189 protein-coding genes, 5 tRNA genes and 2 pseudogenes (2 of these 196 only partly in view) are annotated in these 230686 nt (G+C 69.5%); 119 read left to right on the top strand and 77 right to left on the bottom strand.

Going from position 1 to position 230686, the window contains the following annotated elements; genetic code table 11:
* On the bottom strand, positions 1-125 hold the 5' portion of the coding sequence (locus OH735_RS12630; RefSeq protein ID WP_406381533.1) for a sugar phosphate isomerase/epimerase family protein. Its footprint begins 826 nt before the window's first position; the window shows 125 of its 951 coding nt (coding positions 1-125); it begins with the start codon at positions 123-125; its stop codon lies beyond the left edge, outside the window.
* 131 nt (positions 126-256) lie between these two features.
* Between OH735_RS12630 and iolC the strand changes: the two genes are divergently transcribed.
* The 5 genes from iolC to OH735_RS12605 are packed head-to-tail and all read left to right on the top strand — an operon-like array spanning position 257 to position 6763.
* Positions 257-1552: a 5-dehydro-2-deoxygluconokinase gene (gene iolC, locus OH735_RS12625; protein WP_406381531.1), complete on the top strand. Its 1296-nt coding sequence runs from the start codon at positions 257-259 to the stop codon at positions 1550-1552.
* Entirely contained in the window at positions 1549-2484 is a 936-nt protein-coding gene (locus OH735_RS12620; protein WP_406381530.1) for a deoxyribose-phosphate aldolase, read from the top strand. Before iolC ends, OH735_RS12620 begins: the two co-directional genes overlap by 4 nt.
* Entirely contained in the window at positions 2481-3362 is an 882-nt protein-coding gene (iolB, locus tag OH735_RS12615) for a 5-deoxy-glucuronate isomerase (protein WP_406381529.1), read from the top strand. The genes OH735_RS12620 and iolB overlap by 4 nt, the downstream gene beginning before the upstream one ends.
* Positions 3359-5239, top strand: coding sequence for a 3D-(3,5/4)-trihydroxycyclohexane-1,2-dione acylhydrolase (decyclizing) (gene iolD / locus OH735_RS12610; RefSeq protein ID WP_406381527.1), 1881 nt, complete (start codon positions 3359-3361; stop codon positions 5237-5239). The genes iolB and iolD overlap by 4 nt, the downstream gene beginning before the upstream one ends.
* 24 nt (positions 5240-5263) lie before the next feature.
* Positions 5264-6763 carry a CoA-acylating methylmalonate-semialdehyde dehydrogenase gene (locus OH735_RS12605; RefSeq protein WP_406381525.1) on the top strand — a complete coding sequence of 500 codons (1500 nt, stop codon included), beginning with the start codon at positions 5264-5266 and terminating at the stop codon, positions 6761-6763.
* A 181-nt stretch (positions 6764-6944) separates the two neighbouring features.
* Here the strand turns inward: OH735_RS12605 and OH735_RS12600 are convergent, their stop codons facing one another.
* The gene (locus tag OH735_RS12600) at positions 6945-7364 is read right to left on the bottom strand and encodes a hypothetical protein (RefSeq protein ID WP_406381523.1); all 420 of its coding nucleotides are present in this window, start codon (positions 7362-7364) and stop codon (positions 6945-6947) included.
* A 485-nt stretch (positions 7365-7849) separates the two neighbouring features.
* Here OH735_RS12600 and OH735_RS12595 point away from each other — a divergent pair, with 485 nt between their 5' ends.
* The 6 genes from OH735_RS12595 (at position 7850) to OH735_RS12570 (ending at position 11166) form a co-directional block, all read left to right on the top strand.
* Positions 7850-8320, top strand: coding sequence for a transglycosylase SLT domain-containing protein (locus tag OH735_RS12595; protein ID WP_406381522.1), 471 nt, complete (start codon positions 7850-7852; stop codon positions 8318-8320).
* Between the two features lie 226 nt (positions 8321-8546).
* Positions 8547-8876, top strand: a complete 330-nt coding sequence (locus OH735_RS12590; RefSeq protein ID WP_406381521.1) for a helix-turn-helix domain-containing protein — start codon at positions 8547-8549, stop codon at positions 8874-8876.
* Complete coding sequence (locus tag OH735_RS12585; RefSeq protein ID WP_406381519.1) at positions 8846-9157, top strand: winged helix-turn-helix domain-containing protein; 312 nt, start codon at positions 8846-8848, stop codon at positions 9155-9157. Before OH735_RS12590 ends, OH735_RS12585 begins: the two co-directional genes overlap by 31 nt.
* Positions 9081-9623 carry a transposase gene (locus OH735_RS12580; protein ID WP_406381518.1) on the top strand — a complete coding sequence of 181 codons (543 nt, stop codon included), beginning with the start codon at positions 9081-9083 and terminating at the stop codon, positions 9621-9623. The genes OH735_RS12585 and OH735_RS12580 overlap by 77 nt, the downstream gene beginning before the upstream one ends.
* 840 nt (positions 9624-10463) lie before the next feature.
* On the top strand, positions 10464-10757 hold the full coding sequence (locus OH735_RS12575) for a hypothetical protein (protein ID WP_406381517.1): 294 nt from the start codon (positions 10464-10466) through the stop codon (positions 10755-10757).
* A 67-nt stretch (positions 10758-10824) separates the two neighbouring features.
* Positions 10825-11166, top strand: coding sequence for a hypothetical protein (locus tag OH735_RS12570; protein WP_406381516.1), 342 nt, complete (start codon positions 10825-10827; stop codon positions 11164-11166).
* Positions 11167-11962: 796 nt separating this feature from the next.
* Here the strand turns inward: OH735_RS12570 and OH735_RS12565 are convergent.
* The 6 genes from OH735_RS12565 to OH735_RS12540 form a co-directional block, all read right to left on the bottom strand.
* The gene (locus OH735_RS12565; RefSeq protein ID WP_406381514.1) at positions 11963-12409 is read right to left on the bottom strand and encodes a hypothetical protein; all 447 of its coding nucleotides are present in this window, start codon (positions 12407-12409) and stop codon (positions 11963-11965) included.
* A gap of 58 nt (positions 12410-12467) precedes the next feature.
* A complete protein-coding gene (locus OH735_RS12560; RefSeq protein WP_266910966.1) occupies positions 12468-12872 on the bottom strand; it encodes a hypothetical protein in 405 nt (134 codons plus the stop codon).
* Positions 12869-13723: an IS5 family transposase gene (locus tag OH735_RS12555; protein WP_406381513.1), complete on the bottom strand. Its 855-nt coding sequence runs from the start codon at positions 13721-13723 to the stop codon at positions 12869-12871. The genes OH735_RS12560 and OH735_RS12555 overlap by 4 nt, the downstream gene beginning before the upstream one ends.
* Before the next feature lie 534 nt (positions 13724-14257).
* A complete protein-coding gene (locus OH735_RS12550; protein WP_406381512.1) occupies positions 14258-14548 on the bottom strand; it encodes a hypothetical protein in 291 nt (96 codons plus the stop codon).
* 213 nt (positions 14549-14761) lie between these two features.
* The gene (locus OH735_RS12545; RefSeq protein ID WP_406381510.1) at positions 14762-15034 is read right to left on the bottom strand and encodes a hypothetical protein; all 273 of its coding nucleotides are present in this window, start codon (positions 15032-15034) and stop codon (positions 14762-14764) included.
* Complete coding sequence (locus OH735_RS12540) at positions 15031-15321, bottom strand: hypothetical protein (protein ID WP_406381509.1); 291 nt, start codon at positions 15319-15321, stop codon at positions 15031-15033. The genes OH735_RS12545 and OH735_RS12540 overlap by 4 nt, the downstream gene beginning before the upstream one ends.
* A gap of 583 nt (positions 15322-15904) precedes the next feature.
* Between OH735_RS12540 and OH735_RS12535 the strand changes: the two genes are divergently transcribed.
* A complete protein-coding gene (locus tag OH735_RS12535; RefSeq protein ID WP_406381507.1) occupies positions 15905-17278 on the top strand; it encodes a sporulation protein in 1374 nt (457 codons plus the stop codon).
* Between the two features lie 6 nt (positions 17279-17284).
* Here OH735_RS12535 and OH735_RS12530 read toward each other — a convergent pair whose 3' ends face one another.
* On the bottom strand, positions 17285-18151 hold the full coding sequence (locus tag OH735_RS12530; protein ID WP_406381506.1) for an aminoglycoside phosphotransferase family protein: 867 nt from the start codon (positions 18149-18151) through the stop codon (positions 17285-17287).
* A 77-nt stretch (positions 18152-18228) separates the two neighbouring features.
* On the opposite strand from OH735_RS12530, the gene OH735_RS12525 reads away from it, so the two are divergent.
* From OH735_RS12525 to OH735_RS12500, 6 genes are all read left to right on the top strand, one after another.
* Positions 18229-18834, top strand: a complete 606-nt coding sequence (locus tag OH735_RS12525) for a DUF4291 domain-containing protein (RefSeq protein ID WP_406386538.1) — start codon at positions 18229-18231, stop codon at positions 18832-18834.
* Between the two features lie 171 nt (positions 18835-19005).
* The gene (locus OH735_RS12520) at positions 19006-19728 is read left to right on the top strand and encodes a DUF981 family protein (protein ID WP_406381505.1); all 723 of its coding nucleotides are present in this window, start codon (positions 19006-19008) and stop codon (positions 19726-19728) included.
* A gap of 149 nt (positions 19729-19877) precedes the next feature.
* Positions 19878-22553 carry an alpha/beta fold hydrolase gene (locus OH735_RS12515; protein ID WP_406381504.1) on the top strand — a complete coding sequence of 892 codons (2676 nt, stop codon included), beginning with the start codon at positions 19878-19880 and terminating at the stop codon, positions 22551-22553.
* Complete coding sequence (locus OH735_RS12510; RefSeq protein WP_406381503.1) at positions 22550-23425, top strand: ABC transporter permease; 876 nt, start codon at positions 22550-22552, stop codon at positions 23423-23425. Before OH735_RS12515 ends, OH735_RS12510 begins: the two co-directional genes overlap by 4 nt.
* A gap of 144 nt (positions 23426-23569) precedes the next feature.
* Complete coding sequence (locus tag OH735_RS12505) at positions 23570-25192, top strand: von Willebrand factor type A domain-containing protein (RefSeq protein WP_406381502.1); 1623 nt, start codon at positions 23570-23572, stop codon at positions 25190-25192.
* A gap of 411 nt (positions 25193-25603) precedes the next feature.
* Entirely contained in the window at positions 25604-27109 is a 1506-nt protein-coding gene (locus tag OH735_RS12500) for an FG-GAP and VCBS repeat-containing protein (protein WP_406381501.1), read from the top strand.
* A gap of 205 nt (positions 27110-27314) precedes the next feature.
* Here OH735_RS12500 and OH735_RS12495 read toward each other — a convergent pair whose 3' ends face one another.
* Complete coding sequence (locus OH735_RS12495; RefSeq protein ID WP_406381500.1) at positions 27315-27620, bottom strand: hypothetical protein; 306 nt, start codon at positions 27618-27620, stop codon at positions 27315-27317.
* Positions 27621-27636: 16 nt separating this feature from the next.
* Positions 27637-27709 (bottom strand) — tRNA-Arg (locus OH735_RS12490).
* Positions 27710-28037: 328 nt separating this feature from the next.
* On the opposite strand from OH735_RS12490, the gene OH735_RS12485 reads away from it, so the two are divergent.
* The 4 genes from OH735_RS12485 (at position 28038) to OH735_RS12470 (ending at position 34080) form a co-directional block, all read left to right on the top strand.
* Positions 28038-29708, top strand: a complete 1671-nt coding sequence (locus OH735_RS12485) for an ATP-binding protein (protein WP_406386537.1) — start codon at positions 28038-28040, stop codon at positions 29706-29708.
* Positions 29705-31669 carry a GTPase gene (locus OH735_RS12480; protein WP_406381499.1) on the top strand — a complete coding sequence of 655 codons (1965 nt, stop codon included), beginning with the start codon at positions 29705-29707 and terminating at the stop codon, positions 31667-31669. The genes OH735_RS12485 and OH735_RS12480 overlap by 4 nt, the downstream gene beginning before the upstream one ends.
* A 100-nt stretch (positions 31670-31769) precedes the next feature.
* Positions 31770-32363 (top strand): single-stranded DNA-binding protein, encoded by a 594-nt coding sequence (locus tag OH735_RS12475; RefSeq protein ID WP_406381498.1) that lies wholly within the window; start codon positions 31770-31772, stop codon positions 32361-32363.
* A 274-nt stretch (positions 32364-32637) separates the two neighbouring features.
* Positions 32638-34080, top strand: a complete 1443-nt coding sequence (locus OH735_RS12470) for an LAETG motif-containing sortase-dependent surface protein (protein ID WP_406381497.1) — start codon at positions 32638-32640, stop codon at positions 34078-34080.
* Positions 34081-34404: 324 nt separating this feature from the next.
* Here OH735_RS12470 and OH735_RS12465 read toward each other — a convergent pair whose 3' ends face one another.
* The 12 genes from OH735_RS12465 to OH735_RS12410 all read right to left on the bottom strand — a co-directional run bounded on the left by OH735_RS12465 (position 34405) and on the right by OH735_RS12410 (position 41788).
* Positions 34405-35667, bottom strand: a complete 1263-nt coding sequence (locus OH735_RS12465; RefSeq protein WP_406381496.1) for a tyrosine-type recombinase/integrase — start codon at positions 35665-35667, stop codon at positions 34405-34407.
* The gene (locus tag OH735_RS12460; protein WP_406381494.1) at positions 35667-35867 is read right to left on the bottom strand and encodes a helix-turn-helix domain-containing protein; all 201 of its coding nucleotides are present in this window, start codon (positions 35865-35867) and stop codon (positions 35667-35669) included. Before OH735_RS12460 ends, OH735_RS12465 begins: the two co-directional genes overlap by 1 nt.
* A gap of 2 nt (positions 35868-35869) precedes the next feature.
* The gene (gene repSA, locus OH735_RS12455) at positions 35870-37243 is read right to left on the bottom strand and encodes a replication initiator protein RepSA (protein ID WP_406381493.1); all 1374 of its coding nucleotides are present in this window, start codon (positions 37241-37243) and stop codon (positions 35870-35872) included.
* Positions 37236-37424 carry a hypothetical protein gene (locus tag OH735_RS12450; RefSeq protein WP_406381492.1) on the bottom strand — a complete coding sequence of 63 codons (189 nt, stop codon included), beginning with the start codon at positions 37422-37424 and terminating at the stop codon, positions 37236-37238. Before OH735_RS12450 ends, repSA begins: the two co-directional genes overlap by 8 nt.
* Before the next feature lie 86 nt (positions 37425-37510).
* Positions 37511-37825, bottom strand: a complete 315-nt coding sequence (locus OH735_RS12445; protein ID WP_406381491.1) for a SpdD-like protein — start codon at positions 37823-37825, stop codon at positions 37511-37513.
* A 23-nt stretch (positions 37826-37848) separates the two neighbouring features.
* Positions 37849-38004 (bottom strand): hypothetical protein, encoded by a 156-nt coding sequence (locus OH735_RS12440; protein WP_376466634.1) that lies wholly within the window; start codon positions 38002-38004, stop codon positions 37849-37851.
* Between the two features lie 11 nt (positions 38005-38015).
* Positions 38016-38207 (bottom strand): mobile element transfer protein, encoded by a 192-nt coding sequence (locus tag OH735_RS12435; RefSeq protein ID WP_327259279.1) that lies wholly within the window; start codon positions 38205-38207, stop codon positions 38016-38018.
* Positions 38208-38228: 21 nt separating this feature from the next.
* Positions 38229-38882, bottom strand: a complete 654-nt coding sequence (locus tag OH735_RS12430; RefSeq protein WP_406386536.1) for a DUF2637 domain-containing protein — start codon at positions 38880-38882, stop codon at positions 38229-38231.
* A complete protein-coding gene (locus OH735_RS12425) occupies positions 38882-39085 on the bottom strand; it encodes a hypothetical protein (RefSeq protein ID WP_406381490.1) in 204 nt (67 codons plus the stop codon). The genes OH735_RS12430 and OH735_RS12425 overlap by 1 nt, the downstream gene beginning before the upstream one ends.
* 79 nt (positions 39086-39164) lie before the next feature.
* Positions 39165-40520, bottom strand: coding sequence for an FtsK/SpoIIIE domain-containing protein (locus OH735_RS12420; protein ID WP_406381489.1), 1356 nt, complete (start codon positions 40518-40520; stop codon positions 39165-39167).
* Positions 40521-40522: 2 nt separating this feature from the next.
* On the bottom strand, positions 40523-40870 hold the full coding sequence (locus OH735_RS12415) for a hypothetical protein (RefSeq protein WP_406381487.1): 348 nt from the start codon (positions 40868-40870) through the stop codon (positions 40523-40525).
* A 138-nt stretch (positions 40871-41008) separates the two neighbouring features.
* Entirely contained in the window at positions 41009-41788 is a 780-nt protein-coding gene (locus OH735_RS12410; protein ID WP_327349843.1) for a GntR family transcriptional regulator, read from the bottom strand.
* Positions 41789-41806: 18 nt separating this feature from the next.
* On the opposite strand from OH735_RS12410, the gene OH735_RS12405 reads away from it, so the two are divergent.
* The 3 genes from OH735_RS12405 (at position 41807) to OH735_RS12395 (ending at position 45447) form a co-directional block, all read left to right on the top strand.
* Positions 41807-42271 carry an NUDIX hydrolase gene (locus OH735_RS12405; protein WP_406381486.1) on the top strand — a complete coding sequence of 155 codons (465 nt, stop codon included), beginning with the start codon at positions 41807-41809 and terminating at the stop codon, positions 42269-42271.
* Positions 42272-43128: 857 nt separating this feature from the next.
* Positions 43129-44409, top strand: coding sequence for a DUF262 domain-containing protein (locus OH735_RS12400; RefSeq protein ID WP_406381485.1), 1281 nt, complete (start codon positions 43129-43131; stop codon positions 44407-44409).
* Between the two features lie 15 nt (positions 44410-44424).
* A complete protein-coding gene (locus OH735_RS12395; RefSeq protein WP_406386535.1) occupies positions 44425-45447 on the top strand; it encodes a HEPN domain-containing protein in 1023 nt (340 codons plus the stop codon).
* Between the two features lie 628 nt (positions 45448-46075).
* Here the strand turns inward: OH735_RS12395 and OH735_RS12390 are convergent.
* Positions 46076-46447 carry a GntR family transcriptional regulator gene (locus OH735_RS12390; RefSeq protein WP_406381484.1) on the bottom strand — a complete coding sequence of 124 codons (372 nt, stop codon included), beginning with the start codon at positions 46445-46447 and terminating at the stop codon, positions 46076-46078.
* A 167-nt stretch (positions 46448-46614) separates the two neighbouring features.
* On the opposite strand from OH735_RS12390, the gene OH735_RS12385 reads away from it, so the two are divergent.
* Positions 46615-48801 carry a DNA methyltransferase gene (locus OH735_RS12385; protein ID WP_406381483.1) on the top strand — a complete coding sequence of 729 codons (2187 nt, stop codon included), beginning with the start codon at positions 46615-46617 and terminating at the stop codon, positions 48799-48801.
* Here OH735_RS12385 and OH735_RS12380 read toward each other — a convergent pair.
* Positions 48767-49705, bottom strand: a complete 939-nt coding sequence (locus OH735_RS12380) for a hypothetical protein (protein WP_406381481.1) — start codon at positions 49703-49705, stop codon at positions 48767-48769. The two genes, OH735_RS12385 and OH735_RS12380, sit on opposite strands and share 35 nt — an antisense overlap.
* A gap of 729 nt (positions 49706-50434) precedes the next feature.
* Here OH735_RS12380 and OH735_RS12375 point away from each other — a divergent pair.
* Complete coding sequence (locus OH735_RS12375; protein ID WP_406381479.1) at positions 50435-50731, top strand: transposase; 297 nt, start codon at positions 50435-50437, stop codon at positions 50729-50731.
* Between the two features lie 29 nt (positions 50732-50760).
* Positions 50761-51660, top strand: coding sequence for an IS3 family transposase (locus OH735_RS12370; protein ID WP_406381478.1), 900 nt, complete (start codon positions 50761-50763; stop codon positions 51658-51660).
* Between the two features lie 302 nt (positions 51661-51962).
* Here OH735_RS12370 and OH735_RS12365 read toward each other — a convergent pair whose 3' ends face one another.
* The 5 genes from OH735_RS12365 to OH735_RS12345 form a co-directional block, all read right to left on the bottom strand.
* A complete protein-coding gene (locus OH735_RS12365) occupies positions 51963-52310 on the bottom strand; it encodes a hypothetical protein (protein ID WP_406381476.1) in 348 nt (115 codons plus the stop codon).
* Positions 52307-53038: a GntR family transcriptional regulator gene (locus tag OH735_RS12360; protein WP_406381475.1), complete on the bottom strand. Its 732-nt coding sequence runs from the start codon at positions 53036-53038 to the stop codon at positions 52307-52309. The genes OH735_RS12365 and OH735_RS12360 overlap by 4 nt, the downstream gene beginning before the upstream one ends.
* 8 nt (positions 53039-53046) lie before the next feature.
* Positions 53047-53271, bottom strand: coding sequence for a hypothetical protein (locus tag OH735_RS12355; protein WP_406381473.1), 225 nt, complete (start codon positions 53269-53271; stop codon positions 53047-53049).
* Between the two features lie 199 nt (positions 53272-53470).
* Complete coding sequence (locus tag OH735_RS12350) at positions 53471-53611, bottom strand: hypothetical protein (RefSeq protein ID WP_256259558.1); 141 nt, start codon at positions 53609-53611, stop codon at positions 53471-53473.
* A 168-nt stretch (positions 53612-53779) separates the two neighbouring features.
* Positions 53780-54058, bottom strand: a complete 279-nt coding sequence (locus tag OH735_RS12345; RefSeq protein WP_406381471.1) for a hypothetical protein — start codon at positions 54056-54058, stop codon at positions 53780-53782.
* A 77-nt stretch (positions 54059-54135) separates the two neighbouring features.
* Between OH735_RS12345 and OH735_RS12340 the strand changes: the two genes are divergently transcribed.
* From OH735_RS12340 to OH735_RS12325, 4 genes are all read left to right on the top strand, one after another.
* The gene (locus tag OH735_RS12340) at positions 54136-54891 is read left to right on the top strand and encodes a GntR family transcriptional regulator (RefSeq protein WP_406381469.1); all 756 of its coding nucleotides are present in this window, start codon (positions 54136-54138) and stop codon (positions 54889-54891) included.
* A 245-nt stretch (positions 54892-55136) separates the two neighbouring features.
* The gene (ettA, locus tag OH735_RS12335; RefSeq protein ID WP_406381468.1) at positions 55137-56801 is read left to right on the top strand and encodes an energy-dependent translational throttle protein EttA; all 1665 of its coding nucleotides are present in this window, start codon (positions 55137-55139) and stop codon (positions 56799-56801) included.
* Between the two features lie 5 nt (positions 56802-56806).
* A complete protein-coding gene (locus OH735_RS12330) occupies positions 56807-57229 on the top strand; it encodes a thioesterase family protein (RefSeq protein WP_114244550.1) in 423 nt (140 codons plus the stop codon).
* Positions 57226-57918, top strand: a complete 693-nt coding sequence (locus OH735_RS12325; RefSeq protein ID WP_406381467.1) for a hypothetical protein — start codon at positions 57226-57228, stop codon at positions 57916-57918. Before OH735_RS12330 ends, OH735_RS12325 begins: the two co-directional genes overlap by 4 nt.
* Before the next feature lie 101 nt (positions 57919-58019).
* On the opposite strand, the gene OH735_RS12320 is transcribed toward OH735_RS12325, so the two are convergent.
* Positions 58020-58424 (bottom strand): globin, encoded by a 405-nt coding sequence (locus OH735_RS12320; protein WP_406381466.1) that lies wholly within the window; start codon positions 58422-58424, stop codon positions 58020-58022.
* A gap of 208 nt (positions 58425-58632) precedes the next feature.
* Here OH735_RS12320 and OH735_RS12315 point away from each other — a divergent pair, with 208 nt between their 5' ends.
* Entirely contained in the window at positions 58633-59616 is a 984-nt protein-coding gene (locus OH735_RS12315) for a methyltransferase domain-containing protein (RefSeq protein WP_406381465.1), read from the top strand.
* Positions 59617-59655: 39 nt separating this feature from the next.
* Here the strand turns inward: OH735_RS12315 and OH735_RS12310 are convergent, their stop codons facing one another.
* The 9 genes from OH735_RS12310 to OH735_RS12270 all read right to left on the bottom strand — a co-directional run bounded on the left by OH735_RS12310 (position 59656) and on the right by OH735_RS12270 (position 73237).
* Positions 59656-60876: an FHA domain-containing protein gene (locus tag OH735_RS12310; RefSeq protein WP_406381463.1), complete on the bottom strand. Its 1221-nt coding sequence runs from the start codon at positions 60874-60876 to the stop codon at positions 59656-59658.
* Between the two features lie 108 nt (positions 60877-60984).
* Complete coding sequence (locus tag OH735_RS12305; RefSeq protein WP_406381462.1) at positions 60985-62343, bottom strand: vWA domain-containing protein; 1359 nt, start codon at positions 62341-62343, stop codon at positions 60985-60987.
* A gap of 134 nt (positions 62344-62477) precedes the next feature.
* Positions 62478-63851: a protein phosphatase 2C domain-containing protein gene (locus OH735_RS12300; RefSeq protein WP_406381461.1), complete on the bottom strand. Its 1374-nt coding sequence runs from the start codon at positions 63849-63851 to the stop codon at positions 62478-62480.
* Positions 63852-63853: 2 nt separating this feature from the next.
* Positions 63854-66700, bottom strand: a complete 2847-nt coding sequence (locus OH735_RS12295; protein WP_406381459.1) for a tetratricopeptide repeat protein — start codon at positions 66698-66700, stop codon at positions 63854-63856.
* Between the two features lie 61 nt (positions 66701-66761).
* Positions 66762-68087 (bottom strand): hypothetical protein, encoded by a 1326-nt coding sequence (locus OH735_RS12290; RefSeq protein ID WP_406381457.1) that lies wholly within the window; start codon positions 68085-68087, stop codon positions 66762-66764.
* A 103-nt stretch (positions 68088-68190) separates the two neighbouring features.
* Positions 68191-69246, bottom strand: coding sequence for a glutamate ABC transporter substrate-binding protein (locus OH735_RS12285; RefSeq protein WP_406381455.1), 1056 nt, complete (start codon positions 69244-69246; stop codon positions 68191-68193).
* 11 nt (positions 69247-69257) lie between these two features.
* The gene (locus tag OH735_RS12280) at positions 69258-70649 is read right to left on the bottom strand and encodes a hypothetical protein (RefSeq protein WP_406381453.1); all 1392 of its coding nucleotides are present in this window, start codon (positions 70647-70649) and stop codon (positions 69258-69260) included.
* Between the two features lie 333 nt (positions 70650-70982).
* A complete protein-coding gene (locus tag OH735_RS12275) occupies positions 70983-71957 on the bottom strand; it encodes an N-acetylglucosamine kinase (protein ID WP_406381451.1) in 975 nt (324 codons plus the stop codon).
* The gene (locus tag OH735_RS12270; RefSeq protein ID WP_406381450.1) at positions 71948-73237 is read right to left on the bottom strand and encodes a 6-phospho-beta-glucosidase; all 1290 of its coding nucleotides are present in this window, start codon (positions 73235-73237) and stop codon (positions 71948-71950) included. Before OH735_RS12270 ends, OH735_RS12275 begins: the two co-directional genes overlap by 10 nt.
* Positions 73238-73389: 152 nt before the next feature.
* On the opposite strand from OH735_RS12270, the gene OH735_RS12265 reads away from it, so the two are divergent.
* Complete coding sequence (locus OH735_RS12265; RefSeq protein ID WP_406381448.1) at positions 73390-74586, top strand: RNA-guided endonuclease InsQ/TnpB family protein; 1197 nt, start codon at positions 73390-73392, stop codon at positions 74584-74586.
* A 61-nt stretch (positions 74587-74647) separates the two neighbouring features.
* Here OH735_RS12265 and OH735_RS12260 read toward each other — a convergent pair whose 3' ends face one another.
* Positions 74648-75871: an ROK family transcriptional regulator gene (locus tag OH735_RS12260; RefSeq protein ID WP_406381446.1), complete on the bottom strand. Its 1224-nt coding sequence runs from the start codon at positions 75869-75871 to the stop codon at positions 74648-74650.
* A gap of 553 nt (positions 75872-76424) precedes the next feature.
* Here OH735_RS12260 and OH735_RS12255 point away from each other — a divergent pair.
* From OH735_RS12255 to OH735_RS12245, 3 genes are all read left to right on the top strand, one after another.
* Positions 76425-80051: a LamG-like jellyroll fold domain-containing protein gene (locus OH735_RS12255; protein ID WP_406381445.1), complete on the top strand. Its 3627-nt coding sequence runs from the start codon at positions 76425-76427 to the stop codon at positions 80049-80051.
* A 242-nt stretch (positions 80052-80293) separates the two neighbouring features.
* The gene (locus OH735_RS12250) at positions 80294-86785 is read left to right on the top strand and encodes an RHS repeat-associated core domain-containing protein (protein WP_406381444.1); all 6492 of its coding nucleotides are present in this window, start codon (positions 80294-80296) and stop codon (positions 86783-86785) included.
* A gap of 182 nt (positions 86786-86967) precedes the next feature.
* Entirely contained in the window at positions 86968-87237 is a 270-nt protein-coding gene (locus tag OH735_RS12245) for a hypothetical protein (protein WP_406381442.1), read from the top strand.
* A 30-nt stretch (positions 87238-87267) separates the two neighbouring features.
* Here the strand turns inward: OH735_RS12245 and OH735_RS12240 are convergent, their stop codons facing one another.
* On the bottom strand, positions 87268-88335 hold the full coding sequence (locus OH735_RS12240) for a mechanosensitive ion channel family protein (protein ID WP_406381440.1): 1068 nt from the start codon (positions 88333-88335) through the stop codon (positions 87268-87270).
* 363 nt (positions 88336-88698) lie between these two features.
* On the opposite strand from OH735_RS12240, the gene OH735_RS12235 reads away from it, so the two are divergent.
* Positions 88699-89235 (top strand): HNH endonuclease, encoded by a 537-nt coding sequence (locus OH735_RS12235; protein WP_266746230.1) that lies wholly within the window; start codon positions 88699-88701, stop codon positions 89233-89235.
* 54 nt (positions 89236-89289) lie between these two features.
* On the opposite strand, the gene OH735_RS12230 is transcribed toward OH735_RS12235, so the two are convergent.
* The 4 genes from OH735_RS12230 to OH735_RS12215 form a co-directional block, all read right to left on the bottom strand.
* A complete protein-coding gene (locus OH735_RS12230; protein ID WP_406381438.1) occupies positions 89290-90633 on the bottom strand; it encodes an ABC transporter permease in 1344 nt (447 codons plus the stop codon).
* Positions 90623-91423, bottom strand: coding sequence for an ABC transporter ATP-binding protein (locus OH735_RS12225; protein WP_406381436.1), 801 nt, complete (start codon positions 91421-91423; stop codon positions 90623-90625). Before OH735_RS12225 ends, OH735_RS12230 begins: the two co-directional genes overlap by 11 nt.
* Positions 91420-91977: a PadR family transcriptional regulator gene (locus tag OH735_RS12220; protein ID WP_406381434.1), complete on the bottom strand. Its 558-nt coding sequence runs from the start codon at positions 91975-91977 to the stop codon at positions 91420-91422. Before OH735_RS12220 ends, OH735_RS12225 begins: the two co-directional genes overlap by 4 nt.
* Before the next feature lie 119 nt (positions 91978-92096).
* Positions 92097-95159 (bottom strand): beta-N-acetylglucosaminidase domain-containing protein, encoded by a 3063-nt coding sequence (locus OH735_RS12215; protein WP_406381432.1) that lies wholly within the window; start codon positions 95157-95159, stop codon positions 92097-92099.
* A gap of 312 nt (positions 95160-95471) precedes the next feature.
* On the opposite strand from OH735_RS12215, the gene OH735_RS12210 reads away from it, so the two are divergent.
* The 5 genes and pseudogenes from OH735_RS12210 (at position 95472) to alc (ending at position 100498) form a co-directional block, all read left to right on the top strand.
* On the top strand, positions 95472-95744 hold the full coding sequence (locus OH735_RS12210) for a hypothetical protein (protein ID WP_406381431.1): 273 nt from the start codon (positions 95472-95474) through the stop codon (positions 95742-95744).
* Positions 95745-97953: pseudogene (gene malQ / locus OH735_RS12205) on the top strand (4-alpha-glucanotransferase).
* A gap of 101 nt (positions 97954-98054) precedes the next feature.
* Positions 98055-98285 (top strand): hypothetical protein, encoded by a 231-nt coding sequence (locus tag OH735_RS12200; RefSeq protein ID WP_406381430.1) that lies wholly within the window; start codon positions 98055-98057, stop codon positions 98283-98285.
* A 94-nt stretch (positions 98286-98379) separates the two neighbouring features.
* On the top strand, positions 98380-99303 hold the full coding sequence (locus tag OH735_RS12195; RefSeq protein ID WP_406381429.1) for a LysR family transcriptional regulator: 924 nt from the start codon (positions 98380-98382) through the stop codon (positions 99301-99303).
* A 55-nt stretch (positions 99304-99358) separates the two neighbouring features.
* A complete protein-coding gene (gene alc / locus OH735_RS12190; RefSeq protein WP_406381427.1) occupies positions 99359-100498 on the top strand; it encodes an allantoicase in 1140 nt (379 codons plus the stop codon).
* Between the two features lie 206 nt (positions 100499-100704).
* On the opposite strand, the gene pepN (OH735_RS12185) is transcribed toward alc, so the two are convergent.
* From pepN (OH735_RS12185) to pepN (OH735_RS12165), 5 genes are all read right to left on the bottom strand, one after another.
* Positions 100705-103281, bottom strand: a complete 2577-nt coding sequence (pepN, locus tag OH735_RS12185) for an aminopeptidase N (protein ID WP_406381425.1) — start codon at positions 103279-103281, stop codon at positions 100705-100707.
* Between the two features lie 208 nt (positions 103282-103489).
* Positions 103490-104518: an aspartate-semialdehyde dehydrogenase gene (locus tag OH735_RS12180; protein WP_406381423.1), complete on the bottom strand. Its 1029-nt coding sequence runs from the start codon at positions 104516-104518 to the stop codon at positions 103490-103492.
* 230 nt (positions 104519-104748) lie between these two features.
* A complete protein-coding gene (locus OH735_RS12175) occupies positions 104749-108060 on the bottom strand; it encodes a S8 family serine peptidase (RefSeq protein WP_406381421.1) in 3312 nt (1103 codons plus the stop codon).
* 180 nt (positions 108061-108240) lie between these two features.
* Positions 108241-109299, bottom strand: a complete 1059-nt coding sequence (locus OH735_RS12170; RefSeq protein ID WP_406381419.1) for a hypothetical protein — start codon at positions 109297-109299, stop codon at positions 108241-108243.
* Positions 109300-109582: 283 nt separating this feature from the next.
* The gene (gene pepN, locus OH735_RS12165) at positions 109583-112204 is read right to left on the bottom strand and encodes an aminopeptidase N (RefSeq protein WP_406381417.1); all 2622 of its coding nucleotides are present in this window, start codon (positions 112202-112204) and stop codon (positions 109583-109585) included.
* Between the two features lie 131 nt (positions 112205-112335).
* On the opposite strand from pepN (OH735_RS12165), the gene OH735_RS12160 reads away from it, so the two are divergent.
* A complete protein-coding gene (locus OH735_RS12160; protein WP_406381415.1) occupies positions 112336-112983 on the top strand; it encodes a DsbA family protein in 648 nt (215 codons plus the stop codon).
* A gap of 57 nt (positions 112984-113040) precedes the next feature.
* Here OH735_RS12160 and OH735_RS12155 read toward each other — a convergent pair whose 3' ends face one another.
* Complete coding sequence (locus OH735_RS12155; protein WP_406381414.1) at positions 113041-113574, bottom strand: DUF4240 domain-containing protein; 534 nt, start codon at positions 113572-113574, stop codon at positions 113041-113043.
* A gap of 101 nt (positions 113575-113675) precedes the next feature.
* On the opposite strand from OH735_RS12155, the gene OH735_RS12150 reads away from it, so the two are divergent.
* On the top strand, positions 113676-114134 hold the full coding sequence (locus OH735_RS12150) for a GNAT family N-acetyltransferase (protein ID WP_406381412.1): 459 nt from the start codon (positions 113676-113678) through the stop codon (positions 114132-114134).
* Here OH735_RS12150 and OH735_RS12145 read toward each other — a convergent pair.
* Complete coding sequence (locus OH735_RS12145; protein WP_406381410.1) at positions 114121-115329, bottom strand: MFS transporter; 1209 nt, start codon at positions 115327-115329, stop codon at positions 114121-114123. The genes OH735_RS12150 and OH735_RS12145 overlap by 14 nt on opposite strands.
* A gap of 61 nt (positions 115330-115390) precedes the next feature.
* Here OH735_RS12145 and OH735_RS12140 point away from each other — a divergent pair, with 61 nt between their 5' ends.
* Positions 115391-116368, top strand: coding sequence for an ArsR/SmtB family transcription factor (locus OH735_RS12140; RefSeq protein WP_406381408.1), 978 nt, complete (start codon positions 115391-115393; stop codon positions 116366-116368).
* Between the two features lie 40 nt (positions 116369-116408).
* Here the strand turns inward: OH735_RS12140 and OH735_RS12135 are convergent, their stop codons facing one another.
* Together OH735_RS12135 and OH735_RS12130 are read right to left on the bottom strand one after the other, a co-directional pair.
* On the bottom strand, positions 116409-116774 hold the full coding sequence (locus OH735_RS12135; protein WP_406381406.1) for a hypothetical protein: 366 nt from the start codon (positions 116772-116774) through the stop codon (positions 116409-116411).
* Positions 116771-117049 (bottom strand): ATP-binding protein, encoded by a 279-nt coding sequence (locus OH735_RS12130; RefSeq protein WP_406381404.1) that lies wholly within the window; start codon positions 117047-117049, stop codon positions 116771-116773. The genes OH735_RS12135 and OH735_RS12130 overlap by 4 nt, the downstream gene beginning before the upstream one ends.
* Here OH735_RS12130 and OH735_RS12125 point away from each other — a divergent pair.
* Positions 116949-117563: a DUF5753 domain-containing protein gene (locus OH735_RS12125; RefSeq protein ID WP_406386534.1), complete on the top strand. Its 615-nt coding sequence runs from the start codon at positions 116949-116951 to the stop codon at positions 117561-117563. The genes OH735_RS12130 and OH735_RS12125 overlap by 101 nt on opposite strands.
* Entirely contained in the window at positions 117560-117769 is a 210-nt protein-coding gene (locus OH735_RS12120) for a DUF397 domain-containing protein (RefSeq protein ID WP_406381402.1), read from the top strand. The genes OH735_RS12125 and OH735_RS12120 overlap by 4 nt, the downstream gene beginning before the upstream one ends.
* On the opposite strand, the gene OH735_RS12115 is transcribed toward OH735_RS12120, so the two are convergent.
* Both OH735_RS12115 and OH735_RS12110 read right to left on the bottom strand, forming a co-directional pair.
* Positions 117759-118598: an MOSC domain-containing protein gene (locus OH735_RS12115; protein ID WP_406381400.1), complete on the bottom strand. Its 840-nt coding sequence runs from the start codon at positions 118596-118598 to the stop codon at positions 117759-117761. The two genes, OH735_RS12120 and OH735_RS12115, sit on opposite strands and share 11 nt — an antisense overlap.
* Complete coding sequence (locus tag OH735_RS12110; protein ID WP_406381398.1) at positions 118595-119245, bottom strand: CatB-related O-acetyltransferase; 651 nt, start codon at positions 119243-119245, stop codon at positions 118595-118597. Before OH735_RS12110 ends, OH735_RS12115 begins: the two co-directional genes overlap by 4 nt.
* 362 nt (positions 119246-119607) lie before the next feature.
* Here OH735_RS12110 and OH735_RS12105 point away from each other — a divergent pair, with 362 nt between their 5' ends.
* Positions 119608-120843, top strand: a complete 1236-nt coding sequence (locus OH735_RS12105) for an IS110 family transposase (RefSeq protein WP_406378948.1) — start codon at positions 119608-119610, stop codon at positions 120841-120843.
* Positions 120844-121095: 252 nt separating this feature from the next.
* Here OH735_RS12105 and OH735_RS12100 read toward each other — a convergent pair whose 3' ends face one another.
* Entirely contained in the window at positions 121096-122175 is a 1080-nt protein-coding gene (locus tag OH735_RS12100; RefSeq protein WP_406381396.1) for a serine/threonine-protein kinase, read from the bottom strand.
* The gene (locus OH735_RS12095; RefSeq protein WP_406381393.1) at positions 122172-124034 is read right to left on the bottom strand and encodes an ABC transporter ATP-binding protein; all 1863 of its coding nucleotides are present in this window, start codon (positions 124032-124034) and stop codon (positions 122172-122174) included. The genes OH735_RS12100 and OH735_RS12095 overlap by 4 nt, the downstream gene beginning before the upstream one ends.
* A gap of 421 nt (positions 124035-124455) precedes the next feature.
* Here OH735_RS12095 and OH735_RS12090 point away from each other — a divergent pair, with 421 nt between their 5' ends.
* Together OH735_RS12090 and OH735_RS12085 are read left to right on the top strand one after the other, a co-directional pair.
* On the top strand, positions 124456-125037 hold the full coding sequence (locus OH735_RS12090) for an RNA polymerase sigma factor (RefSeq protein ID WP_406381391.1): 582 nt from the start codon (positions 124456-124458) through the stop codon (positions 125035-125037).
* Complete coding sequence (locus OH735_RS12085; protein ID WP_406381389.1) at positions 125030-125734, top strand: hypothetical protein; 705 nt, start codon at positions 125030-125032, stop codon at positions 125732-125734. Before OH735_RS12090 ends, OH735_RS12085 begins: the two co-directional genes overlap by 8 nt.
* A 197-nt stretch (positions 125735-125931) precedes the next feature.
* On the opposite strand, the gene OH735_RS12080 is transcribed toward OH735_RS12085, so the two are convergent.
* Entirely contained in the window at positions 125932-127359 is a 1428-nt protein-coding gene (locus tag OH735_RS12080; protein WP_406381387.1) for an amino acid permease, read from the bottom strand.
* 437 nt (positions 127360-127796) lie between these two features.
* Here OH735_RS12080 and OH735_RS12075 point away from each other — a divergent pair, with 437 nt between their 5' ends.
* Complete coding sequence (locus tag OH735_RS12075) at positions 127797-128393, top strand: biotin transporter BioY (protein WP_406381385.1); 597 nt, start codon at positions 127797-127799, stop codon at positions 128391-128393.
* A gap of 93 nt (positions 128394-128486) precedes the next feature.
* Here OH735_RS12075 and OH735_RS12070 read toward each other — a convergent pair whose 3' ends face one another.
* A complete protein-coding gene (locus tag OH735_RS12070) occupies positions 128487-129938 on the bottom strand; it encodes an amino acid permease (protein ID WP_406381383.1) in 1452 nt (483 codons plus the stop codon).
* A gap of 261 nt (positions 129939-130199) precedes the next feature.
* On the opposite strand from OH735_RS12070, the gene OH735_RS12065 reads away from it, so the two are divergent.
* A complete protein-coding gene (locus OH735_RS12065) occupies positions 130200-130688 on the top strand; it encodes a ribose-5-phosphate isomerase (RefSeq protein WP_093898231.1) in 489 nt (162 codons plus the stop codon).
* A 105-nt stretch (positions 130689-130793) separates the two neighbouring features.
* Complete coding sequence (locus tag OH735_RS12060) at positions 130794-131603, top strand: Fpg/Nei family DNA glycosylase (RefSeq protein WP_406381381.1); 810 nt, start codon at positions 130794-130796, stop codon at positions 131601-131603.
* Positions 131604-131802: 199 nt separating this feature from the next.
* On the opposite strand, the gene OH735_RS12055 is transcribed toward OH735_RS12060, so the two are convergent.
* Positions 131803-133035, bottom strand: a complete 1233-nt coding sequence (locus OH735_RS12055; RefSeq protein WP_406381379.1) for a GNAT family N-acetyltransferase — start codon at positions 133033-133035, stop codon at positions 131803-131805.
* A 105-nt stretch (positions 133036-133140) separates the two neighbouring features.
* On the opposite strand from OH735_RS12055, the gene OH735_RS12050 reads away from it, so the two are divergent.
* A complete protein-coding gene (locus OH735_RS12050) occupies positions 133141-134286 on the top strand; it encodes a PP2C family protein-serine/threonine phosphatase (protein WP_406381377.1) in 1146 nt (381 codons plus the stop codon).
* A 133-nt stretch (positions 134287-134419) separates the two neighbouring features.
* Here the strand turns inward: OH735_RS12050 and OH735_RS12045 are convergent, their stop codons facing one another.
* Positions 134420-135604 (bottom strand): cation:proton antiporter, encoded by a 1185-nt coding sequence (locus OH735_RS12045; RefSeq protein ID WP_406381375.1) that lies wholly within the window; start codon positions 135602-135604, stop codon positions 134420-134422.
* Positions 135605-135871: 267 nt separating this feature from the next.
* On the opposite strand from OH735_RS12045, the gene OH735_RS12040 reads away from it, so the two are divergent.
* Complete coding sequence (locus OH735_RS12040; RefSeq protein WP_406381373.1) at positions 135872-136060, top strand: hypothetical protein; 189 nt, start codon at positions 135872-135874, stop codon at positions 136058-136060.
* 9 nt (positions 136061-136069) lie between these two features.
* Positions 136070-136576: an HD domain-containing protein gene (locus OH735_RS12035; RefSeq protein ID WP_406381371.1), complete on the top strand. Its 507-nt coding sequence runs from the start codon at positions 136070-136072 to the stop codon at positions 136574-136576.
* A 10-nt stretch (positions 136577-136586) separates the two neighbouring features.
* On the opposite strand, the gene OH735_RS12030 is transcribed toward OH735_RS12035, so the two are convergent.
* Positions 136587-137741 carry an acyltransferase family protein gene (locus tag OH735_RS12030; protein WP_406381370.1) on the bottom strand — a complete coding sequence of 385 codons (1155 nt, stop codon included), beginning with the start codon at positions 137739-137741 and terminating at the stop codon, positions 136587-136589.
* A 479-nt stretch (positions 137742-138220) separates the two neighbouring features.
* Here OH735_RS12030 and OH735_RS12025 point away from each other — a divergent pair, with 479 nt between their 5' ends.
* Positions 138221-138415, top strand: coding sequence for a hypothetical protein (locus OH735_RS12025; protein WP_389990756.1), 195 nt, complete (start codon positions 138221-138223; stop codon positions 138413-138415).
* A 133-nt stretch (positions 138416-138548) separates the two neighbouring features.
* Here the strand turns inward: OH735_RS12025 and OH735_RS12020 are convergent.
* Positions 138549-138622: transfer RNA gene (locus tag OH735_RS12020), tRNA-Gly, on the bottom strand.
* A gap of 166 nt (positions 138623-138788) precedes the next feature.
* Between OH735_RS12020 and OH735_RS12015 the strand changes: the two genes are divergently transcribed.
* From OH735_RS12015 to clpX, 5 genes are all read left to right on the top strand, one after another.
* Positions 138789-138865, top strand: a tRNA-Pro gene (locus OH735_RS12015).
* Positions 138866-139034: 169 nt separating this feature from the next.
* Positions 139035-140450: a trigger factor gene (gene tig / locus OH735_RS12010; protein WP_406381368.1), complete on the top strand. Its 1416-nt coding sequence runs from the start codon at positions 139035-139037 to the stop codon at positions 140448-140450.
* A 264-nt stretch (positions 140451-140714) separates the two neighbouring features.
* Positions 140715-141323: an ATP-dependent Clp protease proteolytic subunit gene (locus OH735_RS12005; RefSeq protein WP_406386533.1), complete on the top strand. Its 609-nt coding sequence runs from the start codon at positions 140715-140717 to the stop codon at positions 141321-141323.
* Positions 141324-141404: 81 nt separating this feature from the next.
* Entirely contained in the window at positions 141405-142085 is a 681-nt protein-coding gene (locus OH735_RS12000) for an ATP-dependent Clp protease proteolytic subunit (RefSeq protein ID WP_383756184.1), read from the top strand.
* Positions 142086-142242: 157 nt separating this feature from the next.
* Positions 142243-143541, top strand: coding sequence for an ATP-dependent Clp protease ATP-binding subunit ClpX (gene clpX / locus OH735_RS11995; protein ID WP_406381365.1), 1299 nt, complete (start codon positions 142243-142245; stop codon positions 143539-143541).
* Between the two features lie 82 nt (positions 143542-143623).
* Here clpX and OH735_RS11990 read toward each other — a convergent pair whose 3' ends face one another.
* Complete coding sequence (locus tag OH735_RS11990) at positions 143624-144622, bottom strand: hypothetical protein (protein WP_406381363.1); 999 nt, start codon at positions 144620-144622, stop codon at positions 143624-143626.
* A gap of 140 nt (positions 144623-144762) precedes the next feature.
* Here OH735_RS11990 and OH735_RS11985 point away from each other — a divergent pair, with 140 nt between their 5' ends.
* The 20 genes from OH735_RS11985 (at position 144763) to OH735_RS11890 (ending at position 176276) form a co-directional block, all read left to right on the top strand.
* The gene (locus tag OH735_RS11985) at positions 144763-147384 is read left to right on the top strand and encodes a valine--tRNA ligase (RefSeq protein WP_406381361.1); all 2622 of its coding nucleotides are present in this window, start codon (positions 144763-144765) and stop codon (positions 147382-147384) included.
* A gap of 134 nt (positions 147385-147518) precedes the next feature.
* The gene (locus OH735_RS11980) at positions 147519-149042 is read left to right on the top strand and encodes a bifunctional folylpolyglutamate synthase/dihydrofolate synthase (RefSeq protein ID WP_406381359.1); all 1524 of its coding nucleotides are present in this window, start codon (positions 147519-147521) and stop codon (positions 149040-149042) included.
* A gap of 5 nt (positions 149043-149047) precedes the next feature.
* On the top strand, positions 149048-149407 hold the full coding sequence (locus OH735_RS11975; RefSeq protein WP_406381357.1) for a DUF4233 domain-containing protein: 360 nt from the start codon (positions 149048-149050) through the stop codon (positions 149405-149407).
* Between the two features lie 149 nt (positions 149408-149556).
* Positions 149557-149970: a nucleoside-diphosphate kinase gene (gene ndk, locus OH735_RS11970; RefSeq protein ID WP_406381355.1), complete on the top strand. Its 414-nt coding sequence runs from the start codon at positions 149557-149559 to the stop codon at positions 149968-149970.
* A gap of 290 nt (positions 149971-150260) precedes the next feature.
* Positions 150261-151280 carry a rod shape-determining protein gene (locus OH735_RS11965; protein WP_406381353.1) on the top strand — a complete coding sequence of 340 codons (1020 nt, stop codon included), beginning with the start codon at positions 150261-150263 and terminating at the stop codon, positions 151278-151280.
* Between the two features lie 124 nt (positions 151281-151404).
* Positions 151405-152457, top strand: a complete 1053-nt coding sequence (mreC, locus tag OH735_RS11960; RefSeq protein WP_406381352.1) for a rod shape-determining protein MreC — start codon at positions 151405-151407, stop codon at positions 152455-152457.
* Between the two features lie 11 nt (positions 152458-152468).
* Positions 152469-153131 carry a rod shape-determining protein MreD gene (gene mreD / locus OH735_RS11955; protein WP_406381351.1) on the top strand — a complete coding sequence of 221 codons (663 nt, stop codon included), beginning with the start codon at positions 152469-152471 and terminating at the stop codon, positions 153129-153131.
* A gap of 61 nt (positions 153132-153192) precedes the next feature.
* Complete coding sequence (mrdA, locus tag OH735_RS11950; protein ID WP_406381350.1) at positions 153193-155367, top strand: penicillin-binding protein 2; 2175 nt, start codon at positions 153193-153195, stop codon at positions 155365-155367.
* Entirely contained in the window at positions 155367-156557 is a 1191-nt protein-coding gene (rodA, locus tag OH735_RS11945; protein WP_406381349.1) for a rod shape-determining protein RodA, read from the top strand. Before mrdA ends, rodA begins: the two co-directional genes overlap by 1 nt.
* Before the next feature lie 51 nt (positions 156558-156608).
* A complete protein-coding gene (locus OH735_RS11940; RefSeq protein ID WP_406381348.1) occupies positions 156609-158129 on the top strand; it encodes a CHAD domain-containing protein in 1521 nt (506 codons plus the stop codon).
* A gap of 50 nt (positions 158130-158179) precedes the next feature.
* Positions 158180-160105, top strand: a complete 1926-nt coding sequence (locus OH735_RS11935; RefSeq protein ID WP_406381347.1) for a TIGR03960 family B12-binding radical SAM protein — start codon at positions 158180-158182, stop codon at positions 160103-160105.
* A gap of 90 nt (positions 160106-160195) precedes the next feature.
* The gene (locus OH735_RS11930) at positions 160196-161386 is read left to right on the top strand and encodes a hypothetical protein (protein ID WP_406381346.1); all 1191 of its coding nucleotides are present in this window, start codon (positions 160196-160198) and stop codon (positions 161384-161386) included.
* Positions 161387-161508: 122 nt separating this feature from the next.
* Positions 161509-162291 carry a TIGR03936 family radical SAM-associated protein gene (locus tag OH735_RS11925; protein ID WP_406381345.1) on the top strand — a complete coding sequence of 261 codons (783 nt, stop codon included), beginning with the start codon at positions 161509-161511 and terminating at the stop codon, positions 162289-162291.
* 232 nt (positions 162292-162523) lie between these two features.
* Entirely contained in the window at positions 162524-166540 is a 4017-nt protein-coding gene (locus OH735_RS11920; RefSeq protein WP_406381344.1) for a ribonuclease E/G, read from the top strand.
* 392 nt (positions 166541-166932) lie between these two features.
* Positions 166933-168051 carry a DegT/DnrJ/EryC1/StrS family aminotransferase gene (locus OH735_RS11915; RefSeq protein WP_406381343.1) on the top strand — a complete coding sequence of 373 codons (1119 nt, stop codon included), beginning with the start codon at positions 166933-166935 and terminating at the stop codon, positions 168049-168051.
* Positions 168048-169058, top strand: coding sequence for a Gfo/Idh/MocA family protein (locus OH735_RS11910; protein WP_406381342.1), 1011 nt, complete (start codon positions 168048-168050; stop codon positions 169056-169058). Before OH735_RS11915 ends, OH735_RS11910 begins: the two co-directional genes overlap by 4 nt.
* A 102-nt stretch (positions 169059-169160) precedes the next feature.
* Complete coding sequence (locus OH735_RS11905) at positions 169161-171749, top strand: glycosyltransferase family 4 protein (protein WP_406381341.1); 2589 nt, start codon at positions 169161-169163, stop codon at positions 171747-171749.
* A 23-nt stretch (positions 171750-171772) separates the two neighbouring features.
* Positions 171773-173359 carry a glycosyltransferase family 4 protein gene (locus OH735_RS11900; protein ID WP_406381340.1) on the top strand — a complete coding sequence of 529 codons (1587 nt, stop codon included), beginning with the start codon at positions 171773-171775 and terminating at the stop codon, positions 173357-173359.
* On the top strand, positions 173356-174990 hold the full coding sequence (locus OH735_RS11895) for a glycosyltransferase family 2 protein (protein WP_406381339.1): 1635 nt from the start codon (positions 173356-173358) through the stop codon (positions 174988-174990). The genes OH735_RS11900 and OH735_RS11895 overlap by 4 nt, the downstream gene beginning before the upstream one ends.
* Before the next feature lie 2 nt (positions 174991-174992).
* A complete protein-coding gene (locus OH735_RS11890; protein ID WP_406381338.1) occupies positions 174993-176276 on the top strand; it encodes a nucleotide sugar dehydrogenase in 1284 nt (427 codons plus the stop codon).
* 100 nt (positions 176277-176376) lie between these two features.
* Here the strand turns inward: OH735_RS11890 and OH735_RS11885 are convergent, their stop codons facing one another.
* From OH735_RS11885 to OH735_RS11870, 4 genes are all read right to left on the bottom strand, one after another.
* On the bottom strand, positions 176377-177531 hold the full coding sequence (locus tag OH735_RS11885; protein WP_406381337.1) for an acyltransferase family protein: 1155 nt from the start codon (positions 177529-177531) through the stop codon (positions 176377-176379).
* Positions 177532-177741: 210 nt separating this feature from the next.
* Positions 177742-178356, bottom strand: a complete 615-nt coding sequence (locus tag OH735_RS11880) for an acyltransferase (protein ID WP_406381336.1) — start codon at positions 178354-178356, stop codon at positions 177742-177744.
* Positions 178353-179954 carry a glycosyltransferase gene (locus tag OH735_RS11875; protein ID WP_406381335.1) on the bottom strand — a complete coding sequence of 534 codons (1602 nt, stop codon included), beginning with the start codon at positions 179952-179954 and terminating at the stop codon, positions 178353-178355. Before OH735_RS11875 ends, OH735_RS11880 begins: the two co-directional genes overlap by 4 nt.
* Positions 179932-181206 (bottom strand): hypothetical protein, encoded by a 1275-nt coding sequence (locus tag OH735_RS11870; protein WP_406381334.1) that lies wholly within the window; start codon positions 181204-181206, stop codon positions 179932-179934. The genes OH735_RS11875 and OH735_RS11870 overlap by 23 nt, the downstream gene beginning before the upstream one ends.
* A gap of 274 nt (positions 181207-181480) precedes the next feature.
* Here OH735_RS11870 and rplU point away from each other — a divergent pair, with 274 nt between their 5' ends.
* The 10 genes from rplU to OH735_RS11820 all read left to right on the top strand — a co-directional run bounded on the left by rplU (position 181481) and on the right by OH735_RS11820 (position 193070).
* Entirely contained in the window at positions 181481-181801 is a 321-nt protein-coding gene (gene rplU, locus OH735_RS11865) for a 50S ribosomal protein L21 (protein ID WP_030921216.1), read from the top strand.
* Positions 181802-181815: 14 nt separating this feature from the next.
* A complete protein-coding gene (gene rpmA, locus OH735_RS11860) occupies positions 181816-182073 on the top strand; it encodes a 50S ribosomal protein L27 (RefSeq protein ID WP_018103204.1) in 258 nt (85 codons plus the stop codon).
* A 161-nt stretch (positions 182074-182234) separates the two neighbouring features.
* Entirely contained in the window at positions 182235-183671 is a 1437-nt protein-coding gene (obgE, locus tag OH735_RS11855) for a GTPase ObgE (protein ID WP_406381333.1), read from the top strand.
* A 320-nt stretch (positions 183672-183991) separates the two neighbouring features.
* On the top strand, positions 183992-185491 hold the full coding sequence (locus tag OH735_RS11850) for a D-ribitol-5-phosphate cytidylyltransferase (protein ID WP_406381332.1): 1500 nt from the start codon (positions 183992-183994) through the stop codon (positions 185489-185491).
* 154 nt (positions 185492-185645) lie between these two features.
* On the top strand, positions 185646-187670 hold the full coding sequence (locus OH735_RS11845) for a hypothetical protein (protein WP_406386531.1): 2025 nt from the start codon (positions 185646-185648) through the stop codon (positions 187668-187670).
* Positions 187671-187811: 141 nt separating this feature from the next.
* Positions 187812-189038: a glycosyltransferase family 2 protein gene (locus OH735_RS11840; protein WP_406381331.1), complete on the top strand. Its 1227-nt coding sequence runs from the start codon at positions 187812-187814 to the stop codon at positions 189036-189038.
* A gap of 146 nt (positions 189039-189184) precedes the next feature.
* The gene (locus OH735_RS11835; protein ID WP_406381330.1) at positions 189185-190255 is read left to right on the top strand and encodes a glucose-1-phosphate thymidylyltransferase; all 1071 of its coding nucleotides are present in this window, start codon (positions 189185-189187) and stop codon (positions 190253-190255) included.
* Positions 190252-191238: a dTDP-glucose 4,6-dehydratase gene (gene rfbB / locus OH735_RS11830; protein WP_406381329.1), complete on the top strand. Its 987-nt coding sequence runs from the start codon at positions 190252-190254 to the stop codon at positions 191236-191238. Before OH735_RS11835 ends, rfbB begins: the two co-directional genes overlap by 4 nt.
* Positions 191235-192119, top strand: a complete 885-nt coding sequence (gene rfbD / locus OH735_RS11825; RefSeq protein ID WP_406381328.1) for a dTDP-4-dehydrorhamnose reductase — start codon at positions 191235-191237, stop codon at positions 192117-192119. Before rfbB ends, rfbD begins: the two co-directional genes overlap by 4 nt.
* A 156-nt stretch (positions 192120-192275) precedes the next feature.
* Positions 192276-193070, top strand: coding sequence for a class I SAM-dependent methyltransferase (locus tag OH735_RS11820; RefSeq protein ID WP_406381327.1), 795 nt, complete (start codon positions 192276-192278; stop codon positions 193068-193070).
* A gap of 235 nt (positions 193071-193305) precedes the next feature.
* Here OH735_RS11820 and rfbC read toward each other — a convergent pair whose 3' ends face one another.
* A complete protein-coding gene (gene rfbC, locus OH735_RS11815; RefSeq protein WP_406381326.1) occupies positions 193306-193905 on the bottom strand; it encodes a dTDP-4-dehydrorhamnose 3,5-epimerase in 600 nt (199 codons plus the stop codon).
* A gap of 95 nt (positions 193906-194000) precedes the next feature.
* A complete protein-coding gene (locus OH735_RS11810; protein WP_406381325.1) occupies positions 194001-196040 on the bottom strand; it encodes a glycosyltransferase family 2 protein in 2040 nt (679 codons plus the stop codon).
* 468 nt (positions 196041-196508) lie between these two features.
* Between OH735_RS11810 and proB the strand changes: the two genes are divergently transcribed.
* The 5 genes from proB (at position 196509) to OH735_RS11785 (ending at position 202047) form a co-directional block, all read left to right on the top strand.
* The gene (gene proB, locus OH735_RS11805; protein WP_406381324.1) at positions 196509-197642 is read left to right on the top strand and encodes a glutamate 5-kinase; all 1134 of its coding nucleotides are present in this window, start codon (positions 196509-196511) and stop codon (positions 197640-197642) included.
* A 146-nt stretch (positions 197643-197788) separates the two neighbouring features.
* Positions 197789-198289, top strand: coding sequence for a hypothetical protein (locus tag OH735_RS11800; protein ID WP_406381323.1), 501 nt, complete (start codon positions 197789-197791; stop codon positions 198287-198289).
* Positions 198290-198480: 191 nt separating this feature from the next.
* Positions 198481-199764: a glutamate-5-semialdehyde dehydrogenase gene (locus tag OH735_RS11795; RefSeq protein ID WP_406381322.1), complete on the top strand. Its 1284-nt coding sequence runs from the start codon at positions 198481-198483 to the stop codon at positions 199762-199764.
* A 68-nt stretch (positions 199765-199832) separates the two neighbouring features.
* On the top strand, positions 199833-200435 hold the full coding sequence (locus tag OH735_RS11790) for a hypothetical protein (RefSeq protein WP_406381321.1): 603 nt from the start codon (positions 199833-199835) through the stop codon (positions 200433-200435).
* Positions 200436-200904: 469 nt separating this feature from the next.
* Entirely contained in the window at positions 200905-202047 is a 1143-nt protein-coding gene (locus tag OH735_RS11785; RefSeq protein WP_406381320.1) for a hypothetical protein, read from the top strand.
* Here OH735_RS11785 and OH735_RS11780 read toward each other — a convergent pair.
* Positions 202034-203125, bottom strand: coding sequence for a M48 family metallopeptidase (locus OH735_RS11780; protein WP_406381319.1), 1092 nt, complete (start codon positions 203123-203125; stop codon positions 202034-202036). The genes OH735_RS11785 and OH735_RS11780 overlap by 14 nt on opposite strands.
* 109 nt (positions 203126-203234) lie before the next feature.
* Between OH735_RS11780 and OH735_RS11775 the strand changes: the two genes are divergently transcribed.
* From OH735_RS11775 to OH735_RS11745, 7 genes are all read left to right on the top strand, one after another.
* Positions 203235-203387, top strand: a complete 153-nt coding sequence (locus OH735_RS11775; RefSeq protein ID WP_406381318.1) for a hypothetical protein — start codon at positions 203235-203237, stop codon at positions 203385-203387.
* Between the two features lie 84 nt (positions 203388-203471).
* Positions 203472-203636 (top strand): hypothetical protein, encoded by a 165-nt coding sequence (locus OH735_RS11770; protein ID WP_406381317.1) that lies wholly within the window; start codon positions 203472-203474, stop codon positions 203634-203636.
* A 38-nt stretch (positions 203637-203674) separates the two neighbouring features.
* The gene (nadD, locus tag OH735_RS11765; protein WP_266746151.1) at positions 203675-204292 is read left to right on the top strand and encodes a nicotinate-nucleotide adenylyltransferase; all 618 of its coding nucleotides are present in this window, start codon (positions 203675-203677) and stop codon (positions 204290-204292) included.
* Between the two features lie 19 nt (positions 204293-204311).
* Positions 204312-206072 carry an LCP family protein gene (locus tag OH735_RS11760; protein ID WP_406381316.1) on the top strand — a complete coding sequence of 587 codons (1761 nt, stop codon included), beginning with the start codon at positions 204312-204314 and terminating at the stop codon, positions 206070-206072.
* Between the two features lie 114 nt (positions 206073-206186).
* Entirely contained in the window at positions 206187-206618 is a 432-nt protein-coding gene (gene rsfS, locus OH735_RS11755) for a ribosome silencing factor (protein ID WP_406381315.1), read from the top strand.
* Entirely contained in the window at positions 206615-207268 is a 654-nt protein-coding gene (locus OH735_RS11750) for a histidine phosphatase family protein (RefSeq protein ID WP_406386530.1), read from the top strand. Before rsfS ends, OH735_RS11750 begins: the two co-directional genes overlap by 4 nt.
* A 110-nt stretch (positions 207269-207378) precedes the next feature.
* A tRNA-Ala gene (locus tag OH735_RS11745) sits at positions 207379-207451 on the top strand.
* Positions 207452-207570: 119 nt separating this feature from the next.
* On the opposite strand, the gene OH735_RS11740 is transcribed toward OH735_RS11745, so the two are convergent.
* Entirely contained in the window at positions 207571-208434 is an 864-nt protein-coding gene (locus tag OH735_RS11740) for a helix-turn-helix transcriptional regulator (protein WP_406381314.1), read from the bottom strand.
* 102 nt (positions 208435-208536) lie between these two features.
* Here OH735_RS11740 and OH735_RS11735 point away from each other — a divergent pair, with 102 nt between their 5' ends.
* From OH735_RS11735 to OH735_RS11690, 10 genes and pseudogenes are all read left to right on the top strand, one after another.
* Entirely contained in the window at positions 208537-209988 is a 1452-nt protein-coding gene (locus OH735_RS11735) for an MFS transporter (RefSeq protein ID WP_406381313.1), read from the top strand.
* Between the two features lie 259 nt (positions 209989-210247).
* Positions 210248-210481, top strand: a complete 234-nt coding sequence (locus tag OH735_RS11730; protein ID WP_015608461.1) for a hypothetical protein — start codon at positions 210248-210250, stop codon at positions 210479-210481.
* 158 nt (positions 210482-210639) lie between these two features.
* Positions 210640-210712, top strand: a tRNA-Ala gene (locus OH735_RS11725).
* A 289-nt stretch (positions 210713-211001) separates the two neighbouring features.
* The gene (gene leuS / locus OH735_RS11720; protein WP_406381312.1) at positions 211002-213875 is read left to right on the top strand and encodes a leucine--tRNA ligase; all 2874 of its coding nucleotides are present in this window, start codon (positions 211002-211004) and stop codon (positions 213873-213875) included.
* A 175-nt stretch (positions 213876-214050) separates the two neighbouring features.
* Positions 214051-214812: a hypothetical protein gene (locus OH735_RS11715; protein ID WP_406386529.1), complete on the top strand. Its 762-nt coding sequence runs from the start codon at positions 214051-214053 to the stop codon at positions 214810-214812.
* A gap of 108 nt (positions 214813-214920) precedes the next feature.
* Positions 214921-215766 (top strand): DegV family protein, encoded by an 846-nt coding sequence (locus OH735_RS11710; protein WP_406381311.1) that lies wholly within the window; start codon positions 214921-214923, stop codon positions 215764-215766.
* 976 nt (positions 215767-216742) lie between these two features.
* On the top strand, positions 216743-217171 hold the full coding sequence (locus tag OH735_RS11705; RefSeq protein ID WP_406381310.1) for a helix-hairpin-helix domain-containing protein: 429 nt from the start codon (positions 216743-216745) through the stop codon (positions 217169-217171).
* Positions 217168-219777, top strand: a complete 2610-nt coding sequence (locus OH735_RS11700; RefSeq protein ID WP_406381309.1) for a ComEC/Rec2 family competence protein — start codon at positions 217168-217170, stop codon at positions 219775-219777. Before OH735_RS11705 ends, OH735_RS11700 begins: the two co-directional genes overlap by 4 nt.
* A 212-nt stretch (positions 219778-219989) precedes the next feature.
* Complete coding sequence (locus OH735_RS11695) at positions 219990-220874, top strand: YceI family protein (protein WP_406381308.1); 885 nt, start codon at positions 219990-219992, stop codon at positions 220872-220874.
* Between the two features lie 47 nt (positions 220875-220921).
* Positions 220922-221134, top strand: a pseudogene (locus OH735_RS11690) (short-chain dehydrogenase); the annotation flags it as partial.
* Positions 221135-221290: 156 nt separating this feature from the next.
* Here OH735_RS11690 and OH735_RS11685 read toward each other — a convergent pair.
* Positions 221291-222394, bottom strand: coding sequence for a hypothetical protein (locus tag OH735_RS11685; RefSeq protein ID WP_406381307.1), 1104 nt, complete (start codon positions 222392-222394; stop codon positions 221291-221293).
* Between the two features lie 350 nt (positions 222395-222744).
* The gene (locus OH735_RS11680; protein WP_406386528.1) at positions 222745-222996 is read right to left on the bottom strand and encodes a hypothetical protein; all 252 of its coding nucleotides are present in this window, start codon (positions 222994-222996) and stop codon (positions 222745-222747) included.
* A gap of 195 nt (positions 222997-223191) precedes the next feature.
* Here OH735_RS11680 and holA point away from each other — a divergent pair, with 195 nt between their 5' ends.
* The gene (gene holA, locus OH735_RS11675) at positions 223192-224178 is read left to right on the top strand and encodes a DNA polymerase III subunit delta (protein WP_406381306.1); all 987 of its coding nucleotides are present in this window, start codon (positions 223192-223194) and stop codon (positions 224176-224178) included.
* A gap of 218 nt (positions 224179-224396) precedes the next feature.
* On the opposite strand, the gene rpsT is transcribed toward holA, so the two are convergent.
* Positions 224397-224663 (bottom strand): 30S ribosomal protein S20, encoded by a 267-nt coding sequence (rpsT, locus tag OH735_RS11670; protein WP_093897085.1) that lies wholly within the window; start codon positions 224661-224663, stop codon positions 224397-224399.
* Positions 224664-224878: 215 nt separating this feature from the next.
* Here rpsT and lepA point away from each other — a divergent pair, with 215 nt between their 5' ends.
* The 3 genes from lepA to OH735_RS11655 form a co-directional block, all read left to right on the top strand.
* The gene (lepA, locus tag OH735_RS11665; RefSeq protein WP_406381305.1) at positions 224879-226753 is read left to right on the top strand and encodes a translation elongation factor 4; all 1875 of its coding nucleotides are present in this window, start codon (positions 224879-224881) and stop codon (positions 226751-226753) included.
* Between the two features lie 327 nt (positions 226754-227080).
* Positions 227081-228970, top strand: a complete 1890-nt coding sequence (locus OH735_RS11660) for an AMP-dependent synthetase/ligase (RefSeq protein WP_406381304.1) — start codon at positions 227081-227083, stop codon at positions 228968-228970.
* 210 nt (positions 228971-229180) lie between these two features.
* Positions 229181-230686, top strand: partial view of a SpoIIE family protein phosphatase gene (locus OH735_RS11655; protein ID WP_406386527.1) — the 5' portion only. It continues 420 nt past the right edge of the window; 1506 of the gene's 1926 nt are visible here — the first part of the coding sequence; its start codon is at positions 229181-229183; its stop codon lies off the right edge, out of view.

The following is a 230686-nucleotide window of genomic DNA, read 5'->3' as shown; positions in this document are numbered from 1 at the left end:
GCGGAGACCTCGTCGAGGAAGCGCTGCCAGGGCACTTGCCGCGGATCGTCGGGGAACCACACCCCCCACGAATCGGGTGCCGAACCGATGCGGATACGGGCCGGAGCCGCTGCGGAGGAGGTCATGCCGCCCAGCCTTCCGGCCCCGAGGAATCGTGTCAATGATTCGTCCGTATGTCCGGACAAAGCGTTGACAGAGGTGCGGGGGAGGGCTAGACCTGGGGACAGCCGCCCGGTCGCCGGTCGAAGGGACGCAGATGCCTGAGCTGTACGACGTGATCACCATGGGCCGGATCGGTGTGGATCTCTACCCCCTGCAGACCGGTCGACCTCTGGCCCGGGTCGACACCTTCGGGAAGTTCCTCGGCGGCTCGCCCACCAATGTCGCCGTCGCGGCGGCCCGGCTTGGCCGGCGGACCGCGGTGGTGACCCGTACCGGCCGGGACGCGTTCGGCGAGTATCTCCACCAGCAGTTGCGGGAGTTCGGGGTGGACGACCGTTGGGTGACGCCCGTCGACGCGTATCCGACGCCGGTCACCTTCTGCGAGATCTTCCCGCCCGACGACTTCCCGCTCTACTTCTACCGCCTGCCCAAGGCTCCCGACCTGGAGATCCACGTGTGGGAGCTGGACCTCGACGCGGTCCGCTCCGCCCGGGTCTTCTGGATGACGGGCACCGGGCTGTGCGCCGAACCGAGCCGCGAGTCGACCCTCGCCGCACTCCGCGCCCGCGACCGGAACGGCATCACCGTCTTCGACCTCGACTGGCGCCCGATGTTCTGGGACGCCGGCCCCACCGACCCGACCGCCGCCACCGCGACCGCCGGCTCCACCACCGCCGGCTCCACGACGGCCGGCTCCGCGACGGCCGGCTCTACGACGGCCGGCTCCGCGACGGCCGGCTCCGCGACGGCCGGCTCTACGACGGCCGGCTCCGCGACGGCCGGCTCCGCGACGGCCGGCTCTACGACGGCCGGCTCCGCGACGGCCGGCTCCGCGACGGCCGGCTCTACGACGGCCGGCTCCGCGACGGCCGGCTCCGCGACGGCCGGCTTCACCACCTCCGGCTTCACCACCTCCGGCTCCCCGACCGCAGACTCCACCACCGCCACCCCGACTGCCCGCTACCGCGAGGCCCTCGCCCACGCCACCGTCGCCGTCGGAAACCTCGACGAGTGCGAGATCGCGACCGGCGAGCGCGAACCGTACGCGGCCGCCCGCGCCCTGATCGCCGCGGGCGTCGAACTGGCCGTCGTCAAACGGGGCCCCAAGGGCGTCCTCGCCGTCCACCGCGACGGCACGGTGGCCGATGTGCCGCCGCTGCCGGTCGAGGTGGTCAACGGCCTCGGCGCCGGGGACGCCTTCGGCGGGGCGCTCTGCCACGGGCTCCTCGCCGGCTGGGAGACCGAACGCGTCATGCGGTACGCCAACGCCGCCGGTGCGATCGTCGCCTCCCGGCTCGCCTGCTCGTCCGCCATGCCGTTCCCGTACGAAGTCGAAGCGGCCCTGACCGCAGGCGCCGTCACCTCCCGCCCCACCGGAGCCACCCCATGACGCCCCCGGCCTCCTCGGTCTCCGAACTCGTCCAGCTGCGCATGCGCCACCCCGAGGCCGTCGCCGAGGCCGCCGCGCACCGCCGCAGACGACCCCTCGTCGGCGACGGCGGACGCCTGATGATCATCGCGGCGGACCATCCGGCCCGCGGCTCCCTCGCCGTCGGCGACCGCGAACTGGCCATGGCCAACCGCTTCGAGCTCCTGGAACGGCTCTGCCTCGCCCTCTCCCGCCCCGGCGTCGACGGCGTCCTCGCCACCGCCGACATCCTCGACGACCTGCTGCTGCTCGGCGCGTTGGAGAACAAGGTCGTCATCGGCTCGATGAACCGCGGCGGGCTCGCGGGCGCCGCCTTCGAACTCGACGACCGCTTCACCGGCCACCGCCCCGAGGACCTCGACCGGCTCCGCTTCGACGCGGGCAAGCTGCTCCTGCGCATCGACTACGACGACCCCGGCTCGCTCGACACCATGCACGCCACCGCCCGGGCCATCGACGCCATGGCCGCGTACCGGCTGCCGGTCTTTGTCGAGCCGTTCCTCTGCCGCCGCATGGACGGCCACGTCCGCAACGACCTCGGTGCGGAGGCGGTCACCACCTCGATCGCCATCGCTTCGGGGCTGGCCGGGACGTCCGCGTACACCTGGCTCAAGGTGCCCGTCACCGAGAACCCCGGCGACATGGCCCGGGTGATGGCGGCCTCGACGCTGCCCGCCGTGCTGCTGGGCGGCGAGGTGGGCGACGACCTGGACGGCGCGTTCGAGAGGTGGCGCACGGCGCTGCGACTGCCCACGGTCCAGGGCCTGGTGGTGGGGCGTTCGCTGCTCTACCCGGCCGACGGGAAGGTGGCAGCGGCCGTCGACACGGCCGTCTCGCTGCTGGAGCCGAGAGGAACGGGTGGGGACCGGGTATCGGGTAGGGGATGGGTATGACGACGTACGAAGAACCGCGGTACCACGTCCGCGCGGGATCCACGGCGCGCGGCCCCTACGCCCTCGACATCGGTCCGGAGCGCGCCGGATGGGACCGGTCGGGCCTGCGCGTGCTGGAGCTGGAGCCGGGTGGAGTTCACACGCTCGTCACCGGGGAGAGCGAGTGGATCGTTCTGCCGTTGACCGGTGGCTGTACGGTGCACACCTCAGGTGAGATCTTTGAACTGCTGGGCCGGGAAAGCGTGTTCAGCGGGGTATCCGACTTCGCCTACGTACCGCGTGACGCCCATGCACAGATCGCCTCCGGCGCAGGAGGCCGCTTCGCCCTGGCAGGAGCGAAGTGCGAGCGACGACTCCCCGCTCGCTACCGCCCCGCGCCGGAGGTACCCGTCGAGCTGCGCGGCTCCGGGAACTGCTCCCGCCAGGTCAACAACTTCGCCGCCGCCGACACCTTCGAGTGCGACCGGCTGATCGCCGTCGAGGTCCTCACCCCCGGCGGCAACTGGTCGTCCTACCCGCCGCACAAACACGACGAGCACCGCCCCGGCGTCGAATCCGTGCTGGAGGAGATCTACTACTTCGAGGTGGCGGACGACGGCCTCGGCTACCACCGGGTGTCGCCGTCCCGGGCCGGCGGTACGGACGTCCTCGCCGAGGTCCGCAACGGCGACGCGGTCCTCGTCCCCGACGGCTGGCACGGCCCGTCCATCGCCGCCCCCGGCCGCACCCTGTACTACCTCAACGTGATGGCGGGCCCGGGGGAGCAGCGGGAGTGGCTGATCACCGACCACCCCGACCACAGCTGGATCCGCGACACCTGGCCCACCCAGCCGGTGGACCCCAGACTCCCGCTGTACGGGACGGAGGCACCCGCATGAGTACCCGCCGCCTGACCACCGCCCAGGCCCTGGTGTCCTTCCTGACCCGCCAGTACACCGAGCGCGACGGCCGACGGCAGCGGCTGATCGGCGCCACCTGGGGCATCTTCGGCCACGGCAACGTCGCCGGAGTCGGTCAGGCGCTCGTCGAGTCCGGCCGCGCCATGCCCTACCTCCAGGGCCGCAACGAACAGGCCATGGTGCACGCGGCCGTCGGCTACGCCCGCCAGTCCGGGCGGCTCTCCGCGCACGCGGTCACCACGTCCATCGGCCCCGGCGCCACCAACCTCGTCACCGGCGCGGCCCTCGCCACCATCAACCGCCTCCCCGTCCTCCTCCTGCCCGGGGACACCTTCGCGACCCGGCCCGCCGACCCCGTGCTCCAGCAGCTCGAAGTCCCGGCGGCGGGCGACATCTCGGTCAACGACTGTCTGCGCCCCGTCTCCCGCTACTTCGACCGGATCACCCGCCCCGAGGCCCTGATCCCGGCAGCCCTCCAGGCGATGCGGACCCTTACCGACCCGGCGGAGACCGGCGCCGTCACCCTCGCGCTGCCGCAGGACGTACAGGCCCAGGCGTACGACTGGCCGCAGGAGTTCTTCGCCGAGCGCGTCTGGTACGTACGCCGCCCCGCCCCCGATCCGCACGAGGTCGACCGAGCGGTACGGGCCGTGCGTGGCGCCCGCCGGCCGCTGATCGTGGCGGGCGGCGGCGTCCACCACAGCGCGGCGGAGGAGACCCTCGCCGCGTTCGCCGCCGCGACCCGTATCCCCGTCGCCTCCACCCAGGCCGGCAAGGGCTCCCTGCGCCACGACCACCCCGCCGACGTCGGCGGCATCGGCCACACCGGCACCGCGACCGCCGACGAACTGGCCCGCACCGCCGACCTGGTGATCGGCATCGGCACCCGCTACTCCGACTTCACCACCGCCTCCGCCACGCTCTTCTCGAACCCGGCCGTCCGCTTCCTCAACGTCAACATCACCGGCTTCGACGCCCACAAGCTCGGCGCGCTGCCGCTCGTCGCCGACGCCCGCACCGCCCTCGAAGCCCTCACCGCCGCGCTCGCCGCACGCAACCACCGCGTCGACCCCGCCTACGAGACCGAGTACACCGAGGCCAAGGAGAAATGGGAGCAGCGTGTCACCGCCGCGTTCACCGCCGACGACCCGCACGCCCGCCCCACCCAGGCCCAGGTCCTCGGCCTGCTCGACGCACTCGTCACCGAGGACGACATCCTGATCAACGCGGCCGGGTCGCTCCCCGGCGACCTGCACAAACTCTGGCGGGCCCGTTCCCCGCACCAGTACCACGTCGAGTACGGGTACTCCTGCATGGGCTACGAGATCCCGGCCGCGATCGGGGTCCAGCTGGCCGCCCCCGGCCGCCCCGTCTGGGCCCTCGTCGGCGACGGCACGTATCTGATGAATCCCACCGAGATCGTCACCGCGGTGCAGCAGGAACTCCCCGTGAAGCTGGTCGTCCTCCAGAACCACGGCTATGCGTCCATCGGCTCTCTCTCCGAGACGGTCGGCGGCGAACGCTTCGGCACCGCCTACCGTCACCGCGCCGCGGACGGCACGTTCACCGGCCCTCCGCTCCCCGTCGACCTCGCGGCCAACGCCGGTTCGCTCGGGATGCGGGTACTGCGCGCCAAGACCGTGCGTGACCTGCGCGAAGCCCTCGCCGAGGCGCGCGCCGCGGACCGTCCCACTTGTGTCTACGTCGAGACCGAAACGGCAGACACAGTGTCGGGCCCGCCTCCGGCACAGGCGTGGTGGGATGTTCCCGTAGCCGAAACGGCCACCCGGCCGTCGGCCGTGAAAGCCCGCGAAGAGTACGACCGACACGTCGCCGACCGACGCCGCCACCTCTGAAGACGCCACTGAAGGAGTTCTGTCATGAAGACCGTCAACCACTGGATCGGTGGCAAGACCGTCGAGGGCGCGTCGGGCAACTACGGCCCGGTCACCGACCCGGCCACCGGCGCCGTCACCACCCAGGTCGCGCTCGCCTCCCTCGAAGAGGTCGACGCCGCGGTGGCCGCCGCCAAGGACGCCTACGCGACCTGGGGCACGTCCTCGCTGGCCGCCCGCACCGCGGTCCTCTTCCGCTACCGCGCGCTGCTCGACGCCCACCGCGACGAGATCGCCGCGCTGATCACCGCCGAGCACGGCAAGGTGCACTCGGACGCGCTGGGCGAGGTCGCCCGCGGTCTGGAGATCGTCGAGCTGGCCTGCGGCATCACGACCCAGCTGAAGGGCGAGCTGTCCACCCAGGTCTCCAGCCGGGTCGACGTCTCCTCGATCCGCCAGTCGCTCGGTGTCGTCGCCGGGATCACCCCGTTCAACTTCCCGGCCATGGTCCCGATGTGGATGTTCCCGCTGGCCATCGCCTGCGGAAACACCTTTGTGCTCAAGCCCAGCGAGAAGGACCCGTCGGCCGCCATCCTGCTGGCCGAGCTGGCCTCCGAGGCCGGTCTGCCGGACGGCGTGCTGAACGTCCTGCACGGCGACAAGGTCGCCGTCGACGGGCTGCTGAACCACCCCGACGTGGCCGCCGTCTCCTTCGTGGGCTCCACCCCGATCGCCCGGTACATCCACGCCACCGCCTCCGCCAACGGCAAGCGCGTCCAGGCGCTCGGCGGCGCGAAGAACCACATGCTGGTGCTGCCGGACGCGGACCTCGACGCCGCGGCCGACGCCGCCGTCTCCGCCGCGTACGGCTCCGCCGGTGAGCGCTGCATGGCGATCTCCGCGGTCATCGCGGTCGGCTCCATCGCGGACGAGCTCGTCGCGAAGATCAAGGAGCGCGCCGAGAAGATCAAGATCGGCCCCGGCAACGACCCCACGTCCGAGATGGGCCCGCTGATCACCGCCGCCCACCGCGACAAGGTCGCCTCCTACGTCACGGGCGCGGCCGCCCAGGGCGCGGACGTCGTCCTGGACGGCACCGGCTTCACCGTCGAGGGCTTCGAGGACGGCCACTGGATCGGCCTTTCCCTCCTCGACAACGTGTCCACCGACTCGGACGCGTACAAGGACGAGATCTTCGGCCCGGTCCTGTGCGTCCTGCGCACCGAGACGTACGAGGAGGGCGTCGCCCTCATGAACGCCTCGCCGTTCGGCAACGGCACCGCGATCTTCACCCGCGACGGCGGCGCCGCCCGCCGCTTCCAGCTGGAGATCGAGGCCGGCATGGTCGGCGTCAACGTGCCGATCCCGGTGCCGGTCGGCTACCACTCCTTCGGTGGCTGGAAGGACTCCCTCTTCGGCGACCACCACATCTACGGCAACGACGGCGTGCACTTCTACACCCGCGGCAAGGTCGTCACCACCCGCTGGCCGGACCCGGCCGACGCCCCGGCGGGCGTGGACCTGGGCTTCCCCCGCAACCACTGATCCCTCATCCCGGCCGACGGCCCGTACGGACGCATCCCCCGTCCGCACGGGCCGTTGCCGTGTTCGTGCGGGGCGTTGCCGTGTCGTACGGGCCGTTGCCGTGTTCGTGCGGGGCGTTGCCGTGTCGTACGGGCCGTTGCCCTGTCGTACGGGCCGTCGCCCGTCCGGGGGCGGTGCGCTCTCACATGCGCCGCAGCCCCGCGTACTGGAGCGCGCCCATGGCCGCCACGACCAGGCCCTGGAACACGATCCAGCCGTTACCGACCGTCGTGGCGGTCAGCGCGTCCAGGACGACGGTCACGACACCGGCCACGGCCCAGGCCACGTTCAGGGCGATGACGACGGTGACCGCGCCGCGGCTGATGTTCTCCTGCCGCGAGACGGCCAGCACCCATAGCGCGTACACCGTGAGGAAGACGCCCACCGCGTACTGGACGGGGCGCGGCACGCCGAGGAACGAGTCCAGGACGGTGGCGAGCGCGAGATAGCCGACGCCGTTCGCGCCGGTGAGGATCACATCTGCCACGAGGGCCGCCCGGAGAAGGCCGTCGGAGCGGGCGGTGCCCGTCGCCGGGACCGTACTCGCGTTCTGGGACGACATCACTGGGTCCTCCTGTCGTTGTCATGCGGTCGTTCTGGTCATGCGAACGGTAAGGAGGGGCCCGGCATCCGCTCAATTACCTCTGAGGTCATGGCCGCCAGGGTCGGGCCGGCGAGCGCGCCGGACGGAGTCCGACGCAGGGCCGGCGATGGGCAGGCGATTCACCGCTCGCAGCAAATGCGGCGTGCTTATTTCGCATTACGGTGAGTTAATGGCCTGCCCTTTATGTGGCGCAGACCACGTGACCCGCGCCACTCTTGTGGCGATTTGGTGCGTTTGCCGTGTGTGGTGGGCCACGTGACGGGCGTCACTATGATGCGGAATAGTAGCGGTTGGGTGCTGTCGTTCCAGCTGTCGTGGCGCATTCCTGGATCATTTCCGACGCCACATACGATTCGTTTTAGTAAAAGGCCACCATTGACCTGGATTTCCTCTTTGCATAACAATTCTTGGCATCACCCCACCGACGGAAGAGGAATTTCCGAATGCAGATCACCGCGATGCCCAAGAAGTTCGCCCGCATGACCCGCACCAAGAAGGCTTCGCTGGGCATGCTCGCCGCCGGTGCGGCGATCGTGGCCGGTACCGTCGCCGGCGCCCCGGGCGCTTCGGCAGCCACCCCCACCAAGGCTGGCGGCGGCAACGTGGACGTCTGGATCAAGCAGGCGCTGGAGGTCATGCGTGCCAAGGGCATCCCGGGCACGTACGACGGCATCCACCGCAACTTGATGCGTGAGTCCGCGGGCAACCCGAACGCCATCAACAACTGGGACTCCAACGCCGCCAAGGGCATCCCGTCCAAGGGGCTGCTCCAGGTCATCGACCCCACCTTCAACGCGTACCACGTGAGCGGTACCTCCAAGAACATCTACGACCCCGTCGCCAACATCGCCGCTGCCTCCAACTACGCCGCGCACCGCTACGGTTCCATCGACAACGTCAACTCCGCCTACTGAGTGGGGCAGGGTATCCACGTCGCATGACCGTGCCAGGGGCGTCCCGGGCCGGGACCGAAGAGAAGCCGAAGAAAGGGAGCCGTCACGGCTCCCCTTCATCGGCTTCTTCGGCTTTTCCGGCTTCTTCGGTTTCTCCGGACTCCTGGGTTACTGATTTCGGCGTTTCGGGGTCTGGATTTGTGTCGGGAGGGGTGACGGGGTCCGTCCGGGCTGGTACGCCGGAGGTATGCGGTATCCGGACGGGGGCGGGCTGACCGCCGAGCAGCGCAGGCGCCGGGAAGAGGTACGGATGCGGGCCGTTGACCTCTTCGATGAGGGCGTGGAAGTCCCGTGCATCGCCCGGGAGTTACGGGTGAGTGAGAAGTCGGTCTACCAGTGGCGCCGCACCTGGAGGACGGGCGGACGCGAGGCGCTGCGTTCCAGAGGCCCCTGCGGCTACGACTGTCGGCTCGGCCCACACCTGCAGACCAAGCTCGCGATGTGGCTTGATGAGGGCCGGCCGCGCACGGCTGGGCGGACGACCAGGTGTGGACCGCCGCGCGGGTACGCACGCTGATCGGGCGGAAGTTCCACCTCTCCTACAGCGTCTCCGGGGTCACTCGGCTGCTGCACCGCATGGGCTACAGCGTGCAGATGCCCGCCCGGCCCGCCGCCGAACGCGACGAGGACGCGATCACCGCATGGCGGGAGGCGACCTGGCAGGAGGTAAACCCTCCGGGCGGCGACCGGCGCGTTCATCTGCTTCGAGGACGAAGCGGGCGTGACCGGTCGGCCGCCCAAGGGCCGCACCTGGGGCCGGCGCGGCATCACCCCGAGGGTCAAGGTGCCCGGCCGTAGCCGGGGACGTCTCTCGGTGGCCGGTCTGCTGTGCTACCGGCCGGGCCTGCCCGCCCGTCTGTGCTACCGGCTGCGTCGGCATACCGGCCGCAAGGGCGAGCGTCGCTCGCTGGGCGAGGCGGACTACATACGCCTGTTGGATGGCGCCCACCAACTGCTCAAGGCCCCGCTGATCGTGGTGTGGGACCGGCTGAACACCCACATCTCCAAGACGATGAAGGCACTCGTTGCCGAGCGGGACTGGCTGACGGTGGTCCTGCTGCCCGGGTATGCGCCCGACCTCAACCCGGTCGAGGGCCTGTGGGCGCACATCAAGCGGAGCCTGGCCAACCTGGCCGCCCGCACCCTCAGCGAGCTGGAGACTCTGCTCCGCAGGCGGCTCAAAGCGCTGCAGTACCGGCACGGCATCCTCGGCGGATTCCTCGCCGGGACGGGCCTCGCGCTCGACAGACCGGACAGACCCTAATACGCCGAAGTCAGTAACGCAGATGCGAGTGCATGCGTGCGTCAGGCAGCTGAGCTGGTAGCCGCGCACAGGCGACGATAGCAAGATGCACCGCAGCGCCCGCGATCGCGGGGGCGAACCTGTTTAGGTGTGTCTTTTCGTTGACGGATAGCCCACCTGTCCTCGAAGCCAGAAGCGGGCTGTAGGGCGGGGCGTCTACCTGGTCCTGGAGCACAGCGGCGAGGACACGGGTGCCCGGCCGGCGGCCTCACCAGGAGGCTGACATCCAAAGTTGACATCAACGGTGCCGGACGACAGCAGTCGTGCGTGACTCCTCGTGGCGGGGGCCGACGGGGAAGTGGCAGCGACAAAGAGCAGCCAGTTGAACTTACAAGGCGGATGTCACTCGTCCTGCAGAGCTCCCGTGGGAGCCTCATTCGCCCCGTGTGGCCGGATCGCTCCCTTGTGGGCACTTCGTGTACGTGTCAAACATTTGAGAGGCGGGGTGATCGGGGAGGGGGACGCTGCATGTCTGCGCTAGGTGACGATCGGGTTGTGCCTTCGGATTGGGCGATGGAGCGGTTCGGGCAGCACGCCGGCAGGCTCGCCGCCGCAGTTCCGTCGCAGCTGGCCAGGGCTCACGCGCGAGCTCATGCCGTGCACCTGACGGCCCGGTTAAAGAAGCGCAGTCCCTACGGCGCCACCCTGGCGGAGGCGGTACGCGAGAACCTGGCGGATACGGCACGAGAGCTGGAGGAAGCCGTGCGGGACGTGCGAGGGTATGAGTACGCCGTCATCAATGACCACGCGCTCTTCCCCTTTAAGTACGCCGACTGTCCGAGGCCGCTTTATCGTGCTCGGTTGGCTGCGAATGCTTCTCCTACGCGCCGCCGGATGCTCCTGGGGCACGGTCCGCAGCCTCAAGAAGGACTGTTCCCCCTCGGCGACGACCTGACGACCGAGGAGTACGAGGAGCTGCACGAGACGTTCGAGGCACTTGGAGCCTCCACGAAGCTCGTCTGTGTGTTCTTCACGGCCGACCCGGAAAGTGGCATCCACGCCATCCACTGGGGAGACGCCCACCTCGAACCTGACCGCACCTTCACCTGGCTCTACAGCGAGCAGATACCGGTCGCTCCCCAGCCGCTCGAGTGACGGCCCTGGGTGGGCGCGGGCTGCGTCATGTCGGCGACGGGGGAGCTGGGAGCTGACCCTCGGGGCGGTGCTAGCGCGGCTGGAGGAGCGGGAACGGGAGATCGCCGCGCAGACCGAGGCGACGGGGGAGCAGATCGGGCAGCTGACCGCACGACTGGATGAGCTCGGCCGGGCCGCCGAGGAGGTCCGGATCACCCGCAAGACGCTGGTGGAGCTGACCGATCCGCAGCCGCCCGCGCCACCGGCCCCGAAGCTGCCGGACCATCCGGACTACCAGCAGATCATGGCGGTGTTCGCCGCGGCCCCTGGTCGAGACCGAGCAGGGCTTGTTCACCCAGCCGCGGTCAGCCCGCTCGCCCCTCCCGAAAGGGCGAAACGAACATCAACTCACGTACCGCCCTCTCAGTAAGCGCCTCCGCCCACTGGCGCTGGGCGCGAATTCCGACGACGCTTAGGCGTCATTCTGACGACGAAGCTCGCTTCGGCAGTATGCGGGGGCTCATGACTGCTCCTTCAGGGGCAGTCGCATTCGACCCACTTCTGCCCACAGATGCTGCATGTCACGTCGGCCGTCCTCGGGCAGACAACGTGCTCGTACCGCTCGTACCGCCCGAGGCTGTAGGTCCGAATCTCTTGGCCAGCCTCGATCGGGTCGCTACAGCGGGCGCAGGTGCTGTCGTACTTCGCGACGAAACTCACTTCGACTTCCTTCCTCGGCGCTCGGAGGAGCGGCCTCGCTCTCGGCAGCGCGCTCGGCCTTCGACGCACCTGCCGTGAGCCCCCACGAACCACAGGTCCCGACGAACGTAACACCGCACGAGTCGCCGATCTTGATGAACAGGGACCACCTATCCAGCCCCCGTTGTAGAGATTCACGCCCATCCGATGTCACAGATCACGACCATCGCCAACCCGCGCGCCGCGCGCGCCCGCGATACATCTGCCTGCGGAGCTCCTTCTTGAAGCTTGCTACCTCCGTGTAGGGCTTGCGCTCGCTCACGATGTCCAGCCCAGCACGCCCGAGCCCGCCGACCGGCTGGGATGCCGCAGTCCCCACGCTCAGGTGGCGACAAATGGCCTATCAACTCACATACCGGCCTCTCGCAGTTCAGATGGTTAGCCGAGCGTCATAGATCTACGCCACCCGGAGCCGTACGCATGGCCGTCCAGTGGAGCTCGCAACGGCGTGCACGCATGCGCTGCATTCAGGAGTTTCGTTGGTGTTCCCAGATCGCGTGATCCAGCTCCCAAGGTGTGCAACCCATGTGTGCCGCAGCCTCAGTGACGAGCCGGATCGCTTCGGGCGCGGTCACCGTCCTGTCCAGTACAGCTTGCAGCCACCGACGAACCATGCGGTCCGGCTTGATTCGACTGTCGTCTCCCAAGAGCATCCACAGATAGGCGAGACGCGTACCGGAGCCGTGGCCTGCGACGCTCGCCAGGGCTTGCTCTACGACCTTCAGCTTGTCCAAGTCGGCGAGTAGCGCGTTGGCGTTGGCAAGGGTTGCGATGTCGTGGGACACCAGGATCTCGGCGTACCGGCGGGCAGCCTCCACTTTCAGTGGGGCGCTTTGGTTTGCCCGTGTGCGCTGCTTGTTCTGCAAGACCTGCGAGGAGAAGTCCGCCTCGCCGTGGGTCTGAATGTGCGTCACGAAGTCCCGGAGCGGCTGCTCGTCGAGGACCGGGAGATGTGTGCTGTCTGAGAGGGCGTTAAGTCCGTTTCTGGTAGCGGCCGCGTCCGGGTTGCTCGAGGAATCCCTGACGGGCGAGTCGTCCCAGGCGGGAGCGGGTGACGTTGATCGAGGGCTCGTCGGTGGGCAGGCCGAGGTGCTCGTGAAGATCGTGGACGCGGAACACCTTGCCGGGGTGCTCGTTGAACGCGGTCACGATGCGCTGGTAGACGGTGGCGGTGGTGGTCTGCGCGGGGGCCGGTTCGTGGTCGGGTGGGGTGAGGCCGTCGATGACCTTGCGGGTGGCGGTGAGCTCGGCCAGGCGGGCTTCGGTCTCGGCGAGGGCGGTGGTGAGCCGCTCGATCTGCTCGCGCAGGTTGTCGGCTCGTGCGGCGGTCTCATCGTGTTCGGTCTGCAGCAGCCGCAGGAGTTCGCAGACGTTCACGCGGCCAGCTCCACGTTGTCACGCCATGTGGGGGTAGGGGTGGTGAGGCGGCGGAGCATGCCGGCGGTGGAGGCCCAGTAGACGCGGGACGCCGCGTTGTCGGGCCGGTGGTCGTAGTCGCGGGCGAGGCGCCGGTGCAGCATGAGGGTGCCGTTGACCTGCTCGACCACCCATCGTTTCGGTTGCGGGACGAAGCCTTTGCCCTTGTCGTCGGGGTTGCGGCGGACCACCTCGACGGTGATGTCCTTCACCGCCCCGTGGATGATCACGGCGTCTTTGAAGCCCTGGTCGACGAGGACTTTTTCCAGGCGCATCCCGCATCGTTCGGCCGCCTGGTCCAGCAGGGCGATGCCGGCCTCGTTGTCGTGCGCGCTCGCGGCGAGGATCACCACACCGATGATCAGGCCCAGTACATCGACGGCGAGTCCCCGCTTCCTGCCGGGCGTCTTCTTGTTCGCGTCCAGTCCCGTCGTCTTCTTCGGCACTCCGGCCGCCACGCGGACGGACTGGGTGTCGATGATCACCAGGGACGGGTCCTCTAATCGCCTGGACCGCTCCCGTACCTGGCAGCGCAGGATCTCCTGGATCCGCTGGTCAAGGCCGTCCTCGCGCCACAGGCTGAAGTAGTAGAACACCGCCGACCAGGCCGGGAGGTCGTGCGGCAGGAGACGCCACTGACAGCCCGTCCGGTTCTGGTAGAGCAGCGCGTTCACGACCTCGCGCAGGTCGCAGGAGCCCGGGTCCCCGGTCGCCGACCGCGACACCCGATCCTGCTTCCACGCGGTGACCAGCGGCTCGATCAACGCCCACTGCTCGTCGGACAAGTCGGTTGCGTACGGCATCCGTTCCATGCCCGCGACCCCATCATGCACACGACATGAAGCGAGGGCGGAACCGACCCATCACCCACGAAAGAGCGACACCACATCATCAGGAACGGGACTTAACACCCTCTGAGAGCGGAGTCGAGAGACCTGCCCAGGTCGCGTAGCGGTGGCAGGTCGGGACAGTGTGCCGCTCGTAGTGGGCGTTGATAGAGAAGACTGCGTCGAGGACACACAGGGCGGTATGGGCCCATCGAGAGGCTCGCGGCTTGAGTGCAAGATGCTCAGCACCAGCGACGACTCGTCTTATCTCGTCCATCGATCCCCCAATGATGAATCGGGAAGACAGTGTTGCACGCGCCGCTGACAGAACGGTCGCGGTTCGTTCGTATGCCCTGAGGGCGCCGACGTGGCTTGGGTGCCTGTCGAATGCGTGTCGAGACTATCCGGTGAGTACCCGGCGGGCCGAACGACTGCACAGGTCAGAGGCCTACCGGGGGCGAACCAACGCTGCGCCTTCTAAGCGCCCGCCCAGAGCAAGTGGCTCGCGTCTGCTCACGCTCAGCCGGCCCTGCGCTCCTGGGCGCCAGCTCTCCGAGTGATCGTAGCGATCTCCCGCACGATGGCTGCTGAGAGTTCGATTTTAACCAGCGCCGAGCCGTCCGTATTGGCCGTGGCGCGTAGCTTGCTCCCCGTCGTGTCGATGCCGACCGCTGTCAGCGCGTTGCCGAGTTCTGCCGCTGCCTGGGTGGCGTCTCGCCAGCCGGCCAGGTAGTCGACACCGCGCACCCATAAGGCTGCGTCAGGGTCCAGCTCGTGGAAGTCGAATGCGCCGTCCCCGCTGCCATCCATTCCCTCAAGTTCCTTTCCCTGCAGGCTGGCTGAACACTGACGTTGCTGGGCCGCGCCGTATGTGGACACGACGAAGGCCCCGGTACCATCGGCACCGGGGTTCGTGATCGTTTGTGATCGGTCCCCAGCCGGACCACCCCGCGCCTGCCAGGGTTTGAGGGGTGGTCCGGTGTCATTCAGCGGTTGTGTGTGACCTCGCAGGCCGAGCAGCGGTCAGAAGCGTTGTCGGCCGCCGGGGTACTGGATCGGTTTGCGGCAGTCCGGTGCGTCGGCGGGCGCGGGCTCTTTGTCCAATGCGCGGCAGAGCGAGGCGTGGAGGTGTTCCGCATCAGCGACGGTCAGCCGTAGCGGGGCGGTGGTGACCAGGGCGCCGTGGTGGGTGATCTGGAGCGGCACTGTGAGCCGACCGTCCTGTTCCCGGCCTACGGTCCTGCGCGTCGCCGGTCCGATCTCCCATTCCCGCCCGTCGCGTGTCGTCCCCCTCATGCAGATGCCCCCTCGCCTGGCGCCGGGCCATCGTCTGGCGCGGCAGAGTCGTCGTCATCGACCGTTGGACTGGTCAGTCGGTCCCCCCTGCTCTCGGCGACACGCAGCGCGTCGCCCAGCGCTTCGTACAGTCGGGCGCTCAAGTAGCGGAGTTCCCAGGGCTTGATGTTGTCGTCCTTGAGCATGTCGGCGGCGTGGCCGAGAAGGATGTCACCAGCCCGGAGCTGTACCTCTTCCATCTGATCCGCGAGGCGTGACAGATGGCTTTGGCTGCCGTCGTCGGTCACCAGGAACGAGCGCTGGCCGGCAGGGCCGAGCCACGGTAGAAGACGAGGGTTCCTTGTCACCGCGCCACCGCCGGCGAGGGAGTGGTGCAGCCAACGTCCGCGCGGCAACGACAGTCTGGGCCGGGCCGCATGCGCCGCTCGTTCTCGATGATGTATGGACGGACGAGGCGAACGTCCTCACCGCGGATCGGGCTCCAGACGTACGGATCAGGTACGCGCGGCAGGGTCATCGTTGGTGTGTCCACACAGCCATGCACCGACCACTTTTCGGCCGCGCGGTGGTGGCCGGGGGCGGGCAGTAAGAAGTTCAGCAGGAACCCGAAAATCCTGCCGATATGGTTCCGCATGTCGACCTGCTTTCACCAGGTGGGCCATGCCCCGGGGTGCCGTCACGCACCGCCGGGGTGTCTTGTCTCGACAGTCAACGACCGTCTTCGGCGGCGCGGCAGCGTTCATCCAGGGGTCCACGTACACACGAGGGTTCACACGTCCGGTGAGAGGGGGTTCACGGCGAACCCCCTGGGGGGTGAGACTGCTGTGACAGGATGAGTACTTGACGTGACGCCGGGGGTGCCAGCAGAACGTGAGCAAGGAACCGAACCACCAGTTGGCCGCCGTCATGGCGGAAGCCGGAGCCTCCAACAAAGGACTGGCCAAGCGGGTTCGCGAGGTTGCCGAACGGCACGGCGAACCCCTGGGGACGACGCACGTCGCGGTTCAGCGGTGGCTGAACGGCGGCGGAATCCAGCGGCAGACCGCCGCTTTCGTCGCAGAGGCGCTGAGCGACAAGTTACGGCGGAGGGTCACGCCGAAGGATCTCGGCTTCTCCGGTTCAGCGCTGGCCCCCGCTCCCATGACTGGTATGTCGTACGCCGGATCTTTGGCCGAGACAGTGGGCACCCTCGACAGCCTGACGCATCAGCGTCCGGAAGACGGCCCGACGGCTGAACCCCCGTTACCCGACGCCGATGTCCATGCCGCCGCGCTGGCCTGGCTTGTCTCCCGCCCGGACGGTATTCCGACCGAGGCCGCCGTCACCCGGCGAGTCAGCATGCGTGACGTGGCCGCGATCCGAACCGCCGCCGGTTTCTTCATGCAACTCGACTTCCAATTCGGCGGAGGACACGCACACAAGGCCTTCCGGCACTATTTCCGCGAAGATGTGCTGCCTCTGCTCGGAGCCAGTTACACCGCCAAGGTGGGGGAAGCTCTTTTCGCGGCGGCATCGGAGATGGCTCAGCTTCTTGCCTGGAGCGCCTACGACAGTGGCAATCATGCTCTGGCCGGCCGCTATCTGATGTCTACACTGCGCCTGACTCAGGTGGTCGGCGACCGCATGATGGGTGCGCGCATTCTGACCAACATGAGCCATCAAGCGAACTACCTCGGTCAGGTGCCCAGGGCTATGACGCTGGCCTGCGCGTCGGTCGAGGGTGGCAAGGGCCACTCCACACCCCGCGCGATGGCGCTGTTCTCCGCGCACGAAGCGCGTGCTCTCTCCTCCGCTCGGGACCACAAGGGCGCCGCCTGCGCGATGAACGAGGCGGAGCGGTTCTTTGAGCGGGCTGACAGCGCCGACGATCCCGAATGGCTCTCCTACATGGATGAAGCCGAGCTGATCGGAGAGTTCTGCCACTGCTTCCGCGATCTTGGGCAGGGTCCCGAAGCCGTCCGCTTCGCTGAACGCGCCGTCGCGCTCACCGACCCGAAGTACGTCCGCACGCTTGGGTTCTGCCGCATGGTCCTCGCCCAGAGCCAGCTACTCAATGGAGACGTCGAAGAAGCCGTGGCGACGGCGGGACTCGCCGTCGAAGGGGGAGACGCTCTCCAGTCCGCGCGGTTCCAGCGGTACGTGGGCGACTTCCAGCGCGAAGTTTCCACCCATGCCACGAACCCCGTCGTTCAGCAGTTCAACGGGCAGGTGCAGGACGCGATGAACAGGCTGGACGACGAGTAGCCGAGATCAGCCCGGATTCCAGTCGCGGGGCGCGGCGTCGTTCCGGAGCGAGGAGATTCGACGGGCGTACTCCGCTGCCGTATCGGTGCTCTCCGACACGTTCTGCATCAGCCAGGTCGTCATGTTGAACTCCTGCACAGCGCGCAATGTGGGGAAGCCGGACCAGGCGCAGAGGTCCTTGCCGTAGGCACTGACGAAGGCGCCGTACTCCTCCTTGGTCTGCCAGCTCAGGCTGTGATATTCCGTGGCTGTGACCATCAGATCCCACTCGGGAAAGTCGAAGCTGAATCGCTCCAGGTCGATCAGGATCACCTGACCGTTCCGGTCCACCATGAGGTTCTGCACGTGTGCGTCCCCGTGCACGGGCCCTTTCTCAGACTCGAACCGAAGGTCTCTGATCCTGTCCCGAAGTTCGTGTGCCCGCTTCTGCAGGAACGCGCGGTCATCCTGCGGTATGTCGACCGCGGCCTTGATCCGTCGTTCCGTCCGATCGAGGACCGGATAGGGGGGGAGGGACAGCGTGTCCGGCAAGCTGAGCGAATGCAGGTCGCGGAGGACAGCGCCCAGTTCTCCATACGTCGCCTTCCGATCGCTCTCCTGGATCAGATGCCAGAACGTCACCGGATGGCCGTCGACGACCAAGGGTTGTTCAAGGTCCTCGACCACACGCGTCACGGGGAAGTGCTCACGCGACAGCCACCGTGATACCTCAACCTCATCTCGTGCCGACTGCAGATACTCCGTCGAGCGTGCGATCCGCACCACCATCGGGTGGGCCGCCAGCCGGAACAACGCGTTCTCTCCAAGTCGGATCAGAGACGCCCCATCGCTGTCGAGCCCTGCTTGTCGGCACGCCGCACGCAAGACCTTCATAGCGCCGGCCGAAGTGAATCCCTCTCCCGTGCGACGTGCAGCACCAGACGGCATGCCCGTACCCACTCCCTTAAATACTGCCGACCGCGAGGTACACGGCGGCTGGCAACAGACGTCAAGGCGACGGTACCCACGGGCAGGGAAGACAGACGGGACCGGGGCAGGATGATCGGCCATCTACGAAGACGTCGCTCGCTCTGCCGTCAGCCGACGCCTCCGACCTGCGGGTATGTGGCAGAGCAGAAAAGGACTACGAACGATGCTTGACATGGATCAAGCCGAGCTTCCTGTGCGGCTGGGCCACGAAGGAGGGGCAGGAGACCGTCCTGGCCGTCGAGATCGCCCGCGAGGGCTTCGACTGGGCGCTGGCCAACTCCGAACTCTCCCACTACGTACGGGGAGTTCACCCCGACCGCGGCACCTGGCAGCAGCGCCTGCGCCGGAGCCCGGCCCGCGTCCAGTGGGACCCCGAGCGTGACCTCCGTCTGAACCGGCTCACCTACCGCTCCCTGCAACTCGGCCTCTCCGGCGAGGCGGCGCGGCGGTACGCGGACGAGTGGGCGGTCTCGATCCGTGACGTCACACCGCTCGCCCGGCGGATCCACGAACTGGTGTCGGCCGGACGGCTCGACGACGCTGCGGAACTCCTGCCGCTGGAGACGCCGTATCCCGTGGGAACGTGACCCTGGCCCCTTCGGCCCCTTCGGCCTCTCGGCCCCCTCGGTCCCTTCGGCCTCTCGGCCACCCTCGGCCTCTCGACCTCTCGGCCCCGAACCGGCCGCCCCTCACTGCCCCGACTCGGGCAAAAGGGTTAATTACCCGACAATGGGCATATAGGGTATTACGCTCCGTGCATGACTCACCATGCCATCCTCCTGGCGGCGTCCGGCCTGAAAATCGACTGGGCCAAGATGCCGACGTACAACACGATCATGGCGGTGGCCGCCGGAGCCGGGCTGCTGCTCGTGGTGGCGCTGGGGCGACTGCTCCTCGCCTCAGACCGCACCATCACCGCCGAAGGCTGGGTGCTGGCGTTCGGTGCCGTCGGCTTCACGCTCGTCACCACCGGTCTCCACATGACCCTGACCTGGCCGCTCGCCGGACAGGGCTTCCCGTTCGACAACATCATCTTCGGCGAACCGGCACTGGCCTTCGGCGTCTTCCTGCTTGCCGCATCCTGCTACCTCTGGAAACGCGGTGCCGAACTCAACAGCGCCGACCGCATCGTTCACACGGCCCGCGTCGCCGCACCCATTTCCGTCTTCGTCTTCGGCCTCGGACTCGCCTGCTTCGGGATCGCCGCCGCGGGCTGGAAGTACACGCTCTTCGCGGCGCCGCCCGAGGAACCCATCTCCGGCGAGTTCGCGAAGTGGCCGATTCTGGAAGCGAGCTTCATGTCCGGGCTGTACGTCCTCGTGGGCCTCGGCGCGCTCCTGTTCCCGTTCGCCCTGCGCCGGCCCAGGAGCTGGCTGAGCCCGGTCATCGGAGTCGTCTGGGGCCTGGCCGGACTGGCGTTCCTGTTCTTCGGCGGGCTCAACTACTTCACCCACATCGGCCTCATCATCAACACCATGTGACCCGCGCGGACCCCGGCGGGCCCGGCCCGGACTCCTCGGCATACCGCATACGGAGTACGGCGGGTGAGTGCCGTACGCCGAAAGGAGGCCGGAGAGTTCCCCCCGGCGGCTGCCCGTACGCCGCGGTGGTCCGCTTAGGGTCGGGGACCATGGAGACCCCTGATGCGCGTACGTCCCGGTGGCGGCGGCTGCTGCCCCGTATGCCCCGTATGCCCCGTAGCCGCGGCCGGTGGGTCGCGGGCCTCGCGGCGCTCGCCGTGCTGGCCGGTGCGGGTACCTGGACCGCCGCGGCCGACGACGGCGGGCCCGCCGTGCACCGCCAGGACCGGATGATGCGGATCGACGGCGTGTCCCTCGACACCTCGTACTTCACCACCGGCGGTACGCAGCGCCGGCCGGCCGTGCTGATCGGGCACGGATTCGGCGGAAGCAAAAACGATGTGCGGGCGCAGGCAGAGCAGTTGGCCGCCGCCGGATACGCCGTACTGACCTGGTCCGCCCGCGGGTTCGGGAAGTCGGGCGGGGAGATCTCGCTCAACGCCCCCGACCGCGAGGTCGAGGACGTGTCCCGGCTGATCGACTGGCTCGCCGACCGGCCCGAGGTGGAGCTCGACGCCAAGGGCGACCCCCGGGTCGGGGTCACCGGAGCCTCCTACGGCGGAGCCGTCTCACTCCTCGCCGCCGGGTACGACAAGCGCGTCGACGCCATCGCACCGCAGATCACCTACTGGAACCTCGCCGACGCCCTGTTCCCCGACGGTGTCTTCAAGAAGCTCTGGGCCGGAATCCTCGTCACCACCGGCGGCGGCTGCCAGAAGTTCGAGAAGCGGCTCTGCGACATGTACGAACGGGTCGCCGTCAGCGGAAAGCCGGACGCCGCCGCGCGTGCGCTGCTGACCGAGCGTTCCCCGAGCGCCGTCGCCGACCGCATCAAGGTGCCCGCGCTCATCGTGCAGGGCCAGTCCGACTCCCTCTTCCCGCTCGACCAGGCCGACGCCATGGCCGGGGCGATCAGCGGCAACGGCGCACCGGTGGCCGTCGACTGGATCGCCGGCGGGCACGACGGCGGCGACCTGGAGACCGACCGGGTACGCCGGCGCATCGGCGCCTGGTTCGACCGGTATCTCAAGGGCGACAAAGGCACCGACACCGGACCCGCGTTCCGCGTCACCCGGACCGGAGGCATCGACTCCACCGACGGCGCCGCCCTCACCCGCGGGGCGAGCAGCGCCACGTACCCGGGGCTGGACAGCGGGGGAGAGCCGATCGGCCTGGGGCGGCGGACGCAGACGTTCCGTAACCCCGCCGGGGCCAACCCGCCCGCCATCTCGGCCGTCCCCGGCGTCGGCGGCGGGCTCTCCCAACTGTCGTCCCTCGGCGTCGGCCTCTCGCTCGACTTCCCCGGGCAGTACGCCCGCTTCGACTCGGCGCCGCTGGACACGCCTCTGCGCGTCACCGGCTCGCCGACCGTACGGGTCGAGGTGGCGGCGGAACGGGGCGACGCCGTGCTGTTCGGCAAGGTGTACGACGTGTCGCCGGACGGCAAGCAGCAGGTGCTGCCCTCCCAGCTCGTCGCACCCTTCCGGATCCCGCAGGCCCGGCAGGGCAAGGCCGTGACCCTGGCCCTCCCCGCCGTCGACCACCGGTTCGACGCCGGACACCGACTCCGCCTGGTCCTCTCCGCCACCGACCTCGGCTACGCCTCACCGGCCGAGCCGACCACGTACACCGTGACCCCCACCGGCCCGCTGACCGTCCCCACCGCACCCGCCCTGAAGACCGCACCGGCCACCCTGCCCTGGTGGACCTGGGGGCTCCCGGCCGCCGCCGTACTGATCGCCGCCGCGCTGCTGCTCACCGCCCGCCGCACCGCGACCCCCGCACCCGATCCGGCGCTCGCCGAGGTGCCCCTCCAGATCACCGGCCTGTCGAAGAAGTACGCCAGGTCCACCGACAGATACGCCGTCAGGGAACTGTCCTTCCGGGTCGAGAAGGGGCAGGTGCTCGGGCTCCTCGGCCCCAACGGCGCGGGCAAGACCACGACCCTGCGCATGCTGATGGGCCTCATCACGCCCGACGACGGCGAGATCCGCGTCTTCGGACAGGCCGTCCGGCCGGGCGCGCCCGTGCTGTCCCGCGTCGGCTCGTTCGTCGAAGGGGCGGGCTTCCTGCCGCACCTTTCCGGGCGCGCCAACCTGGAGCTGTACTGGCAGGCCACCGGACGGCCAGCCGAGGACGCCCACATCGAGGAGGCCCTGGAGATCGCCGGACTCGGTGAGGCGCTGGCCCGCGCCGTGCGCACGTACTCGCAGGGCATGCGGCAACGGCTCGCCATCGCCCAGGCCATGCTCGGCATGCCGGACCTGCTCATCCTCGACGAACCGACCAACGGACTCGACCCGCCCCAGATCCGCGAGATGCGCGACGTGATGATCCGGTACGCGGCCGGCGGCCGGACCGTCATCGTCTCCAGCCACCTCCTGTCCGAGGTCGAACAGTCCTGCACTCACCTCGTGGTCATGGACCGCGGCCGACTCGTCCAGGCCGGCCCGGTCGCCGAGATCACCGGCTCCGGCGACATGCTGCTCGTCACCAGCGCGCGCGAACTGACCGAACCCCTCGTGGAGAAGATCGCCGCGCTGCCGGGGATCGGCTCGGCGGCCCGTACGGACGACGGCCGCGGCCTGCTCGTCCGGCTCGACGGCGTCACCTCGCCCGAGCTGATCACCGAACTCGTCCGGCTGGACGTTCCGTTGACCGGCGTCGGGCCGCACCGCCGCTTGGAGGACGCGTTCCTCACCCTGATCTCCGGAGGCTCCGCATGAGTGCCGCAGTCGATGTCACGGAAGCCGCCGGGGCCCCCGGCTACCGCGCCCGGCACACCCTGCCGCTGCGCGTCGAGGCGGTACGCCAGCTGCGCAGGCGCCGCACGCTGCTCATGGGCGGGGTGCTGGCCGCGCTGCCGTTCATCCTGATCGCCGCGTTCGCGATCGGCGGCACACCGTCCTCGCGGGGCGGCGGCGACCGGCTCACCCTGATGGACACCGCGACCGCGTCCGCCGCGAACTTCGCCGCGACGTGCCTCTTCGTGTCCGCCGGGTTCCTGCTCGTCGTCCCGGTGGCGCTGTTCTGCGGGGACACCGTCGCCTCCGAGGCCAGTTGGTCCTCGCTGCGCTATCTGCTGGCGGCGCCGGTGCCACGGGCCAGGCTGCTGTGGAGCAAGCTCGTCGTGGCGCTCGGCTTCAGCCTGGCCGCGATGGTGCTGCTGCCGCTCGTCGCGCTGGCCGCGGGAGCCGCCGCGTACGGCTGGGGGCCGCTCGAACTCCCCACCGGCGGGGCGCTCGCGACCTCGGACACCGTGCCTCGGCTGGCGCTCGTCGTCGCGTTCGTCTTCGTCTCCCAACTGGTCACCGCCGGGCTGGCGTTCTGGCTGTCGACGAAGACCGACGCCCCGCTCGGCGCGGTCGGCGGGGCGGTCGGGTTGACCATCGTCGGCAATGTGCTGGACGCCGTCACCGCGCTCGGTTCCTGGCGCGAATTCCTGCCCGCACACTGGCAGTTCGCCTGGGCCGACGCGCTCCAGCCCGAACTGGAATGGGGCGGCATGGTGAAGGGCGCGGCGATCTCGGTGACGTATGCCCTGATCCTCTTCGCCTTCGCCTTCCGAGGGTTCAGCCGTAAGGACATCGTGTCCTGAGCCTGAGCCTGAGCTCGACGTTCCACCGGTTCGCCGGCCGTCGTTGCCGCATCGAGACCCATCCGCAACATCTTCGTCTGCTCCTCGGCGCCGTCTCGCACGTCACATTCACAAGTGCCGACACGACGACGTTGGGGACCGGGGATGGATCGCAGGACAGGAAAGCACGGAGCGACGTACGCACGAAAGTACGGAGCGACGTACGCACGGACATGGCGCGCGGCGCTCGGGGTGCTGCTGGCGGGCGGGGTGCTGCTCACCGGCTGCTCCGCCACGACGACCACCGAGAAATCCGCCATGGACCGCGGGGGTGCACCCGGCCCGGCCCCCGCGGCGGGCGGTGTCGTCGACGGCGACCGCGACGGCGCGAAGGGCGCGAAGAAGCAGGACGGGCTCCGGGAGACCGCGCCGCCCGACTATCTGTCCACCTTCGCGCTGGACGTCGACACCGCCTCGTACGGGTACGCGCGCCGCACCCTCGACTACGGCACCCTGCCGGAACCGTCCACCGTGCGGCCCGAGGAGTTCGTCAACAGCTTCCGCCAGGGCTACCGGCGCCCGGCCGGCAACGGCTTCACCGTGAACGTCGACGGGGCCCGCGCCGGGGCGGACGGCTGGTCGCTGGTGCGGGTCGGTCTGGCCACCCGGGCCGCCCCCGCCGGTGACGAACGCCCGCCCGCCGCGCTCACGTTCGTCGTCGACATCTCCGGCTCGATGGCCGAAACGGGCCGCCTCGACCTGGTGAAGAAGTCCCTGGGCATCCTCACCGACGAACTCCGCGACGACGACTCGGTCTCCCTGGTCACCTTCAGCGACAAGGCGAATACGCTGCTGCCGATGACCCGGCTGCAAGACCACCGCGGCACGATCCGCGACCGGGTCGACTCCATGGAGCCCACCGACTCCACCAACCTGGAAGCGGGCATCCGCCGCGGCTACGACGAGGCGGTCGACGGCCGCGTCAAGGGCGCCAACAACCGGGTCGTGCTGCTCTCCGACGCCCTCGCCAACACCGGCGCGACCGACGCCGAAACCATCCTCGAACGCATCGGTTCCGCCCGCCGCGAGTACGGCATCACCCTCTTCGGCGTAGGCGTCGGCAGCGACTACGGCGACGCGCTGATGGAACAGCTCACCAACAAGGGCGACGGCCACACCACGTACATCGCCGACGAGACCCAGGCCCGAAAGGTCTTCGTCGACCAGTTGCCCGCACACCTCGAACTCACCGCGCGCGACGCCAAGGCCCAGGTCGCCTTCGACCCCGAGACCGTCAAGCAGTTCAAGCTGATCGGATACGAGGACCGCAAGGTCGCCGACGAGGACTTCCGCAACGACCGCGTCGACGGCGGCGAGGTCGGCCCCGGCCACACGGTGACGGCGCTCTACGCCGTCCACCTCAAGGGCGGCGCCGCCGGGCATGTGGCGACCGCGACCGTACGCTGGCTGGACCCGAAGACCCGGGCGCCGCACGAGCAGACGGGGTCGGTCGCGACGAACGCGATCGAGGGTCCATTGTGGGGCGGCGACAGCAAGCGCCTCCAAGTGACCGCGGTCGCCGCCTACTTCGCCGAAGCGCTGCGCGGCGGAAGCCTGCCGGGCGCGCCCGGACTCGCCGAACTCGAGAAGCGGGCAGAGAAGTTGGCGTCGCAGACCGAGGACGATTCGGTACGGAAGCTGGCGACCGCGATCGGACAGGCGGACCGGCTCAAGGGCGGCGCGGACGACAACGGGACCGGGGGAGCGCCGGAGGGCGAGATCGACTGACCGGGGCTGAGGGGGGACGGGCAGCGGGGCGCACCGCCCCGCGGCCCACCCTCCGTCACCGGCCGATCGACCCTACGAAAGTCGGCTGTGCGGCCCGCCCGCCGACGCGGCAGCGTATGTCGGCGACACGCGGCGGGCGCATCCAGCTCGGCCGGCACGTCCAGGGCCTGCCTCTTGGCGATGAGCCGCAGTGACGGTCCACGGCGGAACGCAACCCTTGGGCGGGACCACTGGTCTGATTCTGCAAAGTGCCGGTGCGGCACGTGACTTGCCCCCGCACTCCCGTACGTCCCGGAAACCGACCGAACACCCCGGAGACCGACCGAACACCCCGGAAACCGACCGAACATCCCGGAAACTCACCGAGCCCCGCACCCACCCCCTGATCGTTCATCGAACGAAGGAGCCCACGTGGCAACCCGCGCTCCAGGAATATTCGTGGCCCTCGCCATCGCCGTGGCGGCCGCCGTGACCACCTTCCCCGCCGTGGCCCAGGCTTCGACGCCCGCCCCCGTGACAGCCTCCGCGACCCCTGCGGCGGCCGTGCCCGCCCCGACCCCGCGACGCGACGACTTCAACGGAGACGGCTACCCGGACGTGGCGTTCACCGCGCCCGGTGCCACCGTCGGGGGCAAGGCCAAGGCCGGGTACGTGGGTGTGGTGCACGGCTCCAAGAGCGGTCTGCAGACCCCCACCAAGCAGGTCTTCACCCAGGACTCGCCCGGAATTCCGGACACCGCCGAGGCGGGCGACGCGTTCGGCAGCTCGATGGTCTCCGCCGACCTGGACCGGGACGGGTACGGCGACCTCGTGGTCGGCGCGGAGAAGGAGGCGATCGGCTCGTTCAAGTCGGCCGGTTCGCTCACCGTCATCTGGGGTGGCGCGCACGGACTGTCGGATGGCGCGACCCTCCTGACGGGCGACGAACTGTACGACGGGATCGGCCGCAAGACCGCTGTCGGCGACTTCGACGGCGACGGAACCATGGACGTCGTCACCCTCGGAATGAACGGCCTGCACATCCTGTCCGGCCCGTTCGAGCGCGACGGCAGCGCGGCGGCGATCAGGGTGATTCGCGACATGGACGATCTGCGCTACCTGGACCTCGCCGCAGGCGACTTCAACGGCGACGGCCGCGACGACCTGGCCGCTGTCGTCCACGACGACTACGAGCTCGACGCCCGGCGCATCCTCGTCCGTAACGGCGGTGCCACCGGCCTCAGCGAGCAGTACACCGTCGTCAAACGGGCGGACGGCTACCGCCTCCAGGGCGGCGAGAGCGTCGCGGCCGGCCACATCAACGGTGACAAGTACGCCGACCTGGTCGTGGGCCGCACGATCGAGGGCTACGACAGCGATCTGGACTACCCGCTCGCCCTGGGCGGCATGATCACCTACGTACCGGGCAGCGCCACCGGCCCGCGGGGCGACCGGGCCAAGGTCTTCAACCAGGACACCGCCGGTGTCCCCGGTGTCGCCGAAGTGCACGACGGATTCGGCGCGTCGCTGTCGATCGGTGACATGAACGGTGACGGCTACGGCGACATCGCCGTCGGCGTCCCCTACGAGGACATCGGCACGACGAAGAACGCGGGCTCGGTCCTGGTCCTCCCCGGCACCACTTCCGGCCCGACCGGGACGGGCACGGTGGGCTTCAACCAGGACACGGCGAACGTCCCCGGGGTGGCCGAGGCGGACGACAGGTTCGGCGCCGCCGTCAGGCTGGTCGACGCCAACCGTGACGGCCGCACCGAACTGGCCGTCGGCGCACCCGGCGAGAACACCGGCGCGGGCTCCCTGTGGGTCTTCCCGAGCACGGCCTCCGGCGTGACGGCCAAGGGCTCGTTCACCTTCGGCCACGGAACGCTGGGGACGGTGGGAACGGACGCACAACTGGGTTCGTCGTTCAACCGCTGACCTTCACCGACTACCTGACATGGCGCTGGGTCTTCTACATCAACACCACCGGTCTGACCGGCCTGCTGCTGATCGTGCGGTACTTCAGCGCTGAACACACCCCCGTCGCAGCGTGATCGACCTGCCGGGCGCGGCCCTGCCGGTGGCCGCCGTCACCTGCGTCATGCTTGTCACGGTGTGGGGCGGACGCGAGTACGCCTGGAGTTCACCGGAGATCGGCGGTCTCCTCGTCCTGGCGATCGTCCTGGCCGCCGTCTTCATCTGGTGGGAGCGCCGGGCCGCCAATCCGGTGCTGCCGCCGCACCTCTTCCGTGCGCCCGCCTTCCGCTTCGCGGTGCCCGCCTCCCTGGTCCTGGGCGTGCTGCTGCTGGGCGCGGTCGTCTTCCTGCCGCAGTTCTTCCAGGCGGTACGCGGGATGAGCGCAGCCACCTCGGGCCTGTGCCGCCACTACGCCGCGCTCGCTGACGTGCCTCCGACCAGCGAAAAGGCCCTCCTGGTCGGAGGGCCTCATGGTGGTGCGGACTGTGCGCCCCCGGCAGGACTCGAACCTGCGGCCAAGCGCTTAGAAGGCGCCTGCTCTATCCACTGAGCTACGGGGGCCGGGTGGTGGCCTCGGCGGCCTGGAGCCCTGGGGCCTGGCCGGTCGGCGACCTGCCGGGACAAGGATAGGGCTCCGAACGCCTCGTCCTGGTTGCTTCACCCGCGTGGCACGATGTGGAGGTTCGGTGAAGCGAACCGATAATCGCAGGTGGGTAGGGATCATGCACCGTTTTTGACGCCTCGCGCCCCGGGTGTTGTGCACTCGTTATGCCTGCGCCCCACTCGTCCCCTCTGTCCCGACTCCCTTCCGGGGGGAGAACCGGCGCGCAGAGGTGGCTATACGCTTCAAAAAGGCGCCAAAATTGGGCATTCTTCGCATGTGGTGACCTTGGACGTACGGCCTCAGCTCATCGACGCACTTTCCGCCCTGCGCGACCGTGTCGCTGCCGTGCGTCTTCCACTTCCGTTGCCGGGGGCCGCGCGGGCCCGGCAGACCCGGAGCGAGCTGCTCGCCCAGCTCGACGACTATCTGCTTCCCCGGCTCAGGGATCCTGAAGCGCCGCTGCTCGTGGTGATCGGCGGGTCCACCGGGGCCGGGAAGTCGACGCTGGTCAATTCGCTGGTGGGGCGGCTGGTCAGCGAGGCCGGAGTGCTGCGGCCGACCACGCGGACGCCCGTACTCGTCTGCCACCCCGATGATCACCACTGGTTCGCGGGGGGTCGCGTACTGCCGCAGCTCACCAGGGTCTGGCTGCCGCCCCAGGACTCCGGGGAACCCGGCCGGTGCGACGACCTGGACGACCTCGACGGGCTCGATGGGCTGGACGGGAGCGAGGAGGAGGACGGGACCGCGTTGCGCGTCGAGACCGCGACCGGTCTGCCGCGCGGGCTCGCGCTGCTCGACGCGCCCGACATCGACTCGCTCGTGGTACGGAACCGGGTACTGGCCGCCGAGCTGATCTGCGCCGCGGACGTGTGGGTGATGGTGACCACGGCGTCCCGGTACGCCGACGCGGTGCCGTGGCATCTGCTGCGTACCGCGAAGGAGTACGACGCCTCGCTCGTCACCGTCCTCGACCGGGTGCCGCACCAGGTGATCGCCGAGGTGTCGCGGCAGTACGGAGCGCTGCTCACCAAGGCCGGCCTCGGCGAGGTGCCGCGCTTCACCATTCCCGAGCTGCCCGAATCGGCCGGCGGCGGCAGCGGGCTGCTGCCCACCACCGCGGTCGCCCCGTTGCGGGCCTGGCTCAGCCACCGCGCCCAGGACCCGGCGGCCCGCCAGCAGGCGGTCGGGCGTACGGCGGCCGGGGTCATCGACTCGCTGAACGTCCGGATGCCCGCGCTGGCCGGGGCCGTGGCCGCGCAGTACGCGGCGGCCGTGCGGCTGACCGGTGTCGTCGAGGACGCGTACCGCGCGGAGGGTGCCCGGGTCCGGCGGCGGCTGCGGAACGGCGGCGTGCTCGCCGGGGACGCCCGGACCCGGTGGCGCGGATACCCGCTGTACAGCACCTCCGAGGAACTCCTCGAAGCGCTGGTGGAGAGTCTCGCCGCACTCCTGCGGTGCGCCGTGGCCGCCGCCGACGAACAGATCCGCACGACCTGGCAGCGAGAACCCGCGGCCGGGGTGTTCGGCTTCGAGGACGTCGGCCGGGAGGCCGGCGGATGGGGACCCGCCGAGGACATCCGGGGCCGGATCACCATGGCCGTACGGCGGTGGTGGCGGGTGCTGGAGGAACTGGCCGAGGAAGAGGTGCGCCGGCTCGAACGCAACGCGGCGCCCGACACCGAGACGGTGGCGGCGCTGCTGGCCGCCGCACTGCTCGGCGGCCGCCGTACCCGCGGCGCCGGTGAACAGCTCGCCGAACGGATCGGCGCCCAGGGCGCGCTGCGGCTGCGCGACAAGGGCGGCGAACTGCTCACCGACTGCCTCGACCGGGTGCTGGACGGCGAGCGGGACCGGCGGCTCGCACCGCTCGACGCACTCGATGTCGCCCCGGAGCCGCAGGCCGATCTCATCGCCGCTCTGTCCGTACTGCAGAAGGAGAGGTGGCAGCGATGACTGCCGTCATTGACGAAGGGACCGGCCGGGGCGAGAGTCCCGCACCTCACGAGGACAGCGACCACCCGGGCCGGACGCCCGACGGGCCGGCGCGCGTGCCGGAGGCGGGCGGGGGCTGGAACGACGGGCTCATCGCCCGGCGCGCCGCCGCCAAGGAGGCGGGCCCCGGGCCGGGTACCGGGGACGACGACGTACGTACGCCCCAGGTCGAGGCGTACGTACCGTCCGGCGGACCGCTCCGGCCGCGGCTCGACGCACTGCGTGAACTCGTCGGGCTGTCCAGGGCCAGGCTCGATGGGGCCACCCTCGCCGAAGCGGGGCGCGTACTCGACGAAGCTGCGGCCCGTCGGCGGCTCTCCTCCCGGCACACCGTCGTCGCCATCGCCGGAGCGACCGGCAGCGGCAAGTCGACCCTCTTCAACTCCCTCGCGGGCGTCCAGATCTCCGAGACCGGGCTGCGCAGGCCGACGACCGCCGCCCCCATCGCCTGCTCCTGGACCGACGGGGCCGCCGGGCTCCTGGACCGGCTCGCCATTCCCGGACGGCTCAGGCGCAGGCCGCAGCAGGGCGGCACGGACGCCGACGAGGCGCTCCAGGGGCTCGTCCTCGTCGACCTGCCCGACCACGACTCGGCGGCGCCCGGACACCGCGAGCAGGTCGACCGGGTGCTCGCGCTGGTCGATGCGGTGATCTGGGTCGTCGACCCGGAGAAGTACGCGGACGCGGCCCTGCACGAGCGCTACCTGCGGCCGCTCGCCGGGCATGCCGAGATCACCTTCGTCGTCCTCAACCAGGTCGACCGGCTGCCCGGCGACGCCGCCGACCAGGTCCTCGACGATCTGCGACGGCTGCTCGACGAGGACGGCATGGCGCTCGGCGAGCACGGCGAACCGGGCGCCACCGTCATGTCCCTGTCCGCGCTCACCGGCGACGGCGTGGGCGAACTGCGCGAGGTGCTCGGCCGCTTCGTCCAGGAGCGCACGGCGGCCGCGCGCCGGCTCTCCGCAGATGTGGACGCCGCCGCCGCCAGGCTCCGTCCGGTGTACGTCGCCGAGGGGCGGCCCGGGCTCGGCGAGCGGGCCCGCGAGGAGTTCGCCGACCGGCTCGCGGAAGCGGTCGGAGCGGCCGCGGCGGGCCAGGCCGCCGAGCGCGAGTGGCGCAGGAACGCCGGACGGGCGTGCGGCACGCCATGGCTGCGGCTGTGGCGCTGGTACGAGTCCACCCGGCGGCCGGGAAGCCTGGAGTGCCCCGCGTTGCCCGTGCCCGTCGAGGAGGAGATCACCGCCCGGCAACGCGTCGAACAGGCGGTACGGACCGTGGCGGACGAGGCAGCCGACGGGCTGCCCGGTCCCTGGGCGCAGGCCGTCCGGGAGGCCGCGGTGAACGGTGCGGACGGGTTGCCGGAGGCGCTCGACGAGCTGGTGGAGAAGGCCGGCAGGGACGACGGACGGGGGCGGCCGGCGAGCTCCTTTGCAGGTGGCGGTACCGGCGGCGGCGCGGCGCAGGGCGGGGCCGGTCCGGGGGGTTCGACGGTCATGGCGACGGGGGTGGCCGGGGCCTGCGGCATGGCGCACAGCGGTCGCGTCGGCGGGAAGCCACCGCGGCCCAGGTGGTGGCCCGCCGCCGTGCTGGCACAGGCGTCGATGACGCTGCTGCAGATCTTCGGCGGACTCTGGCTGGTCGGCCAGATCGTCGGCGTACTCGAACCGGGATTCCTCACGCCCACCCTGGTGATGCTGGCCGGGGTCGTCGGCGGGCCGCTCGTGGAGTGGTCGTGTGCGGCCGCGGCGCGGGGACCGGCGCGACGGTACGGGCACGAGGCCGAGCGGCAGTTGCGCGAGGCGGCGGCGGCCTGCGGCCGGGCGCGGGTGCTCGATCCGGTGGCGGCGGAGCTCGTGCGATACCGCGAAGTCCGGGAGCGGTACGTGGCGGTGACGGAGTTTTCCACAACTGTTCGGTAGTCCACAGGCGTCAGCGGGATTTCCGCCTCTCCTTCAACCTGGGATCAGTGACCGCGTGGGTGCGGTCGCCGGAGCCGAAGGCCGAAGGGGAGGCGGAGTCATGAACGACACCTTGGTGACACTGGTGGGCAACGCGGCGACGGGCGTGGAATTCAGGGAGACCGCGACCGGCGGAATGGCGCGATTCCGGTTCGCGGTGACGCCGCGCCGATGGGACCGCGAGAAACAGTTCTGGACGGACGGAAACACCAGTTTCTACACCGTGTGGGCCTGGCGGGCCCTGGCGTCGAATCTGTCCGGTTCCGTCTCCATCGGAGAACCGCTGGTCGTGCACGGCAGGTTGAAGGTGCGCGAGGAGGAACGGGAAGGCCTGCGCCGGACGTTCGTGGACATCGAGGCCGTCGCGGTGGGACACGATCTGGCCCGGGGGACGGCCGCGTTCCGGCGCGTGACGAAGGGCGATCCGAGGTCGGTGGCGCGTGCGGGGAGCGTGGACCGGGGTGTTGACGCGGGCGGCACATCACCGGGCTCGGGCGAGCCGGACTGGTCGGGCGGGCGAGACGGGCGCACTGACCGGGCTGAACCGGCCGGGCGGGGTGAACAGGGGGAAGAGCAGGAGCGGGTCGGGCGGCAGCGGAGTAAACGGCCGACGGGTCGTCAGAAGGGCGGCCAGGAGCTTGTGTCGGCGCCGTGACGAGGCCGGGGTGGGGCCAGGGCGGACCGGGCGGACCGGAGCGGAACAAGGGGCGGGAAGGTGCCCGGAGGCGTCCTGAGGCGGCTGAAGCATGTGCATGCGGTATCGGCGATAACGATTCCGAGTCGGAATGGTTTGTACGACGGTATGAGGGGGGACTCTTCATCGCTTCATCCTTAGGATTCCCCGGTATTCACGGGGCACTTGAGTCGACTGGCGGGACAATCCCCACACGCGCATCAGGCGCGGAGGGTCCCGCCCGGAGGGGAATTCTGTGTTTTCTGCTTCTTCAGCGACCGTTTCGTCGTCCACGAGGGCGACCGATTCTCCACGGCGGCGGGGCGCGGCCCGGCTGGCCGCTTCGGTGGTGGCATCCGGTCTTGTCATGGCAGGCGCCCTTGTCGGCGCGGGCAGTGCGGTCGCCGACGAGGCGCCGCAGCATCAAGGTGGCGCGGCCGCGGTCCTGGACGGGCTGAAGACCTACGACCGCGCCGTACTCCACGCGGACGGCAAGAATCAGTCGCTGCCCGCCGGGCTCTTCGAGATGACCGTTGACGGCGGCGGCAAGCTCAAGACGTACTGCATAGACATTCACAACCCCACCCAGAACCAGGCGAAGTACCTGGAGACCCCCTGGAACCAGACCTCGCTCGGCAGCAACAAGAACGCGGGCAAGATCCGCTGGATCCTGGAGCACTCCTACCCGCAGATCGACGACCTTGCGGCGCTCGCCAAGCAGGCCGGCACCGGGCCGCTCACCGAGAAGACCGCGGCGGCCGGCACCCAGGTCGCCATCTGGCGCTACTCGGACAACGCCGATGTCGACGCGACCGACGGCCAGGCGGAGAAGCTCGCCGACTGGCTGGAGCACAACGCCGTCGACCAGGCCGAGCCCAAGGCGTCCCTCGCCCTGGACCCGGCCGCGGTCTCCGGCAAGTCCGGTGAGCGGCTCGGCCCGGTCAACGTCCGCACCAACGCGGGCCAGGTCTCCGTGACCCCGCCCGCCGACGCCGCCAGCGGCGTCAAGGTCACCGACAAGAGCGGCAAGCCCGTGACGGTCGCGGCCAACGGTGCCGAGCTCTACTTCGACGTCCCGGAGGGCGCCGCCGACGGCTCCGCCTCGCTGACCGTCCAGGCCACCACATCGGTGCCGGTCGGCCGGGCCTTCGCCGGGGTGACCAAGAGCCAGACCATGATCCTGGCCGGCTCCAGCGAGTCCACGGTCTCCGCGACCGCCACCGGCACCTGGGCCAAGCAGGGCGCGATCCCGGCGGTCTCGGCGAAGAAGAACTGCGCCAAGGGCGGTGTCGACGTCACCGCGAGCAACAAGGGCGACGAGGCGTTCACCTTCGAGCTGGCCGGTGTGAAGCACACCATCGAGGCGGGCAAGTCCGAGACGGTGACCGTCCCGGTCGCCGAGGACCAGGCGTACGACTTCACCATCACCGGCCCCAACGGTTTCACGAAGACGTTCAAGGGCGTCCTGGACTGCAAGACCAGCAGCAGCGCCACCGGCGGTCTCGACACCCAGACCAAGGACCAGCCCGCCCCGGCCACCGCCGGCGGCAGCTCGACCGGTGGCTCGGGTGACCTCGCCGAGACCGGTGGCTCCAGCGCCACCCCGGTCATCGCGGGCGTCGCGATCGCTCTCGTCGTCGTCGGCGGCGGCGCGGTCTTCCTCCTCCGTAAGCGCCAGACGCAGACCTCCGCCCAGTAGTCGCGAGAGCGGCAGGATCACGCCGGTGATCGTGGAGTGACGAACGACAGGCAGACGGTCACGGCTGCCTGATGACGGCCCCGGTACGCGTCCGCGTACCGGGGCCGTCGCATGCCGCGTACCGGGGCCGTCGCGTGCCGCAAGACGCGGGCCGCGGCGGCAGGGGGACGCGGGCCGCGGCGGCCGGGAGGCGGGACGGGGCGTACCGTGGACCGGACTGGTTTCCGTCCTGGGATGGACGTCAGGCAAGATGGGGTGTTTCTCACCGAGCGAGGGCACAAAACAGCCCCTCACCAGCAGTTTTCCCGCCGATGAGGGGCCGTGTCAGGCGGCTTGGGCCGTCTCTGGGCCGTCATGGGCGCGACCGGCGGCCCGGTACATCGCACTGATGGCCTTCCGGGTCCGCGTCTCGCTGCTCGGCATCAGGTGCGTGTACACCCGGAGCGTGAAGCCCGGATCGCTGTGCCCGAGGTAGAGACTCAGCGCCTTGATGTTCTCGCCGGCGTCCAGAAGGACCGAGGCGTAGAAGTGCCGCAAGGCGTGCATGCCGTGCTCACGGGCCGCCGCGTAGCGCTGGCCCTTGTCCGGCACCGGGATGATGCCAGCGGCGGCGAGCGCGGGCTTCCACCGCTCGTCGTTGAAGCCGTTGCTCCACAGGGCCGTGCCGACGCTGCTTGTAAAGGCAAGCCGATGGGTGACCTTGGGCCCGGTGGGCGTCACCCAGGGCAAGGTCACGTCGACCGGCGGGAAGCGCTTCAGATGCTCGGTCAGGGCCACTGACACTTCGGGGTCCAGCGGAACGTCCCGGAGCTTGCCTCGCTTCGGCGGCGCGAAGACGAGAGAGCCGCGGACCTTCTTCACTTGCTGCCGGACGTAGAGCCAGCCGAGGTCTCCGACGTTGTCGACCGCGAGCCCGAAGATCTCGCCCTGGCGGAGACCACAGCCGCCACCGACGTCCGTCATGGCCTGGTAGCGGTCGGGGAGTCCAGCCCGCACGGCGAAGACTTGCGAGGCCGACCACGGATGGACGCGAGAGGGCGCGGGACGAGGCGCCTTGACCGAACGGGCTCGGCAGGGATTTGAAGCCAGCAGACGGTCATCCACGGCTGCGGTGAGCACGGAGGAGACCGCATCGAAGATCAGACGACGGTAGGAGGCTGACGCCACGGCACCTTCGAGCTGACGGTTCCAGTCGCGGATGTGCTCCGGCTGGAATGAGCCGATCGGACGCGTTCCGAGATAAGGCAGGGCATGAAGGCGTAGCCGCCCCTCCACCGCGGCCCGGCTCGCGAGGTCGGTGGTCAGTGCCGCGATCCAGCGCTCGGTGTACTCACGGAAGGTGGTCCGTGCCGCCCGCGGGTCGATGTACTGGCCGCGCGCCATGTCGGCTTCGATGTTGGTCAGCCACACGTCGGCCAGGCGCTTCTGCTTGTCCGGGAAGCTCTTGGACTTCTCGGTGCCGTCCGGGCCGATGTAGCGGGCGCGGTAGCGGAGACCCATGCCGTATCGGTCGTTCTTCACCTTGCGGGTCTTGCCATCCGCGCCGATCTCGACCTTGTACCAGCGGTCTTGGATATGTCCGGCCATCAGGCGGCAGCCCCTTCCTGGAGGCACTCGACCCAGGCGCGGACGTCATCCGGGTCGTACCGCAGGTGCCGGCCAACACGGAATCCGCGAGGACCAACCCGCTTGCGACGCCATTGGTAGACCGTTTCGACGCTGGGGAGGTCGAACATCTCCACCAGGTCTTCAGGCGTCAGGTAGCGGGCCGGGAGCCGCGTTGCCATGGTCACCACTCCCTCTCGTCAGAGGCTGACCGAAGTTCCTCGCGTGCGGTTTCTCGGTTGAGCCGGAGGTCGCGGGCGATGGTGGCGGCGAGGGCGGACTCACCCGGCGTGTGGCCGTGCCCGGCGTACTGCCAGTCGGCGAGGACGAGGACGGTGTCCGGTTCGTGCTCCTCCAGGCCAAGGGCGTCACGTTCCTGTGCCGCGCGGAAATCGGCGCGGGCCTGGCGGAGTACGCCGAGGGTGGTCGAGTACCGACGCGACTTGGAGGAGAAGTGGCCGCGGAAGCCGAGCATGTGCGCCCAGGCCCAGAGACGACGTTCGGGGTAGAGCGGATCGAGCTGCTTGCAGGCCGCGATCAGGCGGCGGGTGTGGTCGGGGACCTGATGGCGGTCGAGTTCGGAGAGTTCACCGATCCGTCGGTCGATGGTGCCGGTGCTCTCGGCGGCCTTGGTGGCGTACTTGGCGACGTAGGAGGCGACTGCCTGTTCTGTGATGTCGGAGCCGTCGCCGAACGCCTTCACGGGTCGGACATCAAGCTGTGTGCCCCAGCGGAAGGTGCGGGCGGGCTGCTCTGCGGCGGCCGGGACGGAGACCGAGGTGTACGAGTGCGAGGCTGCGGCGCGGATCGCGTCCGCGAGTAGGCCGACACTCGCCCAGGACGGGGGCGGGGTGTCGGGCCCGTCCGGTCCGTCGAGGCGGATCACAGCATGGAAGTGCAGGGCGCCGCGCTTCTGGAACTCAGCGACCTTGCCGTAGGAAAGCCGGGCCGACTCCTTCAGTTCCCGCTGACTGAGCCCGGCGCGGGCGGCGATCTCGCGGCGGAGTCGGTTGCTGAAGCGCTGCCAGAGGTCGCTTGCGTGGTTGTTGAAGAGGACAGCGCCCGTGTAGTCGTAGGTGGCCGGGTCGAGCGCCGTGCCAAGCGCTCGATCATCGGAGGCATGGCGAACGCCGCAGCGGCAGATGCCGCGCTCGGGCCGGTTGTGGACGGGGCCGAAGGACGGGGCGGTGAGGGTGGCGAAGACGCGGGGGTGGTCGCGGACCGTGGATGGGATGTCGCGGCGGTCGTCTCCGGCCAGGCCCGCGCGGATGAGGTGGTAGGTGTCGCCGGCGTAGGTCCAGGCGCAGGAAGGGCAGCGGGAGGCCCGCCGGTTGCCGCATGCGACCCGGAGCCGTCCGCCCGGCTCGTTCTCGGTCGAGTAGTGGTGGAGGGTCTCGCCGGTTGTCTTGTCCTTGGCGAGGGTCCAGCCGGTCAGGTGAATCGGATCGGCGCAGCCGCCGGTGCGGCGGATTTGGTCGTGCCAGCGGTCGAAGTCGTCGGCCGAAGCCACCCTCAGCAGGTCTCCGAGGGTGGTCGGGTCGAGGAGCGTGTCAGGCACGGGCGTCCTCCTGCAGACGAGCGAGGCGGTGGGCGGTGCCTGTGCCGTGGCAGGCCGGGCAGTGCGCGCTGATGGTGCGGAGGTGGCCGTGCCGGTCGCGACCGCCGAGAGTGACTGCGGCGGAGGCGAAGCCGTCGCAGTTCGGGCAGCTCCGGGACGGCGGGCGGGTGCGGTGGGTCATGCTGGGGATTCCTTCCGGTTGCGAGATCGGGCAGGGGACGGCTCCCGGGCGGCGGAGACTTGGCGGTTGAGGCCGCCCGGGGCCGGTCAGCGGCGCTTGTGCTCGGTGTTGATGAGCGAGCGGATGACCAGGGCGCAGATGGCAACGGATGCGCCGGTGATGGCGACCGCGAGAAGCATCGAGACCAGGACGGCACCGACGACCAGGACCACGGCCGTCCCACCGCCGACGAGCGCGATGACGCCGCCTGGGGTGAGCTGCACGGTCGGCCGGGCCGGAGCCGTCGTGGGGGCGAGGTTTTCCGGGGTGTGGTGGATGACGGCGGTCGGCTCGACCACCACGGCGGGCGGGGCGAGGCGGCCGGTGGGCTGGGGCATGGTCGGGACCTTGGGGCGGAGCATGGTGGATCTCCCTTCGGCAGTGGCTACTTGACGGCGGTGTCGATGGCGGGGGAGAGCAGGCTGTCGGCGAGGAGGTAGCCGCCGAGGAGGAGGACGGCGACGAGCCACCAAGGCGGGCGGATGAGCTTGACGCCGAGCCAGCCGACGATGATCAGGGCGAGCCAGAGCGGGACGTCCACGGACGGTTCTCCTATCGGGCGGTGCAGCGGTGGGTGCGGGCGGCGAGCTGCGCGGCGGTCTGGCTGGAGTAGCCGGCGGACCAGCCGCAGCCGTCCTTGGTGCACACGGCTGCGTGTTCGGTGCGGCCGTGGCGGTCGCGGTGGGTGCCGATCTGCACGGGTCCGATCCGCATCAAGGAGTGGAAGTGGTCGCGGGCAGGCATGAGGGTGGTTCTCCCTTCAGGTCAGGCGAGTTGGGCGGCGATGGCGTCGGCCAGGTGGGGCGGGACGCCGAGGCGGGCACGCAGGGTGTCGGTGTCGATCCGGGCTCCGGTGCGGGCCTGGTGGTCGGCGGCGAGCTTTCGCGCATGGTCGACCAGCGCGGCCGGAACCGACGGACCGGTCGGCGCCGAGGCAGCGGAGGCGACAGCCGGGGTCTCCTCGGCCACGGGCAGCGGAGCCGGTACGGGCTGCGGATCGGGAGCGATGTCCGGCACGGCTTCTGGCGTCGGTAGGACCGGTTCCTGGTTCTCGGAGACGTGGGAGTGGGCGAGGAGCGTGCCGCCGAGGAAGGCGAGGGCAGGCCATCCCGCGATACCGAAGCGCAGCCAGGCCGGGGGATGGGCGAGGTCGAGGAATCCCGCGGTGGCCACGTTGGCGCCGAGCGAGGCGAACAGGGCGATCAGGAACCAGCACCACGCCAGCCGGGACGGCCCCTCACTGCGCAGCCGTCGCCAGGCAGCGACCAGAAGCAGGTCCACCGAGATCGGGTAGGCCCAGGCTTTCCAGCCGTCCTGTCCGACGGCATCGGCGAGGTCGTGCAGGTGGGCGAAGGACAGAGCCCCGGCGATGACGGCCTGGACGAGGACGGCGTCCACGCGGAACGCGGGGCGGGCCATCACGAGCCGCCGGGGTAGTCGGGGTCGTCGGCGGGGTCGTGGCCTGGCGGGAACGTACCGGGCGGCGGCTCCGGCAGGGACGCGGCGAGGGACGGGCCCACAGCCTCGACGAAGCTTTGGTCAGCGTCGAGTCCGTCGGCGTAGAGGGCGAGGTGGCCCAGCATGAGCACGGTGCGGGCGACGTCCTCGCAGTCGGGGCACATGACGGGTTCTCCCTTCAGCAGGCATGGAGGGGGTAGGGACCTGGCACGAGACGGTCGCGCCAACCGGGGAGCGAAAGGGTCAGACGGTCGCGGGGGCCGTCTTGGACAGCGGCACACGTTCCGAGGGCAGCGCGGCGGTGGCAGGCCGGAAGGGCGTGAGGGCCGGCAGTTCCGGGGTGCGGTCGGCGTGCTTGTTGCAGAGGTTCACGGCCTGGCGCAGCGAGGTGTGCGGTGCGCGGATGCGGGCCCAGCCGCCAGACGATTCGCCGGTGACGGCGATGCCGGGGGTCTCGGTCGGAATCTGGATCGCGGCCAGGACCGCGTCCGGGGAGATGTCCCCGAAGGCCATGTTCGCCGAGGATTCGTCGTTGACGCGGTGGGCAGTACGGCCGGTGAGCTGGGCGCGGAGCATGGTGATGCCCTTGCCGAGTTCGGAGCCGAAGCGCTGCCCGCAGATCTCCAGGTAGATGCCAGCAGCGCGGCCGAGCTGGGCCAGCCGCACAAGGGCGGTGATGATCCTGTCGCGCCGCTTCTCCTCGTCCTTGGACGCGAACAGGGCGAGTTCGGCGACCTCGTCCACGAGGACGACGATCGGCACCGGTCGCAGGTGTTCAGGCAGGTCCCAGATGTCGGCAGCGATCTCCGCGTCCGGCACGTTGACCGTCATCCGTTGCTCAGCGCGGATCAGTTGGTAGACATCCGCCATGTGGGAGACGAGGGCTTCGAGGAGGTCGAGGGCGGTGTCCGGGTTGTCGGCGAGCGCGGAGAACCGGCGGGCCAGCGGGAAGAGCTCAACTCCTTGCTTGCAATCGATGCCGACCAGTGCAACATCCATGGGCGCGAGACCGGCGACCAGGTTGCGCTGGTAGACAGACTTTCCGGACTCCGTGGCGCCGAGGGTGAGGCCATGCGGCACGGCTCGGTAGTCGCGGTAGTGAACCGCCCCGTCCTCACGCAAGGCGACCGGAACCCGCATCGGAGCCTGGTCGGTCTTTACGGGCATGTGGACCCGCTTGAGCACGTCGTAGCCGGTCATCCGCACCTCGACCACGCCCGAGCGGAGCTCCCGCGAAGTGACGCCGTACATTGCGAAGGAGTGGCGCAGCCGGTCTGCGGCGGCGGAGACGTCGAAGGCGTCTTGGCCGGGGCGGAGTTTGAGGCGGAGCATCAGGCCAGTGCGAGTGGGGCGGACGCGCAGGATGCGTGGAGCGCGGGACTCAGGGACGGGCCGGTTGGCGACCCGAGCGAAGGCCAGGCGCCAGCGGGAGGGCGGGACGGTCAGCCCGCACGCATCCATCACGGAGGCGTAGCGGACCAGGACTCGCAGGGTGGCGAAGGCGGCGCCGAAGGCCATCCAGTACCAGGCGGGACGCCGCCACCGCAGGAACACTGCGGCAGCGACGACCAGCACCAGGGCGACCGTTAACGCGGTCATGATCAGGCTGCCTTCGGCGAGGCGCCGGCGAGCGAGGTGACGGCTACCGCGCGGAACGCGATCCCGTGCCGCTTCTGGCCGTTGAACTCGTTCTCCCACGCCGAGGCGACCAGGCCCGTCAGCGCGACCGGGGCACCCATGGCCAGGTCCTCGGAGACACCCGGCTGCGGAACGGTGAGCTTGAGGATCTCCACCTCGTCCGGCGTGGAGAACATGACCTCCACCGTCATCAGCGTGACGCCGTCCTTGTCGAGGGCGATCTCACCGGTGCGACGGTCCTTGACCTTGGGCTGGGGAGCCTTGGCGACCATCACGGTCGCGTTGGTGGTGTCGACGGGAATCTGACGCACAACGATCACTCCTCTATAGGGGCTGGACTCCGTCACTCATGTACATGAGTGACATGAAGAAGAGTGCCCGACTCCTGTACATGAGTCAACCCGCCGCGGAGAAGAACTCGCGACGGGCTGAGTGAAGTTGAGAGGGCGTCAGTCGGCGGCAGGGATCCGATACTCGAATACGAACTGGTCAGCGGCCATGAGGGTGTCGCAGACCTCGACCACGCGGCCCTCCGTCGTACGAGCCTCACGGATCAGGTGTATGACCGGAGCGCCGGGACTGAGGGCCAGCTCCGAGGACTCCGCCTTGGAGGCCGGACGCCCTTGGAGCGTCTCGACGAACTCGGCGAACTCATGCCCGTGGTCTTCGAGTCGGGCATAGATGCCGCCACCGCCGGGGTTCTCGGCGAACAGCTCAGGGATGTCCTTCACGACGTCCCACGGGAGATACGACGTCGCCGTCTCGACGGGCGTGCCGTTGCGGAAGTACAGGCGTCGCCTGGCGAGTACCTGAGTGCCGGCGGGGATCCCCAATCGCTGAGCGGCATCCTCCGGGGCTTCCATCGGCCCGATGTAGAGGACGCTCACCTTGGCCGCAGCGCCGGACTGCGCGGACTCGGCGAGATAAGCGGCCTTGCCGCCCTGCCGAAGCGAGCGCCGGAAGCGGTCCGACGACCGGTGCCGCACGGGCGGACGATCCTTGACGATCGAACCCTTGCCGTGCCGAGTCTCGACCAGCCCGCTCGCTCGTACCTCGACCATCGCCTTACGGATCGTGCCGCCCGCGACGCCGTACCGCTCGACGAGCTCTGACTCGCTGGGCACCATGTCCCCAGGACCGAGGATCCCTGCCCGGATCTGCTGCACGATCTCGTCGGCGATCTGTACGTACCGAGGCACAGACCGCTCTCCTCCTACCGCGGTTCCCATAGTCCCTCTCTGCCTCCTATGCTCCTGTATATGAGTCAATCACAGGGGGCAACCTCGACGCCGCTGCACTCCGTATCTGTAGCCGGGGTAGTGGTGCGCGAAGACGGGCTCCTCCTGGCGATCCGGCGTGCCGACAACGGCACTTGGGAGCTACCCGGTGGCGTGCTCGAACTCGACGAGACCCCGGAGGCGGGCGTCGTGCGCGAGGTCTTGGAGGAGACGGGTATCCACGTCGAGGTGGACGAACTCACCGGGGTCTACAAGAACACGACCCGGGGCATCGTCGCCTTGGTCTTCCGGTGCAAGCCTTCTGGGGGCACCGAGCGCACATCCGCGGAATCCATGGCAGTCGAATGGCTCACCCAGGAGCAGATCACCGAGCGCATGTCCGAGGTCTACGCGATCCGCCTGCTGGACGCCCTCGACGGAGCCGGCCCCCACGTGCGAAGCCACGACGGCAAGCACCTGATCCCAGCGCGGTAGAACTTTCCCTACTTCATCAAGGCCCGCGCACGGCGCGGGCGCGCGCCGCCTGCCTCCTGTCTCCGCCCCGGCTGGCCGCGCCAGGCGGCGCGCACGTACAAGCGGGCACTGAAGCGAGGGAACATCAGCGGCCCCAAGCCCTTTGCCTCCGGCGGGGCCCTCCTGCATCCGGGATGGACGGGGCTCGTCGGGCGGGTGCAAGCCGAATGAGGCTGAGCTGGGAGGGGTTGCATCCCGCCTGCATTCGGCCCAGGGCAAGCCGAGCAGACACGGCACCGGGCGTCCAGGTCGTTCGTACAGTAGCGCGCTCCACCTGGACGCCCGGCACCGCGCCTGCTCCACTCCGTGTGGGCCGAACGCAGACGGGATGCAACCCCGAGGCCGCTGGTGGGCTGGGGCAGTCTGCAGCCTCTCCTCAGTCTCATTGAGCGGGAGGGCCACAGGATAAGCGAGAGACTTGTGAGCTTCTCAGAGGTCAGGCATACGACGAGGCATACAGAGAAGAGCACGGGCGGGAACCCTCCCGCCTGTTCCCCCTGCACAACAAGTGCAACGCCTCATACGACCTCGTCGCCCCGTGGATCAACCCCAGGCTCGTCTGCCTCGCAGTCGCAGCCGAGGCTTGTCCGATCACGGCTGTTGTGAAAACTGTTGGGCCCGGGCTTTCCCTGGGCCGTCCGAGGGTGATCGGCAGCGGCCGACGATGACAACTGACAGCCACTCGGGCGTGCAACAAGGCTCGACCCCGACGAGGCACTGCTGAAGGAACTGACCAACAACGGGGGACTCCTCGTCATGTTCAACACGCCGTGAGGCCCTCATACTCACCTGAATGGAACCAGCGAAAGGGTAGGGGAATGTCGTCATTCCAACGGCCAGACCAGGCATCGAACGACTGGGCGTCGACTGAGGAGGTAGGGCCGGCGCAGGGTGGGTCCAGCATCCACCTGCTGCCCGGCGAGAAGATCAGCTTCTCCAGTACCTCAAAATCTCCCGGATCGCTCGACTCAGAGAAAGAGAACGTCGTTCGGCGAGGTCAAACCGACTTCCGAATCGTCACCGAACAGGCGCGTTACCAGGTTGCCCAGATCCCCGACCTAGTAGGTAGCGAGGAGTGGAACCTGAATCCCGATTTTCAGCGCCGCCATCGATGGGACGTGGCTAAGAGGTCTCGACTCATCGAGTCAATCATGCTCAATGTACCGATCCCGCCAATTTTTCTGTACGAGGCGGAGCTGAGCAGATTCGAAGTAATGGATGGCCTGCAGAGACTGACGGCCATTGCTGAGTTCTACAAAGATTCTTACGCACTCGAGGGGCTCGAGTATTTTCCAGACTTGAATGGCAAGTCGTTCTCCGAGATCGACGAACTTACTCGCCGTATCGTCGGTCGACGGTATCTAAGCGCTGTCGTCCTGCTCCACGAGACGGGAAAAACCCCAGAAGAAGCAGACCTCCTTAAACAATTGGTATTCGAAAGGATTAATAGCGGAGGGGTGGACCTGACTCCTCAGGAATCCCGCAATGCCCTACTGTCGGGGTCAATGAATACGCTGTGTTTGGAATTGGCCGAAACGCCAAGTTTCCAGCGCCTATGGAACATCGAACCCGGGCCAGAGGGGGTCGGAAGTGACGAGGAAATTCTGTCAGCGCATCCATTCTATCGCTCGATGTACGACGTAGAATTGGTTCTGCGTTTCTTTGCTTATCGTCAGCGGCTCGCCGGCGGAATCGGCCCACGTCGCAACTTGAAAGGATTCTTGGACTCCTACTTGAAGGGAGCAAACAAGTACGACGCCGATCTGATCGAGAGTCTTCGAGTTCTGTTTACGGGAACCTCCGACCTCATCGAGAAAGTACTCGGCGAGCAAGCCTTCTGGCTCTACCGCCTGCGTCGCGGAGATTGGCAATGGATTGAGGAGCCTGCGGTGGTTGCTTACGAGCCTCTTATGCTGGCTTTCAGCCAGCGCCTCGAATCAGCCGACGCCCTGATCGATAGGAAGGAAGATATCCAAGCCGACTTGCCAGACTTCTACAAGCAACACGGCGACAGAATCGACGGCCGAAAGGTTAACTCGAGGGATCTAGAGGAACGCAATAGTCTATATCTTAACTTCCTCGATTCTCACCTGGCTTGAGGTGCAGTCGTGCACATGATCCTAAAGTCTGCAGTCGCCAGATTCGACGAAGTTACTTCAGTTCTTCGATTCGACGATCAATTGCGGTCCAATCCAGAGACGAGGTCATCTGCACGCAGCGCAGAATGGCGGAGACTGCTCTACTCCGGGGCAATTATTAACATGTACGGAGCGCTGGAGCAGTTCGTTGACGACACCATCGAGAAGTACGCAAGTCTTTGCGGAACATTTTTTAAGAATTACGACTTGGTTCCCGAGGCTCTCCGCAAATCTCATGACGAACAGGCGCGCAAACTTCTCAACCGAGATGGTGGTGGGCGACTCAGCCGGGAAGACACCGATCAGATGGTGAGGTGTCTCGCATCCTGCCTGGATGGTGGCGAAGGTTACCAGCTCAGCGGAACGGCACTCAGCTATCATGACAATAACTTGAAGATGCATGTCCTTTCTGAAATGTTCGGTCGCGTGAACGTGCTCCTGGACGGCATCGTTAATTCACTGCGTCTCGACGAATTCGAGAACGGCGCCCTCAAGGGAATATACGGCGACATGGACAGCCTTCTGCTGGACCTTGTAAACCGCAGAAATGAAATCTCGCACGGCGACTATGCAGATCTGGCTGGCCCCGAGGTTCTGACAGCTATGGCCGAGGTTCTCAAATGGTTGGTGACGTCCCTAACCGATGAGCTACGGAAGTCAACTTTCAACTCCATTCGATCTGTGGATGTGGGGTATGTACAGCACTATTTTGATGAACCGCAAGCCCACTTGGTGAAGCTGCAGTCAGCAGAGCTATCAGTCGGAGATGTCCTTTTCGGCCTGGAAAGGGGAACTCAGCGCCTTCGGGCCGCCAGAATCACTTCGCTGCAGGACGACTCAACAGCAGTCGACTTGATCCTGCGAGATTCCATGCGCGACGCAGAGGGAATTGTTGGCCTAACGGTCAGCCCAGTTGTCAAATTCGGCGGAAAAATATCTACCATTCCATCCGATTGTGCGGACATCCTTTACGACGATGCATTCAGATCAATGAACTGACCCTTCGACTATTGCGCTAGGTCGGCAATAGCAGCCGCACAGTTCGATGAACTGCTCGAACCGTTCGCATCAGAGCCCGCGAAGTCAGTATTCGGTCGGCTCTGCCGATCCGGTCCCAGACAGGCAGAGGGGGCGGCTGGGAAGGCCCCGTACATCAGTCGCCAAGGGAACGACGTCGTACGGGGCCAGGGGTCGGCCGATCGTGGGAGCGGGCTCAGACCTTAGGTCAGCTTTTCGCAAGGGCGGTCAAGCAGCAGAGGCTTTCCGGTGGGGAGAATCCGGTCGCACGCGTCGGCTGAGGCGAGTTCCGCAGCCAACTCGAGTTGCAGTAGTTCGGCCAGACGGTCGCTGGTGATACCCGCAGGGTTCGTTCAGGCTGTGGCCGAAGGCGTTGAATCGGCGCGCAGGTACCGGAGGTCTTCTCCATGCCGGCGACGTTCTGAGGGTCAGTTCCGACACCCCGCGTCAGCAGGCGTCCTCTCAAGTTCTGCAATAGCAACAGCGGCCGGACAGGAGTATCACTCGCCGTACCGGCCAACCCACGCAAGTAGTTCGGCAGCAGCTGCGAGCATGGCCGCGAGTGCGCCACACAGGCTTCCTCGGTTCAACCTCTGGCCCGCAATCACCCTCACGCATGGTCGTTGAGACGCGTCTCGATTGTCGCCAACCGCTCGTTTACCTTGCGCAGTTCGACTTGGATGGCCTCAAGTTGTCGCCTCAAGGAGTCAGGCGAGTTTGGCGTGTCCATCGCACCTGACTGCGAGTCGCCGGAGACCGCAACGAAGACGCCGCGGCCCTGTTGAGACACCACCAGCCCTTCATCGCTCAGAACCCGCAGGGCGTGCTGCACAGTCATCAGTGCAGCACCGAACTCCTTTGCGAGTGTCCGGCCGGATGGGAGTCGACTCCCGGGGCCAAGCCTCTCAGCAACGATGTCCGCTCGGAGGGCGGCAGCGATCTGCAGATAAGCCGGGCGCGGATCGTCGGGACTCAACTCCATGCCCTGAGACTAATCCACTGTCGAAGCTTGGCTACGAGCAGTCACCCAGATACTCTGTGAGCTAGGTCGACCTAGATCAGGGTGTCTCGACTCGTTAGCGGGGATGTGGGGCGACGCCCGCGCCCCGGCAGCGACCGGAGATACTGAGAGAGAACCTGGAGGTGCAAATGGTGACGAGCTATGAGCAAGAGAGCATGTTCGGCGCTGTCGGGCAGGAGCCGGCGCAGATCAGTCGGAGCGCGGTCCCGGCAAAGACGGCGCTGGAACATGCCTTCCCTGCCGGAGTGGTGTCGGCTGCAGCGGAGCGAGAGTCCTGGCGCAAGGAAGTGCACCGTCCAGCCACGCACACCCACAAGTGGTGGGCACAACGACTCGGCTCAGTTTTCCGCGGAATCCTGGCAGCCGCCGTCTCTGAAGACGAACAGGACGCGATCAACTGCTACAGCAACGCATTGCGGCTTGATGGGCTTGTTGTCTGTGACCCGTTCGCTGGCTCAGGAACCACGCTGGCTGAAGCAGCCAAGATGGGCGCAAAGGTCATCGGCAGAGACATCAACCCAGTAGCAACGCTTGTGCAGCGACAGGCGCTGGCCTCATGGGATCGCGCAGCTCTGGACAGCGTCTTCAAGCACGTGGAGGCACAAGTCCGTCCCGAAATCGACCGGCTACACCGGGACAAGCACGGCAGGCCTGTCCTCTACTACTTCTGGGTCGCCCTTGCGCCCTGCCCACAGTGCCCCTCGGACGCACCCCCGGTCGAGCTGTTCAGTCGGTACGTCTTCGCACAACATGCCTATCCTAAAAAGTACCCGGCCAGTAAGGCGACGTGCCCACGCTGTCATGCCATCGAAATCGTTAACGTTGTGACGGACGAGCAACTCACCTGCCGCTCCTGCGGGCATACTTCAGATCTGGCCGGTCCGGTAAATCGTGCAAGCATGACCTGCCACCAGGGACATACAACAAAGGTTCTTGACGCCCTCGGCGACCAGCCTCCGAAGCTCCGTATGTACGCGAAACAGGTAATCGGTACAGACGGTTCTCGACAATATGAGCCGATCGATGATTTCGATCTTGCGCTCTATGAAGAAGCCGAGAATTTGCTGGAGAAGCAACGGCTGGATCTTGTCCTACCCACCGGCGCTCTCGATGACGGCAACAACACTCGGCAGGCTATCCGTTGGAATTATCGCGAGTGGCAGCAATTCTTTAACGCTCGCCAGCTCTACAGCTTGGGTCTACTCGGGGCATCCATCCGCGACCTTAATCCGAGTCCGGAACGCGAGGCGCTAGCCGCCCTTTTCTCAGGTGTGTTGGAGTTCAACAATCTCTTCTGCTCCTTCAAGGGAGAAGGGACTGGCGCTGTTCGGCACATGTTCTCCAACCACGTTCTAAAGCCTGAGCGCACGCCACTCGAGGCACACCCGTGGGGCACGCCTGCATCTTCCGGCTCCTTCTCCACGCTGTACCAGTCGCGCATCATCCGAGCTTGGGAGTACAAGCGGCGGCCGCACGACCTTGTGCCTATGGGCGACAAACCCGAGCGAGTCTTCGGTCTTTCGCAGCCGCTTTCTCTTGCACTCGGCGACGCTGAAGACATCGTGACGGAAGGAGCTAGCGCTTATGTTTGCTCCGGATCTTCTGCCTCGTTCGATCTTCCCGATGGATCGGTGGACCTGGTCATCACCGATCCTCCCTTCATGGACAATGTCCACTACAGCGAGCTCGCTGACTTCTTCCATGCATGGCTCCGCAAGATCCAACCCTTCGATGGATATCCGACGCACGCCTCTACCACCCGCCACACCGAGGAAGTGCAGTCGGCCGATCCGGCAGAATTTGGGCGAGCTATCGCAGCGGTTTGGAAGGAATGCGCCCGCCTACTGAAGCCGAAGGGCCTCCTCGCCTTCACATTCCACCAGGCTCGTATCACCGGATGGGTGGAGTTGGTCAAGGCGCTGGAGGCCGCCGGCCTCGCGATCACTGCGGTGCAGCCGGTCAAGGCTGAGATGAGTACCAGCACAACCAAGTCCAGCGCGGCCGACCCGTCCAACCTGGACTCGATCGTTGTATGTCGTCTCCGCGGGCAATCCCCCCTGGATGTCACTACCGCGGAAGCGGTGCGCGAGCGGGCTGTCACTGCCCTACGCGAATGCCAGCAAGCGGGCATCAGCGTCGGCTACGCAGATGTTGAGTCTGTGGTTAGAGGATCGATCCTCGCCCTGCATACACTTCCTGGACATAGCGCGAGCGTTGAAGAGTTGACCGCTGAGGCAGATAAGGAAGTGCTTAGGGTCGCGGCCGAACTCGAAGTCAGCTCTAGAAAATCGAGTCAGAAGCCAAGTCGATCTTGAATCTGCCACGTTGAGCGGTTTCTTCTTTTCGATTCTTAGGCGTCGGGAAAGGCTCGTGAACAGAGCCTTCATACCTCGAATCAAGAACGGCAAGGCGGTAGCAATGAAAGCGCTCCAGTCTCGAATTTCCCTCGTTCGGAAACTGCCAAGCGCGAGTTATTTGACGTACATTCGCTAGCTCGCCCGACTCAACGTGCAGGTCGTCGCGATCACTTATCAGCGTTGCCTTCCCCTGCATCCAAGGCCACCCCAGAGGATTAGCGAAGACCAGCATCGGGCGCTGCCGATCAGCACCGTCTCCGTAAGTGCCCAGATGGATCGACTTCTTACGTTTCCCCGTGATTCGATCGTATAGATCAGTATCCTTACTCAAGGCAGAACCAGTGACCAGCGCCATGGTTTCGACATACGCCTGCCCTTCACCCATTTGCCCAAGGAGGGCGAATAGGTAATAAGCCGGTATTATGATCTCCTCATTCCGACTGGAGTAAACTCTTACAGTTTCACATGGAGGAGTGCTGTTGTAGTCCATGCCGGACGAGCGTGCTGGCCGTCCGGTCTTCTTGTCCGGCGCAACTTTCTTGACTTCAATCGCGACAATCGACCTTGTATCGAAATCCTCTCCCCCCCGAGCCAGCAACTGGTACTCCTCCGGCCGCGCCAACACGATGTCGGGACTGACGAGTGGTTTACCAGCGCGCAGAACGCGTAGCTCTGACGGTAGAGTTTTCTCCAGAATGTCGGCAATGTGCTCATCGAAGGGGTCGTCCTGTGTCTCTCCCTTGCCCCGCAGAGTGAAGGGCACAGGATTGCCTTCCTCGTCAAAAAGCGACTCCGCCAGGGCTTTGAACGCCGCCGCAGGCAGGTCGACCGGACGCTGTCTGTCACCACGGGTGCTAGTCATGCTGCATGACTAGCACGGGGGGCCGGACCTTGGAGGGCGAACTCGTTAACATGATCGATCGCTGAGTTCGGCTCGCCGGTCACTGTTGCAGGGCGACCACGCAAGCCTTACCAACCGTATTCACCAAGAGGCCAAGACGTCGGTTGTGGACCACTCGCGGACTGGAAGCCTCAACGCGAGGGCTCGGACAGCTGCCACCTGCGCCAACACCGGCTACAGCAGGGGTCGGAGTCGTGAGTGGTCGGCACGTGCCGTTGTCAGTGGCCCTCTGTAAGGTCCCGCCATGGCTGAGAAGCCTACAGCGAGTTGGCGCGAGGGCACCGAGGAAGAGCGACGCGAGCTCGCCGCCGGCATTCTCGTCCCCGAGAGCCTCATCGGAGCCATGGGGGGCGTCTTGTATGCGTTCGAAGCCATCCTCCAGAGGCTCCAGGGAGTCTCGTACGATCGCATTTTCGCCGCCGTACATCGGTGTTGGCCTCGTACGCCGTCAGTGAGGAGCACGGTGGTGGTGCCTACGAGGCCGCCGAGTGTGAGTACGTTGTGCGCCTACATCGACCCAGCACTCACCGAGCAGGGTGTCGTTGCCCTGACCGCGCCTCACGGGCTGGGGCCTCACCAACTCACTGACAAGTGGCGGGAATCGTGGCGATGCGCCCCTGTCAAATGCACGTCGAAGTTGAGTCTTCCCTCGTAGCGTAGAGACCGTGACTGCAGGGGAAGTTGGGAGTCATGGCGGAGAAGAGGCGGAAGTTCGACGCGGAGTTCCGTGAGGGGGCTGTGCGGATCGTGACCGAGACCGGGAAGCCGGTCGGGCAGGTCGCGAAGGATTTGGGGATCAACGAGACGACGCTGGCGGGCTGGGTCTCGCGGGCCCGCAGGGTCGGCGGGGCCGGGGCCGGCCAGGCGGTGGAGAGCGAGGAACTGGTCCGGTTGCGGCGGGAGAACGCCCAGCTGCGGAAGGACAACAAGGAGCTGGTCATGGAGCGTGATGTCCTCAAACGCGTCGTGGTCATCTGGGTGAAGTAGCTGCGGCGGACCCGACGGCTGTCGTCGGGGTGATCAGCGGCCAGAAGACCGAGTGCAGCATTCCGTATCGCGTCTCGTGCCGTGCTCTGGGGGTGTCGGAGGCGTGGTTCTACAAGTGGCACCGGCGCCCTGACCGGCCGACGAAACGCGAGGTGAGACGGGCCGAGCTGGCGGAGAGGATCCGGTATTTCTTCGACCGGTCGGGCAGAACGTACGGCTCGCCGAGGATCACGCTGGATCTGTGGGAGGAGGGCTGGCAGGTGTCGCGGAACACCGTCGCCGACATCATGGCCGAGTTCGGCCTCCAGGGCCGCAGGCCGCCGCGTCGACGCAAGTCGCTGACGCGGCAGGGCAAACGGAAAGCCTCTCCTGACCTGGTGCGACGCGGGTTCGACGCCATCGCTCCGGACGTGCTGTGGTGGGGCGACATGACCGAGATCGACACCGGCGAGGGCAAGCTCTACCTTGCCTCCGTCCACGACGCGTTCTCCCGCCGGGCACTCGGTTACGCCATGGGTTCCCGGCACGACACCTCCCTGGTCAGCGCCGCACTGCAGATGGCGATCGCCACCCGGGGTGGCGAGGTGGACGGCGTGATCTTTCATTCGGACCGCGGCTCGGAATACACCAGTGCGGCGTTCCAGCAGCTCTGCGGCCGGTGGGGCGTGGTGCAGTCGATGGGGCGCGTGGGGTCGGCGCTGGACAACGCCGCCGCGGAGTCGTTCCACTCTGTGCTGAAGGTCGAGTACGTCCACCGGCACCGCTTCGACACCCGGGCCGAGGCCAGGATCAAGACCGCGACCTGGATCACCGACTTCTACAACACGAGGAGGCGCCACAGCGCCGCCGGCGGGCAGCCGCCCGTCACGTTCGAGAACACCATCCAAGAAGTACGCAACCACACCCACCATCAGGGCCAAGTTGCATAACAAGGTCTCTACGAAATCAGGGGATTGACAAAGTTCCCGCATGCCGTGAGTGCGAGAGCGAGAGGGCCTAGGTCAACCCTGCCAAAGAATGAAGCTGGGCAGGCGCCTTCTAAGCGCTTGACTGCTGCGAGCTTTAGCCACCACGTAACACCGCGGACCGAGCGCTCTCGTCCACCTCCGATGCCCCCGCAGCGATATGTTGCGGAGGCAATCAATGGGTGACCTTGACGGGCTTGGCCGGACCAAGCAGAGAAGCCCCAGACTCGGTCTGGGGCTTCTTTGCCGTTCGATGTGCGCTACTGCTAGCCGAAGGCCGCCGCTGGCAGCCTTGGGCCTTCGTCGTCACTGTCACGAGCGGGGAGAGCCAGCGCCGGCAGGCGGTGGCCGCGGCTCGTCGCGACGCGATGTACGTCCCGCAGGGACGCAGTCAGGTCCGCTGCCAGGAGACGGAGCTCTTCCGGCTCCGTCTCTTCGTCGCCGAGGAGTTCTGACGCGTGCTCCAGGAGCTCGGCCGCCACGCCGAGCTGCACCGCTTCGGTGTCGTCAGCCAGGCGCGACAGGTGGCCGCTGCTGTCGTCGGCACTCAGAAAGCAGCGCTTACCCTCGGGTCCCGACCACGGGAGGAGTCGCAGCTCGTTGTGGGCCGTCATCCTTCCGTCCCCCTCTCCTTGGTCACGTGGTGGGTGGTGAAGACTGCGTCGGCGCGGTCGCCGGGGAGCACCAGGAGCGCCGCCTCGACCACGCGTCCAGTGGTGTCGGTTGCCACGCGGGTGATCGCGAGAACGGCTAGGGCTGAGCTGATCCGAAGAGTGGCCGTTTCCTCTGGTGTTGGGAAGCGTGCGCTGACTTTCTCCCAGACCTCGGCCAGTGGCGGGCGGAGCTCTGCCAGCCGCGCCTCCACCCCCTCGTACCAAAGCGACTTGCCGGGCACGTCGGCCGGCGCCAGGTCGCGAGGGACGTAGATACGAGCCAGGCTGTGCGGTGACTTCCCCTCGTGACTGAGGCAGAGGAATTCGGTCAGTGGGCTGCGCGCCGACACTCTCAGCAGAGTGGTCAGATGCCCTCGCGCCCGGAGATTGGTGGTGCGGACGCTGACGCGTAGCGCCGCATCGGCCGCGGTCTGCGCGTCGGGCATGCGACCACCGCCTACGTACGTGATTCTGCGGAGGGGGTGACGGACGAAGTTCCCCCTGCCGTGAATCTTCTCGACGAGCCCTTCGCCCTGGAGGACTGCGAGTGCGTTCCGCAGTGTCGGCGTGCTGACCGTGTAGTGGGAGGCGAGTTGCGCTTCGGAAGGGAGACGTTCGCCGGCCTTGATTTGGCCGGTCGAGATCTGCCTCCGAAGGTCGTCGGCGATGACATGACGGCGGGAAGCCACGGATTGAATCACCGCCTTCTCAGCACCCGCAGGGCGACGAGCCGGGTCCGGGAATGCATGGTCAGCAGTTCGCCCGACTCGAAAAGAAGTCGCTTTGCCTCACCAGGCAGTTGGAAGAGGTCGGCCACGCGGCACGGCTGACCGCCGATCTGGATGACGTCGCCACGCTGCACGCTGGCCGAGGTGATCTCGACGTTGGCGGCCAGCGCACCGCTGGGTGCCCATCTCCTCACTGGGCCACCTCCCTCGGTGCGATGGGGACGACCGCCGGATGGCAGGGGCAGTCGCATGCCTCGTAGACCACGGGGACGCCGATCGGTGCCACGGCGGGGGAGGAATGCGCGCACTCATGGTGCGTGCCGATAAGGCACGAACTCGACCTGTAGGGAACGGCTTTCGCGTGCGTCACACGTGGCTGCTGACGGGGAGGCATCAGAGAGCCTCCGCCGGTGCGAACCAGGTGTGCGCGAAGGGATCGTGAGGTACGGCCGTCGAGCGTCGTTTAGTACGTTCCTCGCTGGCCAGCACATACGGGCGGACGAGCGCGGTCTCCTCGCCTGCGAGAACGTCCATGCGGCCTCGGTGCTGCCCCATGAACAGCGTGGGCCAGTCGGAGTGTCCGAGGTGAACGACTCTGGATCGGGCAGGCGTTGAGGGGCGGCGGTGCCGGCCCTTCGGGAGGTACCGCTCACTGGTGCGTGAGACGGCACGGCGGATACGGTTGAACACGCTGATCAGCTCCTATCGCTGATGGCCAGGTCCCCGGACGTCGCCCGTCGCGGGGGCCGCTTTGTGTATGGCGGCCCATAAAGTGCGGCCGTTCGCGTTGCTGGCAATAAGCCCGAATCGATCGGCCTCTGTCACCACTTCCAAGACCTCCCGCCATGACTCGGCGGGGAAGGTGTCCGGCATCTCCGCTTCGATCGACGTGTGTTGGGCGTGCTGTTCCACGCGTGTGGTGAGTCCGGCGGCGGACAACCGGGCGGCGATGTCCTCGGCGCTCAGTTCGGAAGCGGGCACAGGTATCTCCGTCGCCGAATGATCACGGTACGTGAAGCTAGTTAACTAGATTAGAGCTAGTGGACTAGATTTTCCATATGCCTGAGCAGCCGCCTTATCTCCGCATCGCGGACGTTCTCCGACGACGGATCGCGGAGCATGAGTGGACGCCGGGGGACCGGCTGCCCCCACGGGCTCAGATCGGCCAGGAGTGCGGCGTCGGCGAGAACGTGGTCCGTCGGGCGCAGGAGCTGCTGATCTCACAGGGAGTCCTGGAAGGCCGTGCGGGTTCCGGCACCTATGTCGCCGAACCTCGACGGCGTGTCCGGGTGGTGCGTTCCTCGGCGCGCGAGCAGCGTGACGATTCCCCGTTCCGTGCGGACATGCAGGCTGTGGGCAAGCGCGGGGACTGGGAGAGCCGGACCGAGGCCAAGATCCCGGCACCGGCGGAGATCGCGGCGCGGCTCGGTGTCGCCGAAGGCGATCTGTGCGTCCGGACCGTGTACGAGTTCTTGGCCGACGGGAAGCCGGTGCAGTTGTCGGCGAGCTGGGAGCCCTACGACCTCACCGCCGGCACGCTCGTCGTTCTCCCCGAGGGAGGGCCGCACGCCGGGGCAGGCGTTGTGAACCGTATGGCTGCGATCGGCATCACGGTCAGCCACGCTGTCGAGCAGCCGGAACCGCGGCAGGCGACGACCGAGGAAGCATCGCTTCTCGGTATCCAGAAGGCCGCTCTTGTCACCCACATCAGGCGGACGTACTACAGCGACCAAGGCCGACCCGTGGAGACCGCGGATATCGTCGTTCCCGCCGCCCTGTGCGAGATCGTTTACGAGATTCCCACCGGGCGATAGCCCGAGGTGAAGATCGGGCTCGATGAGTGGGCGACGTCCGCCGAGTGATCGTTCCTGGGCCGTCCCTGGGCCGTGCGAGGGTGCTCGGCAGTGACGGGCGGCGACAACCAGTGACAGATCAGCTACGAACGGGGACAGTGAAGGGGCAGGTCACGGGCCCCCGATGAGACTGGTTTCCATCCTGGGATGGACGTCAGGCAAGATGGGGTGTATCTGCCCACACATCGATTGCCGGACGGTTTCTCTTGGCTGAGTACATCTACACCATGCGCAAGACGCGCAAAGCGCACGGCGACAAGGTGATCCTCGATGACGTCAATCTGAGCTTCCTGCCCGGGGCGAAGATCGGTGTGGTGGGCCCCAACGGCGCCGGTAAGTCCACGGTGCTGAAGATCATGGCGGGCCTGGAGCAGCCGTCCAACGGTGACGCGTTCCTGTCGCCCGGTTTCAGTGTCGGCATCCTCATGCAGGAGCCGCACCTCGACGAGACGAAGACGGTCCTGGAGAACGTCCAGGACGGCGCCGCCGAGATCATGGGCAAGCTCAAGCGCTTCAACGAGGTCGCCGAACTCATGGCGACCGACTACTCCGACGCGCTCATGGACGAGATGGGCAAGCTCCAGGAAGACCTGGACCACGCCAACGCCTGGGACCTGGACGCCCAGCTGGAGCAGGCCATGGACGCGCTGGGCTGCCCGCCCGGCGACTGGCCCGTGGTGAACCTCTCCGGTGGCGAGAAGCGCCGCGTCGCGCTCTGCAAGCTGCTGATCGAGGCCCCGGACCTGCTCCTCCTCGACGAGCCCACCAACCACCTCGACGCCGAGTCGGTGAACTGGCTGGAGCAGCACCTCTCGAAGTACGCGGGCGCCGTCGTCGCCGTCACGCACGACCGGTACTTCCTCAACAACGTCGCCGAGTGGATCCTGGAGCTCGACCGCGGCCGCGCCATCCCGTACGAGGGCAACTACTCCACGTACCTCGACAAGAAGGCCACCCGCCTCAAGGTCGAGGGCCGCAAGGACGAGAAGCGCGCCAAGCGGCTCAAGGAAGAGCTGGAGTGGGTCCGCTCCAACGCCAAGGGCCGGCAGACCAAGTCCAAGGCCCGTCTCGCCCGTTACGAGGAGATGGCGGCCGAGGCGGACAAGATGCGGAAGCTGGACTTCGAGGAGATCCAGATTCCGCCGGGCCCGCGGCTCGGTTCCATCGTCGTCGAGGTCGAGAACCTCTCGAAGGCCTTCGGCGACAAGGTCCTCATCGACGACCTGTCGTTCACGCTGCCGCGCAACGGCATCGTCGGCGTCATCGGTCCGAACGGCGCGGGCAAGACCACGCTGTTCAAGATGATCCAGGGCCTGGAGTCCCCGGACACCGGCTCCGTCAAGATCGGTGACACGGTCAAGATCTCCTACGTCGACCAGTCCCGCGCCAACATCGACCCGAAGAAGACCCTCTGGGCCGTCGTCTCGGACGAGCTGGACTACATCAACGTCGGCCAGGTCGAGATGCCCTCGCGGGCGTACGTCTCCGCGTTCGGCTTCAAGGGCCCGGACCAGCAGAAGCCGGCCGGCGTCCTCTCCGGTGGTGAGCGCAACCGCCTCAACCTGGCACTGACACTCAAGGAGGGCGGCAACCTGCTGCTCCTCGACGAGCCCACCAACGACCTCGACGTCGAGACCCTGTCCTCGCTGGAGAACGCCCTCCTGGAGTTCCCGGGCGCCGCTGTGGTCATCTCTCACGACCGCTGGTTCCTGGACCGCGTCGCCACGCACATCCTGGCGTACGAGGGCGACTCCAAGTGGTACTGGTTCGAGGGCAACTTCGAGTCGTACGAGAAGAACAAGGTCGAGCGCCTCGGCGCGGACGCGGCCCGCCCGCACCGTGCCACGTACAAGAAGCTCACGCGAGGCTGATCGTCTTGGCACGCCACATCTACAACTGCCCGCTGCGCTGGTCGGACATGGATGCCTTCGGCCACGTCAACAACGTGGTCTTCCTCCGCTACCTGGAGGAGGCGCGCATCGACTTCATGTTCCGGCTGGCGCCGGGGGACGGTTCGCCGTCCTTCTCGGGCGGGTCCGTCGTGGCCCGGCACGAGATCGACTACGTGCGCCCGCTGGTCCACCGGCACGAGCCGGTGACCGTCGAGTCGTGGGTCACGAAGATCGGCGCCGCGTCGCTGACGATCGCGTACGAGATCAAGGACCCGGACCAGGTGTACGTCCGGGCCTCGACCGTCGTCGTGCCGTACGACCTGGCCGAGGAGCGGCCCCGGCGGATCTCCGCAGAGGAGAAGCTCTTCCTCCAGCAGTACCTGGCCGAGGAGCCCGCCGCAGCATGACGGTGCCCGTACGGTCGCTGGAGTTCGCCGACGCGAGGGAGGCCGCGGATCTCGCGGCCTTCCTCGGTCGGCTGCTCCACTACGACCGGGCCGCGGCGGTGCGGATGCAGGCGGGTGGCAGCGCGCTGGCAGTGTTCGGCAGGCCGCCGTCGTTCGAAGTCCTGGCGATCCGGGCGGCGCACCTGGCCGGATCGCACGAGTTCGACGTCACGGTGTCCGCCGGTGAACTCCTCGAATCCCTCGACGTCGAGGGCGCGGCGACAGCCGGTTCGGGCGCCCTGCCCGCACCCGTCACCGGGCCGCCGTGGACGGGTGTCCTCCCGCCCCGCGGCGGCTGGCGCGAACTGCCGGGCCTGCCCGGTCCCGTCACCCTGCGCACGGCGGTCACCGCCGCCGTGGCGGAGTTCCGCTCCCGCGACGAGGCGCTGCCCGAGGAGCGCCGTACCCGGGCGGAGCGGGACCTGATCGGACGCGAGATCTGGTCACGCGCGGTCGGACGCACCGAACTCCCGTTGCGGGCCGTCCACGCCGCCCAGTCCCTCGGCTTCCTCCGCCCGTCGCCCGACTTCCCGGTCGCCCTGCTCGCGGCCGGATCCTGGCTGCGGCTGCGCACCCCGTTCGGCTCGATCGCCCTGCGCGGCCCGGGCACCGGGCTCGGCACGCTCGCCGTGTCGGTGGGCGCGGGCTGAGTGGCCGGCCGAACCGCCGGCCCGCCGGCGCCGTGATCAGCCCTGGCAGTCCGCCGCCCGCCGCCCGCCGCACCGTGTGCCACGAGCGGCCGGAACGGACCTCAGCCCTCGGTGTTCACCATCGAGGCGGCGGCGTACGTGAGGTAGTCCCACAACTGCCGTTCGTGCTCCGGCGCCAGGCCGAGCTCGTCGAGAGCGACCCGCATGTGGCCCAGCCACGCGTCGTGCGCCGCCCGGTCCACCCGGAACGGGACGTGCCGCATCCGCAGCCGCGGATGTCCGCGCTGCTCGCTGTAGGTGCGGTGCCCACCCCAGTACTGCGTCAGGAACAGCCTGAACCGCTCCTCGGCCGGGCCCAGATCCTCCTCCGGGTACATCGGCCGGAGCAGCGGGTCCTCGGCAACCCCCTGGTAGAAGCGGTGCACCAGGCGCCGGAAGGTCTCCTCGCCGCCGACCTGCTCGTAGAAGGTCTGCTCCTGCAGCGTGTCGCGCGGAATCTCAGTCACCCGTCCATGGTCGCAGACGTACCGGCCGAGGTCCCTGGTCCTAGGACTCCGGACCGCGGACTCCAGCCATGGGACCCCGCCGCCGGACCCCGCCGCCGGACCCCGCCGCCGGACCCGAGCCGCTGGACCCCCGCCGCCGCCGGACCCGCGCAGTCGGAACCCGGCCCGGTTCCTGGCCCCGGGGCCCCGCGCGCAGGAAGGTGGAGGTATGGACGACGCACGCCCGGATCCCTTCGCCACGGCCGCCGCCGAGGAGCGGTGGGCGATGGTGCGCGGGATCGTGGCCGGCGGGGACCTGACCGACCCGGCATTGCGGGCCGCGTTCGAGGAGGTGCCGCGGCATCTGTTCGTGCCGTACTACTACGTCGGCGGCGGAGCGGACCGCCTGTGGTGCGAGGACCCCGACCCGGTCAGGCGGGCCCAGTGGCTGCGCGGGGCGTACGCGGACGGGGCCCTGGCCACCCGGATCCGGGACGGTGAGCTGATCTCCTCGTGCAGCCAGCCGTCGCTGATGGCCCGGATGCTCGAAGAGCTGGACGTACGGGACGGGCAGCGGGTCCTGGAGATCGGCGCGGGCAGCGGCTACAACGCGGCGCTGCTCTCGCACCGGCTCGGCGACGACGCCGTGACCACCGTCGACCTCGACCCGGAGATCACCGAATCGGCACGCCGGCATCTGGCGGCGGCCGGATACCGCCCCGCGGTGATCACCGGGGACGGGACACGGGGCTGGCCCCCGCGCGGTCCGTACCACCGGATCATCGCGACCTGCACCCTGCCGTGCGTACCGCAGTCCTGGCTGGACCAGTGCGTGACGGGCGCACGGATACTGGCGCCGTTCGCCACCGGACTGATCGCGCTCCGGGTGAGCGAAGGGGAACACGGAAAGTACGCCGAGGGCCGGTTCCTGCACACGCCCGCGTACTTCGTACCGCTGCGCGGCACACTGCCGCGGCCCGTGCGGCGCCCACACCTCGGCGCCCTGCCCAGGCGCGTCAGCGAGAACCAGCTCTTCCAGTTCCTGCTGACGCTGACCGGGGCCGCCCTCGACCCGCGCGAAGCCCTCTCCCTGTGGCAGCGCGAGCGCCGCCCCGAGCGGGAGAGGTTCGGCATCACGGTCCAGGACGGGCGGCAGTGGGCCTGGCTGGACGACCCCGAGGGGCCGTACGTCTGGCCACTGCCCAACGGGTAGCGCGGACCGGTCCGCGGCCGGTACGCAGCCGGTCCGCGGTCAGTCCCGGCGGATCGTGATCGTCGTCCACGCCCCGACATGCACCCGGTCGCCGTCCTGGAGCGGCACGGGGACGTACGGCTGGATCGGGTCCTCGGCGCCGTTGAGCGTGGTGCCGTTGGTGGAGTTCTGGTCGACCACGGCCCAGCTGCCGTCCGGCTGCTGCACCAGCACCGCGTGCTGGTGCGAGACACCCGGGTCCTCCGGCGGCACGGACAGATCGATGTCCGGGGACTCACCGGTGCTCTGCCTGCGGCGGCCGATGGTGATCTGGTTGCCCGCCAGCGGAAGCTGCTGCTCCGGGGAGTACGCGGGCAGGTTGAGCCCGGTCGCCTCGGGGCCGCTGCGCTGCATCATCGCCAGGAAGTACTCACGGTCCGGGGCGATGACCGCGGTCCAGCTCGCGGGCGGCTGGTTCTGGCCCGGGAACTGCGGTGGTTGCTGCTGTGCGGCCGGCGGCTGCGGAGCCTGGGTCCGGGACGGCGGCGAAAGCATCCAGTCGTCGTCATCGCCGGACTGCGGCGGCCGCGACTGCTGCGGCGCAGGCGGGGCGGGCGAACCGGGCGGACCGGGCGGACCGGGCGGACCGGGCCGCTCGAACGAGGGCGGCGCCGAATGCTGCTGGAAGGGCGGCGGCGCCGACTGCTGCTGGAACGGCGGGGGCGGTGCCGACTGCTGCTGGAAGGACGGCGGCGGCCCCTGCTGCTGAAACGGCTGCGGCGGCTGCGGCGACTGGGGCCCCGGGAGCGGGGGCGGCCCGGGGCGGCTGCCCTGGTCGGGGGAGAGCGGCTCGGCCGGGCGGTTCACCTGCGAGGGGCGCGAGCTCTGGTACTCGAACGGGTCGCGCTGCTGCTGCTGGGGGCCCGGCTGCTGCTGCGCCTGGAAGCCAGGCGGCAGGTTGAGACCCGGCGGAGGGCCGGGAACGCCGTGCGGCGCCAGCGGCGTGTACGACGTCGCGGTGTTCGTGAGGAAGTTCCAGCGGCACTCCTCGCAGAATGGCGCCATCGCCTCACGCGGCGTGCGGCACTGCGGGCAGAGCTCGGCCTGCTGGGTCGCGTCCGGGCCGGGGCCGCCCTGCGGGTAGCCGTAACCGCGAGCGGGCGGCGGGGGAGGCGGCGGGGGGACTGCACCCGCAGGCGCGCCCGCCCCGGTCATGCGATGTCCGCAGACCTCGCACCAGTCGTCGGAACCCGACTGGTGTCCGTTCGGGCAGGTCGGCATGTCGGCGCTTCCCCCTCTCCTCGTCCGGCCCCGGAAGGCCGTGAATCTCTGCTGCTCTTCGCCACCCGGCACCGGATCGCTCCGGCCGGACGGCCCGACTCTGTGTGGTTATTTCTTGACGCGCACGGTCTTGGTGGAGCGGGTTTCGAGTGTCATCGAGTCCGCTTCCGCGACCTTCGCTTTCAGTCGCACAGTACCGGTCGCCGCGTCGACGACGTCCACCACCTTCGAAAGCAGTTTCGCAGTTTCCTCGTTCCCGGACGCCGATGCCAGCTGCACCGCACGGCCCAGTTTCGCCGTCGCGCCGTCGAAGTCTCCCGACTTGCGGGCATCGAGCCCCTGCTGGATGACTTGTGCCAGTTCCGCCTGCCCCGTGTAGTGCGCGACCTGCGGGTTTATCGAGGTGGACGCCACCATGTCCTCCGTCCACACCGCCCGCACCAGGCCCTGCGAAAGGGTCTGCGGCGCGCCGCCCGACGGGTCGGGAAGGATCAGCGAGACCCGGGACGCCAGCATCTCCTGCCCGATACCGGCCTCCGGCACCTGTACGCACACGTGGTAGTCGCGGGACTCGTCGCCCCAGGAACCCGTGGGATAGTCACCGGCGCGGGGGCCCGCCGCGGTGCGACGGCCGGTCAGATCGACGACGGTCGGTGCGACCTGTTTCACGAACTTGATCTCGACCCCGACGGGCGTCCAGAGTCGCAGCGCGACATCCGCGACCTCCTTGCCCATCGCGTTCTCCATCATCTGCGTGAAGTCCGCGGCCAGTCCGGCCGGGTCGGCGACGATGTCGGCCGTGCCGAGCAGCGCGGCGGCGACGGCTGTGACCTCTTTCACCTCCCAGTCGGTGCCGACACCGCGGGCGTCACACGTGAAGCGGCCCGCGCAGGATTCCAGTGCGGCCCGCAGATCCTCCGGCGTCTCGTGCTCGTTGCGGCCGTCGGTGAGCAGGATGCCGTGCCGGATCTCCACATCGGCGGCGCCGAGCAGCCGGTCGGCCAGCCGCAGCCAGGTGCCGATCGCCGTACCGCCGCCGGCGCTGAGCGCGCGCAGCGCCTCCTTCGCCGCGGCCTTCGTCCGCGCGTCGGCGACGGCCAGCCGCCCGTTGCCCGGGTAGACCTCCTTGGCGACGTGCGTGCCGCCAACCACGGCGAACGAGGTGCCGTCGCGCAGGGTGTCGATCGCGGCGGCCGTCGCATCGCGGGCATTGCGCATCTTCGTCGGCGGATAGTCCATCGAACCGGAGCAGTCGACCATGATCACCACGGCGGCCCCCGGCGCCTGCCCCGGCACGCTCGAAGGCGCCGCAGCCGCACCGGACAGCGGGACGCCGCCGGTCGTTCCTCCTCCGGTCGAGGTGACCGTGACGATGGCGTTGACCTCGCGACCGCCCTCCGGCAGATATTCGTTCTGGTACACCTCGACGGAGAACTGCGGCACGTTCGACTTGGAGAAGTTGGCCATCTGATCGGCTCCTTGAGACTCCAGGTGTCGGATGAAGACAGCTGGGTGGAGTGTGCGGAGTTGGCGGACCGGGGAGTGCGCGGGCTACGTCGAATGGGCGGGCGGAATCGGAATCAAGCGTTACGGAACGGGACTCATGTGTCACCGCACGCCGATCCTGCCCCCTGCGACGGCACCGCGAACGGCAGGAGAGCCACTGTTACGTTGTCGTGGCCCCCACCGTCGAGCGCGTGGCCCACCAGCACCTGGGCGCCGTGCAGCGGCCGCAGGTGCGCGTCGGCCGGCACTGCCGCGGCCATCTCGGCCGCCGACTCCGCGTAATTCCACAGGCCGTCCGTGCACACCACCACGAGACCGGGCCGGTCCGGTTTGAAGGACGCGGTGTGCGGCTCCAGTTCGTACGCATCCGCGCCGAGCCACCCCGTGATGGCGTGGGCGCGCTCGTCGGCATACGCCTCGGCCTCGTTCATCAGGCCCGCCGCCACCATCTGCGCGGCCCAGGAGTCGTCCTCGGTCAGCCGGGCGGGCGGGTTGCTGCGGTCGTCGGGCACCCAGTAGACGCGGCTGTCGCCGACCCAGCCGATGACCAGCAGGCCACCCGCCATGACCGCGCCGACCAGGGTGCACGCCGGGGCGTTCTGGTGACGGTGCGGATCGTGCTCCATGGCCCTGCCGGGCTCCTGGGCCAGGGAGTTGACCGACTCGGCGGCGGCGACGATCGCCTCGTGCATCGCCTGCTGCGGATGCGTGCCGCGCGGCAGCGATTCCAGCAGCGTCTCGTTGGCGGCGCTCGCGGCGGCCGCCGAGGCCTCGTCGGGGCGGCTCGCCGACGAGACACCGTCGCAGACGATCGCGACGACGGCCGGCGAACCGTCGGGCAGGGCGGTGGTCGACACCGCGAACGAGTCCTCGTTGCGGTGGTGGCGCAGGCCCCGGTCGCTGACGGCGGCCACCGATTCGAGCTCCTGCTCCATGTGGTCGCGCTCGCGCGGCTGGGCGTGACCGCAGTTCTCGCAGTAGCCGTCGGTGTCGACCCGGCCGGCCCGGCAGGCCACACACAGCTTGGTGCCGGCCGGCGGGGTGGCGGACAGCTCGGCGGCGGGGGTACGGGGATCGGGTGTGGGTACCGCTGCCCCGGCCGCGGCCCCGGCCTCTTGTGCGGCTCCGGGCGCGGTTCCGGGCCAGGTTCCGGGAACGGCCCCCGGCGCGGCCAGTTCGAAGTCGCCCGACCCGCCCGGTCCACCTGCCCCGGCCGACCCCTCCGGTCCACCCGACCCGCCCGGTCCGTCGAACCGGACCGCTGCCGGGTGTCCCGCCGGAGTGCGGGCGGTGGACTCCGCGCCGCTCTCCTTGGGCACGGCCATGGCGATCGTCGGGCGGTCCCGAGGTGGTTCGGGCACGGCCGACAGGTCGTACCCGCACGCACCGCAGAACAGGTCCCCCGGCTCCAGCGGCTCCTCGCAGCCGGGGCACTTCGACAAGGCCGTCTCCTGGGGCTTCTGCGACATTTTCACACCCACGTCCGGGGGCGGAAACGGTTGGCCCGCTCCACCAGTTCGATCCTCTCGTCGCCGGGCTCCGCAAGCCGGGCGAGCATCCGGTACGAACGCTCCAGCCCGAAACGCAGGCCACGCTCGTCCAACTCACTGCCGAGCAGTGTCTTCGGCCTGTCCGCCCCGGCAGACGCGTACGCCTGTGGGACCGAGGACGAAGCCGTGGGACTACCGGAGAGTACCCAGTCGAGCGCCGTCCCCAGCACCTCTGTGGACAACTGCTCCCGGCGTACCGCGTCCAGACCGAAGCCGACCAGCCCCGACACCTGGGCCGAGGCGGCCATCAGATCGGCGATCAGCGGCTCGTCCGGCGCCCGTTCGCGCAGCCGGGCCCGCACCGCGGCGACCCGGGCCGCCGTGTAGTGGATCGACGCCTCCGGCACGGACTCCAGCGCCCTGACGGCCCCGGCCCGGTCCCCGGCGGCGATCCGCACCCGGGCCAGGCCGAACGCGGCGCTGACGAAGCTCGGGTCGGTCGTCCACACCAGCCGGTAGTACTCGGCGGCGTTGTCCAGCTGGCCCAGGACCTCCGCGCAGATCCCCAGCGCCAGCTTGGGCGCCGGCTCACCGGGGAACGCGTCGTACACCGCGTCGAAGGAGAGCGCCGCGTTCTCGTTGTCGCCGGTCACCAGCGAGGTGACGCCGCGGTACCAGACGACCCGCCAGTCGTCCGGGTACGTGCCCTCCAGCTCCGTCAGCGCCTGCCCCGCGGCGTCGAGTTCGCGCATCTCCAGGCGGGCGCGCAGCTCCCGCAGCCGGGTCTCCAGCGACGGCGCGGGTGCGGCCCGCAGCGCGCTGATCAGTTCGGCGGGCGCGGTGGTCATCAGCCCGGCGAGGAAGCCCGCGTTGGGGTCGCTCGCATCGACCCGGGGCACGGGCAGCGCGAGTGCGGTGGACGGCACGTCGAGCCTGGCCAGCCGGGGGCCTTCGGCGGCGTACGGACCCGACGGCGCAGCGGGCTCGCCGACCGGCAGCCGGGGGGCCGGAATCGCGGCCTGGGTATGCGTGTACGAGAAGGCCGCGCCGCTCTGGAAGGCCGCGCCGCTCTGGAGGGCCGTGCCGCTCGGGCCCGTGGCGCCGCCGGCCCGGACGTGCGTGGGCTGTGCGGTCAGCGGACCGGCACCCGGCGCGGCATAACCGGCCGCGGCCGGCGCACCCGCGGGCAGCGCGCCCGGCCCCGGTCCGACGGGCGGCACCGCGGGCGGGACGGGCCCCGAACCCACGGCAGCGGCACCCGACCCCTTCCGCCGCCGCCCGAAGTGCCCGGACGGTGCCGACGCGGCAGCCCGTGCCCCCAGCCGGGACACATTGTCCGTCAGCTCGGCGAACAACTGCGTGTCCGTGACCCGAACTTCCGTGCCGAACAGCGTCGACAGCGCCGGGCGCGGCCGCCCCGTCTGCAGCGACACCACCTCGCGCAGCACACCCGTCAGCTGCTCCGCCATCTCCGCCGCCGAGGCGAACCGCCGCGCCGGATCCGGGTCGGTGGCCCGTACCAGCAGCCGGTAGAACGACTCGTAGGTCCGGAACACCTCGATGTTGTCCGGGTCCGGGAGCGAGTCCACGAAGACGTTGGTGTAGCCCTGGAAGTCGAAGGTGAGCACCGCGAGCGTCCGCGCGACCGTGTACAGATCGGACGCGACCGACGGGCCGACCTCCGCGACCTCCGGCGCCTGATACCCCACCGTGCCGTAGATGGCCGACTCGTCGTCGTCCATCCTGCGGACCGCGCCCATGTCGATCAGCTTCAGCTGGTCCTCGGTCTGGATCGCGTTGTCGACCTTGAAGTCGCAGTACAGCAGGTTGCGGCTGTGCAGATGACCGAGCGCCTCCAGCGCCTCGATGCCGTACGCGCACGCCTGCTCGACCGGCAGCGGATCACGCTTCCCGGCCGGGGTGCGGCGCTCGTTCGCGATCTCCTTGAGCGCCTTGCCGCCGACGTACTCCATCACTATGTAGCCGTCGAGGGAACCCGTGCGCTGGTCGAGATGTTCGACGAAGTTGTAGATCCGGACGATGTTGGAGTGCTCGATCTCGGCGAGGAAGCGGCGCTCCGAGATGGCGGCCGCCATGGCGTCCTGGTCACCGGTGTCGAGCAGGCCCTTGAGGACCACCCAGCGGTCGGAGACCGCGCGGTCGACCGCGAGATAGACCCAGCCGAGCCCGCCGTGCGCCAGACAGCCCGCGACCTCGTACTGGCCGTGCACGATGTCGCCCTCGCCGAGCTTGGGCACGAAGGAGTACGGGTGACCGCACTTGGTACAGAACCCCTCCGTACGGCCCGCCCGTTCACCCCGGGCCCGGCCCACCGGCGCCCCGCAGTCGGAGCGCGAACAGAAGCGCTTGCGCTCCGGCACCTCCGGGTTCGCCATCACCGCCGAGCGCGGGTCCGGACGCGGCACGTCCGGTACCTCCACCAGGCCCGCGCCCAGCCTGCCCCGGCCGGACGCGCCCGTGGACGAACCGGAGGAACGCACCGACACCGAACGGGACGTGGTGCCACCGGACAGCGAGCGCGAGAGCCGTCCCGAAACGGAACGCCGCGAGGTGGACGAGCGGGACGAGGAACGCGAAGAGGCCCGGGACGAGGCCCGCGAACTGCTGTTGCTGCCCCGACTGCCTGCGCTGCCCCCGCTGCCCCGACTGCTCGCCCCGCCGCCGCCCGCGATCCCGGTCGGCGGCGAGCTCACCAGGCCCGTCGGTGAGACGACCGGAGCCAGACCGCAGGTGTCGCAGTACAGCTCACCGCCGCCCACGTCCTCGTAACTGCCCTCGCACGCGGGGCGCTGGCACTGCGTACTCATGGTCCCTCCCCCTGTTCGCCCCGCCGCAGCAGTGGCCCTTCCGGCGTGTACGTGCACGTGCTCACCGCCGGTCCTCCGGTCCCGCGGCCCGGCGCTGGGACAGCAGTTCGGCCGCCGTCTCCTGGTAGCGCAGCACCGCCTGTGTGGCGACCCGCAGATCGCACGGCGCGCTCCACAGCATCCGGCGCGCCGCGTCGTACCGCTCGATCAGCAGCGGGTCCTCGGCCAGACCGTGCCGGGCGACCTTCGCCTTGTACGCGTCGAGCCTGCCGCGCAGCTCCGCCCGGACGGCCAGCGGGGCCGTGACCGCGGTCAACGACTCACGGGCCCGCAGCAATTCCTCCTCGGCCTCGCGCTCCAGCGTCTCCAGGAGCGGGGAGAGCCGGTGCCACTGGGCGTGCCTGCGGTACTCCGAAGCGGCAGCCAGCCGCTCCTGGAGCGCGGTCGCCGGACCGCTCACCGCGGGCACCTCGGACGCGGCGATCTTCGCCAGCACCTCGCCGCGCGCCGACCGGGCCTCGGTCAGGGTGCGGTCCGCGCGGGAGAGGACGTCCCGCAGGTGGACCAGCCGCTGCTCGGCGTCCTGCCGGACCGCGAGCACGGCCTCGATCTCGCGGCGCACCTCGTCCAGGGCGCGGGCCGCCCGGTCGTAGCGCGTCGTGTCCGGGCGGCCGCCGCCGGGCGCCGAACTCCCGGGCCCCGACAGCCAGAAGGCGAGCGGATCGGAGATCACCTGTGCCCGCAGCGTGGTCAGCTCATGGGTGATCGCCGCCAGGTCGTCACCCGACGGGTGCTCGCCCGGGCGTACGCCGACGGAGTGCGCCAGCGACCGGGTGCGGTGCAGCTCGGCGGCGAGCAGGTCTATCCGGGCGGGCAGCGCGGACCACACGGCGTCGGACGCGACGACCATGTCCAGCGAACGGGCGTACAGCTCGTTCATCCGGGTGACCAGCTCCTCCAGCGTGAACCGCTCGGAGAGCTTGGCCGGGCCGGTGATCGACGAATCGGGGCGGCCCGCCGCGTGCGCCACGGTGATGCCCTGGCCGCGCAGCAGTTCGGTGAGGGCCAGCAGATCGTCCCGGTTGGGGTAGCGCCGACGTGCCCGCACCGAACGGGCCTCGGCCAGCGCCCCCGCGTAGGCGTCGAAATACCCCCACAGCAGCGTGATCGACTGCTCGGTGGTGGCCCAGCGTTCCTTGGTGACACCGGTCAGATCGGCGCCCTCCAGGAGCCGGCGGCCCGCGTGGTCCTGCAGGGCGAGGAGCGAGGTCTCGATCGCCTCGTGCTCCGCGCCCAGCCGGCCCAGCGCACGGTCCACCTCGTCCCGGTCCATGACCGGGCCGGGGGGGCTCCCCGCGTGGCCGGGGAAGGGGCCCGCGACGCCCATCGATCACCTCTCCGCTCCTCCTGCCGGGACGGGCCCGGCAGGATCAGGTCCACTGCCTCGCCGACGGGGTCCGCGCCGTCGCGCACACCCGGCCGACCCGGCACTAGTTGCTCCGGTACTTGGGGGCCGGCGGGGCCGATATCCCCGGCAGACCATCCTCCAGCCAGTTCCGGTACGACTGCATCCAGCGGCTGTTCGCACCACCCTTGCGGTAGTCGACCAGGACCTGATTGACCCGGGCCACCAGATCGTTCGCTCCGCGCTTCGTCGCCACGCCGTAGTACTCGGTGGTGAACGGCTTGTCGTCCTTGAGCTCGACCGCCGGGTCCTGGGCGGCCTGGCCGGCCGCCAGAGCGTTGTCCGTGACGATCGCGTCGACCTCGCCCAGTTGCAGCCGCACCAGGCAGTCCAGCTGGTTGGGGACGGTGAGCCGGTCCTCGTCCGCCTCGGTGCCGTCGTGCGGGTCCTTGAAGACCGCGCCGAACGACTGCTTCTCCAGCGCCTCGTACGCGGTGGAGCCCTCGGCGGTGCAGACCCGCTTGCCGGTCAGGGACTTGTCGAACCCGGTGATCGTCGAGTCCTTCGGCGCGAGGACCTGCTGCCCGGCCTGGAAGTAGGCCGTGGAGAACGAGACCTGCTTCAGCCGGCTGCAGTTGATCGTCATCGTCCGGACGACGACATCGACCTTGTCGTTCTCCAGGGCGGCGATCCGCTGGTTGGTGGGGATGGCCCGGTAGATCACCGCGTCACGGTCGCCCAGGATGTTCTCGGCGATGGCCCGCACCAGATCGATGTCGAACCCTTCGAGCTTGTCCTTGCCCTTGTCGGCTGCCGGATTGCGGTATCCCCAGCTGAAACTGTTCTGGTCGACGCCCGCGATCAGCTTTCCGCGCTGCCTGATCTTCTCGATGTTCGGACCGCTGTCGGACTTCGGCGGAAGGCTCGCCTCCGGGTCCGTGCAGTCGTCGGCCCTGGTCTGCACGGCCTGAGCCGTACCCGGCCCCGAGGCGTCACCGCCGAAGGCGTCGGCGCCGCCGTGGGAGAGCGGCAGCAGGGTGAGCGAGGCCGTCACCGCGCAGGCCACGGCCATGCCCGTCACCCCGCCCCAGCCGCGCAGCCCGCCGCGGGCGGACCACCGGCCCGTGCGCTTCCTGGTCATCGCTCCCCCTCTCACCGGTACTCCGAGAGCCTGCGGTTGATTCCGACGATCGCGGCCACGGCGGCCAGCGCGGCCAGCGCGGCGGCCCCGGTCGGCAGCCCGCCCAGCGCCCCTCGCCCGTCCTTCGCGGCCCGGGTGAACTCGTCCTGCTCATGGGCGAGCGCCAGCTCCAGCGCGTCGTCCACCCGCTCGAAGGACTCACCCGTCGAGTCCTTCGGCCCGATGATCTGCGCCCGCGCGCCCTCGTAGTCGCCGCTGTCGTCGGCCGTGCGGGCGGTCCGGTGGCGGCCCTGCCACTCGGAGACGGCGTCGACGGCCTTCGTCACCGGCCCGCTCCCCTGGTCGTCGTCGGCAAGCTTCCCGGCTCTCTTCAGCTCTTCACCGAGGGCCTTCATATCCGTGGTGTAGTCGGTCTCGTACTTGTCGTTCTTGCCGTCCGGGGTGAGCACCGCGCCGCGGGCGACCAGAGTGAGGTTCTCATTGGCGCGCGCCTTCAGCGAGTCGATCCGCGCGTGGTTGAGCACATCGAGGGACTGCTGCCCGTTCACATCGGCGGCATGCAGCTCGGACCGCGCCACCGTGTGCCCCACGGCCAGCCACAGCAGCACCACGGTGGACGCCGCGGTCGCGACGAGCAGCCCGTGGTTGAACACCCGGTTCGTCCTGCGGTAGTTGCGCCGCTGGACCCAGAACAGCGCGGCCAGTGCCACGACTCCGAGCCCGATCGAGAAGAACGGCCAAGCCCTGGCCGCGTCGTTGTCCTCGCCGAGCCGGCCGGTCTCCGCCGCGTACAGCCGTTCGGCGGCCGGCAGCAGGACGTTGGTCATCTGCTGGTTGGCGTACCGGAGATAGGCACCGCCCAGTGGCAGGCCCTGCCGGTTGTTGGCGCGGGCCCGCTCGATCAGGCCCGTGTACCGGGGGAGTTCCTCGTTGAGCGTGGTGATCTCGTGCCCGGACTTCGTCGACGCGTCCGTGTTGGCGGCGGCCTTCACCAGCAGCCGGGACGCTTCCTTGATGTCCCTGTCGTACCGGTCGTGGACATCGAGCGGCTCCTGCGCCCCGGCCAGGAAGCCGCTCGCCGCAGTGGTGTCGGCGTCCGCCAGCGAGCGGTAGATGGCCGCCGCGTCGGCGCTCAGCGGCTGGCTGCGGCCCACCACGTCGTCGGCGGCGGACGCCCGGTCGGCGATCTCGAAGGCCGTCACGGCCCCGAACGCGACGACGAGCAGGGCCAGTACGGCTCCGACGATCCGGAGCCTGCCCGGTTCGGTCGTCGCCGCGGTCCGCAGCCGTTCCGCCGTCGCGGACCAGGCACCGCGCTGCGGCGGAACGGGTACGGTCGCGGGCGCGGGCGGCTGCGCCCGCGTGTGTTCCGGCGTGGTGCGTACATTCGGCTGGTATGTCACTCGACCTCCCCCTCGGTCACTGACGGTGGCCCGGCCCCCGGCCGGTCGGGGGATGGTGCCCGGCCAGAAGTATGGCCGCAGGGACCGACATCCACACCACGAACGTCCGGATCCCGCATCGATCCACGGATGCGATCACACGCACGAGGATGCGAGCACACGCATTCGATCAAGGCCTGAGCCGCCGATCAAGCCGATCGGCGGACCAATCCCCGAAGCGGACCGATCTCCCTATCCATGAACACGTTCGGGACAACTGATCGGTTCCCGTACGCAAGGGGCGTCCCGCGACGCGCATCGCCGCGGGACGCCCCCGGGAAGAGACCGGCCGGATCAGCTGTACTGCGCACGCAGCCTCTCGTGCACCCCGGCCGCCGCCCCCGTGTGGTCCAGGCCGAGCAGCGCGGCCCCCAGCACCGGCGGCTCCGTCACCACCCGGAGCACCGCCTTCGGGGCGCGTACCGCGAGGAGTTCGGCGATCTTCGCGTCCAACCGCGGGTGGCGGGCCGCCAGTACGCTGCCGCCCAGCACCACCGGCGCCTCCTCGTCCAGCAGGTCCAGCCTGCCCATCGCGACCGACGCCATCGCGACGACCTCCTCCGCCAGCCGGTCCACCAGCGCGCCCGCCACCGGGTCCCCGGCCGCCGCGGTCGCGAAGAGCACCGGAGTCAGCTCGTGCCGGCGCTCGGACTCGACCCGGCCCAGATGCAGTGCCTCGATCAGCGCGTACATCGAGTCGAGCCCGAAGTGCGCGGGCAGCGTGCGCGCCAGCTCGGTCGGCCCACCGCGGCCGTCCTCGGCCCGCGAGGCGAACCACATGGCCTCCTCGGCCAGCCCCGAACCGCCGCCCCAGTCACCGGACATCCGGCCGATGGCGGGGAAGCGCGCGGTCCGCCCGTCCGGCACCATGCCGACACAGTTGATCCCCGCGCCGCAGACCACCGCCACGCCCCGAGGCTCGTCCACCCCGGCGCGCAGTATCGCGAACGTGTCATTGCGCACCTCGACCGTGCGGCCCCACTCCCTGCGGACCAGACCCTCGGTCAACTCGGCCTCCTCCACCGGGAGATCGACGTTGGCCAGGCACGCCGACACGTGCTCCACGCCGTCGACGCTCCGCCCGGACGTGGCCAGGGCCTGTCCGAGCAGCGGGGCCAGGACGTCCAACGCCGCCTCCACGCCGACCACCGGCGGCTGGAAGCCACCGCCGCGGGCCGTCGCCAGCACTGTTCCGTCCTCACCGATCAGCGCCACATCGGTCTTGCTGTTCCCCGCGTCGATCGCGAGGACCGAAGCGCTCACGCCCACGCCAGGTGCTCCCGGTTGTGTGCGATCAGCTTGTCGGTGAGCGCCTCGGCGTACTCGAACTGGCCGATCAGGGGGTGGGCGAGCAGCGCCCTGAACACTGCGTCTCTCCCGCCCGCCCGCCCGGTGGCTCGGCCGCCGCGCAGCGCCGCTTCCAGGGCGAGGTTTTCGTACGCCGTCACGTTGGCGATCAGCCCCGCGTACAGCGGGTCCAGCTCCGGAACGGCGAGCGGCGTCGCGCCCGTGCCGTCGACCCGGGCCTGCACCTCGATCACCGCGTCGTCCGGCAGGAACGGCAGCGTCCCCCTGTTGTACGTGTTGACCACCTGCACCGGGGAGCCGCCCGAGCCCAGCAGCGAGGACGCCAGGTCCACCGCCGCCTCCGAGTAGAAGGCGCCGCCGCGCTTGGCGAGCAGCGCGGGCTTCTCGTCCAGCGCCGGGTCGCCGTACATGGCGAGGAGTTCCTTCTCCATCGCGGCGACCTCGGCCGCCCGGGACGGCTTGGTGCCGAGCTCCCGCACGACCTCGTCGTGCGCGTAGAAGTACCGCAGGTAGTACGAGGGGACGACGCCGAGCCGGTCGACGATCGCCCGGGGCATGCGCAGATCGTCGGCGATCGCGGCGCCGTGCTCGGCGAGCAGCCTCGGCAGGACGTTCTCGCCGTCAGGGCCGCCGAGCCGCACCCCGAGCTCCCACGTCAGGTGGTTGAGCCCGACATGGTCGAGGTGCACCTCACCGGGGGTGACGTCGAGCAGCCTGGCGAATTTACGTTGGAGGCCGATGGCTACGTTGCACAGACCGACGGCCTTGTGGCCGGCCTGGAGCAGCGCCCGGGTCACGATCCCGACCGGGTTGGTGAAGTCGATGATCCAGGCGTTCGGGTTGGTGCGGCGGACCCGCTCTGCGATGTCCAGGACGACCGGGACGGTGCGCATCGCCTTGGCGAGGCCGCCGGCCCCGGTGGTCTCCTGGCCGATGCAGCCGCACTCCAGCGGCCACGTCTCGTCCTGGTTGCGGGCGGCCTGGCCGCCGACGCGCAGCTGGAGCAGGACCGCGTCGGCGTCGGCGACGCCCGCGTCGAGGTCCGCGGTGGTGACGATCCGTCCCGGGTGGCCCTGCTTGGCAAAGATCCGCCGGGCGAGGCCGCCGACGAGTTCGAGACGGTCGGCCGCCGGGTCGACGAGCACGAGCTCCTCGATGGGCAGCGTGTCCCGCAGCCGGGCGAAGCCGTCGATCAGTTCAGGTGTGTAGGTGGACCCGCCACCAACTACTGCGAGCTTCATCGGATTCCTCCGTGGATACTCCGCCCTTCAGGGCGGAGAGGAAACGGACTCCTGCGGAGCAGGGCAAGGAACGGGGTTTCGCTCCCGGGGCGAAAGGCCGTGCTGTGACCCGCAGATTTGATCTTAACTCGGAGTATGGCTAGTTTGTGAGCGTGACCGCGAGCCGTGTGAAGCGGGCGTTCAAGTACCGCTTCTGTCCGACTGATGCGCAGGCAGCCGAGCTGTCGCGCACGTTCGGTTGCGTGCGGAAGGTCTACAATCTGGCGCTCGCCGCCCGCACGGAGGCATGGGTGCGGCAGGAGCGGGTCAACTACAACGCAACGTCGGCGATGCTGACGGCGTGGAAGAAGACCGAGGAGCTGGCGTTCCTCAACCAGGTCTCGTCGGTGCCGCTCCAGCAGACGCTGCGGCACCTGCAGACCGCGTTCACCAATTTCTTCGGCAAGCGGGCGAAGTACCCGCGCTTCAAGTCGCGGAAGAAGTCGCGGAAGTCGGCGGAGTACACCACCAGCGGGTTCCGCTTCCGTGACGGGGCGCTGACCCTGGCGAAGATGACCGAACCGCTGGACATCGTGTGGTCCCGGCCGCTCCCCGAGGGGGCGAGGCCGTCCACGGTGACCGTTTCCCAGGACGCGGCGGGACGCTGGTTCGTCTCGTTGCTGTGTGACGACCCGACCGTCCAGCCCCTCCCCGCCACCGACAGCGCGGTCGGAATCGATGTCGGCCTGGACCACCTGCTGACCCTCTCCACCGGGGAGAAGATTGCTAACCCCCGGCACGAACGCCGGGACCGCGCCCGACTCGCCAAAGCTCAGCGGAAACTGTCCCGCAAGGCCAGGGGCGACGGCGCCAACCGGGCCAAGGCCCGGCGCAAGGTCGCCGAGATCCACGCGAGGATCGCCGACCGTCGCCGTGACCTGCTCCACAAGCTGACCACTCGGCTCGTGCGTGAAAACCAAACGCTCGTGATCGAGGACCTGACCGTGCGCAACATGGTCAAGAACCACACGCTCGCCCGAGCCATCTCGGACGCGAGCTGGAGCGAGTTCCGCTCCATGCTGGAGTACAAGGCCGCCTGGTACGGGCGCGAGGTGATCGCCGTCGACCGATGGTTCCCCTCGTCCAAGCTGTGCTCCGCCTGCGGCACCCTCACCGAGAAGATGCCGCTGAACGTCCGTACCTGGACGTGCGACTGCGCAGCGACCCACGACCGGGACGTGAACGCAGCGAAGAACCTTCTGGCCGCCGGGCTGGCGGTAACAGTCTGTGGAGCTGGTGTAAGACCTCAACGGAGTTCTCCGGGCGGGCAGTCGGCGCCGAAGCAGAAACCCCCACGGCGCGAGCCGTAGGAATCCCCCTCGTTCATGAGGGGGAGGAAGTCAAAGGTCAGCCCTTTACTCCGGTTTCCGGTCAGTGTGACGTGTCGAAGACTTCGTCACGCGTGGTGGCGAGTGCGCTCTCCAGCGCGCCGCGCAGGACGGGGCGATGCGTCACGGCCCCGGCGATCAGCCGGGGCCGGGAGGCCGCCAGCTCGGCGAGCTCGGACTCGACCCGGCTGCGCAGCGGCTCCCCGCCGGCCGTGATCAGCTCGCCGGACAGCACGACGACCTCCGGGTCCAGTACGGCGACCATCGAGGCGAGGCCGGTCGCGAGGCCCGTGGCGAACAGATCGAGGAGCCGGGGGTACGGGCCGTCCTCGCCCGCCTCCGCGGCCTCGGCGGCCCGGGTGATCAGGCCGGCCGCGACCTCGTGATGGGTGCCCGAGCCGCGGACCGGCGCGTCGTCGATGCCGAGCTCCCGGGCCAGCCGGGCCAGCACCTGCGCGCCCGCCAGCTCCTGGAAGCCGCCCGAGTTCGCCTTGGTGACCTGGCGGACCAGCGGGGCGCCCGGCACCGGCAGGAAGCCGACCTCGCCGGCACCACCGGTGAAGCCCCGGTGCAGCCGCCCGTTGATGACGAGAGCGGCACCGAGCCCCTCCTCGTTCCACAGCAGGACGAAGTCGTCGTGCCCGCGCGCCGCACCGAGCCGCTGCTCGGCCACCGCGACCAGGTTCACGTCGTTCTCGTACTCGACCGGCATCGGCAGGAACGCGGCCAGCTCGTCCAGCAGGGTGGGGGAGTGCCAGCCGGGCAGATGTGAGGCGTACCGCAGCCGCCCGGTCTCGGGGTCGAAGGCGCCCGGGGTGCCGATGACGACCCGGTGCACATCGGCGCGGGTGAGCCCGGCGTCCTTGACCGCCCCGTCCAGCGCCTCCGCCACCTGCCGCACCACGGAGTCGGCGCGCCGCCCCGGGGTGCGCAGCTCGAACTCGCCGACCGTCTCACCCGTCACATCGGCGACGGCGGCGACGATCCGGTGGGTGTTCACATCCAGCCCCGCGACATGCGCGGCCCGCGCGTTCACCGCGTACAGCTGGGCGTTGGGCCCCGGCCGCCCGGCCACGGTCCCGGTGGCGACGACCAGCCCGGCCGCCTCCAGCCGCGCGAGCAGCTGCGACGCGGTCGGCTTGGACAGCCCGGTCAGCTTCCCGATCCGGGTCCGCGAGAGGGGGCCGTGCTCCAGCATCAGATAGAGGGCGGCCCGGTCGTTCATGGCCCGCAGAACGCGGGGGGTGCCCGGTGTGGTTCCGGCCATGACCGTTGCACCTGCCCTCTGTTAGGAAGGTTTCCTATTCGGTGGAAGGACGGTAAGGCGCGGATTCCGGGGCGTCAATGGTCTGCATCGCGGTGGCAATCAAAGCGTTACTTGAGTGGCTGCCTGCGGTGTGGCCGGGGTGCTGTCGCGGGATGGTGTGGGAGGTGTGCCGCACCCCGGTCGAAGCGTGATGTGCATCACATCGACTGCGGGCCGCCCGGCGGTGACTGCTTGCGACCGTACCGGATTGCCTCATTCCGATTAGCCGTGAAGTCCTGGCGGAACGGTCGGCTTCATTCGTCTCGAGGGTGCGGGTGGCCGCCCTTGCTCACGCAGCGTGCCGACTCGTGACGCGAATCAATTCCGGCAAGTCGGCCGATTGTTTCGCTGGGGGATGCGCTCGATGTTTGTGATTGCGAACTCGGGCCTTGACGGCGGGAGTTGACCTGTCGTTGACTCCAGCTTCGTTTGTGTCGGGCGTGTGACTCTGGGGTGGGGGCTTGTGGAGTTCGATACGGGGTTTCGGTTTGCTCGAAGACGGCGTTTGGGCGGCGTGGCAGTGGCTGCCGCGCTGTCGCTGCTTGTGTTGCCGGTCCCGGAGAGTCACGCGGTCACCGCTGCGTCGGACTCCGCCGGGCTGAGCGAGGGTGGGCGGGCTCTGGCGGAGGCGAAGGCCTCGGGCAGCCGCGTGGAGGTGGTCGGGGAGCGTTCGGAGCGGACGACGGTGTTCGCGAATCCTGACGGTTTCACGTTCACTCTTGAGCAGTCCGTCGTTCCCGTGAGAGTGGCCAAGGGCGAGGGGGACTGGCAGGCGCCGGATGCCACGCTGGAGCGTCGGCCGGACGGGTCCGTGGGTCCGAAGGCGGCGGCGGTGGACATGGTGTTCTCCGGTGGTGGTGACGATGCGCTCGTGAAGCTGTCGAAGCGGGGGCGGTCGCTCGAACTGGACTGGCCGACGAAACTTCCGGCACCTCGGATCGATGGTTCGAGCGCGGTCTATGGCGATGTGCTGCCGGATGTGGATCTGATGGTCACGGCGACCGTCGAGAGTTTCCAGCAGGTGCTGGTGGTCAAGACTCCCGAGGCGGCTGCTGCTGCGGAGTTGAAGAAGCTGTCGTTCGGGCTGAAGGCGAAGGGGCTTGAGGTCCGCACGGGCGCCGCCGGGAACCTCACCGCGGTGGATGGGAACGGACAGACGGTCTTTCGTGCGCCGCCGGCCCGGATGTGGGACTCGGCGGGTGCAGCGGCCACGAGCCCGCCTGCGTCACTCAAGGGCAGTGCTGTGCAGTCCGAGGTCGAGGATCCGGCTGTACCCGGTGACGCCGCGGAGACGGCGCCGTCCGGTACGGGCATCGAGCCGGGCCAGGGGGACAACGTTGCCCGTATCGATGTGGAGGTCGCGAAGGACGCCCTCGCCGTCGTCCCGGACGCCGACATGTTGGCGAAGACGGACGAGAAGGCGTTTCCGCTGTTCATCGATCCGACGGTGACGTGGGGGGAGTCGGAGCGGACGCTGCTGCGCTCGGACGGGTATGAGTCCTACGGGTGGGGCAACGGGGATGACGGCCAGGGCAAGGGTGTCGGTAAGTGCGGTACCTGGAGCGGGTATTACTGCGGGCCGGGGTATGTGCAGCGGCTGTATTTCGAGTTCTCTCCGGCGAGCCTGAAGGGCAAGCAGGTTCTGGATGTGACGTTCCGGGTGACGGAGCCGTGGGCGTTCCAGTGCGACCCGCGGTGGGTGGATCTGGTCCGTACGAACAACATCTCGTCCTCCACCACCTGGTCGTCCAGGCCGAAGGATCTGGACCTGATGGTGGACCGGCATGTGTCCGCCGGGCGGGGTTCGTTGTGTGATCCGGATGCGCCTGACGCACCGATCGAGTTCAGGGACAACCCGGACGAGACAAACGAGAATCTGACGCCGACGGTCCGTGATTTCGCCGCGGGGAAGTTCTCCCGGCTGACGCTGATGCTCAAGGCGCATGACGAGGGTGACACCGGGGCTTGGAAGCGGTTCAGGAACGACGCGGTGCTGGCGGTGGATTTCGTCGGGCTGCCGGCCAAGCCGACCGGTATCGGGTTGGTGACCGGCTCGGGCACGGTGTGTGAGACGAAGGAGTCCGATCCCGCGATCGTGTCCGACCCCACGCCGACGCTGACCGCCACTCCTCAGACGGCGTCCGGGGGTGAGAAGGACGCGCAGTTGCGGGTGGCGATGGACGTGGACAAGAAGGCGTCCGACGGTACGTGGTCGAACGCGATCACTGAGATGGAGCGTCCGACGACTGGTTATGTCGGTGACAACGTGAAGCTCTCGGCGTCGTCTCCGGCTCTCGTGGAGGGCACCTTGTACCGGTACCGGTCGTGGACGCGTTCGTATTACAACGGGGGGAAGAGTCAGTTGCCGGGTCCGTCGAATGCCTCGACGACCGGTTGGTGTTACTTCAAGGTCGACCCGACTGCTCCGAAGGCCCCGAAGATCACCTTTGGTACCACGTACACGGAGTGCACCACCAATGCGTGTGCGCCCGGTGGTGGTCCGGGGGTGAAGGATGCGTTCACGTTTTCCGCTGCGGCGGGTGACAGCAATGTGGCGTATCAGTACCGGCTTTCGCAGGACGCCGCGTGGTCGGCGGAGCGTGCTGGTGCGACGGTCAAGGAAACGATCACGCCGTCGAAGCCGGGAACGTTTCGGTTGTACGTCCGGGCGAAGGACACGGTCGGCCGGTGGGGCGCGCAGAATCTGGTGGACTTCCTTGTCGCGGCGGGTGAGGGACCGGTCGGCCGGTGGCACTTCGACGAGGCGGACGGGGATGCCAAGGACGCCGCCACGGCTGACGGTGCCGACGACGTCACCCTTGCCGGAGGGGCGGTGCGGGACGATCGCGGTCGCCGCGGGCTGATCACGCACGACGCACTGGGTGATTTGTTGCCGGCTCCGGTCACGGACAAGGGGCTGTCGTTGAACGGCACCACCGGGTATGCGGCGACCGGCGGTCCCGCCCTGGAGACCCGGTCCGCCTACACGGTCTCCACCTGGGTGCGGCTGGACAGCAAGGCGTCCGACGCGATCGTCCTGTCGCAGGACGGCGCGCACTACAGCCCCTTCATCATCTGGTACCACAGGCAGCTTGACACCTGGTGTTTCGGTACCAAGGACAAGGACGAGGCCACGGGCAACGCCTACTTGGGGATCTGCGGCCTCAAGCCGGCCCAGCTCAACGCGTGGACACATGTGGCGGGCAGCTATGACCCCGCCACTCAGGAAGTGGTGTTCTACGTCAATGGTGTTTTGCAGGGCAAGAGGATCAACGCGGGTACCTGGGAGGCGGCGGGCGCTCTGCAGATCGGCCGGTACAAGTGGGCCGACAGGTATCAGTACTACTTCCCCGGCAGCATCGACGAGGTCGCGGTGTGGCAGCGAGTCCTGTCGTCGGACGAGATCGTCGGCGAGGCGAGACTGCTCACGGCTCCGGGCTATGCGGCCACCGAGCTGGTCGCGGACTGGTTGCCGTCGCGGGGCAGCGGTTCGGTCATCGGTGACACCACTTCCGGTTACGGACGTGGTCTGACGCTGACCGGTGGCGCATCGCTGGATGGCGAGGAACTGGTTCTGGACGGTGTGGACGACGCGGCCACGGCGACCGCTCCGTTGGTGGACGACACGGGCTCGTTCACGGTGACCACCTTGGTGTCGCTGGACGAGGCGAAGCTGGCCGCGAAACCGGTCGGCCACGTCGGACAGGTCCTCGGCCAGCGGACGGCCGACGGTTCCGCGTGGGGGCTGTGGTTCGAGGTCACGGGCCATAAGACCGTGCTGGACGAGGAAACGCTGGAGGAGAGGCAGGTACCGGTCGGGTTCTGGCGCTTCGGGCGGCTGAACGCTGACGGCACTTCCTCCTCGGTGGTGTCGGACGAGGAAGCGGCGATCGACTCACCCGTGCGTCTGACCGGCATCTTCGACGCGCAGGACGCGACGGTTTCGCTCCGGGTGGGCTACGTACTCAACGCGGAGCCGAAGCTGTTCACGGCGAAGGCCGGCTCCGGTGAGTTCGCCATCGGCAAGGGATTCAACGGCGGGGCGTGGAAGTACTTCCTGCCCGCCCGCTTGGCCGAAGTCCGGGTCTGGGCCGGAGCGATAGCGAGCCAGGAACAGGCCGAGGACCTGGTGAGCGACTGACCGCTCAGCGGGGCGGGGGCGCCTTCCGGCGCCCGCGCCCCGTCACGCCGGGGGCTCCTGGACCCCGTCGTTGCAGCGGGGCGATGCCCGCAATTCTTCCAACTGACAGCTTCGGGGCGGGGACAGACATGGCATGGGGCATAGGCGGCTCACGTGGCAACAGATCGTGGGGCATGGGCCGTCGTCGTGAGAGCCGGTTACTGGTGATGGCTTTGGCCGCCGCGTTGACGGTGCCCGTGGGGATGGCACCGGTGGCCTCCGCACAGACGGGTGGCCTGGGCCGACCGGATCTGCCGGAGCAGCGGGTCAGCAAGGTCAGGAAGGTCACGGGTCTCGGTGCCGAACGGGCCCGCGAGCGGGTGGCGAAGGACCGCGCGGTCAACGCGGCCCAGGCTGAGAAGGCGGGCAGCGAGCGGCGTGCCGCCTGGCCGGCGGCGGGTTCCGCGAAGGTGACTCCGGGGCCGCAGGAGAAAGCGAAGATCTCGCCCGGCGGGCTGCCGGTGACGGTGACCCGGCCAACCGGGACGGGCGGTGACGCCGCTCCCGCCGATGCCGGAGTGACGGTCCTGGACCAGCGGAGCGCAGACCGGCTCGGCATCACAGGTGTGGTGCTGAGTGCCCAGTCGGACGCCGGGGGCTTTGCCGAGATCGGGATCGACTACAGCCGTTTCGCTTCCGCGGTGGGCGGCGGCTGGGCGACACGGCTGGAACTGGTGCGGCTGCCTGCTTGCGCTCTGCTCACGCCACAGAAGGCGGACTGCCGCACGCGGACTCCACTCGGGTCGAGCAACAGTGTGAAGAACCGGACGGTCACCGCTCGGATCCCGTTCGGATCAACGGCCGGCACAACGGCGGCGGGGACCGACCTCGGTGCCCCCGTGGTGCTGGCCCTGACGGCGGCAGGCGCCGGAGAATCGGCCAAGGGCACCGGCGACTACACCGCTACCGAGCTGTCGGAGTCCGCTTCGTGGCAAGCCGGGGCGAGTTCGGGTTCCTTCGCCTGGTCCTACGACTTCTCCCTGCCGCCGGCCGCGGCCGGCCACACTCCGCCGCTCGGCCTCTCCTACGACTCGGGGAACGTCGACGGGCGGACGGCGACGACGAACAATCAGGGCTCCTCGGTGGGTGAGGGCTTCGCGTTCACCGAGTCCTACGTCGAGCGGACGTACGGAAGTTGCGACAAGGACGGGCACGATGACGTCTTCGACCAGTGCTGGAAGTACGACAACGCCCGGCTGGTGCTGAACGGCAAGGCCTCCCGCCTGGTCAAGGACAAGACGGGTGTTTGGCGGCTGGAAGGTGACGACGCCTCGAAGGTCAGCCGGTCCACAGGCGCGGACAACGGCGATGACGACGGCGAGTACTGGACCGTGATCACCGGCGACGGCACCAAATACGTCTTCGGCCTGAACAAGCTCGACGGCGCCGGTGACCAGCGCACCGACTCCACCTGGACGGTGCCGGTCTTCGGCGACGACCCCGGCGAGCCGGGGTACTCCGAGGGCAGTGCGTTCGCGGACCGTTCGCTCACCCAGGCGTGGCGCTGGAACCTCGACTACGTGGTGGACACCCACGGCAACGCGGCGACGTACTGGTACGCCAAGGAGTCGAACCACTACAAGAAGAACAAGGCATCCAAGTCCAGTGCCGAGTACACCCGCGGCGGGTACCTGAAGAAGATCAGGTACGGGCTGCGGGAAGGCGCTCTGTTCACCGATGACGCGGACGCCGAAGTCACCTTCGACCACGCTGAGCGGTGCACGGCCTCCGACTGCTCCAACCTGACGAAGGACACCTCGAAGAACTGGCCGGACGTTCCGTTCGACACGATCTGCGCCAAGGACGACGCGGACTGCAAGGCCGAGTCACCGGCCTTCTTCTCGCGAAAGCGCCTCACCGGCATCAACACCTTCTCCTGGTCGGCCTCGGGCAAGAAGTACGAACCGGTCGACTCATGGGACTTCACGCAGAAGTTCCTCGACGGCGGGGACATCGGGGACAGCTCCGACCAGGTCCTCACCCTCCAGTCGATCAAACGGACCGGTCGGACCGGGACCGCGATCGCTCTGGACCCGGTCTCGTTCACCTACCAGATGCGCCCCAACCGGGTGGACGCCACCGACGACATTCTGCCGCTGACCAGGCCCCGACTGTCGACGATCACCTCGGAGACGGGCTCCATCACCACGGTCACCCTGTCCGCCCCCGAGTGCGTGCGCAGCCAGGTCATCGACGCGGCGCAGGACTCCAACACCCGTTCCTGCTACCCGCAGTTCTGGAACATCAACGGTGCCGAAAAGGCATCGGTGGACTGGTTCCACAAGTACCGGGTGCTGGCGGTGACGATCTCTGATCCGGCCGGTCAGAACGACACGGTGGAGAACGAGTACGCCTACAGCGGCGCAGCCTGGCACTACAGCGACGATCCGTTCACCGCGAAGGACGAGCGGACCTGGTCGGATTGGCGCGGGTACCGGCAGGTGACCGTCTACAGCGGTGCGAAGAACACCGGCCGCTCCAAGAGCGTGTCGCTGTACATGCAGGGCATGAATGGTGACAAGCAGAAGGACGGAACCACCCGTTCGGTGACCGTCCCAGCCCTGACCTCGCCCGCACTGGGCATCGGAGGCATCGAGGACAGCGACCAGTACGCCGGCCAGCTGCGACAGAGCGTCACCTACGACGGCACCACGGCGATCTCGGCGACCATGAATGAGCCGTGGTCGAAGGAGACCGCCCGTCAGGACGTCCCGGACGCCGCCGATCACGTGGCACGCTACGTCCGTACCGCGGCGTCGACGAACTACACCTACCTCACCGTGCCGAAGACCTGGCGCTCCACCCGTTCCGCGAGCACCTTCGACGACTACGGGATGCCCGTGACCACCACGGACTTCGGTGACCTGGCCGTCTCCGGCGACGAGACCTGCACCCGCACCTGGTACGCCCGCAACGACGCCACCGGCCTGACCTCGCTGGTCTCACGCGCCCGTACCGTCGCCAAACCCTGCACCACCAAGGAGACCTCCCTCGACCTGCCGACCGGCAGCGCCACCCGCGGCGATGTGCTCTCCGACGTGGCGACGGTCTACGACAACGCCACGGCCACCGCGTGGACCACCGGACAGAAACCCACCAAGGGCGACGCCACTTGGACCGGCCGCGCCGCCGCCTACCCCGCGACGGCCACCGCCGACGAGCGTCACCCCACCAGCTGGCAGAAGATCACGACCACCACCTACGACAAGCTCGGCCGCGCGAAGACCGTCACCAACGCCCTGGGAAAGACCGGCAACACCACGACCTACACCCCCGCAGAAGCGGGTCCCCTCACCAAGACCGTGGTCACCAACGCCAAGGGCCAGAACACGGCCACCTTCCTCGACCCCCGCCGCGGACTGCCCGAGCGCACCTATGACGTCAACCTGAAGCTGACCGAGACGGCGTACGACGCACTCGGGCGCATGACCGACGTGTGGAAACCGAACCGTATTCGAGGCAGTCAGAGCCCCAACGTCAGGTTCGCCTACCACCTCAGCCGGACCAAGGCGTCCTCGGTCGCCACCTCGACGCTCAAGGCCGACGGCGAGACGTACAACACCTCCTACGCGGTCTACGACGCGCTGCTGCGCCCGTTGCAGAGCCAGTCCCCGACGTCCCTCGGCGGCCGGCTGCTGACCGACACCCGATACGACAGCCGGGGTCTGGCCTACGAGACGTACGCCGACATCTTCGACAGCACCAGCACTCCGAACGGCGACTACACGCGGGCCGAGTACGGCGAGGCGCCCACCCAGAAGGAGACCGTCTTCGACGGCGCCGGACGGGCCGTCGCGAACAGTCTGTACGTCTACGGTGTCAAGAGGTGGACGACCAGGACCGATTACACCGGTGACTCGACCGCCACCACGGCGCTGAAGGGCGGTGCGGCGACCCGTACCATCACCGACGCGCGCGGGCGGGCCGTCGAGACCCGCGAATACGCCGCCGAGAGTCCCGACGACCCCGCCTACGGCGCCACGCTCGGCGCCTCGTACACCTTCACCAAGACCGCCTACACCCCTGACGGCCTCCAGCGTTCGATCACCTCCGGTCAGGAATCGGCCAGTTGGTCCTACACCTACGATCTCTTCGGCCGCCAGGTGAGCGCCGACGACCCCGACAAGGGGCGGACCCGGAGCGAGTACGACGCCCTGGATCAGGTGATCAAGGTGACCGACTCACGCCCGAAGACCATCCTGACCGAGTACGACGACCTCGGCCGCGTCCAGTACACCTGGGACGGCGAGAAGACCGACGAAAAGCTCCTGACCAGCTACGAGTACGACACGGTCGCTAAGGGGCAGCTCACGTCCTCCACACGCTACGTCGGCGGCGGGAACGGGCAGGCGTTCGTCAAGGAAGTCACCGCCTACGACAGCCTGAACCACCCCACCGCCGGCCGGATCACCCTCCCGGCGGACGATCCCCTCGTCCGGGCGGGCGTCCCCGCGACTCTCGACTTCTCCAGTCACTACCGCATCGACGGAACCGTTCAGACCAGCAGTGAGCCGGCAGTCGGCGGTCTGGCCAAGGAGACCGTGGAATACGGCTACAACGGCGTGGGCAAGGTCACCTCCCTCCAAGGCGCGACGGGCTACCTCCGCAGTGCCGACTACTCCGCACTCGGCCAGGTCCAGCAGCTGACCCTCGGCACCGGTGGTCCGGACGCAAAGAACATGTATGTGACCAACACCTACGAGGAGGGGACCGGCCGACTCACCCGCAGCCATGTCACGGACCAGACCCACCCGTACATGCTGCAAGACCTCAACTACACCCAGGACGACGCCGGAAACGTCCTGTCCATCAGCGACGCCGCCACCCTCGGCGGCACCAGCGAGGCCGACAACCAGTGCTTCGCCTACGACGGCCACCGCCGTCTGGTCGAGGCATGGACCCCCAGGACGGCCGACTGCGCCACCACCGGCCGAACGGTTGGCAACCTCGACGGCGCCGCCCCGTACTGGACCAGCTACAGCTACACGGACGCCGGTCAGCGCAAGACCCTGACCACTCATTCCGCCGCCGGTGACGCCACCACCCACTACAAATACGGCACCGCCTCCGGCCAGCCCCATCCGCTCGTCGAGACCACCGGTCCCAAGACCGAGACCTACACGTACGACTCGGTCGGCAACACCACGGGCCGCCCCGGTACCCAGGCCCGGCAGACCCTGACCTGGAACACCGAGGGCAAGCCGGCCACGGCCACCGAACCGGCAGCAAACGGCAAGCCGGCACGCGCCACCAGCTACCTGTACGACGCCGATGGGCAACTCCTCATCCGCCGCAACACGAGCGGCGACGGCGACACCGTCCTCTACCTCGGCAGCACCGAGGTGCGCCTCACCACCAAGGGTGCTTCCACGTCCCTCGCCGGAACGCGCTACTACGCCGCGGCGGGCCAGACCCTCGCCGTACGCACCGCCAGAGCCGGAGCGGCGGGCAGCAATCTCTGTTACCTCGCCGCGGACCACCACGGCACCAGCAGCTTGGCCGTCGACGCGACCACTCAAGCGGTGACCAAGCGGCACACCACGCCCTTCGGCGATCCACGCGGCACCGAACCCACCAGCTGGCCGGACGACAAGGCATTCCTCGGCAAACCGGCCGACACGACGACCGGACTCACGCACATCGGCGCCCGTGAGTACGACCCGGGCATCGGCCAGTTCCTCAGCGTCGACCCGGTGCTGAGCGTCGACCAGCACCAGTCCCTCAACGGCTACAGCTACGCCAACCAGAGCCCTGCCACCAACAGCGACCCCACCGGACTCGCCTGCTACGGGGGAAACCACTCCGCAAGCTGTAATCCGAACGGGCAGGGCGGCGATCTCCCGGGAAGCGACAACTGCTACGGCGGCAATCACTCGGCCAGCTGCAACCCCAATGGACAAGGAGGCGCCCTCCCCGGCAGCACGCACAGCGACAGGGGCAGCGGAAGCGGCCGTTCGGGCGGATCGGGTGGCACCGCACGGCTGGGTGGGACCCCTGCCGGCAGCAATACCCCACCGCTCCTGCTCGGCCCCGCACCCGATACCGCCCTGCCGTGCTACCAGACCTCTGCATGCACGACGAATTCGGACCTCGGCCCCGTCTTCCAGAAGCTTGCCGAAATGTTCAAGGTGGCAAAGGCGCGGCAGGAGCTGGAAGCGCAGTGCGACAAGAACCCGAGGACGAAGCAGTGCATCGACCTCGCGTTCGAGGATGAGAACTGGGAGGACATGTTCACGGACGAGAACGGCGTCTTCAACGCCTGCACGTCCTACGGGCATCAGGCCACACGCTGCGCAGACAAGGGCAATCTGTCCGGGGAGATCGGACCGCCCTGGCTGGGCAAGGCCGTGGGGCACGGATCCGTCGGAGTCGCCTACTGCTTCGTGATCTGCATCGGGGTGTCACAGGCCGGCGACGGGCACCGCTATTTCAACATCGGTGCGGTCGGATTCGGCGGCAGGTCCGTCTCCGGCGGGGCCGCGACGGCCAAGAGCGGCGATCAGTCCTGGTTCAGCGTCCAGGGCTGTGCGAGCCTGGGGCCCGGCGCGTGCGGAACCATCGGGACGCGGTCGGACCCGAACGCGCCGACGTGGTCCACGGATCAATCCAGCACGGGTGATTACTGGTACGGGGGTTCCGTGGCTCCAGGAATAGGATGGTTTGTCGGCTTGAACATATCCATTCCGATCCCCTAATAGAAAAGCCAACGGAAAGGAAGGGTTCTGCTCCGCCCTTTCGTTCCATCAGATGGCCGACGGCTTCCCCGCACCGAATTCATGGGCCGGTGCGGGGAAGCCGTCGGCATGCGTGATGCCTGCTGATATCTTTGGCAGCGGCTGGGGGATCACCCGGTGATCGACGTGGTGGGGGCCATCGAATGGAATTTTTCGGCATGATGTCCGCATCGGCCGCGCGGTCGCCCGCGCCCGCCTGGGTGATGTTTCCGCTCGGTGTTCTCACGCTTCTCGTCGGTGCGTTTGTCGCGACGAATTTTCGTGGAATTCCGAAGAAATGGCACGAGAGCTTCGGGGGGCGTGAGGACCGGGGTTTCTCGTCCTCCTACGCACACCAGAGGCTGATCGGCGTCGTGCTGATCGCCGGGGGCGTCTGGGCACTCGTTGGCACGACGGTGCGTCTGTTCTCCTGATGCGTGGTCAGTACCCCGGGAGGCCGAACGTCATTTCGACATGTTCGGCGGCGGGGTGATCGGTGTCGCGGCCAGGGACTGCGGTGATGTCGCCGACGCGTACGCCGAGGGGGCGGCCATGGAGGCCGTCGGGTCGGCGGCGGTCGGCTCGTCCGCCTGGGCCTGGACGCCGCCGACCATGCGGATGCCCGACTCGTCGAAGGCCCGCTTGATCCGCCAGCGCAGCTCGCGCTCCACCCCCAGCGCCTTGCCCGGCATCGTCTTCGCGGTCACCCGGACCGTCATCGAGTCCAGCGTCACGGCGTCCAGGCCCAGGATCTCCACGGGACCCCACAGCCGCTCGTTCCACGGGTCCTCCTTGGCCATCGCCGTGGCGGCCTCGGTGATCACCGTACGGACCTCGTCCAGGTCCTCCGTGGGGCGCACGGGCACGTCGACGCCGGCCGTGGACCAGCCCTGGCTGAGGTTGCCGATCCGCTTCACCTCGCCGTTGCGGACGTACCAGATCTCGCCGTTGTCGCCGCGCAGCTTGGTGACCCGCAGACCGACCTCGATGACCTCGCCGGAGGCGACGCCCGCGTCTATGGTGTCGCCCACGCCGTACTGATCCTCCAGGATCATGAAGACGCCGGAGAGGAAGTCGGTGACCAGGTTGCGCGCACCGAAACCGAGCGCCACACCGGCCACACCGGCGGAGGCCAGCAGCGGGGCCAGATTGATCTGGAACGCGCCCAGGATCATCAGCGCGGCCGTGCCGAGGATCAGGAACGAAGCGACCGAGCGGAGTACGGAACCGATCGCCTCGGAGCGCTGACGGCGGCGTTCCGCATTGACCAGCAGTCCGCCCAGCGCGGTGCCCTCCACCGCCTGGGCGCTGCGGTTCATCCGGTCGATGAGCTTGGTGAGAGCACGGCGGATCGCGGTGCGCAACACGATCGCGATGGCGGCGATGAGCACGATGCGCAGACCGGTGTTCAGCCAGGTGGACCAGTTCTCCTGCACCCAGCCGGCGGCGTTGCCGGCCTGTTCGGCGGCCTCGTCCAGCGAGCCGCCCGGTCCGGGCGACGGAGCTGCGGCCAACAGGGTGGACAGGAACACGGTGGAACCTCCAGGTGGGCGACGCGGACCAACCACACTAACGGGGCATCGGAAGTGTCCTGCTGCCGCGACCGGGGGAGAGACGCGCCTCACGAGGGGATTCGGGCGAAGTGAGGAGGTTACGGGACGGAGCCCGCACGGGCGGCATGTGGCCGATCGCACATCGGGCCGCGGCCACCGCGGCAGCGGCCCACAAGCGCCTGTTCCGGCCCGTGGCGGCGGTACCGGCGGCCGGCGGCGAAGAAAAATCCTTCCGGCCCGTTACCCGTACGTGGTGGCGCTTCGACCAGGCGTAAGGAGAAACTGAGATCGGATCGTCCCGGCGCGAGCCACGCGCCGCCGGCGTACAAGGAGGCATCCACCGTGCCGCATGTCCTGGTTCTCAACGCGTCGTACGAGCCGCTCGGCGTCGTACCGCTCCGCCGCGCGCTCGTCCTCGTGCTCGAAAACAAGGCCATCTGTCTTGAGGAGTCGGGCGCCTTCATGCACAGTGCCACCCGGGCCGTCCCGGCCCCCAGCGTCGTCCGCCTGAAGCGGTTCGTACGGGTCCCCTACCGGGGGCCCGTACCGCTCACCCGCAGGGCGCTGTTCGCCCGGGACGGGGGGCGCTGCATGTACTGCGGCGCCGCCGCGACCAGCGTCGACCACGTCATTCCGCGCAGCCGCGGCGGACAGCACGCCTGGGACAACGTCGTGGCGGCCTGCCGCCGCTGCAACCACGTCAAGGCGGACCGGCACCTGCCGGAGCTCGGCTGGCGGCTGCACCAGACGCCTGCCCCTCCGACCGGCCTCGCCTGGCGCATCATCGGGACGGGACACCGCGACCCGCGCTGGCTGCCGTACTTGCAACCGTTCGGCGCGGACGACGCGATGGCCCGGATCGATGGCATCTCAGCGTGACGATCCGGGCTTCCGCATCTCTCGGGGAGGTGCGGCTCGGCGGAGTGCCGCCTGCTACGCGAACCGCAGCTCTGCGGGGTGCGCCGTGCGCCGCAGCAGCGGCAGCGACGTCGCCGCGGCCAGCAGGCAGGCGGCGTACACCAGCACGGGTACGAGCAGCGGGAGCATCGAAGGGACGGATCCGGGCGCGACGAGGGTGGCGTACGCGATGTGCACCGCCATGCCACCGATGCCCGCGACCAGGACCGCAGGGGCCATGGGGAGTGCCGTCTCCAGGAGGAGGGTCCTTGCCAGCACCACGCGCGGTACCCCGGCCGCGGTCTGGGCGGCGAGACCCCGGCGCCGGGTGGCGATGGATTCGGCGGTGCCCACCGCGAGGCCGAAGAGGCTGATGACGAGAGCCACCAGGACTGCGGTCCCGGCGAGGTCGATCCCCGTGGTGTAGAAGTCGAGGTCCTCCGCCGTGTAGCCGCTCCGCCGGTGCAACTCGTCGAGCAGCACCTGCCGCACGCCAACGAAACCCACCCCGACGACGGTCACCAGCAGCAGAGCGGCGTGGGTGCGCGCGGCGGCCCACGGGTCGTCCTTGAGCCGGCCCGCGGCGATCAGCACTGCGGGGCTCTTCGCGCGGAGGGTCAGCCGCCGACCCATGAAGGAAGCTGTCGCTCCGGCCAGCCAGACCGCACCCGCTCCGGTGAGAAGCACCACGGCGAACACCATGAACGGGACGGGCACCCCGCCGGGACGGTTGTTGCGGTCGGCAAGGACGAGGAGCGCCACGGCGATCAGCGCCGTCGGGACCAGGAGCGCGAGCAACGTCCGGCGTCCGCTGTCCGGCCGGACACGGCGCACCCAGCCGAGCGGCGAGGCGACCACCCGCCGCAGGGCGAGTGCGCTCACGAGCGCGGCCACGACCGGCACGGCGAGGACAACCAGCATGAAGGCCACCCATGCCGCCGGCGGCGGCATGTGACCGGCGCCGGCGAGGACCGCGGCGAAGACGGCCAGCGCGCCGGCCGATCCCGCCAGGCACGCGAACGCGGACTCCAGCGCCGAGATGCGCCGCACCTGCGCGGGCGACGCCCCCGCGAGCCGCAGCCCGGCCATCCGCCGGTCGCGGTGCACGGCGCCGATGCGGGCGCACTGACCGAGGAAGCCGAGCACGGGGACGAGCAGGAGCAGCAGCGTGAGGACCACACCGGCGCGTTCGCCCGGCTGGTTCAGCAGGCCGTGTCCGTACGGGATCGATACCTGACCCGAGACAGCAGCGACCGTGACCGCCGCGAGTGCGAAGCCCGTGGCGAGCAGGGCGCCCAACGCGGTGAGCGAGATCCGCCACCACTCGCGGCGGTCCGAGCCACGGGTCAGTATCCAGGCGATGTGGACGTCAGCCTTCATGGTGCGCGGCCTCCTGGGGGACTTCCCGGGCGATCTGCCGGGCGGTGACCCGGTCGGCGCCCTGAACGGCGTCCTGAGCGTTGACCTGGGCCGTGCCGGAGTGGACGACTCCGTCATGCAGCCACACCTCCCGGTCCGCGTACGCGGCGATCTGTGCGTCATGGGTGATCAACAGCACCGCGGTGCCGGACTCACGGGCGGCGTGCAGCAGAGAGGTCATCACCTGTTCCCCGGCGAGCGAGTCGAGCGCGCCGGTCGGCTCATCCGCGAAGACGGCCTTCGGTCGGGTAACCAACGCCCGTGCCAACGCGACCCGTTGGCCCTGACCGCCACTCAACTCGCCGGGGCGCAGAGCGGCCTGATTCCGCACTCCGAAGCGCGCCAGCCACTCGTCCGCCCGCGTTTGCGCCGCAGCGCGGGCCGTCCCCGCGAGCAGCAGCGGCAGTGCCACGTTGTCGAGTGCGGAGAGCTCTGGGATCAGCTGCCCGAACTGGAACACCACGCCGAAATCGGAGCGCCGCAGCTCGCTGAGCCGCGCCTCGGGCAACCGGTCGATCCGCTCCTGCGCGTATTCGACCGAACCCTCGTCGGGACGGACGATCCCCGCCAGGCAGTGCAGCAGCGTGGACTTTCCGCTGCCGCTGGCGCCGGTGACGGCGAGGATCTCGCCTGCGTGGAGATCGACGGACGCGCCGCGCAGCGCCTCGGTCCTCCCGTACGACTTCTTGAGGCCTACGGCCCTGAGTAGGGGCGCTGTCGCCCGGGCGGGCTGCTCGGCTTGCGTACTCATGCTGTGTCGACCTCCGCGGTCAGGGTGGTGAGTCGGCTCGCCGTGGTGGTCATCCACCGCACGTCGGCGTCCAGATGTGCGATGGCGTAGTCGGCGGAGAGCATCGTGCTGAGATCGGTGCCCGGCACGGTCTTCAGTGCGGTCAGTTCGCGCATGCGTGCCATATGGGCAGTGCGCTGGGCTTGGAGATACGCGGCCGCGTCGGAGGTACGGTCGCTGCCGACGGCCGCAGCTACGAGGATCGAGACCACGACCTTGGCGAATATCTCGTTCGTCACGAAAAGGGCCGGCGGGGTGATCTCCGCGGTCCACGTGGCGAGTTCGCGCGATCCCTCATCCGTGGAGCGGTAGAGGGTGCGCTCGGGTCCGCCGTCGGAATCGGTGCCCTCGACGGCGGCCAGACCGTCACGCACCAGGCGCTGCAGGGTCGTATAGACCTGCCCGTAGGCCAGCGGGCGAGCCTGCGGGAAGCGTTCGTCGTACCGCCGCTTGAGGTCGTAGCCGTGGCTGGGACCTCCGGCGAGCAGTCCCAGAAGGACATGGCGGGTGCTCATGAACAGGACTATATACTCGATATATGTACTGAGTGAATACTCGGCGATGGGTGGCGGCCCCCGGAGTGCTGTGGAGTGGTGATCGAGCGGTGTTTCAGGGGGTTTGTGCCCGTGTGCGGCTACTCCGCGACGGCGTACGCCTCCACCGACCAGAGGGAGTAACCGAACTCGGTACCCCGGGCATCGCCCTGAACCCTGAGGAAGCGGGTGTCCTTCGCGTCCATCCGGACCGATTCGCGCCCGCCCCTGCCGTCCCGCACGGTCGCCGCCGTGCGCCAGCTGCGGCCGTCGGCGGAGACCTGGATGCGGTAGCGGGAGGCGTACGCGTCCTGCCAGTGCAGCACCACCTGGCCGATCCGGGCCGACTGCGGCAGTTCCGCCTGCCACCAGGCGCCGTCCTCGGCCGGCGAGGACCAGCGGGTCTCCGGATCGCCGTCGGTGGCCGCCGCCGCCGGGAAGTCCGGGGTCTCGTCGCCGGACGAGGAGGCGGTCGCGGTACGCACCAGGTCGGGGCCCGCGGTGCGCGGGTAGGCCCGGACCGTGAGCGTGCTGCTCTCGTCGCCGAAGCCGATCGGCACCTCGTACTCACCGGCCGGGGTGCCCGCCGGGACCATGATCTCGACGGGGACGTCGGTACGCGAACCGCGCGGCACCCTCGTCTGCTTCGGGACGCGCACCTCGATGCCCCGGGGAGCCCGTGCGGTGAGCGTGCCCCGCACCTCGGCGGGGCGCCGGGCGGCCAGCCGTGCCTCGACCCGCTGCGGCCCGCCGCCGATCTCGGCATCCGTCACGCCGCGCGCCAGATCGAGCCGGGCGGCGGGCTCGTCGCCGAACCACGGCACGAGCGCCCGCACCCGCAAAGCCGCCTCAGGGGCGCTCCTGGCGGCAAAGGCACCGGCTCCCGTGCCACCGCCCAGCCGGTTCTCCGCCCGGCCCTGCGGAACGATGGGCGGCAGCGTGCCCGTGAGCACCGGCGGCGTGGCCGGACCGCCCGTGGGCCAGCTGATCCGGATCGCGTCGGCCCGCAGCCCCCCGGCCGGGGCCTGGGTCCAGCCGGTCGCCGACACCGGGCCGAGGCCGCGCCAGCCCTCGCCGGGCACATGGGCCTCCAGCGTCGCACCGGCCACCGGGCCCTCGCCGGGCACGGTCATCGCCGTCACGGTCTCCACCGGGCGGGGCCGGTCCAGCCGGACCGTATGGCTGCCCGGAGCCTTCGTCACCGTGCCGGCGTCGCGGTCCGCGCCCGTCCAGGCGTCCGCCTCCCGGCGCACCCGGTCCAGGAACGGGCCGAGGACGCCCTTGCCGACCGTCGCGCCGCTCGCCTTCGCGGCCTCGCGCACCGGCTCCAGCGCCAGCGACGCCTGCCACGCGGCGGCGCCGTCGCTGCGCGACTGGGCGCGCAGCAGATCCACGGCCAGCTCGCCCGCCCGGCCGTACCGGGACAACTGCTCGGTCCACGGCCGCACTTCGTCGTCGAGGCGCCCGTCGGCCAGGCCCTTCAGCCGCTGCGGGGTCTCCCGCATCACGGTGAACGCCGCCCGCAGCCTGCGTGCCGCATCGGCCTGCGCCGTGGCGTCGGTCGTCGTACGGGACTTCCAGAACGCGTCCAGCAGCGGCCGCAGATACGCCGACTCGTCGCCGCCCAGCACGGACGTCGCGCTGTTCCCGGCCAGCGCGCGCAGCGCGTCCCCGGTGCGGGCGTCGCCGCCCGCCAGATCGTCGATCGCCGCCTGCCAGGACTCCTGCGGCCGGTAGCCCTTCGGGTTCCACGCGAAGTCGGCGGCGGTGAACAGCGGTATGCGCGAGGCGGACGGCTGCTCCATCGCATTGGCGAGCAGCGCCGCGGAACCGATCGCCACCGCCGGGTCCCGGCCGGTGTACGGGCCGAGGAAGATGCGGTCCTGCGCGTAGTCGTTGACCGGGTAGTTGTCCATCGTGACCAGCGGATGCCGGAACGCGGCACGCGCACCGGCCAGTTCTCCGCCGGTGATGGTCCGCGGTACGACACCGACCCCGGTCCAGGCGATCTGGACCCGGTCGTCCAGTTCCTCGGCGAGCGCCGTGCGGTAGTCCGTCGCCCCGTCCTGGTAGAACTCCGTCGGCATCACCGACAGCGGCTCCGCCCCCGGATGACGTTCCGCGAGATGCCGGGCCACCTTGCTCGCCACCCGCGCCTGGGCCCTGGCCGCCGCCTCGGGGCCGCTGCCGAAGGTCTCGACGTCGCTGTCGCAGTGCCACTCGCTGTAGCTGACGTCCTGGAACTGGAGCTGGAAGACCCGCACGCCCAGCGCCCACATGGCGTCGAGCTTCCTCGTCAGTGCCTTCACGTCGTTCTTTGACGACATGCACATGGCCTGGCCCGGGGCGACGGCCCAGCCGAGCGTCACGTGCTCGGCGCGGGCCCGCTCGGCCAGCGCCCGGAAGTCGGCGCGCCGGTCGGCGGGGTACGGGTCGCGCCAACGGGCCTGCCGGTACGGGTCGTCGCCCGCCGCGTACAGATACCTGTTCTGCTTCGTGCGCCCCATGAAGCCGATCTGCGCCAGCCGCTCCGCCCGGGTCCACGGCTGCCCGTAGAAGCCCTCGGTCATCCCGCGTACGGCGGTTCCCGGCCAGTCCCTGACCGTGACGCCGGCGACGCTGCCGTTCCGGATCAGCTGACGCAGCGTCTGCACGCCGTGGAAGAGGCCGTCCTCGCCGACGCCGTCCACGGCGACGGTGTCCCGGCCCGCGACCCGGCCGACCGCGATCTGGTAGCCGCCAAAGGGCAGGTCGCCGCGGTCGGGGGCGTGCAGCGTACGCAGGTCGTCCCGGGCGCCGTCGCCGCCGAGCCGGACGACGGGTCCGCGGCCCGGCAACGCCTCGTGGACGGTCCGCACGCCCGCGTCCCGCAGGATCTGCCGGAGCGCGTCGACGGCGTACGGATCCGCGTGCGCGTCTGCCACGAGGGTGACCTCGGACGAGGCGGAGGCGGTGAGCGGTACGGACGGCCCGGACGCCTTGATGGACTGGGGCCGCGGCCACACGGCCGGCACCGCGCCGTCGTCCGTGCGGTCGGGGGTGGTGACGGCGGGGGAGCCGGGCGCCGACGGGGCCGCGACGGCGGCCGGGGCACCTGCGGAGAGCAGCCCGCCGAGCACGGCGACCGCGACGGCCGTTGCCTGCTTTCTGCGCCTGAGCCGCATCGCTGTTCTCCCTCGCTTCCGCCAGTGGGCTCCGAGCCCACCACCCGCGCACGCAGGGTGTCAATGCGGGTGGTCGATGTGCCGCAAATGCCCGATGTGGCAGGTGGGGTGAGGAGGGATCGGCAATCGACACCGGACGCCAAAGATGGCGCCGAATGGCCGAAAGCAGCGGACGAATTACGGGGAACCGACCTCTGGGGAACGGAATGTGACCCAGGGCACGTTGAGCTCGTTGTGATAACGCCTACGTCTGCGGTCGAGCCCGCTGGGTAGGTCTGCTGTGTCCTGTTCCGCCATGGCCAGGAGGCCACCATGCCCGCTGCCGTGCAACTCCTGCTCTCCGCCCTCTCCAAACAGGAACCCGGCCCCGCCCCGTTGCCCGACGCGCTCCCGGTCCCCGCGCCCGGCCCCGGTCCGCTGACGAGCGAGCCGCCGCTCGCCGATGCCATACCTCTCACCAGTGAGCCGCCGCTCGCCGACGCGACGCCGCTCACCAGCGAACCCCCGCTCGCCGTCAACGCCCCGCTGACCAGCGAGCCGGCCACCTCCGGCACCGCATGGGGCATGGAGTCCCCAGGAGTCTGAATGGGCTTGTCCCGGCTCGCCGCGCTGCACGGCGTCGCCACCTCCTACTCCCCGTCCGCCGACGACACGGTGCCCGTCCCCGACGACACGGTCGTCGCGGTGCTCGCCGCGCTCGGTGTGGACGCCGCCACGCCCGAAGCGGTACGGGAATCGCTCGCCACCGCCGAGTCCTCGGCCCGCTCCCGGCTGCTCCCGCCGACGCTGGTGGTGTGGGCCGGGGAGCCGCTGCCCCCGGCCCTGACCGCCCTGCCGCCCGGCACCACGCTGGACATCGGGCTCGAAGACCCCGGGGCGCGCCCCCTCCCGCGGGTGTGCGTTCCGGCCGGCCGACCTGATCCGGCCGTTTCGGGACGGGCGCCGGCCGACGCGGACGCGAACGCGGGAGCGGGCACGGGCGCAGCAGCGGGCGCGGTGGCCGGCGCCGGGGGTGACACCGAGACGGCCGTGTCCCCCGCCGCCGCCTGGTGGGTCGAACCGCCGCTCGGGGTGCACCGGCTGACCGTACGCGCGCCGGGCGGCCGGAGCGCGAGCTGCACACTCGTCGTCGCCCCGCCCCATGTGCCCCGGCCGCCCGCCCGCAGCCACGGCTTCCTCGTCCAGCTCTACTCCCTGCTCTCCGCCCGCTCCTGGGGCATGGGCGACCTCGGGGACCTCGCCGACCTTGCCGCCTGGTCCGGGCGGACCCTCGGCGCCGGATTCGTCCAGGTCAACCCGCTGCACGCCGCCGTGCTCGGCGACCCCACCGACCCGTCCCCGTACCGCCCGTCGTCACGGCGCTTCCCCGACCCCGTCCATCTGCACATCGAGTCCGTCCCCGAGTACGGGCACGTGCCGGACCGGGCCACCCTCGACGATCTGCGCCAGGACGCGGCGGCGCTCAGCGACACCGTCCTGAACAAGGGCGCCCTGATCGACCGGGACGCCGTCTGGGAACTCAAGCGCCAGGCCCTCGAACTCGTCCGGGATGCCCCCCTCACCCCCGGCCGCCGCGCCGCCTACTGCGACTTCCTGGCCGAGCAGGGACAGGCTCTGGAGGACCACGCCCTGTGGTGCGCCCTCGCCGAGGTGCACGGCTCCGACTGGCACGACTGGCCGCCCGCGCTCCGCGACCCCCGCTCCCCGGAGACTGCCCGCGCCCGCCGCGCCCTGCTGGACCGGGTCGACTTCCACTGCCGGCTCGCCTGGCTGACCGACAACCAGCTCGCCGCCGCCCAGCGCGCCGCCCTGGACGCCGGGATGGCGGTCGGCATCGTCCACGACCTCGCCGTCGGCGTGCACCCCGGCGGCGCCGACACCTGGGCCCAGCAGGACGCCTTCGCCCATGGCATGTCCGTCGGCGCGCCCCCGGACGCCTTCAACGCCCGCGGCCAGGACTGGGGCCTGCCGCCCTGGCGCCCCGACGCCCTCGCCGCGTCCGGCTACGCCCCGTACCTCGGGCTGCTGCGCGGGCTCCTCGCCCACGCGGGCGCCCTGCGCATCGACCACGTCATGGGCCTGTTCCGGCTCTGGTGGGTGCCCGAGGGGCGCCCGCCCACCGAGGGCACCTACGTCAGCCACGACGCCGAGGCGATGCTCGCCGTCCTCGTTTTGGAGGCGCACCGGGCGGGCGCGGCCGTCATGGGGGAGGACCTCGGCACCGTCGAACCGGGGGTCCGCGAGGCGCTGGCCCGGCGCGGCGTGCTCGGCACCTCCGTGCTCTGGTTCGAACGGGACTGGGCCGGCACCGGCCGCCCACTGGCCCCCGAGGAGTGGCGCGAGGGCTGCCTGGCCACCGTCACGACGCACGATCTGCCGTCCACCGCCGCCCGGCTGACCGGCGGCCATGTGACGCTCCGTCACCGCCTCGGCCTGCTCACCCGGAGCCTCGCGGAGGAGCTGACCGCGGACGCGGCCGACACCACCGAGTGGCTGGGGTACCTCTCCAGGCTCGGCCTGCTCCCGGAGGGCGAGGACGACGAGGAGGGTGCCGTCCGCGCCGTGCACCGCTTCCTGCTGCGCACCCCCGCCCGCATGGTCGGCGTCTGGCTGCCCGACACGCTCGGCGACCGCCGCCCGCAGAACCTCCCCGGCACCTGGGACCAGTACCCCAACTGGCGCCTGCCCGTCGCCGACGCGGAGGGCCATCCGGTCACCCTGGAGGAGCTGGCCGCCGCCCCCCCGCCTGCACCGGCTGATGGAGATCTTCGGATCCCGCGAGGACCAGCCGTGACCCCGTACGGCGACCAGCCGTGACCCCGTACGGCGACCAGCCGTGACCCCGTACGGCACCCCGGGCGCGCGCCCGTCCCGGGCGTTCGCTAGGTTTGCACCGTGGACAAGAAGAACGCTATGCGCGCCGGCGCCGTCGCGGCCGGAACGACGCTGATGATGCTGCTCATGTCGTCCCCCGCGCTCGCGCTCACCCGCGACGACGGTGACGACCCCGGTCAGGGCCTGAGCGCGATGGAGACCATCGGTCTGTACGTGGTGGCCCCCATCGCCCTGTTCGCGGTCATCGCCGCCCTGGTCATGGTCTTCGACAAGTCCAAGAAGCAGGCCTAGCACCTACGCTCGTCGCGCGTGCGCCGCAGGTACCCCGTACCGTGCGGCGCACACGCATGTCCGGATCGGGAGGGCCAGCGGGTAGGTTGCGGCCATGATCGAGTGGGACGTCAAGAAGCTCCGCATCCTGCGCACCCTGCGCGACCGGGGCACGGTCACCGCGACCGCCGAGGCCCTGCGGATGACCCCGTCCGCGGTCTCGCAACAGCTGTCCAACCTGTCCAGGCAGCTCGGCGTACCGCTGCTGGAGGCCCAGGGCCGACGGGTCCGCCTCACCGACGCCGCGCACCTCGTGCTGCGCCGCGCCGAGGCCGTCTTCGCCGAACTGGAGCGCGCCGACGCCGAACTGACCGGCTATCTGCGCGGCGAGGCCGGACAGGTGCGGATCGCGGCGTTCTCCACGGCGGTGCCGGCCCTCGTCGTCCCCGCGATCCAGCGGCTGCGCGCCGAGGGCCGCCCGGGCCCCGACGTACGGGTGCGGGAGGCGGAGGCCGCGCAGGCCTACGAACTCCTGGTCGCCGGTGAGGTGGACCTCGCTCTGTCCCTCGCCGCGCACGCCCCGACGGCCCGCGACCCCCGGTTCGTCGTGCTGCCTCTGCTCGCCGACCCCCTGGACGTGGCCCTGCCCGCGGACCACCACCTCGCGGCGGCGCCCGCCCTCCGTCTCGCGGACCTCGCCGGCGACCCCTGGATCTTCGGTGGCTCGGGCCCCTGGTCAGAGATCACGACGGCCGCGTGCGAGGCCGCCGGATTCGTGCCCGAGCAGGCGCACAGCGCCTCCGGCTGGACGGCGATCCTGGCCATGGTCGAGGCGGGTATGGGGGTCGCGCTGATTCCGCGCATGGCGTCGGCGGAACGGCACAGCCGGGGCGGCGTGGTGATGCGCGCACTCGAAGCCGATCAGCCGCGCCGCCATGTGGTGGCGGCGGTACGGCAGGGGGCCGAGCAGGGGCCGGCGGTGGCCCGGGTCCTGGCGGCGCTCGCCGAAACGGCGGCATCGTTCACTTCTGCTGAATAAACAGTGCAAAAACTTTCGATGGACCTGATGGATCGTTCTCCGCGACAGTGGACGCATGACCTGCGATCAGAATGAGAACCAGCACGAGGACCCCCACGCCAACGACGCGGCCCCATACAGCGGTGGTGACCCGTACGCCGACTACCGCACCACAGACCTCCCCTTCACCGAACTCGTCGACCTCGCCGACCGCCGCCTCGGCGCGGGCGTGATCGCCGCCAACGACGAGTTCTTCGCCCAGCGCGAGAACCTCCTGGTCCGGGAGCGCGCGGTCTTCGACCCCGAGCACTTCGGCCACAAGGGCAAGATCATGGACGGCTGGGAGACCCGCCGCCGACGCGGCGCGGACGCGGCCCACCCGTTCCCGGCCCCCGAGGAGCACGACTGGGCCCTGATCCGCCTCGGCGCCCCCGGCATCATCCGCGGCATCGTCGTCGACACGGCCCACTTCCGCGGCAACTACCCGCAGCGCGTCTCGATCCAGGCGACGGCGGTCGAGGGCTCGCCGAGCCCCGCCGAACTCCTCGCGGACGACGTGAAGTGGGAGGAGATCGTCCCGCCGACCCCCGTGCGCGGCCACGCCGCCAACGGCTTCGAGATCACCGGCGGCCGCCGCTACACCCACATCCGCCTCTGCCAGCACCCCGACGGCGGCATCGCCCGCCTCCGCGTCCACGGCGAGGTCCTCCCCGACCCGTCCTGGCTCGCGACGCTCGGCACGTTCGACCTGCTCTCGGTCCTGAACGGCGGAAGCTACGAGGACGCCTCCGACCGCTTCTACTCCTCGCCGACCCAGATCATCCTGCCCGGCACCTCCCGCAAGATGGACGACGGCTGGGAGAACCGCCGCCGCCGGGTCCGCGACACGAACGACTGGGTCCGCTTCCGCCTCCCCGCCCAGGGCGCGGTCCGCGCGGTCGAGATCGACACGGCCTACCTCAAGGGCAACGCGGCCGGCTGGATCGCCCTCCAGGGCCGCAACGGCGAGAGCGGCGAATGGTTCGAGATCATCCCCCGCACCAGGCTCCAGCCCGACACCCTCCACCGCTTCCCCCTCCACGCCCAGGCGGTCGTCACCCATGTCCGCCTCGACGCCTTCCCGGACGGCGGAGTCGCCCGCATGCGCCTGCACGGCAGCCTGACGGAGAGCGGCGCGGCCGAACTGGCCCGGCGCTACGAGGAGTCGGGCGCGTAACACCTCTGTTGCTCCCGCCCGGCGAACGGCTGCTCAAGTGCGCCCGACCGCCGGGCGGTCTCCATGGGGCGCGCGCAACCCGGACAACTTCAAAGGCCTGGAGCAAGGTGCGGAAGTCATCACCGTCTGAGCGGGAGAGACGGGCCAACAGGGGTGCCCCGGACCGAGCGGACGGTCCGGGGCACCCCTCTGCTCGCGGGCAGACGCTACGCGACAGCCGCCGCCGCGTCCGCCGCCTGGGCCTTCAGGGCGCGTTCCACGCCCGCGCGCGACTCGGACATCAGGCGGCGCAGGGCCGCGGACGGCTCCGCCGAGGACAGCCAGGCGTCCGTGGCGTCCAGGGTGGCCTGCGAGACCTGGACGGCCGGGTAGAGGCCGACGGCGATCTGCTGCGCCATCTCGTGGCTGCGCGACTCCCAGACGCCCTTGACCGCCGCGAAGTACTTCTCCGTGTACGGGGCGAGCAGCTCACGCTGGTCGGTCTGGACGAAGCCGGCGATGACCGCCTCCTGCACGGCGTTCGGCAGCTTGTCGGACTCGACGACCGAGGCCCACGCCTCCGCCTTCGCCTCCTCGGTGGGGCGTGCCGCGCGCGCGGTCGCCGCGTGGCGCTCGCCCGCCGCCGTCCTGTCGCGCTCGTACTCGCCGGCGATCTCGTCCTCCTCGAACACACCGGTCGCGGCGAGCCGCTCGACGAACGCCCAGCGCAGCTCCGTGTCGACGGCCAGGCCCTCGACCGTCTCCTTGCCGTCGAGCAGCGACTGCAGCAGGTCCAGCTGCTGCGGGGTGCGGGCCGTCGCCGCGAAGGCGCGGGCCCAGGCCAGCTGGTGGTCGCTGCCCGGCGCCGCCGCACGCAGGTGTGCGAGCGTGGCCTCGGTCCACTGCGTCAGTCCGGCCTCGCGCCACTGCGGCGCCGCGTAGAGGTCCAGCGCCAGCTTCACCTGACGGTGCAGCGACTGGACGACGCCGATGTCCGACTCCTTGCCGATGCCGGAGAGCACCAGGGCGAGGTAGTCCCGGGTCGCCAGCTCGCCGTCACGGGTCATGTCCCAGGCGGAGGCCCAGCACAGCGCGCGGGGAAGGGACTCGGTGAAGTCGCCGAGGTGCTCGGTGACGACGCGCAGCGACTCCTCGTCGAGCCGGACCTTCGCGTACGACAGGTCGTCGTCGTTGAGCAGGATCACGGCGGGGCGGGCGGTGCCGGCCGGGAACGGCACGGTCGTGCGCGCGCCGTCGACGTCCAGCTCGATCCGGTTCGTGACGACCAGCTTGCCGGCGCCGTCGAGGTCGTAGCAGCCGATCGCGATGCGGTGGGGCCGCAGCGTCGGCTCGCCCTTCGCGCCGGCGGGCAGCGCCGGGGCCTCCTGGAGGACGGTGAACGACGTGACGTGACCGTTCTCGTCCGTGACGATCTCCGGACGCAGGATGTTGATGCCCGCCGTCTCCAGCCACGCCTTCGACCAGGTCTTCAAGTCGCGGCCGGAGGTCTCCTCCAGCGCGCCCAGCAGGTCGGACAGCTGGGTGTTGCCGAACGCGTGCGCCTTGAAGTACGACTGGACGCCCGTGAAGAACGCGTCCATGCCGACGTACGCCACCAGCTGCTTCAGGACCGAGGCGCCCTTGGCGTACGTGATCCCGTCGAAGTTGACCAGGACATCGTCCAGGTCACGGATGTCCGCCATGATCGGGTGCGTCGACGGCAGCTGGTCCTGGCGGTACGCCCAGGTCTTCATGGAGTTGGCGAACGTCGTCCAGGAGTGCGGCCACTTCGAGCCCTCCGCGTACGCCTGGCAGGCGATCGACGTGTACGTGGCGAACGACTCGTTCAGCCACAGGTCGTTCCACCACTCCATGGTGACGAGGTCGCCGAACCACATGTGGGCCAGCTCGTGCAGGATCGTCTCGGCCCGCGTCTCGTACGCCGCATCCGTCACCTTCGAACGGAACACGTACTGGTCGCGGATGGTGACCGCGCCCGCGTTCTCCATCGCGCCCGCGTTGAACTCCGGGACGAACAGCTGGTCGTACTTGGCGAACGGGTACGCGTAGTCGAACTTCTCCTGGAACCAGTCGAAGCCCTGCCGGGTGACGTCGAAGATCGCGTCCGCGTCGAGGAACTCGGCCAGCGACGGGCGGCAGTAGATGCCGAGCGGAACGGACTGACCGTCCTTCTCGTAGCTGCTGTGCACCGCGTGGTACGGGCCGACGATCAGGGCCGTGATGTACGTCGAGATGCGCGGCGTCGGCTCGAAGGACCAGACGTCGTCCTGCGGCTCGGGCGTCGGCGAGTTTGAGATCACGGTCCAGCCGGGCGGGGCCTTCACGGTGAACCGGAACGTGGCCTTCAGGTCGGGCTGCTCGAAGCTGGCGAAGACGCGGCGCGCGTCCGGCACCTCGAACTGGGTGTAGAGGTACGCCTGCTCGTCGACCGGGTCGACGAAGCGGTGCAGGCCCTCGCCCGTGTTGGTGTAAGAGCAGTCGGCGACGACCTTCAGCTCGTTGGAGCCCGCGACCAGGTGCGGGAGCGCGATGCGTGAATCACGGAACACGGCCGCGACGTCCAGCGACCGGCCGTTCAGCTCGACCTCGTGCACGGCCGGGGCGACCAGGTCGATGAAGGTCTCCGCACCGGCCTCGGCGGAGTCGAAGCGCACGGTGGTCACGGACCGGTAGGTGCCGCCCTCCTGCGCTCCGGAGAGGTCGAGATCGATCTCGTACGCGTCCACGGTCAGCAGGCGCGCCCGCTCCTGTGCCTCTTCGCGGGTCAGATTGGTGGCAGGCACGCGGTCATCTCCTTGGTATGCGACGTTTTCCGTCATCCTTCCACGTCGCATGGCACACGCCGCATGTCCGAGCGGCGTGAGCTCGGGTGTACCACCGCGGCAGCGCCGAGTGCCGTCCGCCGAGGGACTCGAAGGCCCGGCGCGAGCAGATCCGGGCCACGAAAAGGCGGCCACCGGGCACCGGCGGCCGCCTTTCACGCGTGCGGTGTCAGCCCTTCAGCTCCGCCGCGACCAGCTCGGCGATCTGGACCGCGTTCAGCGCCGCGCCCTTGCGCAGGTTGTCGTTGGAGACGAAGAGTGCGAGGCCGTTCTCCACGGTCTCGTCGACCCGGATCCGGCCGACGAAGGAGGCGTCCTTGCCGGCGGCCTGGAGCGGGTTGGGGATCTCGGAGATCTCGACGCCCGGGGCGTCCTTCAGCAGCTCGTAGGCGCGCTCGACGCTGATCGGACGGGCGAAACGCGCGTTGACCTGCAACGAGTGGCCGGAGAAGACCGGCACCCGGACACAGGTGCCGGACACCTTCAGCTCGGGGATCTCCAGGATCTTGCGGGACTCGTTGCGGAGCTTCTGCTCCTCGTCGGTCTCGAAGGAGCCGTCGTCGACGATCGAGCCGGCCAGCGGGAGCACGTTGAAGGCGATCGGACGCTTGTAGACGCCCGGCTCGGGGAAGTCGACGGCGCCGCCGTCGTGGGTGAGCTTGTCCGCCTCGGCGACGACCTTGGACGCCTGGCCGTGCAACTCGGCGACACCGGCCAGCCCGGAGCCGGACACCGCCTGGTAGGTGGCGACGGTCAGCGTCTGGAGACCGGCCTCGTCGTGCAGCGGGCGCAGCACGGGCATGGCGGCCATCGTGGTGCAGTTCGGGTTGGCGATGATGCCCTTGGGCCGGTTCGCGATCGCGTGCGCGTTGACCTCGGAGACGACCAGCGGGACCTCGGGGTCCTTGCGCCAGGCGGAGGAGTTGTCGATCACGACGGCGCCCTGCGCGGCGACCTTCTCGGCGAGCGCCTTCGACGTCGCGCCACCGGCCGAGAACAGCACGATGTCCAGCCCGGAGTAGTCGGCCGACGAGGCGTCCTCGACCGTGATCTCCCGGCCCTGCCACTCGATCGTGGAGCCCGCGGAGCGCGCGGAGGCGAACAGCCGCAGCTCGTCGGCCGGGAACTTCCGCTCGGCCAGGATCCCGCGCATGACTGTGCCGACCTGACCGGTGGCGCCGACGATTCCGACCTTCACAGGGACTCCTTCGAACGTACGAACTGGCACGGTTGCCGCTCCATGATGCGTATGCCGACGGCTTCCTTGTCCAATCCATTGTCCGCGGTACGGACAGTGCCCGCCCGCCCGGCCGGTGGCGGGCACGGCAGTGGGGCGGGAGCTCCACCGAGCACCCGCCCCACTGTCGTACGAATCACACAGTCGTGCGAATCACGCGGCGACCGCGGTCACCGCTGCGACACCACCCGCTACGGCGTGACCTTCTCGATCACGACGCTGCCGGCGCCCGCCGCGGTCCCGTGGCTGTTCACCAGGTGGACCTCGCCGAAGAACTGCCGGCCCTCGGGAGCCGCACCGGCGACCGAGACCTCGGCGCCGACCTGGGCCGAGGCGCCGTTGGCCAGGTTCACGGCCTTCGACTCGTCGACCTTGATCGTGCCGAGCGACGGCGTGTAGTACACGTCGCGGTAGTTGTACGTGGTCGTCCCGGCCGGGACGGAATAGCCGTGGATCACGACGGTGTACGTACCGGCGGCCGGCTTCACCAGGCTGACCGACTCCTCGGACCCGGCCGTGGTGGACGCGCCGACCTGGGTGGCGCCCCGGAAGACGTACAGGTCGAGGTCCGCGTTGGCGTCCGACGTACCGCCGATGGCGATGTCCAGCTTCTCGACGCCCTCACCGATGGTGACCTCGAACTCCTGCTCGTCGCCCGTCTTGATCGACGGCTTGGCGACCTTGGCCGAGCCCAGCGAGCCGCCCTTGAGGGTGCCCTCCAGGTCGCCCGCGTTGTTGGTGACCTTCCAGCTCACCGGGGCGGGCGCGTTGATCTTCGCCTCGGCGATGGTCTGCACCGCCGGGTCGAAGGTCGCACCGAGCAGCGAGACGTCCAGCTTGTACGGGTTGTCCAGCAGCGGCGACGTACGCCGTGCCTCGACCTCGATCTCCCAGACGCCCGCCTGCGGGTCCTTGTAGGAGCGCACGTCGGGGCGGCAGGGGTTGGCCGGGTTCTCGTAGTTCGGGTAGCAGAAGGTCGTGGAGCTGTTCTCCATCTGCACCCCGTACGGGTGGATGGAGATGAAGCGCGTCTGGCTGCCCGAGCGCAGCGCGCCCATCGCGACCTCGAGGGTCTTGGCACCCTTCGGCACGGTCACGAAGTACGACGTGGTGCCGTTGCGCTGCACCGAGCCGGACGCCTTGAACGCGTAGTCGGGCTTCACGAGCTCGTCGGAGACGATCACCGTGGTGAGGATCTGCTGGTCGACACCGACGGTCCTGCTGTCGTCCACCCGCAGGATCGCGCTGTGCACGCCCGCGCTGCCCGGCTTCGCCTGGACCTCGACGGTGACGGGCTTGCCGAGCGGCAGGGAGACCGTGGCGGGACCGGTCAGCTCGAACGTGCCGTCGTTGTTTTTCCACGAAAGCTGGTGCTTGACGTCGTTGTCCGGACCCGTGGTGCGGGTGATCGTGACGTCGTACGACTTCGTCTGGCCGGTCTTCAGGCCGCCCTCGCGGTCGTACAGACCGGTGCCGAAGCCGGGGGTCTGGAGCGCGAAGTCGATCGCGGTGTCGACGGGGGCCTTCACCGCGTACTCGTGCGCCGGGGCACCCTGCTTCTCGATGAGCTTCCAGGCGTCGACGATGTTGATCAGACCGGAGCCCTGGGCGTGCGCGGGCACGTCCTTGATGTGGGTGGCGGTGCTGGTCAGCGCGGTACGCAGATCGGCGGGCGGCAGCTCGATGTGCTGCTGCTTCGCGGCCGACAGCAGCAGCGCGGTCGCACCGGCCGCCTGCGGCGAGGCCATCGAGGTGCCCTGCAGCATGGAGTAACCGGCCGGCAGGCTGTAGCCCGCCTCCTTGACCGGGCCGCCGGGCAGCCAGGTCTGGGTGCTGTTGATCGCGGCACCCGGGGCCGACAGGGTCGGCGTGAAGCCGCCGTCCTCACGCGGGCCGCGCGAGGAGAACGGCATCATGTCGTACTTCTTGGTGACGTTCGAGCCGTAGTTGGCGGCCCACGTCTCCTTGGAGATGGACGCACCGACGGAGATCACGTGGTCGGCGAGGCCGGGGTCACCGATGGTGTTGACACCCGGGCCGTTGTTCCCGGCCGAGATGACCAGCTGGACGCCGTACATGTCGATGAGCCGCTTGTAGAGCCGCGCGCGGGCGTTGTTGCCGTCGTTGAGCGGCGGCAGGCCACCGATCGACATGTTGACGACGTCGACACCGCGGTTCACGACGAGGTCGATCATGCCCTCGGTGAGCGCGATGTTGGTGCAGCCGCCGGACCAGGTGCAGGCGCGCGAGGAGACGATCTGCGCACCGGGCGCGGCACCGTTCATCTTGCCGCCGAACAGGCCGTTCGCGGAGGTGATGCCCGCGACGTGGGTGCCGTGCTCGCTCTCGATGACGCCGATGTTCACGTAGTCGGACGTGTCGCCGGCCGCGTTGTAGACGACGTTCTTGCGCGTCTCCACGACGAACGGGATGCGCTCGACGACGTCGGTCCGCGGGTCGTCCGTGCCGAAGTAGGAGACCTGGTGGTCCTCCTTGTACGGCTTCAGGACGGTGTCGTCGGTGAAGTCGCCGTTGTTGTTCAGGTCGACGCGCGTAGTGCCGGTGACCGGGTCGTAGAGCACGGCCCACGTGTCGGTGGTGTCACCGTCGCGGTTCAGGTCGCCCGCCATGTCGCCGCCCTTGGTGGCGGCCTCTTCGAACACCTTGATCTTGTACGAGCCCTCGGGCGCCGAGTAGGTACGGCCCCCGTACGTGAACGTCGGGCCGGACACGGCGTCCGTCATCCGCAGCCAGGTGCGGTCGCCGTCGCTGACCGGGTCCGTGGCGGTCACCCAGTCGACGATCTTGCGGGCGCCCGTGGTGGTCTTCTGCAGAGCCGGGTGACCGAGGTCGACACCCGAGTCGAGGATGCCGATGGTCACGCCGCGGCCGTCGGCCTTCGGGTGCTGCGCGACGAAGTCGACCGCGCCCGTCTCGAAGGACGGGTTGTACGGGTTCTTCGCCGGGGTCTTCTTGTCCGGCGCCGGGTAGCTGCCGGTCGACTCGATCCCGGCCGTGGAACCGGCTGCCCGGTCGGCGGCGGGCGTCGGGTCGTCCAGCTTGATCTCCTGCTTGAGATCGATGCCCTGGACGGACGACAGCTTGGCGGCCGCCTTGATGGCCGCGTCGGCCGACGTGGTGGGCACGGTGGCCCGTACGTAGCCGAGCTTGTCGTACGTACGTCCCAGCACGGACCCCTTGACGGCGTCCAGCTGCTGGGCGACCTGCTCGGTCGCACCGGGAGCGGTGGCGACCATCATGGTGATGTTCTTCTCGCCCTCGGCCTTGGCCTTGGCCAGAAGGTCGGCGTCGGCCGCGCCGAGCTTGTCGCTCGTGGCGTCCTTCGCGGCGGACTTGACGGGAGAGGGGGCGGGGGCGTCGGCGGCGAATACCGGGGCGGCGCCGGTGGCGGCCAGCGCGGCCACCAGACCGGCGGCGGCTGCGGCTCGGGCCGCGCGTCTGGCCCCGGGTATGGAACTGGGGGACTCGGAGGTCATCAGCATTCCTGAAAGTGAAAGAGGCAGTCCGGAATTCGGTACCGGATGACCGCTCACCCTTTCGTAAATGACAGAGGTTGTGGAGAGTTGGGGTGCGCGAGATGGTGACATGGCGGAATCCCGCCACTGGGGCTGATGCGCCATCAGGGATGAAGCGGGGCATAAGTGGCCTGTGTGGCGCGGCTTTCAGCGGGGCAGGATCATCACGTACGCGGCGGGCTCGCGATCGGCCGCCGCCATCAGCGCGGTCCGTACCACGACGGCCTGCTGCTCCTTCGCGTCGCGGAGCTCCTTCGGTGAGAGCTGGACGACGGTGACGCCGAGCCGCTCCAGATACTCCCGCTCGGCGGTGTACGCGGACCACTGCGCGTCGTGCTCCTCCTGGCGCCGGTCGTCGCCGAGCAGGCTGTGCAGGGGTGCCCTGGTGTCGAGGGCCACGGCGACGGCCTCCTCGGGCCAGTAGGCGTCCACCCCGCCCAGATGCGGGCCGCCGGGCAGCCGCAGGTCCACGTTCCACAGCGGCTCCGGCAGGCCGTACGAGCGCACCATGTCGTACAGCCGGTTCTCCGCCAGCGCCCGGCCCTCGGCGAGCAACGCGTCGACGGCGTCCACCACATGGGGGCGGTCCAGCAGCTTGGCCCGGTTCAACTCGCGTACGACGATGGCCGGTTCGCAGTGCCCGCCGCGTACCGCCTCGGTGAGCAGACGGCGTACGGCCGTGGCATCCCCGAGCCCGGAGACCGCGTCCGCGAGCGCCCGCTCCACCGGGGCCACGGGCAGGCCGCGCACCTCCTGGGGGCGGGGCGGTTCGGCGGCCCGCACCAGACGCACGTACCGGACCGAGGGCAGCCGCCGGGTGCGCGGCACCAGCACATCGATCCTGGCCGCCGACGCGGGCGGCGGCGCGGCGGCGAAGCCGTGCAGGGCGAGCGCGGCGAGCCCGGTGACCATGGCCTCGCCGTACCCGGACTCCGCGCCCGACTCCCGTCGGCGGCCGGCGGAGGCCGGTGGCCGTCCGGCGTACAACAGGGCGGCCCGCAGCAGTTCGTCGCCGGCGGGTGGCTCCGGGTGCAGGACGTACACGCCGGGCAGCGGCTGCTGCCACGGCCCACCGGTCCGGCACTGCGCGGCGGCCACCGCGACGGACACGCCGTGCGCCCTCAACTGGGCTTCGGACAGCACGCGTTGACGGACATCGCCGGCGATGCGGAGGTGGCAGGGGGAGAGCGGGGTGTTCTGGGTCATGCTCCGGGGTATCCCGCAGGCGGTCGCCGCGTTAACCCCTGTTACACACCCGTCGACAATTCAGGACAACACCGTCCTGAAGTACGCGCGTTCGACAACCGAAAAGAGCCGACCGGCCCGATTCCGGCCCGCCCCGCCACTTCCAGCCCGTCCGGTGTCCGAGGCCGGCAACCGCTGCCGGGTTGCCGGGTGACCTCACGATGCCCCCACCCCGGACGGGCCCGAAACCAAGCCCGTCCGGCGATTGAGACAGAACCCGGGGCGCCGGGCCCCGGCGCACCCGTCAGGCCCCGGCCCCCGCGGCCGCCCCCGCGTCACACCCCTGCGCCCGCAGCGCCCGGGCCAGATCGTCCCGCGCCTCCAGCACCAGCCTCCGCAGCGCCGGTGCCGCATCCGCATGCGCGGCCAGCCACGCGTCCGTGGCCGCCAGCGTCGCAGGATCGTCCTGGAGCGCCGGGAACAGGCCCCTCACCACAGCCATCCCGATCTGGATCGACCGCTCGGCCCACACCCGCTCGATCGTGGCGAAGTACTTGTCCGCGTACGGCGCCAGCAACTCACGCTGCGACGACTGCTCGAAGCCCGTGATCGTCGCCTCCACCAACGCGTTGGACAGCGCGTCCGACTCCACGACACCCGCCCACGCCTGCGCCTTCACCGCGGCCGACGGCCGCGAGGCCAGGCACCGCACCTGGTGCCGCTTCCCGGACGCCGTGTCGTCGCGGGCCAGTTCGGCGTCGAGCACCGACTCGTCGGCAACCCCGTGCGCCGCCAGCGGGGACAGGAGCGCCCACCGCAGCTCCTGGTCGACGTCCAGACCGTCGATCCGCGCCGAACCGTCCAGCAGCCCGGACAGCAGCTGGAAGTCGGAGTCCGAGTCCGCGACCGACGCGAAGAACCGCGCCCACGCCAACTGGTGCTCGCTGCCCGGCTCGGCGACCCGCAGCTCTCGCAGCGCACCCTCGGCCAGCGCCCGGCCGCCCTCCTCGCGCCATCCGGGCGCCACGTAGTGCGTGAGCGCGGTCCGCGTCCAGGTGTGCAGCATCTGGAGCACGCCGATGTCGGACTCCCGGCCGGAGAAGGCCAGTACGAGGGAGACGAAGTCGCGGGCCGGCATCAGCCCGTCCCGGGTCAGGTTCCACAGCGCGGACCAGCACAGTGCCCGCGCGAGCGGGTCGGTGATGTCACCGAGGTGCGCCCGCAGCGTGGCCAGGGACACCTCGTCGAAGCGGACCTTGCAGTACGTGAGGTCGTCGTCGTTGACCAGGATCAGCTCGGGCCGCTCGGCCCCCGCCAGCTCCCCGACCACCGTGCGCGCCCCCGCCACGTCCACCTCGGCGCGCGCGTACCGCACCAGATCGCCGTCGGCGGCCCGCCGGTACAGGCCGACCGCGACCCGGTGCGGCCGCAGTTCAGGGTGCGACTCGACCGCCTCCTGGAGCACCGCCAGCTCCGTGATCCGGTCCGCCGCGTCGTACGTGACCACCGGGATCAGCGAGTTGACGCCCGCGGTCTGCAGCCACGACCGCGACCAGGCGGTCATGTCACGCCCGGACGTCTCGGCCAGCACCGACAGCAGATCGCCCAGCTGCGTGTTGCCGTAGGCGTGCTTCTTGAAGTAGCGCCGGGCGCCCTCCAGGAACGCCTCCCGCCCCACGTACGCCACCAGCTGCTTCAGCACCGAGGCGCCCTTGGCGTACGTGATCCCGTCGAAGTTGAGCTTGGCGTCCTCCAGGTCACGGATGTCGGCCGTGATCGGGTGCGTGGACGGCAGCTGGTCGGCGCGGTACGCCCAGGACTTGCGGTTGTTGGCGAAGGTGATCCAGCCGTCCTCGAAACGGGTCGACTCCACCATCGCGAAGACGCCCATGAAGTCGGCGAACGACTCCTTCAGCCACAGATCGTCCCACCACTGCATGGTGACGAGGTCGCCGAACCACATGTGCGCCATCTCGTGCAGGATGACGTTGGCGCGGCCCTCGTACGCCGCCTGCGTCACCTTGCCGCGGAAGATGTACTCCTCACGGAACGTGACACAGCCCGGGTTCTCCATCGCGCCGAGGTTGTACTCGGGTACGAACGCCTGGTCGTACTTCCCGAACGGGTACGGGTAGTCGAAGTTGTCGTGGAAGAAGTCGAGGCCCTGCTTGGTGACGAGGAAGATGTCGTCCGCGTCGAAGTGCCGGGCCAGCCCCTTGCGGCACAGGGCGCCGAGCGGGATGTCCAGCGTCGTGCCGTCGTTGAACGTACGGCTGTAGGAGTCCGTCACATAGTGGTACGGGCCGGCGACGACCGCCGTGATGTACGTGGAGATCGGCTTCGTCTCGGCGAACCGCCACACCCCGCCGTCCCGCGACTCGGTCGCCCCGTTGCTCCAGACCGTCCAGGCCTCGGGCGCCGTCACCTCGAAGCGGAAGGGAGCCTTCAGGTCGGGCTGCTCGAAGTTCGCGAAGACCCGCCGCGCGTCGGCTGGCTCGTACTGCGTGTAGAGGTAGACCTCGCCGTCCTCCGGGTCGACGAACCGGTGCATGCCCTCACCGGTCCGGCTGTACGCGCACTGCGCGTCGACCACCAGGACGTTGTCGCCCTCCGGCAGCCCCGCCAGCGCCACCCGCGTCCCGTCGAAGACGGCGGCGGGGTCCAGCGGCTGCCCGTTCAGCGTCACCGCGTTCACGCTCGGCGCCACCAGATCCGCGAACGTCGACGCCCCGGCCCGCGCGGCGCGGAACCGGATCGTCGTCACCGAGCGGAAGGTCCGCGGACCGGAGGAGACCCCGTCGCCGTCGCTGTCGCCGTCGGGCCCGCCGACGGCGGAGCGCAGATCGAGAGCGACCTCGTAGCTGTCGACGCTCAGCAGCTCGGCCCGCTCACGGGCCTCGTCGCGGGACAGGTTCTCACCGGGCACGGCGCACTCCTTTGTGTCACGTTCGAATAGTTTGATCCTCCCATGCCGCCACTCGGCCGGGCATGCGGGAATGGCCGGTGCGCCCGGAGGCGTTCTCGTGCACAGATGCGAACACCTTGACGAGGAGAGACATGTCCGAGAACAGCACGGCGCCCGGCAAGACCCCTGCCGATTTCTGGTTCGACCCGGTCTGTCCCTGGGCCTGGATGACCTCCCGCTGGATGCTGGAGGTGGAGAAGGTCCGGGACGTCGAGGTCCGCTGGCACGTGATGAGCCTTGCCGTCCTCAACGAGGACAAGCTCGACGAGCTGCCGGAGGAGTACCGCGACCTGCTGACGAAGGCGTGGGGCCCGGTCCGCGTCGTCGTCGCCGCCCAGCAGAAGCACGGCGACGACATCGTCGGCCCCCTGTACACCGCGCTCGGCACCCGCTTCCACAACCAGGGCGAGGACATCACCCGCGAGGCGATCGTGGCCGCGCTCCAGGAAGTCGGCCTGCCCGCCGAGCTGGCGGACTACGCGGACTTGGACGCGTACGACGCCGAGCTGCGCGCCTCCCACAAGGAAGGCATCGACAAGGTCGGCCAGGACGTCGGCACCCCGGTCATCGCCGTCCCGGGCGCGGACGGCGAACAGATCGCCTTCTTCGGCCCGGTCGTCACCCCCGCCCCCAAGGGCGAGGAAGCGGCGAAGCTGTGGGACGGCACACTGCTGGTGGCGTCGGTCCCCGGCTTCTACGAGATCAAGCGGACCCGGACGCAGGGCCCGATCTTCGACTGATTCACCCGTGGGGTGCGGGGTCCGGCCGCCGCCCGGACCCCGCACCGCCTCAGAGGCTCACGCGTACAGCGCGTCCAGCTTCGGCAGCCGCAGCGCCACTTGTTCCGCGTCGTCGAAGCTGAAGTCCCATTCCGGATCAAGGACGGGGTAGTCGATGGTGAACGAGCGCGCGGGCATGTTCTGACCCGCCGTCACCGAGTACGCGTCCCAGGCGACCCCGAGCATCTCCTCGCACTCGAGGTCGATGCCCGCGGCCGCCGCCTCCCGGACCAACGGAAGTTCGGCGAGCGTGTCCGGATCGGCAACGACCCGCTCGAACACCTTCCGCCCCTGCGCGATCAGCCAGCCCCGGAAGTAGTCGAACCCGTCGTCGGAACAGCCGCCATTGATGGTGTACGCCGCAGCCCAGAGCGGAGCCCGGTAGGAAGCGGCCATCAGGTCCCAGAACACTTGCTGTGCGGAGACGATCTCGTCCCGGGGCCGGGCGGCCAGCAGCGCGGAGGCCCGCTCGACGACGGCCTCGGCGTCCGCCGGGTCGGCGACCTGGGTGCGGGCGTCGTCGAGCAGATTCCAGAAGTCCGTGGCGTCCATGCGATGCAGCATGCCGGAGGGGTCTGACACTCTCGGGTGCGGCGAGCTGCCGAGGGAAGCGGGAAGAGGGAAGCGGGAAGAGGGAAGGGGAGCGGGCGGACATGAACGTACGACCGGCACGCAGGTCCGAGGCCGGGGCGCTGACCGAGCTGGCCCTGGCATCGAAGGGTTACTGGGGTTATGACGAGGCGTTCCTCGCCTCCTGCCGCGACGAACTGACCATGTACCCGGCCGACATCGAACGCCGCCGCACCACGGTCGCCGAGGAGGGCGGCCGCGTCCTGGGCTTCACCACCCTGGACGGCGCCCCTCCTGAAGGGGCCCTCGGCATGATGTTCGTCGCCCCGGACGCGCTGGGCAGGGGCATCGGTCGGCTGCTGTTCGAGCACACCATGACGGAGGCGCGCCGCCTCGGCTTCGTACGCCTCACCATCGACGCCGATCCGAACGCGGAGCCGTTCTACCTCGCGATGGGCGCGGTACGGATCGGGGCGGCCCCGTCCGGATCGATCCCCGGCCGTGAGCTGCCGCTGCTGGAGTACGTCCTCACGTCGCGCTGAGTCCTTGCCGGGGGACGGAGCCTCCTTCGACCGGCTCGGGGGCCCGGCGCCCGGCCGCGGCCAGGGCCAGGGTGACCGCGAGCGACGCCGCCGCCATCACGGTCATGGCCGTCGCCGGTGACGTCCACTGGGCGACGGCGCCCGCGAGCGAGGCCGCGACGCCCTGCATGGTGAGCATGCCGGAGGAGTGCAGACCGAGGGCCTGACCGGTGATCTCGTTCGGGGTCAGGGCCATCAGGCGTTCCTGCAGCAGCAGGCTCGCCGAGAACCCGACCGAGGCGAGCGCGGCCAGAGCGAATGCGAGCGGCAGCGCCGGACGCGCGGCGAAGAGCAGATACGGAGCGGCCAGGAGCAGCAGCATCGGCATGGCCAGCCGTCCCCGCCAGTGCTGCGCGACGAACCGGCCCGCCACCGTGTCCCCGATGAGCATCCCCAGCGCGGCGAAGGCGAAGAGCAGCCCCGCGTGCCCGGGGGCGTACGGGACGAACAGCGACTCGCAGCCGACGATCAGCCCGTTCGGCACCCAGAGCGCGAGGTAGACCCGGCGGCGGGGTCCGGACGACCACAAAACGGCATTGGTCCGCCACGTCTCGGCGACCGACGGCCGCCCCGCGGCCCGCGGCGGACGGCGGGCCAGCCCGAACCGGGCCACGGCCGCACCTGCCAGATACAGGCCGGCCGCGACCAGCAGCGTGCCGCGCGCGGACAGCGTCGTCACCAGCAGGCCACCGAGCGCGAACCCGCCGATCTGCATCAGGCCGACGCACATGTTGAGTACAGAACGCCCCAGCAGATAGCCGTCCTTGGGCAGCACCTCATTGAGCAGTCCGTACCGCACCCCGCCACCCACGGCGGCGACCACACCCTCGGTCAGGATGATCGCGAAGACGGCCGGCAGCGGAAGCCCGGGGACGGCGAGTACGGCGGTGGCCAGCCCGAAGGCGAGCGCTATGCCGGTCATCGCGGCCCGTGGCGGCAGCCGGTCCGCCGCCGACATCAGCACGGTCGCCCCGATCACCTGGGCGAGCGAGGAGCCGAACATGGACAGGGCGGCGAGCAGCGGCGAGTCGGTCGCGGCATAGACGAGGGTGCCGAGGGCCAGTCCGCTCATCGTCGACCCGGCGACCTGTACGGCACTGGTCGCGAAGAGCGGTCCGAACTGCGGCGCCCGGAAGAGTTCCCGGTAGGTGCGCATGCGGGGAGTTTCGGTGGCCGCCCACGGCGATCGTTAAAGTTTCGCGCGGAGGCGAAACGTCATGGGCATGTGGCAGATCAACACGGACACGCTCGCGGGGAGCCGGTTCGTCGTCTCGCCGCTCGCCGAGACCATCTCCGCCCTGAACGCGCTGGAACGGGGACGCGCCGACCATCCCGGCGAACGGGCCTGGCTCGACGCCCATCTGCCCGCCTACCGGGCCCGGCAGGCCGCCGACCCGGTCGCCGCCCGCCTCGTACCGGCGGCGCTCGGCGGCAGCTGGAACGCGGACTTCATCACCCCCACACCGACGGGCGAGGGCACACCGTCCTTCGAGGAGGAACTGGCCCCCGTCCGGGCGACCACGTCCGAGCGCGCCCGAGCGGATCTGGAGGTGTCCCTCGGCGGCGCCCCGCTGCCGGCCCTCCTGGACCGCGACGACCTGGCGCAACGCGCCGCCGACGCCCTGCACTGGGTCTGGCACCGGACCGTACTGCCGGACTGGCCGCGCCGCCGCCGGATCATCGAGGCGGACATCGTCGCGAGGACCGGACAGCTGAGCCAGGGCGGCTGGGCCGCCGCCCTGAGCGGGCTGCGCCCGGGAATGCGGTGGCTCGGCGGGAGCCGGCTCCAGATCAACGCGCACGACTACCCGTCGAAGCAACTGGCCAGTGTGCGGCTGCTGTTTGTACCGGTCACCCAACGCACGGGCTGGGTCTCCTGGGACGACGACGCCCAGCGGTACGCGGTCGTCTACCCGTGCTCGGGCACCCTGGCCGATGCGGGGCGGGCGCGGGTGCCCGACAGCCTGAGCCGCCTGCTCGGCCCCGCGCGGGCGACGGTCCTCGTCCTTCTCTCCAGCCCGAAGAGCACTACCCAGCTGGTGGCCCTGACCGGCCAGGGGCTGGGGTCGGTCGGCCGCCACCTCAAGGTCCTGCTGGACAGCGGTCTGGCCGGTCGCCGAAGGGCCGGGCGGTCGGTGCTGTACTTCCGTACGGAGGTGGGCGACGTGCTGGCGCGGGCTCAGGGGAAGGAGTGAGGTGGGCTGTTGGGGAACGTGACAGGTGGCGGTGGTGGTGTCACGTTTTTTTGCGGGGGATGTGGAGGGGAGAGGGAAGACGGCTGTGACAGTACGGGCGATGCGGACCGGCGGAGGGCAGAAGGAACACGGGGCGCGCGGACCAGCCGATCACGGCCATACCCGCGCGTACGGTGTAGGCGTACGGCTCGCCGGCCCTGAGCCGTATGACGGCCTCCCACTGGCCGTGGTCGAGCCAGCGGTAGGTGCGCGCGCGGTCCTCCGCCTCGAACCCGGAGAGCAGGGTCCATACGGAGACCCGCATCCAGATCAGCGCCTGCGTGGGGGTCGTGGCGTGCTCGGCCCGTACGAGTAGCCCTCCCACGGTGACCTCGCACCGCCAGGCGGTCTTGAGGGGCAGCCTCAAAGCAACTCCGCCCGGCCGATGGCCAGATGGACCCAGACGGTCTTGCCGGGGTCGCGCGGCCGTACGCCCCACTTCGCGGCGATCGCGTCGACGATGACCAGGCCCCGGCCGGAGAGGTCGTCGAGCGCGAGGCTGGAGAAGCTGGCCCGTGACAGCAACAAGCGCGGTTGGTGGCTGAACTTTCCGTTCCAGTCGCCCGCACTCGACCGGCTGGGCGACTTTCTCTCGCTGGAGACGGACGCCAGGTACATCCGCGCCTGGCAACCGGTCTTCATCCCCGGCCTGCTCCAGACCCCGGACTACACCTGGGCATTGACCGAAGCCAACCCCGAAGTCCTCAGCCGTGAAGCGGCCGATGAGATCGTGAAGGTGCGGCAGGAGCGGCGTCGGGTATTCGAGGAGTCAGGTGCGCGGTTTGCCGCAGTCATCTGGGAGCCGGCCATATCCGGCCCGATGCCCTCGGCGAACGTTCATCGCGATCAACTTGCCCATCTCATCAGGATGGCCAAGCAGCCGAATGTGACGCTCCAGGTGCTGCCCCACACCGAGTGGGCGGCGGCACGCGTCGCACCGGCCTTCGTCGCGCTCTCCTACGCGCACGAAGCCTCGCCGGAGGCCATCGTGCAGGACACACTGGTCAACAGTGTCATTCTGGAAGATCATGAAGACATGGCGGGCTACGTCCACGCCTTCGACGCGCTTCGGTCCGCAGCTCTCACTCCGGATCGGAGTCTCACCTTCATCCGGAAGACCATGAACGGCATCATCGCGGAGAACGAGGAATCGTGAGCAGCCAGGAAGTTGTCAGCCCATTTGTGAAGTCGTCGTTCTCCGGCGGCGGGTCCGCCAATGAATGCATCGAGGTCGCCCGCACCGCCGACGGCGGCCGGGCCGTCCGGGACAGCAAGAACCGTGACGGCGGGCTTCAGTTCTACGCCCCCGAGGAGTGGTCCGCGTTCATCGACGGAGTGAAGGCCGGGGCCTTCACCGGCTGAGCCACTCCGCGACCTCGACCGTGTCGCCGACCCTCACGACGCCCTCGCAGACCACCGCGTTCTTCGCGCCGAAGCTCACCTTGTTCCCGTACTCCGGCTCGCGCCGGTACGTCGACAGGGTTCGGATCGGTTCCGGCCCCGCGCGGTGGCCGGTGGACTGGTCGACCATGGGGACGGCGCACCGCATCGCCCGTACCGAGTGGGCGAGTTCGACGGAGGCGATGGTCATCCGGCGCACCCGGTCCTCGAAGTGCGGTTCGTCGTTGCCGGTCAGGACGATGTTCGGTCGGAAACGGTCCATGGGGACGGTCTTTGCGTCGCCCCGCGCGGTGATGCGGGCGTTGAGGTCGTCCAGGGAGGCCGTCGAGGCGACCAGCACCGCGTGGGCGTCGGCGAAGTTGACCTTGCCGGGGGTGTCGCCCCAGCCGTCCCGGTCGAAGCCGGGGGCCACCCGCACCAGGCGGGACTTCGCGCCGAGCGCGTCCGAGAACCAGTTCGCGATCTCGTCCCCCTGGTCGACGGCCACGCCGAGGGGGCGGTCGAACATGCTGACCTCGCGGCGCGGGCCGTCCGGGTCGACCTTCAGGCGGAGCGGCTCGACGCCGTCGGCGGACAGGGTCAACGCCGCCCCGGAGCCCAGGACCTCGACCCTGATCGCGGCCATCGACGGGTGCGTGCGCTGGCTGCGGAAGGCGCCGTCCGCCGCGTCCACCACCATGAACGTCCGGTCGTGTTCGAGGCCGGTCCCGAGGACCTGCGCGGAATCGACCGTGGTCCCGGCGCAGCCCTTGACGGGGTAGTAGGCGAGTTCTCGAACGGTGATCGTCACGATGTCCCCTCCGGGGCGGCCGCTTCGAGGGCGTCGACACTGCCGGACATGATGGTGCGGATGTGTCGGGTGAGATGTTCGGTGGGCCAGTCCCACCAGGCGACGGCGAGCAGCCGGGCGATGGTCTCGTCGTCGTACCGGGTACGGATCAGCTGGGCCGGATTGCCGCCGACGATGCCGTAGTCGGGTACGTCGCCGACGACGACCGCGCCGGCGCCGATGATCGCGCCGTGCCCGATGCGTACGCCCGGCATCACCATGGAGTTGTAGCCGAACCAGACGTCATTGCCGACGACCGTGTCACCGCGGCCGGGCAGCCCGGTCAGCAGGTCGAAGTGCTCGGCCCAGGAGCCGCCCATGGTGGGGAACGGAAAGGTGGACGGGCCGTCCATCCGGTGGTTGGCGCCGTTCATGATGAACCGCGTCCCGGTCCCCAGCGCGCAGAACTTCCCGATGACGAGCTTCTCGGGGCCGTAGTGGTACAGCACGTTGCGGGTCTCGAACGCCGTCGCGTCGTCGGGGTCGTCGTAGTACGAGTAGTCGCCGACCTCGATCAGTTCGGACTTCACCAGCGGCTTCAGCTGGACGACCCGGGGCTGACCCGGCATCGGATGGAGGACGGTGGGGTCGGCGGGGACGAGGCTCATGGGGCCCATCATCGCACTCACCTCGCACGGGTAAGTTCCTTTTGGAAACCAATGCCCGAGGTCCCTGAGGTACGCCCCCTCCCCCTGCCCGTTACCTTTTCTGTGGCCCCGAAATGGGGCGCCTGGCCCCCGGGTCCGGTATGGCTGTGTGCCCCCTGTCGAAGTCGATGACCTGGGGGGTGTTGCCGCCGGGCTTCGGGGCACCGCTTGACCGCTGATGAGGGGCCTGACGACTGCCTGGTCCGGTGCAACGCCGGACCGCTTCACGGGCGGGATGTCTGCGTAACGTGGTTGCCGGCGTGTGGTGCCGCAGGGACGGCCGGGACGGATGCGAAAGGCACGACCGAAGAGGGGCATCGCGCATGGCCGACACCGTCATCGATATCTCCGGCATAGGTCTGTTCCTCGGCCTGGACCTGGGCAAGGAGTTCCACCACGCCCGCGGCCTGACCGGGCAGGGCAAGACCGTCCACGACAAGAAGCTGCCCAACACCGAGGCCCGCCTGCGGGAGTTGTTCGACAAGCTCAGGGCCAAGTTCGGCACCGTCCTGGTGATCGTGGACCAGGTCGCCAACATCGGCGCGCTGCCACTGACCGTGGCCCGCGCGACCGGCTGCCGGGTCGCTTACCTGCCGGGACTCTCGATGCGCCGGGCCGCCGACCTCTACCCGGGCGAAGCCAAGACCGACGCCCGCGACGCCTTCGTCATCGCCGACACCGCCCGGACCATGCCGCACACCCTGCGCGTGGTGGACCGCGACGACGAGAAGCTGGCCGAGCTGACCATGCTCACCGGCTACGACAACGACCTGGCCGGCGAGGTCAACCGCACCTCCAACCGGCTGCGCGGCCTGCTCTCCCAGATCCATCCCACCCTGGAGCGGGTGGTCGGCCCCCGGCTGGGCTACCCCTACATCCTGGCCCTCCTTGAACGGCACGGCTCCCCGGCCAGGCTGAAGAAACTGGGCCGCACCCGCTGCGAGGCCCTGCTCAAGGCGCACGGCTCGCGCAAGGCCCGCCACCTCACCGCGGAGATCTTCGACGCGCTTGCCGAGCAGACCGTCATCGTGCCCGGCACCGAGGCCAGCGCGCTGATCGTGCCCGGACTTGCCGCCCAGCTCGCCGCCGCCCACACCCAGCGCCGCCAGGCCGAGCAGGAGATCGCCGCCCTGCTGGAGGCCCTCCCTCTTTTCCACCTCCTGACCTCCATGCCCGGCATGGGCGTCAGGACCACCGCCGCCGTGATCGTCGCCATCGGCGACGGCACCACCTTCCCCACCGCAGGACACCTCGCCTCCTACGCCGGACTCGCCCCCGCCACCAAGTCCTCGGGCACCTCCATCCGTGGCGAGCACGCACCCCACCGCGGCAACCGGCTCCTCAAACGCGCCCTCTTCCAGGCCGCGTTCGCCGCGATCGGCTGCAAATCCGACCGCTCCTCCCGCACCTACTACGACCGTCAACGCGCACGCGGCAAGACCCACACCCAAGCGATCCTCCGCCTGGCCCGCCAACGTGTGAACGTCATCCACGCGATGATCCGCACCGGGGCCCTCTACGAACCACGAACCCCCGGCGACATCGGCCTCGCGGCCTGACAGCACCACCGTCCCTACCTTCCTGACCCCATCACGCGCGCACCGGCACGGCCACCCCCGCCGTGCCGGCCACCGGGCTGCCCATCAGGCACCCGATCCGCCGGGAACGTCCCGCTTCGCGGGACGTTCCCAAAAACCAGCACCAACTCCCACGAACCGACCCTGACAGGGTTGACGAAACAGATAGGGGCACCCCCCCGCGCAACGTGACAGAAGGGCCCCCGCCTGTCACGTCCAGGCGAGGGTCCCCCTTCATCCGCCTGCCCGGTGAAGGTTGAGAAGACGATCACGAGGCAGGACGTTCACGCGCCGCCCCGTCAGGGGGCGAGCAGCACGTCGGCGCGTTCCTTGGCGGACGCGTAACGCTTCGCCACGTCCTGCGACTCGCCCCTCCGGCCGTCTCCCGGCTGTCTTCCGGCCGGCTCTCCGGGCGTCCGGCGACGGAGCGACGTGGCGCCGTTGCCAGGGCAGGGCCGCATCGAGGGCGTCGGCGAGTTCGAGGACCGTGGGCCGGGCAGCCGGGTCGGTCCGGAGGCAGCTGTCGATGGCCGCGGCGAGATCACGGGGGAGGCGTCGGCGGGACCTGATCGGCGGAGCGGGTTCCTCGAGCTGCGGATACCGGTCGGCCCGGCCGCCCGTGCCGTCGTCGGTCTCGTCCACGGTCTCGTCCATGTTCTCGCCACCGTCGAACGGCGCCTCGCCGGTGGCGACTTCGTACAGAGTGACGCCGATGCCCCACACGTCGGCCGCGGTCGACAACGGCCCGCCGCGCGCCTGCTCGGGAGCCAGGTAACCGAAGGTGCCGACGCCCGGCGGGGCGATCCCGGGCGCTCGCGCGACGCTCAGGTCGAGCACCTTGGCGTGCCCGCAGTCGACCACGACGTTGGACGGCTTGAGGTCCAGGTGCAGCAGGCCGTGACCGTGCAGGTAGTGGATCGCGGAACACAGCTGCACGCCGAGGAGGGCCACGTCCCCGGCGGCCGGTCGCCGGGACAACCGGCCGACGAGATGCGACAGCGTTTCACCCGTCAGCGTTTCCAGCACGACGAGCGGCTCGGGCGACTCGAAGGTCTCGTACGCGCGGACCAGGTGCGGATGCGTGAATGTCCGGAGCCAACGGCCCTCCAGCAGCAGCCGGTCGCTCAGCCGCTGCCCGTGGCGGCAGTCGGGGCGCAGGACCTTCATGACACACCGGCAGTCCCGCTCCTCGCTCCACGCGTCGTAGAGGTCGAGCCAGCCGGTCCGGGCCAGGTGCGCCAGGATCTCGTACCCCGGCGCGGGTTTCGTTCCGGGGGCGAGAGGCGGGGCCGGCCGGGCTGTGGCGCGGCTCATGGGAGAACCTTCCGCGGGGATGGGGCACCGGCGAGGGCGGGGCCGGTCACTTCGTTCAGCCGGTGCAGCCGGGCGTAGGTTCCGCCGCGCAGGAGCAGGTCTTCGTGCGTTCCGTACTCGACGACCCGGCCGCGGTCCAGCACCACGGTGGAGGTGGCGTCGCGGACGGTGAACAGGTTGTGGGAGATGACGATGGTGGTCCGCCCGGCCATGAGCCGGCGCAGCGGTTCCATGATCCGGCGGGCCGACCGGGCGTCCAGGCCGGTGGTCGGTTCGTCCAGGAGCAGTACGGGTGCGTTCCTGATCATCGCGCGGGCGATCGCGAGGCGCTGGGCCTGCCCGCCGGACAGGGTCCGGCCACGCTGGCCCACCAGGGTGTCGTAGCCCTCGGGCAGCAGTTGGATGAAGTCATGGGCGTCGGCGGCGCGGGCCGCCGCGACGATGTCCGCCTCCGTCGCGTCCGGCCGGCCGTAGGCGATGTTCTCCCGTACGGTGCCGTGGAAGACCAGTGTTTCCTGGAGTACCACCGCGACGTTCTCGCGCAGCTCGGACAGCTGGAGGTCCCTCAGGTCGGTGCCGTCGAGGAGGATCGCGCCCCGGTCCGGGTCGTAGAAGCGCAGTTGAAGCTTCCCGACCGTGGATTTACCGGCACCGCTCGCGCCGGCCAGGGCCAGCGTCGTGCCGGGCGTCACGTGGAACGACACGTCAAAGAGCGCCCACCGGGGCGTATCCGGATAGCGGAAGCAGACGCCGCGGAACTCGATGTCGCCCCGGGCGCGCCCGATCCGGCGGGCGTGGGCGGCTTCGACGACCTGGGGGCGCTGGTCGAGCAACTCGATGATCCGCTCGGCGGAGGCGGACGCCGCGTAGAACGTGTTGGCGAGGTGGGACAGATCGCGGATCGGACTGTAGAGATTGCCCAGCAGCGCGAGAAAGACCAGCAGCCCGCCCAGCGTGAGCTGGCCCTGCGCCAGCTTCCATGTGCCCAGGCCCATGACGGCCAGCCCGCCGGCCAGCTCGATGGCCTCGACGATCGGGCTGTAGACAGCGCGGATGCGCGCCGAGGCCATCGCCGCGCGGAACTTGCCCATGCTCTCGCGTTCGAACCGGCGATCCTCCGACTCCTGCCGGTTGTACGCCTGCACCAGCGCGATGTTGCCGAGCGACTCCTCGGCGATCGCGCTGATCGAACCGCTGCGCCGCCGCCGCTCCCGCGACGCGGTCTTGATCAGCCGGGAGAAGCGCCGGGCCGCCCACCAGAAGAGCGGCACGATGACGAGCGCGAGGAGGGTCAGATCCCACCGCAGGTAGAACAGCAGACCGAGGAAGACGCCCAACCGGATCACGTAATACAGGCCGTCCGCCACCCCCGAGAGGAGGAACGTCTCGACCGCGTCGACATCGCCGGTGATGCGCGACAGTACGTCCCCCAGCCGTCGCCGCTCGAAGAACCCGAGTGAGAGGCCCTGGACGTGCCGGAACACATCCGAACGAAGGGCCAGCAGGAATCGCTCGCTGACCCAGGTGGAGGTCACATCGTCGGCGAATCCCAGAACGCCGGAGCAGATGATGAGCCCCGCGTATGCCAGGGCGATCCAGAGGAAGGGCCGCAGATCGCGCGGGACGAGGACGTCGTCCACCACGACTTTGAAGAGCCAGATCTCGGCCGCGTCGATGACGGGTCCGACCATGCTGAAGACGAGTACCGGAATGAGCCAGCGCCGGCCACCGCGTGTATAGGGCCAGAACCGCCGGAACGCCTCGCGGGGCGCCACGGGCGGCGCGGCGGCGACGACTGCGTCGGGATCGTCGGCCACCGACAGCAGCCGCCGCAGCACATGAAGCGAGACACGCCTCATGGGACGCGTTCCTCAAAGATCGCCGGCCGGGCGGACCAAGAGCCTGGGCCCGCTCGGCCGTCCTGTGCGATCACCGGCGGTGATCGCCGTGGCCGCCGTCACCATGGCCGTGCGAGTGACGACGGTGGTCACGATGGTCCCTTTCGTGGTCGTCGAAGCGCCGCGACGTGTCCCTCATGTCGTGACGACTTTTCGCGGGGATGAGTTGACTGAAGATCGCCATGAGCTTCCCTCCTGAAGAGGCTTCCAGACGGAATACGCTCCGGAGCGCTCAGGGGATTGCCTTTTCAGGAAATTTTCGTACCCGGGTCCGCCTGCCGTCTTCGCCGCGCACGGGTGCCGGGGCGCTGTGCCAGTCCTTCCGCCGCTCCGGGGCTGCCCGGCGCAGGCAATCCCCCCGGGCCCGTGTTACGTAAGGAGTATGCGCAGGATTGGCATCCCCCTGGAGCGGGTGCCCGACGAAGCGCTGCTGGCCGGGCTCATGACCGGCGACCCCGAGATCGCCGTGGCCTTCGTCCGGCGGTTCCAGCGTCGGGTCTTCGGCGTGGCCATCGCCGTGGTCGGCGACGTCCAGCTCGCCGAGGACATCGCACAGCAGACCTTCGAGCGTGCCTGCCGGCACGCTCAGGTCTACGACCCGCGCCGGGGATCGGTACCCACCTGGCTGGCGGCCATCGCACACAACCTCGCGATCGACGCCGTACGCGCACGCAACGCCACTCCAGTCGACCCCGCAGACCTGGAGAGCATGATGGAGACCGTTGCCGACACCCCGGAGCGGCACGCGCTGTCCGCCGAAGCCGCGGTGGAAGTGCGCCGTGCGGTCGGCGCGCTGCCACGGGAGCAGGCGCGTGCTCTGGTGATGGCGGGCATCTACGGGATGACGGCTCAGCAGGTCGCCGACTTCGAGAAGATACCGCTGGGTACCGCCAAGACCCGGATCAGGGCAGCCATGGGCAAGGTCCGGGCATTCCTCGAGACCCGGCAGGTGGACCATGACTGACCACGGCCGGTTCACCTGCGAGCAGCTCAGGGAGATCGGCGCGGAGCTGGCGCTCGGCGTGCTGCCCGCCAGGGAACGGGCCGGGGCGATGGATCATCTGGAGCACTGCCCCGCCTGCCGCGAATACGTCCATGAGCTGGCGGCCACGTCGGACGCGCTGCTGGATCTGGTCCCGGGCAGCGAACCGCCCGTCGGCTTCGAGGACCGGGTGATCGAACGGCTCGGATTCTCTTCCGGGCGCCGGCCGCGCAGGCGCGAACTGCGACGGCGGCTCGTCCTCGCCGCGGCGGCGGCGGCGGCGGGCCTGGCCCTCGGTGGAGGCGGCTGGGTGCTCGGCGCGTCCGCCGGCCGTCCGGTCCCGGTCGCGCCGATCGTCTCCCCGGTGCAACCGCGGCTGCTCACCGCCCAACTCGCCCACGCGGGCCAGTCGTTCGGGCAGGTCTACCTCTACACCGGGGCCTCGCCCTGGTTGTACATGGCGGTGGACGCCGACGGGCACTCCGGCACCGTCCACTGCCAGTTGCTGCGTGCCGACGGCTCCACCGTCAAGGTCGGCTCCTTCGTCCTCAACGATGACGGCTACGGCTTCTGGGGAGGGCCCTACCTCGGCGGAACCTCGCCGGTCACGGGCGTCCGGCTGCTCAACGCGGACGGCTCCGTGCTCGCCAGTGCCGCCTTCGGCCAGACCCTCGGCTGAGAGGCTGCTGGGCACGGCAGCTGGGCGCTTGGGCGGCCCGGCACCCGGTTGGTCTTCCCGCGGCTGCGGAACGGGGCGGTGAGCGAGGTGCAACGGGGCGGTGAGCGAGGTGCGGATCGGGGAGGAGGGCGGCGCGCTGCTCTCCCTCAACGTGCCCTGCGCACCGGATGTCCCCGGTGCGCAGGGCGTACCGGACGTCAGCCCTGGGCGCCCTTGACGGCCGCGGCCCGCCGCTGCCGTACGACACCGATGGCCGCCAGGACGACGGTCAGGGCGCCGGTCGCCACCAACTGGTCACGGGTGTCGGGCTGGAGCAGCATCAGGACGAAGATGCCGGCCATCGCCAGGAGCGCCAGCACCGTCAGGAACGGGAAGAGCCACATCCGTACGACGAGCTTCTCCGGGGCCTCGCGCTCCAGCCGGTCGCGCAGGATCAGCTGGGAGAGCGCGATGAAGATCCAGACGACCAGGATCACCGCGCCGATCATGTTGAGCAGCCACGGGAACACGTCGTCGGGGCGCCAGTAGCTGAGCAGCACGCACAGGAAGCCGAAGACGGACGAGACCAGCACGGCGGAGCGCGGGACGCCCGAGGAGATCCGGCCGAGCCGCTTCGGGCCCTGGCCGCGGGCGACCAGCGAACAGGCCATGCGCGAGGCGCCGTAGATGTTGGCGTTCATCGCGGAGAGCAGGGCGACCATAATGACCACGTTCATGATCTCGGCGGCGCCGCTGATGCCGAGGTGGTTCAGGGCCGCGTAGAACGGACCGACCTGCACGACCTTCGGGTCGTCCCACGGGACCAGCGTGACGACGACGGCCATCGAGCCGACGTAGAAGAGCGCGATTCGCCACATGGCCGTTCGCACGGCCTTGGCGACCCCCTGCACCGGGTTCTCGGACTCGGCCGCGGCGATGGTCACGGTCTCCAGACCGCCGTACGCGAAGACGGAGGCGAGCAGCCCGATCACCAGACCCTCGGCGCCGTTCGGCATGAAGCCGCCCTCACCGCTGAGGTTGGCGGTGCCGGGGGCGTCCGTACCGGGCAGCACGCCCAGGATCGCCAGCAGGCCCAGGACCAGGAAGAGCGTGATCGCCACGACCTTGAGGGTGGCGAACCAGAACTCGAACTCGCCGAACTTCTTCACCGACGCCAGGTTCGTACCCAGGAAGACCACCATGAACAGCGCGACCCAGGCCCACTCCGGCGTACCGGGCAGCCAGCCTGTGACGATCTTCGCGGCACCGATGCCCTCCAGGCCGACCGCGACACAGAGCAGCACCCAGAACGCCCAGCCCGCGGTGAAGCCCGCCCACGGCCCGATCGCCCGCTCCGCGTGGACGGAGAAGGAACCGGAGGCCGGGTTCGCGGCCGACATCTCGCCGAGCATCCGCATCACGAGCATGACCAGCAGCCCGGAGACGGCGTACGCGATGACGATCGACGGACCGGCGGCGGCGATACCCGCACCCGAGCCGACGAAGAGCCCGGCGCCGATGACGCCGCCCAGGGCGATCATCGACAGATGGCGTTGCTTGAGTTCGTGGGTGAGCGCGGAACCGGCCCCGGCATCGGAGACGGCGGCCGGGGAACCGGTGGGGGGAGACGCGGAAATCCGAGACATGGACAAGCTCTGTTCGGTAGGTGAGACACGGGGGGACGTACAGGGGGCGTGGGGGTATGTGCGCGCACAGTCTGGGCACGCGCCCCGTTCACAGGGAACCGCTGTCCGCTATACGGGCACGACGCTCACACAAAGTGCACACCCCAGTACGCGGCGGGCGTCGGGGTGATCGACGGTCGGTCACCGGGTGGATTTGGCGAAAACCTACAGTCCGTCCCGGCGGGCGCCTCCGGCAGAATACGAGCCGATCCGGCCCCACCTCAGTGACGAGCATCACGCCGTCACACGATTGTGCAAGCCCCTTTGTGCGAACCCCACCAATGCGTCGGCGGCCGCTTTGTGGGCCAATGATGGTGATCGAGCGTTAACCCCTGGGCTAACGTCAGCCTCAGTCCGACCCACCTGTCCTCGCCTGCCCTCACCCCTGCGGAGTCCCGATGAGCACTGCTGCCGCCGCCCCTGCCCGTACCGGAGCGGTCCTCGCCGACCTGCTGCCCGCCGCCAGGCACCGTTACGCCGTCGACACGGCCCTGATCCTCGGTGGCGCCGCGCTCACCGGCATCGCCGCCCAGATCGCCGTCCCGGTGCCCGGCTCCCCGGTCCCCGTCACCGGCCAGACCTTCGCCGCGCTCCTCGTCGGCACCGCGCTCGGCGCCCGTCGCGGCTTCCTCTCCCTCGCCGCGTACGCGCTCATCGGCATGGCGGGGATGCCGTGGTTCGCGGGCGGCAGCTCCGGCGCGGGCGGCGCCTCGTTCGGCTACGTCCTCGGCATGCTGCTCGCCGCAACCGTGGTCGGCGGCCTCGCCCGCCGCGGCGGCGACCGCTCCGTGCTGCGCACCGCGGGCACGATGGTGCTGGGCTCCGCGGTCATCTACGCGGTCGGCGTCCCGTACCTGGCGCTGTCCACCGGCATGTCGGCGAGCGCCGCGATCGCGGCCGGCCTGGTGCCGTTCCTGCTCGGTGACGCGCTGAAGGCGGCGCTGGCGATGGGCGCGCTGCCCGCGTCCTGGAAGCTCGTCGGACGTCGCGGCTGATGCCGTAGCTCCTGCCGCAACGTCCGAAGAGGCTCGCCGGGTCGTGAAACCGACCGGCGAGCCTCTTCCGCGTCCGTGCGCCGCGCGGTGGCCTCAGGCGCGGACCTTCCGCTGCCGCACCTCACGCACCAGCGAGATCGCCACCACCAGCGCCGCGACGAGCAGCGAGAGCAGCACCTGCTGACGTCCGTCGTCGTCGGTCAGCATGTAGACCAGGACGAACGAGATCATCGCGATGGTCGCCCAGGTCAGATACGGGAAGAGCCACATCCGCACGACCAGCTTCTCCGGCTGCTCGCGCAGGATCATGCCCCGCATCCGCAGCTGCGTGAAGCAGATGACCAGCCAGACGAACAGGGCGACCGCACCGGAGGAGTTCAGCAGGAACTGGAAGACGGTGTCGGGCCACCGGTAGTTGAAGAACACGGCGACGAAGCCGAACACGACGGACGACAGGATGGCCGCCTGCGGCACGCCCCGCTTGTTCACCCGGGCGAACGCCTTCGGCGCGTCCCCGCGGCCGCCGAGCGAGAAGGCCATCCGCGAGGCGGTGTAGAGGCCGGAGTTGAGGCAGGACAGCACGGCCGTGAGGACGATGACGTTCATCACCTGACCGGCGTGCGGAATGCCGATGGAGTTGAGGGCGGCGACGTAGCTGCCGCCCTCCTGCACGAGCGACTTGTCGTTCCACGGCAGCAGGGTGAGCACGACGAAGATCGAGCCCAGGTAGAAGACGCCGATCCGCCAGATCACGCTGTTGGTGGCCTTCTGGACAGCGCGCTGCGGGTTCTTGGACTCGCCGGCCGCCAGCGTGACGATCTCGCTGCCCATGAAGGAGAAGACGACCATCAGTACGCCGGTGAGGATGGCGCCGGGTCCCTTGGGGAAGAACCCGCCGGTGTCGGTGAGATGCGCGAGCCCGGCGCCGGGATTGTCCGATCCGGGCAGCAGCCCGAAGACGGCGAGCAGTCCGACGACCACGAACGCCGCGATGGCCACGACCTTGATCCCGGCGAACCAGAACTCGAACTCGCCGTACGACCCGACCGAGACCAGGTTCGTCGCGGTGAGCACCACCATCACGATCAGTGCCCACGCCCACTGCGGGACGCCCGGCACCCAGCCCTCCAGGATCTTGGCACCCGCCGTGGCCTCGACGGCGAGCACCACGACCCAGAAGAACCAGTACAGCCAGCCGATCGAGAAACCGGCCCAGCGGCCCAGCGCCTGTTCGGCGTAGGCGGAGAAGGAGCCCGAGCTGGGGCGGGCGGCGGCCATCTCGCCGAGCATCCGCATCACGAAGACGACCATCAGGCCGACCAGGGCGTACGACAGGAGGATGGCCGGTCCCGCGGCTGCGATACCGGCGCCGGAGCCCACGAAGAGGCCCGCGCCGATCACACCGCCGATGGCGATCATCGAGAGGTGGCGGTTCTTGAGGCCTGCCTGGAGTCCGTCGGAGGAGCCCGGTGTGTCCGGCCCGCCCGACCGGTCCGGCTTGCCGGACTGTTGGTCCGGCCCGGCCAGAGTCGTCTGCGACGTCATGGATCGAATCCTTACGTTCTCGGATCACGCGATGCGTGCCCGGCCGCCGGAGTGGGGTGCGGCAGCGAGTGATGCATTGAAGCCCGCCGAACCGAAGAAGCGGAACCCTTTATTCCGAATCCTTGACCGGATCGTTGCCTAAGTGACGTTGCGCACACAGGGTCTGCACACCAGGCCCACAGGCAGCAGCAGGGCGGACCGGCCCGGAGGGTCCCGACCCCGATGACGGCTACCCGGCGACGCACGTGCCACACTCGGAACATGCGCGTGTACCTCGGCTCGGACCATGCCGGCTATGAACTCAAGAACCACCTCGTCGAGTGGCTCACGGCCCAGGGCCACGAGGCCGTCGACTGTGGCCCCCACATCTACGACGCCCAGGACGACTACCCGCCGTTCTGCCTGCGTGCCGCCGAGAAGACGGCCGCGGACCCGGACAGCCTCGGCATCGTGATCGGCGGCTCCGGAAACGGCGAGCAGATCGCCGCCAACAAGGTCAAGGGCGTGCGTGCCGCGCTCGCCTGGAGTGAGCAGACCGCCGCGCTGGGCCGCGAGCACAACAACGCCAACGTGGTCGCCATCGGTGGCCGGATGCACTCGGTGGACGAGTCCACCAAGTTCGTCGAGATCTTCCTCGCCACGCCGTACTCGGGCGAGGAGCGGCACACCCGCCGGATCGAGATGCTGACGGCGTACGAGACGACCGGCGAGCTCCCCCCGATCCCGGCCCACCACCCGCAGCAGGGCTGACCGACTTCCGCCCCTGTGCCGCCGGTTCTCCCGGCGGCACAGCCATTTCCCCGCCGTCACATCACCGCGTCACCGCGTCGCTGTTCACCGAGGAGAGCCGCCGTCGTGCCCGAGGGACACACGATCCACCGCCTCGCGGCGGACCACCGGGACAGGTTCGCCGGGCGGCCGGTGCGGGTGAGCAGCCCGCAGGGCAAGTTCTCCGACAGCGCCGCGCTGCTCGACGGCCGGACGTTCACCGGCGTCGACGCCCACGGCAAGCACCTCTTCCTCGGTTTCGAGGACGTCGGCTGGGTCCACATCCACCTGGGCCTCTTCGGCAAGCTGGGCTTCGGTACGACCCCGGCCCCGCCGCCCACCGACACGGTCCGGCTGCGTCTGGTGAACGAGGACCACCACGCGGATCTGCGCGGCCCCACCACGTGCGCGCTGATCACCGACCCCGAGAAGCTCGCGATACACGACCGCCTCGGCCCGGACCCGCTGCGGACCGACGAGGACGGCGAGCGGGCGTGGCGGCGGATCTCCCGCAGCCGGATCACCGTCGCGGCCCTGCTGATGGACCAGAAGGTCATCGCGGGGGTCGGCAACGTCTACCGCGCGGAGGTGCTGTTCCGGCACGGCATCGACCCGTACCGGCTCGGCAAGGACCTCACACGCGCGCAGTGGGACGCGATCTGGGCCGACCTGGCGGAGCTGATGCGCGAGGGCGTACGGAACAACCGGATCGACACGGTCCGCCCGGAGCACATGCCGGAGGCGATGGGGCGCCCGCCGCGGGTCGACGACCACGGCGGCGAGGTGTACGTGTACCGCAGGGCCCGGCAGTCCTGCCACATCTGCGGCGGCGAGATCCGCACCGCCGACCTCGCCGCCCGCAACCTTTTCTGGTGCCCGGGATGCCAGAAGGCCTGAGGCCTGTCCTCTGTCCGGCGATCAGGGCCGGACAGCCCTTAGACCGACCGGCAAATGGGGGGCGGCGTCGCGGGGCCGGGCACGCGCATCTGCGGCGTTGTCGTCAATCACCAACGCTCCGCGTTGCCTCAATCCTCCGCCTTGCAGCTGCACGCACCCAGCCCCGCTCCTTCTCCCGCCCCCCATTTGCCGGTCGGTCTTAGAACCCCCGAGGCAACCACGGCGCCGCGTCCGACGAGAACGCCGTCGACGCCTTTGCCAGCGCGCCCGCCCGCAGCTCCCGTACCCGACCGGCCAGGGCCAGCGCGCCCAGGGACTCGCCGCCCAGATACACCGAGCCCAACTCGCGTACGGACAGCGCGAGATCGGCCGGCTCCTCGGTCCGCCGGCACGACGCCACCCCCTTCGCGTCGGCCGTGAGCCGCCAACGCCCCGCGTTCCAGGGGCAGAACGCGTCCTCGACCTCGAACACCACGTCCAGCGGCGCCCGGTACGTCCGCGCCTCAAGCGCCGCCCCCAGCTCCACCAGCCGCACATGGAGCGAGTCCCGGATGCGGATGTTGCACCGCCGCACGTCCGACACCAGGTGCAGCAGGGCGTCGTCGACCGGCCGGTTTTGTGCCTCGACCGTCGACGTCAGATCGATCTCGAAGACGAACCGCCACAACGCCGCGTACGCCGCCGGGTCCAGCGCGGCGAGGTCGTTCACCGACACCTTGCCCTTGGGCCCGGACGGCTCCCACTCCGGCTTGATGTGATACGTCACATAGCCGACGATCTCCCCGTCCCGCTCCGCCAGCACGCACTGCTGCGCCGAACCGCCCTGCCGCGCGCTCACCGGGTCGACCATCGGCTTCCGTTCCCAGCCGGGCCCGTGGGCCGGTGTGCCGGGACGGCCGGCCACCAGCTGCTCGTACACGCCTTCGCACGCGGCCGTCGCCTCGCCCGGCTTCGCGTGGCGCAGCCGGACCCCGTCGGTGCCCTCCGGCACCGTCAGCCGCACCCGGTCCGTGTCGATCGTCACGGACATCTGCCGCGAGGCCGCGCCGTATCCGAACCGGCCGTAGATCACCGGCTCCGACGCCGTCAGGACGGCGATCGGCTCACCCAGCGCCCGGACGTCGTCGAGCTGCCGGCGCATCATCGAGGTCAGCAGCCCGCGCCTGCGGTGGGTGGACGCGACGCTCACCATCGTGACCCCGGCGGCCGGTACCAGCGCCCCGCCCGGCACGGCGACCCGGAAGCTGAACGCCCCGGCCGTGGCGACGACATCGGTGCCGTCCCAGATCCCGATCGACCGCTCGTGCTCGGTCAGTTGCTCGTACAGCTCGCGCTGCTCGGGAGCCTCCGCGACACCGCCGAACGCCAGCTCCAGACACTCGAACCATTCGTTCCATTCGGACGGACGCAACACGCGAAGCTCTGTAGTCATGGGCCATCCCTATCAGGAGGCTCGACGACCGGTCGACCCGATTTCGAACGCATTGTCACGGGGTCCCCCTGCACCGGAGGCCATCGGGTGGATAGGGTCCCCGCAATGGCCCGACACGCAGGAGCAGACTCGTACCCGGCCCGATTGCGGAAATCGGCGCACCGGGCGCGCATCACGCTGCGCAAGTCCGGTGTCGACTACTTCCGCGGCGACGGATCGGACTGGATCGCGCTGGCCGGACTGCTGATCACCATCCCGGCCATCACCTGCGCCACGCTGCTCAACCCGGTGTGGTTCTCACCGGCCGCGCTCGTCCTGCCGATCGTCGCCGGCGGTCTGCTGCTGCGGCCCGCGAGCCTGCTGGGGCTGTACGCGACCGCCGCCACAGCCCTGATCGTGGAGTCGCTCGGCCTCGGACCGTACGAGGACGGCCCGGCCCGGGTGACGCCCGGCATCGTCCTGGTGGTCGCGGCCTGCGGCTTCTTCGGGCTGATCCTCGCCCAGTTCCGGGCCAGGGTCGGCGTGCCGTGGCGGCGCGGCGGCACCATGCTCTTCGACCTGCGTGAACGCATCAGGGTGCAGAGCGCCCTGCCCCGGCTGCCGCAGGGCTGGCACCGGGAGATGGCGCTGCGCCCGGCGGGCGGCCAGTCCTTCTCCGGCGACTTCGTCGTCGCCGCCCGTACCAACGGCGGACGGACCCTGGAGGCCGTACTCACCGACGTCTCCGGCAAGGGCATGGACGCGGGCTCCCGCGCCCTGCTGCTGTCCGGCGCGTTCGGCGGCCTCCTCGGCTCGCTGCCCCCGCACGGCTTCCTCCCGGCGGCCAACGGCTATCTGCTGCGCCAGGACTGGGACGAGGGCTTCGCCACCTCGATCCATCTGGTCCTGGACCTCGATTCGGGCGACTACGAACTCTTCTCGGCGGGTCACCCGCCGGCCCTGCAACTCCACTCGGGCAGCGGTCAGTGGGAGGAGAAGGCCGCGGAGGGGCCGCTGCTCGGGGTGTACGACGGGGCGCAGTTCGACGCGGTGAAGGGCTCGCTGGCCCCCGGCGACGTACTGATGCTGTTCACGGACGGTCTGGTGGAGGCGTCCGACCGCGATATCGTGGAGGGCATCGACCGGCTCACCGGCGAGGCCGACTGCTACGTCGCCACCGGTTTCGAGGGCGCCGCCTGGCATCTGATCGAGGCGTGCGCCAAGGACGTCAACGACGACCGGGCGCTGCTGCTGTTGTCGCGCACCTCCTGAACCGTACGCAAACCGGTTCGAACCGGGCGGGCGTCAACGGGAGTCGGTCCGTCACCGGAATGAGGCCGTCCGCATGTCCGGGGACGGGGCGCGGCCGCGGCGGACCCCCGGCCCGGACATGCCGGTCGCCCGCTCAGGCCGGCACCGTGAGTTTCCCGGCGTCGCTGTCCCGGTCCCGGCCCCGCCCGCCCGGCAGGACGCGGGCCAGCCAGTGCGACCGCCCGGCCGCCAGCGGGGAGAGGACCGCGAGGACGAGTACGTAGCCGGCGATGAACGGCGGGAGCCGCTCGTCCAGCCCCGCGCCGGCGGCCATCGTGGCGAGGATCAGCGCGAATTCGCCGCGGGCCGTCAGGGTGGTGGAGATGTTCGCCGCGGCCTGCGGGCCGAAGCCGTAGACCCGTGCGGAGACCATGCCGGAGAGGATGTTCATCGCCGCGGTCAGCGCGACGGCGGCCAGCACCGGCCACATCACGCCCGGCAGATCGCCGGGGTTGATGGAGAGCCCGAAGGCGAAGAAGAAGATTGCCCCGAACGCATCGCGCAGCGGATGGACCAGCTTGAGGATGCGCCCGCCCGACGTCGTGCTGCCGAGCATCAGGCCCACCATGAAGGCGCCGATCGCGTCTGCGACCCCGAACCACTCGGAGACCCCCGCCACGAACACGGCGGCGCCGAGGAAGGAGATGACGAGCAGCTCGTCGTCCGAGGTGTGGATCACTTTGCTGATGAGCTTCGTGCCGAACCGGGCGGTGAGCGCCAGCAGTAGCAGGAAGCCGAACGCCTTGCCCCCGTCGAGCACCGCGGCGGAGAGGCTGTCCGAGCGCGACAGGATCGGTTGCAGGGCGGCGAGGTAGAGGGCGAGGAAGACGTCGTCGACGACGATGATGCCGAGGATCGTCTTGGTCTCCGGGGCGGCCAGGCGCTTCGTGTCGACCAGGATCTTGGTCACGATGGCCGACGACGAGATGCCGATGACCCCGGCCAGGACGAGGGCCTCCGAGGTGCCCCAGCCCAGCACGAAGCCGAAGGCGAGCCCGGCGCCGACGTTCAGCGCCAGATAGACGGAGCCCGCGACGAGCATCTTGCGGCCGCCGGCCTTGAGGTCGTCGAGATGGAATTCGAGGCCGAGGTAGAAGAGCAGCAGCACCAGGCCGAGTGCGGAGAGCATCTCCAGGTCGTGCGGGTCGGCGACCAGCACGATGCCGGGCGTGTGCGGCCCGAGCAGGATTCCGGCCAGGATGAACAGGGGGATGGTCGGCAGTCCGATGCGGCTGCCGACGCGGGCGAGAACGGCGGCGGCCAGGAAGGCGCCGCCCATGGCGATGAGCGTGTCTGCGTGTCCGATGAGCCTGATCCTTCGGGCGGTCAAGAGAGCGTCAAGGAATCGTCAGTAATTAGTTTACCGAACAATTGACGTTGCAACTATGGCCACCCCGGGCAGCACCCTCGGTTTGTCCCACCCCCGGCAGCACCCTCGGTTTGTCCCACCCCCGGCAGCACCCTCGGGTTTGTCCCACCCCCGGCAGCACCCTCGGGTTTGCCCCACCCCGGATCCGCCAGCAGCCGCCATGGTCCGGACCCGCCCGTGATCCGTACGTTCGAGAGGCCGGTCGGAGAACCGCCCGGCGAGCAACGGAAGGCGGACATCATGGGGCTGCGACGCAGCAGGCGGGGCGCGCAGGACAGGCAGGACGCGGCGGACGTCCGACCGGCCTCGGGTTCCCCGGACCTCGCCGTCGAGCTGCGCGGCGTCCGGATGGCCGCCCGTCCGTAGAGTCGGGCCATGCCCACTCCACGCGCACAGCTGACCCTGGCCGAAGTAGAGGCGATCGCCCGCGAGGCCCACGCCGATCAGCGGGACAAGGCGGGACGCCCGTACGCCGAGCACCTCGCCGCCGTCGCCGAAGGCGTACGGACCAGGGGCGGCAGCCACGAACAGATCGCCGCGGCCTGGCTGCACGACGCCGTCGAGGACGACGCGCTGTCGGCACGCCGGCTGGCCGACGCCGCGCTGCCGCAGCACGTCAAGGACATGGTCCTCGCCGTCACCAAACGTGACGGCGAGGACCTCGGTTCGTACACCCGGCGCATCCTCGACACCCCGGGCGCCCTGCTGATCAAGGAGTCCGACCTGGCACACAACGCCGATCCGGCCCGCCTCGCCGTACTGGAACCGGCGACCCGTACCCGACTGGCCGAGAAGTATGCGCAGGTACGGCGGTTGCTCGGGCTAACCCCAGGTGAATCGCCCGCCGAACAATCGGTTCAAGCCAACACGGCGACGGACTGAACCAACCGGATCAGCGTCCGGCCACGTCCCGCCGGAACGCCCAGCTCATCTCCGGCTCGGTCACCACGCGCAACACTCTCCGTACCGGTGGCGTACACATCAGCGTCACCGCCGCCGCCGCGACCAGGGAGACGAGGACCAGACCGGCGGGCGCCGAGAGCCAGTCGAAGATGTCGAACACCCCGGCGTACCCGGCGCCCTTGATCAGGAATCCGTGTAGCAGATAGCCGCAGATCGTCCCGGCGCCGAGCACGGTGAACCACATGTGGCGGCGCGGCACCCAGGACAGGAACCCGATGGTGAGCAGCAGCGCGCAGCCGAACATCGCCGGCGTCATCACGGCACCGGACCACCACGGGGCGCCCATCTCCTGCGCGCTGTTGCTCCGGTAGAACCAGCCCAGCTGCATCCGTGGCGCCGCCCAGTACGCGAAGACCAGAGCCCCGGCGAACAGCGGCAGCGCGAGCATCCGCACCTCACGCCGGCGGACCAGCTGGAAATGCTCGGGCTTCAGCTGGAGCCCCAGCACGAAAAACGGCAGGAACTGCAGAACCCGCTGGAGATCGAGATCATTGCCGATCGTCGGGGAGAACGAGGCGAGTACGGCGATGACGAGTGCCACCGGCAGCGGATGACGCAGGGCCTGCCACAGCGGTGTGGTGATCCGCCAGATGAACAGCGCGGCCAGGAACCAGGTGAGATACCAGGGATCGAGCAGGCTGATCGGCTGATCCGGCGAGCCGTCCGCGTACCGCTTGAACAGCGAATACGCCGTCTCGAACACCACATAGGGCACGGCGACGCCGGTGACCAGGCGTTTCACCTTGGCGGCGGACAGATCGAACGAGCGGGAGAAATAGCCGGAGATGATGATGAACGCCGGCATGTGAAAGGTGTACGCCACCATGTACAGCGCACGGGCGGTCCGGCTGTCGTCCATCACCGGTTCCCACGCGTGCGCCACCGCGACGAGCACGATGGCCAGATATTTGACGTTGTCGAAGTAGGCGTCACGCTTCTTTGCCGGCGCACCCGCCGGAGGCTTGTTCGCCACCGGTGCGGGGGGCGCCGCCGTGGCGGTCGTCGTCCCTTGGCGTCTGGGCTCCGACTCCCGGGTCGCCGATGGGAGCGGGGCCCTCTGAAATACGTTCGGAGCGTGGAACATCTAAAGCACCTTAGACGCCTCGATTGCCCTGCGTAAAACCGCCCACGGATATTGCGTGTTCGCGTCCAATCAAAAGTGAAACCGCCGAGAACTGGCCGCTATGCCCTGATTCATCCTCATTAAATGGGGCATAGCGGCGGGCGGTTGGGAGGGGTGAATTTGATTGCGCAGGGGCCTTGGAATTGCGTGTGAATGAAGTGTGTGGATATGGAAACCGTCACAGTCGCACGCCGTTGTGATTGTTTTATTCACAGATCACTCACAGGTGCGCGGAACAGGAGCGGGACCGGTGACGCCCCTCTGTGCGACCCTGCGCCCCCAGGCGCACGCGGGGCGCAAGGATGGCGCGATCCCGTCACTTCGGTCCGTCACCTGGCAGTCAGCACGGGGGAGTTGGTGGCACGATGGACGGAACGGAGAGGTGCTCGGCCGCACGTCTCCGGGCCGGCAAGGCGGACCGACCAAGGGTGTGATCAGTCGTGGCCATTTCACTGTCTGTGGTGCTTCTGTTGGCGATCATCCTGGTGGTCCTGATCCGAGGCGGTTCCATCAAGGCGGGACCCGCGATCGTCGCGGTGCTCTTCGGCTTCTTCCTGGCATCGACCGGCATGGCGCCGTCGATCAACAAGTTCATGAACTCGATAGCGGAGAGCATCAACCAGATCACCTTCTGATCCGGTCCCGGTCCGGTGTCCTCCCCTGCCCGCCGCGCGCTCCGGCGCACAGCGGGCAGGAGGCGTGAGCAGAAGGCGAGCAGAACGCAAAAGGCCCGGTCCGACGGGCAATTCGTCGGACCGGGCCCAAGCATGGAGCGGGCGACGGGAATCGAACCCGCGTAGCTAGTTTGGAAGACTAGGGCTCTACCATTGAGCTACGCCCGCAAGCACCGCACCGCAGGTCCGGGGACCGGCGGCACGAGAAGCATCGTAGCGGGTCACGGGCGCTGTCCGCACACCCGATTGCGGTCACCCGGTGTCGCGTTCGGAGCGGCCTGCGCGAAGCGGCGGATGCACTGCCTGTCTGCATGTACCCTACGTGTCGCACCGACGGGGTGTGGCGCAGCTTGGTAGCGCGTCCGCTTTGGGAGCGGAAGGTCGTCGGTTCGAATCCGGCCACCCCGACCATCGGCAAGATCGCAGACCACCGGCAAGATCGCATTGTGGGAGTCAGTCTCCTTGCCGTTACTATGCAAAATGCGTGCCCGTGTGTCTGATCTGCCGGGCTCGGTCCGCGAAGTCGCCAACCGTGCGGCGGAGCAGAACCCCAAGAAGTCAGCCACAAGGAGACCGAACCGTGAAGAGCGCCGTGGAGACCCTGAACCCGACCCGGGTTCGGCTCACTGTCGAGGTGCCCTTCGAGGAGCTCAAGGACAGCCTCGACGCGGCGTACAAGAAGATCAACCAGCAGGTCACGGTGAAGGGCTTCCGAAAGGGCAAGATCCCCGCCCGGGTCATCGACCAGCGGTTCGGCCGCGGTGCGGTGCTGGAGGAGGCCGTCAACGACGCGCTTCCGAAGTTCTACACCGAGGCCGTCAACGAGGGCGAGCTCAACGTCCTCGGCCAGCCCGAGGTCGACATCACCGAGCTGAAGGACGGCGAACTGCTGGCCTTCACCGCCGAGGTTGACGTACGCCCCGAGATCGAGATTCCGGACTACTCCGGCATCGAGGTCACCGTCGACGCCCTCGAGGTCAGCGACGAGGACGTCGAGAAGGCCGTGGAGCAGCTCCGCGAGCGCTTCGCCTCCACCAACCCGGTCGAGCGTGCCGCCGCCGAGGGTGACGTCGTCACCGTCGACCTGCAGGCCAAGGTCGACGGCGAGGTCCTGGAGGACGGCGTGGCCGAGGGTGTCTCGTACACCATCGGTTCCGGCGAGCTCCTCGATGGCATCGACGCCGCGGTCACCGGCCTGGAGGCGGGTGGCGAGGCCACCTTCACCTCCGAGCTGAAGGGCGGCTCGGCCGAGGGCAAGGAGGCCGAGGTCACCGTCAAGGTCACCGCCGTCGCCGCCCGTGAGCTCCCCGAGCTGGACGACGAGTTCGCCCAGATGGCGAGCGAGTTCGACACCCTCGACGAGCTGAAGGCGGACAGCCGCAAGCGTCTTGAGGACACCCGGCAGTACGAGCAGGCCACCCAGGCCCAGGAGCGCGTCCTGGACGAGCTGCTGAAGCTGGCCGAGGTCCCGATCCCCGAGAAGCTGCTCGCGGACGAGGTCCAGACCCGCAAGCACAACCTGGAGCACCACCAGCTCGGGCAGATGGGTCTGACCCTCGACAAGTACCTGGAGATCCAGGGCAAGACGGCCGAGGAGTTCGACGCCGAGACCTCCGAGCAGGCGGTCAAGGGCATCAAGACCCAGTTCCTCCTGGACGAGATCGTCAACAAGGAGAAGCTGAACGTCAACCAGGAGGAGCTCACCGAGCACCTCATGCGGCGTGCCGCTTCCTCCGGCATGAGCCCGGACCAGTTCGCCCAGGCCGTCGTCGAGGGCGGCCAGGTGCCGATGCTCGTCGGCGAGGTCGCCCGCGGCAAGGCGCTGGCCGTGGTCGTCGAGGCCGCCAAGGTCGTCGACACCAACGGTGAGCCCGTCGAGCTGGAGGACGACGAGGAGGCCATCGAGACGGTCGAGGCCGCCGACGGCTCCGCCGAGGCCGTTGCCGACGCCGCCGAAGAGGCCGCCAAGGCCGCCGAGGAGAAGACCGAGGCCTGAGCCTCGCGCTGAACCCGTACCGACGGGCTCCGGACGCTGTGCGTCCGGAGCCCGTCGTCGTATGGCGTACGGCGCCCCACAACCCTTGTGCGGACTGCGGACCTTGCGCTCCCAGCGAACAGTTGCGGAAGCGGGATGGCGTTGTCCTACCTGCGCGTTAGGGTCCATGAGTAGGAAGGGCAGGGGAGCCCCCGCCCACCGGTACGAAGACGCTGAGACGGCCGGAGCCGTCAGAGACGAGCAGGTGGATACGTGACGAATCTGATGCCCTACGCCGCCGGAGAGCCGTCCCCCTTCGGTGGAGGTCTCGGTGACCAGGTCTACAGCCGACTGCTCGGTGAGCGCATCATCTTCCTGGGTCAGCAGGTCGACGATGAGATCGCCAACAAGATCACGGCGCAGATGCTGCTCCTTGCCGCCGATCCGGACAAGGACATCTACCTCTACATCAACAGCCCCGGTGGCTCGGTGACGGCCGGCATGGCGGTCTACGACACCATGCAGTACATCCCGAACGACGTGGTCACCATCGGCATGGGCATGGCGGCCTCGATGGGCCAGTTCCTGCTCACCGGCGGCACCGCGGGCAAGCGCTTCGCGCTCCCGAACACCGACATCCTCATGCACCAGGGCTCGGCCGGCATCGGCGGTACGGCCTCGGACATCAAGATCCAGGCCCAGTACCTGCTGCGCACCAAGCAGCGGATGGCTGAGATCACCGCCCGCCACTCCGGTCAGACGGTCGAGACGATCATCCGCGACGGCGACCGCGACCGCTGGTACACCGCGGAGGAGGCCAAGGAGTACGGCCTCATCGACGAGATCATCACGGTCGCATCGGGCGTTCCGGGCGGCGGCGGCACCGGCGCCTGATCCGGTCACCCAGCGGATCCGGCTCCACCGCCCCGCGCACCTCTCGTACGCCGAGACACCCAGCCACAGAACGCCACCAGGATGGTGAACACCCACATGAACAACTTCCCCGGCGCCTCCGCGAGCGGCCTCTACACCGGCCCGCAGGTGGACAACCGATACATCGTGCCGCGCTTCGTGGAGCGCACCTCGCAGGGCGTGCGTGAGTACGACCCGTACGCGAAGCTCTTCGAGGAGCGCGTGATCTTCCTCGGCGTGCAGATCGACGACGCCTCCGCCAACGACGTCATGGCGCAGCTGCTGTGCCTGGAGTCGATGGACCCGGACCGGGACATCTCGATCTACATCAACAGCCCCGGCGGCTCGTTCACCGCGCTCACCGCGATCTACGACACGATGCAGTTCGTGAAGCCGGACATCCAGACGGTCTGCATGGGCCAGGCGGCCTCCGCCGCGGCCGTGCTGCTCGCCGCGGGTACGCCCGGCAAGCGGATGGCGCTGCCCAACGCCCGTGTACTGATCCACCAGCCGTCCTCGCAGACCGGCCGGGAGCAGCTCTCCGACCTGGAGATCGCGGCCAACGAGATCCTGCGGATGCGCACCCAGCTGGAGGAGATGCTGGCCAAGCACTCCACCACTCCGCTGGAGAAGATCCGCGACGACATCGAGCGCGACAAGATCCTGACCGCCGAGGAAGCCCTCGCCTACGGTCTCGTCGACCAGATCGTGTCGACCCGCAAGAGCGCGGCCACGGCCGCCTGACATCGGCCTTCACCCCTTGGCGCGGTGGGTTCGCCCGGTCTCGGCCGTGTGAACCGTGCCAAGGGGGGCCCGAACGGGGGGCTAGGCAAGGTACCGTCGGATAGAGGCACCAGGAGCTGCTGAACCAAGCTGCTCCCAGGCGAAGGGGAAGCACCTCGTGGCACGCATCGGTGATGGCGGCGATCTGCTCAAGTGCTCGTTCTGCGGAAAGAGCCAGAAGCAGGTGAAGAAGCTCATCGCGGGACCCGGTGTGTACATCTGCGACGAGTGCATCGATCTCTGCAACGAGATCATCGAGGAGGAGCTCGCGGAGACCTCCGAGGTGCGGTGGGAGGAACTCCCCAAGCCGCGCGAGATCTACGAGTTCCTCGAGGGGTACGTCGTCGGGCAGGAGCCCGCGAAGAAGGCCCTCTCGGTCGCTGTGTACAACCACTACAAGCGGGTCCAGGCGGGCGAGAACGCCGGCGCCCAGGGCCGGGACGACGGCATCGAGCTGGCCAAGTCCAACATCCTGCTGCTGGGCCCCACGGGCTCCGGCAAGACGCTTCTCGCGCAGACCCTGGCCCGTATGCTCAACGTCCCGTTCGCCATCGCCGACGCGACGGCGCTGACGGAGGCCGGCTATGTCGGCGAGGACGTCGAGAACATCCTGCTGAAGCTGATCCAGGCCGCGGACTACGACGTCAAGAAGGCCGAGACCGGGATCATCTACATCGACGAGATCGACAAGGTCGCCCGCAAGAGCGAGAACCCGTCGATCACCCGCGATGTCTCCGGCGAGGGCGTCCAGCAGGCCCTGTTGAAGATCCTGGAGGGCACCACCGCCTCCGTACCGCCGCAGGGCGGCCGGAAGCACCCGCACCAGGAGTTCATCCAGATCGACACGACGAACGTGCTGTTCATCGTGGGCGGCGCCTTCTCCGGCCTGGAGAAGATCATCGAGTCGCGGGCGGGTGCCAAGGGCATCGGCTTCGGCGCGACGATCCGTTCCAAGCGCGAGATCGAGGCGAGCGACCAGTTCCAGGAGGTCATGCCGGAGGACCTGGTGAAGTTCGGGATGATCCCGGAGTTCATCGGCCGGCTGCCCGTCCTCACCTCGGTCCACAACCTGGACCGCGAGGCCCTCCTGCAGATCCTCGTCGAGCCGCGCAACGCGCTGGTGAAGCAGTATCAGCGCCTGTTCGAACTCGACGGTGTCGAGCTGGACTTCGACCGCCCGGCCCTGGAGGCCATCGCCGACCAGGCGATCCTGCGCGGCACCGGCGCGCGTGGCCTGCGGGCCATCATGGAGGAGGTCCTCCAGTCCGTGATGTACGAGGTGCCGTCCCGCAAGGACGTCGCCCGCGTCGTCATCACGGCGGACGTCGTCCGCAACAACGTGAACCCGACGCTGGTCCCGCGCGAACCGCGCACGATCGGCAAGGGCGACGGCGGGCGGCACGAGAAGTCCGCGTAGCGGCAGCGGTATGTGAACGCAAACGGAAGGGGCGCCCGGCCAGTTGGACTGCCGGGGCGCCCCTTCTGCCGTTCCGTGTGCGCTACTTGACCTCGACGCGGACGTCGTTGCGGAGCTTGGCCGCATCGTTGGCGGCGTCGTCCAGAGAGACGCTCTTGCCGGTCATCATGCCGGCCATGTCCAGGTCCATGACGTACGCCACCGTGCTGTGGTCGCCCCAGATGCAGAAGGGCATGGTGGTTTCCTTACCGCCCCCGGTGCTGCTGATGTCCGTGACCTTCGCTTCCTGGCACTTCAGGACACCGTTTTCGAACCCGGCCGGGGTGAAGGCCTTCGGGCTGCCGATGAACTCGCTCTTGGTCCTGTCCTCGGGGTCCGGGTCCTTCGCTGCCTCGGACTTCAACTTGGAGAACATGGCGTCGACGACCTTTTCGGGGTCCTCGATGTCACCGTAGACGCCGCTGAACGACAGCACTTTCTGGGTGGCCGCCTCGCCGGAGGTGTAACTGGCTTCGGCGCTCTTGGCGTTGTGAACCCCCCAGCCCTCGGCCTCCTTGACGTCCTTCGCCGTCATCTTGTCCTCGTCCCCCTGGCCGGGGCTCTTCTTGTACGTGCCGTCGAGCACCGTCGCCGGCGTCGTCAACTTGTACGTCTTGCCGTCGTCGGCGACCGAACTGCCCCCGCCCGACGTCAGGAGGTACACCCCACCCGCGATGACCGCCAGCGCCACGACCGCGCCGCCGATGATCAGGCCGGTCTTCTTCTTCGGCTGGGCCGGGGGCATCGGCATCTGGCCGCCGTACTGCGGGCCGCCGTACGGGGGCGTCGGCGGCTGCTGGCCGTACGGGCCGGGCTGCTGGGCCTGCGGGTAGCCGTAGCCGGGCTGGCCCTGCGGCGGGACACCCTGCGGGGCCTGCTGCGGGTACCCGTAACCGGGCTGGCTCTGTGGCGGCTGCTGACCGTACGGGCCCGGCTGACCACCGTACGGTCCGGGCTGGCCCTGCGGCGGCTGGCCACCGTACGGTCCGGGCTGGCCCTGCGGCGGCTGCCCGCCGTACGGGCCCGGCTGGTTGTAGCTCATCTGTGGTGTCCCCTGTTCGTCATGCTTATGCGTTCCGAACATCCTGACGGAAGGTCCACCCGCATGGAGCAACGGGAGTCACACCGTTACTCGACAAACCGGTTTCAGTACACGACTGTGACGGCCCTAAACTGTCCCCCGTGACCGAGAACACTCAGCAGACGCCAGCCAGTAACCCCGAACTGCCGACCCAGTACGCACCGGCCGAGGTAGAGGGGAAGCTGTATGAGCGCTGGGTAGAACGTGGTTACTTCGAAGCCGACGAGCACAGCGAGAAGCCGCCGTACTCCATCGTCATCCCGCCGCCGAACGTCACGGGCAGCCTGCACCTGGGGCACGCCTTCGAGCACACGCTGATCGACGCCCTCGTCCGCCGCAAGCGTATGCAGGGCTTCGAGGCGCTGTACCAGCCCGGCATGGACCACGCCGGCATCGCCACCCAGAACGTCGTCGAGCGCGAGCTCGGCAAGGAGGGCAAGTCCCGCCACGACCTGGGCCGCGAGGCGTTCGTCGAGCGTGTCTGGCAGTGGAAGAACGAGTCCGGCGGCCAGATCTCCGGACAGATGCGCCGGCTCGGCGAGGGCGTCGCCTGGTCCCGTGAGCGCTTCACCATGGACGAGGGCCTGTCCGTCGCCGTCCAGACCGTCTTCAAGCAGATGTACGACGACGGGCTGATCTACCGCGCCGAGCGCATCATCAACTGGTGCCCCCGCTGCCTGACCGCGATCTCGGACATCGAGGTCGAGTACCAGGACGACGACGGCGAGCTCGTCTCCATGACGTACGGGGACGGTGAGGACACCATCGTCGTCGCCACGACCCGCGCCGAGACGATGCTCGGTGACACCGCGGTCGCCGTCCACCCCGACGACGAGCGCTACAAGCACCTCGTCGGCAAGCAGATCAAGCTGCCGCTGACCGACCGTACGATCCCCGTCGTCGCCGACCACCACGTCGACCCGGAGTTCGGCACCGGTGCCGTGAAGGTGACGCCCGCCCACGACCCGAACGACTTCGAGATCGGCAAGCGCCACGACCTGCCGTTCCTCACGGTCATGGACGAGCGCGCCGTCATCACCGTCCCCGGCCCGTTCGAGGGACTCGACCGTCTGGAGGCCCGGTCCGCGATCGTCGGCGCGCTGCGCGCCGAGGGCCGGATCGTCGCCGAGAAGCGTCCGTACCTCCACTCCGTCGGCCACTGCTCGCGCTGCAAGACCACCGTCGAGCCGCGGCTGTCGCTGCAGTGGTGGGTCAAGGTCGCCCCGCTCGCCAAGGCGGCCGGTGACGCCGTCCGCGACGGCAAGGTCAAGATCCACCCGCAGGAGATGGAGAAGCGCTACTTCGACTGGGTCGACAACCTCCACGACTGGACGATCTCGCGCCAGCTCTGGTGGGGCCACCGCATCCCCGTCTGGTACGGCCCGAACGGCGAGGTCGTCTGCGTCGGACCGGACGACGAGGCGCCCACGGGCGAGGGCTGGACGCAGGACCACGACGTCCTGGACACCTGGTTCTCCTCCGGCCTGTGGCCGTTCTCCACGCTCGGCTGGCCGGAGCGGACCGACAGCCTCGCGAAGTTCTACCCGAACTCCGTCCTGGTCACCGGCTACGACATCCTCTTCTTCTGGGTCGCCCGGATGATGATGTTCGGCCTGTACGTCAACGACGGCGTCCCGCCGTTCCACACCATCGTCCTGCACGGCATGGTCCGCGACGAGCACGGCAAGAAGATGTCGAAGTCCTTCGGCAACGTCGTCAACCCGCTGGACTGGATGGACAAGTACGGCTCCGACGCGCTGCGCTTCACGCTGGCACGCGGCGCCAACCCCGGTGTCGACGTCCCGATCGGCGAGGACTGGGTCCAGGGTTCCCGGAACTTCGCCAACAAGATCTGGAACGCGACGCGCTTCGCGCTGATGAACGGCGCCACCGTCGAGGGCGAACTGCCGCCCGTCGAGCAGCTGTCGGTGACCGACCGGTGGATCCTGTCGCGACTGGGCAAGACGGTCGCCGAAGTCGACGCGTTCTACGACGACTTCCAGTTCGCCAAACTCAGCGAGGCGCTCTACCACTTCGCGTGGGACGAGGTCTTCGACTGGTACGTCGAGCTGTCGAAGACCACGTTCTTCGCGGGCGGCGAGCAGGCCAAGGTCTCCGGCCGGGTCCTCGGCGAGGTCCTCGACGTGATGCTGCGTCTGCTGCACCCGGTCGTCCCGTTCGTCACCGAGACGCTCTGGACCACGCTGACCGGCAAGGAGTCCGTCGTCATCGCCGACTGGCCGGCCGACAGCGGCTTCCGCGACGACGCCGCCGAGCAGGAGATCGCGCTCGTCCAGCAGGTCGTCACCGAGGTCCGCCGGTTCCGCTCCGACCAGGGCCTGCAGCCCGGCCAGAAGGTCCCGGCCGAGCTCGTCCTGACCGGCACCGCGCTCGCCCCGCACGAGGCGGCCATCCGCCAGGTGCTGCGCCTGCAGCCCGCCGGCGACGGCTTCCACGCCACCGCGTCGCTGCCGGTCGCCGGGGCCACGGTCGCCCTCGACCTGTCCGGCACGATCGACGTCGAGGCCGAGCGCAAGCGCCTGATGAAGGACCTGGCCGCCGCCGAGAAGGAGAAGGCCCAGGCGGACGCCAAGCTCTCCAACGAGGCGTTCCTCGGCAAGGCACCGGACAACGTGGTCGACAAGATCCGCGGCCGGCTCACCAAGGCCGAGGCGGACATCGAGCGGATCACCAACCAGCTGGCGAACCTGCCGCAGGGTTGATCACCCGCCGACGGCGAAGCCCCCGTACCCCCTCTGCCGGGAGATACGGGGGCTTCGCCCGTCCCGGGCCCGGCCGGACTCGGGCGGCACCGGCCACTGCGCACGATGTCCGTGCCCATCCGTAGACTGGCCTCGTGAGTGAGCCCCGCCCTTCCGACCGGCACGACGCCTCCGATCCCGACGACACCTTCGCGGAGATCGTCGACGAAGCGACCCAGCGCGACCCCGACCTGGCGGTGATCGAGGCCGGGAGCCGTACGCTGCGCACCCGCTCGGGGCCGCCGCAGGGCCAGGACGTCCCCGTCCGCCCCGCCGACCCCGAGGTGGACAAGGCGCTGCGCGCCGTGGAGCAGGAGCTCGCCGGACGCTGGGGCGAGACCAAGCTGGAGCCGTCCGTCACGCGCATCGCCGCGCTGATGGACGTGCTCGGCGAGCCGCAGCGCGCCTACCCCTCGATCCACATCACCGGGACCAACGGCAAGACGAGCACGGCCCGCATGATCGAGGCCCTGCTCGGCGCCTTCGACCTGCGTACCGGCCGCTACACCTCGCCGCACGTCCAGTCGATCACCGAGCGGATCAGCCTGGACGGTGCGCCGATGGACCCCGAGCGGTTCATCGAGGCGTACCAGGACATCAAGCCGTACGTGGAAATGGTCGACGCCCAGCAGCCGTACCGGCTCTCCTTCTTCGAGGTGCTGACGGGCATGGCGTACGCGGCGTTCGCCGACGCGCCGGTCGACGTCGCCGTCGTGGAGGTCGGCATGGGCGGCAGCTGGGACGCGACGAACGTCATCGACGCCTCGGTCGCCGTCGTCACCCCCATCTCGCTGGACCACACCGACCGGCTCGGTGCCACGCCCGCCGAGATCGCCGGTGAGAAGGCCGGAATCATCAAGCAGGACGCCACGGTCATCCTGGCGCAGCAGCCGGTCGACGCCGCGCAGGTCATGCTGAAGAAGGCCGTCGAGGTCGACGCCACGGTCGCCCGCGAAGGCATGGAGTTCGGCGTCATCTCCCGTGAGATCGCCGTCGGCGGCCAGCTGCTGACGCTGCGCGGCCTCGGCGGCGAGTACACGGAGGTCTTCCTCCCTCTGTACGGCGCCCACCAGGCGCACAACGCGGCGGTGGCGCTCTGTGCCGTGGAGGCGTTCTTCGGGATCGGCGCCGAGCAGCCCGGCGCGCTCGACATCGATACGGTCCGTCAGGCCTTCGCCGCGGTGGTCTCGCCGGGCCGTCTCGAAGTCGTCCGCTCCAGCCCGACCGTCGTCCTGGACGCGGCCCACAACCCGGCGGGCGCCCGCGCCTGCGCCGACGGGCTCTCCGAGGCGTTCGGCTTCTCCCGGCTGATCGGTGTGGTCGGCGCGAGCGGCGACAAGGACGTCAGGGGGCTCCTCGAAGCCTTCGAGCCGATCTTCGCCGAGGTCGTCATCACCCAGAACTCCAGCGACCGCGCGATGGACGCCGACGAACTGGCCGCCGTCGCGGTCGAGGTCTTCGGCAGCGACCGCGTCCAGGTCGAGCCGCGCCTCGACGACGCGCTGGAGGCGGCGATCACCCTCGCCGAGGAGGAGGACGAGTACGCGGGCGCCGGCGTCCTGGTGACCGGTTCCGTGATCACGGTCGGCGAGGCCCGACTGCTCCTGGGAAGGCACTGACCGACGTGCGTACGCTCTGTGCATCGACACTGATCGGCGAGTTCTTCGTGATCGGCTTCGCCGGACTCGTCGCGATGAAGTCCGACGGCCTCGCGAACACCACTGTCTGGACGGTGTGCGGCATCGGCATGCTGCTCTCCGTACTGCTCTGCGGGATGATCACCCGCCCCGGCGGGATACAGCTCGGCTGGGCGCTGCAGATCGCCCTGGTGCTGAGCGGCTTCGTCGTCCCGATGATGTTCATCCTCGGCGTGGTCTTCGGCGCCCTGTGGTGGGCCTCGGTGCACTACGGCCGCAAGATCGACGAGGCGAAGGCCCGCTGGGCGGCCGCGGAGGAGGCCGCCGAGGCCCCGGCCGGTGGCTGATCCCGTGCCCCGAGGCCAAGGACCGACCGGTCATTGGGGGGCGGCGTCACCCCCCAGTTGCCGGTCGGTCCAACCCGGCCGTGGGCCCGTTCCCGTACCCCTGTAGCCTCGCTTCACCGCACCCGCATGTCTCCAAGGAGCCGCACACCATGACCCAGCGCACCCTCGTCCTGCTCAAGCCCGACGCGGTCGGGCGCGGACTGGTCGGCGAGATCGTCGGGCGGATCGAGCGCAAGGCCGGTTGGCGGATCACCGCGCTGGAGCTGCGCACCCTCGACCGCGCCACGCTGGAGCAGCACTACGCCGAGCACGTCGGCCGCCCGTTCTACGAGCCGCTCGTCGAGTTCATGCAGTCCGGCCCGGTCGTCGCGCTGGTCGCCGAGGGCGAGCGGGTCATCGAGGGCATCCGTACGCTGGCCGGCCCCACCGACCCGATCGCCGCCGCGCCCGGCTCCATCCGTGGTGACTTCGGCACGATCACCCGCGAGAACCTCATCCACGCCTCGGACTCCGAGGAGTCCGCAGAACGAGAACTGAAGCTTTTCTTTCCGGGACTCTCCTGACCTCGAATCAGCCGAACAGCGCTCATGACCTGGGGCGACCGAATTAATTCGGTCGCCCTTCGGCATAGGGTGCCGAATCGCGGGAACGCATCACCCCGACGTAACGTCACCATGAGTGGAACGGCCACCCGTTCCGCCTACAAAGGCGAAGGGCCCTCGCGCGGTGTCCGCGCATACGGCACTACGATGGAATCTTCCACGCCCGCAGCGCTCATCTCGCCGACCAGAACAAGCCATCATCGCTTTCTCGGAAGGCCCGACGCATCCTCATGGGGAACAAGGGGAACTCAATGTCGTTCATCGGCCGTGACATGGCTATCGACCTCGGGACTGCCAACACGCTGGTGTACGTCAGAGGGCGCGGCATCGTTCTGAACGAGCCGTCCGTCGTGGCCATCAACACCAACACCGGCGGCATCCTGGCGGTCGGTTCCGAGGCCAAGAAGATGATCGGGCGTACGCCGGGCAACATCGTTGCCGTACGGCCACTGAAGGACGGTGTGATCGCCGACTTCGAGATCACCGAGCGGATGCTCCGCTACTTCATCCTGAAGATCCACAAGCGCCGCTACCTGGCCCGCCCGCGCGTCGTCGTCTGCGTGCCCTCCGGCATCACGGGCGTCGAGCGACGCGCCGTCATCGAGGCGTCGACGCAGGCCGGTGCGCGCCAGGTGCACATCATCGAGGAGCCCATGGCGGCGGCCATCGGTTCCGGACTGCCGGTCCACGAGGCCACCGGCAACATGGTCGTCGACATCGGCGGCGGCACCACCGAGGTCGCGGTCATCTCGCTCGGCGGAATCGTCACCGCCCAGTCGATCCGGGTCGCCGGTGACGAACTGGACAACGCGATCATCCAGCACATCAAGAAGGAGTACTCGCTCCTTCTCGGTGAGCGGTCCGCCGAACAGATCAAGATCACGATCGGCTCGGCGTACGACCTGGACAAGGACGAGCACACCGAGATCCGCGGCCGCGACCTGGTCTCCGGGCTGCCCAAGACCGTGGTCATCTCGGCCGACGAGGTCCGCAAGGCCATCGAGGAGCCGGTCAACGCGATCGTCGACGCCGTGAAGACCACGCTCGACAAGTGCCCGCCGGAACTCTCCGGCGACGTGATGGACCGCGGCATCGTCCTCACCGGCGGCGGCGCGCTGCTGCGCGGGCTGGACGAGCGGCTGCGCAGCGAGACCGGCATGCCGATCCACATCGCCGAGGACCCGCTGGACTCGGTGGCGCTCGGATCCGGCAAGTGTGTCGAGGAGTTCGAGGCACTCCAGCAGGTACTGGACGCCCAGCCCCGCAGGTAGGCGGCGGGCCGGGTCCGAGGGCGGACAACACAGTGGTCTGCTGCGCGGACCGCTGCCGCTCCGTACGGCCGATCGTTGATATACAGGCACGAACATTCCGACGAGGAAGGCACGGCCGCCGCACGTGAGGGACACACGAGAGAGCCGGCTGCTCCTGGTGCTGCTGGTCGCCATCGCATTCGCATTGATCACGGTGGACATCCGGGGCGGCGAGGAGTCACCGGTGGACGGCGCCCGACAGGCCGCAGCCACGGTCTTCGGACCGGTCGAGAACGGCGTGGCGGCGGCCGTCGACCCGGTGGGCAACGCCATAGGAGCGGTGCGCGACTCCGGCACCCGGCACAACCGGATCGCCGAACTGGAGCAGCAGAACGCCGCGCTGAAGACGAAGCTCGGCAGCGACGACCAGAACCGCAACCGGGTCCGCGAACTGGACCGGATGCTGAAGAAGTCGGCCGCCGGACAGTACGGCATCAAGGCCGCCGAGGTCGTCGCCATAGGAGCGGCCCAGGGCTTCTCCTGGACGGTCACCATCGACGCCGGTTCCAACGACGGCATCAAGCGCGACATGACCGTCATCAACGGCGACGGACTGGTCGGCCGGGTCACCACCGTCGGCCCGGACACCGCCACGGTGCTCCTGGCCAACGACCCCGACTTCACCGTCGGCACGCGCATGGAGAAGACCGACGAACTGGGCTTCGCCACCGGCCAGGGCTCCCGGCCGCTGTCCGTCCAGTTCCTCAACGGCAAGGCCAAGGTGCAGAAGGGCGACCGGTTGGTCACCTTCGGTTCCAGCAAGGACAAGCCGTTCGTGCCCGGCGTCCCGGTGGGCGAGGTCGTGCGCGTCGACCCGTCGGGCGGCGGTCTGACCCGTACCGTCTACGTCCGTCCGTTCGTCGGGTTCACCAAGCTCGACATCGTCGGCATCGTCGTGCAGGCCCCGCGCGAGGACCCCCGCGACATGGTCCTGCCCAAGGCGCCCGCCAAGTCCGCCAAGCCCAAGCCCACCCCGACCGTCACCGTGACGATCTCGCCCAACGGAGACATCGTCGACACCGAAGGAAACGTCGTCGGGAACATCCACGAGAGCCCGGACCCGAGCGGATCCCCGATGCCCAGCAGCAGTCCCAACGCCACACCGAGCGCCGGCACCGCGGTAGACGAGCAGAGGTAGAGCTGATTCCCATGCGCTTGAACCGGACTCTGCTCTCCGTCTTCCTGGTCGTCGTCGCCCTCGTCGTCCAGGTCTCCGTCCTCGCCCGGCTCCAGCTCCCCGGCGCCGTGCCCGACCTGCTCCTCCTCGTCGTCCTCGCTCTCGCCTTCGTGTACGGGCATGTCAGCGGCGCCCTCATCGGCTTCGGCGCGGGACTCCTCGCCGACCTGGCACCGCCCGCCGACCACGCCGCCGGGCGCTACGCGCTGGTCCTCTGCGTCATCGGCTACCTCGCCGGACTGGCCAAGCCGGAGAACGGGCAGCTCAAGTCGGCGGCCGTCCCGATGATCGGGGTCGTCGCCGCGGCGATCGGCTCGACCCTGCTGTACGCGCTCGTCGGCGCGCTCGTCGGGGACACGGCGGCCCGTCACGTGGGCCTGGGCAGCCTGCTGTTCACCGCCGCCGTCTACGACCTGCTCCTCGCGCCGTTCGTCGTGCCGCTGGTCATGGCGATCGCCAGACGCACGGTGAACGATCCGGTCGCCGACGCGTCCGGCGGCGGCGACGTCGCCGCGGGCTGGCTGGCCTCCGGTACCGGACTGCGGATCGGCGGCCAGCGCGGCGGACTGCGCGTCAAGGTCGCCCGCAACCGCGCGGCACGCGCCGGACGGATCAAGGGAGTCAAGCGACTGTGAGGCCGCACCACAGCGGGGACACCCCCCGTGTCTCCGGTCCGACCACCACCGGGGGCGCCCCGTGAGCAACATCCCCGAGACCGGCCGGACCCAGCGGGTCCAGATCCGTCTCGTCGTCATCCAGGTCCTCGTCTTCTCCCTGCTGCTCACCCTCGGCGGACGCCTCTGGTACCTCCAGATCCGCAACGGCAAGGAGTACAGCGACGAAGCGAAGAACAACCACGTCCAGCAGGTCGTCCAGCCCGCCGTCCGCGGCTCCATCCTCGACGCGCGCGGCGTGCCCCTCGCCGACAACGAGACCCGTCTGGTCGTCTCCGCCAGCCGCACCGAGCTGATGAAGATGCCGGACGACGGCAAGGGCGTCCTGACCCGGCTCGCCGGTGTCCTCGGCATGCAGCCCAAGGAAGTCTTCGACAAGGTCCGGCTCTGCGACGCGAAGACCCCGCAGCCCTGCTGGAACGGTTCGCCGTACCAGCCGATCCCGGTCACCGACGAGGCCACCACCCAGCAGGCCCTCCAGATCCGCGAACGCGCCGAGGACTTCCCCGGCATCACCGCCGAACCCACCGCCGTACGCCGTTACGCCGCACCCGGCAAGGCCAACACCGCCCAGGTCCTCGGCTATCTCTCGCCCGTCACCGACGAGGAGATCACCAAGGCCCAGGACACCGAATCGCCGTACCTGCGCTCCGACCAGGTCGGCCGCTCCGGCCTGGAGCGCACCTACGACAAGGAACTGCGCGGCAAGGCCGGTGTCACCCGCTACGAGGTCGACAACCTCGGCCGGGTCATCGGCCAGGCGAAGAACGACGAGGCGGAGCCCGGCTCCAGCGTCGTCACCTCCATCGACGCCCGGGTCCAGGCCGTCGCCGAGTACGAGCTCAACGAGGCCATGAAGACGGCCCGTCAGTCCTTCGACAAGAACACCGGCGAGAACTACAAGGCCGACTCCGGCGCCGTCGTCGTCATGGAGGCCAAGACCGGCCGGGTCGTCGCGATGGCCTCCCTGCCGAACTACGACCCCAACGCCTGGGTCGGCGGCATCTCCGCCAAGGACTACGCCCGGATGACCAGCAAGAAGTCCAATTATCCGCTGCTCAACCGCGCCATCCAGGGCCAGGCCGCACCGGGCTCGATCTTCAAGGTCGTCTCGACCGCGGCCTCCGTCCAGGCGGGCTACGCGTTCGACGGCAACTACCCCTGCCCCAGCTCCTACAGCGCCGACGGCCAGGTCTACAAGAACTTCGAATCGCAGGGCCACGGCTCGATCACCCTGGGCCAGGCGCTCGAGGTCTCCTGCGACACCGTCTTCTACGCACTCGGCCACCAGCAGTGGCAGAAGGACGGCGGGCTGAAGCCCAAGAAGAACGCCAAGGACTGGTTCTTCAAGACCGCCCACCAGTTCGGCCTCGGCAAGGAGACCGGTATCGACCTCCCCAGCGAGGTCACCGGCCGTGTCCCCGACCGCCAGTGGAAGAAGGACTTCTGGAAGGCCAACAAGGACGCCTGGTGCGAGCAGGGCAAGAAATGGCCCAAGAAGAAGGACTTCGGCACCGTGCTCGCCCACGAGAACTGCCTCGAGGGCATGAAGCTGCACGCCTATGACGCGATCAACTACTCCATCGGCCAGGGTGACACCCTCGTCACCCCGATCCAGATGGCGACCATCTACGCCGCGATCAGCAACGGCGGCACGCTCTACGACCCGACCGTCGGCAAGGCGATCGTCAGCCCCGACAGCAAGCACGTCCGCGTGATCGAGCCCCATTCGCACGGCAAGCTGCCGGTCAGCGCCAAGACCCTGAAGGAGATGGAGGGGGCGCTGGCGGGCGTCGCGACCCGCGGTACCGCCGCCTGGCGATTCGGCGGCTGGCCGCAGGACAAGATCCCGATGCACGCCAAGACGGGTACGGCCGAGGTCTACGGCAAGCAGACGACCTCCTGGTTCGCCACGTACACCAGGGACTACTCGATCGTCATGACGATCTCTCAGGGCGGCACGGGCTCCGGTGCGTCCGGGCCCGCCGTGCGCAACATCTACGACGCCCTCTACGGCCTCGACGACTCCGGCAAGCAGGACCTGAAGAAGGCGCTGCTGCCCACGCCGCAGAAGTCCCTGCCGAAGATCCAGCGGGACGGCTCGATCGACGCCCCGGAGATCAAGCCGTACAACCCGGACTCGCAGAAGACCCCGGAGGAACAGACCCTCGCCGCGATCCTGGGGAGGCGCGACTGATGGCCGGTTTCTCCGTCTCGCGGTACGCCCCCGAGCGCTCCGCCTGGGGCAAGCTCATCGCCCGCGACTCCGTCGTACGCAAACTCGACTGGCCGCTGCTCGGGTCCGCGATCGCGCTCTCCCTCATCGGCTCGCTGCTGGTCTACTCGGCGACCCGGGGCCGCCACGCGCTCACCCACGGCGACCCGTACTACTTCCTCCTCCGGCACGCCCTCAACACCGGCATCGGCTTCGCCCTGATGATCGGCACGATCTGGCTCGGCCACCGCACCCTGCGCGGCGCCGTCCCGATCCTCTACGGCCTCTCGGTGATCCTCGTACTGGCGGTCCTCACCCCGCTCGGCGCCACCGTCAACGGTGCCCACGCCTGGATCATCATCGGCGGCGGCTTCTCGCTCCAGCCTTCCGAGTTCACCAAGATCACCATCATCCTGATCATGGCGATGCTGCTCGCCGCCCGCGTCGACGCGGGCGACCAGCTCCACCCCGACCACCGGACCGTCGCCAAGGCGCTGGGCCTGGCAGCCGTGCCGATGCTCGTCGTCATGGGGATGCCGGACCTCGGCTCCGTGATGGTCATGGTCGTCATCGTGCTCGGCGTGCTCCTCGCCTCCGGCGCGTCGAACCGCTGGGTCTTCGGCCTGCTCGGCGCGGGCGTGGCCGGCGCGATCGCGATCTGGCAGCTCGGCCTGCTCGACGAGTACCAGATCGCCCGCTTCGCCGCCTTCGCCAACCCCGCGCTCGACCCGGCGGGCGTCGGCTACAACACCAACCAGGCCCGCATCGCGATCGGCTCCGGCGGCCTCACCGGAACGGGCCTCTTCCAGGGCACCCAGACCACCGGCCAGTTCGTCCCCGAGCAGCAGACCGACTTCGTCTTCACCGTCGCGGGCGAGGAACTCGGCTTCCTCGGCGCCGGGCTGATCATCGTCCTGCTCGGCATCGTCCTGTGGCGCGCCTGCCGGATCGCCCGCGAGACGACCGAGCTGTACGGCACGATCGTCGCCGCCGGAATCATCGCGTGGTTCGCCTTCCAGTCCTTCGAGAACATCGGGATGACGCTCGGCATCATGCCGGTCGCGGGGCTGCCGCTGCCGTTCGTGTCGTACGGAGGGTCCTCGATGTTCGCCGTCTGGGTGGCCGTCGGACTGCTCCAGTCGATCAGGGTGCAACGGCCGATAAGCGCCTGAGCCGGTGCGGGAGCACTGCCCATTCGCGTACAACACGGCTAGATTCGGTTCATGGCGGACTCGAAGCGTGAGATCGAGCGGAAGTACGAAGCCACGGCGGAAACCCGGCTCCCCGACCTGAGCCGGGTGGCCGGGGTCTCGGCCGTCGACCACCGCGGCGTCACCGAACTGGACGCCGTCTACTACGACACCGAGGACCTCCGGCTCGCGGCGGACTCCCTCACCCTGCGCCGCCGCACCGGCGGCAGCGACGCCGGCTGGCACCTCAAATTCCCCGTCGCCTCCGGCATCCGGGACGAACTGCGCGAACCGCTCTCCGACACCCTGCCGCCCTCCCTCGCCGGGCTGCTCCGCTCCCGGGTCCGCGACGGGGAGCTCGTCCCCGTCGTCCGGCTGCGCTCCGCCCGCGACGTCCACCACCTCCTCGACGCCGGGGGCGCGCTGCTGGCCGAGGCCAGCACCGACACCGTGCGGGCCGAACGGCTGACCGGCGGCAGCGGCACGGCCGCCTGGACGGAGATCGAGGTAGAACTCGCCGACGACGGCGACCCCGCCTTCCTCGACGCCGTCGAACGGAGGCTGCGCAAGGCCGGAGTCCGCCCGTCCGCGGCACCGTCCAAACTGGCCAGGGCGCTCGCCGAGACCGCGCCGAAGCCGAAGAAGACCCCCGGCCGCAAGGGGACGCACCCCACCGCCGGCGACCACGTCCTCACGTACATCCGCCACCAGGCCGAGGCGATCGTCGCCCTCGACCCCGCCGTACGCCGGGACCTCCCCGACTCCGTGCACCAGATGCGGGTCGCCACCCGCAGGCTCCGCAGCGCGCTGCGGTCCTACGGGAAGATCCTCGACCGCGGCGTCACCGACCCGGTCGGCGACGAGCTGAAGTGGCTGGCCGCCGAGCTCGGTATCGACCGCGACCAGGAAGTCCTCGACGCCCGGCTGTGCGCCGGTCTCGACGGCCTGCCCAGCACCCTGATCCTCGGCCCCGTCCGCAGCAGGCTCCGGATCTGGTCGGTGGCCCGCCGGGGCGGCTCCCGGCGCCGCACCGTCGGCGTACTCGACACAACGCGCTACCTGGCACTCCTGGACAGCCTCGACGCCCTGCTCACCGCCCCGCCGCTGCTGCCCGCCGCGTCCAAGGACCCCGAACGGGCACTGCCCCGCGCCGTGCTGAAGGAGTACGAACGCCTTGCGGCCCGCGTCGGCCACGCCCTGGAGCTCCCGCCCGGCGGAGACCGGAATCTCGCCATGCACGACGCCCGCAAGGCGGCCAAGCGCGCCCGCTACGCGGCGGAGGCGGCCCAGCCCGCGCTCGGGAAGCCGGTCAAGCGGTTCGCCAAACGGATGAAGGCCCTCCAGACCCTCCTCGGCGACCACCAGGACAGCGTCGTGGCCCGCGACGCCCTGCGCACCCTGGCCGTCCAGGCACACGCGGCGGGGGAGCCGGGATTCACCTGGGGACTGCTGTACGGGCGGGAGGAGGCGACCGCCGCCGCCGGGGAACGGGAGCTGCCCGAGGTGTGGAAACGGGCGTCGCGGCCACGGATCCGGTCGGCGCCGGCAGGCTGAGCGCCGGGGTACGCTTGATGGTCACCCTTGCCGGCTCTCGAAAGTTCGCGATGTCTGTCGATTCGGTCTTCCCACAGCTCGAAGCTCTGCTCCCGCATGTGCAGAAGCCCATCCAGTACGTCGGCGGTGAGCTGAACTCCACCGTCAAGCCGTGGGACGAATGCGACGTCCGCTGGGCGCTGATGTACCCGGACGCGTACGAGGTCGGACTCCCAAACCAGGGCGTCATGATCCTGTACGAGGTACTCAACGAGCGCCGGGGCGTACTCGCCGAGCGCACCTACAGCGTCTGGCCGGACCTCGAAGAGCTGATGCGCGAGCACAAGGTCCCGCAGTTCACCGTGGACAGCCACCGCCCCGTCCGCGCCTTCGACGTCTTCGGGCTGAGCTTCTCCACCGAGCTCGGCTACACCAACATGCTCACCGCCCTGGACCTCGCGGGCATCCCGCTGAACGCCGCGGACCGCACCGTCGACGACCCGATCGTGCTGGCCGGCGGGCACGCCGCGTTCAACCCCGAGCCGATCGCCGAGTTCATCGACTGCGCGGTCATCGGCGACGGCGAGCAGGCCGTCCTGGAGATCACCGAGATCATCCGCGGCTGGAAGGCCGAGGGCCGCCCCGGCGGCCGCGAAGAGGTGCTGTTCCGGCTCGCGAAGACCGGCGGCGTCTACGTCCCGGGCTTCTACGACGTCGAGTACCTCCCGGACGGTCGCATCGGCCGTGTCGTGCCCAACAAGTCGGGCGTGCCGTGGCGGGTGTCCAAGCACACCGTGATGGACCTCGACGAGTGGCCGTACCCGAAGCAGCCCCTCGTGCCCCTCGCCGAGACCGTCCACGAGCGGATGTCCGTCGAGATCTTCCGCGGCTGCACCCGCGGCTGCCGTTTCTGCCAGGCCGGCATGATCACGCGCCCCGTGCGGGAGCGAAGCATCACCGGCATCGGCGAGATGGTCGAGAAGGGTCTCAAGGCGACCGGCTTCGAAGAGGTCGGACTGCTCTCGCTCTCCTCCGCGGACCACACCGAGATCGGCGAGATCGCCAAGGGCCTCGCCGACCGGTACACCGAGGACAAGATCGGCCTCTCGCTGCCCTCCACCCGCGTCGACGCGTTCAACGTGGACCTGGCCAACGAGCTGACCCGCAACGGCCGCCGCTCCGGTCTCACCTTCGCCCCCGAGGGCGGCTCCGAGCGGATGCGCAAGGTCATCAACAAGATGGTCTCGGAAGAGGACCTCATCCGTACCGTCGCCACCGCGTACGGCAACGGCTGGCGTCAGGTGAAGCTGTACTTCATGTGCGGTCTGCCCACCGAGACCGACGAGGACGTCCTCCAGATCGGCGACATGGCGGTCAACGTGATCGCCAAGGGCCGCGAGGTCTCCGGCCAGAACGACATCCGCTGCACCGTCTCCATCGGCGGCTTCGTGCCCAAGCCGCACACGCCGTTCCAGTGGGCCCCGCAGCTCGGCGCCGAGGAGACCGACGCCCGGCTGACCAAGCTTCGCGACAAGATCCGCGGCGACAAGAAGTACGGCCGCTCCATCGGCTTCCGCTACCACGACGGCAAGCCCGGCATCGTCGAGGGCCTGCTCTCGCGCGGCGACCGCCGCGTCGGCTCCGTCATCCGCGCGGTCTACGAGTCCGGCGGCCGTTTCGACGGCTGGCGCGAGCACTTCAGCTACGACCGCTGGATGACCGCCGCCGAGAAGGCGCTGCCCGAGTACGGCGTGGACGTCGACTGGTACACCACCCGGGAGCGGACGTACGAGGAGGTCCTGCCCTGGGACCACCTGGACTCCGGTCTCGACAAGGAGTGGCTCTGGGAGGACTGGCAGGACTCGCTCGACGAGACCGAGGTCGAGGACTGCCGCTGGACCCCGTGCTTCGACTGTGGCGTCTGCCCGCAGATGGACACCAGCATCCAGATCGGCCCGACCGGCAAGAAGCTGCTGCCGCTGTCGGTCGTGAAGTAGCCGCCTCGGGCACGTCCCGTCCGGGTGACAGCTCGGTGACGAAGGCCCGGTCCGGGAAACCCCGGACCGGGCCTTCGCGTCATGTACGGCATGGACTACGGCGAACACCGGGCCCCCGCGCAGTACGAAGCCGGCGAGGGCTGTCTGACCACACTGATCCGGATCCCGGTACGGATCGTGGTGCTGGTCGTCGTGCTGCCCGTACGGATGATCTGGGACGCCCTGGTGGTGGCGGCCCGAGCCACCGACCGGGCTCTGCTGCGCCCGCTGGGCCGGGCCCTGTCCTGGCTGTTCGCGACGCTGGTGGTGATTCCCTCCGGCTGGCTGTACGAGTCGGTGCTCACTCCGCTCGGCCGTGCGCTGCTGTGGCTGGCCGCGGCGGTCTTCGTCTGGCCGTGGGTCGCGCTCTGGCGGTACGTACTGGTGCCTGCGGTGCGGTACGGGCTGGTGGTGCCGGTGGTGTGGCTGTACGAGGCGGTGCTCACTCCGCTCGGGCACGGGCTGCGGTGGGTGTACCGGGTGTTGCTCGCACCTGCGGGACGTGGGATCCGTACGGCCGTCGGCTGGGTGCTCACCGCCCTCTTCGTCTGGCCGGTGAGCGGCCTGTGGCGATACATCCTGGTGCCGCTCGCGCTCGCCGCCGTCTGGCTGGTGGAGCACCTGGTCGTACGGCCGCTGGCCTGGACGTACCGCGAACTGCTCACCCCGCTCGGCCACGGCATCGCGTGGCTGCTCGACCGGCTGGCGCGCGGGATCGCGGCCGTCGGGACCGGTCTGTGGACGGCGGTGGTGTGGCTGGTCACGACCCTGCTGGTCGCGCCGCTCGGCCTGCTGTACCGGCGGGTCCTCGCCCCGGTCGGCCGGGAGATCGCCGCCGCGTTCGGTGTCGCCTGGCGCATCGCGGGCTACATCTCGCGGGCCGTCGGCCGGGCCATCGCCTGGCTGGCGTGGCATCTGGTCGGGGCGCCGGTGACCTGGGCCTACCGCGCGGTGTGCACGCCGGTGGGGCATTTCGTACGGGACGCCGTCTGGGCCCCTGCCAAGTGGGCTGCCGTCGAGACCGGACGCGCGGCCCGGTCGGCGCTGCGCACGGCACGCGAGACCGTGGCGCGGGCGCGCCGTGACGCCTGGCGGGCACTGGTCGGCGGGCCCGGCGCTCCGACTCCCCGGGAACCGGGGAGCCCTCTTGCGCGTACTCTGGGTAGTACAACGACTGTGCCCAGCGCGGCGCCCGAACCAGAGATCTCCCTGCTCGGAGAGAAGAACGCCGAGCGGGGGTGAGCCGGACCGGACACCCCGGGCCACCCGCATTTCGAGGGCGGCGTGCCACCGCGTCCGTCCCGCACCGAGGAGAAGAACCACTGGGCAAGCGACAGCCCGAAGGCCCGCCGCCCGCACCGGCGGTGCAGCGCATCCGACTGCGCTACACCAAGCGCGGCCGCCTCCGGTTCACAAGCCACCGCGACTTCCAGCGTGCCTTCGAGCGGGCACTGCGCCGCTCCGAGGTGCCCATGGCCTACTCGGCGGGCTTCACCCCGCACCCGAAGGTCTCGTACGCCAATGCCGCACCCACCGGCACGGGCAGTGAGGCCGAGTTCCTGGAGATCGCCCTCACCGAGGCCCGGGATCCCGCCGTTCTGCGCGAGCTGCTCAACGCTTCGCTGCCGGACGGTCTCGACGTCACCGACGCCGTGGAGGCCCGCACCTCGGGTCTCGCCGACCGGCTGACCGCCTCCATCTGGGAACTGCGTCTCGACGGAGTCCCCGTGGAGGAGGCCGCGAAGGCCGTGGCCGCCTTCAACGAGGCGGAGACCGTCGAGGTCCAGCGCCGGGCGAAGAACGGCATGCGGACCTTCGATGCCCGCGCCGCCGTGGTCGGCCTGGAGGCCCTTGATCCACAGCCTGATAGGCCCGAGGACAGGCCCTGTGCGATACTGCGGCTGGTTGTTCGGCACGTGACACCTGCCGTGCGACCTGACGACGTCCTGTCCGGTCTCCGCGTTGTGGCCGACCTGGCGCCGCCGGTACCCGCAGCGGTGACCAGGCTGGCGCAGGGGCTCTTCGACGAGGAGTCCGGCACGGTGACCGACCCGCTCGCGCCCGACCGCGAGGCAGCCCCGGCCGCTCCATCCACGGCCACCGGGACCGCCGTCGCGACGGCGCCGGAAGGTGCAGGTTCCGCGTAAGGCGGTCGTTGCAGCGCAGCTCTCCGACTCGGGAGCCACCTGGGCCGGGCCGCGCGATGACCCATAAGACTTTCGCCAGGCCGTACGCACCTCGCGTACGGAACCGGCGAGCCAGACATTGAGCTCCCGTGCGGCGCCCGCGCCCCGGACACCGGTCCCGCGTACATCACGCGGACCGTGTTGGACCGGAACCAGGCGCGGCGCCCGGGAGCCTGACGGGAGAACCGCCCGCATGCCCCAGTCCAACGAACCCGGCACGACCGGGAACGCCGAAGAGAACAACGCACCCGGCGACAAGCTGCCGCCGCGCCGCAGGCGCCGCGCCGCGTCCCGCCCCGCCGGCCCGCCGGTGGCAGAGGCACTGGGCACCGCCGCTCCGGCCATACCGGTCGTTGACGCCGCAGTGTCCGACAACACCACCGCCGAAGCCGCGAGCGCCCCGGCGGCAGAAGCCGCAGAAGCCGCGCCGCCGACCCGTACGCGTCGTCGTGCGGTCCGCAAGGCGACGGCTCCGGCGGGTGCGCCGCAGGCCGCCGAGGCCGTCGAGATCGTGGCACCCGCCGAGACCACCGAGCCCGTCGTCGAAGCCGAGGCCGAGGCCGAGGTGGAGGAGGCGCCGCCGGCGCGTACGCGTCGTCGTGCCGTTCGCAAGGCGACCGCTCCGGCGGGTGCGCCGCAGGCCGCCGAGGCCGTGACCGAGCCTGTCGTAGAAGCCGAAGCCGAAGCCGAAGCCGAAGCCGAAGCCGAAGCCGAAGCCGAAGCCGAAGCCGAGGTCGTGGAGGCGCCGCCGGCGCGTACGCGTCGTCGTGCCGTTCGCAAGGCGACCGCTCCGGCGGGTGCGCCGCAGGCCGCCGAGGCCGTCGAGATCGTCGAGGAAGCGACGCCCGTGACGGCTGCCGAGCCCGAGCCGGCCGCCGAGCCCGAGCCCGCCGCGCCGCGCGGCCGTACCCGGCGCAGGGCATCGGCTCCGGCCGGTGCGCCGCAGGCCGCCGAGGCAGTCGTCGAGCCCGTCGCGCCCGCGGAAGCCGAGGAAGAAGCCGTCGAGGCCCCGCGTACGCGTCGTCGTGCGGTCCGCAAGGCGACCGCTCCGGCCGGTGCGCCGCAGGCCGCCGAGGACACCGGCGAGAGCCTGCCCGAGGCCACCGCCCCCGAGGAGCCGGCCGCCGAGCCCGCCGAGGAGGCGGCACCGCGTGGCCGCACCCGGCGCCGCGCCACCGCGGCCGCGGGTCGGCCCGAGTTCACCGCCAAGGAGGAGGAGCCCGTACGCAAGAGCCGTCGCGCGGCGCGCCCCGCCGTGGCCGTGTTCCAGGCGCCGGTCTTCGCCGAGCCGATGTTCCAGACGCCGGAGACCGCGGCCGCCGCCGCTGCCGCCTCGCGTCACGCAGAGGTCGAGGAAGAGCCGGAGACGGTCGAGGAGCCGGCCGCCACCACCGAGGCACCGGCCGCCGAGGCCGCGCCGCAGGCCGGTTCGCGCCGCCGTCGCCGCCGTCGTGGTGAGGCCGCCGAGCCCGAGCAGGCCGCCGCTCCTGCCGCCGAGGTGGCGGAGTACGCCGAGGAGGAGCACGAGCCGGAGGGCGAGAGCGAAGCCGGGCACGAGGTCGAGGGCGAGGGCGAGGAGACGGACGAGTACGGGGACCGGCCCTCGCGCCGCCGCCGTCGTGGAGGCCGTCGCCGCCGTCGTGGCGAGAGCGCCGAGGGCGACGAGACCGCGGAGCAGTTCGGTGACGAGGCCGCCGCCGAGCACGCCGAGGGTGACCAGGAGCGCGCTCAGGAGCCCGAAGAGGAGGAGGACGAGGAGCACGAGGCGTCCGCCGCCGGATCCAGCAGCAGCCGTCGCCGTCGTCGTCGCCGTCGGCGCAGCGGGGACGTCCCGTCCGAGGCCGAAAACGGCGTCGACGACCCGGAGCGTACGGTCGTCAAGGTCCGCGAGCCCCGCAAGAAGGAGGAGCGGGAGCCCGGCACCGGCTTCGACGAGGTCCAGTCCATCAAGGGCTCGACCCGTATGGAGGCGAAGAAGCAGCGCCGCCGCGAGGGCCGTGAGCAGGGCCGCCGTCGCGTCCCGATCATCACCGAGGCCGAGTTCCTGGCGCGCCGCGAGGCCGTCGAGCGGGTCATGGTCGTCCGCCAGAACGGCGAGCGCACCCAGATCGGTGTCCTCGAGGACAACGTGCTCGTCGAGCACTACGTCAACAAGGAGCAGGCCACCAGCTACGTCGGCAACGTCTACCTGGGCAAGGTGCAGAACGTACTGCCGTCCATGGAGGCCGCCTTCGTCGACATCGGCAAGGGCCGCAACGCCGTCCTGTACGCGGGTGAGGTGAACTTCGAGGCGCTCGGCATGGCCCACGGGCCGCGCCGTATCGAGACCGCGCTCAAGTCCGGCCAGTCCGTCCTCGTCCAGGTGACCAAGGACCCGATCGGCCACAAGGGCGCCCGCCTGACCAGCCAGGTCTCGCTGCCCGGCCGCTACCTGGTCTATGTGCCCGAGGGCTCGATGACCGGCATCAGCCGCAAGCTGCCCGACACCGAGCGGGCCCGGCTGAAGACCATCCTCAAGAAGATCGTCCCCGAGGACGCGGGCGTCATCGTCCGCACCGCGGCGGAGGGTGCCAGCGAGGACGAGCTGAGCCGTGATGTCGAGCGGCTGCAGCAGCAGTGGGAGGACATCCAGAAGAAGGCGAAGAGCACCGGCAGTTCCAACGCGCCGACGCTGCTCTACGGCGAGCCGGACATGACCGTCCGGGTCGTCCGCGACATCTTCAACGAGGACTTCTCCAAGGTCATCGTCAGCGGCGACGACGCGTGGGAGACCATCCACGGCTACGTCTCGCAGGTGGCGCCCGACCTGACGGACCGCCTGTCGCGTTGGACCTCCGAGGTCGACATCTTCGCGACGTACCGGATCGACGAGCAGCTCATGAAGGCGCTGGACCGGAAGGTCTATCTGCCGAGCGGCGGCTCGCTGGTGATCGACAAGACCGAGGCGATGGTCGTCGTCGACGTCAACACCGGCAAGTTCACCGGCCAGGGCGGCAACCTCGAAGAGACCGTCACCAAGAACAACCTGGAGGCGGCCGAGGAGATCGTGCGTCAGCTGCGGCTGCGCGACCTCGGCGGCATCGTCGTCGTCGACTTCATCGACATGGTGCTGGAGTCCAACCGGGACCTGGTGCTGCGGCGTCTGCTGGAGTGCCTGGGCCGCGACCGTACGAAGCACCAGGTCGCCGAGGTCACCTCGCTGGGCCTGGTCCAGATGACCCGTAAGCGGGTGGGCCAGGGTCTGCTGGAGTCCTTCTCCGAGACCTGCGTCCACTGCAACGGGCGCGGTGTGATCGTGCACATGGAGCAGCCGACGTCGGTCGGTGGCGGCGGCAAGCGTGCCAAGAAGCGCGGCCGCGCGGGCCAGGAGCCCGAGCACGAGCACGTCACCGAGGTCGAGACCGAGGCCGAGGTGGCTGCCGAGGTGGCCGCCCCGGTGGCGCTGCCCGAGCCGGAGTTCGTCCCGGACGAGGAGCTGTACAGCAGCGCGGCCGAGGCCGAGGCTGCGGCCGCGCGGGGCCGCGGCCGGCGCCGCGCGACCCGCAAGGCCACAGCCCCGGCCGGCGCCCCGAAGGCCGAAGCGGCCCCTGCCCCGGAGCCGGTCGTCGAACCGGTGCCGGTCGTCGAGCCGGAGCCGGTCGTGGCCGCCGAGCCCGAGCCGGTGGTGGAGCCGGAGCCCGTCGCCGAGGCCCCCCAGGGCCGTACGCGTCGCCGGGCGACCCGGAAGGCGACCGCTCCGGCCGGCCCCCCGGTCGCCGAGGAAGCCCCGGCTGTCGAGGCCCCGGTCGCCGAGGCCCCGGTCGTCATCGAGGCCCCGGTCGTCATCGAGGCTCCGCAGCCCGAGGCAGCATCCGAAGAGGTGGTCCCCGCGGCCGCTCCGCCGCGTGCCCGCCGCCGGGTGACCCGTAAGGTCACCGCCCCCGCAGGCTCGCCCGCGGGCGCGGACGCGGCGGAGGTCGTCGTGGTGACCGGCTCCCCGGAGCCGAAGCCCGACACCGAGCCGGCCGAGGCCGCCGAAGCGGAGGCCCCGGCCAAGAAGACGGCCCGCAAGACCGCCAAGAAGGCCACCGCCAAGAAGGCAGCCACCAAGAAGACGGCTGCCAAGAAGACCGCCGCGAAGAAGACGACGGCCAAGAAGGCGGCGGCGAAGAAGACGGTCGCCGCCGAGCAGTCGCCGCAGCCCTCCGTCTCGGCCGACACGGAGAGCTGACCGACGGACGGTCGGACAGCATGGGAAAGAGGTGCGGTCCCCCGCGGGGGACAGCACCTCTTTCGCATCCGGGACGCAGGCGCGGAGCGTGTGGGCCATGTCTCGTCGGCCGTAACCTCAAGGAAACCAGCTATGAAAAGCCTGATAATGTGACGCGGCTGATGTCGGATAAGTCATTCTCGCGAATGCTCATCAGCGCGTCGGCCCGCTTCAGGCAGGACAGACCATCCTTGACACCCCGGTGCATTGCCCCCCGGGAAAAAGGGTGATTTGCGCGCAATATATTGGTACAGAATCGGCCATGCGCCGGGGCGGCGGAGCCTCATGCCGGCATTCGCGTGCCCTTGAGTAGTCGTCGGTCACAGCTCTTGCGGTGTTCAAGGAGGATGTCCATGTCGAGCGACAACAGGGAAGCGATCCCTGCTGCCCGACCCGTGATCGGTGACGACGAGATCGAGGCCGTGGTACGCGTACTGCGCAGCGGTCGTGTGGTGCAGGGCCCGGAGGTCGCAGCCTTCGAGGAGGGGTTCTCGGAGCTGGTCGCCGGACGCCACTGCATCGCGGTCAACTCCGGTACCTCGGCCCTGCACCTGCTGCTGCTCGCCCTCGGGATCGGCCCCGGCGACGAGGTCATCGTCCCCTCCTTCTCCTTCGCGGCCTCCGCCAACGCCGTCCGCCTGACCGGTGCCGATGTCGTCTTCGCGGACATCGAGCCGGGCAGCTTCGGCCTGGACCCGGCCGCGGTCGAGGCCGCCATCACGCCGCGCACCGTCGCGATCATGCCGGTGCACCTGTACGGTCACCCGGCAGCGATGGACAAGCTCATGCCCATCGCCGACAAGCACAAACTCGCCGTGGTCGAGGACGCCTGCCAGGCGCACACCGCGGCACTGAACGGCACCCCGGTCGGCGCTTTCGGCTCCGGCGGCACGTTCAGCTTCTACCCCACCAAGAACATGCACTCTCTCGAAGGAGGCATGGTCACCACCGCCGACGCAGAGGTGGCGCGCACCCTCAGGCTGCTGCGCAACCAGGGCATGGAGCAGCGGTACGCCAACGAGATCGTCGGCGCCAACATGCGCATGACGGACGTGTCCGCCGCCGTGGGGCGCGTACAGCTCGGCAAGGTGCTCGGCTGGACCGAGCAGCGCCGCGCCAACGCCGCGTACCTCGACGGGAACATCACCGCGCCCGGCGTCACCGTCCCGCCCGTTGCCAATGGTGCACGCCACGTTTACCACCAGTACACCATTCGGGTCCAGGGTGACCGTGACGCCGCCATGGCCAGGCTGAGCGAGGCGGGCATCGGCAACGCCGTGTACTACCCGACTCCGATCCACCGGCTGAAGCCGTACTGGGAGCCCGACCAGAAGGCGGGCCGGATCTGGGACCTGCCGGAGACCGAGCGGGCCGCCGCCGAGGTCGTCTCGTTGCCCGTGCATCCTTCGTTGACGCCGGACGACCTGGACCGCATCGTCGACGCCGTGAACTCGCTGGGAGACATGCAGTGACCGCAGGACTGAGGGCCGGACTGATCGGCCTCGGCTCGATGGGCCGCCACCACGCCCGTGTGCTGGCCGGCCTGGAGAACGTACAGCTGGTCGGCGTCGTCGACCCGATGGGGGACAAGAACGGCTGGGCGCAGGGCGCCCCCGTGCTGTCCACGGTCGACGAACTGATCGCACTCGGTGTCGACTACGCGGTCGTGGCCTGCCCCACCGCGCTGCACGAGGAAGTCGGCCTCCAGCTCGCCGAGGCCGGTGTCTGCGCGCTGATCGAGAAGCCCGTCGCCGACACCGTGGAAGGCGCCCGACGGCTGGTCGACGCCTTCGAGTCGCGCGGGCTGGTCGCAGGCGTCGGCCACATCGAGCGCTGCAACCCGGCGCTGCGGTCGCTGCGCTCCCGGCTGGAGGCGGGCGAGCTGGGCGAGGTCTTCCAGGTCGTCACCCGCCGACAGGGCCCGTTCCCGCACCGCATCGCCGATGTCGGCGTGGTCAAGGACCTCGCCACGCATGACATCGACCTGACGGGCTGGGTGACGGGGCAGGCGTACACGTCGGTCGCCGCCCACACCGTGTCGAAGTCCGGCCGCCCGCACGAGGACATGGTCTCCGCCGTGGGGCAGCTCTCCGACGGCACCATGGTCAACCACCTGGTCAACTGGCTGAGCCCGCTCAAGGAGCGGTTCACCTCCGTCACCGGCGAGCGCGGCACCTTCGTCGCCGACACCCTCACCGCCGACCTCACCTTCCACTCGAACGCCGCGGTGGCCACCGAGTGGGAGGCGCTGCAGGCCTTCCGCGGTGTCTCCGAGGGCGACATGATCCGCTACGCCATTCCCAAGCGCGAGCCGCTGCTGGTCGAGCACGAGCTCTTCAGGGACGCTGTACAGGGCACATCGGATGACATCTGCACATTGCGGCAGGGGCTGCGGACCGTCGAGGTGGCGGCTGCGGTTCTCGAGTCGGCCCTGAGTGGCACGACCGTCCGCGTGGACATCGACAGCGCGGCGAGCTGAATCCCCGGCAGCGGGCATACCGTTCATCTCCCCGGTCCGCTGCGCACTCCCCGGAGTGTGGAGCCGGCTCCGGCCTTTGTCTTGCACCGGAGGAAGTACAGAATGAAATCCCCTGCTCGTCGACCGCGGCTTGCCGTGATCGTCGCCAACGGCATCACGGGCGACTCACGGGTCCAGAAAACGGCTGTGGCCGCTGCGCGCGACGGCTGGGACGTCACGCTGATCGGCAGGAGCGACACCAAGCGCGTCCAACGGTCGAGGCTGGGGCCGATCGAGGTGATCCGTGTCCCCGTGGCCAAGGAGTACCTGCGGTCGGTGAAGGCGCGCAAGGCTCATCCGCTGCGTGGCGCCATGACTCAGTTCCGTATCCATGATCAGGGAGCGATGAGTCGCTACCGCGCGTCGTATCAGGCATGGGTGCGCCAGACGTCCGCCGAGACGACCTGGTCGGGCATGCCCCGGCGGACGTCGCTGAAAGCTGTGCTGCGTGCCCGCCGTGCCGTCTACAGGCTGCGGGTGCGTGCCTTCAAGTGGGAGCAGCGCCGGACGCCGAAGGACCCGGATCCGGTCCGTGACTGGCGTCTGGACTGGCCGCAGTTGGTCGATCTGGACCTGGCGTTCGGCCCGTTGATCGAGGAAATCAAGCCGGACGTCATCCACGCCAACGATGCCACCACGATCGTGACGGCCGCGCGCAGCGCCGCACGGCTGCGGGCGAGCGGCCACCGGTGCGTCTGGCTCTACGACGCCCACGAGTACATCCGCGGTGTCGAATGGCCCAACCCGCGACAGGCCTACGCGCTTCCCGCGGCCGAGGCCGAGTACATCGGCCGGGCCGACGCGGTTGTCACCGTTTCCCCGCAACTGGCCGAGCTGCTCAGGGACGACCACAAGCTTTCCGGGCTTCCGCTGGTCGTGGGCAACTCCCCGGTCCGCGAGGTGATCGGATCCGGAACGGTGCCGTCGTCCGTCCGTGACGCCTGCGATCTGGGTCCTGACGTCCCGCTCATGGTCTATTCGGGGTGGCTGGGGCCCGAACGCGGTCTGGACGCCGTGATCGACGGTCTTCCCGAACTGCCCGGTGTGCACCTGGCGCTCGTCTGCAGCCGGATGACGCCGCTTCTGGAGCGGTTGCTGGCGACCGCGGAGACGCTCGGAGTGCGCGACCGTATTCACCTGGTGCCCTACGTGCCGCAGCATCAGGTCGCCGACTACCTGTCCTCGGCGGATGTCGGTCTGACCCCGTTCAAGCGGGTTCCCAACTGTGAGGTCTCCCTGCCGACGAAGGTCTCCGAGTACCTTCAGGCCGGGCTCCCGCTGGTCACCAGCGATGTGCGTGTGATCAAGGCATACGTGGAGGAGAAGGGGCTCGGCGAGGTCTTCACCTGGGACGACCCGACCACCTTCGCGGCTGCCGCGTCCCGCGCGCTGAAGCGTCGTGACGAGCTTGCCGAGCACATCACCGAGGACGTGCTCAAGGAGCTCTCCTGGGAGCACCAGAGCGCCGGACTGCTTCAGCTGTACCGCACCCTGTCGAAGAAGAAGCCACCGGTGCCGGCCACCCAGGTGCCCTGGACCGTCCAGGAGACCCCCGGGGCCGTGCGGGCCTTCGCGAGCAACGGGGAACCCGGGCTACCGGCCTGGACCGCGCTCGGTTCCACACCGATCAAGCTGGGCATCGGACCGGCCAACTACGCCGGCCAGGGCGCGGCTTTCGCCCAGGCGGTGTCGCAGACGAATCCGGATGTGTCCGTCGAAGTCGTCATGAACCAGCGGACCGACAGTTTCGGGTATCCCGCGGACGTCTATGTCGACGCCGCCCGGCTCGGTGACCTCGATGTCCAGCTGCAGCAGGTGAAGCGGATCGTCGGCCGCTACAGCCATCTGATCGTCGATGCCTTCATGCCGGTCTTCGGGCGGCTCAACGGTGACACGATCGCCGGAGACCTGGCCGCGCTGCGCAAGGCTCGTATCAAGGTGGCGCTCCTGTCGCACGGAAGCGACATCCGCAACCCCGCCCGGCATCTGGAGCGCCACGAGTACTCGCTGTTCCGGGACGCGCCCGACGGAATCGCGGAGAAGCTCCAGAGGAAGGCCGAGGTCAACCGGCGGATCGCCGACGAATGCGGTCTCCCGCTCTTCGTCACGACTCCCGATCTGCTCGAGGACCTGCCGACGGCGCAGTGGGCCCCGCTCGTGGTGGATGTCACCTCATGGGCAGCCGAGCGGCCCGTGATGGAGCGCAAGCGGCCCATCGTGCTGCACGCGCCGTCCAAGCGCTGGACGAAGGGTACGGACCGGATCATGCCCGTACTCACCGAACTGCACGACAAGGGCGTGATCGACTTCAGGCTCGCCGAGGGCATTCCCTGGGCCGAGATGCAGGCACTGGTCAAGGAGAGCGACCTGGTCCTGGACCAGTTCACCACGGGCAGCTACGGCACGTTCGCCGTGGAAGCGATGGCCGCCGGCAAGCCGGTGATCGGCTACATAAGCGACACGGTGAAGGCCGCGACCAACGACGAGCTGCCCATCGTCGGCGCCACCCCGGACACCCTGCGCGAGGTACTGGGTTCTTTGATCGACGACCGTGAGGGCACAGCGGCCATCGGTCGCTTTTCGGTGGAATTCGCGCGTGATTACCACGACGGACGCAGGACAGCACAGGTGCTGAACGGTTTTCTCAAGTGACGCGTCCGGGGGAAAGGCTGTTGATGGAGAAGCAGGAAGCCGGCAACGACCGGCCCGGCAGGGGCCGGGTCGTCATGCTGGTCGACAACAAGGTCGAGGGCGATTCGCGGGTACAGAAGGCTGCCGAGTCCATGGCCGCAGCCGGCTGGGACGTGACGCTGCTGGGCCTGGTGCGCTCGGGCAAGGGCCGCAGCTGGCAGCTCGGCGGCGCCGAAGTGCGGCTGCTGCCGCTGAAGACGCCGCTGGCGAAGCGGCATGCCGAGCGGCACCGCTCGCCACTGCGTCGCCCTCTGGCGTACCCCCCCGGCCCCCTCGCGTCGTACCGCCGGCAGTGGGCCAAGGCATGGCGCGCCGATGTCGCCACGCGTCGGGCCGCGCTCAAGGTGGCGCCGCAGGCGGTCGGTACGCCGGGGTTCCGGAAGATGGAGCAGGCTCGCCTCGTGGCGGCCGGGCCGGCATCGAAGGTGATGCAGCGCTGGATCGAATTCCGCTCCCGGCAGTCCACCGAGGCGCAGAAGGCCGGCCGGCGCCTGCGCGGTCCGCTGGACCGGGCGTTCACCGCGGCCTGGAAGACGGCCAAGGGGAAGCGCGCCTGGCGCAGGCTCGAACCCGCGTTGTGGGACTACGAGCTGACGTACGGAAAGGAGATCGACGCGCTCGAGCCGGATCTGATCCACGCCAACGACTTCCGCATGCTCGGCGTCGGTGCCCGCGCCACCGTCCGCGCCAGGGCCGCGGGCCGTCGGGTCAAGCTGGTCTGGGACGCGCACGAGTTCTTGCCCGGAGTCCGCCCGTGGGAGGACAACGCCCACTGGATCCCGGGCAATACGGCACACGAGAGCGAATTCGCCCCGTACGCCGACGCGGTGGTGACCGTCTCCGAGGGCCTCGCCGATCTGCTCCGTGAGCGTCACTCCTTGACCGCGCAGCCCACGGTCGTGCTGAACGCCCCCGACCGGCCGGTCGAGCCGCTCGACGAGGACGATGCCGAACCGCTGCCCGATCTGCGGGAACAGTGCGGCATCGGCCCGGACGTTCCGCTGGTGGTCTACAGCGGCTCGCCCGGACCGCAGCGCGGCCTCGGCGACATGGTGGAGGCGCTGCCGCAGCTGGACGGCGTGCACATGGCATTCGTCGTTCCGAATCCGGCGGCCGGCTACATCCAGGGCCTGCTGGCCCGGGCGGAGGAGCTGGGGGTACGGGAGCGGCTGCACGCGGTGCCGTACGTACAGCACTGGCAGGTCGTCCGGTTCCTGTCCGCCGCGGATGTCGGCTGCATTCCGATCCATCACTGGCCGAACCACGAAATCGCTCTCATCACCAAGTTCTTCGAGTACTCGCACGCCCGGCTCCCCCTGGTCGTCAGCGATGTGAAGACCATGTCCGAGATGACCCGTGCGACGGGCCAGGGCGAGGTGTGCACCGCTGAGGACGTCTCCGACCTGGTCCGCGCGATCAAGCAGGTGCTGGCCGATCCGGAACGCTACCGTGCCGCCTACGACAAACCCGGGCTGCTGGACACCTGGACCTGGGAAGCCCAGGCCGACGTCCTCGACGGTCTGTACACCAACCTGCTCTCCGACCCAGAGAAGGCGGCTAACAGACGATGACGACGGTTCCTGACGTCAGTGTGGTTGTCGCCGTGTACAACACCATGCCCTACCTGACGGAGTGCCTGAACTCCCTCGTGGGGCAGACCATCGGGCTGGACCGGCTGGAGGTCGTCGCGGTCGACGACGGTTCGACGGACGACAGCGCCGCCGAGCTCGACCGCTTCGCCGAGCGCTACCCGGACACGGTCAAGGTCGTCCACCAGGCCAACTCCGGTGGTCCGGCGATGCCGAGCAACCGCGCACTGGAGCTCGCCACCGGCAGGTACGTCTACTTCATCGGCTCCGACGACTACCTCGGCGAGGAGGCGCTGGAGCGGATGGTGAAGTGCGCCGACACCCACGGTTCCGATGTCGTCGTCGGCAAGATGGTCGGCACCAACGGCCGGTACGTGCGCCAGTCGCTCTACAAGGCCAACGACTCCGACGTCAGCCTCTACGGGCCCGAGCTGCCGTTCGCGCTGGCCAACACCAAGCTCTTCCGTCGCGACCTCGTGGAGAAGCACAAACTGCGCTTCCCCGAGGACGTGCCGGTCGGCAGCGACCAGCCCTTCACCATCGAGGCGTGCGTCCGCGCCCGCAAGATATCCGTGGTGGCCGACTACACCTGCTACTACGCGGTGAAGCGCGGGGACGCCAGCAACATCACCTACCGGGCCAACCATCTGGCACGGCTGCGCTGCACGGCCATGATCATGGACCATGCGGCCGGGCTGATCGAGACCGGGCCGAACCGGGACGCCGTCTTCAAGCGCCATTTCACCTGGGAGCTCTCCAAGCTCATCCAGAGCGACTTCGTGGACCTCGACGACGAGACGAAGCGTGAGATCTGCGCCGGTATCACCCGGCTCGCCGACACCTATCTGACGGACCCGCTCAGCGATTCGCTCCCGGTCAAGCTGCGGGCGAGGCTCCGGCTCGCGCAGCGCGGCGCCGTCGACGAACTCTGCCGTGCCATCAGTGAAGAGGCCGAGCACGGTGCGCCCCCCTTCCACCTGGAGGACGGCCGGGCCTTCGCCCGCTACCCCGGCTTCCGTGACACGGGGCTCGAACTCCCCGACCGCTGCTTCGAACTGGTCGGCGAGATCGTCCCCGGACGGCTCGCCAACAAGACCGAGCTGATCGAGGCGGACTGGGTGCAGACCGGCGAGGAACTGGCGCTGGCGCTGGCGGTACGGGTGGGCGTCGTCGGCGACACCGGCTCCGCGGTCGTCCGTCTCGTCGAGGGCGCCATGCCCAAGAGCGCCGACAAGCCGCGCGCCCGCCGCCTGCCGGACGGGCACGCCCTGCCCCCGGCACAGGGGGAGTTCACCCGGGAACTCACGGACGACGGCAACGCCACCGTGCTGCGGGCCCGGATCCCGCTCGAACCCCGTACGGCCAAGCGAGGCGTGCGGGTCTTCGTGGACGTGGCCGGCGGAACGTACGAGATCCCGGTACGTGGCGACGGCCGGCCCATGCCGCTGGCCCGCAGGTGGCACGGCGAGACGGACCCGTACCGGGCCGCGGCGCGTCTCAACACCAAGGGCCGCATTGTGATCGGCACCGGCCCGCTCCATCCGCCCAAGAAACCGCTGGGCTCGCGGCTGCGATCCCTGTTGACCGGCGCCATGCGCACCAAGAGGAAGTAACCATGAACATCTGTGTAGTCGCCCTGGGCAAGATCGGTCTGCCGCTCGCCGTGCAGTTCGCCGCCAAGGGCCACCGGGTGATCGGCGCCGACGTCAACGAGAAGGTCGTCGAACTGGTCAACGCCGGCGTCGAGCCCTTCCCGGGCGAGCACGACCTCGACGTCAAGCTCAAGGAGACCGTCGAGGCGGGGCTGCTGACCGCGACGACGGACACCGCGTCCGCCGTCGCCCGGTCCGAGGCCGTCGTGGTCGTCGTCCCCCTCTTCGTGGACGCCGAGGGAACGCCCGACTTCGGCTGGATGGACTCCGCGACCAGGGAGATCGCCGCCGGTCTCAAGCCGGGCACCCTCGTCAGCTACGAGACCACGCTGCCGGTCGGGACCACCCGGACCCGCTGGGCGCCGATGCTCGAAGAGGGCTCCGGCCTCAAGGCCGGCGAGGACTTCCACCTGGTCTTCTCGCCGGAGCGGGTGCTCACCGGCCGGGTCTTCGCGGACCTACGCCGCTACCCGAAGCTGGTCGGCGGGATAGACGAGGCCTCGGCGGCGCACGGTGTGTCGTTCTACGAGTCGGTCCTGGACTTCGACGAACGTACGGATCTGCCGCGCCCCAACGGCGTCTGGGACCTGGGCACTTCGGAGGCGTCCGAGCTGGCCAAGCTCGCCGAGACGACCTACCGGGACGTCAACATCGGTCTGGCGAACCAGTTCGCCCGCTTCGCCGACCAGCAGAACATCGATGTCCTCAAGGTCATCGAGGCGTGCAACTCCCAGCCGTACAGCCACATCCACCAGCCGGGCATCGCCGTCGGCGGCCACTGCATCCCGATCTACCCGCGGATGTACCTCTGGAACGACCCCTCGGCGACCGTGGTGCGCTCGGCGCGCGAGGCCAACGCGGCCATGCCCGAGTACGCGGTCGACCTGCTCGCCGCCGCTTACGGCGACCTGGACGGGGTGGGCGTGCTGGTGCTGGGCGCGGCCTACCGCGGCGGCGTGAAGGAGACGGCCTTCTCCGGCGTCTTCCCGACCGTCGAGGCCCTGAAGGCGCGCGGCGCGGTGCCGTTCGTCTCGGACCCGATGTACACCTCCGAGGAGCTGGCCGCGCACGGTCTCGTCCCGCACGAGGGCCAGACCGTCACCGCGGCGATCCTCCAGGCCGACCACGCCGAGTACCGCGAGCTGGCCGCCGCCGACCTCCCGGACGTCCGCGTCCTGGTCGACGGCCGCCGTACGACGGACCCGGCCCGCTGGGAAGGTGTCCGCCGCGTCGTCATCGGCGGCTGATCGCTGATCACCGTACGCGTGCGAGGGGCCCCGGCCGACCAGGTCGACCGGGGCCCCGTCGTCGTCTGCCGGACCTTGGCCAGGGACGCCGGGCCCGCGATCAGCCAGGGGGCAGCGCCGGCGGATTGCTGGATTCCCGGGCCAGAGCCGCGCGCAGCCAGTTCTGCGAGGGCCGCTCCACGAACCGGTGCACCAGCCAGGCCAGCGCGATCAGCGCCGCCGTGGTGACGCCCAGCGTGGGCCAGGCGCCCAGGTGCCCGTACAGGTTGCGGATCATGGCCCAGCCCAGCTCCTCGTGGAGGAGGTAGAGGGGGTAGACCAGGGCGCCCGCGGTGGGCAGCCACTTCCAGTTGATCCAGTTCACCTTGCGCAGCGCCACCGCCAGCACCAGCAAGTAGAAGACGGTGACCAGGGCCAGTGCGACGTACGGGTCCCGATCCATGCCCTTGTTGTGCCGCAGGTTGTCGGCGTGCTCGACCAGGTCGCTCTGCATCACCAGCCAGCTCGCACCCAGCAGTCCCCACAGCTTCAGATCGGGTCCGAAGCGGTACATCAGATACATCGCGATGCCGGCCACGAACAGCGCGGTGTTCAGCGGCTGGGCGAAGATCCCGAGCAGCGGCACGTCCTTGTCCTGCTGGACCAGGACGCTCGCCAGCAGCCACACCCAGCAGAAGACCGAGACGTTCCGGTAGTCGACGCCCTTGCGGAGAACCACCAGGAAGACCAGGTAGAAGGTGAGCTCGACCCAGAGCGTCCAGTACGCACCCACCAGGTGCTGCGCGGAGAGCGGCACCTGGAACATCGTGAGGTTGGTCAGTGAGTCACTGATACTGGGCGCGGTGCGCCGGCCGTCCGGCAGCAAGCGCCAGATCAGGAAGGCGACGACGGCGGAGAACCAGTAGGCGGGGAACAGCCGCAGGAAACGGGCGCGTACGAACTGCCCGGGTGTGCGGTTCCAGGCCGAGAGGCAGATGACGAAGCCACTGATGATGAAGAAGAGCTGGACGCCGTACGAACCGTACGACGTGACCGGGAAGAGCCAGGGGAACAACTCCTTGGGGTTCACACCCCAGTTGGCCTTGGTCGCCGCGTCGATGCCGGTGAAGTGGAAGAACAGGACGGACAACGCCGCCAGGACGCGCAGCGCATCCAGTGCGTAGAGCCGGGGTGCGGCCGCCTTCTTGGGCGGCTGCGTTCCGTGCGCGCCGACTGTGTCCGGTTGACCGGGGACCTGGACATCGGTCTGGAACATGTCGGCCTCACTTGTAGGGCGCCGGTAAATTCGGTCATCTTATGTGCCCGGCTGGAACGAGCGGCCGCACTGGTGAACCGGACGGGGGCCTCGGCGAGCGGGATACGAGCCCGTCCCGGAAACGGGACGCGGTGGAAGGCGATGCCCGAGACGGAAACGCCGCGGGATCCGCCCCTGAACGAGCGCGATTCCCGCGGCGTTCTCCCTGGCTCAGTCCTGGGGCTGTGCGGCGCGCTCGGTCAGCACCCCGGCCTTCTCCTCGTATACCGCGCCCGTCTGCGGGCACTCCCACACGCCCGGCTCGCCCGGGCGCTCCACCAGCTTCACACCGGCGTGACCGACCCAGCCGACCTGCCGGGCCGGGACGCCGACGACCAGAGCGAAGTCGGGGACGTCCTTGGTGACCACCGCGCCGGCCGCGACCATTGCCCAGCGGCCGATCCGGACCGGGGCGACGGCGACCGAACGGGCGCCCAGGGACGCCCCCTCGGCGATCTTCACCCCGACGGCCTCCCAGTCGCCGCCGCGCTTCTGCTTACCGTCGGGGTCGACGGAGCGCGGGTTGTGGTCGTTGGTGAGGACCACCGACGGGCCGATGAAGACACCGTCGGCAAGTTCGGCGGGTTCGTATACGAGTGCGTAGTTCTGGATCTTGACGTTGTCGCCGATCCGGACGCCCGTACCCACGTAGGCGCCGCGCCCGACCACACAGCCCTCGCCGAGCCGGGCCTGTTCGCGGATCTGGGCGAGCTCCCAGACGCTGCTGCCGGCGCCGATCTCGGCGGTCTCGTCGACCTGGGCGGTGGGCTGGACTCTGTAGTTCACTGCGCGTCTGCCTTTCGGAGTGGGGCCTCGACCGGCGAGCTTACGTCGCGGTCCGTGCCCAGCAGCAGGCGGTCGTAGTCGCTGCGCACGGTCTCCCAGTCCCAGGCCGACAGGGCGTACCGGGACGCCTCGCGCCCGGCCGCTGCCCGGATCTCCTCGGACGCGGTGACGGCGAGGATCCGCTCGGCGGCCTGCTGCGGGGTCGTGACGATCCAGTCCTCGGGGAAGAGGGTCCGCGTGCTGTGCGCCCGGCCGGCCACGAACGGCCAGTCCCGGACGACCGGCACGGCACCCGCCGCCGCTCCCTCCATCAGGCCGACGTGACAGCCCTCACGGACCGAGCTGCTGAGGATCACGCCCACTGCGGTGAGCACGCCGGGTACGTCGTCGCTCGGCCCGAGCCTGCGCACGGCCCCTGAGGGCTCCAGCTCGGCGAGATCCTTCTCCAGGGCCTCGTGATAGGCGGCGGCCGCCGCGCTGGGTGCCGGATCGATGCCGCCGCCGACCATCAGAAGGCGGTAGCGCTCGTCCCGGGCCCGAAGGAGCCGGAGCACCTCCAGCCCCCAGCGCGGGTCCTTGGCTATCTGGCCGATGCCTATCAGGCCCACGGTGAACCGCGCGTAGTCGCTCTTGGGACGGTCGAACCGCCGCAGGTCCAGTGCGTTGTGCAGGAAGTGGAGGCGCGGCGCGTCGGGACCGAGCAGCCGGGGAATGGCGGCGGTGGTCAGCTCCCGCATGTGCTCCGCGATGAACACGACATCGTCGACCCGGGAGAAGTCCATGATGTGCGGCCAGTACGTGAACGACTCGTACTTGTGGAGCCGGACGACGATCCGGGTGCTGCCCGGATCGACCAGGGTCATGAACGCGGCGGCCGTGGAGCACCACTCGATGAAGACCGTGTCCGCCCAGTCCAGATGGGGGCGCAGCGCCGCCTCGACCTCGGCCGCGTAGGCGGCCTGGGTCCCGAGCGGCAGCTCGATCATCCTCCGCAGGCCCCTGGCCAGCGGCGCGAGCACCGGATCGGCCGCCAGGTCCAGCGTGCGGAGCTCGACACCGGGGCGGTCCGCGTAACGCTCGGTGAGCAGGCCCAGGAAGTTGGAGTTGGCCCGGTTCACCACGAGCAGCCGCAGCGGCCGGTCGGTCGGGGGCGCGGCGGGGGGTGCCTTCCGGCCGCGGGGTGCCGCCACCGCGCGGGCGGTGGTGCTGGCGCGCAGCCGGGCGGTGAATCCGGCCGGGTCGTCCGACAGGGGCGAGTGGAGCCGGTCGACGTGCGGAACCCGGTGGAAGGCCAGTAGCAGGGCCTGGGTGAGAGCCGCGGCGGCTTCCTTCTTGCGGCCCGCTTTGAACCTGGAGTCCGCGTAGACCAGCTCGGCGGCGTACGCGGGGACGAGGTGGCGGGGTACGAGGCCCCGGTCGAGCTGGGCGGCGGCCGCCTCGCCCAGCAGGTCCGCCTTCAGCCGACGGTTGCGGACGCGTTGCGCGCAGACACCCAGGACTCGCGCGGCGACGGACGGCCGGTCGGTACGGGCCATCCGGGCGACCGCACGTCGGGCGGTCTTCGCCAGAAGTTCATCAGGTATCTGCGGTCTCGGCACGGCACGTCTCCACGGTTGAGGAAGGAACTCGGACCGTACGATCATTCGGGAGTGAGGGATAGCCCCGAACTGCTTGTGTAATCAAGGCAATTCCCAGCGTCACCGGCAGCCACATGAGCACGCCCAGCCGATCGGCCTCCTGGACCAGGGGATGCGCGGCGATCTGGGCGGCGCCGGCCAGCGTCACCGCGCAGGCCAGCGGACCCAGCACCCCGCCGCGGCGCAGCAGCACCCACAGCGAGAGCGCCGTGGCCACCAGGAAGAACGGCATCGCGGCCTGCTCGCCGATCCAGTGACTCCAGTACTTCAGATCGAGATCGACGAGCCGGGCCCAGGGGTCCGGGACCTCGGGGGCACGGAAATGGCGGGTGAAGGTGTCCTGAAGGGTGACCTCCGACGAGGGGAGCCCGAGCAGCTTCATCACGAGTGCCACGGCACCGGCACATCCCGCGGCCACCCCGGCGAGCAACAGGTCCGCCCGGGACCGCCGCAGGAGCCAGGAGGCGAACATCGCCACCGAGATCAGCGCGGCCAGCACCAGCGCTGTCGAGTAACGGGTGACGGTGCAGACCGCCAGGGAACCGACGAACAGCACCGCACCCACCGTACGTCTGTCCCGCGCCATGAGCGCCCCGCCCCACACCGCCCCGAGCACGCAGACCGTGACCAGACCCTCGCTCAATGCCTGGAGACTCCACCGGCCGAGCGGTGAGACGAGGAAGGCGATCTGGCCGGCCACGGCGGCCGGGGGCGAGAGCCCGGCCCCGCGCAGCAGCCCGCAGACGGCCAGGGAGCCGCCCACGGCCAGCAGCAGCCCGAGCGCCCGCATGCCGTCGAGCACCCCGAGCGCACCGATGAAGGGAGCGGCGAGCAGGGGATAGCCGGGACGGGACGAGAAGATCGATTGGTAGCGGGGGTCCCCGGTGGTGATGTCGGGAGCGTCGGCCCAGCGCTTCAGGCAGGCGGCCTCGCTCGCCGCCCCGGCCGCGCCCGGCGCGTCCGCACCGGCCAGCGGATCGAGCTTCTCGCTCCGGGCCGCTTGGTCGGCCCGGCTCGCGCAGAAGGCGGAGAGCGCGGTCCGGTGCGCCTCGCCCCGGTCGGCTCCGAGGTACTCCTCGGCGGCCCGGGCGTACCGGTAGGAGTCCGGGAAGAGCGTCCAGGAGGTCCCGGCGGTCAGCTGTGCCAGCACATAGACGGCGGACACCAGAAGAGCCAGCAGCCAGGTACGGCCGGGCAGGACGGAGCGGGGCATCGATGGCCTCAGGCGGTACGGAAAGTTACGAAAACGGGAAATTTAGCACGCGGGAGCCGGTGGACGGGCCCGTGGAGGCCCGGTTTGACCGCCCGGGAGCAGCCCCGTAACCTTGACCCTCGGCGTGTTTCCATGCGCGCCCACCCCTGAGCACATTCCTCCTGATGGACCTGTCCGCCAGGAGAGGCCGCTCATCCTTCCGGATCGTCGCGGGCTTCGGCCTGTGCGGGCGGCTGGCATCAGGGGATTCGTTCCGAGCGAGAGAGAGATCCGCGTGTACGCCATCGTGCGCAGCGGTGGCCGCCAGCACAAGGTTGCTGTCGGTGACATCGTTGAGGTTGACAAGATTTCCACTGCCCAGGTTGGCGACACGGTCGAGCTCTCGACCCTGCTCGTGGTCGACGGCGACGCCGTGACCAGCGACCCGTGGGTGCTGGCCGGGATCAAGGTCCAGGCCGAGGTCGTGGACCACCACAAGGGCGCGAAGATCGACATCCTTCGCTACAAGAACAAGACCGGCTACCGCCGTCGCCAGGGTCACCGTCAGCAGTACACGGCGATCAAGGTCACTGGTATCCCCGCGGCTGCGAAGTAAGGGACTGAGGAGACATGGCACACAAGAAGGGCGCATCGTCCACCCGGAACGGGCGCGATTCCAATGCTCAGCGGCTCGGCGTGAAGCGCTTCGGCGGTCAGGCCGTCAACGCCGGTGAGATCCTGGTCCGCCAGCGTGGCACCCACTTCCACCCGGGCACGGGCGTCGGCCGTGGTGGCGACGACACGCTGTTCGCACTCGCCGCCGGTGCGGTCGAGTTCGGCACGCACCGTGGCCGCAAGGTCGTGAACATCGTTCCGATCGCCGGCTGATTTTCGGCGCTCGTCGAGCGGTTTCTGCGGAGGCGGACCTCACTTCCCGAACGGGAAGCGGGTCCGCCTTTCGCGTGTTTCTCCCATGAGAGACGGCTTTCTCCTATGCGGGACGGCACGAGTGAGACATTTCTGCATGTATGTAACTGGAGGTTCCAACCATGACCACCTTCGTGGACCGCGTCGAGCTGCATGTCGCCGCGGGTAACGGGGGCCACGGCTGCGCCTCCGTACACCGTGAGAAGTTCAAACCGCTCGGCGGTCCGGACGGCGGCAACGGCGGACGCGGCGGCGATGTGACCCTGGTCGTCGACCAGGCCGTCACCACCCTCCTCGACTACCACCACAGCCCCCACCGCAAGGCCACCAACGGGCAGCCCGGCGCGGGCGACCACCGCTCCGGCAGGGACGGCCAGGACCTGGTCCTGCCGGTGCCCGACGGTACGGTCGTGCTCGACCGGAACGGCAATGTGCTGGCCGACCTGGTCGGCCAGGGCACCACGTTCGTCGCCGGACAGGGCGGCCGCGGCGGTCTCGGCAACGCCGCGCTGGCCTCCGCCCGCCGCAAGGCCCCCGGCTTCGCGCTGCTCGGCGAGCCCGGCGAGGCCCGCGACATCGTCCTGGAGCTCAAGACCGTCGCCGACGTCGCGCTGGTGGGCTACCCGAGCGCCGGAAAGTCCTCGCTGATCTCCGTCCTCTCGGCGGCCAAGCCGAAGATCGCCGACTACCCGTTCACGACCCTCGTCCCGAACCTCGGCGTGGTCACCGCGGGCAGCACCGTCTACACCATCGCCGACGTTCCGGGCCTCATCCCCGGCGCCAGCCAGGGCCGGGGCCTCGGCCTGGAGTTCCTGCGGCACGTGGAGCGCTGCTCGGTGCTCGTGCACGTCCTGGACACCGCGACGCTGGAGTCCGACCGCGACCCGGTCTCCGACCTCGACATGATCGAGGAGGAGCTGAAACAGTACGGCGGCCTGGAGGACCGGCCCCGCATCGTCGTTCTCAACAAGATCGACATCCCGGACGGCCAGGACCTCGCCGACATGATCCGCCCGGATCTGGAGGCGCGCGGCTACCGCGTCTTCGAGGCGTCCGCCGTCGCCCGCACGGGCCTGAAGGAACTCTCCTTCGCGCTCGCGGGTGTCATCGCCGAGGCGCGCGCGGCCAAGCCCGTCGAGGTGGCGACCCGTATCGTCATCCGCCCGAAGGCCGTCGACGACGCGGGCTTCACCGTCACGCTGGAGGAGGACGGCATCTACCGGGTGCGCGGCGAGAAGCCGGAGCGCTGGGTCCGGCAGACCGACTTCAACAATGACGAGGCCGTCGGCTACCTGGCCGACCGGCTCAACCGTCTCGGTGTCGAGGACGAGTTGATGAAGGCCGGCGCCCGGGCGGGCGACGGCGTGGCCATCGGCGCCGAGGACAACGCGGTCGTCTTCGACTGGGAGCCGACCGTGGCGGCGGGCGCCGAGATGCTCGGCCGGCGTGGCGAGGACCACCGTCTCGAAGCGCCGCGCCCGGCGGCGCAGCGCCGCCGCGACCGCGAGGCGGAACGCGACGACGCACAGCGCGAGTTCGACGACTTCAACCCGTTCTAGAACGCTCAGCCGCAGCCTACGCCGTGCTTTCAGCCATGGTGATACCGCCGGACGGGTCTGTTCGTCACCCCGTCCGGCGGCCCGGCACGCTCTCGATGTCACTCGATCGGGGGATTCGAACCCGCTCAAGGGTGATTCATGCCGCTCAACCGTGTGGCATCGATCACCCGACCGGAGGGCGTCGATTCCGCTATTCGCCCTGATCGCAGGGCAATGCGAGGTGTCCATACGGCATGCCGCGGCCGACGTCCACCTTGCGAGACGGTAACGGAGAGTGCAACCATCGCTGTATCTCCCAGCCCCCGCAAAGTAGGTCGTCCGTGTCTGCTCAGCACATAGCCAAAGCCCGAACCACAGCAGTCGTGCTCGCCGGCGGTACCGGTCAGCGCGTGGGACTGTCCATCCCCAAGCAGCTGTTGAAGATCGCAGGCAAGGCTGTCATCGAGCACACGCTGTCGATCTTTCAGCAGGCCGACTCCATCGACGACATCATCGTGTTGATGGCGCCGGGCTACGTCCCCGACGTGGAGAAGATCGTCGCCAAGGCCGGACTCAGCAAGGTCACCAAGGTGATCGAGGGCGGCTCCACCCGTAACGAGACCACCGAGCGCGCCATCGCGGCCCTCGGCGAGGGCCTGGCCGAGGGCGAGGACCGCAACGTCCTGTTCCACGACGCCGTGCGCCCGCTGCTGTCACAGCGCGTCATCAAGGACTGCGTCGACGCCCTGGACCGCTACCAGGCGGTCGACGTCGCCATCCCCTCCGCGGACACGATCATCGTGACCCGCACCCACGGCGGCGACGGCGAGTTCATCACCGATGTGCCCGACCGCTCCCGGCTGCGCCGCGGCCAGACGCCGCAGGCCTTCAAGCTCTCCACGATCCGCCGGGCGTACGAGGTCGCAGCGGGCGACCCGAACTTCCAGGCCACCGACGACTGCTCGGTCGTCCTGAAGTACCTCCCCGACGTGCCGATCTACGTCGTCGCGGGCGACGAGTACAACATGAAGGTCACTCAGCCCGTCGACGTCTTCATCGCGGACAAGCTCTTCCAGCTCGCCTCCACGGCCGTCCCGCAGCCGACCGACGACGCCGCCTACCGCGAACTGCTCACCGGTAAGACCCTCGTCGTCTTCGGCGGCTCGTACGGCATCGGCGCGGACATCGCGGCCCTCGCCGAGTCCTACGGCGCCACCGTCTACGCCCTGGGCCGCTCCACCACCGGTACGCACGTGGAGAACCCGGAGCACATCGACGACGCGCTCTCCAAGGCGTACGCGGACACCGGCCGCGTCGACTACGTGATCAACACCGCGGGCGTGCTCCGCATCGGCAAGCTGGCCGAGACCGACAGCGCGACCATCCAGGAAGCGCTGAACGTCAACTACCTGGCGCCGGTGCAGATCGCCCGTGCCTCGTACAAGTACCTCGCCGAGACCAAGGGCCAGCTGCTGCTCTACACCTCCAGCAGCTACACCCGGGGCCGCGCGGAGTACAGCCTCTACTCGTCGACCAAGGCCGCCATGGTCAATCTCACCCAGGCGCTCTCGGACGAGTGGGCGGGCGACGCCGTTCGGGTGAACTGCGTGAACCCCGAGCGCACTGCCACGCCGATGCGCACCAAGGCGTTCGGGGAAGAGCCCGCGGGCACGCTGCTGTCCTCCGAGGCGGTCGCCAGGACATCCCTCGACGTCCTGCTCTCCGACATGACCGGCCATGTCATCGACGTGCGCCAGCAGGACCCGACCCGTGGCGCTTCCGAGGCGTCGGGCTTCGAACAGGCCTTGGCCGCTGTCCTGGACCGACAGGCCGATGTGTAATACTGCTTGACAATCGACTATTCGGACCCCTGTAGACGCCCGCGAGCGAATTGCAGGGGTCCGAATTCGTGAAGCTCCGGCTTCACATTTCCCTCGCAAGGTAATCAGTCGGCACCCTCGGGAGCGGTACTTCGTGATTTCGAAAGCCATGCGCATGCTTCGTGTGGGCAGCGGTTCCGAGCTGGCCGCCGCTTTCTTCATGGCCCTGGGGTTCCCGTGCGTCATGCTCGCGGCGATAATCCCCAATCTCTGGTTCTTCGCCGGCGCCGCCGCGGTGACATATCTGGCCGACCAGTATCTGCATCACTGCGGCAGCTATCTGATCAACCGGCTCTCCGCGGTCCGCGCAGGGCTCTCGATCCGCTTCCTGGTCCGTCAGTTGCTGCTGATCCTGCTGCTCTCCCGCATGGGGTACGGGGAGCAGACGCTGTTCTACGTGACGGTCGCCTGCCTGCTGGTTTTCTACGGTCTCCAGGCACCGCAGAGCGCGGCGGTCACCCTCATCAAGCTCCGGCGCAAGCTCCCGGTGGTCACGCGCAACATCGACCTTGAGCGGGTGCGGATCCCGGACGCCCCGCCGTCGCTGCTGGTGAACCGTCCCGCGGAGAAGATGCTCCACCTGGACATCTTCGCGATGGTGGGTGTGCTGGTCGCGATCGAGACCGAGGTGACCGGCTTCGCCTACGTGGGTCTGGCCGTCACGCTGGTGCTCGCGCTCTGCTACGTGGTGGCGCTCCTGCCGTACATACGTCCGAGCCGGCTGGTGGCGTCCGAGTCCAAGGTGCTGAACGCCGTGGACACCTGGCTGGGCGAGTACAAGCCGGACGTGGCTCTCTACTTCTCCGGCTCCAATGATTCGGCCTACCAGGTCAACATGTGGCTGGAGACGATGGCGCAGCTCGACGGCCGCCCGCTGATCCTGCTGCGTGAGCGCGCGATAGTGCCTCAGCTGAACACGACGTCGGTGCCGGTGCTCTGCGTGTCCGGTGGCGTGCACCTGATGAACATGAACCTCTCGTCGGTGCGGGTCGCGCTGTACCCGGCCAACGTCGGCAAGAACATCCACATGCTCCGGGTGCCGACGATGAAGCATGTCTTCATCGGTCACGGCGACAGCGACAAGCTCGCCAGCGTCAACCCGTACAGCAAGGTGTACGACGAGGTGTGGACCGCGGGCCGGGCCGGCCGGGACCGTTACGCGCTGGCCGACGTCGGCGTGCGCGACGAGGACGTCGTCGAGGTGGGCCGCCCGCAGCTGGCCGCCATCCAGCCGTGGTCCGGTGCGCCGAAGAACCCGATCCCGACCGTGCTGTACGCCCCCACCTGGGAAGGCTGGGACGACAACCCCGGCAACACCTCGCTCCTGCTGGCCGGCGAGAACATCGTCAAGCGGCTGCTGAACGCCCAGCAGCCGGTCCGACTGCTCTACAAGCCGCACCCCTTCACGGGAACCCGCAGCGCCCAGGCCAAGGCCGTGCACCAGCGGATCACCGCGTTGATCGAGAAGGCCGCAGTGGAGCGCGCCAACGACCCCCGCTGGGCGAAGGAATCGGCGGCGCTCCAGGCGGTGCAGGCCGAGGCGCGGGCCGAGCTGGCCCGTATCGAGGCGCGGCTCGCGGCACTGTCGAGCGGTGGCAACGATTCGGGCGACGAGGCCGAGATTTCCCGCGACTCGCTGGCCGACCCGGCGCGCGAGGTCGAGATCGCGCGGCTCAAGGACGAGTGGAACGCGGCCTCGTGGCGGGCGCTCGGCTGGTGGGAGCACAAGGTCGTCACGGGCGCCCGGATGCGGCTGTACGACTGCTTCAACGAGTCGGATGCCATGGTCTCGGACATCTCCAGCGTGGTGTCGGACTTCATCGCGAGCGGCAAGCCGTACGCGGTCACCGATTCGGCGGCGCTGGGCGAGGACGAATTCCGCCGGCAGAACACCGCGGTCCGTGCCGCGGTCGTCCTGTCCAATGCCGCGACCGAGTTGGACGCCCTGCTCGCGGCGGTGGTGGACCCCGCGGCGGACACCCTGGCGGCGGACCGGCGCGAGCTGAAGGAGTACCTCCTCGGCCCGGACGAGCCCACCTCGATCGTGCAGTTCGACACGGCGGTGAAGGCCCTCGCGGCCAAGTCGGAGGCCCGGAACGCGGGCCTGGCGCGCAGCCTCGCCGAACGCGTCGGCGGTTGAGAACCCGGCTGGTTCGTTAACACAAACCATCAGGCCCGGCATAGCCCTAAAAGGGTTGTGCCGGGCCTTTGTGATAAGGGTCACACTTCAGGCGTGTGGTGTCGGGCAACCAACGCCCGAGATCGACTGTCTTCTGTTCATATGAACGAGAAGCCAATTCCTGACGTAACAGTGATCATCGGTGCATACGAGGCGATGCCCTATCTGGTCCGTTGTCTTGAATCGGTGGAGGCCCAGACCATCGGTGCCGACCGGATCGAGATCGTGGCAGTCGACGACGGTTCGACCGATGGAACCGGCGAGTACCTGGAGGAGTTCGCGGCCCGGTCCGCGGTCGCGACCCGGGTGATCAGGCAGGCGAATTCCGGTGGCCCCAGCGGGCCGCGCAATGTGGGCCTCGGTCTGGCCCGGGGTCGCTATGTCTTCTTCCTCGACGCGGACGACTATTTCGGCGACGAAGCCCTGCAACGGATGGTCGCGATGGCCGACCGGGCCCATACCGATGTGGTGCTCGGCAAGGTGATCGGGGTCAATCGCGGGGCGCCCATGTCGATGTGGACAGCCACCAAGGGCCGGGTCGACGTATACAACTCCAAGGTCATTTATACGTTGAGTGCGCAGAAACTCTTCCGGCGTGAACTGCTGGAGCGCATCGGTCTGAGATTCGACGAGAAACTCAGGACCGGTGAGGACGCGCTCTTCACCATGGAGGCCTATCTGCGCGGCGCCGGGGTCTCCATCATCTCCAACTACACCTGCTACCACCTGGTCGGCCGGGACGACGGAAAGCACGTCACCAAGAGCGGCACCTATGTGTGGCGCTTCGATTCCATGCGGGCCATGATGGCGCTCATCCACCGGCTCGAACCGGCCGGGCCGAAGCGCGACCTCCTGATGGTCCGGCCCTTCACGGTCGGGATGCTCCAGCAGTTCGGGCCCGTCCTCCTCCGGGACTCGGAAGAGGTCCGGCGCCACAAGATGGAGCTCGCGGCGCCGCTCATGGACGTGTACTGGAACGACGGCGTGGCACGCCTGATCAAGGTCGCCGAGAGACTGCGGCTCGCCGCTGTCGCCCGGGGCCGGTCCGACGTGCTGGTGGACGTGCTGACGTATTTACGGCAGAAGTCCGTTCCGGATGTGGTCAGTTCACGCAAGGGCGACCGGCTCTTCCTCGCGTACCCGCACTTCCGGGACCGGTCGAGCGGCCTCTCGGACTCCGATTTCGAGGTCACCGTGCCCGACTGGCACGACGGCAAGCGCATCGAGCGACCCGCGGCGGCGGCCCGCAGGGCGTCACTGCCGCGGCGCGTCGTCCGTCGCATGCGGCGGGACGTACGGCGCTGGTGGGCACGGCTCATCACAGGCTGAGCGGGCCCGTCCCGGCCCGGCTCCCGACGTGTGTCCCCCCTCGTTCACAGAGTTGACGCACGACGAATCGCACAGCAATTCTCAGCAAAATCGGCGACAATCGCAGCTGCGACAAGACCGATATCTCCCTCATGAGGACTGGTCACGTGAAGGCTCTCGTACTATCCGGAGGGGCCGGCACCCGCCTGCGTCCCATCACGCATACCTCGGCCAAGCAACTGGTGCCCGTGGCGAACAAGCCCGTGCTGTTCTACGGCTTGGAAGCCATCGCGGAAGCGGGGATCACCGAGGTCGGCATCATCGTGGGCGACACCGCCCCGGAGATCCGAGAGGCCGTCGGCGACGGCTCCCGGCTCGGTATCGAGGTCACCTACATCCCGCAGGACGAGCCGCTCGGCCTCGCCCACGCGGTGCTGATCGCCCGTGACTTCCTGGGGGACGACGACTTCGTCATGTACCTCGGCGACAACTTCATCGTCGGCGGGATCACCGGTCTGGTGGAGGAGTTCCGCACGGACCGGCCCGATGCGCAGATCCTGCTGACCCAGGTGCCCAACCCCACCTCCTTCGGTGTCGCGGAGCTCGACGCCCAAGGCCGGGTGGCCGCGCTGGAGGAGAAGCCGAAGGAGCCCAAGAGCGATCTGGCGCTCGTCGGTGTCTATCTCTTCACCCCCGCCATCCACGAGGCTGTCCGCTCGATCGAGCCTTCTTGGCGCGGCGAGCTGGAGATCACCCACGCCATCCAGTGGCTGATCGACCAGAAGCGCGACGTCCGCTCCACCACGATCCGCGGGTACTGGAAGGACACCGGCAACGTCACCGACATGCTGGAGGTCAACCGGACCGTCCTGGAGACCATCGAGCCGTCCCACGCGGAGGCCGACGTCGATGAGGAGAGCGAGATCATCGGCCGGGTGCGGATCGAGGCGGGCGCCAAGGTCAGCGGCAGCCGCATCGTCGGCCCCGTGATCATCGGCGCCCGGTCGGTGATCAGCGGCGCGTACGTCGGCCCGTTCACCTCGGTCTCGGAGGACTGCCGGATCGAGGACAGCGAGATCGAGTACTCCATCGTTCTGCGGGGCGCCTCCGTCGCCGGTGTCCGCCGCGTGGAGGCGTCGCTCATCGGCCGTGACGTCGAAGTGACCCCCGCCCCCCGTTCCCCGTCCGCCCACCGACTCGTGCTCGGCGACCACAGCAAGGTGCAGATCTCTTCATGACCACCAAGATTCTGGTGACCGGCGGCGCCGGCTTCATCGGCTCGCACTACGTCCGTACGGTGCTCGGCCCGGAAGGCCCCGGCGACATCGCCGTCACCGTGCTCGACAAGCTCACCTACGCGGGCAACCCGGCCAACCTCGACGAGGTGCGCGACCACCCCGGTTTCGCGTTCGTGCAGGGCGACATCTGCGACACCGAGCTGGTCGCCAAGCTGATGGCCGAGCACGACCAGGTGGTGCACTTCGCCGCCGAGTCCCATGTGGACCGCTCCATCGACGGCGGCGCCGAATTCGTCCGTACGAACGTCGTGGGCACCCACACCCTGATCCACGCCGCGCACCTGGCCGGCATCAAGACCTTCGTGCACATCTCCACCGACGAGGTCTACGGCTCCATCGACGAGGGCTCCTGGCCCGAGACCGACCCGCTCGCGCCCAACTCGCCCTACTCCGCGGCCAAGGCGTCCAGCGACCTGATCGCGCTCTCGTACCACCGCACCCACGGCCTCGACGTGCGGGTGACCCGCTGTTCCAACAACTACGGGCACCACCACTTCCCCGAGAAGGTCATCCCGCTCTTCGTCACCAACCTGCTGGACGACAGGACGGTCCCGCTCTACGGCGACGGCGCCAACGTCCGCGACTGGCTGCATATCGACGACCACGTCCAGGGCATCGAACTGGTCCGTACGAAGGGCCGGGCCGGCGAGGTCTACAACATCGGCGGCGGCACCGAGCTCTCCAACAAGGAACTCACCGGCCTGCTGTTGGAAGCCTGCGGGGCCGACTGGGACACCAGCGTCACCTACGTCGAGGATCGCAAGGGCCACGACCGCCGCTACTCCGTCGACTGCACCAAGATCCGCGAGGAGCTCGGCTACGAGCCCCGCAAGGACTTCCGCACCGGCCTCGCCGAGACCGTGCAGTGGTACCGCGAAAACCGCGCCTGGTGGGAGCCGCTGAAGGACCGGGCCGCCCTGTGAGCGCCGCATGGCTGGTCACCGGAGCCGCCGGGATGCTGGGCCGGGACGTCCTGGCCCGGCTCGCCGCTGAGGACGTCACCGTGGTCGCCGCGGATCGCGCGGTCATGGACATCACGGACCCCGATTCGGTGCGCGCCGGCTTCGCCGAGCACCGCCCCGCCGTCGTGGTGAACTGCGCCGCCTGGACCGCCGTCGACGACGCCGAGTCCCAGGAGGACGCCGCGCTGCGGGTCAACGGCACGGGCCCCGGGGTCCTCGCCGCGGCCTGCCGCGAACACGGCACCGTCCTCCTCCAGGTCTCCACCGACTACGTCTTCGCCGGGGACGGCGAGAAGCCCTACGCCGAGGACGGCCCCACCGGACCGCGCAGCGCCTACGGCCGCACCAAACTGGCCGGCGAGCAGGCCGTGCTGGACACCCTGCCGGACACGGGTTACGTGGTCCGCACCGCCTGGCTGTACGGCGCGGGCGGCGGAAACTTCGTCCGTACGATGATCAAGCTGGAGGGCGTCAAGGACACCCTCGACGTGGTGGACGACCAGCGCGGACAGCCCACCTGGACCGTCGATCTGGCGGACCGCCTGGTCCTGCTCGGACAGGCCGCCCTCGCGGGCACCGCCCCCGCGGGCGTCTACCACGGCACCAGCGGCGGCGAGACGACCTGGTTCGGCTTCACCCGGGAGATCTTCCGGCTGCTCGGCACCGACCCGGCGCGCGTCCGCCCCACGACCAGCGAGGCATTCGTACGACCGGCTCCCCGGCCCGCTTTCAGCGTGCTCGGGCACGACCGCTGGGCGGGGGCCGGGATCGAACCGATCCGGGACTGGCGGGCGGCGCTGGACGAGGCATTTCCTGCGCTCCTCGCAGCAGAGCGGCCTTGATCATCAAATGATCGTCTCTATGGTCAAATCTCGTCGAATTCAAAAGTTTTGCACAGTGAAGGTTTAACTGGAGGAGAACGCTTACATCGCAGTGCTGACATGAGGTAACTTCGCCGGGGATCAGACCAGTTGGTTCCCTCCGAAGGGCTGCTCCACGTGAACCGCCATGACTTTCTGCGTCATTTGCACCGCGTCTACCGTCCTCGGAACTATTTGGAGATCGGGGTCAACGACGGCAGAAGCCTGGCCCTCTCGCGAGTGCCGTCCGTCGCCGTCGACCCCGCCTTCCGCGTCGTGACGGACATCAGCTGCGACGTCCACCTGGTCAAGGCGACGAGCGATGCCTTCTTCGCCCGCAAGGACCCGCTGCTGCACCTGCGCAACGGCCGCAACCCGTTCCGCGCCCTGGCCCGCCGCGATCCGCTCAATGTGATCGGCGGAGACCCGAAGCTGGAGCTCGCCTTCATCGACGGCATGCACCTATTCGAGTACGCCCTGCGCGACTTCATGAACGTCGAGAAGCACGCCCGCTGGTCGAGCGTGATCGTGCTGGACGACATGCTGCCGCGCGATGTCGACGAGGCGGCCCGCGACCGGCACACCAAGTTCTGGACCGGTGACGTGTACAAGGTGGTGCAGGTGTTGCGCCGCTACCGTCCCGACCTGGTGGTCGTCGAGGTGGACACGGAACCGACCGGTGTCGTCGCCGTGTTCGGAGCCGATCCGGAGAGCAACATCCTGAAGAACGCGTACGACAAGATCATCGAGGAGTACGTCGTACCCGATCCGCAGGACGTGCCCGACGAGGTGCTGGTGCGCAAGCACGCCGTCCAGCCCGAGGCACTGCTCGGCGCCGACTTCTGGCCGGCCCTCGCCCGCGCCCGCAATCTGCGCCGCCCGCGTTCGGCGTTCGCGCCCCTGCGCAGGCGCATCGAGGCCGTGACGGGCTGACTGTTCGGCGGCCGGGCTCGATCGACGGTCCGGGACGGATCCCGGCTGTCCGGGACGGATCCCGGCTGTCCGGGACGGATCCCGGCTGTCCGGGATGGATCCCGATGGTCCGGGACGAGAACGGCCGTCCGGGACGGAACCCAGCCGTCCGGGACCAGAACGGCTGTCCGGGACCAGTGCGAAGCCCCCTGTGATCCGTACGGACCACGGGGGGCTTCGGCGTTCCCGCCCGGGCTCAGCCGCGGGCGCGCAGCTCGGCGTAGTACGCCTGGCAGGTCTCGTACGACGGCAGCAGGCCCTGCTTCTCGGCCTCGGCCAGCGAGGGGGCCGCGGCGTCCTTGTCGGACAGCAGCGGGGTGATCCCCTCGGGCCACTCGATGCCCAGCTCGGGGTCGAGCGGGTGGATGCCGTGCTCGCGGCCGGGCGCGTAGCCCTCGGAGCACAGGTAGACCACCGACGCGTCGTCCGTCAGGGCCATGAAGGCGTGGCCGAGACCCTCGGCGAGATAGACGGCGTGATGGTCCACGTCGTCGAGCCGGACGGCCTCCCACCGCTTGTACGTGGGGGAGCCCACCCGGATGTCCACGATGACGTCGAGCACCGCGCCGCGTACGCACTTGACGTACTTGGCCTGGCTCGGCGGGACATCGGCGAAGTGGACACCGCGCAGGGTTCCCCGGCTGGAGATGGAGAAGTTGGCCTGCGCGAGCTGCAGCGTGTGTCCGACGGCGTCGCCGAGCTCGGACGCCTTGAACCACTCGTGGAAGCTGCCGCGGCTGTCCGGGAAGACCTTGGGCTCATGCACCCAGGCGCCCGCGATGGAGAGCTGCCGCATGCGATCACGTCCTTGTTCCGGTGTGTTTGGTGCTGGTGCTGGTGTTGTTGGTGGGCCGTCTCGGCGGGGGAGACGGTGGATCTCGCGGGTGTGGATCAGCCGGTGAGCCGGCTCGCGAGACGCCGGGCCCGCTTACGGCCCTGCGCGGGAAGCCTGCGCACGATGGGGCCGCCGACGGTGCGCAGCGCCCGGCGCAAAGTCGCCTTGCGGCGCTGCGCGACCACGTCGGCCGTGATCGTGTGCGCGGCCTCCGGCAGCGCCGGATCCAGCTGGATCCGCCCGCCCCCGCTGACGGTGACGTCGCAGAGACTCAGCGCGGGGTTCTTCTCGCCGTCCAGCCGGACGGAGAGCTTCCAGGCGCCCGCCGCGACGCCGGGGGCGCGGCTCGGCACCCTGAGATGGGCCCGGCCCGCTGCCGGGTACAGCACCGTACGCACCGTGCGCACGGCCGAGCCGGTCCCCTCGGCCGGACTCAGGACCAGCTGGACGTCGGACGGGGCGGTGGTGGTGGTCGTGAAGAGGTCCAGCCGGAGTTCGGGCCGACGGCCCGCCGTCCGCAGCGCGGGACGGCCGTCCAGGTGGGCGGCGAGCTTCTTGCTGCGGCGGCCCACATCGAGCGTGAGGTTGCCGTGCGGTTCGGTGAAGTACGGGATGACGCCACGGGCCGGCGAGCCGAGCGACGCGGGCAGGCAGGCGGCGTCCACCTCGGGGGCGCGGTCGGCGCCCAGCCTCGCCTTGCGGACCAGGCCCAGTCCGCGCAGCGGCACCCAGACGTCCCAGAAGCCGCGGGAGACCCGGCCGCGGCCCTTGACCGCCTCCGAGGACACGTGGCCGCTGCCGCGCAGGACGATCTCGCAGGCACCGTCGCCGAGGTCATCGGTCTGTGCGGTGAACTTCGCCGTACAGGGCCACTCGACGGCCGTCTCGCGATTGCGCAGCGACAGCTCGGCGGAGAACCCGTCGAGGTCGTCGGTGACGTCCAGGAGTTCGTCCTCCGCCAGCAGCCCCCCGCCGATGTCCGGGTGCAGGAAGTACCGGCCGTCCCGGCGCAGCAGCTTCACCGGCTCCTCGTCGTCGCCCTGCACCAGCCGGGCGGACACGGTGAGCGCGACGCGGCCGTCCGGCTGCCAGGCGAACTCCTCCAGGCGGGCCGACGCCTTGACGGACCCGGCGAACCGGGCGATCCGGAGCAGACCCTCCCGGTCGTCCCTGCGCAGGAGCGTGGAGCGGATTCGCAGCAGCGGGCCGAGGCCGTTGTGCACCCCGTCGCCCATGAAGTCGATGGCCAGCGGCCTGATCGCGTCGCACATCTGCTGGAAGAACTCGGGCTGGTACCTCACCACCGCGGGCTCGCTGAGCCGGCTCAGCATCTCGACGCGGTAGAAGCGGCGGAGCAGCAGATCCCGGAACTCGCCCGGCTCGGTGTTGTCGATCACGACGTCCAGGACTTCGCGGAGGTTCCCGTAGTACTGGGACGGGACGATCCTGGTGGATCCCGCGTTCTTGCCGTCGTCGCGCCGGGAGTAGAAGTAGCAGGTGTAGTTGCCGAGGATCGAGACGACCTCGGCGGGGAAGTACGCCTGCATCATGTAGAGCTGGTCCTCGAGGCGGCGCTTGCCCTCGGGGTAGGCGATGCCGTTCTCGCGGAGGAACTTCGTACGGAACATCTTGTGCGGGGTGAGGCTGTCGTACAGGGGCGCGTCGCGCAGATTGCACTTCTCGCGGTTCTTCTTGAACACGCCGTGCGGGACGCCGCGGAAGTTACTGGCCACCTTGCCGATGACGATGTCGGAGCGGTTGCGGTGCCCCATTTCGTACAGCTGGCGCAGGGCGTCGGAGGCGAGATGGTCGTCCTGGTCGACGAACTGGACGTACTCGCCCTTCGCCTCGTTCACACCGATGTTGCGCGGCTTTCCGGGCCAGCCCGAATTCGGGATGGTGATGACACGGAAATGCGAGTGCTCCACGGCCAGCTTTTCGAGCCGTTCGCGAGTGTCGTCCGTCGAGCCATCGTTGACGAAGAGAACTTCGAACTCCCCTGCACGGAGGGTCTGTCGCAGCAGCGAGTCGATGCAGGGGTCGATGTACTTGCCCGGGTTGTATACAGGAATGACGACACTTACTTTGACTGGCATCTCTGCTGTCCCATGTCTGGTAGAGGTCCTTCTGGCCGACGGCGGGTGCGGGGTCTGCGCTGCTGAAAAATGGGCATAAGTAGCCGGCCGCCGTGCACCCTATCGGCTGTTAGATGGCCAGGGTGCCTCGATGGTTGCTCCGGTGCAGGCACAGTGATTGTGCCGACATGTAGCGGATGTCGTCGGGAGATCCGCAGGGTTTCTTCGACAAAAGCGGGTGGTCGCGCAATGCGCCGAGTGCCTTGATCTCGGGGCACGGAATCGGAAGGGCCGCCTCCGGTAGCTCGGGTTACTGGGCTCGGGTTTGGGACTCGCACCCGGGTGTCCCGGCGCGGCGGCTCCGTGGCCCGGAGGCTCGCGTCCACGGGGCGGAACGCACAGGCGCCCGTCCACGGGGCGGAACGCACAGGCGCCCGTCCCGCCGCTCGCGTAGATTGCGGGGACCGGGCGGAGGCCGAATCATTGGGGATGTACGTGTCAGGGGCAAGGCAGGGCGTCGCAGAGGCCCACAGGATCGTGGTCAAGGTCGGTTCCTCATCCCTCACCACCGCGGCAGGCGGCCTCGACGCGGATCGCGTCGACGCGCTCGTCGACGTGCTCGCCAGGGTGAGGAGCGGCGGGGAGCGCGAGATCGTGCTCGTCTCCAGCGGCGCCATCGCGGCCGGGCTCGCCCCGCTCGGGCTGCTCCGCCGGCCCAAGGACCTGGCCAGGCAGCAGGCCGCGGCCAGCGTCGGCCAGGGGCTGCTCGTCGCCCGTTACACCGCTTCCTTCGCCCGGTACGGCGTGCGCGTCGGTCAGGTGCTGCTCACCAGCAACGACACCAGTCGCCGCGCCCACTACCGCAACGCCTACCGCACCCTCGACCAGCTCCTGGACATGGGCGCGCTCCCGATCGTCAACGAGAACGACACCGTCGCCACCGACGAGATCCGGTTCGGCGACAACGACCGGCTCGCCGCGCTCGTCGCCCATCTCGTCCGCGCCGATCTCCTGGTCCTCCTCTCCGACGTGGACGGGCTGTACGACGGCGACCCGAGCACCCCGGGCAGCTCACGGGTCGCCGAAGTGGCCGGGCCCGAGGACCTCGCGGGTGTCACCATCGGCAGTGCGGGGAAGGCGGGCGTCGGCACCGGCGGCATGGTCACCAAGGTCGAGGCCGCCCGGATCGCCACGGCCGCCGGAGTCCCCGTCGTCCTCACCTCGGCGAGCCGGGCCGCCGACGCCCTGGCCGGACGCGACACCGGTACGTACTTCCACCGCACCGGACGACGGTCGGCCGACCGGCTGCTCTGGCTCGCCCACGCCTCCACCCCGCAGGGCTCGCTGACCCTCGACGACGGGGCCGTACAGGCGGTCGTCCAACGGCACAGCTCGCTGCTGCCTGCCGGAATCGCCGCGGTCGAAGGCGAGTTCACCGCGGGCGACCCGGTGGAACTGCGCGACCTCGAAGGCCGGCCCGTGGCCCGCGGACTCGTCAACTTCGACGCCAAGGAGATCCCGCAGCTGCTCGGCCGCTCCACCCGCGACCTGGCACGCGAACTGGGTCCGGCATATGAGCGCGAGGTCGTACACAGGGACGATCTCGTCCTCCTGCACCCCTGACAGACACCCTGAAACGGCTGAAAGTCCAGCTTCAGGGCGGAGACCTTCATGAAAACCGCCCCATCCTCGGCCGCGGACTGGTCAACTTTGTCACGGGGGCACACAGCGGGGTACAGCACAGCAAACGCATTCACAGGAGGCCGCCGGTGAGACGAGCGCGCCCGGGGGCGCCGCCCCGAGGAACGGGTGGCCGGGCCCTGACCAGTGTCGGAGCAGGTGTCGGCTTCGACGAGAGACGGTCCATGGACCGTGCGGACGACCGGACCACCCTGTCCGAGTCGGCCGGTGCGGAGGAGGAACGCACTCCGTCGAGACTCTGGCACATCACGCTCAGTGTCTCGGGCACCGCGATTCCGCTGAAGGAGGTCAGACGCGGGCTCGAACAGCTCGCGCACGACCACCCCTTCCTGCTGACCAGCCGGTACGCCAACGACCACGCGGAGATCCGCTACTGGGAAGAGGCCCGCGATCTGCACGACGCGGCGGCCGTCGCGCTGCGGCTGTGGGGAGAGCACCGCTCCACCGCCAAGCTTCCGCCCTGGGAGATCGTCGGCCTGGAGGTCATCGACCGCGAGACGTACCACCAGCGCGTCGCCGAGGGCTACGGACCGCCCCCGGCCGCCCCGGTCGGCGTTCACCCGTACTGAGCACGGCGACGGCCCCGGGGCGGTCGTCTTCGGGGCGGCCGCCCCGTATCACGGAACGGGTTCGGGGCGGCTGTTCCGTATCACGGAACGGGTTCGGGTAGCTGTCCCGCTCACGGAACGGGCTCGGGGCAGTTGTCTCGCATCACGGGATACGTGAGGGATGCCCGCAGTGTGCGCACTACTCTGCGGGCATGACCACGCTCTCGCCGTACGACAACATGTCCCCGGTCGCCCAGGCCGCCTACCGGGCCCGCTCCGCCGCCGCCGACCTCGCGCCGCTGCCGCGCGCGGCGAAGGACGATGCGCTGCTGGCGATCGCGGACGCGCTGGAGGTGCGGACGAGCGAGCTCGTCGCGGCCAATGCCGAGGACGTCGCCCGCGCCCGCGAGGCCGGGACCAGCGAGTCGATCGTCGACCGGCTCACCCTCACGCCGGAGCGGATCCGCGCCATCGCCGCCGACGTGCGGGACGTGGCGGCGCTGCCCGACCCGGTCGGCGAGGTCGTCCGCGGCTCGACCCTGCCCAACGGCATCGATCTGCGACAGGTCCGGGTGCCGCTTGGCGTGGTCGGGATCATCTACGAGGCCCGGCCCAATGTGACGGTCGACGCCGCGGCCCTCTGCCTCAAGTCGGGCAACGCCGTCCTGCTGCGCGGCTCGTCCTCCGCGTACGCCTCGAATGTCGCGCTGGTGCGGGTGCTGCGGGACGCCGTCGGGGGGGCCGGTCTCCCGGCCGACGCGGTGCAGTTGGTGCCGGGCGAGAGCCGCGACTCGGTGCGGGAACTGATGCGGGCCCGCGGCCTCGTCGACGTCCTCATTCCGCGCGGCGGCGCCTCGCTGATCCGTACGGTGGTCGAGGAGTCCACCGTTCCGGTCATCGAGACCGGCACCGGCAACTGCCATGTGTACGTGGACGCGCAGACCGACCTCGACATGGCCGTCGACATCCTGATCAACTCCAAGGCGCAGCGCCCGAGCGTCTGCAACGCCGCCGAGACGCTCCTGGTCCACAAGGACGTCGCCGCGGACTTCCTGCCCCGCGCCCTGGAGGCGCTGGCCGACGCCGGGGTGACCGTGCACGGCGACGAGCGGGTCCTCGAATACGCCGAGGGGTCCAAGGCCACCGTGGTGGCGGCGACGCCGGAGGACTGGGAGACCGAGTACCTCTCGTACGACATCGCCGCCGCCGTCGTGGAATCGCTGGACGCGGCCGTCGCGCACATCCGGCTCTGGTCCTCGGGCCACACCGAGGCGATCGTGACCACTTCCCAGGCCGCGGCCCGCCGTTTCACCCAGTTGGTGGACTCCACGACGGTGGCCGTGAACGCGTCCACGCGCTTCACCGACGGCGGCCAGTTCGGCTTCGGAGCGGAGATCGGCATCTCCACCCAGAAGCTGCACGCCAGGGGCCCGATGGGGCTGCCGGAGCTCACCTCGACGAAGTACATCGTCACCGGCGACGGCCACGTGCGGTGACCCGTCCGCGTTCGGTGAATGTTGTCGGCTCCCTGCCCAGAACGACCCGGCGGGTCTAGTCTGGAGTGGTGCCGGACGACGTGGGGGGCAGGCCGTTCCCGGACGGCTGGGAGCCCGACGACGACCGCGGGGGCGCGGACGAGGACTTCGCCTCCGTGGTGTTCGACGAGGACTTCGTGCGGGCTGCCGAGATCCATGAACCCACCGCCGTCGAGCGGCTGCTGGCCGCTGCGCAGGCGCGCGCCGAGGCGGAGGCGTCCCGGGCGCGGGCGGGTGGCGGCCCACTGGACGACGAACTCCCCGACGAGGGCTACGGGCCGGACGGCGCATACGGCCGCGGGAGCGCCTACGACGACCCGCTGGACCCGGATGACGACGCGTACGGCACCGGCCCCTACGGGCGCCACGGCGGCGCTCTGCGCCCCTACCGGGGTTCGGCACGCTGGCACCGGCCGGTGGCCTGGCTGCTGGCCGTGCTGATGGGCATCGGAATGGTCGCGCTGGCCTTCAGCGCCGTCTACCGCAACAGCTCGGGCAGCCGCCAGGAGCCCGCCCCACTGCCCGCCGCCACGGGCGTGGACAGCGCCCCGGGACCCGCCCCCAGCCCCATCCCCTCTGCCTCGGCCGGTTACCCCCGCCCCACCGTCTCGGCGGTCCCCCACACAGGCTGACACCACCGACGACGAACAGGCCCCCACGTAGGCCGTGTCCCTCCCTCCCTGCATACGCCGTGTCCCGCGCCGCGTGCGGGCCTGCTGCCCCCGCGTCGCCCGCCCAGTTCCGAAGGCGTCCGGCGCATGTCCTGGGGGCTTCCGCGTGTGCCCTGGGAAGCGTCCCGCGGGGTCCTCAGCTCGTCCCGCGCAGGCCCGGGAGATGTCCCGCGCCCGTCCTGAGGGCGGTTCTCCGGGCACCGGGGCAACTCTCCGATGGTTCTCCAGCGGCTCGGCGTTTACCTCGGTCGTAATCGACCTACCCTGAAGGTGTGACCCCTCTCTACGAGGGGGCTTCTCACTCGTCCGTACATGCGCAGTCATGCGACGTCATGCGAACTCATGACGGGCAGGCCCTGTCCGAAGCCACTCGGCCGAAGCAGAGCGAAACGTTTCGGCCCCGGTCGGTGACGTGGAGTCGGGAGAAGTCATGGCAGACCGTGGAGAACCACCAGAAGGTCCGCCCGAGAACGCACCGGGCGGCGGTGAGGACGAGTACCGGTCACTCGTTTTCGACGAGTCGTTCGTACGTGCGGCACGGCTGAAGGAATTCTCCGCCGAGGAACGCATGGGGGACCACGCCCGTGCCGTGCGCAGCCTCCCGCCCCGGAGCCTCCGAGCCGGCTCCAGAGCCGCCATCGCCCTGGTCCTCCTGATCGCCCTCGCCTTCGCGACCGCCGTGTACATGGGCTTCCGCCATCCTTACCAGGCGCCTGTCGGCAAAAGGGCCGAGACCCTCAGATCGACCGTCGTATCCCTGGCCCCCCGGTCCGCCGTGCCCGGCGGAACACCCGCAGAACTCCTTGCGAAGAGCCCCGCCGCGCAATTCGCAAAAGGTGCCGAAGGCATCAACCCGCCGTCGATCCGGGCGACGGACAACTTCTCGGACAGCCAGGTGGCAGCGGCCCTGACCACGGTCAAGGACTACCTGGTGGCGTCCTCGCTCGACCCCGACGTCCTCACCGGCCATGCGGTGCGGCCGGTGGAACTGCTGCTCGATCCGGACCAGACGGCCCAGTTCCACCGCAGTATGAACCGGCCGGACGACGACGGGCAGCATGCCCCGACCGGCTGGCTGGTGCGGTTCGACCCGGTGAAGGTGACGCTGGCCGGTCCGGACATCCGGGTCCGGGGCACCCTGAGCTACACCGAGACGGGGTCGGACACCCTGGAAGTGGTGTCGGACCACACCTTCACCTACACGCTCCGCCCGGCCGCTTCGGGACCCCAACGGGTGGACGGCGCCTCGCTCTTCACCGTACGGCGCGAGCTGGTCTTCCGCTTCGACCGTGAAGACCTGCGGCTGCACCGGCTGGAGGTTCGCACCAGCTACGTCCAGGCCGGACCGCAGGCGTGCCCGACGGACACCGCCGGCACGCTGCGGCCGCTGCTCGCCGGGCAGCGCGCCGTCTCCCACGGCCCTGCGGGTACCGACCCGTACACCACAGGCCGGCCCACTGCGGCACTCTGCGGAACGCTGGCGGTCAGCTCCCCGCAGGCCCCGGCGCAGTCCCCGGCCCCTCAGGGTTCCCAGGCTCCTCCGGCCGTGCAGAGCCCGCCTAGCCGTCCGTAGCGCCGTCCTTGCCGGCCGTGCCCGCGTCCTTGCCGGTCGTGCCCCCGCCCTGGCCGGTGAACTTGTCACGGAGTTTGCCGCCCAGGTCCCCGGCACCGCCCGCTATGTCGCCGACCAGCTTCATCAGCGGGTCCTTGCTACTGCGCACCGCGTCCGCGTAATGCGTCGCGGACTCCCGGAAGGAATCCGTCACCGAGGTGTCCTTGTCCTCGTCGCGCCGCGGGTAGTGGCCGTCCATGATCCGCTGGTAGTCGCGGGTCTCGGACCACTTCTTCAGCTCGGCCGCGCGCACCGTGGTGAAGGGGTGCGAACGGGGCAGCAGATTGAGGATCTTGAGCACCGAGTCGCGCAGGTCGCCGCCCTTCTCGTACTCGTCGGCCTGGGCGAGGAAGGCGTCCACATTCATCTCGTGCAGATGATTGCCGCCCGCGATCTTCATCAGACCGCGCATCGATGCCTGCAGATCCTGGCCGACGAGGAGCCCCGCCCGGTCGGCCGACAGCTCCGACTTGCGGAACCACTCCCGCAGTGCCGTAACGATCGCCATGATCGCGACATTGCCGAGCGGGATCCAGGCGACCTTCAGCGCGATATTCGTGAGGAACAGCAGGATCGTGCGGTACACGGCGTGGCCGGAGAGGGCGTGTCCCACCTCGTGGCCGATGACGGCCCGCATCTCCTCCTCGTCGAGCAGCTCCACCAGCCCCGTCGTCACCACGATGATCGGCTCGTCGAGACCGATGCACATGGCATTGGGCTGCGGGTCCTGATTAACGTACATCGGCGGGACCTTCTCCAGGTCCAGGATGTAACAGGCGTCCCGCAGCATCTCGTTGAGATGGACGAACTGGGCGTCGCTCACCCGGACGGAGTCGGAGAGGAAGAGCAGTCGCAGGCTCCGCTCGGGCAGCAGGCCGCTCAGCGTCTTGAAGACGGTGTCGAAACCGCTCAGCTTGCGCAGGGCTACCAGAGCCGAGCGGTCCGCCGGGTGTTCGTAGGCCCGGGACGAGATCCCTGCGAAGCGCCTGCGCTGCCTGCTTGGCACGTTCTCGCGGCTCTCGTGGCTACTTTCGGTCATGAATGGGCCCCCTGTTCGTACGAGACGTCGCTCGCCCCCTGACAAAACCCAGCGTAGGTGCTGGGGCTACGGTGTGCGGGGGCTGTGGATAACTGAGGAGACGCCCGACATGCCGCAAACCGTTGCTCTGCTCGCCGCCGCATCCGAGGATCAGGGGCCCGGCAACACGCTCCGCATCGTGCTGCTCGCCTCGCTCGTCGGAGCCGGCCTGCTCGGCTGGTTCCTGCTCCGCGGATACCGCAACAACGACCACAACGACTGAGTCGGCGTGAGCGTGCCCGGGGCTCCCGCATACGATGTGCGCGACGTCTTCCTTCCGACTCCCGATCGATAGGTCCTGCCGAAGATGAGCCTCACAAGCACCGCGCACCAGCTGGTCACCGTCGCCGCCGAGGGCGGCGAACACGGTGGCAACCACGCAAGCCTCAGCCCGTTCGTCATCGGAGGCGGTGCGTTCGTTGCGCTGATGCTCCTGTTGTGGATCACCACTCGCTTCAACCGCGACCGCTGAGGCGGAGGCGTACAGCTGTGCCAGTAGGCTCTGCACGCATGGGAGAGCAGGAAGTGCCTACCGGCCACAGAAAGCGCCGAATCGGCGTGATGGGCGGGACATTTGACCCGATTCATCATGGACACCTGGTGGCGGCCAGTGAAGTGGCCGCCCAGTTCCACCTCGACGAGGTGATCTTCGTGCCGACCGGGCAGCCGTGGCAGAAGAGTCACAAGAACGTCTCCCCGGCCGAGGACCGCTATCTGATGACGGTCATCGCGACGGCGTCCAACCCCCAGTTCTCGGTCAGTCGGAGCGACATCGACCGCAGCGGGCCGACGTACACCATCGATACGCTGCGGGATCTGCGCGCGGTCCATGGCGACGCGGACCTCTTCTTCATCACCGGCGCCGACGCGCTCGCCCAGATCCTCACCTGGCGGGACGCCGACGAACTCTTCTCGCTCTCCCACTTCATCGGTGTGACGCGGCCGGGGCATGTGCTCACGGACCCCGGACTGCCGGAAGGCGGGGTCTCCCTCGTGGAGGTACCCGCGCTCGCGATCTCGTCCACGGACTGCCGTCAGAGGGTCGCGCAGGGGGAGCCTGTCTGGTACTTGGTGCCGGACGGCGTGGTCCGCTACATCGACAAGCGCCAGCTGTACCGCGGCGAATGAGCCACGCAGAGGGGCACCGGTGAACGACCGACAGAACCCGTACGACCCGTACTACCAGCAGCCGCAGATCGTCGGCTACGACGAGTACGGGCAGCCCGTGTACCAGCAGGCCGGACAGCAGGCGTACGACCCGTATGCGCCTCAACAGCCCCAGCAGCAGCCGTATGAGGGTGGCCAGGGGTACGGATACGACCCGTACGCCCAGCCTCAGCCCCAGGCCCAGGCCCAGCAGCCGCAGGTGTACGACCCGTATGGCTCGCAGCCGTCCCAGCAGCCGCAGCCGCAGCCGCCCCAGCAACCGCAGCAGCAGGCCTACGGCGGCTACGACGGTTACGGCTACGACACCGGTCGGCAGCCCGCCGCGGTCGACACCACCCAGCAGTGGAACATCCCGCAACAGGCCTCCGCGCAGCCCCCGGCACAGCCCCCGCCTCCGCCCGCACCGGCGCCGGTCACGCAGGAACCCCGGCCGGAGGGCGACGCCGGGGCCGGGCCGGATGCGTCCGTTCCCGGGCAGCGCCGCGCCGACTACCGCACCGAGCAGTTCTCCTTCATCGAGGAGCCCGACGAGGACTCCGAAGACGTCATCGACTGGCTGAAGTTCACCGAGAGCCGCAGTGAGCGGCGCGAGGAGGCGCGGCGCCGCGGCCGCAACCGCATGGTCGCGCTGATAGTCGTGGTGGTCCTGGTGGTGGTCGGCGGTGTCGGCTACCTCTGGTCCGCCGGAAAGATCCCAGGCCTCTCCGGTTCGGAGAACGACAACACGGCATCGACGGGCCCGCAGCAGCGGGACGTCATCGTGGTCCATCTGCACAACACCAAGAACGGCGGCACCTCCACGGCGCTGCTCGTCGACAATGTGACGACCAAACAGGGCACCACGGTCCTGCTCCCCAACTCGCTCGCGGTCTCCGACGACGAGGGCGTCACGACCACCCTCGGCAAGTCCGTCGAGGACGACGGCACCACCGGCACCCGCGATTCCATCGACACGCTGCTCGGCACGAGCATCAGCGGTACATGGCGGCTCGACACCCCCTATCTGGAGACCCTCGTCGATCTGGTCGGCCACATCGAGGTGGACACCGACACCGAGGTGCCCGACACGAAGGAGGGCGCTTCCCCCCTGGTGAAGAAGGGCGAGGCGCAGACCCTGAGCGGTCAGATGGCCGTCGCGTACGCCACCTACCGGGCGCCCGGCGAGGCCGAGACGAAGCAGCTCACGCGGTTCGGGGAGGTGCTGCGGGGTGTTCTGCGGAAGATCTCGGACGATCCGAAGACCGCCACGGTCACCGTGCAGACACTGGCGCAGATCCTCGACCCGTCACTCCCCGAGAAGGACCTGGGCGCCTCCCTCGCGAAGCTCGCCCAGCACGCCAAGATCGGCGATTACAAGACGGCCCTGCTGCCGGTGCAGGCCGACGGCACACTCACCGAAGCGGCCACCGAGAGTGTCGTCAAGGACATCCTGGGTGGCACGGTGAAGGCGCCGTCCGCCGACGCGGCGGTACGGGTCGGAGTCAAGAACGCCACCGGGAACAAGGACGGCACCGAGTCCGCCCGGATCAAGCTGGTCAACGGTGGCTATGCCTTCGTCGGCGGCGGCACGGCCGAGGCCGTGGCACTGTCCGAGGTCCTTTACAAGACCGCGGCGGACAAGGAAAAGGCCACGCAGGTCGCCAAGACCCTGGGGCTGCCGACAAGTGCGGTGAAGCAGGGCAAGCCCGCCGCGAACGCGGATGTGTCCGTCGTGCTCGGTCAGAACTACAAGATCAAATGACCGGGGCCGCGCCGGCCGGATGATGTCGATTCGACCTTCGAACGTTCGCTGCGTGGGCTGTCGGCGGTCCGTGAGACCCTAGGGGTTGATCTGACCGCCGACGAAAGCCTGCTTGTGACCGCCACGGACCGCTCCATCGAGCTCATCAACGCCGCCGCTCAGGCGGCCGCCGACCGGCTCGCGCACGACATCATTGCGTACGACGTCAGCGACGTGCTGTCGATCACGGACGCCTTCCTGCTGGCCTCGGCCCCCAACGACCGCCAGGTCAAGGCGATCGTCGACGAGATCGAGGAGCGGCTCCAGAAGGAGCTCGGCGCCAAGCCGGTACGCCGTGAGGGCGACCGCGACGCGCGCTGGATCCTCCTCGACTACGTCGACATCGTCATCCACGTCCAGCACAGCGAGGAGCGTGTCTTCTACGCGCTGGAGCGCCTCTGGAAGGACTGCCCCGAGATTGCGCTCCCCGAGGACGCCGTCAAGACCCGCGGCAAGGCCAAGGAGCACGCCCAGCTCACCGGCAGCACGGAAGGTGAGCAGAGCTGAACGGCAGCGGAAGCGGCAGGGGCCGCAGGATCGTCCTCTGGCGACACGGCCAGACGGCATGGAATCTGGAGCGCCGGTTCCAGGGCTCCACGGACATCGCGCTCACCGAGGCCGGCGTCGGGCAGGCCCGGCGGGCCGCCCGGCTGCTCGCCTCGCTGGGGCCGGATGCGATCGTCGCCTCCGACCTGCAGCGGGCGACGGCCACGGCCGCCGAGCTCGCCGCGATCACCGGTCTCGAAGTCGCGCACGACGCGGGACTGCGGGAGACGTACGCCGGTGCCTGGCAAGGCCTGACCCACGAGGAGATCGTCGGGCGGTACGGCGAGCAGTACGCCGCGTGGAAGCGCGGCGAGCCCGTGCGCCGCGGTGGCGGTGAGCTGGAGACCGAGGTCGCCGACCGGGCCGCCCCGGTCGTACTCGAACAGGCCGACAAGCTGCCCGACAGCGGCACGCTCGTCGTCGTCAGCCATGGTGGCACCATCCGTACCACCATCGGCCGGCTGCTGGGCCTGGAGTCGTACCACTGGGAAGGGCTCGGCGGGCTCTCCAATTGCTGCTGGTCGGTGCTGGGCGAGGGCGCGCGCGGCTGGCGCCTGCTGGAGCACAACGCCGGCACGCTGCCCGAGCCGGTACTCGGCGACGACACGTAGCGGTGAGGTCACCTCGGGGCGGCGTCGGCCGGATTTCACTTTCTGGCTGGTCACAGGCTAAAGTTCTTCTTGTTCGCAGCGCGGAAACGCAGGGAAACACAACGAACAGCGGGGCTATAGCTCAGTTGGTAGAGCGCCTGCATGGCATGCAGGAGGTCAGGAGTTCAATTCTCCTTAGCTCCACAATCAGGATCCCGTTCCCATCAGGGGGCGGGATCTTTGCGTTGCCCCCGACGTTCTCCCTGACCGTTCTCCCTGACCGTCCCGTTTCCCCCGGCCCGCCCCGCTGACCGTGCGTCCGGTCACGCCTCCCGGCACCGCCGCAGCGCCGCCACCTGCTCCTCGCTCTCCCCGTCGGCCGGGGTGTAGACCACGATCCGGCACTCCGGCAGCCCATTGACGGACAGCGACACCGAAGTCATCCGTATCTCGGTGGTCGCCGCCCAGTGCCGGAAGGTCTTCACCCGCGGCCCCGGCGGGGCGACATCCCCACTGCGCCACAGCTCGGCGAAGTAGGGGCTGGCGGCCGAGAGGCTTTCGACGAACGACTCCCAGGCGGGCTCGCCGGTATGCGGCCCGTAGGCTCCCCGCAGCGTCGCCACCATGATCGGCAGCTCCTGGGCCCGGTGGACGACGGGACAGGCGTCCTCGGGCGCCGTGAACAGCGTCCACAGCGCGTTGCGTATGCCCGTTCCCGCTCTTTCGGGGCTGTCGAACAGGTCGCGGTAGGCGGGGTTGGTGGCCAGGACGTCGTACCGAGTGTTGTAGACCACGGCAGGGCGCGGATCGAGCGCGTCGATGATGCCCTGGATTTCCGGCCCGACCTCGATCGCGCCGGTCTGTCTGCCGGGGGCGTAGGCCACCTCCGCCAGGTGGTAGAGGTGTTCGTGCTCCGGCGCGTCCAGCCGCAGGGTGCGCGCCACGGCGTCCAGGACCTGCGGTGACGCGTTGATCGGACGGCCCTGTTCCAGCCAGGTGTACCAGGTGATACCGATGCCGGAGAGCTGGGCGACCTCCTCGCGGCGCAGACCCGGCGTGCGGCGGCGCAGCCCGGGCGCCATGCCCACATCGGTGGGCGTCACCCGCGCCCGGCGGTTGCGCAGAAAGGCCGCGAGCTCCGGACGCCTCCGGTGCCGGGCCGGCTGATCCGTCGTCACCGATCTCACACTCCTATCGTCGTTGCCCCGTACGGGAGTTGCCAGGTGCTGCCGGTACCAGCATCAGCGGGCTCTCGTTACCCGTATCCACCCGGAGTCAGGCTCGACGCCATGACGACGACCGCCGAGACAACTCCACCTTCCGTAACCAGTAAAGACGTCACCACTGACAAACGCCGCGGGAGAGTGCTCACCCTGGTCCTCGCGGCTCAGTTCATGGCGCTGCTCGACACCTTCATCGTCAACGTCGCCGCCCCGACGATCCGGAGCGAACTCGGCGCCTCCGGAGCCGGGTTGCAGCTCATCGTGGCCGGCTACACGATCGCGTACGCCGTACTGCTCGTCATCGGTGCCAGGCTCGGCGGCCTGCTCGGACACGGCCGGGCCCATCTGGCCGGACTCGCCGTCTTCACCGCCGCCTCGCTGGCCTGCGGACTCGCGGCAGGAACCGGGCAGTTGATCACCTTCCGGCTGATCCAAGGGGCGGGTGCGGCGGTGATGATTCCGCAGGTGCTCAGCCTCATTCAGCGACACTTCACCGGCGAGGGGCGGATCCGGGCGCTCGGTGCCTACAGTGCGGTGCTCGCCACCGGCGCGGCCGCCGGGCAGGTGATCGGCGGGGTGCTGGTCAGCGCCGATCTGTTCGGCGCGGGCTGGCGGCCGGTCTTCCTGGTGAATGTGCCGATCGGGCTGGCCCTGCTGGTGCTCGGCGTCCGTGTGCTGCCCGGCGAACCACGTACAGGGGCTGCCAGGGTCCAGGCGCGGGCGCGTGGGCTCGATCTGTCGGGACTGGTGCTGCTGGCCGCCGCTGTCACGCTGCTGACCGTTCCCCTGGTGCTCGGGCAGGAGTTGGACTGGCCGGTCTGGACCCGGGTCTGTCTGATTGCCTCCGTGGGGTTCTTCGTCGGGTTCGCCGGGTACGAGTCACGGCTTGCCGCGCGCGGTGGTGCGCCCCTGATCGCGCCCAGGGTGCTGCGCATCCCGGGGATCGCCCGGGCGGCGCTGCGCATTCTCGTGGTGATGGCGATCAACGCGGGCTTCCTCTTCGCGATGACGCTGCACATCCAGGGCGGCCTGGGCTACTCGGCGCTGCGCACGGGGCTGATGTTCGCACCGACCGCGTTGGTGTTCGGCGTGATCGGGCTGACCTGGCGCCGGTGGCCGGCGCGGCTTCAAAGTGCCCTGGTTCCGGGCGGGTTCGCCCTGGTGGCCATCGGCTCCGTGGCCATCGGGCTGTTGCTGCGTGACGGAGGCGACGGCGGTCTCTGGCTGTATGCGGCCTTTGCGGTCATGGGTGGCGGCATGGCACTGGGCTTCAGCCCCACCCTCACGGGGGCGTTGGCGAACGTACGTCCGGAGGATGCGGCTGATGCGAGCGGAGTCCTGGTGACCGTCACCCAACTCGGTCAGCTGATCGGCGTCGCGACATTCGGCACGTTCTATCTCAACCGCCTTGATACGCCCGGGGTGCAAGGGCCGGGGCACGCGGTGTGGGCATGCGCTCTCGCACTGTCGGCGGCGGCGTTGGCGGGCGCCTCGGCGGGTCTTGTACGGCGTCGGTGACCGACCGGATATCCGCCGGGCTGACCCCCTTGCGGGGTCATGGCAGAATCGAACCGCCGGAGGGGGCGACGGACCGAACGGGAGGGAGCGCGCGATGCCTGCGAGCCGCCACGAGGTCCCGGACCTGCTCCTTGTCCCCGAACGCCGTGCCCGGACCGGTCGCCTTGCCGGTGGCCCGCTCCGCGCGGCCCACATGCTCGGCGAGAACGGCGGAATCTCCTGCGTGTGCACTGCCCGTGGCCAAAGCCGGAGCTGACTCATGGGTGCACACAGGCGGAAGTGCGACTGGTGTGGCAGCGGTACGCCCATCGTCAGGGACATGGATCCGATCAATCCGGAGTACCAGTACTGGTGCGAGGAGTGTGCGCGGGCGCTGATCATAAAGGGCGACCCGATCGAGACCTACCGGGAGCTCGAGGGAGAGCCGATCTACGGGCGCCTGCTGGAGGAGCACTGCACTCTCAAGCGCTTCTACTCCTTCGCCACCGCGTGAGCCCTGTGTGCACCGCTGCCTGCACGCCCTTCCCTGACCGAGGTGCCGCAAAGTTGGTCAAATCCGGGCAGGCGGGAAACGATTTGGTGGACCGGCGGGGTCACCGGTAATGTTCTCGATGTCGCCAGGGGCCAACAGGACCGGGTGGCACACAGCGCGGGGCTATAGCTCAGTTGGTAGAGCGCCTGCATGGCATGCAGGAGGTCAGGAGTTCAATTCTCCTTAGCTCCACAGTGAAGCAGAGAGAAGCGGGTCATCCTTAGAGGGTGACCCGCTTCTCGTGCATGCGTGCATGGATCGGTCGCGCCAGGACCGGCCCGGGGCCCGTGCGGTACCCTGGCGCCATGCGTGCCGTACGCCTTCTGCTTAGCGAGCCGCGCTGATCAGTCCCGACCGGTGAGAATGCCTGGTCGGAATCGGCGCGGCGTCCCCTCCTGTGCGAGGGGATTTTTCGTTTCCGTAGACGCGTGTCCGTAGACGTGGGCGCCGGCAGATGACGATCGATGGAGCTTTGAGGATCATGAGCGAGACGAATTCCGCAGCCGAGACGGCTGCGCCGCACCGCTACACGGCGGCGATGGCCGCCGACATCGAGGCACGCTGGCAGGACTTCTGGGACGCCGAAGGCACGTACGAGGCGCCGAATCCGTCCGGTGACCTGGCGGGCAATCCGGAACTGGCCGCCAAGCCGAAGAAATTCATCATGGACATGTTCCCGTACCCCTCGGGTGCGGGCCTGCACGTCGGTCACCCTCTGGGCTACATCGCCACCGATGTCTTCGCCCGCCACCAGCGGATGACCGGGCACAACGTGCTGCACACCCTGGGCTTCGACGCCTTCGGCCTGCCCGCGGAGCAGTACGCCGTACAGACCGGCACGCACCCGCGGGTCTCCACCGAGGCCAACATCGAGAACATGACGGCCCAGCTGCGCCGACTGGGCCTGGGCCACGACAAGCGCCGCTCGTTCGCCACGATCGAGTCGGAGTACTACAAGTGGACCCAGTGGATCTTCCTGCAGATCTTCAACTCCTGGTACGACACCGAGGCCGATCGGGCCCGTCCGATCGACGAGCTGGTCGCACAGTTCGAGAGCGGTTCGCGCCCCACCCCGGGCGGCCGTGACTGGAGCGCCCTGAGCGCCGTCGAACGCGCGGACGTCCTGAGCGGGTACCGCCTGGCGTACGCCTCCGACGCCCCGGTCAACTGGTCGCCGGGCCTGGGCACCGTACTGGCCAACGAAGAGGTGACGGCCGACGGCCGATCCGAGCGCGGAAACTTCCCGGTCTTCAAGGCCAAGCTGCGCCAGTGGAACATGCGCATCACGGCCTATGCGGACCGACTGCTGAACGACCTGGACGGGCTGGACTGGCCCGAGGCCATCAAGCTGCAGCAGCGCAACTGGATCGGGCGTTCCGAAGGCGCGCGCGTCGACTTCCCGGTCGACGGCGCGGGCGACATCACCGTCTTCACTACCCGCCAGGACACCCTGTTCGGCGCCACCTACATGGTGCTGGCGCCCGAGCACGAGCTGGTCGAGCGGATCACTCCGGCCACCTGGCCCGAGGGCACCCACCCGGTGTGGACCGGCGGACACGCGTCCCCGGCCGAGGCTGTCACCGCGTACCGCAAGCTGGCCGCCGCCAAGTCCGATGTCGAGCGGCAGGCCGAGGCCAAGGACAAGACCGGTGTCTTCACCGGCGCGTACGCGACCAACCCGGTCAGCGGCGAGAAGGTGCCCGTCTTCATCGCCGACTACGTCCTGATGGGTTACGGCACCGGCGCGATCATGGCCGTGCCGGCGCACGACGCGCGCGACTTCGCCTTCGCGCGCGCCTTCGAGCTGCCGATGCGCTGTGTGGTCCAGCCGTCGGACGACCGGGGCACGGACCCCTCCGCATGGGACGACGCCTTTTCCTCGTACGAAGCGAAGCTGGTCAATTCCGCCAATGACGAGATCTCGCTGAACGGTCTGGGCGTCGTCGACGCCAAGGCGAGGATCACCGAGTGGCTGAAGGAGCACGGCGTTGGCGAGGGCACCGTCAACTTCCGGCTGCGCGACTGGCTGTTCAGCCGTCAGCGCTACTGGGGCGAGCCCTTCCCGATCGTCTACGACGAGGACGGCATCGCCCACCCGCTGCCCGAGTCGATGCTGCCGCTGGAGCTGCCGGAGGTCGACGACTACTCGCCGCGCACCTTCGACCCCGAGGACGCCGACACCCAGCCCGAGACCCCGCTGTCCCGGAACGCCGACTGGGTCAACGTCACCCTGGACCTGGGCGACGGCAACGGCCCGAAGAAGTACCGCCGCGAGACCAACACCATGCCCAACTGGGCGGGCTCCTGCTGGTACGAGCTGCGCTACCTGGACCCGCGCAACGACGAGAAGCTGGTCGACCCGGCGATCGAGCAGTACTGGATGGGCCCGCGCGAGGGGCAGCCCACCGGTGGCGTCGACCTGTACGTCGGCGGCGCCGAGCACGCCGTACTGCACCTGCTGTACGCGCGCTTCTGGTCCAAGGTGCTGCACGACCTGGGACACATCTCGTCCGCCGAGCCGTTCCACAAGCTGTACAACCAGGGCATGATCCAGGCGTTCGTCTACCGGGACAGCCGTGGCATCGCGGTCCCGGCGGCCGAGGTCGAGGAGCGCGACGGCAAGTTCTACTACCAGGACGAGAAGGTCAGCCGTGTCCTGGGCAAGATGGGCAAGTCCCTGAAGAACGCCGTCACGCCGGACGAGATCTGCGCCGAGTACGGTGCGGACACGCTGCGCCTGTACGAGATGGCGATGGGCCCCCTGGACGTGTCGCGGCCGTGGGACACGCGCGCCGTCGTCGGCCAGTACCGGCTGCTGCAGCGGCTGTGGCGCAACGTCGTCGACGAGGAGACCGGCGAGGTCACCGTCGTCGACACCGAGCCGGGCGAGGAGACGCTGCGGGCGCTGCACAAGGCGATCGACGGGGCCGGCCAGGACATGGCCGGGATGCGCTTCAACACCGCCATCGCCAAGGTCACCGAGCTGAACAACCACCTGACGAAGGCGGGCGGCCCGCTGTCCCGGAGCGTCGCCGAGTCGCTGGTGCTGCTGGTGGCGCCGCTGGCACCGCACATCGCCGAGGAGCTGTGGCACCGGCTGGGCCACACCGAGTCGGTCGTGCACCAGGACTTCCCGGTCGCCGATCCGGCGTACGTCGTGGACGAGGCCGTGACCTGCGTCGTGCAGGTGAAGGGCAAGGTCAAGGCGCGTCTGGAGATCTCCCCGTCGATCACGGACGAGGAGCTGGAAGCGCTGGCCCTGGCCGATCCGGCCGTGATCGCGGCGCTGGACGGCGCAGGGGTCCGCAAGGTGATCGTGCGGGCGCCGAAGCTGGTCAATATCGTCCCGGCATGATGGCGGTCGTCGCCCCCGCGTGACGGTTGTCGAGTATTCGCCGGTTTTGTGCCGCGGCGTGGGGGCGTTCCCCTACGGGCAGGTTGGGGGTTTCGAAGGAACCCTCGGCCTGCCATTTCCGTTTACGGTGGAGGGGCCGGCTCCCGGCAGCCGAAACGACATGCGAGGGGCGTTCATGGAAGCCGTGATCCTCATCCTGGGGTTGCTCTTTTTCGCGTTCGTGGCCCTGGGCGTGTATGTGGGCGTCAAGGCCATCGGCGTGGCGAAGCGTGGCGTGGACCGTACGATCACGCAGGCGCGCCGGACCGTCGAGGACACCACGCTGCGGGCCAAGAGCTACGGCCAGACGGGCGTGGGCGCAGAGCTGGCGCAGCTGCGGCTCGCGCTGCGCACATCCATGCGGGCCACGCAGCAGGCGTTGCAGACGGGAGCCGCCGAGGATGCCTCGCTCTCGGAGTCACTGGGCCTCTTCCAGCGGCTGAGTGCGCACGGGCGGGAGCTGGACGACGACCTGAAGAGACTGGAAGGCGAGCCCGACCGGGCGACGGTCGCGTCGATGCTGCCGGGCCTGAAGCAGCGTACGGAGCGGATCACACACTCCGCGGATTCGCTGCGATGGGCCGCCCGGGACCGGGCGCGGCAGTTCGCCGACGACGATCTGGACGCGCTGAACGCGCAGATCGATGTGGAGGCCGGGGCGCTGCGGCACTGGATGGTGGAACCGGACGAACCGGTCCACGGCCAGGGACAGGCGCAGGGCGGCAGCCGCGATCAGGGACAGGGACAGGGGTGGCGGACGGGGCACGGGCAGCCGATCCGACCAGCGCAGGAACGAGGGGCGGCCGACGGTACGGCGCAGGCGATCACGGCTCCGGACCCGCAACGACGGACCGAGTATCCGTGGCAGAAGGCGGCTCGGCCCGAAACGACGAACTGAGACGTTCGATGACCGACGGTGACCGGATGTGGTCCCAAGCGGTCCGGAGCGATCATTCGGTCGGGGTCGGACTGCCGAGCCGAGGGCTCGCCAGGTAACCTCCCGCTCATGTCCCGCCATGTCGCGATCGTCACCGATTCCACGGCCTACCTGCCGCCCGACGCGATGGAGCGGCACGGCATCACCGCGGTGCCGCTGACCGTCGTCCTCGGCGATCAGGTGTTGGAGGACGGCACCGAGATCTCGGCCCGCTCCCTCGCAGTGGCGCTCCAGAAGCGTCGCCCCGTGACGACTTCCCGGCCCAGCCCGGAGGTCTTCGCCGCCGCGTACCGGGCGGCGGCCGAGGCCGGAGCCGGCGGCATCGTCTCGCTGCACCTCTCGGCCGAGATCTCGGGTACATACGATGCCGCCGTGCTCGCGGCGAAGGACGCATCGGTTCCGGTGCGGGTGGTGGACACCGGGATGGTCGCCATGGCCCTGGGATTCTGCGCCCTGGCGGCGGCGGAGACGGCGGAGGCGGGCGGGAGCCTGGACGAGGCCGTCGCAGCCGCGGAGAAGCGGGCCGCGGGCACCTCCGCGTACTTCTACGTCGACACGCTGGACTATCTGCGCCGCGGCGGTCGTATCGGTGCGGCGCAGGCGCTGCTGGGATCGGCACTGGCCGTGAAGCCGCTGCTCCAACTGGACGGCGGCCGCATCGAACTGCTGGAGAAGGTGCGGACGGCCTCGAAGGCCATCGCGCGCCTGGAGGAGATCGTCGCGGAACGCTCGGGCGGCGACCGGGTGGACATTGCCGTGCATCACCTGGCGGCACCCGAGCGGGCCGAGCGGCTCGCCGAGCGATTGCGCGAGCGGGTGCCGGGCCTGGTCGACCTGCATGTCAGCGAGGTGGGCGCGGTGATCGGTGCACACACCGGGCCCGGACTGCTCGGGGCAGTGGTCGCGCCGCGCTGAAGCCGGTTCGCGACCGTGCTTCTTAGACCGACCGGCAAATGGGGGGCGGCGTCGCGGGGCTGGGCACGCACATCTGCGACGTTGTCGTCAATCACCATGGCTCCGCCATGCCTCAATCCTCCGCCTTGCAACTGCACGCACCCAGCCCCGCTCCTTCTTCCACCCCCCATTTGCCGGTCGGTCTTAGCTGTCGGCCCTCGGATTTCACTCCTCGGAGTGGCCGAGATATCCACAACTGCTCGGTTGTCCACCGAAATCAGGTCCGATCAGCGGGTTCGGATGGATGTGCCTACCGTCGTGAGGCATGGCTCCCCGATCACATCGTGCAACCAGCGGAAGCGGCAGCGGCCCCGGCCGCGCCCGTAGCGGTCCCGGCCTCGGACCCGGACGACGACGGTCCGCGCGGGGGCGCGCGGACGTCGTGGCGGCGGCTTCGCGGCAGCGGGCGGACGCCCTCATGGGAGGGGCACACGGCGGACGGGTCGCGCGGCCCGCGCTCGGGGTGGCAGTGGCTCCGGCGCCCGTTCCCGCTTCGGCGTTGGCTCCTGCTCCTGCTCCTGCTCCTGATTCTGGTTCTGCTCCGGCTCCTGCCCCGAGCCCGACACCAAGTCCCGCTCCTGGTAGTGCTGCGGCTACGGCGCCCGCGTCGGCCTCGACGCCGGTTTCTGCGCCGGCTCCTGGGCTGCGGGCGAGGGTGGCCCCCGCGCTGCGGGAGCGGATTCCGGTGTGGCTTCGGCTCAGATGCGGGTTGGAGCCAAGAACCCTTGCGGCGCTGGCCGTTGTCCTGATCGCGACCGCGGTCTTCGCCGCAGTGCATTTCTGGTCCGCGCGCCCCCACTTTGTACGCGCCCCTGATCCGGTCAATGAAGCTGCGCACGCCGGGACATCGGAGCCGGCGCCGGGGGTGGCGGCAGTGCCGGAGCCGTCACCGGGGCCGCCACCCACAACAAATCCGGGCGGGCACATCGTCGTCGATGTGAGCGGGAAGGTGCGACTGCCGGGGATCCATCAACTGCCGTCCGGCGCACGGGTCGCCGACGCGATCCGGGCCGCGGGCGGAGTCCGGCCCGGTGTCGACCTCGCCGGGCTCAACCGGGCGCGGGTGCTCATGGACGGGGAGCAGATCGTGGTGGGCGCTCCAACGGGCCCTCCGGTCGTGGGCGGGACGGGAGGAACCGCAACAGGCGGCACCGGCAGCGGCGGCACCACAACAGGACCGGTCAGCCTCAACCAGGCGACCGCCGAACAACTCGACTCCCTGCCCGGCGTCGGTCCGGTTCTCGCCCAGCACATTGTCGACTACCGCACCCAGCACGGCGGTTTCCGTTCCGTCGACGAACTCCGCGAAGTCAACGGGATCGGCGATCGCCGGTTCGCCGACCTCCAACCTCTGGTGGTGCCGTGAACCACTCGGAGAACGACTCGGAGAACCACTCGGACGTCCATGCGGCCTCGGGGCGGCGGCTGGGTGTCTCCGACCCGCGGCAGGAAGGCCCACTCGACCTTCGGCTGGTCCCGCCGGCCCTGGCGGCCTGGGCCGGAGCGGCAATCGCGCTCGGCGCGCCGGGGCGGTGGACCACGGCGGGCGTGATGCTCTGCGTCGGCGCGGCCATGGTGCTCCTGGCGCTGTCCGGAGTGTCGGCGACCCATGCGATGCGAGGACTGTCGGCCGGTACCGGGGGAGGGGCGGCAGACGACGAGAGTGCGGTACGTAACCGGCGGCGGCCGCACACCACCGCAACCGCAACCGCAACCGCTGCGGCGCTGCTCTGCGCGGCGGCCGGGGCCGCGTCGGCCGGCTGGCACAGCGCGGACGTACGGCAGGGGCCGGTCCACGAGCTGGCCCAGCGGTTTACGAGGGTGGACGCGGAGGTGACAGTGACGTCCGACGCCCGGCAGACCGTGCCCCGGGTGCGCGGCGACCACAGCACGCCCGTCTCCCTCCTCGTGGATGCCGAGATCACACGGCTGACCGGGCCCGACGGTGCGGTCACCCGGCTGCGTACGCCGGTGCTGCTGATCGTCTCGCCCGGCGGATCGACGGCCCGGTGGCAGGAGTTGCTCCCCTCCACACGACTGCGCGTCGGAGGCCGACTGGCGCCACCCCTGCACGAAGGCGAGCGCAACGCCGCCGTACTCCGGCCGGAGGGCAAGGGCCCGCCGCACGTCACCGGGCCCCCTTCCGCGGTCCAGCGCATGGCGGGCGCTCTGCGTGGCGGTCTGCGGGAGGCGACCGAGCGGCTCGATCCCGATGCGCGGGCGCTTCTGCCCGGCCTGGTGGTCGGTGACACCTCACGGGTCACTCCGGAACTCCACGATGCCTTCCAGGCAGCCGACCTCACCCACCTGATGGCGGTCTCCGGTGCCAACCTGGCGATCCTGCTCGTTCTCCTGATCGGGCCACCGGGCCTGGCCGTGCGCGTCGAACGACGCGGTCTGGCACCCCGGTTGGGTATTTCGCTGCGGATGACCGCATTGCTCGGCGGCGGGCTCACCCTCGCCTTCGTCATCGTGTGCCGGCCGGAGCCGAGCGTGCTGCGGTCCGCGGCCTGCGGGCTGATCACCCTGCTCGCCATCGGCACGGGGCGCCGCAGATCGCTGATCCCCGCGCTGGCCGCCGCGGTCCTTCTGCTGGTGCTGTACGACCCGTGGATGGCACGCAGTTACGGCTTCGTCCTCTCCGTCCTGGCCACCGGTGCCCTGCTCACCATCGCCCCGAAGTGGAGCGAAGCACTGCAACGGCGCAGGGTTCCGGCCCGGCTCGCCGAGGCGCTGGCCGCGGCTGCCGCGGCGCAGGCCGTGTGCGCGCCGGTCGTCGTGCTGCTCGCCTCCCGGGTCAGTCTGGTGGCGATCCCGTGCAATCTGCTGGCCGAGTTCGCGGTGGCACCGGCCACGGTCCTCGGGTTCGCCGCGCTCGCCCTGGCACCGGTGGCCATACCGGTGGCGGAGCTGCTCGCCCGGCTCGCGGGGTGGCCGACCGGGTGGATCGCGTCGGTGGCCCGTACCGGGGCGGCCCTGCCCGGGGCGGAGATCGACTGGCCCGACGGCGGAAAGGGGGCGCTGCTGCTCGCCGTGCTGACGGCAGTGGTGGTGTTGTCCGCCCGTCGTATCGTGCGCCATCCCTGGGTCTGCTCGGCCGCCGCGCTGCTGCTGATCGTCGCGGTGTTGCGCCCGGTTCCGCTCACTCGTGTGCTGACCGGATGGCCGCCGCCCCACTGGGCGTTCGTGATGTGCGACGTCGGTCAGGGAGACTCCCTGGTGCTGGCCGCGGGGGAGGGCCAAGGCGTGGTCGTCGATGCCGGTCCCGACCCGCGGCTCGTCGACCGGTGTCTGCGCGACCTGGGCATCACCGAGGTACCGCTCCTGGTCCTCACACATTTCCACGCGGACCATGTGCGGGGGTTGCCCGGTGTGCTGCGGGGCAGAGCGGTCGGGGCGATCCAGACGACGAACCTGGACAAGCCTTTGGACCAGGTCGCGTTCGTCCGGAGAACGGCCGCCGCGACGGGCGTCCCCCTGGTGCGGGCGGTCCCCGGTGAACGACGCAGGATCGGGCCCCTCGACTGGCGAGTCCTGTGGCCGGTGGGCGGCATGGGAGCGGGTGGCGCACCGGGATACCAGGGAGCCGTATCGGGGCCCTTACCACAGGAGCCGAATGATGCCAGCGTCACCCTCTACGTCCGGACCGGCGGGCTGACCCTGCTGCTCCTGGGCGACCTCGAACCCCCGGCCCAGCAAGGGTTGTTGCGCAGATATCCCGCGCTGCCGCCGGTGGACGTGCTCAAGGTCGCCCATCACGGCTCCGCCCATCAGGACCCCGCTCTGCTGCACAGCGCACGCCCGAGACTCGCCCTGGTGAGCGTGGGCAGGGACAACCCGTACGGTCACCCGGCCCCGCGCACCGTCGACGCGCTCCGAGCCGGTGGCGCGGTGGTGCTGCGCACGGACATGGGCGGCGCGATCGCCGTGACGGGTGCCGGGACGGGGCTGAGCGCGGTGGGCAGCTCATGAGCCCGAGCTCCGGTTCGCCGACCGGGCGCACGAGCGGAGTGGTCAATTCGGACCATCGGTAACACCTCTACGCAAGCCCCTGCGAGCTGCTGCGTTTGCCTCGAACGCCACATCGGTGATCGAATGGATACTCGTCGGTGGGCCGCTGCTCCGACGAGGACGTCCAGCCGTCAGGGCCCAAGGTGAAATCGCCCCCGGGGGGTAGGTAGAAGATGTTCGGCCGTTGGCTGGGAAGCAAGAAGGCGACGGATACGGCGCGCGGCAACGCTCTTGCCGGCTTCGAGGTGCCGCGCACCGCGGGAGTGCTCAGTTGCCGGGTGCTCGACCCCGTCAACGAGATCGTGCCGCATGCCGAGTTCGTCGTCACGGACAGCGCGGGCCGCAAGGTCGTCGGCGGTGAGACGGACCCGTACGGCAGCGTCTTCGCCACGGTCCCGGCCGGTGAGTACCGACTGGCCGTCACGGCCGAGGGCTTCACCCCGTTCCACGGCGCGGCCACGGTCGTCGAAGGCGGCCACGCGAGCCTTGGAGATGTGACGCTGCAACTGTCCGCGCCCCCGCAGTTGCCCGTCCCGGGCGAGTGGGAGGTCGAGCCGATGCACTCACAGATCGGCTTCACGGCCCGGCACATCGGTATGGCGCGCATCCATGGCCGGTTCAACACCTTCGCCGGTGCCGTCCGGATCGCCGACCGCATGGAGGACTCCGCCATGCACGTGATCATCGACGCGGCGTCGATCGATACGAACGTCCAGATGCGCGACGACCATCTGCGTTCCAGCGACTTCCTCGACGTGGGCCGCTATCCGACGCTGGAGTTCTACAGCGACCGCTTCGTCCACCGCGGCGGCACCCGCTGGGGCGTGACCGGCGCGCTGACCCTGCACGGCGTCAGCCGTACGGTCACGCTGGACACCCAGTATCTCGGCCTGGGCAGCGGCCTGGAGGGCGAGACCCGCGCCGCCTGCCGGGCCACCACGGAACTGCACCGCGAGGACTTCACCCTCACCTGGCAGACGATGCTGGCCCGAGGCATCGCGGCCGTCGGCTCCAGCATCGCCATCGACATGGACATCCAGATCGTTCCCAAGGGCTGAGATCGAGGGCGCCGCCGCCGGAGCGCTGCGGCTGGGTGGTGTCCGGCGAGGTCCGAAGCCTGGTGGATCGCGTGGCGACCGACCAGGGTCGGCTGGACATCCTGGTCAACGACATCTGGGGCGGCGAACCCCTCTTTGAATGGGACACCCCTGTATGGGAGCACGACCTCGACAAGGGACTGCGACTGCTCCGGCTCGCGGTGGAGACCCACGCAATCACCAGCCACCACGATCTTCCCCTCCTCCTGCGGAAAGCAGGTACAGATCAGCAACAACCGGTCGGGTCAACGGCTGGACGAGTCACGACCGGGTCTTCGGCATCTGTCTCGCCGTCGAGGGAACCCCTAGGCCGGGGGCGGCCGGCAAGCTTGCCAGCCGCCCCGGGGGCTGAGGACCCGTGACCGACCGCGTCGATGTCAGGGCTGGGCCAGACGCTGGAACATGGCGTCGATCTCGGCCTGGTCGGCGATCAGGGGCAGAGTGTCGAAGGACAGCTCCCACTCGCCCGCCGGACCGAAGCGCTCCACGATCCCGAAGGGGACCGCGCCCTTGGGGCTGGTGACGGTGCCGTGCCACTCCACGAAGGTGTGCGTGCGGCCGAACGCGACCTGGCCCGGCTTCAGCCGGACATCGGCGTGGTCGAAGAGTCGGCGGAGATAGGCCGCCTTGCCGTCGGCGGTCTTGAGGGGCGCGGCGAGGCCAGGTGCGGTCAGGCGGCCGTGTCCGGCCTCGCCGACGAGAGCGTCGATGTCCTCGGTGTTCCAGGCCGCGAGCCGCGCCGTGATGTCCCCGGCGCCGAAGGGGCGCGACGCGGGGCCCCGGTCGGCGACGGCCGGGGCCACGTGCGGGCCCATGTCCGCGTCCGGACCCGTGTCCACGACACCCTCGAACAGGTTGCGCAGCTCCGGGGCGGCCGAGCGGTACACGGTGTACCGGTCGTAGTAGCGCCTGGCCTGGATCGTCTTGCCGTCGTCGGAGAGGACGTTGCGGGCGATCTGCGGATAGCCGACCTTGTGGCCCTTGATGGTGACCTCGTTCCACTGGCCGAACATCACCACCGCACCGTCCGCGACGACTTCGGTGCCCCGATAGCGCAAGTCCGGTACGAGACGCAGCGAGCCGACGATGGAGTTCCCTATGACGGCGTGCCCGCGCTGCGGAGCGCCCCCGGCCTCCCAGAGGGTGGCCTCCGGGTCGAAGATGTCGAGATAGGCGGCGACCCGCGGGTGTCCGACCTCGCCCGGCTGCGGCGGCGTCCCGGTGGTGGTCTCGCCGAATGTGATCTGCCGCTTCATGAACGCGCAGGCGTTGGGGGTGATGCGTCCCTCCAGCGTGCCGACCTTGTCACGGACCTCTGCGCACGCGACCGGGGCCGGTGCGGCGGCCGTCGCGTGCAGCGCGGCTCCCGCGTCCGTGTTCGGGTTTGTGTTCGCGTACGGGTGTGCCGTGCCGAACGCCATCCCGGACACCATCGCGACCGTGACGGCTCCCGCACGCCCCAGCATCTTCGTACCGCGCATCTTCGACCTCACACCCTTCGTAGGGGGAACAACCGTGACCTCAGGTCCTGGTGGAGTGCGTGTCCCGCGCTCCCCGGCCTGTGACGGCAACCCTGCCCGCGTCCGCTCCGAAGATCGATTACGTGCCAGGTAATGGGCCCCGGCCCGGGGCGGGAGGGATGACGCACGACGAACGGTGGTGACCGGGTGGGCGTGACAGGTGGTCCTGACGTGTCGCGGTACGGAGCGTCAGTCGGCGTAGACCGCCGACGGCGGGCCCGCGGGTGCGGCGCCCAGGGTCGGGGCGAGAGCGAAGTCAACGCCATGGTCGATGTGGACCATCCACCTGCGGCACGAGTTCGGCTCGGCGTTCATCCCCGTTGAAGCCAGGGTGCCTCCAGCCAGCCTTCGTACTCCGCCGCCAGCGCGTCGAGTGCCGGCGCCTCGAGCCGGCCGTCCGCGTCCTCCACGACCACCAGCCACTGGGCGTCCTCGGCATCGTCCTCGCCGGCCAGCGCATCGCGTACGAGCTGAGGTTCCTCGGCGACCCCGAAACGGCCGCCGAGCTCTCCGGCCACCTCCTCCGCGGCATCGCGGTCGGGCAGCACCAGCACATGTCTCATATCGCTCACCTGCCCATTCTCCCGTACGGGGCAAGCCGTGCGGTCCGGTCGGCACCGTCTCGCCGAGCGAGTGGTGCCGGGCGCCCGGCGAAGTGCCTCTCCGGCCGCGATGAGTTCGGCAACCGCTTCCGTCACCGCGCGAGGCGGGCAGGGAGTCCGGCGGGCTGTCAGTGGCGCGTGGGATGCTGGACGGCGATGGCCACCAGAAGGAATTCCACCGACGACCCGCTCGCCCCCCTCACCCTCGCCGTGGGCCAGGAGGACCTGCTCCTCGACCGCGCCGTGCAACAGGTGGTGGCGGCGGCCCGCGCCTTTGACCCCGACACGGACGTCCGCGACCTCACCCCGGACCAGCTCCAGCCCGGCACCCTTGCCGAGCTGACGAGCCCGTCGCTCTTCGCCGAGCGCAAGGTGGTGATCGTGCGCAATGCGCAGGACCTCTCCGCCGACACGATCAAGGACGTCAAGGCGTACCTCGGCGATCCGGTCGAGGAGATCACCCTCGTTCTGCTGCACGCGGGCGGCGCCAAGGGCAAGGGGCTGCTGGACGCGGCGCGCAAGGCCGGGGCGCGGGAGGTCGCCTGTCCCAAGACGACCAAACCGGCCGAGCGGCTCTCGTTCGTACGGTCGGAGTTCCGGGCACTGGGGCGCTCGGCGACCCCGGAGGCGTGTCAGGCGCTGGTCGACTCCATCGGCAGCGATCTGCGGGAGCTGGCGAGCGCGGTCTCGCAGCTCGTCGCGGATGTCGAGGGCACGATCGACGAGGCGGTCGTCGCCCGTTACTACACGGGCCGCGCCGAGGCATCAAGCTTCACCGTCGCCGACCGCGCGGTGGAGGGACGGGCGGCGGAAGCGCTCGAGGCGCTGCGTTGGTCGTTGTCGACCGGAGTGGCGCCCGTGCTGATCACCAGCGCGCTGGCGCAGGGCGTACGAGCGATCGGCAAGCTGTCCTCGGCCCGCGGCGGGCGTCCTGCGGACCTCGCCCGTGAGCTGGGCATGCCGCCGTGGAAGATCGACCGGGTGCGCCAGCAGATGCGCGGGTGGACGCCGGACGGCGTGGCCGTGGCGCTGCGGGCGGTCGCGGAGGCGGACGCGGGGGTCAAGGGAGGCGGCGACGACCCGGAGTACGCGTTGGAGAAGGCCGTGGTCGCGGTGGCGCGGGCGGCGCGGTCCGGACGGTAGGACAGCGGTGGCCGGACCGCAGAAACATAACGCGGGCCGAGCAGGGGGTACGCCGAAGGCCCCGGTCTCGCTCTGGGGAGAGCGGAGGCCGGGGCCTTCGGATCACACTCGGTGCGCCGCACCCGCGTGGCGAACGCAGGTTCGGTGTGCGGCGCGGGGGCCGGGCAGGGGCGGGAGAGAGGGCCCGCTGGTCCGTTCCGGCGGTTACATCAGAAAGCTCAGCCCTGGAGGGAGGCAACCTTGGAGGCCAGCGCCGACTTCTTGTTGGCGGCGGCGTTCTTGTGGATGACACCCTTCGAGACGGCCTTGTCGAGCGCGCGGGAGGCGTCGCGAGCGGCCGTGGTGGCCTTCTCGACGTCACCGGCGACGGCAGCCTCACGGGCCTTGCGGATAGCGGTCTTGAGCGAGGACTTGACGGCCTTGTTGCGCAGGCGCGCCTTCTCGTTCGTCTTGTTCCGCTTGATCTGGGACTTGATGTTCGCCACGAAAGAGCCTTTTCAGGTTCGTTGGATCTTCGATGTGCGCCGCACGGCCCGAGAGGGTCGCGAGGCACAGCTGTCAACGGTACCAGCCCCGCTCCGACCGGCCCAAACCGGTCTTCGCCCCGCAACCATGGGACGATGGAGGCTACGTATCGATCCGACCGAACCGACATCGACCCGAGACACGGCGTTCGGCGTCTCAAGAATCAGGACCCTGCGTGCCCGCGACTCCTACCCACGTGCCCGAGCCGAGCCGTACCGACCCGGCGCTGATCCGCAACTTCTGCATCATCGCGCACATCGACCACGGCAAGTCGACCCTTGCCGACCGGATGCTTCAGCTGACGGGCGTGGTCGACCAGCGGCAGATGCGCGCTCAGTACCTCGACCGGATGGACATCGAGCGCGAGCGCGGCATCACCATCAAGTCCCAGGCGGTGCGTCTGCCCTGGGCGCCCGAAACGGGTGAGGACCAGGGCCGCACCCACGTCCTCAACATGATCGACACCCCGGGCCACGTGGACTTCACCTACGAGGTCTCGCGTTCGCTCGCCGCCTGCGAGGGCACGGTCCTGCTGGTCGACGCCGCGCAGGGCATCGAGGCCCAGACGCTGGCCAACCTCTACCTGGCGATGGAGAACGACCTCACCATCGTCCCGGTCCTCAACAAGATCGACCTGCCGGCCGCGCAGCCGGAGAAGTTCTCCGAGGAACTGGCCAACCTCATCGGCTGTCAGCCGGAGGACGTGCTCAAGGTCTCCGCGAAGACCGGCCTCGGGGTGGAAGCGCTGCTCGACCGCGTGGTCAAGGACGTCCCGGCCCCGGTCGGCAACGCCGACGCCCCCGCCCGCGCGATGATCTTCGACTCGGTCTACGACTCGTACCGCGGTGTCGTCACGTACGTCCGTGTCGTCGACGGCCAGCTCAACAAGCGCGAGCGCATCAGGATGATGTCCACCGGCGCCACCCACGAGCTGCTGGAGATCGGCGTCTCCTCCCCGGAGATGACCCCGGCCGACGGCCTCGGCGTGGGCGAGGTGGGCTACATCATCACCGGCGTGAAGGACGTCCGGCAGTCCAAGGTCGGTGACACCATCACCTCCCTGAACAAGGGCGCGAGCGAGGCGCTGGGCGGCTACAAGGACCCCAAGCCGATGGTGTTCTCGGGCCTGTACCCGCTGGACGGCTCGGACTACCCGGACCTGCGCGAGGCGCTCGACAAGCTCCAGCTCAACGACGCCGCCCTGGTGTACGAGCCGGAGACCTCCGCCGCGCTCGGCTTCGGCTTCCGCGTCGGCTTCCTCGGCCTGCTCCACCTCGACGTGATCCGCGAGCGGCTGGAGCGCGAGTTCGGTCTCGAACTCATCGCCACCGCGCCCAACGTGGTCTACCGCGTCGAGATGGAGGACGGCACCGAGCACACCGTCACCAACCCGAGCGAATTCCCCGAGGGCAAGATCGACAAGGTGCACGAGCCCGTCGTGCGCGCCACGGTCCTGGCCCCCAGCGAGTTCATCGGCGCGATCATGGAGCTCTGCCAGAACCGGCGCGGCACCCTCCTCGGCATGGACTACCTCTCCGAGGACCGGGTCGAGATCCGCTACACCCTGCCGCTCGCCGAGATCGTCTTCGACTTCTTCGACCAGCTGAAGTCCAAGACCCGGGGCTACGCCTCCCTCGACTACGAGCCCACCGGCGAGCAGTCCGCCCAGCTCGTCAAGGTCGACATCCTGCTGCACGGCGACAAGGTCGACGCGTTCTCCGCGGTCACGCACAAGGACAAGGCGTACGCGTACGGCGTGCGGCTCGTCGCCAAGCTGCGCGAGCTGATCCCGCGGCAGAACTTCGAGGTGCCGATCCAGGCCGCCATCGGTTCCCGGGTCATCGCCCGTGAGACGGTCCGCGCCATCCGCAAGGACGTCCTCGCCAAGTGCTACGGCGGTGACATCTCCCGTAAGCGGAAGCTGCTGGAGAAGCAGAAGGAAGGCAAGAAGCGGATGAAGATGGTCGGCAATGTGGAGGTGCCGCAGGAGGCCTTCATCGCCGTGCTGTCGACGGACGAGTCGGGCGGGGAGAGCAAGGGCAAGAAGTAGCCCCCCGGATCCGTCCCGTCCTACTCGGTGGTAGGCCAACGGGCCCCTGTGTCGCAGCGCGCTGCGACACAGGGGCCCGTTTGTTATGAAGCGGCGGCCCGTTGCCTCTTACGCGGCGGACGCGCGCGCTCTACCCTGATCACGGCTGTAGTTACTCGCCAGTTAAGCAAGCGGGATCGAGCACCGCGGGCCTGACACCACAGGCCAGGTGCCGCAGGACCGAAACGCAGACCTACGCAGGACACGCACAGGAACAACAGGAACAAGCACCAGTCAGCAGGAACAAGCAGCCGGTCGTGAAGCACTGCCGCAGGCCCGGAGGATGTCGTGAGCGACACACAGACCCTGATCGATAACCGACCGCCCTCCGTGGCGAACCTCTTCGTCGACCGCGTGGCGGCCACCCCCGACGGGGAGGCCTACCGCTACCCCGTCCCGTCGGCCGCCGGCGAGGGGCCCGACGAGTGGAAGTCGCTGAGCTGGGCACAGGCCGCCGAGCGTGTGTACGCCATCGCGGCAGGGCTGATCGGTCTGGGCGTCCAGCCGGAGGAGCGGATCGCGCTCGCCGCCAGTACCCGGGTGGAATGGATCCTCGTCGACCTCGGTGTGATGTGCGCGGGTGCCGCCACCACCACGATCTACCCGTCGACCAACGCCGAGGAGTCGGCGTTCATCCTCTCCGACTCCGAGAGCCGGGTGCTGATCGCCGAGGACGCCGGCCAGCTGGCCAAGGCCCGCGAGCGCCGCGCCGAACTGCCGAACCTCGCCCACGTCGTCGTCATCGACCCCGAGGGCGCCGGGCCCGCCGAGGACGACCCCGAGGGCTGGGTGCTCACCCTCGCCGACCTGGAGGCCCGTGGCGCCGAGCACTTGGCGAAGAACCCCGGCGCGGTTCAGGAGCGGGTGTCCGCGATCACGGCCGACCAACTGGCCACCCTGATCTACACCTCCGGCACCACCGGCCGCCCCAAGGGCGTACGCCTGCCGCACGACAACTGGTCGTACATGGCCAAGGCCACCGTCGGGACCGGCCTGATCACCAAGGACGACGTCCAGTACCTCTGGCTGCCGCTCGCGCACGTCTTCGGCAAGGTCCTCACCTCCGGCCAGATCGAGGTCGGCCACGTCACCGCCGTCGACGGCCGGGTCGACAAGATCATCGAGAACCTGCCGGTGGTCCAGCCGACGTACATGGCCGCCGTTCCCCGTATCTTCGAGAAGGTCTACAACGGTGTCGCGGCCAAGGCGCGGGCCGGCGGCGGGGCCAAGTACAAGATCTTCCAGTGGGCGGCCAAGGTCGCCCGCGAGTACGCGGCCGTCTCGCAGGACAACTTCCGGCGCACCGGCACGGCCTCCGTCCCGTTCGCGCTCGGCGCCAAACACAAGGTCGCCGACGCCCTGGTCTACGCCAAGATCCGCGAGGCCTTCGGCGGCCGGCTGCGCGCCTGTGTCTCCGGCTCGGCTGCCCTCGCCCCCGACATCGGCTTCTTCTTCGCGGGCGCCGGCATCCACATCCTGGAGGGCTACGGCCTCACCGAGTCCAGCGCCGCCTCCTTCGTCAACCCGGGCGAGGCCTACCGCACCGGCACCGTCGGCAAGCCGCTCCCCGGCACCGAGGTACGGATCGCCGACGACGGCGAGATCCTGCTGCGCGGCCCCGGTCTGATGCAGGGCTACCAGGGGCTGCCGGAGAAGACCGCCGAGGTGCTGGAGGCGGACGGCTGGTTCCACACGGGTGACATCGGAGAGCTGTCCGTGGACGGCTACCTCCGGATCACCGACCGCAAGAAGGACCTCATCAAGACGTCCGGCGGCAAGTACATCGCCCCGGCGGAGGTCGAGGGACAGTTCAAGGCGGTCTGCCCGTTCGTCTCCAACATCCTCGTGCACGGCGCGGACCGTAACTTCTGCACCGCGCTGATCGCCCTCGACGAGCCGACCATCCTCGGCTGGGCCGCCGAGAACGGTCTGGGCGGGAAGCCGTACGCCGACGTGGTGGCCGCCCCGCAGACCGTCGCGCTCATCGAGGGCTATGTGAAGCGGCTCAACGAGGGGCTGCAACGCTGGCAGACCATCAAGAAGTTCCGGCTGCTGCCCCGCGATCTCGACATCGAGCACGGCGAGCTGACGCCCAGTCTCAAACTGAAGCGGCCGGTCGTCGAGCGGGAGTACAAGGACCTCATCGACGACATGTACGCGGGGAGCCGCGAGGCGTAACCCAAGTCCTCGGACGGTGGCCGCACGGTGCGGCCGCCCCTGTCCCGGTCCGCTCACTTTCTCTGCCCACTTCGGCAACTCGTCGCTTATGGGCATGGTCAATCTGTCACTCTGTCGGTGTCGTCAGTGGCACCCAGTGAGAACAGTCAGACAGAACGAGAACAGACAGAGCGCGAACAGGTCAGGAGCTGCACCGTGGGGCCCATTCCCTTGCAGCGGGACATCGTTGAACGTCCCGGCATCACCGTCGGTCATGCGGACGCAAGGCCCGTCGCCCGTACGTCCCTGCCCGGAAACCTCCTCGCACCCTCCGCCGGCCGCCGGTTCGTCGAGGCGGCGCTCACCGAATGGAGCGGGCTCGGACTGCCGGCGGCCGTGGGCTTCAGCGAGCGGCTGGTCGACGACGCGGCGGTCGTCGTCAGCGAGCTGGTCACCAACGCGGTCGTGCACGCCGGGACCAACGTCGAGCTGCTGTGCCGGCTGGAGGAGGCCACCGAGGACGAGGCCGCGGCCCTGGTGCTGGAGGTCTCCGACCACCACCCGGCCCGCGCCGTGCGCAGCGAAAGTTCCAAGGACGGCGGCCCGGCCGACGCGGCGGAGAGCGGGGTCACCACCGGCTCCGCCGATCCCGCCGAGTACGGTCGCGGACTCCAGCTCGTCGGCACCCTCGCCGAGCGCTGGGGCATCACGTACCGCACCGGCCTCAAGACCGTCTGGGCCCGGCTCCCCGTCGACGACTGGAATCCGTTCCCCGAACCGTCCACCGAGCCCGGATTCCAGCAGGGACTGCGCGCCGCCGAACTGCTCGCACCCAGCGCCCGGCGGGCCCTGCGCGACGGCGCGGACTGGGCGGGCCGCGGCGCGCTCTCGTTCCTCGCCGAGGCCTCGGACCTGCTCGCCGGCCAGCTCGACGAGGACATCGTGGCGGCGCTCGCCGGACAGTTACTGGTGCCCAGACTCGCCGACTGGTGCGCGATCTGGCTCGAACCCGAGAACGGCGGTCCCGCGGCAGTGCCCCGGCTCGCCAGCGTCTGGCACCGCGACGAGGCCGAGACCGGGCAGCTGCGCACGCTGCTGGAACAGGACCCGATCCGGCTGCCCGAGCGGGTGGGCACCGGCCCCGTCTCGCTGCCCTGGCCCGGGGTGGAGGAGGACGGCGAGAAGGCCGACGAGCGCCCCGAGTCCGCGCTCGCCTACCGGATCACCTCGGGCGGCCGGACCCTCGGCGCCGTACTCCTCGGCCGCGAGGGCGCCGCACGCGTCCCCGACGAAGTGACCGCCCTGATCGAGGACTTCGTACGCCGTGTCGGCCTCGCCGTCGGCGCCGCCCGCGCCTACACCCGCCAGGCCACCATCAGCCGCATCCTGCAACGCGCGCTGCTGCCCAGCAAGGTCGCCGACATACCCGGCGTCACCAGCTCACTGGTGTACGAACCCAGCGACGACGGGGTCGTCGGCGGAGACTTCTACGACATTTTCCCGTGCCCCGGCGACCGCTGGTGCTTCGTCCTCGGCGACGTCCAGGGCAGCGGCCCCGAAGCCGCCGTCGTCACCGGCCTGGCCCGGCCCTGGCTGCGGCTGCTGGCCCGGGAGGGTTTCGGCGTCGGCGAGGTGCTGGACCGGCTCAACCGGCTGCTCCTCGACGATGCGATGGAGGCCGCCGAGGCGGCCGCGCTCATGGTGGCCGCGGCGGGCGGCCAGCAGACGGCGGACACC

The organism is Streptomyces sp. NBC_01618 (assembly GCF_045209435.1).
Taxonomy (GTDB): domain Bacteria; phylum Actinomycetota; class Actinomycetes; order Streptomycetales; family Streptomycetaceae; genus Streptomyces.
Note: the sequence above shows the minus strand (reverse complement) of the source record. Positions and strands in the feature narration are given on the sequence as shown.

What these genes read in the sequence shown, in the direction of transcription:
- iolC (WP_406381531.1), top strand. Translation starts at nt 257, where the DNA reads ATGCCTGAGCTGTACGACGTGATCACCATGGGCCGGATCGGTGTGGAT.
- OH735_RS12620 (WP_406381530.1), top strand. Translation starts at nt 1,549, where the DNA reads ATGACGCCCCCGGCCTCCTCGGTCTCCGAACTCGTCCAGCTGCGCATG.
- iolB (WP_406381529.1), top strand. Translation starts at nt 2,481, where the DNA reads ATGACGACGTACGAAGAACCGCGGTACCACGTCCGCGCGGGATCCACG.
- iolD (WP_406381527.1), top strand. Translation starts at nt 3,359, where the DNA reads ATGAGTACCCGCCGCCTGACCACCGCCCAGGCCCTGGTGTCCTTCCTG.
- OH735_RS12605 (WP_406381525.1), top strand. Translation starts at nt 5,264, where the DNA reads ATGAAGACCGTCAACCACTGGATCGGTGGCAAGACCGTCGAGGGCGCG.
- OH735_RS12600 (WP_406381523.1), bottom strand. Translation starts at nt 7,364, where the DNA reads ATGTCGTCCCAGAACGCGAGTACGGTCCCGGCGACGGGCACCGCCCGC.
- OH735_RS12595 (WP_406381522.1), top strand. Translation starts at nt 7,850, where the DNA reads ATGCAGATCACCGCGATGCCCAAGAAGTTCGCCCGCATGACCCGCACC.
- OH735_RS12590 (WP_406381521.1), top strand. Translation starts at nt 8,547, where the DNA reads ATGCGGTATCCGGACGGGGGCGGGCTGACCGCCGAGCAGCGCAGGCGC.
- OH735_RS12555 (WP_406381513.1), bottom strand. Translation starts at nt 13,723, where the DNA reads ATGGAACGGATGCCGTACGCAACCGACTTGTCCGACGAGCAGTGGGCG.
- OH735_RS12550 (WP_406381512.1), bottom strand. Translation starts at nt 14,548, where the DNA reads ATGGATGGCAGCGGGGACGGCGCATTCGACTTCCACGAGCTGGACCCT.
- OH735_RS12545 (WP_406381510.1), bottom strand. Translation starts at nt 15,034, where the DNA reads ATGAGGGGGACGACACGCGACGGGCGGGAATGGGAGATCGGACCGGCG.
- OH735_RS12530 (WP_406381506.1), bottom strand. Translation starts at nt 18,151, where the DNA reads ATGAAGGTCTTGCGTGCGGCGTGCCGACAAGCAGGGCTCGACAGCGAT.
- OH735_RS12520 (WP_406381505.1), top strand. Translation starts at nt 19,006, where the DNA reads ATGACTCACCATGCCATCCTCCTGGCGGCGTCCGGCCTGAAAATCGAC.
- OH735_RS12515 (WP_406381504.1), top strand. Translation starts at nt 19,878, where the DNA reads ATGGAGACCCCTGATGCGCGTACGTCCCGGTGGCGGCGGCTGCTGCCC.
- OH735_RS12510 (WP_406381503.1), top strand. Translation starts at nt 22,550, where the DNA reads ATGAGTGCCGCAGTCGATGTCACGGAAGCCGCCGGGGCCCCCGGCTAC.
- OH735_RS12505 (WP_406381502.1), top strand. Translation starts at nt 23,570, where the DNA reads ATGGATCGCAGGACAGGAAAGCACGGAGCGACGTACGCACGAAAGTAC.
- OH735_RS12495 (WP_406381500.1), bottom strand. Translation starts at nt 27,620, where the DNA reads ATGAGGCCCTCCGACCAGGAGGGCCTTTTCGCTGGTCGGAGGCACGTC.
- OH735_RS12480 (WP_406381499.1), top strand. Translation starts at nt 29,705, where the DNA reads ATGACTGCCGTCATTGACGAAGGGACCGGCCGGGGCGAGAGTCCCGCA.
- OH735_RS12475 (WP_406381498.1), top strand. Translation starts at nt 31,770, where the DNA reads ATGAACGACACCTTGGTGACACTGGTGGGCAACGCGGCGACGGGCGTG.
- OH735_RS12465 (WP_406381496.1), bottom strand. Translation starts at nt 35,667, where the DNA reads ATGGCCGGACATATCCAAGACCGCTGGTACAAGGTCGAGATCGGCGCG.
- OH735_RS12460 (WP_406381494.1), bottom strand. Translation starts at nt 35,867, where the DNA reads ATGGCAACGCGGCTCCCGGCCCGCTACCTGACGCCTGAAGACCTGGTG.
- OH735_RS12450 (WP_406381492.1), bottom strand. Translation starts at nt 37,424, where the DNA reads ATGACCCACCGCACCCGCCCGCCGTCCCGGAGCTGCCCGAACTGCGAC.
- OH735_RS12445 (WP_406381491.1), bottom strand. Translation starts at nt 37,825, where the DNA reads ATGCTCCGCCCCAAGGTCCCGACCATGCCCCAGCCCACCGGCCGCCTC.
- OH735_RS12435 (WP_327259279.1), bottom strand. Translation starts at nt 38,207, where the DNA reads ATGCCTGCCCGCGACCACTTCCACTCCTTGATGCGGATCGGACCCGTG.
- OH735_RS12430 (WP_406386536.1), bottom strand. Translation starts at nt 38,882, where the DNA reads ATGGCCCGCCCCGCGTTCCGCGTGGACGCCGTCCTCGTCCAGGCCGTC.
- OH735_RS12425 (WP_406381490.1), bottom strand. Translation starts at nt 39,085, where the DNA reads ATGTGCCCCGACTGCGAGGACGTCGCCCGCACCGTGCTCATGCTGGGC.
- OH735_RS12420 (WP_406381489.1), bottom strand. Translation starts at nt 40,520, where the DNA reads ATGACCGCGTTAACGGTCGCCCTGGTGCTGGTCGTCGCTGCCGCAGTG.
- OH735_RS12410 (WP_327349843.1), bottom strand. Translation starts at nt 41,788, where the DNA reads ATGGGAACCGCGGTAGGAGGAGAGCGGTCTGTGCCTCGGTACGTACAG.
- OH735_RS12405 (WP_406381486.1), top strand. Translation starts at nt 41,807, where the DNA reads ATGCTCCTGTATATGAGTCAATCACAGGGGGCAACCTCGACGCCGCTG.
- OH735_RS12400 (WP_406381485.1), top strand. Translation starts at nt 43,129, where the DNA reads ATGTCGTCATTCCAACGGCCAGACCAGGCATCGAACGACTGGGCGTCG.
- OH735_RS12395 (WP_406386535.1), top strand. Translation starts at nt 44,425, where the DNA reads ATGATCCTAAAGTCTGCAGTCGCCAGATTCGACGAAGTTACTTCAGTT.
- OH735_RS12390 (WP_406381484.1), bottom strand. Translation starts at nt 46,447, where the DNA reads ATGGAGTTGAGTCCCGACGATCCGCGCCCGGCTTATCTGCAGATCGCT.
- OH735_RS12385 (WP_406381483.1), top strand. Translation starts at nt 46,615, where the DNA reads ATGGTGACGAGCTATGAGCAAGAGAGCATGTTCGGCGCTGTCGGGCAG.
- OH735_RS12380 (WP_406381481.1), bottom strand. Translation starts at nt 49,705, where the DNA reads ATGACTAGCACCCGTGGTGACAGACAGCGTCCGGTCGACCTGCCTGCG.
- OH735_RS12375 (WP_406381479.1), top strand. Translation starts at nt 50,435, where the DNA reads ATGGCGGAGAAGAGGCGGAAGTTCGACGCGGAGTTCCGTGAGGGGGCT.
- OH735_RS12365 (WP_406381476.1), bottom strand. Translation starts at nt 52,310, where the DNA reads ATGACGGCCCACAACGAGCTGCGACTCCTCCCGTGGTCGGGACCCGAG.
- OH735_RS12350 (WP_256259558.1), bottom strand. Translation starts at nt 53,611, where the DNA reads ATGGACGTTCTCGCAGGCGAGGAGACCGCGCTCGTCCGCCCGTATGTG.
- OH735_RS12340 (WP_406381469.1), top strand. Translation starts at nt 54,136, where the DNA reads ATGCCTGAGCAGCCGCCTTATCTCCGCATCGCGGACGTTCTCCGACGA.
- OH735_RS12325 (WP_406381467.1), top strand. Translation starts at nt 57,226, where the DNA reads ATGACGGTGCCCGTACGGTCGCTGGAGTTCGCCGACGCGAGGGAGGCC.
- OH735_RS12315 (WP_406381465.1), top strand. Translation starts at nt 58,633, where the DNA reads ATGGACGACGCACGCCCGGATCCCTTCGCCACGGCCGCCGCCGAGGAG.
- OH735_RS12310 (WP_406381463.1), bottom strand. Translation starts at nt 60,876, where the DNA reads ATGCCGACCTGCCCGAACGGACACCAGTCGGGTTCCGACGACTGGTGC.
- OH735_RS12305 (WP_406381462.1), bottom strand. Translation starts at nt 62,343, where the DNA reads ATGGCCAACTTCTCCAAGTCGAACGTGCCGCAGTTCTCCGTCGAGGTG.
- OH735_RS12300 (WP_406381461.1), bottom strand. Translation starts at nt 63,851, where the DNA reads ATGTCGCAGAAGCCCCAGGAGACGGCCTTGTCGAAGTGCCCCGGCTGC.
- OH735_RS12295 (WP_406381459.1), bottom strand. Translation starts at nt 66,700, where the DNA reads ATGAGTACGCAGTGCCAGCGCCCCGCGTGCGAGGGCAGTTACGAGGAC.
- OH735_RS12290 (WP_406381457.1), bottom strand. Translation starts at nt 68,087, where the DNA reads ATGGGCGTCGCGGGCCCCTTCCCCGGCCACGCGGGGAGCCCCCCCGGC.
- OH735_RS12285 (WP_406381455.1), bottom strand. Translation starts at nt 69,246, where the DNA reads ATGACCAGGAAGCGCACGGGCCGGTGGTCCGCCCGCGGCGGGCTGCGC.
- OH735_RS12270 (WP_406381450.1), bottom strand. Translation starts at nt 73,237, where the DNA reads ATGAAGCTCGCAGTAGTTGGTGGCGGGTCCACCTACACACCTGAACTG.
- OH735_RS12260 (WP_406381446.1), bottom strand. Translation starts at nt 75,871, where the DNA reads ATGGCCGGAACCACACCGGGCACCCCCCGCGTTCTGCGGGCCATGAAC.
- OH735_RS12250 (WP_406381444.1), top strand. Translation starts at nt 80,294, where the DNA reads ATGGCACCGGTGGCCTCCGCACAGACGGGTGGCCTGGGCCGACCGGAT.
- OH735_RS12245 (WP_406381442.1), top strand. Translation starts at nt 86,968, where the DNA reads ATGGAATTTTTCGGCATGATGTCCGCATCGGCCGCGCGGTCGCCCGCG.
- OH735_RS12230 (WP_406381438.1), bottom strand. Translation starts at nt 90,633, where the DNA reads ATGAAGGCTGACGTCCACATCGCCTGGATACTGACCCGTGGCTCGGAC.
- OH735_RS12225 (WP_406381436.1), bottom strand. Translation starts at nt 91,423, where the DNA reads ATGAGTACGCAAGCCGAGCAGCCCGCCCGGGCGACAGCGCCCCTACTC.
- OH735_RS12220 (WP_406381434.1), bottom strand. Translation starts at nt 91,977, where the DNA reads ATGAGCACCCGCCATGTCCTTCTGGGACTGCTCGCCGGAGGTCCCAGC.
- OH735_RS12215 (WP_406381432.1), bottom strand. Translation starts at nt 95,159, where the DNA reads ATGCGGCTCAGGCGCAGAAAGCAGGCAACGGCCGTCGCGGTCGCCGTG.
- OH735_RS12210 (WP_406381431.1), top strand. Translation starts at nt 95,472, where the DNA reads ATGCCCGCTGCCGTGCAACTCCTGCTCTCCGCCCTCTCCAAACAGGAA.
- OH735_RS12195 (WP_406381429.1), top strand. Translation starts at nt 98,380, where the DNA reads ATGATCGAGTGGGACGTCAAGAAGCTCCGCATCCTGCGCACCCTGCGC.
- alc (WP_406381427.1), top strand. Translation starts at nt 99,359, where the DNA reads ATGACCTGCGATCAGAATGAGAACCAGCACGAGGACCCCCACGCCAAC.
- OH735_RS12175 (WP_406381421.1), bottom strand. Translation starts at nt 108,060, where the DNA reads ATGCTGATGACCTCCGAGTCCCCCAGTTCCATACCCGGGGCCAGACGC.
- OH735_RS12170 (WP_406381419.1), bottom strand. Translation starts at nt 109,299, where the DNA reads ATGACCCAGAACACCCCGCTCTCCCCCTGCCACCTCCGCATCGCCGGC.
- OH735_RS12160 (WP_406381415.1), top strand. Translation starts at nt 112,336, where the DNA reads ATGTCCGAGAACAGCACGGCGCCCGGCAAGACCCCTGCCGATTTCTGG.
- OH735_RS12155 (WP_406381414.1), bottom strand. Translation starts at nt 113,574, where the DNA reads ATGGACGCCACGGACTTCTGGAATCTGCTCGACGACGCCCGCACCCAG.
- OH735_RS12150 (WP_406381412.1), top strand. Translation starts at nt 113,676, where the DNA reads ATGAACGTACGACCGGCACGCAGGTCCGAGGCCGGGGCGCTGACCGAG.
- OH735_RS12145 (WP_406381410.1), bottom strand. Translation starts at nt 115,329, where the DNA reads ATGCGCACCTACCGGGAACTCTTCCGGGCGCCGCAGTTCGGACCGCTC.
- OH735_RS12140 (WP_406381408.1), top strand. Translation starts at nt 115,391, where the DNA reads ATGGGCATGTGGCAGATCAACACGGACACGCTCGCGGGGAGCCGGTTC.
- OH735_RS12130 (WP_406381404.1), bottom strand. Translation starts at nt 117,049, where the DNA reads ATGAAGACCGGTTGCCAGGCGCGGATGTACCTGGCGTCCGTCTCCAGC.
- OH735_RS12110 (WP_406381398.1), bottom strand. Translation starts at nt 119,245, where the DNA reads ATGAGCCTCGTCCCCGCCGACCCCACCGTCCTCCATCCGATGCCGGGT.
- OH735_RS12105 (WP_406378948.1), top strand. Translation starts at nt 119,608, where the DNA reads ATGGCCGACACCGTCATCGATATCTCCGGCATAGGTCTGTTCCTCGGC.
- OH735_RS12100 (WP_406381396.1), bottom strand. Translation starts at nt 122,175, where the DNA reads ATGAGCCGCGCCACAGCCCGGCCGGCCCCGCCTCTCGCCCCCGGAACG.
- OH735_RS12095 (WP_406381393.1), bottom strand. Translation starts at nt 124,034, where the DNA reads ATGAGGCGTGTCTCGCTTCATGTGCTGCGGCGGCTGCTGTCGGTGGCC.
- OH735_RS12090 (WP_406381391.1), top strand. Translation starts at nt 124,456, where the DNA reads ATGCGCAGGATTGGCATCCCCCTGGAGCGGGTGCCCGACGAAGCGCTG.
- OH735_RS12085 (WP_406381389.1), top strand. Translation starts at nt 125,030, where the DNA reads ATGACTGACCACGGCCGGTTCACCTGCGAGCAGCTCAGGGAGATCGGC.
- OH735_RS12080 (WP_406381387.1), bottom strand. Translation starts at nt 127,359, where the DNA reads ATGTCTCGGATTTCCGCGTCTCCCCCCACCGGTTCCCCGGCCGCCGTC.
- OH735_RS12075 (WP_406381385.1), top strand. Translation starts at nt 127,797, where the DNA reads ATGAGCACTGCTGCCGCCGCCCCTGCCCGTACCGGAGCGGTCCTCGCC.
- OH735_RS12070 (WP_406381383.1), bottom strand. Translation starts at nt 129,938, where the DNA reads ATGACGTCGCAGACGACTCTGGCCGGGCCGGACCAACAGTCCGGCAAG.
- OH735_RS12065 (WP_093898231.1), top strand. Translation starts at nt 130,200, where the DNA reads ATGCGCGTGTACCTCGGCTCGGACCATGCCGGCTATGAACTCAAGAAC.
- OH735_RS12055 (WP_406381379.1), bottom strand. Translation starts at nt 133,035, where the DNA reads ATGACTACAGAGCTTCGCGTGTTGCGTCCGTCCGAATGGAACGAATGG.
- OH735_RS12050 (WP_406381377.1), top strand. Translation starts at nt 133,141, where the DNA reads ATGGCCCGACACGCAGGAGCAGACTCGTACCCGGCCCGATTGCGGAAA.
- OH735_RS12045 (WP_406381375.1), bottom strand. Translation starts at nt 135,604, where the DNA reads ATGGGCGGCGCCTTCCTGGCCGCCGCCGTTCTCGCCCGCGTCGGCAGC.
- OH735_RS12035 (WP_406381371.1), top strand. Translation starts at nt 136,070, where the DNA reads ATGCCCACTCCACGCGCACAGCTGACCCTGGCCGAAGTAGAGGCGATC.
- OH735_RS12030 (WP_406381370.1), bottom strand. Translation starts at nt 137,741, where the DNA reads ATGTTCCACGCTCCGAACGTATTTCAGAGGGCCCCGCTCCCATCGGCG.
- OH735_RS12005 (WP_406386533.1), top strand. Translation starts at nt 140,715, where the DNA reads ATGCCCTACGCCGCCGGAGAGCCGTCCCCCTTCGGTGGAGGTCTCGGT.
- OH735_RS12000 (WP_383756184.1), top strand. Translation starts at nt 141,405, where the DNA reads ATGGTGAACACCCACATGAACAACTTCCCCGGCGCCTCCGCGAGCGGC.
- OH735_RS11990 (WP_406381363.1), bottom strand. Translation starts at nt 144,622, where the DNA reads ATGAGCTACAACCAGCCGGGCCCGTACGGCGGGCAGCCGCCGCAGGGC.
- ndk (WP_406381355.1), top strand. Translation starts at nt 149,557, where the DNA reads ATGACCCAGCGCACCCTCGTCCTGCTCAAGCCCGACGCGGTCGGGCGC.
- OH735_RS11965 (WP_406381353.1), top strand. Translation starts at nt 150,261, where the DNA reads ATGTCGTTCATCGGCCGTGACATGGCTATCGACCTCGGGACTGCCAAC.
- mreD (WP_406381351.1), top strand. Translation starts at nt 152,469, where the DNA reads ATGCGCTTGAACCGGACTCTGCTCTCCGTCTTCCTGGTCGTCGTCGCC.
- rodA (WP_406381349.1), top strand. Translation starts at nt 155,367, where the DNA reads ATGGCCGGTTTCTCCGTCTCGCGGTACGCCCCCGAGCGCTCCGCCTGG.
- OH735_RS11940 (WP_406381348.1), top strand. Translation starts at nt 156,609, where the DNA reads ATGGCGGACTCGAAGCGTGAGATCGAGCGGAAGTACGAAGCCACGGCG.
- OH735_RS11935 (WP_406381347.1), top strand. Translation starts at nt 158,180, where the DNA reads ATGTCTGTCGATTCGGTCTTCCCACAGCTCGAAGCTCTGCTCCCGCAT.
- OH735_RS11930 (WP_406381346.1), top strand. Translation starts at nt 160,196, where the DNA reads ATGGACTACGGCGAACACCGGGCCCCCGCGCAGTACGAAGCCGGCGAG.
- OH735_RS11920 (WP_406381344.1), top strand. Translation starts at nt 162,524, where the DNA reads ATGCCCCAGTCCAACGAACCCGGCACGACCGGGAACGCCGAAGAGAAC.
- OH735_RS11915 (WP_406381343.1), top strand. Translation starts at nt 166,933, where the DNA reads ATGTCGAGCGACAACAGGGAAGCGATCCCTGCTGCCCGACCCGTGATC.
- OH735_RS11905 (WP_406381341.1), top strand. Translation starts at nt 169,161, where the DNA reads ATGAAATCCCCTGCTCGTCGACCGCGGCTTGCCGTGATCGTCGCCAAC.
- OH735_RS11900 (WP_406381340.1), top strand. Translation starts at nt 171,773, where the DNA reads ATGGAGAAGCAGGAAGCCGGCAACGACCGGCCCGGCAGGGGCCGGGTC.
- OH735_RS11895 (WP_406381339.1), top strand. Translation starts at nt 173,356, where the DNA reads ATGACGACGGTTCCTGACGTCAGTGTGGTTGTCGCCGTGTACAACACC.
- OH735_RS11890 (WP_406381338.1), top strand. Translation starts at nt 174,993, where the DNA reads ATGAACATCTGTGTAGTCGCCCTGGGCAAGATCGGTCTGCCGCTCGCC.
- OH735_RS11885 (WP_406381337.1), bottom strand. Translation starts at nt 177,531, where the DNA reads ATGTTCCAGACCGATGTCCAGGTCCCCGGTCAACCGGACACAGTCGGC.
- OH735_RS11870 (WP_406381334.1), bottom strand. Translation starts at nt 181,206, where the DNA reads ATGCCCCGCTCCGTCCTGCCCGGCCGTACCTGGCTGCTGGCTCTTCTG.
- rpmA (WP_018103204.1), top strand. Translation starts at nt 181,816, where the DNA reads ATGGCACACAAGAAGGGCGCATCGTCCACCCGGAACGGGCGCGATTCC.
- obgE (WP_406381333.1), top strand. Translation starts at nt 182,235, where the DNA reads ATGACCACCTTCGTGGACCGCGTCGAGCTGCATGTCGCCGCGGGTAAC.
- OH735_RS11845 (WP_406386531.1), top strand. Translation starts at nt 185,646, where the DNA reads ATGCTTCGTGTGGGCAGCGGTTCCGAGCTGGCCGCCGCTTTCTTCATG.
- OH735_RS11840 (WP_406381331.1), top strand. Translation starts at nt 187,812, where the DNA reads ATGAACGAGAAGCCAATTCCTGACGTAACAGTGATCATCGGTGCATAC.
- rfbB (WP_406381329.1), top strand. Translation starts at nt 190,252, where the DNA reads ATGACCACCAAGATTCTGGTGACCGGCGGCGCCGGCTTCATCGGCTCG.
- rfbC (WP_406381326.1), bottom strand. Translation starts at nt 193,905, where the DNA reads ATGCGGCAGCTCTCCATCGCGGGCGCCTGGGTGCATGAGCCCAAGGTC.
- OH735_RS11810 (WP_406381325.1), bottom strand. Translation starts at nt 196,040, where the DNA reads ATGCCAGTCAAAGTAAGTGTCGTCATTCCTGTATACAACCCGGGCAAG.
- proB (WP_406381324.1), top strand. Translation starts at nt 196,509, where the DNA reads ATGTACGTGTCAGGGGCAAGGCAGGGCGTCGCAGAGGCCCACAGGATC.
- OH735_RS11795 (WP_406381322.1), top strand. Translation starts at nt 198,481, where the DNA reads ATGACCACGCTCTCGCCGTACGACAACATGTCCCCGGTCGCCCAGGCC.
- OH735_RS11785 (WP_406381320.1), top strand. Translation starts at nt 200,905, where the DNA reads ATGGCAGACCGTGGAGAACCACCAGAAGGTCCGCCCGAGAACGCACCG.
- OH735_RS11780 (WP_406381319.1), bottom strand. Translation starts at nt 203,125, where the DNA reads ATGACCGAAAGTAGCCACGAGAGCCGCGAGAACGTGCCAAGCAGGCAG.
- OH735_RS11775 (WP_406381318.1), top strand. Translation starts at nt 203,235, where the DNA reads ATGCCGCAAACCGTTGCTCTGCTCGCCGCCGCATCCGAGGATCAGGGG.
- OH735_RS11770 (WP_406381317.1), top strand. Translation starts at nt 203,472, where the DNA reads ATGAGCCTCACAAGCACCGCGCACCAGCTGGTCACCGTCGCCGCCGAG.
- nadD (WP_266746151.1), top strand. Translation starts at nt 203,675, where the DNA reads ATGGGAGAGCAGGAAGTGCCTACCGGCCACAGAAAGCGCCGAATCGGC.
- OH735_RS11735 (WP_406381313.1), top strand. Translation starts at nt 208,537, where the DNA reads ATGACGACGACCGCCGAGACAACTCCACCTTCCGTAACCAGTAAAGAC.
- OH735_RS11730 (WP_015608461.1), top strand. Translation starts at nt 210,248, where the DNA reads ATGGGTGCACACAGGCGGAAGTGCGACTGGTGTGGCAGCGGTACGCCC.
- leuS (WP_406381312.1), top strand. Translation starts at nt 211,002, where the DNA reads ATGAGCGAGACGAATTCCGCAGCCGAGACGGCTGCGCCGCACCGCTAC.
- OH735_RS11715 (WP_406386529.1), top strand. Translation starts at nt 214,051, where the DNA reads ATGGAAGCCGTGATCCTCATCCTGGGGTTGCTCTTTTTCGCGTTCGTG.
- OH735_RS11710 (WP_406381311.1), top strand. Translation starts at nt 214,921, where the DNA reads ATGTCCCGCCATGTCGCGATCGTCACCGATTCCACGGCCTACCTGCCG.
- OH735_RS11695 (WP_406381308.1), top strand. Translation starts at nt 219,990, where the DNA reads ATGTTCGGCCGTTGGCTGGGAAGCAAGAAGGCGACGGATACGGCGCGC.
- OH735_RS11685 (WP_406381307.1), bottom strand. Translation starts at nt 222,394, where the DNA reads ATGCGCGGTACGAAGATGCTGGGGCGTGCGGGAGCCGTCACGGTCGCG.
- OH735_RS11680 (WP_406386528.1), bottom strand. Translation starts at nt 222,996, where the DNA reads ATGAGACATGTGCTGGTGCTGCCCGACCGCGATGCCGCGGAGGAGGTG.
- holA (WP_406381306.1), top strand. Translation starts at nt 223,192, where the DNA reads ATGGCCACCAGAAGGAATTCCACCGACGACCCGCTCGCCCCCCTCACC.